The sequence below is a fragment of the Pseudomonas sp. HT11 genome (assembly GCF_044875395.1).
In the GTDB taxonomy this organism is placed as follows: Bacteria; Pseudomonadota; Gammaproteobacteria; order Pseudomonadales; family Pseudomonadaceae; genus Aquipseudomonas.
Genome location: NZ_CP173217.1, coordinates 4,054,674 through 4,282,647, shown reverse-complemented (window position 1 = coordinate 4,282,647; position 227,974 = coordinate 4,054,674). Strand labels below are relative to the sequence as shown.

Below are 227,974 nucleotides of genomic sequence, written 5' to 3'. Positions count from 1 at the left end.
CCCGAGACCACGTCCACCCTGACCGAGGGGCCTGATCCACAGTGGGGCGTGAGCCTGGACGAGGCGTTGGCGGTGGCGGTGAGCAATCTGCGTGAAGCGACCCAGGACGCGTTCGACGAAATTGTGCCCGGCCTCTACCTCGGCCGCTGGAATGACGGCTATGACACCAGCCGCGTGCTGCTGCCGGATGTCCTGCAGCGTGCGGCCATCAAGGGCCGCCCTGTGTTCATGATCCCGACCCGCGACATCCTGATGGTGACCGGTGACAAGGATGAAGAGGGCATTCGGCACATGGTCGAGGTCAGCTTCAAGGCCATGGAAAGCGGGCGCGCGGTGTCCAGCCAGGTCTACACCTATGACGATCAACGGATCGTGCCTTTCATCAGTCAGGATGAAGCGCTCAAGACGCGCATGGCGAGCCTCGAACACATGCTGCTGCAGGGCAACTACCACGCGCAGAAAGAGCAGCTCGACACCCTCCACGATGAGCAGAAGATCGACGTGTTTGTCGCGACCTACACGTTATTCGAGTTGAAGGACAGTCACGGCAAGACCTTCTCGATCTGTAGCTGGACAGAAACCGTCGACACCTTGCTGCCCAAGACCGACCGCGTCGCGCTGGTGCAGATCCAGCCCGATGGCACCGCCCAGACCCAGGTGGTCGAATGGGCTGAGCTTGAGGCCAAGGTGGGTGACCTGCTGGCGCCGGCGAGCCTGTACCCGGCACGCTATCGCACGCTGGGTTTTCCGACGCCTGCGCAATTGAGTCAGCTGACGCCGCTGGTGTAACGCCGGCTTGTCACGCCTCACCCACCTGTGCAAGGATCGCCCATGACTGAATTTTCGCCAAGCAACCGCCATCACCCCCACGGACCTTGCCCAAGGTGCCGCGGTTGCTTGCGCTCACTGATTGACCAGAACCTCTGATCACTCGATGAACCACCACCCAAGGCGCCCACGGCGCCTTTTTTATTGCCTGCAGAAGGGAGATTCAACGGATGACAATGCTACGTGGGACCCGAATAGTGACTGGCAAAGAAGCCGCGACGATGCGTGAAATAGAGGCGCGTTTTCGGAGCTATCTTCATCGACGCGGGCGCTGAAGAAGCCATCGTGCCGGCCCTGTGGGGCCAGGACACGTTTATCGAAAAAGCCGGCGGCAGTGAAATCATCGGGCAGATGTGGGCCTTTGATGACAAGGCCGGACGTCAGTGTTGCCTGATCCCGGAAGCCACGGCGCTGTTCCAGGAACGCAACACGCAATTGCTTGGCACGCGCGAGGAGGCGATGTTTTTCTACGTGGCGCGGTGTTACCGGTATGAGCGGCCGCAAGCTGGGCGCTACCGGGAGTTCACTCAGTTGGGGCTGGAAATTCTCAGCCCTGAGCCCGCGCTGGCGTTGCAGCGCAGCCAAGCGCTGTGCACCGGTTTTCTCGACACGCTGGGCCTTGACTATGAGCTTAACCTGGCCGTCAAACGCGGGTTGAGTTACTACCTGCAAGGCAATGGCTTCGAGGTCCGTTGCCCCGCGTTGGGTGCTCAGCAGCAAGTGGTGGGCGGCGGTGCATACCGCGAAGGTGCCGGGTTCGGCATCGGGCTTGAGCGTCTGGTGCTTGCGTTGGCGTGACGTGCAAGGACGCCTCCATCCGGAGGCGTCTCCTATCCGGCCGCTGGATATGCTCCAATAGCCGCCATCATTTGCTCACCCGGGAACCCCGCCATGGCCGACACCACCGACCAAGCCTTCTACGACCGTGCCGACGCACACATCGAACTGTCGAACGAACAACTCAAAACCTGTGAAAACCTCGGCGAGGTCAGCGCCTCGATGATGTTCGGCACCACGCGCTTCAACGCCTGGGCCAGTGCACGCAACTTCAAGTCCGGCGCCGAAATGGCCGAGGCGCGGGAAGCGATGCTGAAGTATTTCTGTGACCAGTACCGGATGATGCTTGAGGACAATCTGGATGATCACATCAATAATTTCAGTCAGTACATGTTGGTCAAATAGCTCGCCGGCACCGATTCCACTTGCTCTTGTGCGTTGAGTTGTCTTTTCTTCAGCAGCCGTTGGATGTCCATGGCGGCTTCAGATGTCCTTGCACGCAAAGTCGGGCAGGTCAGTGCCGATGGCACTCAGGGCAAGCCAGCCTCTCTGGAAAGCCGGGTTACCGTTCCACTCTGCACACTGAGTGCTTTTGCCCCATTTTCGCGCATGCCACCGGGCTGTCACCTCGCCAAGCCGCCTATTTCGCGACCCGCCACCAACGGCCCGTATCTTGCTAGTACCTTCCCAATCAATGACATGGCATTTTGCTTCTAGTCATATCCAGGTTGTTTGGGGGAGTGGGTCGGCCATGCACAGTCTTTTATCACCGGGTATCCGCCTGCTTGGCCGTTTCGGTTTTGCGCGCAAGTTTCAAATTCTGTTTTTCCTGTTCATGCTGCCCCTGGCCGGCAGTCTGTGGCTGATCGGCCAGGACTATCGCGACAAATTAGCGGTGATTTCCAGCGAGCAGTCCGGCGTGTGCCAACTGCTGGCCCTGGACACCCTGGATGGCCAGTTGACCGCACAACGCAACCTGGCTGCCCGCTGGAAAGCGCTGGATATTCTGCACACCCCAACCCCCGCCGCGCAGGCCGCGATGGACAACGTCGATGCCGGCAACCCCGCCATTGTGCAAAGCCTGCAAGCCTTGGGCGATGCGCTCAAGGCCCACAACGCCAGCGCTGACACCTTGGCCCGCTTTGAGGCCTTGCAGGCGACGGTCAAGGGCATGGACACCCAATCGCTGCGCACCGTGGGCTGGTGGCCGGACGGTTATGACCGCTTCACCGCCGCCCTGACCGCGATGCAAACCTTGCGCGAGCAGATCACCCTGGAATCCGGCCTGATCCTCGACCCCTGGCTGGAAACCTACTTGCTGATGCAGATTTCTACCCAGCACACGCCGGACCTGATCGAGCGTATCGGCCGCACCGCGAGCGTCGGGCAGTCCTCGATTGCCTCCGGGCAATTCACCTTGCAAAGCCGCTTGCAGATGCGCGACCTGCGCGGCCGAATCGGCGATGCACGCGACCAGTTGGTCAAGGCCGCCGCGTCGCTCAAAGCCAAGCAATACGCGGGGATGGAACCGTGGACGGCGCAATACGACACCAGCCTGCAATTGCTTGATAACGAACTCAAAGGCCTGGACGACGGCGTGTTTGGCGGCACCATCAAGCTCGACACCGCAGGCTTTGATCGCAGTGTCGACAGCATCCTCGGCGCGTTGGGCGCACTGCGCAGCCAGTCGCTGCACTCGCTGGATGAGCGTTTGAGTTATTACCGTGACCGCTCGCTCAGGGAGTTTATTCCGGTGGTGGCCACGTTCAGCCTGCTGGTCTTGGCCGCGTTGTACTTGTTCATTTGCCTGCAGGCTTCGATTCGTCGCAGTGCCAGTGGCATCACCACGCTCGCCGAGTCCCTGCGTGACGGCAACCTGTGCGTCGAAGTGGCGGTGGAAGGTCGTGATGAACTGGCGGCGATCAGCACCGCGCTCAACGTCGCCGTGGTACAGCTGCGCACCAGCCTGCTGGGCGTCAACCACGAGACCCAGCAACTGGGCTCGGCGGTGCTCACCCTCAACGCGCAATCGGGCAGCACCCTGACCGACGTCGAAGACCAGCAACACCAGATCAGCCAGATCGCCGCCGCTGCCACGCAACTGGCGGCCACCTCGATGGGCGTCGCCAAAAGCTGCGAACAGGCTTCGGGCAGCGCCCAGCAAACCCGGCGTATCGCCGAAGACAGCAGCCGCGACAGCCAGCGCACCACGGCGAGCATCCAGCAACTCAACCAGCGCCTGACCGACACGGCCAATGCGCTGGAACAAGTCAGCCAGCAGGGCCAGCAGATTCAGTCGGTGGTCGACACCATTCGCGGCATTGCCGAACAGACCAACCTGCTCGCACTGAACGCGGCCATCGAAGCGGCCCGTGCAGGCGAGCAAGGCCGCGGGTTTGCCGTGGTGGCGGACGAGGTGCGCAGCCTGTCGCAACGCACCCAGGCTTCTACGGCGCAGATCGCCGGCACGGTGGACAGCTTGCGCGCGACGGTGAGCCAGGCGGTCACGCTGATGGGCGCCGCGTGTGACCAGGCGCTGACTGACGCCGAGTCCGTCACCGGCCTGGGCACACGTCTGGGCGAGATTGCCGGCGCGGTGCAAAACGTCACCGACACCCTGGCGCAGATCGCGGCGGCGGTGGAAGAACAGGCGACGACGGCGGATGAAGTCAGCGGCAATATCCAGCAAGTCGATCAGGCCGCAGGACGCTTGCTCGACGGCGCGCGCGCGGTCAACCAGGCGGCCGACACCTTAAGCAAAGGCAGCCGCGCCCTGAGTGAAAACACCGCGCGCTTTCGCCTGGACCGATGATGCCCCCCTGTGGCGAGCGGGCTTGCCCCGCGTTGGGCCGCGAAGCGGCCCCAAAACCAGACAATGAGGTCTATAAATCCCCGTGCGCTTATTGATCCTGCTGCGCCCCCCAACACAGTGCACTCTGAGTAAAAGCACCACGCGTTAGATGAACCTTCAGCGCCAACAGGGCTCACTTATCAAGTCGCCCTGTTCCATTGCCGAAAGGAATCCGCATGCCTTCGACCCCGCCATCCCCCGACCTGACCGCCCCCGTGGAACGCGAACTCAGCCTGCGCGCGTTGATTACCGGGATCGTGCTGGGCATCCTGCTCACGCCTTCAAATGTGTACGCGGGGCTCAAGATCGGCTGGTCGTTCAACATGTCGATCATCGCCTTGTTGGTTGGCTACGCCATCTGGCAGGGCCTGGCCAGGCGCAGTCCCGGGCAACTGCCGTGGACACTGCACGAAAGCAACATCAACCAGACCGTTGCCTCGGCCGCCGCTTCGATTATCTCCGGCGGGCTGGTGGCGCCGATCCCGGCCTACACCTTGTTGACCGGCCACACGCTGGACGCCTTGCCGATGATCGCCTGGGTGTTCTCGGTGAGCTTTCTCGGGATCTGGATCGCCTGGTACCTGCGGCCCTCGCTGCTCAATGACAAGGCGCTGAAATTCCCCGAAGGCATGGCCACCCTGGAAACCCTGCTGCACATCTACAACCACGGCCGCGAAGCCGCCACGCGCTTGAAGGTGCTGCTCGGCGCCGCGGTGCTGTCCGGGCTGGTCAAATGGGTGGACACGTTTATGTGGGCCTTGCCGCGCTGGTCGCCCAGCGCGGCGTTGGAGCGCCTGACGTTTACCGCCGACCCTTCGCTGCTGTTGCTCGGCTTTGGCGGCATCATCGGTATTCGCGTGGGCCTGACCCTGCTGCTTGGCGCCTTGCTCGCCTGGGGCGGGCTGGGGCCGTGGCTGTTGGCGCAAGGCCTGGTCAGCCTGCCGGCAGACAGCAGCGGCCCGCAATTTGCCGCGCTGGTGGAATGGTTGTTGTGGCCCGGCGTGAGCCTGATGGTGTGTTCGACGCTGGCCTCGCTGGCGATCCGCCTGTGGGGCTTGCACACGTCCACCCAAGCCGGCGGCGGCACGCCCTGGGCGATCCCCAAGGCTGGGCCTGCCGCCGGTTTTGCATTGGCGATTGTGCTGGTGGTGAGCCTGCAGGCGCTGTTGTTCGGCATCAACCTGTGGATGGCCTTGCTGACCATTCCCCTGGCGATTTGCCTGGCCGCCGTGGCGGCGCGCGTGGTCGGCGCCACCGGCATTCCGCCGATTGGCGCCATCGGGCAATTGTCCCAGCTGAGCTTCGGCATCGTTGCGCCGGGGCAAGTGCCGATCAACTTGATGAGTGCCAACACCGCCGGCGGCTCGGCCGGGCAATGCACGGACTTGATGAACGATTTCAAGGTTGGCAAGGCGATTGGCGCCACGCCGCGCAAGCAAGTAATCGCGCAGATCCTGGGGATTTTTGTGGGCAGCATCGTCGGCGTGTTTGCCTACCTGGCGTTGATCCCCGACCCGCAAAGCATGCTGCTCACCGAAGAGTGGCCGGCACCCGCGGTCGCCACCTGGAAAGCCGTGGCGCAAACCCTGACCCATGGCCTGGATTCATTGTCGGTGAGCATTCGTTGGGCGATTGGCCTGGCAGGCGCGGTCGGCGTGTTGCTGGGCATTCTCGACAGCACTTTGTCGTCCCGACGCGCCCGGTATCTGCCCAGCGCCGCGGCCTTGGGCCTGGCCTTCGTGCTGCCGGCTTCGGTGTCGCTGATGATGGCGCTCGGCGCGGTGCTGACGTGGTTGGCGAGCTGCCGCTGGCCGAGTCTCACCGAACGTTTTGCGATTACCGCGGCGGCCGGATTGATCGCCGGGGAGAGCATCACCGGGGTCGGCGCGTCGTTGTGGGCGATGGTTGCGAATTAATCCATGGCACTCCACCGCGACAGCGTAGTCTCTTACCTGGATACCCACTCTCGTTCAGCGGAGCCCTTATGATCACTGTCCACCACCTCAACAACTCGCGTTCGCAACGCATTCTGTGGCTGCTCGAAGAACTCGGCCTGCCTTACCAGATCAAGCGCTACCAGCGCGACCCGAAAACCAACCTTGCCCCGCCCGAACTCAAGGCGATCAACCCGTTGGGCAAATCCCCGGTGATCGAAGACGGCGACCTTGTGCTGATCGAATCCGCCGCGATCATCGACTACCTGATCCGCCGTCATGGTCAGGGCCGCCTGCAGCCCGATCCGGCCACGGCCACCTACGACAAATACGTGCAATGGCTGCACTTCGCCGAAGGCTCCGCAATGCTGCCGCTGATGCTCAATCTCTACGTCGGCCGCCTGGGTGAAGCGGGCGCACCGTTGCATCCGCGCATCGAGTCGGAGTTGGCCAACTACCTGGGCTACCTGAACGACGTGCTGGCGGACACGCCATACCTGGTGGGTGACGAGCTGAGCGGCGCGGATATCCAGATGAGCTTCATCGGCGAAATCGCCAAGGCCCAAGGCAAGTTGCAGGCCTACCCGAACCTGGCCGCGTGGGTGCAACGCTTCCAGGCGCGCCCGGCGTACCGCAAGGCAGTGGAGCAGGGCGGCGAGTACGCCTTCGCCAAATAAAAGGCTCAGCAGGCGCGCGTAACCCTCGTGGCGAGCGGGCTCGGTGTGGCAAACGGGCCTGATGTCGCGAGCGGGCTTGCCCCGCGTTGGGCTGCGAAGCAGCCCCAAACCAGCCGCCGGAGTAACGTCTGGCACACTGCATTTTGCCTCATTGGGGCTGCTGCGCAGCCCAACGCGGGGCAAGCCCGCTCGCCACAAGAAGCCCGCGCGTCACAAAGCCTTAGCCCCTACAGACCACCGAGAGCTGTGTGCGGCTTCTCAGCTGTTCGCAAAGCGCTTCAACGAAAACGACGACAAATCCAGGTCACTCGAACCCCGGATGCACCACTGCGCAAACCCTTCACCCAGCGCCGCCGAGTGCTTGAAGCCATGCCCCGAACACGGCGACACCACCCGAGTTTGCTGATCAGCCATGACCTGGCCGTGGTACGCGCGTTGGCGCACGACTTGATGGTGGAGGCGGGGAGTACCGAGCAGCTGTTTGAGACACCGCAGCATGCCTATACACGAGATTTGCTGGTGGCCTCGTCATTGCGGCCACTGGAATGATCAGCGCCCACGCAGCATTGGCGGGCAACAACGATCAACTGTGGGAGCTGGCTTGCCTGCGATGACGGCGTGTCAGCGTAAGCATCTGCCACTGATCCACCGCTACCGCAGCACAGAGTGCGCTGTTGTGGCGAGCAGGCTTGCCCTGCGTTGGGCTGCGAAGCAGCCCCAAACCCAGACGCTGGGTTCTTTCAGGAAAATGGCAGTGCCTTTACTGGGGCTGCTTCGCAGCCCAACGCAGGGCAAGCCTGCTCGCCACAGGAGAAATTGGTTGCCTTCAAAAGTTGTGTAGATATCCAGGGCGATCGCAGGCAAGCCAGCTCCCACATTAGAGCCGCTTCAGGCCAGTCGCACCCGCCAATCACCGCCATGCTGGAGGTTGCAGGCTTCTTCAGAATCAAAGCGTACACAGCGCTCGATTTTCACCGAGGCCACCTCGGCGTCTTCCAACGCAGCAGCCGTCAGTTCGCGCATACGTTGGTCCGCCCCGTTTGCCAGGGCCAGATCCTTGTTGGCCCGCGTATCGAACACCCAAATCACCCGCAGGCTTTGCTGGAACGCAGCGTAGTCGACCGTGTGAGTCAGCCACTCGAAGCCCGGGATTTCAGCTTTGGCGGTTTCGCAGGCTTCGGTCAGCGTGGCGACCAGGCGGCGTTCGAGGCGGGCGGTGTCGCGTTTGGTTGGGGGCATCAAAAATCCTGAGATTCAAAAAAAGTCATCACATCATCCGGCCCGTATTCACGGGTTAGCCAGTGGTTCCCATCGGTTCGAAGTGAAACGCCTTAGACCTGAATGTCACACCACGCCTCAACGGCGTGCAGCCGCAAGGTCAGACCCGATGCGAAGCACACGACCACGTGATGGTCGGCGGGGAAGGTATCGCAGAGGTAGAACGTTTCTGTCGCGGCGTCGGCTTCCACAATGCCGATGGCGTGAAGCACCGTGTCATCCTCAATCGGGCTGTCATGGCGCGCTTCGGCCGAAAAATAACTCACGCCATGGAAGGTGACGGTGATCTCCCGTGGCTCTTCGGGCGGCACCCAGTCCTCGGTCCGTCGTGTAAACCTGAGCGACAGCGTGCGCTCAGACAGCGCGTAATGGATGTCGCTGGCGACATAGAAATTGTGCAGGTCACAGGCGCGTCCTTCGACCTCAACCTCTATATGCCCGAGTACAAAACCGTGGAATTTCATCGTGCCTGCCTATCGCTGCTGAAAGGCCACCTTCAGCCCCAGCCCCATAAACAGCGTGCCGATGATTTTGCCTTCCCAGCGACGCAGCTTTGACAGCCCCTTGATCCCGCGACTCAACGGGCGAATCGAGATCGCCAGCAAGCTCGTGTAAATCGCGCTCAGCCCCGAAAAAATCAAACCCAGCACCGCAAATTGCACCAGCGACGAGCCGGATTCGGGATGAACAAATTGCGGCAAAAAGGCCAGAAAAAAGATCGCGGTTTTCGGGTTCAACACCTCAGCCCCGATCGCCTGGAAAAACGCCTGACGCGGCGTCACCGCCGGTAACTCAAGGCGCGCATGCGTACCGGATTTGGCCATGAAGGCCCGCACGCCCAGGTAGATCAGATACGCCGCACCGGCCCACTTCACCGCGTTGAACGCCGCCGCCGAGGTCATCAAAATCGCGGACAGGCCCAGTGCCGCGCACAGTGTGTGAATCAAGTCGCCGCAAGCCACCCCCAGCCCGGTGGCGATGCCCACCTTGCGCCCGCCTTGAATCGTACGCGTGAGCACCAACAGCACCGAAGGGCCGGGGATCAGGAAAAGACCGATCACCACGGCGACGTAGGTGACGAGGGAGGCGAGTTCAAACATGGCGGCGATCTCTGAGTCAGGCACGGCCTACAGTAATCCTAATGTAGAGGGGTAATGCAACGCCGCTCAAGCAAACGCCGCGAGCATAAAGGCCTGCAAGCCTTTTTCTTCCAGAATCTCGATGGAGAAATGCCCAAAGCGCTTGGGCAACCAAATGATGCGCGTGCCGGATGGCGACTGCAGATCCTCCAGGGCTAATGGCCGGCCGTTTTCATCCTCCGGTTGCACGCCCTTGGCGACCAACTCGGCATAGGCCACCTCGATGTCCGGCGTGGTGTAGCAGTGCCGGTAAATCATCCCTTCGCCGTGTGCGTCCAACAGCTCGCGCAAGTTACCCGCCAGCGGCTGCACCAGCATGAAACGCTCCTGGCCCATCAGCACAACCGCATACCGCACATGAAAGCCGCCGCGATTCCAGACTTGAGTGGTGGAGATGTTGGCGTTGAAAATGTTGGCGTAGTACGCGCACGCCTGTTCGAGGTCCTCGACCAATACATCGACGTGGCTGAATGTCAGCTCCATTGCATGCCCTCTGGCGGATGTGGGTTCAGGCGACACTAGCCGATTTACAACTGTTTACGTATTCAAAGAAACCTTCGATATAGGCTTTGAACAGCCCCGACCTACTGTTCGCTGAGCCAGCCGCCATGAAACTGCCTGCCATCGCTGTCACGTTTTTTGCACTCGCCACCCTGCAATCGCCATGGGCGCAAGGCGCAACGCCCATCACCCATGTCGCCATCTACCGTGGCCCGGCGGGGTGTGACGACTGTTCCGAGAACGTCAAAAACGCCTTGCTGCGGCTCAGCCCGAACTACCAGATCGACTTTGTCGGCGCGGATGAAGCCATCGACATCACCCCGCAAAACCTTGCGCGCTATGACCTCTATGTTCAGCCGGGCGGCGGGCAGGACATTCCCGCTGCGCTCGACAGCTTTGGTGACGCACGCGTGGACGCCATTCGTGAATACGTGGCCAAGGGCGGGCGCTACCTGGGGTTATGCATGGGCGCTTATCTTGCGGACAACAGCAACTTCGGGTTGATACCCCAGGACCTCGACTCCGAAGCCGGGCGGCCGGGATTTGAAGTGCGCGGGATTGAAGACGCGGCAGTGCGGGTGGTGTGGGATGGCAAGCCAGACAGCGTGTTCTATCAGGATGGACCGTATTTTCCCAAGGTTGATGGGCACGCGCCGTATACGGTGATTGCGACTTATCGCAATGGGGATGTGGCGGCGGCGCGGTATCAGTATGAGAAGGGCGTGGTGGTGCTGAGCGGGCCGCATCCGGAGGCGGGGAAGGCGTGGTTTGAGAATGCGGGGATTGCGGTGAGTGAGATGCCGCGGGGGGAGTTGTTTGGGGTGTTGGTGGGGAGGGTGGCGAAATAACAGGTGTATCTATGTTTGTTTGGTAGCGGGTTGTCGGGAAGGGCTGCTTTTGACCAATAGCTGACTTTCGATGCGTCTGGAAAACCCGAAGCCATTCACACGGCGATTGCGTATATCCAGAATATTTGCGAAAACCTCAATAGATTGAACGCGGGGAATACGTCTCTTCGCGCCACATTGCGATTTGAAGGAAGGACGTAATGCAGCACCTGGATCACTTATCTTTGCACTTGTTCATTCTGGTTTGTGAAGAGGGCACGATTGCACGCGCCAGCGCGCGGGCATTCATTGCGCCGTCGGCGGTCAGTAAGCGTATTTCCGATATTGAGGCGCGGTTTGGTACGCCGCTGCTTAACCGCAGCAAACGCGGGGTTGAAGCGACTCCGGCGGGGTTAGCGCTACTTCGGCACGCTCGATCTCTAACGCGGGCTATGGAGCGGCTCGATAGCGAGCTTAGCGAATACGCTGAAGGCGCCCGAGGACATGTACGGGTCTTGGCAAACATCTCGTCAATCATGGAGTTCCTACCGGAAGAACTGTCCGACTTCATGATCGAGCACCCAAGAATCCAGGCAGACATCGAAGAGCGTTTCAGTCCCGATGTGGTCCGCGGGGTAGCCGAAGGCAATGCTGATTTAGGTATTTGTCGACGATCAATGGCCGTGGGCGATCTGGAGTTTCTGCCCTATCGTCAGGATCATTTGGCGGTCGTCGTAGGGGCGAACCATTCCCTGGCCGATCGTACCAATATTGCATTCGTTGAGACCCTGGCCTTTGATCACTTGGGGCTGTCAGCTTTCGCCACGTTGAATAACTTCATGCGCGGTGAAGCGACGAAGGTGGGCCATGAGTTGCGGTTTCGCTCCTATGTATCGTCGTTTGACGCAGCATTTCGCTTGGTGCAATTCGGCTTGGGGCTTGCTGTATTCCCACTCGAAGCAGTCGAACGGTATGCACGGTTGTTTGACTTGCGGATCATCCCTCTGACCGATGATTGGGCATTGGGTGAGTTTGTTATCTGTGTACGTGATCGGGATGCACTATCGCTGTCGGCAAGGCGATTGCTGGATCATTTGCTTTTGCGAGCAACATCGCTTCCGTCCCGCCCCTGACTGCATCCGTCGCGGTTGGCGATGGATCACCGCGTAAATGACGTCTTTTTGCTGAATCCATGCCTCTCTAATCTGAAGCTGCGTTTCAGACTGTGAGAGCTTTTTTCATGACAACAATAACAATCAATGAAGTCGGCATGCGTGATGGTTTGCAAAGCCTTCAAGCCACTATGCCGACATCTGCCAAACGACAATGGATCGATGCCGCCTATGCCGCCGGTGTGCGATACATGGAGGTCGCGTCCTTTGTTCCCGCCAAACTGTTGCCGCAGATGGCCGATGCCAAAGAAGTCGTAGCCCATGCCTTAAGTTTTCCGGATTTGGTTGTCACGGTCCTGGCGCCTAACCTGCGCGGCTGTCGCAATGCGCTGGAGTCTGGCGCGCACCGTATCATCGCGCCCGTATCCGTCAGCGCAGCCCATAGCCTGGCCAATGTGCGCCGTACGCCGTTGGAAATGGTCGAAGAGCTGGCGCGAATGTGCCAACTGCGCACTGAATTTGGCTTGCACAACGTTCAAGTGATTGCCGGAATGTCTGTGGCCTTTGGCTGCACCCGCCAGGGTAATGTTCCATTGAGCGATCTCTGTGCGTTAACCGGGCATGTGCTTCAAGCCGGCTGCGATCTGGTGTCCTTGGGAGACACCACGGGCTACGCCAATCCTGGCCAAGTGGCGACCACCTTGCAGGCGGTTCGCGCCATCGCGGGTGACAAGCTCAGGGCCGCGCACTTCCACGACACTCGAGGCCTGGCGCTTGCCAATAGCCTGGTCGCCGTTCAGCAAGGTATCACCGAGCTCGACGCCTCGCTGGCCGGGTTGGGTGGTTGTCCGTTTGCACCGGGCGCATCCGGCAATACGGTCACAGAAGACCTGGTGTTCATGCTGCAGAGCATGGGCTACGAGACTGGCATCGACCTGGCAGCACTGATCGCTTCTCGAAATGTACTGAGCGAAGCACTGCCGCACGAGACGCTCTACGGCTGCATTGCACGAGCTGGCCTGCCACTCAGTTACGCATCAGTTGCCGGTCGCGTCTGAACCTACCCGATCAAGGAGAAACCTAATGTCCAGGCTTCCATTGGACGGCATTCGCGTCGTTGAAATTTCTCATATGGTGATGGGCCCGACCTGCGGAATGATCCTGGGAGACCTCGGTGCCGAGGTGATCAAGATTGAGCCGATCCGCGGGGACGGTACGCGCCGTCTGCTGGGCGCCGGTGCCGGTTTTTTTCGCACCTTCAACCGCAACAAACAGTGCATCGCCATCGATATCAATACTCAACAAGGACGAGATGCGGTACTGGAGTTGATCGACACCGCTGACGTGTTTATCGAGAATTTCAAGCCCGGCCGCATGAGCGAGCTCGGCTTCGGTTACGCGGCGATTCGAGCGCGTAACCCGCGCATTATCTACGCCTCGCACAAAGGCTTTCTCAACGGCCCCTACGACAATCGCCTGGCCCTGGATGAAGTTGTGCAAATGATGGCGGGCCTGGCCTATATGACCGGCCCGGTCGGTAGACCTCTGCGTGCCGGCAGTTCGGTGAACGACATCATGGGCGGCATGTTCGGTGCTATCGGTGTGCTTGCTGCGCTCAACGATCGTAATGTCACCGGCGTCGGTCGTGAGGTGCAAAGCTCGCTTTACGAAAACTGCGTATTGCTTGCTGCTCAGCATATGCAGCAGTACGCCGTGACCGGCCAAGCGGCTGCACCGATGCCAAATCGTATCAGTGCATGGGCCATTTACGATGTATTCGAGTTCGCCAATGGGGAGCAGATGTTCGTCGCCGCCACAGGTGAAGGTCAGTGGACCGCCTTGTGTCAATTGCTGGGCCAGACCACATTGCTGGACGACCAGACCCTTGCTACCAACAATGATCGCGTGCTGCAGCGGCCACGTCTGTTGGCTCACTTGGCTGAAGTCTTTGCCAGCATGGACGCTCAAGCGTTTGCCCTGGAACTTGAGGCCAACAGTATTCCGTTTGCGCCGATTCGACGGCCCGAGGAACTGTTCGAAGATCCTCATCTGCTGCAAAGCGGCGGCCTGGCAAATCTTGAACTCGAAGACGGATCGTTCACCGCCATGCCATTGCTGCCGTTGTCCCTGGATGGCGAGCGTCTGCAACCCCGTCGATCTATTCCACGCGTCGGCGAGCACACCCACACAGTCATGCGTGAACTGGGCTACAGCGACGAACACATTGCCCAGCTGTGTGCTGCCGGTGTTCTGAAAACTGATACTCAGGCATAAGGATAAGTTGCCATGGCTATCTATCAATATGACACGCTTATCCCCACCATCCACGCTGAAACCTTCGTCGCTCAAGACGCTACCGTCATCGGCAATGTCACGCTGGCGCAGGGCGTCAGTGTATGGCCCCAGGCTGTCCTGCGTGGTGATAACGAGCCGATTTGCATCGGTCAACATAGCAATGTGCAGGAGGGTGCGGTGCTGCATGCCGACCCGGGATTTGCGCTGACGGTGGGCGAGGGCGTCACCATCGGTCACCAAGCTATGTTGCACGGTTGCACCATCGGCGACGGAGCACTGATTGGGATTCAGGCAGTTGTGCTCAATGGGGCGGTCATCGGCAAAAATTGCCTGGTCGGTGCCGGAGCCATTGTCACTGAAGGCAAGGTGTTCCCGGACAACTCACTTATTCTCGGCGCACCTGCCAAAGTCGTGCGCGAACTGACGCCTGAAGCGATTGCCAACATGCACCGAAACGCCGCCGACTATGTCGTCAGAGGTCAGGCTTACAGGAACAAACTGATTCTAGTCAGCTGAACCCGTTGAGCAGGGTTCCTGAAGGGCCTTGCCTCTCTCCAATAATTACAACAATGGAGAAACATCATGGTCGCGATGACGACTGATATCGCGCTTGCGCGCAGCGAAGAAACGATTAATGAGCTGTTGCTTTATCGGCGTGTGGCCTGGCGAATTATGCCGCTGGCCATTATCTGCTTTCTTTTTTCTTATTTTGACCGGATCAACATCAGCTTCGCCAAGACCCAGATGCAGCAAGAATTGGGTTTGTCCGACGCGGCGTACGGTCTGGCCGCAAGCATGTTTTTCTTCGGCTATGTGCTATTCGAAGTCCCCAGTAGCCTGGGGCTCAAGCGCTATGGTGCGCCTGCTTGGATATGCCGAATAATGATTTCCTGGGGGTTGGCGACGGCGGCGTTGATGTTCGCCTACACGCAATACACCCTGTACTTTCTGCGATTTCTGATCGGCGTCATGGAGGCCGGTTTTGGCCCAGCGATCCTGTTCTACTTGGCGTGCTGGTTTCCCAAGAAGCACTTGGCGAAAATGAATGGCCTCTGGTTCCTCGCAGTGCCTCTTGCAGGCGCTGTCGGGGGGCCGGCCGCGGGGATTCTATTGGGAACGATGGATGGCGTGTTCGGTCTGGCTGGCTGGCACTGGCTGTTTCTGATGTCCGGACTGCCTTGTGTAGTACTTGGCCTGCTGGTGCTGTGGAAACTGGACCGAGACATCGAGTCGGCCAAATGGTTAAGCCGTAGCGAAAAGGATTTGCTGGCGGCTAATCTGGCGCATGACAAAGTCAATCAGAAGCCGATATTGGGGGCCCTGTGGCGTGTGTTGCTGACGCGGGAAGTTGCAATCATGGCGTTTATTTACTTTGTGATTAAGACCGCTTCCTATGGCCTCAACTTCTGGATGCCACATCTGATCAAATCCTCTGGTGTGCAGAGCTTGTTCTGGGTAGGGATGCTTTCCGCGCTGCCGTACATCGTGGCGTGTATCGGCATGATATGGCTGACCCGGCGTTCCGATCGTACCGGTGAGCGTAAGATTTATCTTGTTCTGTGCCTGATGGCGGCGGCAGTCGGCTACCTGCTAGCCTGCCTATTTTCCGACTCTTCATGGACCATGATGGCAGCACTCGTACTCGCTACCGCGGGCACCTTTATTGCGATTCCGATTTTCTGGACTATCCCACAATCGACATTCTCCGGTCTGGCAATCGCTACTGGGACTGCTGCAATCAACTCCATCGGTCAATTGAGCGGCATCGTTGCACCTGTGATGGTGGGCAAGATCAACGATCTGTCCGGTTCCACGTACATGGGGATGCTTTCCATCGCACCGCTGATTCTGATCGCCTGTTTCGTCGTCATGCGCTACGTCAAGAATCCTAGGCCCTGACGAGATTCCCCACTAATGACCGGACTTATACATCTTTGTCTTCCCAGTCTGCGCGCATGAACGGGCACGCTCATTTTTGAAGGGGCTGAATCGCGCACGCGCTATTGAGCCGCCTTCACCCGTTAATGCCGTGGGTAACTAAGGGGGAAAGTGAAGTGACCCAGGTATCGTAGACAAATTTGAGAGTCCGCTTCTGGCCCGAAAGCGCCCCTTTCCACGCTAACCGGTCTACCATGGCATCCCCCGGCAGTGGTCCATGCGCTCCCGATCATTTTTTCTCAAGGTATCGCCATGTCCATCGACCAAATCTCCCTCCCTAAAGGCGTAGGCCCTCACGCCATCAAGCTGCTCGACGCCATCACCGGCGCTTCCACCCACGAAGAACTCAACCGCGCTGGCGGCAAGGCTGAAGGGTTTGTGTTGGGGCTGGAAGCCACCAAAGCCATCAAAAGCCAGATCGCCGAGTCGTTGTATGTGGCTTACGACGATGCGGCGAGTAACCGCGCGGGTGAGTTGAAGGGTTAAGAACCCAGCACTACAGGACGTTGTGCGCGCAGGTCGTTAAACTGGGCGCCTTTTTATTTCTCAGGATGAGGCTGTCATGTTCAAAGTTGCTCTCGCGTCACTGCTGCTGGCGTGTGCCTTCAGCGCTCAAGCGGATACGACTGTTGATGTGTCAAAGATTTACGGCAACATCAAGTTTGTCAGTAGCTTCCCGGACTATAAGGTCAAGGTGGTAAACAGTTTCCCTGACCTTAAGGTAAAACAGGTGAGCAGTTTTCCCGATTCGGCCGGCAAGTGGAAAACAGTCGAGAGCTTCCCCGACTACAAGATCCAGATTGTTGACTCCTTTCCAGACTTCACCATTCAGTATGTTGATTCGTTCCCTGGGGTTAATTGAAGGCAGCGCCTTCAGCGGCGCTGCCGTGGGCTGTTGGTCAGCCAGGGCAAGGCGCTTCACGGTCGAGCAATTTGGCGGTGAGCAGCACGCCCAGTTCGCTCAGTTGGTGAATGGCCAGGGCGATGTCGCGGTGTTTGCCGCACAGGTCTTCGGACAGGTCGAGCAGTAATGTGCTGACGCTGGTGAAGGTTTCGTAGCTGTTGGTGATGAGGGTTTCGGTGCTGGCGTCGGGGACAACGGTGAAGAGGGTGGTTGAGTCAGTTTTTGCTTGAGTCATAACGATATCCTGGTTTAGGCCGCCATCTTTTCGCTACTAAACGAAAAGGTGGCAGCTGTGCGCAGGTTAGTAGACCGGTGGATATCAAAGCCGGCGCGCCCGAAGACGCCCTACGCACAGCCACCATCAAGCACAGACGCAATGCCTGATTGATGACGCTCATGCACTTTTCAATACCCAACTCAGGCTACTAAACCCGATCACTGAACATTCAGCGACCGAGCCACCTTAGAGACGGCCACCCCAGCGCACAAGCCGGCGGATTCTGACGCACGCGTAGGCAATGGGGCAAGGTGCTGCGGGCCGTTCGCAATTTCCCAGGCTGAGGAAACTCCTTTTGTGGCGAGCAGGCTTGCCCTGCGTTGGGCTGCGAAGCGGCCCCTCCAAACAGGCGACCGAGTTTCACTGTTGGACCGCGGTGGCTGGGTTGGGAGCGCTGCGCACTCCAGCGCAGGGCAAGCCTGCTCGCCGCAACAAGCACTCAAGCCACAACAAGCCTGCCTGACACAGCAAGCCTTCAAGCCACAACAAGTCTGCTTGCCACAACCGTCCCTGGTTAGAAGGCCTGATTCACCCCAACCCCACGCATGATCGAAAACCGTGGGTCGATCAGCTTCAGCGTTTGCTCGCCCTTCAGGCGCCCGACCACCACGTGGTAGGTCTTTGGCACTTCGGAGAGGTTTTCCGGGTTGCGGGCGAGTTTTTCAATCGCCGGGGTGTTGGCCCAGTCGGCGATGGTTTTCTGGCGAATGTCGACGGTCACCACCCAGGATTTGTCCACGGCGGCGCCCATGGGGTTGGTGTTGGCGGCAATGTTCTGGACCTTGGCGATTTCATAGCCCTGGGCGTAGCAGAACCCGGACTCCTGCTGCACGTAGGCGGCGCGGCCGGCGTCGGTGAGGGTGTAGGTTTTGTCGCTTTTGGCCAGCAGGCCGGCGTTGGTCAGCGCATCGAAGGCCGGCTGGTTGGCGCTGGAGGTGCCGCTCATGACGCTGTCACTTAAGGTCACCGGGAAGCTGTTGAACATCGCCGCCTTTACGCAGGAAGCCCCTTCCAGCCTGGGTTGCAGCGCGGCTTGAATGTCGGCGTCCGATGGGCTGTCGCTGCAGGCGGTGAGCAGCAACGCGGCGGCGGTGATGAGGGCCATTTCTCTGATTCGCATCGTTTTATCCTTGACGATTGGTGGCGGGCGGGCAAAGTGTATAGAAATATTGCTGTCACGAAACCCTCCCGCCAGTCGTGTAGGGTCGGTGGCTTGAGCCGCACTGAACACCCAAGGATTAACCATGACATTGACCGTCAACACCCTGCTCGAACTGGCCATGGCCAACCCCATCAACGCCCAGATCACCGCGCGCCTGCCCGACCTCGGTGTGGAGCAGTGCATGCTCACGGCGGGCTGCCTGTTCCAGGCCGTATGGAACCATCAATCAAACTTGCCTGCGGCTCAGGGCGTAAAGGACTACGACGTCTTTTACTTCGACACGGATCTGTCCTACGAAGCGGAGGACAAAGTGATCCGCGCCGCCGAACGGCTGTTTGAGGATTTGGGCGTCAACGTCGAGGTCAAGAACCAGGCGCGGGTGCACCTTTGGTACGGCGAGCGCTTTGGTCGGCCTTATCCACAGTTGCACTCGGCTAAACAGGGCGTGGACCGTTACCTGGTGGCGGGCACCTGCATCGGGCTGGAGATCGACACCGGCGAGGTGTATGCGCCCTATGGCTTAGCGGATGTGGAGCAGGGCGTGTTGCGCATTAACCCGCTGCACCCGGAGCCTGAGTTGTTCGCCGCCAAGGCCCGCAGTTATCAAGCGCGCTGGCCTTGGCTGAAGATCGTGGCGCCGGATGATTTGTGAACTTTTACCGGCTCCCCATGCGTCCTATCTTCAAATGAACCCTGAGAGTGGATAGCCCATGATCTTCCTGATTTTCCTCATCGCCTGCGCCGCCGCCGCCAGCACCGGCGTTATTTTCAAGCCCGGCCAGTGGTACGAAAGCCTGGTCAAACCCAGCTTCACCCCACCCAATTGGATGTTTCCGGTGGCCTGGACGGTCATCTACCTGCTGCTCGCCTGGGCGGGCTATCGCCTGACGATGATCCCCGGCAGCCAATTGGCCCTGGGCTTGTGGGCGGCGCAGATTGCGCTGAACACGCTATGGACGCCGGTGTTTTTCGGCGCGCATAACCTCTTCGCCGGGATGGTGGTGATCGTGCTGCTGTGGCTGGTGGTGGCGGCGTTGGTGGTGATGGCGTTGCGGTTGGACTTGATCACCGGGTTGATCCTGTTTCCGTACCTGGCGTGGCTGAGCGTGGCGGCGGCGTTGAATTTCTCGATTCTGCGGAACAATCGCTGATGGCCTACACACCGTGGCCTGCCAGCGAGCCTGAGCTGGAGCAGATGCGCGACTTCAACAAGAAGCTTGCCTGGATGCCGCGCTTTAAAGTCCGCAACCGCGTCACGCCGCGTGTGATTCAGGCGCTGTTGCGGGTCAGCCAAGCCCTCAAGAAAGCGCCTGTGGCCGAAACCCGAAGGGTCGGCTCGGTGCCCGTACGCATCCTGCGGCCCGAGGGGAAAACCAAAGGCGTGGTGCTGGATATCCACGGCGGCGGCTGGGTGATCGGCAATGCGCAGATGGACGACGACCTGAACCTGGGCATGGTGCAGGCGTGTGGCGTGGCGGTGGTGTCGGTGGACTATCGGCTGGCGGTCGACACGCCGGTTGAAGGGCTGATGGAGGACTGCCTGAATGCGGCGCGCTGGTTGCTCAGCAGTGACGAGTTTGCTGATTTGCCGGTGTTTGTCGTGGGTGAGTCCGCCGGTGGGCATCTGGCGGCGGCAACCTTGTTGGCGCTTAAGCAATGGCCGGATTTGCTCAAGCGGGTGCGCGGTGCGGTGCTGTATTACGGGGTTTATGACTTGACCGGCACACCGAGCGTGCGCACGGCGGGGCCGGAGACATTGTTGCTGGACGGGCCGGGAATGGTCGAGGCGCTGCGCATGCTCACGCCGGGGCTGAGTGATGAGGCGCGGCGTCAGCCACCCTTGTCACCGCTGTATGGCGACCTTACGGGGTTGCCGCCAGCGTTAATGTTTGTGGGGGAGTTGGACCCGCTCAAGGACGACACGCTTCATCTCGCTGAGCGATGGGCAGCAGTGGCGGAGGTTGAAGCCCATCTGCTACAGGAGTCAGCCCACGGGTTTATTCATTTTCCGGTGGCGATGGCAGATGGCGTACTTGCTTACAGTCGGGGGTGGATATCGGCGAGGATCCAGGCTGTTCATCCCGCACTCGTCGAGCTATAAAGCTGCTGCGATTTGTGTTCAAGGGAATGCAAGCACTTGTAGGGTGATCACGGATGTATATCTACAAAATGGTTCAGGTGCCACCGAACATTGAAGTTCGGGCGAAAGAGCATAGGGGCAATGAGGCTGCAGCCTATCTTGAGAATGTAGTTAATGCTCACGCCGAGGATGGTTGGGAGTTCTATCGAATCGACACAATCGGCGTCTCCGTCAAAGCCGGTTGCTTCGATGCGCTGTTTGGGAAGAAAGATGTGCTCAGCAGCTACTACGTGATTTCTTTGCGCAAGCCTCGATGATCAAGCGCTGTGCCTTGTCAGCGATTCGCTGGTACCAGCGAGTCGCTCCCAGCCGACTGCGCGATGCTTGTCGGTTTGAGCCCACCTGCTCCAATTATGCTATTCAGGCTATCGAGAAGTATGGCGTTATGCAGGGCTGTCGCAAAACCGCCGGCCGTATTTGCAGGTGTCGTTACCCGAACGGCGGGCAGGATTTCCCCTAAGCATTCACGCGTTCGGTGCTCCCAGTGACTACCGCGTCGATTCCTGAAGTGGCGCAAAGTGTTCACGCCTTGGCCTTCCAGCGTGGAGTCCTGAAAAGTAAAGATAGAGTGGGCGATATCTTTCAGATTCTCGTACAAGCTGCGTAACCTCCGACACTCTGATTTTCAGACTCTCGCAAGGACGCACACGTGACCATTTCCCATGCAGTCGTAGGGCTATCGGCATTTTTGCTGGTGGCAGGTGTTCAAGCCGCCGAATATTACTTCTCGTTTGATGTGCCCTACGGGCAGTACGAGCGGCAATTCAAAATGAAGACCCCAGGTGACGGTACGTTGAGCTGCACGGTGTTCATCGAAAAAGAGTACCGGGGCGAGAAGTGGGTGCCGGCAGTGATTCTGGCCGCTGCCGAAGACGATGCCGAGGACGACACGCTGTTTCTGTCCAGTTCCACCGAGCCAAACGACGGACCGCGCACGTTCCACCTGCGCACGTTCAACCAGGCGAAGCCGGTCATCGACAAGACGCTGTGGGAGGCTCCCGATGAGAAGGGCGTGTATAAGATGGCCGTGTCGTGGTATGCCAATGGCGCCATCGGTTATCAGTACGGCATCTATGCGAGTTGGCAAGAGAAGCAGTTCGTCGAGAAGCCAGGCTTTTCCACTCGCCATGTCAGCGTCCATGCGTCGGGCGTGAAGGGATCTGCTTTGTGCTACGTGCAGACTAAATGACACTGAGCGAGTGGGTGGGAACTTAAAAGCTGATCGATAAGTCAGGTTAATCAGTTGCTCCTTTCCCATCATCAGGACTTCACCATGCGCGAATACACCCTGAACTACCTCTTCAACGACGAGCCCCGCACCCACGTATTTGAACTCAAACAGCCTGAACTGCCCGTGCACGAGGCGGCGATGCATTTACTGCAATTGCATTTTGGCGATGCGGAGAATGGGTTGATCCTGCCGCCTGCGGATGCGACGCCCGAGGAGATTCTGGAGCAGGCGCAGGTGGTAGGGATCAGCCAGATCAAAGTTGTATGAACGAGCGACCGGTCATTCAGGACGTGACCTGCGACGACATTCCAGCAGTGCTGGACTTTGTCCTTGAGGCTCGCAGCGAGCTTTTCCCCAAGCTCAGCGCAGCCGGCATGCCGGACGATCTGGCGCGATTTGAAGCGGTGTATGTTCATGGCGACGGGCAGTTTTTGATCGCCCGCGTCGATGGCCGGATCGTTGCGGCCATCGGCTATGTGCCCTACGACGGGCGCTTCTCCCAGTTGAATTACCAGGGCCTCAAGACGGTGGAGGTGGTGCGCCTGTTTGTGGCGCCGGCGTTGCGCCGATTCGGGTTGGCGGGTGAGTTGTACGGCGCGCTGGAGGCGAAGGCGCGGGGGGAGGGGGTGGAGATGGTTTACCTGCATACTCATCCGTTTCTTGCTGGTGCGATTGATTTTTGGCTTCGGCAAGGGTTTGAAATTGTTGATGTCGAGGCGGATCCGGTTTGGCGGACGACGCATATGCAGCGGTCTCTGTAGCTGCTTCAAGGACCCCGGGCAGCCGACCTGATTCTGGAAGCTGAACTCAATCAACTGTGGGAGCTGGCTTGCCTGCGATGGCATCAACCCGGTGTACCTGATGGACCGAGCCGCCTGCATCGCAGGCAAGCCAGCTCCCACAGAAAAGCAGTGCGGCACTGGCGACTGCACTCGGTCAAACTGTGGGAGCGGGCTTGCCCGCGAAGGCGGAGGGTCAGCCGACTGATGTGCCACTGACCCACCGCCATCGCAGGCAAGCCAGCTCCCACATTTTAACGGCGTTCAGCCAGTCAGTTAGAGCGCAACCGCAGGATCTGCGCGCCGTCAAACGGGTCCGTCAGGTAGTGCGCCTGTACCCCGAATGTCTCTTGCAATCGCTGCGGCGTCAGCACCTCCAGTGGCGGGCCCAGCGCCACCAGCCGCCCGCCGTCCAGCACGGCCAGGCGATCACAAGTGAGCGCCTGATTCAGATCATGCAGCGCAATCAACGTGGTCACCGGCAAGGCCTGCACGCCCTTCAAGATCGCCAGTTGATGCTGGATATCCAAGTGATTGGTCGGCTCATCCAGCAGCAGAATCTGCGGCCGTTGCGCCAGGGCACGGGCGATGTGCACGCGTTGGCGTTCGCCGCCCGAGAGGCTGCGCCACGCGCGTTTGCTCAGGTGGTTGGCGTCCACGTCGTGCAGCGCCTGGCGCACGATGGCGTCGTCTTCTTCAGACCAGGGGCTCAGCGCCGACAGCCAGGGCGTGCGGCCCAGCGCCACGGCGTCGAACACGCGGATGGCATCGTCGGTATCAGCCTGCTGTTCCACCACGGCCAGTTGCTGCGCGATGGCGCGCCGGGATAGGCGGCCCAGGCGCTCGCCGCCCAACAGCACTTCACCGGACGCCGGTGCACGCAAACCGGCGAGCAGTTTGAGCAGGGTGGACTTGCCGGAACCGTTCGGCCCGACAATGCCCAAGGTTTCACCTTGCTGAACGTCAAGGTGGATATCGCGCAGCAACTCGGCGTCGCGCACCTTGAACCCCAGCCCTGTGCAACTGAGCACCGTCATCGCGCATTTCTCCGGCCGATCAGGATCAATGCAAACACCGGCGCGCCGACCAGCGCCGTAACCACGCCGACCGGAATCACCTGGCCCTTGATCAGCGTGCGCGAGAGCACGTCGGCGGCGATCAAAAACAGCGCGCCGCCCAAGGCGCTGGCCGGCAGCAGGCGTGAATGCCCGGTACCGACCAGCAGGCGCACGGCATGCGGAATCACCAGCCCGACAAAGCCAATGGAGCCGACAATCGACACCATCACCGCCGTCACCAGCGCCGCACAGCCCACCAGCACAAACTGCACCCGGCGCACCGGAATGCCCAACGAGGCCGCCGAATCGGTGCCGAAGGTGAAGGCGTCCAGCGCACGCCGGTGCCACAGGCACACCGCCAGGCCTGCGACGGTCACCGGCACCGCCAGCCACACCGACGGCCAGCGCACCCCGCTGAGGTTGCCCAGCAGCCAGAACATGATGCCGCGTGCCTGCTCGGAGCTGGCGGACTTGGTGATCAGGAACGCGGTGAGGGCGTTGAACAGCTGTGAGCCGGCGATGCCGGCGAGAATGATCTGGCCGGTGCCGCTCGCCGAGCCGCTGGCGCGCGCCAGCAGAATCACCAGCGCAAAGGCCGCCATGGCGCCGACAAACGCACCTGCCGACAGCGAAACCAGCCCGCCGCCGACGCCGATCAGCGCCACCAGTACCGCGCCGGTCGATGCGCCGGCGCTGATGCCCAGCAGATAAGGATCGGCCAACGGGTTACGCAACAGCGACTGCAAGATCACCCCGCACGTGGCCAACCCGGCACCGCACGCGGCGGCGACCAGGGCGCGGGTCAGGCGGTAATTCCACACCACGCCTTCGTCGATTGGGTCAAGCGCATAACCGGCCGCCCACAGTTTGTTGGCCAGCACTTGCAACACCACCTGCGGCGCGATGGCGGTTTCGCCGATGGCTACCCCGGCGAGCACGGCGAGCAACAGCAGCGCCAAGGCGAGAAGGGTACGCATCATTTGTGCAGGTCGTAGCCGTCGATGGCGCCGGCCAGCTGTTCGAGGCCATCGAACGTGCGCACGCTGGCCTGCAATGCCAGGGCGTCGAGGATGATGATGCGGTTGTTTTTCACCGCGTCCATGTTGCGCGTCACCGGGTCACTGCGCAGGAAGGCGAGTTTCTTTTCATGGTCGTCGGCCGGGTAGCGGCGCCGGTCCATGCGCGCGATCACCAGAAAGGTCGGGTTGGCCTTGGCAATGGTTTCCCAGCCCACGGCGGGCCACTCTTCATCGGACTGCACCACGTTGTGCAGGCCCAGGGTTTGGAGCATGAATTCGGGCACGCCCTTGTGGCCGGCCACGTACGGGTCGCTGGCCATTTCCGAGCTGGAGAACCACACCAATGCGCTGGCCTGCTTGAGGCCTTTGCTGTGGGCGGTGGCAATGGATTTGGCCAGGCGCGCCTTGAGCTCGTCGTTCAATTGTTGGCCGCGCGCCTGTACGTCGAAAATCTCGGCCAGTTGGCTGATGCTTTTATAGACGGTCTCGACGCGAAACGGCTCCAGCCGCGTGCCGTCGGCGCCCACCCGGTTGTCCTTGGCTTCGCAGTCGGAGGGCAGCAGGTAGGTGGGGATCTTCAGCTCGTGAAACTGCTCGCGGGTGCCGACCACGCCTTGCGGGCCCACCACCCATTCCAGCTCGGCGGCCACCAGTTGCGGGCGCTTGGCGATCACCGCTTCGAAGCTGGGTTCGTTGTTGGCCAGGCGCTCAATGGCGTCGTTCTGCGCCTTGAATTGCGGCAATACGTTGTTGAACCACAGCGAGGTGCCGACCACTTTGTCGCCCACGCCCAAGGCGTAAAGCATCTCGGTGGCGGCCTGGCCGATGGTCACCGTGCGCGCAGGCGCCTGCTCAAAGGTCAGGGTGCTGCCGCAGTTCTGCACCGTCAGCGGGTAGTGAGTGGGCGTCGCTTGGGCCAGGGCACAAAAGCCCAGGGCGGTGATCAGGGCGCTAACGCGTGGCAACATCGGGCAATCTCCGGGTAAACCGTACGTGGAACTGGGGAGGTACGGCTCGGAAATACACCCTGGAGCGCTGCGGGCATCGCAGGGCGCGGAGGTACTTCCCGGACACCCCGCCGGTTAGTGATTTTGCTGGGCCGGCAGGTCTCCTGACTGATGCGTCGTCGCCACGCTCCGGCCTTCCCGGGCAATGCCCAGTGGCGATGTGGAGCAGGCTCAGCACCTACAGTTGCGGGGGCAGTTCCGATTGGCGCAATGAACGCGCTTCGGATTCCCTATTAGTCCCGTGTGGGAACCGGCGCGGTATGGTAGTCGATCATGCCCGCAAGGGGGAGCCTGTCCTCGCGCAATTGGCAGGCCGCCGGGGGTCTCTATCTGCGGATATAGGGTGTACCATCAGTCTCTGTTCATCAGATATTAGTCAGACATGCCCACGCTTAGCGAAGAGAGCCGCCGGATCGTAGCTTCTCTGGCGCACCGTGTTGGTCCGCAGGCTGACACTGCAAGCATCGCCGCGGCGGTTGTTTCGATTTTGCAGGATGTGGGCGCAGCACTGGCGCCCGTCATCGGCCAGCAAGGCGTTGCCGCGCTGTACCGTCGCAGCTTCCATCTGTGCGTCTCGACCCATCCACGCCTGGCCGCCACCTATGACAGTGTGCCGGCCGCGATGGACTTGATTGCCCTCAAATCCGTACTCGTCGAGCAGAACGAAACCGATGCGCTGTTTTTCGGTGAGGTGTTGCTGACTACCCTCTACGAGCTTCTGACCACGCTGATCGGGCCTTCACTCACCGCACGTCTGCTGGTTGGCGTGTGGCAGCCTTCTTCGAGCGACACCTCTTCGCAGGAAATTTCGCCATGAGCACCAAAGTGACTATCAACCGCCTGGCCACGGGTGTGCCAGGACTGGACGAGGTACTGGGCGGTGGCCTGCCGGAGTTTTCGTTCAACCTGATCGCCGGCCCGCCAGGCTGCGGCAAAACCACCCTCGCGCACCAGATGATGTTTGCGCTGGCCACGCCGGAGCGTCCGGCGCTGTTCTTTACCGTGCTCGGTGAGCCGCCGCTGAAGATGCTGCGCTATCAGCAGCAATTCGATTTTTTCGACGACGCCGCCATCAACCGGTCGATTCGTTATATCAACCTGGCCGACGACACCCTGGCGGGCGACCTGGACGAGGTATTGCGGCGCATTGTCAGCGAGGTCGAGGCGCATTCGCCGTCGCTGGTGTTTGTCGATTCGTTCCGTTCCGTGGTGCTGGCCAGCCAGACGCAGCACAACCCGAACAACAACCTGCCGCAGTTCATCCAGCAGTTGGGCATGTTGATGACCACGTGGCAGGCGACCACCTTCCTGATCGGCGAATATTTCACCGAGACGGACACCAATCCGATTTTCACCGTGGCCGATGGCCTGATCTGGCTGCGCCAGAGCGTTGAGCGCAATTCGATGGTGCGCAAGATGGAAATCATGAAGATGCGCGGCCAACCGACCTTGCCGGGGCTGCACACCTTTCGTATTGCCACCTCGGGGGTCAAGGTGTTCCCGCCGGCCGCCGTCAACCGTGCGGTTGAAGCGCCGTCGACGTTCCCGATCACTCGCCTGAAAATGGGCGTGCCGGCGCTTGATGAGATGCTCGGCGGCGGCCTGCCTCGTGGTTATTCGCTATTGGTGGCCGGCCCGTCGGGCTCGGGCAAGAGCATCCTGGCGGCGACCTTTCTGGCTGAAGGCGCGCGCAACGGCGAAACCGGAGTGATTGCGGCGTTCGAGCAACGGCCCAACCATTCGCAGAACCCTCAGTTGGCCGAGTTGATCAAAAGCGGGAAAGTCAGCCTGGTGGACAGCCGCGCGCCGGACCTGTCCATCGACGAAATCGTGCAACTGCTGCTCAGTGAAATCAGCCGGTTGAAAGCCACCCGTGTGGTGATTGACTCGCTGTCAGGCTTTGAGCTGGCGTTGGCACCTACCTTCCGTGCGGATTTTCGCGAGTCGCTGTCACGCATGGTCACGGCGCTGACCGCCGTTGGGGTCAGCGTGTTGATGACCTCGGAGCTCGAAGACCGTTACACCGACCTGCGCTTCAGCCCTTATGGCACGGCGTTTCTGACCGACGCGATCATCGTGCAGCGCTATATCGAAGTACAAAGCCGGTTACTGCGCATCATGGCCGTGGTCAAGGTGCGTGCCAGCGCCCACTCCGACCAACTGCGCCAGTACCACATCGACGATAACGGCCTGCAGATTCGCGACATGCTGCCGGAGCAGGAGGGGCTGTTGGGCGGCCGACCGACCCGGCAAGCTTCGGCGGAAACCAAACATGTGTGAGCCCGACTCGTGAGTGGCGGCGACGGCAAGCCTGAAAGTGAGCTGACCACGGCGGCTCACGAACTGTTCCTCATTGGCCAAAAAACCGTTGAGGCGCGTACAGTGCTGGCCGCCCTGCAGCAGCAATTGACTGACACCAGCAGCCGTCTGGTGGATACCCAGCACGTCGAGCAGGTGATCGAGGCCAATCAGCAGCTGGTGCTGGCGATCCTCCTTGCGCAGTCGGACGCTGCAACCCCGCCGCCCCTGGAGGAACAACGCCTTTACCGGGAGCTTCGCGAGGCGAATGCGCAGCTGGTAATCGCGGCGCTCAGTGCACAAGACTTGCAGGCCACGGCCGAGCGTGCGCTGGGCCAGCAGAAAAGCATCCTGGCGATGGTGGCACATGAGCTGCGCAACCCATTGACGCCAATCAGCATGATCGCCGAGCGCATGGTTCGCCTGCCCAGCGACCAGCTGCCGCGCATGCGTGAGCTGATTGAAAGTCAGGTGCAGCATATTTCACAGTTGGTCGACGACTTGCTGGACGTGTCCCGCGTCAGCACGGGCAAGCTGCGCATCGAACGACGCGATGTGGACATCCTGCAAATCCTCAGAAGTGCCATTGATGCCTGCGGCCCGGTGATGCGGGCGAAGAAGCAGCAATTTGATGCCCACCTGCCTGACGGCCAACTGATGGTGAGCGGAGACCCTGGGCGCCTTGCGCAGATTCTGCATAACCTGCTGGCCAACGCAGCCAAGTACACGCCGGTGGGCGGCTCGATAGTGCTGTCTGCGACCGCGACGGACGCGCTGCGGATCAGCATTTGTGACAACGGTATTGGCGTTTCGGCCAAGGCGCTGCCGCTGATCTTTGACCCTTACGTGCAGGATGAACACGCCATCGGCTTCAACGGCTCGGGCCTGGGGATCGGGCTCACGGTGGTGCGCGAGCTGGTTGAAGCACATGGCGGCAAGGTCACCGCCAAAAGCGAGGGCAAGGGCAAGGGCAGTGAGTTTGTGGTGATGCTGCCGTTGTTGAGCGACTGACTCGCGTATTTGCGATCCAGCCACAGGGGCTACGCGTTGCAGAATTCACGCACGGCCACAAACACCGCAAATCAAAAGTGGGAGCTGGCTTGAGTGGGAGCGGGCTTGCTCGCGAATGCAGTCTATCAGTCGACAAATTTGCCAACTGATACACCGCCTTCGCGAGCAAGCCCGCTCCCACAGTTGAAGGGTGTTGCCTGTTTTATTTGCGATCCAGTCACACGGTCTGTGCGTGCAGAATTCACGCATGGCCACAAACACCGCAGATCAAAGGTGGGAGCTGGCTTGCCTGCGATTGCAGTGTGTCAGCCAAGGAGTTGTCACTGATGCACCGCTATCGCAGGCAAGCCAGCTCCCACAGTTGAAAGGTGTTGCCTGTTTTATTTGCGATCCAGCCACACGGTCTTGCCTGCGATTGCAGTGTGTCAGCGAAGGAGTTGTCACTGATCCACCGCTATCGCAGGCAAGCCCGCTCCCACAGTTGAAGGGTGTTGCCTGTTTTATTTGCGATCCAGCCACACGGTCTGTGCATTGCAGAATTCACGCACGGCCGCAAACACCGCAGATCAAAGGTGGGAGCGGGCTTGCCTGCGATTGCAGTGTGTCAGCCAAGCAGTTGTCACTGATCCACCGCTATCGCAGGCAAGCCAGCTCCCACAGTTGAAGGGTGTTGCCTGTTTTATTTGCGATCCAGCCACACGGTCTGTGCATTGCAGAATTCACGCACGCCAAAGTGCGACAGTTCGCGCCCGAACCCACTCTTTTTCACTCCACCAAACGCTACGCGCGGGTCGGACACGCTGAACGCGTTGACGAATACTGCGCCAGTTTCCAGCTGGTTGGTGATATCCCGTGCCTTCACCGAGTCGGTGGTGAAGACGCTCGCCGTCAGGCCGAACTCGCTGTCGTTGGCCAGGGCCACGGCGTGGTCGGCATCGCGGGCGGTGATGATCGAGGCCACGGGGCCGAACAGTTCCTGTTTGAACGAGGTCATCTGGTCGGTGACGTCGGCCAGCACGGTCGGTTCGTAGTAGTTGCCGGCACCGGCGACTTTGTTGCCGCCCAGCAGCAGGGTTGCGCCTTCTTCCAACGTGGCCTGCACTTGGCCGTGCAGTTCGTCGCGCAGGTCGAAGCGGGCCATTGGGCCGACGTAAGTGCTGGTTTCGGTCGGGTTGCCCATCACCAAGGCGCGGCTGGCAGCGAGGAATTTGGCGGTAAAGGCTTGCACCACGCCTTCTTCGATGATCAGGCGCTTGGCGGCAGCGCAGACTTGGCCGCTGTTCTGGAAACGCCCGATCACCGCCGCCTGGACGGCGGCGTCGAGGTCGGCGTCGTTGAGCACGATGAACGGGTCGGAGCCGCCCAGTTCCAGCACGCATTTCTTCAGCGCGGCGCCGGCCTGGGAGCCGATGGCGGCGCCGGCGCGGACGCTGCCGGTGAGGGTGACCGCGGCGATGCGTGGGTCGGCGATGGCCTTGGACACGCCGTCGTTGGTCACGTTGACCACTTCAAACAGGCCATCGGCGAAGCCTGCTTTTTGAAACGCCGCCTTCATCAGGTAGGCGCTGCCCATCACGTTGGGTGCATGTTTGAGCACGTAGGTGTTGCCGGCGAGCAGGGTCGGCACGGCGCCGCGCAGCACTTGCCAGACCGGGAAGTTCCACGGCATGACGGCGAGGATCGGGCCCAGTGGGCGGTATTCGATCTGGGCGCTGCCGTTGTCCACCAGCGTGGGTTCCGGGGCGAGCATGGCCGGGCCGTGGGCGGCATACCATTGGCTGAGTTGCGCGCATTTTTCGATTTCGGCGCGGGCCTGGGCGATGGGTTTGCCCATTTCCAGGGTGATCATCTGCGCCATGTCTTCGGCTTGCTCACGCAACGCAGCGGCCAGGGCCAGCAGCAATTCGGCGCGCTGGCTTACTGGTTGGCGGCGCCAGCTGCGGAAAGCATCCGTGGCGCGGTTAAGCGCCGCGTCCAACTGCGCCTCGGTTTCGTAAGGGTAGCTGCCGACTGTTTCGCCAGTGGCGGGGTTGATCGACAAGGCGTGAGTCTGGTGAGAGATAGCGTTCATGGCACCGTCCGGCTGAATGAGTGGATGGGTTCAGCCTACGGGGCTGCATGTTTTCTGGAAACTGAATAATATTAAGCAATACGTTCACGATTGGAGAATGACTTGGACCTGGTGCAGCTGGAAATCTTCAAGGCCGTTGCCGAGCAAGGCAGCATCAGCGCCGCCGCGCAGTTGATTCATCGCGTGCCGTCGAACCTGACCACGCGCATCAAGCAACTGGAGCAGGACCTGGGCGTGGAGTTGTTTATCCGTGAGAAGAGCCGCCTGCGCCTGTCGCCGGCCGGATGGAATTTCCTCGGCTACACGCGGCGCATTCTTGATCTGGTGCAAGAGGCCCGCGCCACGGTGGCGGGGGAGGAGCCCCAGGGCGCGTTTGCGCTGGGTTCGCTGGAGAGCACGGCGGCGGTGCGCATTCCGGCGTTGCTTGCGGCGTATAACCAGAAGCACGCCAAGGTCGAGCTGGACCTGAGCACCGGGCCGTCCGGCACGATGATCGAGGGCGTGTTGTCGGGGCGCCTGGCGGCCGCGTTTGTCGACGGGCCGGTGCTGCATGCCACGCTGGAAGGCGTGCCGGTGTTTGAGGAGGAGATGGTGGTCATTGCGCCGCTGCACCATGCGCCGATCACGCGCGGGCAGGATGTGGCGGGGGAGAGCATCTATACGTTTCGCTCGAACTGCTCGTATCGCCATCACTTCGAGCGCTGGTTCTCACAGGATGGCGCGGTGCCGGGCAAGATCTTTGAAATGGAGTCTTATCACGGCATGCTCGCCTGCGTCAGTGCCGGGGCCGGCCTGGCACTGATGCCGCGCAGCATGCTGGAGAGCATGCCGGGGTTTACGGCGGTGAGTGTGTGGCCGCTGAGCGACGCGTTCCGCCTCCTCAATACCTGGCTGATCTGGCGCCGGGGCACGGTGTCGCAGAGTTTGAACAGTTTTGTGAAGCTGCTGGAGGAACGTGGTCTGGTAGCCACTTAGATCAAATGTGGGAGCTGGCTGGCCTGCGATAGCGGTGTATCAGCCAAGGCCGTGCAGGCTGGACTGACGCCATCGCAGGCCAGCCCGCTCCCACCTGTTGATCGTGTTTTCAGCCGCCAAATTGCAGGGTGCCCATGGCGAGTTTTGCCATGATGGCCGTGGCGCCCAGTTGTACCAACCAAAGGGCCAGACCGCCGAGGAACACACCCAGTGCCACTTGCAGCACCAGGCTTTTCTGGCGCTTGGCTTGCGGGGCGCGCGGGGTGAAGTCATGCAGTTCGTCGCGGTCGGCGCGCAGGTCCAGGTCGTCGTTTCTCATAGGGCTCTCACAGCAAAGGGGCAGTTGGGGTTCAGTCTAGGGCTGGTCGCGGCAGGCAGCGAGGTTTTCTTCCTGTGGCGAGCGGGCTTGCCCCGCGTTGGGGGGACGTCGCGGCCCCTTGTTCAGGCATCGGGTTCTTTCAGTAAGTTCACGGGGGCTTTATGGGGCTGCTTCGCAGCCCAACGCGGTGCAAGCCCGCTCGCCACGGGAGGCCTGCTGGCCATGGGAAGCCTGCGGGCCACAGGAGGCCTGTTTGCCACGGGAGGCGCGTTGGCTACAAAAAAGGGGAAGCCATTGAATGGCTTCCCCTTTGTCATAACCGTTGCAGGCTTACAGCACCTGAACAATCGCCTGGGTCACTGCACCAATGTTCGACTGGTTCAGCGCCGCTACGCAGATGCGGCCAGTGTCGAGCGCGTAGATACCAAACTCGGTACGCAGGCGGGTGACTTGCTCCACGGTCAGGCCGGAGTAGGAGAACATCCCACGCTGGCGGCCGACGAAGCTGAAGTCGTGACCCGGGGCAGCCTTGGCCAGTTCAGCCACCATCTGCTCACGCATGCCACGGATGCGCAGGCGCATTTCGGCCAGTTCTGCTTCCCACTGGGCACGCAGCTCAGGGTTGTTCAGCACCGCCGCCACAATCGCCGCGCCGTGGGTCGGCGGGTTGGAGTAGTTGGTGCGGATCACGCGTTTGACTTGGGACAGGATGCGCGCGCTTTCTTCCTTGGATTCGCTGACGATCGACAGCGCACCCACGCGTTCGCCGTACAGCGAGAACGATTTGGAGAACGAGCTGGACACAAAGAAGGTCAGGCCCGATTCAGCGAACAGGCGCACGGCCGCGGCATCTTCGTGAATGCCATCGCCAAAGCCCTGGTAGGCCATGTCGAGGAACGGCACGAGGTTTTTCGCCTTGACGACGTCCAGCACGTTTTGCCAGTCGGCCGGGCTCAGGTCGACGCCGGTCGGGTTGTGGCAGCAGGCGTGCAGCACCACGATGGACTGTGGTGGCAGGGCGTTGAGGTCTTCGAGCAGGCCGGCGCGGTTGACGTCGTGGGTGGCGGCGTCGTAGTAGCGGTAGGTTTGCACCGGGAAGCCGGCTTTTTCGAACAGCGCCTGGTGGTTTTCCCAGCTAGGGTCGCTGATGGCAACCACGGCGTTGGGCAGCAGTTGCTTGAGGAAGTCTGCGCCGATCTTCAGCGCGCCGGTGCCGCCGACGGCTTGCGCGGTGATCACACGGCCAGCGCTCAGCAGGGGCGAGTCGGCGCCGAACAACAGCTTTTGCACGGCCTGGTCGTAGGCAACGATACCGTCGATCGGCAAGTAGCCACGGGCGGCGTGTTGCGCCACGCGAATGGCTTCCGCTTCGGCAACGGCACGCAAGAGTGGAATCTTCCCCTCCTCGTTGCAGTAAACGCCCACGCCAAGGTTGACCTTGGTGGTTCGTGTGTCGGCGTTGAATGCTTCGTTGAGGCCCAGGATTGGATCGCGTGGTGCCATTTCGACAGCGGAGAACAGGCTCATTTTTGCGGCAGCTCTATGGGGGAATGGAGGGACGTGTCGCGCTCCAGCCGAATGCACTAGAGCGGTGCACAAACGGGGAGCTAGTATAGAGGCCATCCAGGCTCAGGGCGACAACCGAAACGGCTTTTCGGCCAAGTTTTTCGGTTTATTTACCGACCGTTAGTCTTATTGCAACATGGGGCGGCGACAGCAGGTAGGACGATTGCCTTGAAACCCGTCACATTCGCCTCCACTTCTACAGCTATCATGGTTTTTTCCTGCAACCTGCGTTGACTATTCGCGGGTTGCTGAGCTTTTTCGTCCCTGGCGGTTTCGAGTCTGGGGTGACTTCACGAGGTACGTTATGTCGGATTTCCAGCTCGTCACCCGCTTTGAACCCGCCGGCGATCAACCCGAAGCCATTCGCCTGATGGTTGAAGGCATTGAAGCCGGCCTGGCGCACCAGACGCTGCTTGGGGTGACCGGTTCAGGCAAGACCTTCAGCATTGCCAATGTGATTGCGCAGACCAATCGCCCGACCCTGGTGCTGGCGCCGAACAAAACCCTGGCCGCCCAGCTGTATGGCGAGTTCAAGGCGTTTTTCCCGAACAACGCGGTGGAGTACTTCGTTTCCTATTACGACTACTACCAGCCCGAAGCCTACGTGCCATCCTCTGACACCTTCATCGAGAAGGACGCGTCGATTAACGACCACATCGAGCAGATGCGGTTGTCGGCGACCAAGGCGCTGCTGGAACGCAAGGACGCGATTATCGTCACCACGGTGTCGTGCATCTACGGCCTGGGCAGCCCCGAAACCTATTTGAAGATGGTGCTGCACGTCGATCGCGGCGACAAACTCGACCAGCGCGAGCTGCTGCGCCGCCTGACGAGCTTGCAGTACACCCGCAATGACATGGATTTCGCCCGCGCCACCTTCCGTGTGCGCGGCGATGTGATCGACATCTACCCGGCCGAATCCGACCTCGAAGCCATCCGCATCGAGCTGTTCGACGACGAAGTCGAAAGCCTGTCGGCCTTCGACCCGTTGACCGGCGAGGTGATTCGCAAGCTGCCACGCTTCACCTTCTACCCCAAAAGCCACTACGTAACGCCGCGCGAAACGCTGATGGGCGCCATCGAAGGCATCAAGGCCGAACTGGCGGAGCGCCTGGATTACCTGCGCGCCAACAACAAGCTGGTGGAAGCCCAGCGCCTGGAGCAGCGCACGCGGTTCGACCTGGAAATGATTCTGGAGCTGGGTTACTGCAACGGCATCGAAAACTACTCGCGCTACCTCTCGGGTCGCGAATCCGGGCAGGCGCCGCCCACCTTGTTCGATTACCTGCCGGACGACGCCTTGCTGGTGATCGACGAATCCCACGTCAGCGTGCCGCAGGTGGGGGCGATGTACAAAGGTGACCGCTCGCGTAAGGAAACCCTGGTGGAATACGGTTTTCGCCTGCCGTCGGCACTGGACAACCGGCCGATGCGTTTCGACGAGTTTGAAAGTATCAGCCCGCAGACGATTTTCGTCTCGGCCACACCGGGTAACTACGAAGCCGAACATGCGGGCCGCGTGATTGAGCAACTGGTGCGTCCGACGGGCCTTGTCGACCCGCAAATCGAAATCCGCCCGGCGCTGACCCAGGTTGATGACTTGCTGTCGGAAATCACCAAACGTGTGGCCCTGGAAGAGCGGGTGCTGGTCACCACGCTGACCAAGCGCATGTCCGAAGACTTGACCGACTACCTGGCCGACCACGGCGTGCGCGTGCGCTATTTGCACTCGGACATCGACACCGTGGAGCGCGTCGAGATTATCCGCGACCTGCGCCTGGGCACCTTTGATGTGCTGGTGGGCATCAACCTGTTGCGTGAAGGGTTGGACATGCCGGAGGTGTCGCTGGTGGCGATTCTGGACGCCGACAAGGAAGGCTTCCTGCGCTCCGAGCGCTCGCTGATCCAGACCATCGGCCGGGCGGCGCGTAACCTCAATGGCCGGGCGATTCTGTACGCGGACCGTATCACCGGCTCCATGGAGCGCGCGATTGGCGAGACCGAACGCCGCAGGGACAAGCAGATCGCCTTCAACCTGGAGAATGGCATCATCCCCAAAGGCGTGTTCAAGGACGTCGCCGACATCATGGAAGGCGCCACCGTGCCGGGCTCGCGCAGCAAGAAGCGCAAAGGCATGGCCAAGGCCGCTGAAGAAAGCGCCAAGTACGAGAACGAATTGCGCTCGCCGAGTGAGATCACCAAGCGTATCCGGCAGTTGGAAGAGAAGATGTACCAGCTGGCGCGCGATCTTGAGTTTGAAGCGGCGGCGCAGATGCGCGATGAGATCGGCAAGTTGCGCGAGCGGTTGTTGGCTGTTTGATTTGCGGTGAATGAGCGGGCCTCATCGGGGGCAAGCCCCCTCCCACACGTTGGCGTGTGAACGCCGTCAAATGTGGGAGGGGGCTTGCCCCCGATGGCCGCGCCTCGGTTTTCCAGAAATCCCCCAGGCTGTTACCATTCGCCCCTTGTTTCAATTTTCAGTTATATCGCCCATTCGAGACCTGCCATGACCACCGTCCGCACGCGCATTGCGCCATCGCCTACTGGGGATCCCCACGTCGGCACTGCTTACATCGCCCTGTTCAACTACTGCTTTGCCAAGCAGCACGGCGGTGAATTCATCCTGCGGATCGAAGACACCGATCAACTGCGTTCGACCCGTGAGTCGGAACAGCAGATCTTCGATGCCTTGCGCTGGCTGGGCATCACCTGGGCCGAAGGCCCGGACGTCGGTGGCCCGCACGGCCCGTATCGCCAGAGCGAGCGCAGCGACATCTACAAGCAGTACACCCAGCAATTGGTCGACATGGGCCATGCGTTCCCGTGCTTCTGCACGGCCGAAGAGCTGGACCAGATGCGTGCCGAGCAACAGGCCCGTGGCGAAACCCCGCGTTACGACGGCCGTGCGCTGCTGCTATCCAAAGAAGAAGTGGCCCAGCGCCTGGCTGCCGGTGAACCTCACGTGATTCGCATGAAAGTGCCGAGCGAAGGCGTGTGCGTGGTGCCGGACATGCTGCGCGGTGACGTCGAGATTCCGTGGGACCGCATGGACATGCAGGTGCTGATGAAGACCGACGGCCTGCCGACGTACTTCCTGGCCAACGTGGTCGACGACCACCTGATGGGCATCACCCACGTGCTGCGCGGCGAAGAATGGCTGCCGTCGGCGCCCAAACTGATCCTGCTCTACGAATACTTCGGCTGGGAACAGCCGCAGCTGTGCTACATGCCGCTGCTGCGTAACCCGGACAAGAGCAAGCTGTCCAAGCGCAAGAACCCGACCTCGGTGACGTTCTACGAGCGCATGGGCTTCATGCCCGAAGCGATGCTCAACTACCTGGGCCGCATGGGCTGGTCGATGCCGGACGAGCGTGAGAAATTCTCGCTGCAGGAAATGGTCGATAACTTCGACTTGTCGCGCGTATCCCTGGGCGGGCCGATTTTCGATATCGAGAAGCTGTCGTGGCTCAACGGCCAGTGGCTGCGCGACCTGCCGGTAGAAGAGTTCGCCAGCCGTGTGCAGCAGTGGGCGTTGAACCCCGAGTACATGATGAAGATCGCGCCATTGGTGCAGGGCAGGGTGGAGACGTTCAGCCAGGTGGCTCCGTTGGCCAGCTTCTTCTTTGCCGGTGGCGTGAACCCGGATGCCAAGCTGTTTGAGTCCAAGAAGCTCTCGGGTGATCAGGTTCGCCAACTGATGCAGTTGATCCTGTGGAAGCTCGAAAGCCTGCGTCAGTGGGAGAAGGATGCAATCACCGCGACGATTCAGGCGGTGGTCGAGTCCCTTGAGCTGAAACTGCGCGATGCCATGCCACTGATGTTTGCCGCGATCACCGGGCAGGCCAGTTCGGTGTCGGTACTGGATGCGATGGAAATTCTCGGCCCGGACCTGACGCGTTTCCGTCTGCGCCAAGCCCTTGATTTGCTTGGTGGTGTGTCGAAGAAAGAAAACAAAGAGTGGGAAAAGCTACTGGGCGCTATCGCTTAAGTCGGCCGTTGTAACGACGAAACCCCGGTTTTCCGGGGTTTCGTCGGTAAGTGATTGTTATCCCGGCAAAAAATTTTGGAAATAGTTGAAAATAAATTTGACACGTTTCCAAACCGCCATTAAGATTCGCCCCGTCCTCACCGATGAGGGGCTATAGCTCAGCTGGGAGAGCGCTTGCATGGCATGCAAGAGGTCAACGGTTCGATCCCGTTTAGCTCCACCAATTTACAGATTCAAGGTCTGGCCACACCGTCCTTGAATTGATCAGTTCTCAGCGCTGATCAGATGTACAGAAGGTTTTGTCCCCTTCGTCTAGTGGCCTAGGACACCGCCCTTTCACGGCGGTAACAGGGGTTCGAGTCCCCTAGGGGACGCCAGTTTCAACAAGCAGCTCGAAAGGTCTGCTGCGCCGCGAGGCGAAAAATCCGGGGCTATAGCTCAGCTGGGAGAGCGCTTGCATGGCATGCAAGAGGTCAACGGTTCGATCCCGTTTAGCTCCACCAATTTACAGGTTCAAGGTCTGGCCACACCGCCCTTGAATCGATCAGCTCTCAGCGCTGGTCAGTTGTATAGAAGGTTTGTGTCCCCTTCGTCTAGTGGCCTAGGACACCGCCCTTTCACGGCGGTAACAGGGGTTCGAGTCCCCTAGGGGACGCCACGATTACCCGCTCTGCGGGATTTTTAAGGGTCATTCAATTATTGAATGGCCCTTTTGTTTGTCTGGCGTTTGGGTTTTTCCCGCGGCCGTTACGGCATCCTGCGTACCCCATTGGCGGTGCACAGGGATTTGTTGATGCGCGCCAGCTATTTTTGCCGATCAACCTGCGGACCTCCGTTCTGGGCGTCCTCCAGTGCGACGTTGCACATTTCGACGCGAATGCCGGGCAAGCGTGAAATAGCAAGCCGTGTGTTTGGAAAGCGCAGCAGGATGTCTTCCATGAACTGCCTGAACAGCATGCAGCATTGCCGGCAGGGTGAGTTGTTGAGGCTCACCACGATCTCCTGATACCCCGCATCGAACACCCAGTCATTGACGCGCAGGGCCTCCAGAAAGTTGGCCTCGGCATGCCCGTCGGCGTCGTTGAAGAACTTGCCGAACGGCTGGTTGCCCACGCCTTCGCCTTCAACCTTTGAAGTTGGCGGTGTATTCGTTGGCGAACACGTAGGGGGGGGCTTCTCCGGCTACCCACGCACAGTTCTGGTTTTGCTGCCGCCAGGCCATGACGTTCTCTGCGATGTGCAGTTCATTGCATTGAGAAGGCCTGGGGCGGGCGGTTTATTCCTTTGATGTGATCTGTGCTGCTCGGACGAGCGGTCACGCGGGTGGCTTGCGAAATATTATTATGGTAATAATATTCAACCCATGAGAGACGGAGGCAACGATGAGCGATAAAAAAGCGCAAACCCGCGAACGCATTTTGCAGGCTGCCAGCGCGGCGTTGATCCAGCGCGGCCCGGCCGAACCGAGTGTCGGCGAAGTCATGGGCGCGGCGGGGCTTACGGTCGGCGGCTTCTACGCGCACTTTGAAAGCAAGGACGCGTTGATGCTGGAGGCCTTCACCCAGTTGCTCGCCCGGCGGCGCGCGTCGATTGACGACATGGACGCGCAACTCACCGGTGAGGAGCGCAGAGGCCTGGTGGCGGCGTTTTATCTGTCGCGCAAGCACCGTGACTCCACGGACCAGGCCTGCCCGATACCCGCCACCGTGGGCGAGATGAGCCGCTTGCCAGATGAGTTTCGCCAGGCGCTCAACGAGCATACGGAGCTGATGGCCGCGCAATTGGCTGCCAGCCCGGAGGACACCGACAAAGCCCTGGCGGATATGGCCTTGATGATCGGCGGCCTGGCCTTGGCCCGCGCGCTCGGCCCGGGCGAGTTGTCGGACCGCGTGTTGCGCGCGGCCAAATCGGCGGTGCGCTGAAAAAGGAGTCGCCTGATGGGCGCATTAACCTGGATTCGAGGCTTCAATGGCACCGTCGGCCGCGTGGCGCCGCACCTGGTGGCCAGCAAGTTGCGTCGTACCTTCATGACGCCACGCAACCTGCCGCCGCGCGATTGGGAGTTGCCGCTGCTGGCGCAATCGGAGCGCATCACCTTGCGTTTCGGCCTGTCGGCGTTGCGTTGGGGCAAGGGCCCCGCCGTGCTGCTGATGCACGGCTGGGAAGGGCGCCCCACACAGTTCGCCAGCCTGATCACGGCGTTGGTGGATAACGGCTATTCGGTGATTGCCCTCGACGGTCCGGCCCATGGCCGTTCACCGGGGCGCGAGGCGCATGTGCTGCTGTTCGCCCGCGCCATGCTCGAAGCCGCCGCCGAGTTGCCGCCGTTGCACGCGGTGGTGGGGCATTCCATGGGCGGTGCCAGCGCGATGCTGGCGGTTCAGCTGGGCCTGCGTACCGAGGCGCTGGTGAGCATTGCGGCGCCTTCGCGCTTTCTCGACGTGCTGCGCGGTTTTGCCGGCATGGTCGGGTTGCCGCCACGGGCGCGCTCGGCGTTTATCCAGGAAGTCGAATTAACCTTCGGCATGCCGCTCAAACACCTGGACGTGGCTCACTACCAGCTCAATATTCCCGGTTTGATCGTGCACGCCGAAGACGACACCTTTGTCCCGGTCAAAGCCTCACAAGCCATTCACGAGGCCTGGTTCGACAGCCGCTTGTTGCGCCTGGAACAGGGCGGGCACCAGAAAGTGCTGGCCGATCCGCGGATGATCGAGGGTGTGCTTGCCCTGTTGGCCGGCCGTCGTCTACAGGCGCGGCAAACTGCCTGATACACTGCCCCGCCGACATCAATCGACTGGAGCAAGGCATGGGCTGGGACTTGGCAACGCCATTCATCATCGATCTGCAGGTTGGCGCTGAAGACATCGACGGCCTCGGGCACGCCAACAATGCGGTGTATGTGTCGTGGCTGGAGCGTTGCGCCTGGCGCCATTCCCAGCGCCTGGGGCTGGACCTTACCGAATACCGCCGGCTCGACCGCGCCATGGCCGTCGTGCGCCATGAGATCGACTACCTGGCGGCCGGCTACGAAGGTGATGAGCTGCAACTGGCGACCTGGATCGTCGACTGGGACCAGCGCCTGAAGATGACCCGCCGTTTCCAGCTGGTCCGTCCTCGCGACGGCGCGACCTTGCTGCGCGCGCACACCACGTTTGTCTGCATCGAACTCTCCACGGGCAAGCCCAAGCGTATGCCGGCCGAATTTCTCGACGGCTACGGTCCTGCGCTGACAGGGGGTTAACGTTTCTTGCGGGAAACCCAGTAAACTGCGCCACGATTTTTGTTGAGTGTTTTCCATGCAAATTGCTTTGGCGCCCATGGAGGGGTTGGTCGACAACATCCTGCGCGATGTGCTGACCCGCGTGGGCGGTATTGACTGGTGCGTGACCGAGTTCATCCGCGTCAACGACCGCCTGCTGACCCCCGCCTACTTCCACAAGCTCGCCCCGGAACTGCTGCACGGTGCCCACACCGCGGCGGGCGTGCCGTTGCGTGTGCAATTGCTGGGTTCCGACCCGGTGTGCCTGGCCGAAAACGCCGCCCTGGCGTGCGAGCTGGGTTCCCAGGTGATTGACCTGAACTTCGGCTGCCCGGCCAAGACGGTCAACAAGTCGCGCGGCGGCGCCGTGCTGCTCAAGGAGCCGGAGCTGCTCAATCAGATTGTTGAACATGTGCGCCGTGCCGTGCCCGCGCATATCCCCGTGACCGCCAAGATGCGCCTTGGCTTCGACAGCCCGGACGGTGCGCTGGTGTGCGCTACGGCGCTGGCTGAAGGCGGCGCGGCGCATATCGTGGTGCATGCGCGTACCAAGACCGACGGCTACAAGCCGCCGGCCCACTGGGAGTGGATCCCGCGGGTGCAGGACGTGGTCAAGGTGCCGGTGTTCGCCAATGGGGATATCTGGAGCGTCGAAGACTGGAAGCGTTGCCGTGAAATCAGCGGCGTCGAAGACATCATGCTTGGTCGCGGCCTGGTGGCACGGCCTGACCTGGCGCGCCAAATTGTGGCAGCCAAGGCGGGCGAAGAGGTGGTGGAAATGACCTGGGCGCAGATGCAGCCGATGCTTCAGGCGTTCTGGACCCAATCAGTGGCGCAACTGACTGAAAAGCAGGCGCCTGGCCGGTTGAAGCAATGGCTGGCGATGCTGACGCGCAATTATCCCGAAGCAGTGGTGCTGTTTACCGCCTTGCGGCGCGAGACGGATTTGAAGAACGTCAGCCACCTGCTGGGCATGCAACACCCCATTGCAGCCTGATTGTTCACGTTCACTAAAAAAGGGTGCCATTGGCGCCCTTTTTTCGTTTGTGGGCTAGCACAAAAGATTGACGAACAGGCGGTTTAATCTTGTCGGTGAGTTGCATGCCTGCAGTGTATTAACGGGTGTGACGATTTTTTAGCGCCAAGAGCGGCTTGCCTCGCGGTTTGTCGCGATAGTTCATGCGGCAAAGTCTGATAACGCGCATTGGTTTCCTTATATGAGCTGCGATTGGCGGAACTCGATAGCCTAACTTTCCACGAAAGTAAGGACTGTGAAGCAACGTGGTTGTTTTCAGCTATTAACACTCTCACTTCTCTGGTCCGCTGATACGGCCAGGCTCTGTTGAATAAGGAATTGCTAAATGTCGCTGTCGGTTAATAATCCATCGTTCATGAAAGTTAACGCGTCTGTCCTTGATCGCAACAGTATTTCATCCGCTAAGTTTGCTGAAACGACAGAGGTGCAGGTATCCGGTGCGCGTGTTGCCAATACGCCGCTGAGTACTGATAACTCCCGGTTCTCGCCCAACGAACTGATGATTCCGGGTGCTGCGCTCACGCGGTTATTTGACATGCTCGAGCAGGTTTTCAAGGCTATACGCGAAATGGTCGCCGGAAAGGATTTAACGCCCGCGCTGCTGTCCGGCCCGGGCGTTGTGCCAGACGCCAAGCCTGAGGCGCGCACGGTGCCGGTCAATTCCGAGGTCGCCAAGCAGCCGAGTTCGCCGGATGTAGGCAACTTGCCGGCGAAACCGCAGGTGTCGGAGCCGCAAGCGAAGCTGCAGCTGATGGACGCTGCGGTGGTAGTGCCTACTGCACTCAAAGCGCCAGCTGCGCTGCCACATCTGCCCGCGCCCGAGCCGGCGATTACCGTGACGAATGACGGTAAGACCAACGTACACGTCAATGTGAACGCCGGTCATTGCCATTGCACGGATGCGCAGGCGGTTGTGAACAACGTCCCACGACTGAAGCGTGTGCTGGATCTGTCGCCATTGCCTGAAACCGGCCCGCAACCGGGGATCAAGCCGGGTGTAACACCGGACGTGAAGGCTGATATCACGCCAGAACACACCCCTGAGGTACCCGGCACCGTCACGCCTGAGGTCGAGTCGGACACCAAGCCTGGCGTGCCGCCTGCGCCAAAGACCGAGATCAAGCCAGACCACACACATGCGGTGCCAGGCATCGTCACGCCGGTGGTTACGCCGGAGCCAACGCCCTCCGTGGTGCCGGACATCGCCCCAAAGCCCTTGCCTGATACGCCGGTTCCGGACTTAACCAGCCCAGGCCCGGTTGAAGATTATTTTGATCCAAGAAACTGGCGGTTAAATACCAAGCCAATGTTCAAGGCCTGATAGTCCCACACTTGGTTTAACTTCTTGAAGCGTGCAGGCGCCTCTGTGGCTATAAGTTGCAAAGAGGCGCCTGCTCAATGGGGGGGAATATGTCTAACTGTTTAATTAATAATATCGCGCGTGTCATCGATGTCAGGCAGGTGATCAATAGTGATTTAACAAGTGCCAATCATGCAGCGGATGTTCACTTGAGCGTGATTGAAAGAAAGACTGCTGCAACTGTTTGTCGGCCATCTATCAACGGTTCAGCACGCCGGGTGCGCGGCGTTAATGAACGTGATGCGGTGCAGTCGTTTGCGGTGCTGTTGAGTTCTTTATTGACTCAGATACTGAGGGTGTTGTCGGCAGGCAAAGATAAGTTAGTCCCCGTTATACCCACGCCACCGGTCAATCCGTCGGTAGTGCATGAGCCGGTCACTCCCAGGCCCAATTCCGAAGCCGCGCTCGCGTGCCTTTCAAACAAGCGCGGCGGTGCGAAGCCGGACAACATCTGGAGTGGGTTTCGCCAAGGCCCCGATGGCAACTGCGTGACGGTGTCGGCGATCAAGGCGGCGATGCACCGATTTGGTCAAAGCCCCACAGATATCTACCAACAAGTCACGCGCCTCAGCGGCGGTTATCGAGTGGTGATGCGCGATGACTTTCAGCTCACGCTGACTGACCGTGAATTGGCCGAAGGTGCGCGAGGCGCCAGGTTCAGAGGGCAGGACAAGGGCATGCTCAAGGATGCGCAATTTCTGTTTGCGGTCAGTGCCAAGCGTGCACAGATGGAAAACAACGATTACACGGCGGGCAGAAGTTATCAGGCGGCGATTCGCAGCCTGAACAACGGTGAGGATGAGCGTGGGCCGGGGGAGGGGTTCATGCGGCTGGGGCTGCGCAAGCACATGAAAACGGTTTCTGTGCGGGAACTCGCCCGTGGGCAATTGGGCATGTGCAATCGCACCGGGCATTCGGTGGCGGTGATCAACGGCCGCGAAGAGTTGTGGGGGCGCAGGGGCGCCACGCCTGCCCGCGGTCAGGCGATAGCCCTTTTCTAGGGGGCGACCACAGGCGATGCGGGCGGCTCAACCCATCGCAACGCCGCCCCGCCCCGACTGTGTTTTGCAGGTTATTGCTTCGGTAAGTCTCAGGAAATCAGTGAATGAATATCACAGCAAGTAATGGCCCAGGCTCGCCGGCCAACGGGTACGACGACGCGGCTTCGGTGTTTTCGTCAAAACGTGCGGGGGAAAAACCTGCGCATATCATCCGTGCATTCAATGCGGCGCGGGGGGAGTTTGGCGAGCACTTTGACACCAGCACCCACGCAGCCGTCATCAAACTGATGATGACAACCTTCGGGCAACACCCGGCTGGCATGTTCAATGCGCTGACTGCCACGGGCGATGGCTATCACATCACCATGAAGGACGAGTTCAAGGTTCAGTTGTCTCGCCAGGAGTTGGCGCAGGCGACGCAGGCTTCGAGGTTCAGTGGCGACGATAGCGGGGCAGTCAAGGATGCCAACTTTGTGTTCGCAGCGTTCGTAAAGCGCAAGCAACTGACCGGCAATTACCCGACGTTTGAAGCCGCGCTGGCAAAAACACTGGAGGGCGAGACCGTCCAGCGATGTTTACAGGGCATGGGCCTGTTCGGCCTGTGCCAGTACGTGCCGTCAAGTGCCATGCAGGCAAAGGGCGCTGTAGGGGTCATGGAGACTCACAACTTTGGCTCGGCGCTGGTGATGGACGGCGTAAGCCATTATTACGACGAGCGGCGCCAGACCAAGCAGGGTTACGGGTACGTGTTGTTCGACGACAAGCCGGCGGTACCCGACAACGCCCGGCAGGTGTCCGATGTCGTGTCCGGCATGACACCCGAACAGATCTGGGGTGGTTTTTATCAGGGCGTGGAAGGCAATTGCGTCACGGTGTCGGCGATCAAGGCGGCGATCATCCGGTTTTGGCAGGACCCCCAGGGGATCTATAAGCGCATCCAAGTCACCGCCGACGGTTTTGAGGTGGTCATGAGGGACTCCTTCACGCTGACGGTGACCCATGATGAGCTGCGCCAGGCCATCGTCGCGTCAAACTTCCACGGCAGCAATACGCAGTTGATCAACTACGCCAACTTCTTGTACGCGGTCAGTGCCAAGCGCGCGCACCTGGAAAATAACGACATGCGCGCCGGGCAGAGTTATGCAACGGCCCTGCACACCCTCAACGACGGCGAGCACCCGGGGGAGGCGCTCCGGCGGCTTGGGTTGTACGCCTATATACGTGAAAGCACGGTTGAAGAACTGGCCCGCGGCGCGGTCGGCACGCTGGCAGACACCGGCCACTCGGTCGCGGTCATCAATGGTGCGCTGGATTTCTATGGGCGAAAGCAGGACCTGGCGTCATCGCGATGGATGAACGGCGGGTTTCGCGCATTGAAGCTGGTGTAAGGGTCAGCCCAATAGCTTCCTGAACGCCTCGATGGGCAAAGGCCGGCTGTGTAAATACCCCTGGAACAAATGGCAGCCCAGCTTTTGCAGGAATGCCAGTTGTTCCGGGGTTTCCACGCCCTCGGCGATCACTTCCAGGTTCAAGCTGCGCGCCATGGCGACGATGGCGCGGATGATTTCGGCATCGTTGGGGTCGTGGGTGGCGTCGCGCACAAAGGACTGATCGATCTTCAACGCATCCACCGGCAGGCGCTTGAGGTAGGTCAGCGACGAATAGCCGGTGCCGAAGTCATCCATGGCAAAACTTACGCCGAGTTTTTTCAGGCGGCGCATCTTGGCCACGGTGTCATCCAGGTTCTGGATCACGATGCCTTCGGTAATTTCCAGTTTCAGCAGGCTATACGGCAGGTGATGCTGCTTGAGGCAGCGCTCCACCCGCTCCACGAAGTCGTTCTGGCGAAACTGGCGCGGGCTTATATTCACGCACAGGCTAAAATTCAACGGGTCCACCAGGCCATCGGCGATCAATTGGGCAAAGGCGCCGCAGGCTTCATCAAGAATCCAGGTGCCGACTTCCAGGATCAGGCCGCTGTCTTCCAGCACTTTGATAAATTCGGTGGGTGACTGCGCCCCCAGTTGCGGGTGCTGCCAGCGCACCAGTGCTTCGGCACCGATGATGCGGTTGCCGCGCGCATCCACTTGAGGCTGGTAATGCACGCTGAACTCACCGCGTGACAGCGCCAGACGCAGGTCGGTCTCCATGCGCAGGCGTTCACTGGCGGTTTTCTGCATGCTGTTATGAAACATCTGCGTGGTGTTGCGTCCTGAATCCTTGGCCCGATACAGCGCAATGTCGGCACGCTTGAGCAGGTCTGCGGGTGTCGAGCCATGGTCGGGGATCAGCGCCACGCCAATGCTCGGCGTGACCTGCAGGCGATGGCCATCGAGGAACATCGGTTCCGAGAGCAATTCGCGCAGGGTGTCCGCCAGTTCCTGTACCTGAGCGCTGACTTCCACGCGCGTACCTTCCAGGCCGCTGAGCAGCACCACGAACTCATCGCCGCCCAGGCGCGCCACCGTATCTTCCATGCGCACGCTGGCTTCGAGGCGTGCGGTGACGATTTTCAGCACGGTGTCGCCCACCGGGTGGCCGAGGGAATCGTTGATGTGCTTGAAATGATCGAGGTCGAGAAACAGCAGGGCGCCCCGCAGGTTATGGCGTTTGAGCAGGGCGATCTGCTGGCTCAGGCGGTCCATCAGCAACGCACGATTGGGCAGGTTGGTCAGCGGGTCGTGATAGGCCAGGTGACGGATCTGCGCCTGGGCGTTTTTCAGCAGGCTCACGTCCCGCGCCGTCAGCAGCAGGCACGGCGTTTCATTGAGGGTGATCGGTTCGACCGACACCTCCACGGCCAATAATTCGCCACGTTTGTTGTGCCAAAGCATTTCCAGGTGATGAATTCGGCCCTTGATCTGCAGTTCGGCCAGCAGCGCCGCACGCTGATTCTCATCAGCCCAGATGCCGATCTGATACAGCGTCAGGCCGATGGCTTCCTCGGCGCGGTAGCCGGTGAGGCGGCAGAAGCCGTCATTGACCTCCACATAACGGCCGGTGTCACGTTCGGTGATGGAGATGGCGTCGGGGCTTGAATGGAAGGCCTTGGCGAATTTTTCTTCGCTGGCTTTAAGGGCGGCCTCGGAGCGTTGTTGCTGGGTGATATCGCGCAGGGTCGTGACGATGCAGGGTTGGTCGCCGACCTTGATCAAGCGGCTGGAAATCACGCAGGTCAGGCTTTGGCCATTTTTGTGATGCACCCCAATGGCGACATTGTTTAATGACTGCTCGCGAATCACCCGCTCGATACGTTGCAGGCGCTTGCTCGAGTCATCCCACAGCCCGATCTGGTCGGCGCTTTTGTCGAGCACCTCGGCGGCGGTCCAGCCAAAGGTCTGCGTAAACGCGGGGTTGATTTCGATAAAAGCGCCGCTGTCCAGGTAGGTCACGCAGATCGGGTCGGGGCTGGCCTGGAACAGGCTGGCGAACTTTTCTTCGGAGGCGGTGATGCGCTGCTCGCGTTCCACCTGGTCGGTGATATCCAGCAAGGTGCCGGCCATGCGCAACGGTTTGCCCGATTCGTCGCGATACAGCCGCGCGCGGCTTTCCAGGTAACGAGCGCTGCCGTCCTCCATCTGTACGCGGTAGGTCAACTGGTAGTTGCCGCCCGGGCCTTCGCGCAGGCTGCGGTAGGCGTTGCGCATGCCCTCGCGTTCTTCATCGGACATGCCTTCAAAAAACGCATCGAAAGGTTCGTGAAACGGCAACGCCTCCAGGCCGTGCAGTTGCGCCGCGCGGGCCGAGCCATAGAGCATGCCGCTGGGGATATGCCAGTCCCAGGTGCCCAGCTGTGCCGAATCCAGGGCCAGGTCGAGGCGCTCCTGGCTGTCCTTGAGCGCCTGCTCGGCGTTTTTGCGTTCGGTGGTGTCGACAAACGTGCTGATCAGGTAGGCCTCACCCTCCAGCTCGACTTTTTGTGCGCTCAAGGTGCCGTCGTGGATCTGGCCGTTGCTGGCGCAGAACTGCACTTCCATGCTGATGGGTTCGCCCTTGCGTTGGGTGGCCCTGACCAGCAGCGCACGCTGTTGCGGGTCACGCCACAGGCCCAGGTCCAGCGTGGTGCGGCCGATGGCCTGGGCCACGGGCCAGCCGAAGAGCATCTCGAAATACTGGTTGGCTTCGCTGATCAGGCCGTCGGCCTGGCGGGTCAGCAGGACCATATTGGGGCATAGATGAAACAGCGTGGCGAAGCGTTTTTCCGAGTGGATAAGGGCGTGCTCGCGCTCGCGCTGGCGAGTGGTTTCGCGGATCACGCCGATCATGCGGCGCCGGCCGGTCTTGTCCGGTGCCAGGCTGCCGTTGATTTCCAGCCAGTGATGGCTGCCATCCGGCCACTGGATGTGGTGGTGCATGGCCTGCTCAAACGGCTCGCCCGCCAGCACGGCGTGAAAGGCCCGCACCACACGCGCGCGGTCCGACGGCGCGAGCAGATCCAGGTAATCCAGGTCTTTGGGCAGCGGTTGGCGCGGATCGTAGCCGAACAGCGCCTGGGTACCGCGTGACCAACTGATCCTGCCGGTGTCGATTTCCCAGCACCATGCGCCCAGGCGGGCAGCATTGAGGGCTGCCAGCAACTGCGGGGCGCTGTCCCAGCTTCGTTCCGCCTCTTGAGGGTCCAGGGCGTAAATGCGGGGCAGGGGTGGCACGGAATCGACGGGGTTGCGCATTATCAAAGGGCCTTGGCTCAATGGGCGTTCGGCGCGGTTTATTCAGACCTTGAGGCCGCACAGCTTCATGCCGGTATCCCTGGCAGATCGACCTGTGCATCCAATAGGCTCATGAAAGCCCGCGCAGCGTTCGACAGCGTCCTTTCGGTGTGCACGATATAGCCTAGCTGGCGACTGAGCTGTATGCCCGGCAAAGCGATACTTGCCACCTGTTCATCAAGCATGGTGCGCGGCAACACGCTCCAGGCCAGGCCGATGGACACCATCATCTTGATGGTTTCCAGGTAGTTGGTGCTCATGGCGATATTCGGCGTCAGGCCCTGGGCTTCAAACAAGCGGCTGACAATATGGTGGGTAAAAGTGTTGCCACCGGGGAAGACTGCCGGGTGTTTGGCGATATCGGCCAGGTTGACCGTGCCATTGGCGGTCAGGCTGTGCTCGGGCGCCACCACGAAATCCAGCGGGTCGTCCCACACCGGTGTGGCGCGTACCAAGTTGTGCGGATCGGGCGCCAGGGTAATAACGGCCACTTCAGCGCGGCCATGGAGGATTTCCTCGTAGGCCACTTCCGAATCGAGGAACTGAATATCCAGCGCCACATTCGGGTACTCGCGGGTAAAGGTGCGCAAAATCGGTGGCAGGCGGTGCAGGCCGATGTGATGGCTGGTGGCCAACGTCAAGCGGCCGCTGACTTCGCCGGTCAGGTTGGTGAGCGCGCGGCGGGTGTCGTCCAGCACATTGAGAATCTGATAAGCACGTGGCAGCAGGGCGCGCCCGGCCTCGGTCAGGCCGACTTCACGGCCCAGGCGGTCGAATAAACGTACCTTTAATTGTTGTTCCAGCCCGGCAATGCGCTTGCTGATGGCCGGTTGGGTCAGGTGCAGGCGTTCACCGGCGCCGGAGAAGCTGCCGGTCTCGGCGATGGCAATAAAGGCATTAAGGTTGGCCAAGTCCATTGAAGTATTCCAGTTGGTAATCCAAAGCATAAAAAATATGAATTTGAGTTATTTAATGTAGCGCCATACCATCAGCCTCACAAGCCAAAGGGTTATTGAATGTCTCAAGGCCCGGGGCATAGAAATACCGATGATGAGGACCGACTGATGGCCGGCAAAACGCTTTACGACAAGCTTTGGGATTCCCATGAAGTGAAACGGCGCGACGATGGCTCGTCGCTGATCTATATCGACCGTCACATCATCCATGAAGTGACCTCGCCTCAAGCGTTCGAAGGCCTGCGGCTGGCCGGGCGCAAGCCTTGGCGCGTCGACTCGATCATCGCCACCCCGGACCACAACGTACCGACCACCCCGGAGCGCAAGGGCGGCATCGAGGCCATTGCCGACCAGGTGTCGCGTTTGCAGGTGCAAACCCTCGACGACTATTGCGATGAATATGGCATCACCGAATTCAAGATGAATGACGTGCGTCAGGGCATCGTGCACGTGATCGGCCCGGAGCAGGGCGCCACCTTGCCAGGCATGACCGTGGTCTGCGGTGACTCCCACACCTCCACCCACGGCGCGTTCGGCGCTCTGGCCCATGGCATCGGCACCTCCGAGGTTGAACATGTGTTCGCCACCCAGTGCCTGGTCGCCAAAAAGATGAAGAACATGCTGGTTAAAGTCGAAGGCACCTTGCCGTTCGGCGTGACCGCCAAGGACATCGTGCTCGCGGTGATTGGCAAGATCGGCACCGCCGGCGGTAACGGCCATGCCATCGAGTTCGCCGGCAGCGCCATCCGCGACCTGTCCATCGAAGGCCGCATGACCATCTGCAACATGTCCATCGAAGCCGGTGCCCGTGTGGGCATGGTCGCGGCGGACGAAAAAACCGTTGAATACGTCAAGGGCCGCCCATTCGCCCCGCAAGGTGCCGATTGGGACGCAGCGGTCGAAGCCTGGAAAGACCTGGTCTCTGACGCCGATGCAGTGTTCGACACGGTGGTTGAGCTCGACGCCGCCCAGATCAAGCCGCAAGTCAGCTGGGGCACCTCGCCGGAAATGGTCCTGGCCGTCGACCAGAACGTGCCGGACCCGGCCAAGGAATCCGACCTGGTCAAGCGTGGTTCCATCGAGCGCGCCTTGAAGTACATGGGCCTGAAAGCCAACCAGGCGATTACCGACATCCAGTTGGACCGCGTGTTTATCGGTTCCTGCACCAACTCGCGGATCGAAGACCTGCGCGCCGCGGCGGTGATCGCCAAAGGCCGCAAAGTGGCCTCGACCATCAAGCAAGCCATCGTGGTGCCAGGTTCGGGCCTGGTCAAAGCGCAAGCCGAAGCCGAGGGCCTGGACAAGATCTTCCTTGAGGCCGGTTTTGAATGGCGCGAGCCGGGCTGCTCCATGTGCCTGGCGATGAACCCGGACCGTTTGGAGTCGGGCGAGCATTGCGCGTCCACCTCCAACCGTAACTTCGAAGGGCGTCAGGGCGCCGGTGGGCGTACCCACCTGGTCAGCCCGGCCATGGCCGCCGCCGCTGCCGTCAATGGTCGTTTCATCGACGTTCGCGAATTGATCTGAGGAATACCCGATGAGAGCTTTTACCCAACACACCGGTCTTGTCGCGCCGTTGGACCGTGCCAACGTCGACACCGACCAGATCATTCCCAAGCAGTTCTTGAAGTCGATCAAGCGCACCGGCTTTGGCCCGAACCTGTTCGATGAGTGGCGCTACCTGGACGTGGGCTACGCCTACCAGGACAACTCCAAGCGCCCGTTGAACAAGGATTTTGTGCTCAACGCCGAGCGTTACCAAGGCGCCAGCGTATTGCTGGCCCGCGAGAACTTCGGCTGCGGCTCCAGCCGTGAACACGCGCCGTGGGCCCTGGAAGAATATGGCTTTCGCAGCATCATCGCGCCGAGCTACGCCGACATCTTCTTCAACAACAGCTTCAAGAACGGCTTGCTGCCGATCATCTTGAGCGACGCCGAAGTGGACGAGCTGTTCAAGCAGGTCGAAGCCGATGTCGGCTACCAACTGACCGTTGACCTGGCCGCGCAGACCGTGACCCGTCCGGACGGCAAGGTCTATCACTTTGAAGTCGATGCGTTCCGTAAGCACTGCCTGATCAATGGCCTGGACGATATCGGCCTGACCTTGCAGGACGGCGATGCGATTGCCGCGTTTGAAACCAAGCACCGGGCGAGCCAGCCCTGGTTGTTTCGCGATGCCTGATTTGCGGTAACCGTGCGGGCCCCATCGCGGGCAAGCCCGACTCCCACCTTGGAATGCATTCCAACAGTGGGAGCTGGCTTGCCTGCGATAGCGCCCGTACAACCACCCCAAAACCCAAGGAAAGCCACCATGACCAACACCGCCCACACCCAAGTCGTGCAAAAACAATTCGGCGAACAGGCCTCGGCCTACCTGAGCAGTGCCGTGCACGCTCAAGGCAGCGAATTCGCACTGCTGCAGGCCGAACTGGCCGGGCAGGGCGCCGCACGACTGCTGGACCTGGGTTGCGGTGCCGGGCATGTGAGCTTCCACGTTGCGCCGCTGGTTAAAGACGTGGTGGCCTACGACCTGTCCCAGCAAATGCTCGACGTGGTGGCAGCCGCCGCAAAAGAGCGTGGCCTGAACAACATCCGCACCGTGCACGGCGCGGCCGAGCGCCTGCCATTTGCCGATGGCGAGTTCGACTTCGTGTTCAGCCGTTACTCGGCCCACCACTGGAGCGACCTTGGCCTGGCCTTTCGCGAAGTGCGTCGGGTGCTCAAGCCTGGCGGCATCGCGGCATTTGTCGATGTCTTGTCACCGGGCAGCCCGCTGTTGGACACTTACCTGCAAACCGTCGAAGTGCTGCGCGATACCAGTCACGTGCGCGATTATTCCGCCGCCGAATGGATGCGCCAGCTCAGCGAAGCCGGCTTGCACGTCCGCAACAGCAGCCGTCAGCGCCTGCGCCTGGAATACACCTCGTGGGTGGAGCGCATGCGTACGCCCGAGGTATTGCGCGCCGCGATCCTCGAGTTGCAGCAGGCGATGGGCCAGGAAGTACGCGATTACTACGAGATTCAAGCCGACGGCACCTTCAGCACCGACGTGCTGGTGGTGTTTGCCGAACGCTGATTAATTTTCCCGACCTGCCCACGGGCGGGTCGCTTGATGAAATGAGGAACGCATGAGCAAGCAGATTCTGATTCTTCCTGGCGACGGTATTGGTCCGGAAATCATGGCCGAAGCGGTCAAAGTCCTGGAATTGGCCAACAGCAAGTACAGCCTGGGCTTCGAATTGAGCCACGACGTGATCGGCGGCGCCGCCATCGACAAGCACGGCGTGCCCCTGGCTGACGAAACCCTGGACCGCGCCCGTGCAGCCGACGCCGTACTGCTCGGCGCCGTGGGCGGCCCGAAGTGGGACAAGATCGAACGTGATATCCGCCCGGAGCGCGGCCTGCTGAAGATTCGCGCGCAACTGGGCCTGTTCGGCAACCTGCGTCCGGCGATTCTGTACCCGCAGCTGGCCGATGCGTCGAGTCTCAAGCCGGAAGTGGTGGCGGGCCTGGACATCCTGATCGTGCGCGAGCTGACCGGCGGTATCTACTTCGGCTCGCCACGCGGTGTGCGTGAGTTGGAAAATGGCGAGCGTCAGGCCTACGACACGCTGCCGTACAGCGAGAGCGAGATCCGCCGTATCGCCCGTGTCGGTTTCGACATGGCCCGCGTGCGCGGCAAGAAGGTCTGCTCGGTCGACAAGGCCAACGTACTGGCCTCCAGCCAACTGTGGCGCGAAATCGTCGAAGAAGTGGCCAAGGACTACCCGGACGTCGAACTGAGCCACATGTACGTCGACAACGCCGCCATGCAGCTGGTGCGTGCACCCAAGCAGTTCGACGTGATCGTCACCGACAACCTGTTCGGCGACATCCTGTCTGACCAGGCGTCGATGCTCACCGGTTCCATCGGCATGCTGCCGTCGGCGTCCCTGGACACCAACAATAAAGGCATGTACGAGCCGTGCCACGGTTCTGCGCCGGACATTGCAGGCCAAGGCATTGCCAACCCGTTGGCGACCATCTTGTCGGTGTCGATGATGCTGCGTTACAGCTTCAACCTGAGTGAAGCGGCGGATGCGATCGAGAAGGCTGTGAGCCTGGTGCTGGACCAGGGTTTGCGCACCGGCGACATCTGGTCGCAGGGTTGCACCAAGGTTGGGACGCAAGAAATGGGCGACGCAGTAGTCGCCGCGCTGCGGAATCTGTAATCTCTCGGGCCCGCTTGCAGTTGTTGCTGCAAGGCGGCCCACTTTTTAACAAGGTGTAGTTGCGATGAAACGTGTAGGTCTGATCGGTTGGCGCGGTATGGTCGGTTCCGTGCTCATGCAGCGGATGCTGGAAGAGCAGGATTTCGATCTTATTGAGCCGGTGTTTTTCACCACGTCGAACGTGGGTGGCCAAGGGCCGTCCGTGGGCAAGGATATTGCTCCGCTCAAAGACGCCTACAGCATTGAAGAGCTCAAAACCCTCGACGTGATTTTGACCTGCCAGGGTGGCGACTACACCAGCGAAGTCTTCCCCAAGCTGCGCGAAGCCGGCTGGCAGGGTTACTGGATCGACGCCGCCTCGAGCCTGCGCATGCAGGACGACGCCGTGATCATCCTCGACCCGGTGAACCGCAAGGTGATTGACCAGCAGCTGGACGCTGGCACCAAGAACTACGTGGGCGGCAACTGCACCGTCAGCCTGATGCTGATGGGCCTGGGCGGCTTGTTCGAAGCTGGCCTGGTCGAGTGGATGAGCGCCATGACCTATCAGGCGGCCTCCGGCGCCGGCGCGCAGAACATGCGCGAGCTGATCAAGCAAATGGGCGCCACCCACGCCGCTGTGGCTGATCAACTGGCCGACCCTGCCAGCGCGATCCTCGACATCGACCGCCGTGTGGCCGAAGCCATGCGCAGCGATGCCTACCCGACCGAAAACTTCGGCGTGCCATTGGCCGGTAGCCTGATCCCGTGGATCGACAAGGAACTGCCGAACGGCCAGAGCCGCGAAGAGTGGAAGGCCCAGGCTGAGACCAACAAGATCCTCGGTCGCTTCAAGAACCCGATCCCGGTGGATGGCATCTGCGTGCGCATTGGCGCCATGCGCTGCCACAGCCAGGCGCTGACCATCAAGCTGAACAAAGACGTGCCGATCGCCGATATCGAAGGGCTGATCAGCCAGCACAACCCATGGGTCAAGCTGGTGCCGAACAATCGCGACATCAGCATGCAGGAGCTGAGCCCAACCAAGGTCACCGGCACCCTGAATGTACCGGTTGGCCGTCTGCGCAAGCTGAACATGGGTACCCAGTACCTGGGCGCGTTCACCGTCGGTGATCAACTGCTGTGGGGTGCGGCTGAACCGCTGCGTCGCATGCTGCGGATTTTGCTGGAGCGTTGATCGCTGCTGGTGAGTGAGAAACCCGCGTTCTGGTGACAGGCGCGGGTTTTTTATTGCCCTTGAGGGCCTCATCGCAGGCAAGCCAGCTCCCACATTTGACTGTGTTCACAAATCAAAATGTGGGAGCTGGCTTGCCCGCGATGGGGCCATCAGCCTCACCCCAGGGCCCAGCCCAATTGCCTCACTCCCCACCACCCGGTAAAGTGCCGCTCCCCCCGCAATGCCCGAGGCAGCCACCATGACCCAGACCTTTGAAATCGCCGTGATCGGTGCAACCGGCACCGTGGGTGAAACCCTGGTGCAGATTCTCGAAGAGCTGGATTTTCCGGTAGGCACTCTGTATTTGCTGGCGGGCAGCAACTCGGCCGGCGCCTCGGTGCCGTTTCGCGGCAAAAACGTGCGGGTCAAGGAAGTTGATAAGTTCGACTTCAAAAAAGCCCAGCTGGCCTTCTTCGCGGCAGGCCCGGCGGTGACCCTGAGTTTCGCGCCACGCGCCACGGCGGCCGGTTGCTCGGTGATCGACCTCTCCGGTGCCTTGCCGGCCGATCAGGCACCTCAGGTCGTGCCGGAAGCCAACGCGCATATTCTCAAGGGCCTGAAAAAGCCCTTCCAGCTCGGCAGCCCGAGTCCGTCGGCCACCAACCTGGCGGTGGTTCTGGCGCCGTTGCGCGGCGTGCTGGATATCCAGCGCGTCAGCGTCACCGCCAACCTGGCCGTTTCGGCCCAGGGCCGCGAGGCCGTCAGCGAGCTGGCCCGCCAGACCGCCGAGCTGCTGAACGTGCGCCCGCTGGAGCCGAAGTTCTTTGATCGGCAGATGGCCTTCAACCTGCTGGCGCAAGTCGGCACGCCTGACGCCCAAGGTCATACAGCCCTGGAGAAACGCCTCGTACACGAACTGCGCGCCGTGCTGGAAACACCTCTGCTAAAGATTTCCGCAACCTGCGTTCAAGCCCCGGTGTTTTTTGGCGATAGCCTGACAGTGTCATTGCAGTTGGGCGCGCCGGTCGACCTGGCCGCTGTCAACCGTGCACTGGAGGCAGCGCCGGGGATCGAGCTGGTGGAAGAGGGCGACTACCCTACGGCCGTTGGGGATGCGGTCGGCCAGGATGTGGTCTACGTTGGACGAGTGCGTGCGGGCGTTGACGACCCGGCGGAACTAAATCTGTGGCTGACGTCAGATAACGTACGCAAGGGCGCGGCATTGAACGCCGTGCAGCTGGCGCAGTTGTTGATAAAAGGCCTTGTGTAAAAGATACTTGGCGGCAATTTGTAGATTGATTCTAGCCAGGCGCTATGCTTGGCCCCAAGCGAAACAGAAGCGCGTCGGTAACCTATCGGCTCGCCATGCCTTATGGCAGCGGTTACCAACCTTCTCGCAGGCCGGGGAGTGTTCAAACAAAGGATGAGGCTATGGTTCAAGTTCGCAAACTGGTGTTAGCAATAGCGGCCGCCTCGGCGCTGTCTTCCGGTATGGCGCAGGCGCTGCAGCTTGGGGAGATGACCCTCAAGTCGAAGTTGAACCAGCCGTTGGCGGTGGAAATCGAATTGCTCGACGTCGGCGGCCTCACCGCCTCCGAGATCACCCCGAGCCTGGCGTCTGACCAGGCGTTTGTGGACGCCGGCGTGGATCGCCAGGCGTTTCTGAATGACCTGACGTTTACCCCGGTGATCAACCCCAATGGCCGCAGTGTGGTGCGCGTCACCTCCAGCAAGCCGCTGCCTGATTCCTATGTACGTTTTCTGCTTCAAGTGCAATGGCCCAACGGCCGCCTGATGCGCGACTACAGTGTGCTGCTCGACCCGGCCAAGTTCGAGCAGCCGGCACCGACCGCCAGCGCACCTGCACCGCGCTTGAGTGCGCCGACCCAGTCGGCACCTGCCAATACGGCGCCCCCAGTCAGCAAAGCTGCGCAGCACACCACGACTTCTCGCGATACCTTGTGGGAAATTGCCGCGAAGAACCGCAACGGCGCGTCGGTCCAGCAAACCATGCTGGCGATCCAGGCGCTCAACCCTGATGCTTTCATCGACGGCAATATCAACCGCCTGAAAACCGGCCAGGTGCTGCGTCTTCCGGATCGCCAGCAAGCCACCAGCTTGCCGCAGCCGGAGGCGATTGCCGAAGTCACTGCGCAAAATGCCGCCTGGCGCCAGGGGCGTCGCACGGCCAATAATCAGGCCGCCGGCAAGCAGCAACTCGACGCCACTCGGCGCACCCAGGCAGGCGATGCGCCCGCGAGCACCAACGCCAAGGACAATTTGAGCCTGGTGTCGGCCGAGTCCGCCAAGAAAGGTGCAAAGGGCAGGGCCGCTGACGGTCGTGCGTTGAGCGACAAGCTGGCGATGACCCAGGAAGAGCTGGACACCACGCGCCGCGACAATGCCGAGCTGAAAAGCCGCGCAGCCGACCTGCAAAGCCAGCTGGACAAGCTGCAAAAGCTGATTCAACTGAAAAACGATCAACTGGCCAAGTTGCAGGCTCAGGGCGGTAACCCGGCAGTGCCGGGCACTGCGCCCACGACAGCAACCATCCCCGCGCAGCTGCCAGGTGAGCCTGCGGCCACTGCGGCGGCAGCGCCGGCACCCGATGCGACGCCGGCTGCCGTGGTGGCTACGCCCGAGCCAATTAAGCCGGATGCCGCGCCGGCGAGCACCACCGAAGGTAAATTCAACGATCTGCTGACCAACCCGATTGTCCTCGGGGTCATCGGCGGTGCTGCCGGCTTGCTGGTGTTGTTGCTCCTGCTGCTGTGGGCCCGTCACCGCAATGCCCGCCTCGAAGAGGAAAAGCACCTGCGTATGGCGCGGGCGCTGGCTGAAGAGCCACAGTTCTCGCCGAGTGTGGATCACGACCTGCCACCGGACAGCTTCGAAGGCCTGGAAGTGCCGCCGCCGAACGTCAAGCTGGCTGCCGCGCCAGCGCCTGCCCCCGTGGTTGAGCCTGTCGTGGTGCCGAGCGTGGCTTCCGTGCTGGCGCCGTTGGCGGTCGCCGTAGCCCCGGTAAACTCCAGCGACGCGCTGGCACAAGCTCAATCCCATATCGACCGTGGTCACCTGAATCAGGCCGCCGATGTGTTGGAGCAGGCGATCAAGCGCGAGCCCAAGCGCAGTGACCTGCGTTTGAAGCTGATGGAAGTCTACGGTCTGCAGAGCGACAAGGACGGCTTCGTCACGCAAGAGCGTCAACTGGTGGCCACGGGTGAAAACCACGCTCAGGTCGAGCAGCTCAAGAGTCGCTTCCCGGCCATGGCCGTGTTGGCCGCGGGCGTCAGTGCTGCGGTGGCCGCGGCGGCGCTGGACGCTCAATACGTGAAAAACCTGCTCGAAGACAAACCGGCAGCACCGGCCCCGGAACCCGACGCGTTCGATACGGATTTCGACTTGAGCCTGGACGATCTGGAAGCCGCTTCGCCGGCCGTGGTCAGCCCCAAGGATGAGTCGAGTTTCGAGTCGGTCCTGCAGCGCCAGACGCAAGCCAAGCCTGCCCCGGATGATATGTCGGACTTCGATCTGGACCTGCAGCTGGACGCGCCGTCGTCCACGCAGTCGGACGATGACTTCCTCTCGGGCCTTGAAGACCAGATGAAGGATGTGCCGGCCGTTGAGCCGCCGACCCTTACCCCTGCCGCACTGGATGATTTCGACCTGCCGGAAGACTTCGACCTGTCCCTGGCTGACGAACCGCAAGCGCCGCCGGCCGCCAAGCCGGATGCCTTCACGTCCGAGCTGGACGATGTCAACGCGGAGCTCGATCGCCTGTCCCAGAGCCTCGAGCATCCGCCGATCGAGCCTTCCTTTACCGCTGAAGATGCGGCGTTGGGCGCTGATGAGCCGGAGTTCGATTTCCTCTCTGGCACCGATGAAGTGGCCACCAAGCTCGACCTGGCCCAGGCGTACATCGACATGGGCGATGCCGACGGCGCGCGCGACATCCTGTCCGAAGTGCTGACTGAGGGCGACGAAGCCCAGCGCGGTGAAGCCAAGGAAATGCTCGGCAAAATCTGAAGGGTGGTGTAACACCAGTGTGGGAGCGGGATTGCTCGCGAGGGTGACGTGCCGGTTAGCTGATTGAGCGACCGGCACGTTGCATTCGCGAACAAGCCCGCTCCCACAGTTGGTTTGGCGTGTGGCCTCGCAACAAAAGCGCCCCTCATGCGTGCGCCGCCTTTATAATGGCCGCCTTTGCGCAACTCATCGGGCTCTCAGTTCTTGGCAAATATAGATAACGCGGCCGCCGAAATGGCGGCCGCAGGCTTTAACCGCATCGCCCTGGGCGTGGAATACAAAGGCTCACGCTATCGCGGCTGGCAGCGCCAGGCCTCGGGTGTGCTGACGGTGCAGGAAACCCTCGAAAACGCCTTGTCCCAGGTCGCCGACTCGCCGGTGTCGCTGATGTGCGCCGGGCGAACCGACGCCGGTGTGCACGCCTGTGGCCAGGTGGTGCACTTTGACACCCAGGCCGAGCGCACGATGAAAGCGTGGGTGATGGGCGCCAATATCAATTTGCCCCATGACGTCAGCGTCACCTGGGCCAAGGTCATGCCTGCGCATTTTCATGCGCGCTTCAAGGCGATTGCCCGGCGTTATCGCTACGTGATCTACAACGATCAGATCCGTCCGGCGCACCTCAACCAGGAAATCACCTGGAACCATCGCCCGCTGGACGCCGAGCGCATGGCCGAGGCCGCGCAGCATTTGGTCGGTGTGCATGATTTCAGCGCGTTCCGTGCCGGCCAGTGCCAGGCCAAGTCCCCGATCAAGGAAGTCCATCACCTGCGGGTGACCCGTCACGGCAAGATGATCGTGCTGGATATCCGCGCCGGCGCCTTCCTGCACCATATGGTGCGCAATATTGCAGGCGTGTTGATGACCATCGGCACCGGCGAGCGCCCGGTGGAGTGGGCCAAAGAAGTGTTGGAAAGTCGTATCCGCCGCACAGGTGGGGTGACGGCGCATCCTTTTGGCCTGTATCTGGTGGACGTGGAGTACCGCGACGAGTTCGAATTGCCGGATCGTTTCATCGGGCCACACTTCCTCACAGGTTTCAGCGAACTTGGCGGCTGACGCCCGGAATAGCTTTTGTTACCATCCGGGACTTTCTCGGTTCAACCCCTGAGGTTTCTACGACATGTCAGCCGTTCGCAGCAAGATTTGCGGGATCACCCGCATAGAAGACGCGCTGGCGGCAGTCGAGGCGGGGGCGGATGCCATCGGTTTCGTGTTTTATGCCAGGAGCCCACGGGCGGTGAATGTGTTGCAGGCACGTGCAATCATCGCCGCGTTGCCGCCGTTCGTGACCACCGTTGGCTTGTTCGTCAGCGCCAGCCGCTGCGAGCTCAACGAAACCCTGGATGCCGTGCAGCTGGACATGCTGCAGTTTCACGGCGACGAAAGCCCCGACGAGTGTGAAAGCTATCAACGTCCGTATATCAAGGCGCTGCGTGTCAAGGCCGGGGATGACATCGCCGCCGCGTGTGCTGCCTATACTGGCGCTCGTGGCATTCTGTTGGATACCTATGTCGAAGGCGTGCCGGGCGGTACGGGCGAAGCATTCGACTGGACGCTGATTCCCGAGGGGCTGAGCAAGCCGATTATCCTGGCCGGCGGGCTAAACCCCGCGAATGTCGGGGCCGCCATCGAGCAGGTTCGGCCGTACGCCGTCGACGTCAGCGGTGGGGTGGAGCAGGGCAAGGGCATCAAGGATCACCACAAGATTCGCGCATTCATGCAAGCGGTGCGCAACAGTAATGGTGTGATGTGACGGCTCGCAGTCTGCCGCCGTCCATAACTACCACTGTGTAAAACAGCATCGGCGCCGCCTGCGGGAGGCCCGGAAATGTAGTGGCAACCCGCGCTGCAGGTTGTCTGGAAGGCTGAGGATACAGGCAGGAAGTGGCTGGTCGAACGTCTGACCCCGTCCAGCCTGTGTCATCGCCACATATGAATTTAGCTCAAGGGCATACGCGGGGCTGTGTTCAAGCCACCGGTACTGGAGAAAGAAAGCATGAGCAACTGGTTAGTAGACAAACTGATCCCTTCGATCATGCGTTCCGAGGTGAAGAAAAGCTCGGTTCCTGAAGGTCTGTGGCACAAGTGCCCATCCTGCGACGCGGTGCTCTACCGCCCGGAGCTGGAAAAGACCCTGGACGTTTGCCCCAAGTGCAACCACCACATGCGTATCGGCGCCCGCGCCCGCATCGACATTTTCCTCGACGCCGATGGCCGTGCCGAGCTGGGCGCTGACCTGGAGCCGGTTGACCGTCTCAAGTTCCGCGACGGCAAGAAGTACAAGGATCGCCTGACCGCCGCGCAAAAGCAGACTGGTGAAAAGGACGCGCTGATTTCCGTCAGCGGCAAGTTGCTGGGCATGCCGGTGGTGGTGTCGGCGTTTGAGTTTTCCTTCATGGGCGGCTCCATGGGCGCCATCGTCGGTGAGCGTTTCGTACGTGCCGCCAACTACGCCCTGGAAAACCGTTGCCCGATGATCTGCTTCGCCGCCTCCGGTGGCGCGCGCATGCAGGAAGCACTGATTTCCCTGATGCAAATGGCCAAGACCTCCGCGGTACTGGCGCGTCTGCGTGAAGAAGGCATTCCGTTCATCTCCGTGCTGACTGACCCGGTTTATGGCGGCGTTTCCGCCAGCCTGGCGATGCTCGGTGACGTGATTGTCGGCGAACCCAAGGCCCTGATCGGCTTTGCCGGCCCGCGCGTGATCGAGCAGACCGTTCGCGAAAAACTGCCGGAAGGTTTCCAGCGCAGCGAGTTCCTGCTGGAGCACGGCGCGATTGACATGATCATCGCCCGTGGCGAGCTGCGTCCACGCCTGGGTAACCTGCTGGCGCAAATGATGGGCCTGCCGACGCCTGTGTACGTCGCGCCTAAAGTCGAACCGATCGTTGTACCGCCGGTGCCTGCAAACCTATGACCCAACGTACCCTGGGCGAATGGCTCGCCTACCTTGAGCAGTTGCATCCGTCAGCCATCGACATGGGCCTGGAGCGCTCGCAACAGGTAGCGGCCCGCCTCGGGTTGGGCCGGCCGGCACCGCGTGTGATCACGGTGACCGGCACCAACGGCAAAGGCTCTACCTGTGCCTTTGTCGCGGCGCTGCTGCAAGCCCAAGGGCTGAAAGTTGGCGTCTACAATTCCCCGCACCTGCTGCGTTACAACGAGCGGGTGCAGTTCAATGGCGTCGAAGCCACTGATGAGCAGCTCTGCGAGGCCTTCGCCGCATTGGATGCCGGACGCGGCGAAATTTCCCTGACCTACTTCGAAATGGGCACCCTGGCGGCGTTCTGGCTGTTCGAGCGTGCGCAATTGGATGTGGTGGTTCTCGAAGTCGGCCTGGGTGGGCGTCTGGACACGGTCAACGTGGTGGATGCCGACCTGGCGCTGGTCACCAGCATTGGCGTCGACCATGCCGACTACTTGGGCAATACCCGCGAGTCGGTCGCCTATGAAAAGGCCGGGATCTTCCGCCAGGGCAAGCCTGCCCTGTGTGGTGATCTGGACCCGCCGCAACCCTTGCTCGACAAGGTGCGCGAGCTGGATTGCCCGTTTTACCTGCGCGGCCGCGAATTCAATCTCGACATCGGTGCTCAACATTGGCAATGGCGTGGGCGTGATGCGCGCGGCCAGGTGGTAGAGCTGCATGATCTGCCGCTGCTGAACCTGCCGATGGAAAACGCTGCGCTGGCGTTGCAGGCTTACCTGCTGCTGGATTTGCCGTGGCATGCCGAGCAGATTGCCGCGACATTGCTGGCCACTCGGGTGGTCGGGCGCCTGGATCGTCGCACCTTCGAGTGGGAGGGCAAGCGCCTGAACCTGCTGCTGGATGTGGGGCACAACCCGCATGCCGCCGAGTACCTGGCACAACGCCTGTCGCGTACGCCGCCGGTGGGTCGCCGCCTGGCGGTGTTCGGGCTGTTGGCTGACAAAGACCTGGGCGGCGTGGTTGCGCCGTTGCTGGGTGATGTCCAGGCTTGGGCGGTTGCGCCGCTGGATACGCCACGCAGTCGGCCGGCCGCTGAATTGGAAACGGCCTTGCAGAACCTTGGTGCGCCAGTGGCGTCGTATGCAAGCGTCACCGCTGCGCTTGAAGCGCAGTGTGCGGTGGCTACGGCCGAGGACGAGATTCTGTTGTTCGGATCATTTTATTGTGTTGCCGAGGCGCTAGAGTGGTTGGCCCGGCGCTCCACGGAGGAAGCTGCACATGGCATTACTGGATAGCGCATACAAGCAGCGAATGGTTGGAGCCCTGGTGCTGGTGGCGTTGGCGGTGATTTTTCTGCCGATGCTGTTTTCGCGTCAGGACGAGCAGCGCCAGGTAGTTGTTGAGGCGCCGGCTGCGCCCCAGGCGCCGACGGTACCGCAAGTTCAGGTCGAGCCGGTGGTGGTGCCCGAGCCGCAGGCGTTGCCTGAGGAGCCTGTGCCGAGTGATGCGGATGTGGCTGCGCAGCAGGCGCCGAGCATGCCGGTGCAGCCGAGTGTGCCAGTGGTCAAGTCTGCACCTGCGCCCGCTCCGGCAGCGCCTGCGGTTGCCGCCAAGCCGGCCGCGCCGGCACAAGCGCCCAAGCCGGTTGCGCCGCAACCTGCCGCGCCGGGCAAGCCGGACGTTGGTCAAAGCCGTATCGATCCCAATGGCCTGCCGATCACTTGGTCGATCCAGCTCGCCAGCCTGGCCAATCGCGAGAGCGCCGAGGCCTTGCAGAAAAAGCTGCGTGCTCAGGGCTACAACGCCTATATCCGCAGTGCCGATGGCAAGAACCGGGTGTTTATCGGGCCGCTGATCGAGCGCGCCGAGGCCGATCGTCTGCGCGACTTGCTGGGTCGCCAGCAGAACCTGAATGGCTTTGTGGTGCGTTTTCAGCCTGAGCGCGGCTGATTTCACCCCCGTTTCAGCTTGGAATGCACTCAATGTGGGAGGGGGCTTGCCCCCGATGGCGGTAGGTCAGTCAGCATCTCTGATAATGACCCATCGCTATCGGGGGCAAGCCCCCTCCCACATTGTATTTGGTGGTCCTGAGGGGGCCTTCGCCCTACTCAACCCATTGATTTGCAACGCACCCGCAATCACAGCTTACCGACAGCCCGGCGCTCTGCTAAAATGCGCCGCCTTATCCGTACGTAGGCTGCACTGTGCCATTTACCTGGGTTGACTGGGCGATCGTTGCAATCGTCGCCATCTCCGCTTTGATCAGTCTAAGCCGCGGCTTCGTAAAAGAAGCACTGTCGTTGCTGACCTGGATCATCGCAGGAGTCGTAGCCTGGATGTTCGGTGGTTCATTGTCGGTTTACCTGGCCGGTTACATCGAGACACCTTCGGCTCGCGTCATCGCGGGCTGCGCCATCATGTTCATCGCCACGCTGCTGGTGGGGGCAATGGTCAATTATCTTATTGGCGAGTTGATACGTGTCACCGGCCTCTCCGGGACCGATCGATTTCTCGGCATGGCCTTCGGCGCTGCGCGTGGCGCGTTGCTGGTGGTCGTGGCGGTCGGGCTGTTGAGCCTGGGGCCGGTACAGCAGGATTCGTGGTGGCAGGAGTCGGTACTCGTGCCAAAATTTCTATTGGTTGCAGATTGGTCCAAGAACCTCATTCTGGGGTGGAGCAGTCAGTGGCTGGCCAGCGGAATCAGCGTACCCGCTGATCTTCCGTTCAAGGAACACCTCTTGCCGGCCAAAACGCCTCAGTAAGCAGTGTTCAGTCAAGATTCATTAAGTAGGGGTTGCGTCGCATGTGTGGCATCGTCGGTATCGTCGGTAAGTCGAACGTGAATCAGGCGCTGTATGACGCGCTAACCGTCCTCCAGCACCGCGGCCAGGACGCTGCCGGTATTGTGACCAGCCACGACGGCCGGTTATTCCTGCGCAAGGACAATGGCCTGGTGCGTGACGTGTTCCATCAGCGTCACATGCAGCGCCTCGTCGGGCACATGGGCATTGGCCATGTGCGTTACCCGACTGCGGGCAGCTCGACCTCGGCCGAAGCTCAACCGTTTTACGTCAACTCGCCTTACGGCATTACCCTGGCGCACAACGGTAACCTGACCAACGTTGAACAACTGGCCAAGGAGATTTACGAATCTGACCTGCGCCACGTCAACACCAGTTCCGACTCGGAAGTGCTGCTCAACGTGTTCGCCCACGAGCTGGCCCAGCGGGGCAAGCTGCAGCCAACCGAAGAAGACGTGTTCGCCGCCGTGACTGACGTGCACAACCGTTGCGTCGGTGGTTACGCGGTCGTGGCCATGGTCACCGGTTACGGCATCGTCGGTTTCCGCGACCCGCATGGCATCCGCCCGATCGTGTTCGGCCAGCGTCACACCGACGAAGGCGTCGAGTACATGATCGCCTCCGAAAGCGTGTCCCTGGACGTGTTGGGCTTCACCCTGATCCGCGACCTGGCCCCGGGCGAAGCGGTGTACATCACCGAAGACGGCAAGCTGCACACCCGTCAGTGCGCTGTTGCGCCGAAACTGACCCCGTGCATTTTCGAACACGTCTACCTGGCGCGTCCGGATTCGATCATCGACGGCGTTTCGGTATACAAAGCGCGTCTGCGCATGGGCGAGAAGCTGGCCGAGAAAATCCTGCGCGAGCGTCCTGAGCACGACATCGACGTGGTAATCCCGATTCCGGACACCAGCCGTACCGCTGCGCTGGAGCTGGCCAACCATTTGGGCGTCAAGTTCCGCGAAGGTTTCGTCAAGAACCGCTACATCGGCCGTACCTTCATCATGCCGGGCCAGGCGGCGCGCAAGAAGTCGGTTCGCCAGAAGCTCAACGCAATCGAGCTGGAATTTCGCGGCAAGAACGTGATGCTGGTGGACGACTCCATCGTACGTGGCACCACGTGCAAGCAGATTATTCAGATGGCCCGTGAAGCGGGTGCCAAGAACGTGTACTTCTGCTCTGCTGCGCCAGCTGTGCGTTACCCGAACGTGTACGGTATCGACATGCCGAGCGCCCACGAGCTGATTGCCCACAACCGTTCGACCCAGGATGTGGCCGACCTGATCGGCGCCGACTGGCTGATCTATCAGGACCTGCCGGACCTGATCGAAGCGGTTGGCGGCGGCAAGATCAAGATCGAGCAGTTCGATTGCGCCGTGTTCGACGGCAAGTACGTGACCGGCGATGTCGACGAGGCTTACCTGAACAAGATCGAACAGGCGCGCAACGACTCGTCGAAGATCAAGACCCAGGCGGTCAGCGCGATCATCGATCTGTATAACAACTGAGTAAACACCGGCCCTGAGGGGCCGGTTTTGTATCTTAAATAAAGAATTGAGTAAGGAGTCGCAGCATGAGTCAGGAATGGGATGCCGGTCGGTTGGACAGCGACCTCGATGGCGTAGCTTTCGATACCCTGGCTGTGCGCGCCGGCCAGCACCGTACCCCGGAAGGTGAGCACGGTGACCCGATGTTCTTCACCTCCAGCTATGTGTTCCGCACCGCCGCCGACGCCGCCGCGCGTTTTGCCGGTGAAGTGCCGGGCAACGTCTACTCGCGCTACACCAACCCGACCGTTCGTGCGTTCGAGGAGCGTATTGCGGCCCTCGAAGGCGCTGAGCAGGCGGTGGCCACGGCGACTGGCATGGCGGCCATCCTTGCCGTTGTGATGAGCTTGTGCAGCGCTGGTGACCATGTATTGGTTTCACGCAGCGTGTTCGGTTCGACCATCAGCCTGTTCGAGAAGTACTTCAAGCGCTTCGGTATTGAAGTGGACTACGTACCACTGGCAGACCTGTCCGGTTGGGACGCGGCGATCAAGGCCAATACCAAATTGCTGTTCGTCGAGTCGCCGTCCAACCCGCTGGCCGAGTTGGTGGACATCGCCGCATTGTCCGAAGTGGCGCACGCCAAGGGCGCGATGCTGGTGGTCGACAACTGCTTCTGCACGCCTGCATTGCAGCAGCCGTTGAAGCTGGGCGCAGACATCGTCGTGCACTCGGCCACCAAGTTCATCGACGGTCAGGGCCGTTGCATGGGCGGTGTGGTGGCTGGGCGTGGCGAGCAGATGAAAGAAGTGGTGGGTTTCTTGCGCACTGCTGGCCCGACGCTGAGCCCGTTCAACGCCTGGATCTTCCTCAAGGGCCTGGAAACCCTCAGCTTGCGCATGAAGGCCCATTGTGCCAATGCCCAGGCCCTGGCCGAGTGGCTGGAGCAGCAGGATGGCATCGAAAAAGTGCACTACGCCGGCCTCAAGAGCCACCCGCAACACGAATTGGCTCAACGCCAGCAGCGTGGTTTCGGCGCCGTGGTCAGCTTCGAAGTGAAGGGCGGCAAAGAGGGTGCCTGGCGCTTTATCGACGCCACTCGCTTGATTTCGATCACCGCCAACCTGGGCGACAGCAAAACCACCATCACGCACCCGAGCACCACCTCCCATGGTCGCCTGGCGCCGCAAGAGCGTGAAGCGGCCGGCATCCGCGACAGCCTGATCCGCATCGCAGTGGGCCTGGAAGATGTGGCCGACTTGCAGGCTGACCTGGCCCGCGGGCTGGCGGCCTTGTGATCGAGTGGTCCATGGATGCTGCGGCGGTCGGTAACGGCCGCGTCGCACTGGTGACGGGCGCGGCGCGGGGCATTGGTCTCGGGATCGCGGCGTGGTTGATCAGCGAAGGCTGGCAGGTGGTGTTGACCGACCTGGACCGCGAGCGCGGCTCCAAGGTGTCCAAGGTGCTGGGCGACAATGCCTGGTTCATCACCATGGACGTCGCCGACGAGAAACAAGTGGCCCAAGGTGTCGCAGAAGTGCTGGGGCAGTTCGGGCGGCTGGACGCGTTGGTGTGCAACGCGGCCGTGGCCGACCCGCGCAATATCACCCTGGAAAGCCTCGACCTGGCGTATTGGAACCGTGTGCTTGCGGTGAACCTCAGTGGGCCGATGTTGTTGGCCAAGCACTGTGCGCCGTACCTGCGTGCCCATGGCGGTGCCATCGTCAACCTGGCATCGACCCGGGCGCGTCAGTCGGAGCCGGACACCGAGGCTTATGCGGCGAGCAAGGGCGGCCTGCTGGCCCTGACGCATGCCTTGGCCATGAGCCTGGGGCCGGAGGTGCGGGTCAATGCCGTCAGCCCTGGCTGGATCGATGCGCGTGATCCGGCGGCCCGACGTGCCGAGCCTTTGACGGATGCCGACCATGCCCAGCATCCGGCGGGCAGAGTGGGCACGGTTGAAGACGTGGCGGCGATGGTGGCGTGGTTGCTGTCGCGCCAGGCGGGGTTTGTCACCGGGCAAGAGTTTGTGGTGGACGGTGGCATGAGCAAGAAGATGATTTACAGCGAGTAGGGCAGATCGCCGTCTTGAAGCAATTTTGTCTTTTTCAGAAAAACTTCAAGCAGGCTATTGACTTAGGTCCGCTACCTGCGTAAATTTCGCGGCCTCAACGAAGCAAAGGGTGATTAGCTCAGCTGGGAGAGCATCTGCCTTACAAGCAGAGGGTCGGCGGTTCGATCCCGTCATCACCCACCACTTCTTGAGAGTTTTGCCCTAGGGCAAGACGCAACGTTAAAGGTTGCACCGACGCGCAGCGGTAGTTCAGTCGGTTAGAATACCGGCCTGTCACGCCGGGGGTCGCGGGTTCGAGTCCCGTCCGCTGCGCCATATTTTCCAGGTTCGACATGTCGAGCTTGAGATTGAACAGCCCAGGCTGATCGATCAGATGTTTAAAGACAGTTGGGTGTTTACGCTCAGCTGGTCAAGCGATACGCAGCGGTAGTTCAGTCGGTTAGAATACCGGCCTGTCACGCCGGGGGTCGCGGGTTCGAGTCCCGTCCGCTGCGCCATATCTGCCTCAAGGCCCACTGAACGCCTTGAAGCACAAAGAAAGCCCTTGGCTGACTTTGATCCGATAGCAAAGACCCTGGTCGAAAGACCGGGTTTTTTTGTTTCTGCGATTTGGCTTTCTGCTGCAAGAGCCGGCAAGCCGGCTCCCACTGCGTACTCAGAACCCCAATTTGTCCCGCAACCCGTAATACCAGGCGCCCAGCGCCGCAAACGGCGTGCGCAGCAGTTGCCCGCCCGGGAACGGGTAGTGCGGCAGGTCGGCAAACGCATCAAAACGCTCCGCCTGACCTCTCAGTGCCTCCGCCAGCACCTTGCCTGCCAGGTGCGTGTACGTCACGCCATGGCCGCTGCAGCCTTGTGAGTAATAGATGTTGTCGCCCAGACGACCCACCTGCGGCAAGCGCGACAGGGTCAGCAGGAAGTTGCCGGTCCAGGCGTAATCGATTTTCACGTCCTTGAGCTGCGGGAAGGCTTTGAGCATCTTCGGGCGGATGATCGCTTCGATGTTGGCCGGGTCACGTGCGCCGTACACCACGCCGCCGCCGAAGATCAGGCGCTTGTCGCGGGTGAGGCGGTAGTAGTCGAGCAAGTAGTTGCAGTCTTCGACGCAATAATCCTGGGGCAGCAGCGTCTTGGCCAGTTCATCACCCAGCGGTGCCGTGGTGATGACTTGCGTGCCGCAAGGCATCGATTTGGCCGCCAGCTCCGGCACCAGGTTCCCCAGGTAAGCGTTGCCCGCGACGATGATGAACTTGGCCCTGACCTTGCCTTCGGCGGTGTGCACCACCGGGTTCGCGCCGCGCTCGATGCGCACCGCGGCCGATTGCTCGTAGATCGTGCCGCCCAGGGATTCAACGGCAGCCGCTTCGCCCAGTGCGAGGTTGAGTGGGTGAATGTGCCCGCCGCTCATGTCGAGCAAGCCGCCAACATAGTTGTCACAGGCCACCACTTCGCGGATACGGCGTTCGTCCAGCAACTCGAGTTGCGTATGCCCGTAGCGTTCCCACAAGCGTTTCTGCGATTCCAGGTGGCCCATGTGCTTGCTGTTGAGGGCGGCGAACACGCCGCCATCCTTCAAGTCGCACTGGATCTGATATTTGGCCACGCGCTCGCGAATGATCCTGCCGCCCTCAAACGCCATTTGCCCCAGCAGCTGCGCTTGCTTGGGGCCGACGCTGCGTTCGATCACATCGATGTCGCGGCTGTAGCTGTTGACGATTTGCCCGCCGTTACGGCCCGACGCACCAAACCCCACCTTGGCGGCTTCCAGCACGGTGACGCGAAAACCGTTCTCCAGCAGAAACAGCGCGCTGGAAAGGCCGGTGTAGCCGGCGCCAATCACACACACATCGGTTTCGACGTCACCTTGCAGTACCGGGCGTGGCGGAACCGCATTCGCGGACGCGGCGTAATACGACTGGGGGTAGGGGGTGTTCGCCATCCTGGAACCTCTGTTTTATATTTTTTACGAGTGCGCCGATCCTACCTGAGTTGAAAATTGCCTGCCAGCCACCCGAAAATCACCGGTGCACCCGGCGCAAATAAATAATTCGCATATTCATAGGGTTAGCTGCAAAAAAGATGTTGACACCCCTCCGGAATTCCGTAGAATGCCGCCTCACAGCAGGCACGTAGCTCAGTTGGTTAGAGCACCACCTTGACATGGTGGGGGTCGTTGGTTCGAGTCCAATCGCGCCTACCAAACAAAATCCGCTCTGCTGGGCGGTCTAGAAGGGCTCACCGAAAGGTGGGCCCTTTTTTGTTGCCTGCGATTTACCCACGCCCCGTTCGGCGCCCGCCTTCTTGTTCAAATCGCCCCGAGTGCATCGGTGCTGATCACACGCTGCGCCGATGTGATTGAGGTTTACTCAAAATAGCCGATACCGGTGTGGGCGCGATTCCACCGACGCGGAAAAGCTCACCTATTTATCCATCTGGTTTGTCGTTGTCGGCTTTATTTTCGGCTTTCGTCTGTTTGTTGAGCTAGGCGCGCGTCTGGCCCGATACGCCAAGGCCTTGAATGTTCTGGCGGGGTGTTCAAGCCCATGAGGCCTATTATTTAAGATCTTCAGAGCGAATGCGGCCCCCGCGCGGTTATACGCAGCGGAGGTTGAAAGGCAGGCAGTACTGATGGGTCAGCAGAACAGCGTGGCAACCGACAAAAGGCAGATGATTTGAACAACCATCTGGCAGCGTATTTCACCATTTGTTGTGGTCATATTCATTTGTCCTGCGTACATAGCGGCTACCTCTTGGTCGGCAATACTGCCGTGAGCGGTGCGCAAAACGCGCAACAGCTCAAGTGAGTATAGGTCTGGAACAGGATTCTTCACGGTCCCGTCGTTTTGGCGCGATTCAGCACGTTTTCGCCGGCGCTCATCGGTAAACGATACACGTCAATCAATCCCACGAGCCCAAGCAGCGCCACGCCCACGAAGGCCACCCGAAAGTCCCCGACAGCCGCGTGCACGGCGTGCCCTTGCACAGCCATCGACGCCCGTAACAATAGCGCCGCCATGGAAACCCCCAGACCCATCGCCAGCTGGAACGCCATGCTGAACAGCGCCGACGCCTCGCTCATCTGCGCCTTGGGGACGTCGGCGAAGCCGATTGAGTTGTAGCAAGTAAACTGCATCGACCGTGACAGCCCACCCACGAACAGCACGGCCGCTATCAGCGGCAAGGGCGTTTGCACCGTGAACAAGGCACAGGCCGCAACCAATGCGACGCCAATAGCGCCATTGACCAGCAGCACCGGGCGAAACCCGAAGCGTTGCATTATGGGCGTCGTGAAGGGTTTCATTACCAGGTTGCCGGCAAACACCGCCAGCACCAGCAAGCCGGCATCGACCGGCGAAAGGCCAAAACCCACTTGAAACAACAGGGGCAGCAGGAAAGGCAGGGCGCTGATGGCGAGACGGAACAGCGACCCGCCAAGAACACTCACGCGAAAGGTGCCGATGGACAGGGTCTGAAGCGGTAATAACGGTTCGGCATGCTGGCGGCAATGACGCACGGCCCATGCCGCGAGCAACGTGCCCGTGGCCACCAGTACAAAACCCGGGGTCAGCGTTTCGCTGGTCTGGTTGCCCAGCCATTCCAGCCCGCCCAGCACTGCCACACACGCACCTGCCAGCAGCACAAAGCCTTTGGCATCGAATCGCCGTACGCTGGCCTCGCGCCCCTTGGGCACAAGCCACAATGCGGCAACCAGGGCCAGTATTCCCAGAGGCAGATTTACGTAAAAAATCCACGGCCACGTTGCGTGGGTCACGATCAAACCACCCACCACCGGCCCTAGAATCGGCGCGACCAGCCCAGGCCAGGTGATCACCGCAATCATGTTCACCAAGTCTTTTTTGTCGGTATTGCGCAGCACCGCCAGGCGCCCCACCGGCACCATCAGCGCGCCGCCTACGCCTTGCAGCACCCGCGCGATCACGAACATCTCAAGGCTTTGGCTCAACCCGCAAAGCAGCGAAGCCAGGGTGAAGATGATGATCGCACCGGCGAACACCCGGCGTGCGCCAAAACGGTCGGCGATCCAACTGGACAGCGGGATGAAGATCGCCACGGCAAGAATGTACGCGGTGATGCCGATATTCATGTCGACCGCCGTGACCCCGAACGCGGACGCCATGGTGGGTAAGGCGGTGGCGATGACGGTGGCATCGAGGTTCTCCATGAAAAAGGTCACGGCGACCACCAGGGCGATCAAACGGGTTTGCACGCTTGAAACAGGTGTAACGGATGAAGTCACCGGTGTTGGCCTTTTTCAGTGAAGGTCGATCGCACTCGACAATACCGGGTCAGCCCTGGGCCCGCACGCTCGAATTACCGCGTCTGCGTCACCTTCTTCAAATACCGCGGCTGATCCGGATTGCGCCCGCGCGTCACAGCCAGCTGCGCTGCGCTCACATAGAACCCTTGGATCATCGTGAAGGGCTCCAGTAGCGCATGTGCGGTCGGCACGCTGGGCAACAGGCCTTCGCAAGCCGTGCCGCGCCGCGATCAATCACAATTGAACGCCTCTATTGCGTCGCCAGCGAGCTGACGAATTTTGTGCACCTGTTTATCGGCAGCGGTCTCGGTGCCGGTTTGTACCTGGATAACCGCCGGTATTCCGGCCACTGGCACAATGCTGGTGAGATCGGGCACACGACGGTGATTCCGGGTGGCAAGGCGTGTTCCTGCGGTAACCAAGGGTGTTGGAGCACCTGGGGCCGCTGGGCAGGACGCAGTGGCATTGGGGGCGGCAGCCTTATGATCCTGGCGCAGATCAGCCCGGATTACGAGGCTGGTCAAGCCGCAGTAAGCCTGCATACTGGTCGCCGACTCAATTCATACCAGGGAGCACGCTATGGAAGTGGCAATGGAAGTGTCGTTCGACGTAACGGCGCAGGAGCGTGAGGCCATCCTCAAACCGCTGAGGGCGTACAACCTCAGTCACACGGGCAACATGGCGTTCGAAACCATCGGGATTTTGTTGCGAGACCCCGCTACACAAGAAGTTGTCGGTGGCCTTTATGGAAAAATTTCCTACGGATGGATGTTCATTGAGCTGTTGAGCATCCCGGATCAGATGCGTACCCAAGGTACCGGCACGCGGTTGATGCGCGCCGCTGAAGAGCTGGCCCGTGAGCGGGAGTGTGTCGGGATTTGGCTGGACACCTTCAGCTTCCAGGCGCCGGGGTTTTATCGAAAGCTGGGCTTCAGTGAATTTGGCCATATCGCTGATTACCCGGCGGGTCACCAGCGGCACTTTTTCCAGAAACGCCTCGGCTGAATTTTCGTACGGCGCCGGATCGCCCGGCGCCAATCACCCACAAAATTTATTGGTTTGCAGCAACAATTTTTCTTGTTGGACACCTCCCGCCCCCAGGCAGCAAAGTTGCCGCCACTGACGCTCGACCTATCGGGTCAACAATAAAAACCGCGCCGGGCTGCATGCCACTTTCATGCTGTGAACCCTTTGTTCACATCCTGCTGTAATGGCGCCGCAGCGCGCATTCAAGGACCTCTTCGTCATGCAAACTGTTGTGAACCTATGGCCGTTGATCGGCATACTTGTCATCGTGGTTGGCTTCGTCTTGCGCTTCAATCCGCTGTTGGTGGTCACCGCCGCCGCCATTGCCACCGGGCTGGCTGCCCATTTCCCGCTGGAAAAAATTCTCGCCAGCATGGGTGATGGTTTCCTTCAGACCCGCGCGCTGCAACTGATCCTGTTATTGCCCCTGGCTGTCATTGGCCTGCTGGAGCGCCATGGCCTGCGCCTGCATGCGCAAAACTGGATCGCGCGTTTCGAGCGAGCCACGGTCGGGCGCCTGTTGATCATTTACCTGTTTGTGCGCGAGTCCACCGCCGCCATGGGCCTGACCAGCCTGGGCGGGCATCCGCAAATGGTGCGGCCGCTGCTGGCGCCCATGGCCGAAGGGGCGGCGGAAAAACGCTACGGCAAACTGCCGGATACGTTGCGCCACAAAGTGTTGGCCATGTGTGCGGCAACCGATAACGTCGGGCTGTTTTTCGGTGAGGACATCTTTGTCGCCTTTGGTGCGATCGCGTTGATGCACACCTTCCTGCTGGGTTCGGGGATTGATGTGGAGCCACTGCACATTGCGGTGTGGGGCATTCCGACGGCGATTTGCGCCTTTATCATCCACGCCATTCGCCTGCACCGGTTTGATCGCAGGCTTACGCGCGAGATGACGCCCGCCGCCACGCCGGTGGAGGCTGCACAATGATCATCTCCATTGAGTACCTGTACTGGCTTGCCGGTGTTCTATTGCTGATAACTGCAGGAATGATCCTGCTGGATCGAACCCACCCTAAACGCTGGTCAACCGCGCTGTTCTGGCTCTTGTTTGCCGTTCCATTCCTGGTGGGGGAGCGCTTGCCGTCGGTGGTCATTGGTGTCGGCGTGGTGGTGATGGCGCTGATCGCAGGCTTGGGTGGCGTCGGCCGCGGCAAGCATGCCGAACTGCATGACAAGGCCTCCCGCGCGAGTGCCGGGCGCCTGGGGCATAAATTGTTTATTCCCGCGCTGGCCATTCCCCTGACCACCGTGATTGGTTCGGTGTTGCTCAAACACACCGAGATCGGCGGCGTGCCGCTGCTGGACCCGAAAAACACCACCTTTGTATCCTTGGGCATCGGCTGTCTGATCGCCCTCGGCCTGGCTTGCTGGCTGACCCGCGATACACCGGTGCAAGCCTTGCGTGAATCCCGGCGCCTGACCGAGGCCCTCGGCTGGGCCATGGTGTTGCCGCAGATGCTTGCAATGCTGGGGCTATTGTTCAATGAAGCCGGAGTGGGCACGGCCGTTGCGCATGTCACCACTACCTACATCAACCTTGATTTCAAGTTGGTGGCGGTGATGGTCTACGTGCTGGGTATGGCGCTGTTCACGGTGATCATGGGTAACGGCTTTGCGGCGTTTCCGGTGATGACCGGCGGTGTCGGCGTACCGGTGCTGGTGGGCGTGTATGGCGGCAATCCGGCGGTGATGGCGGCGATTGGCATGTTCTCCGGCTATTGCGGCACGTTGATGACGCCCATGGCTGCCAACTTCAATATCGTCCCGGCGGCGTTGCTGGAGTTGCCGGACAAGAACGCAGTGATCAAGGCTCAACTGCCGACGGCGTTGATAATGCTGGTGGTCAATATCGTGCTGCTCTACCTGTTGATGTGAGGCCAAAAATGCAAACTGTGTTGCTGACGGGCTTCGAGCCCTTTGACCAGGACCTGATGAACCCGTCCTGGGAGGCATCGCGCCAGTTGGACGGCGTGCGACTGAGCGAAGATGTGCACATTGTGGCGCGTCGACTGCCCTGTGCGTTTGCCACGGCGGGGGCGTGCCTGACGCGGTTGATCGCCGAATTTGACCCGGTGATGGTGATTGCCACAGGCCTCGCCCCCGGCCGTAGCGATTTCTCCATGGAGCGTGTGGCGATCAACGTGAACGACGCACGCATCCCAGACAATCTGGGGGCACAACCGGTCGATACCCCAGTGGTGGTCGGGGGGCCGGCGGCCTACTTCACGACCTTGCCGATCAAAGCGATGGTCAAGGCTGTGCGCGAGGCCGGGATCGCGGCGTCGGTATCACAGACGGCGGGGACCTTTGTGTGTAATCAGGTGTTTTACCTGTTGCAGCATGCCCTGGCCGGCACGGCGATACGCAGTGGCTTTATCCACGTACCCCCCAGCCTGCCGGATCAGGTCTCTGGGGCGGCAAAGCCCTCTATGGCACTGGTGACAATGGTTGAAGGTTTGCGGGTTGCGCTACAGACGGCGTGGGATACGCAGGTGGATATCGTGCAAACCGGTGGGCAGGTCAGTTGACCTGCCAGGCTTGCCTCAACCGGCCAACGCTCGGGTCAGCCCGAAGGTAATGGCGCAGGCCAACCCCGTCATCGCGAACGCAGTGGCCACATACCATTTGATCAGGTTCAGCTCTGTGGTTGCCAGGTCCGCGCGGGTTGCATAGTGTTTTTCATGGGTGGTGGAGTGCCTTTCAATGGCTTCTGCCCTGTTCGAAACGGCGATCAGCTTCTCTTTCATGTCAGCCAGCCCTTTTTCCAGTAAACCCAAGCGTTTTTCCATACCAGAATCTCCGTTATTACCTGCACCGGCTCTACCCTGAGTCAGCGTGTTCGTCCCGCCTGATTGATGCTGTTTGTTCTCCAAAGCGTGACACCTGTTTTGAATGATCTGAGAGAGCGCTCTGGGCAAGAGTAGAGGCAGATGGGAACGGCTGCGACCTACAAAACTTTGCAAAATAACACCAGGGTTCTGGCACGCACTGCTCAGTGTTCCCGCTTTGGAAAAATCAGCTCAAAACATGTCAATGCGCCTTCACTGGTGACGCTGTAGCGGCCGTTATGCAGCTGCATGATGGTCGCGACGATCGATAAACCCAGCCCGTTGGACTGGGCCGAGCGTTCCCGCGATTCGTCCACCCGATAAAACCGTTCGAACAGCCTGGGCAGGTGTTCGGCGGGGATGGTCTCTCCCTGATTGCTGACGCTCAGGCGGATGCCTTCGGCATTTGGCGTGGCTTGAATCACCAGCTCCGAACCGGGGGCGCCGTATTTGATGGCATTGGCACACAAGTTTGCCAGCGCCCGGCGCAGCAGCATCGGTTCAGCCCAGATCACGCCTTCGCCCTGCGCGAGGATGCTGATATTCACATCGTTCGCCAACCCTTCGAAGTAATCAGCCATGCGTTGCACTTCATCCGCCGCACTGAGCTCCTGGCGCTGGCGCAAGGCGCTGGCCGGATCGGTGCGGGCGAGAAACAGCATGTTGTCGAGCATCCGTGCCAGGCGTTCGAGCTCTTCGACATTGGAGGCCAGCAATTGCTGATAGCTTTCGATGCTGCGGCTCTGCTGGAGCGCGACCTGGGTTTCGCCCAGCAGGTTGTTGATCGGCGTGCGCAGTTCGTGGGCCATGTCGGTCGACACCTGGCCCAGTTGCACAAAACCCTTGGCCAACCGCTCGAGCATGGTGTTGAAAGAGTCGATCATCGGCAGAAGTTCTTTCGGCGCACCGTGGCTGTCGAGTCGTTCGGCAAGGTTGCCCACGCCGATGCCTTGGGCGTGTGTGGCCAGGCGCCGCAGCGGCAGCAGGCCTCGGTACACCAGCAGGTAACCGACCAGGGCGAGGATAATCGCCGCGATGCTGGCCAGGATAAATACGCTCAGGCGATAGCTGGCAAGCATGGCGGTACGTTCGGTCATCAAGCGTCCCGTGGTGACTTGCAGGCTTCCCAGGTCTCCGGAATCAATGGAAGCGGCGACGGTGGCGAAGGGTACGCCGTTCACTCCAGGTAAGTGGTGCACGTCGGAAAAGCCCAGTTCATGGTCCTTTGGCACGGGCGTTACGTTCGGCATTTCAATGTTGCCCGGGTTGACCAGCAATAACGGCTTCTGCCCCGGCGCCGCGATACTCAGCACCGACTCGCTGTTGCCCAGCATGTTCCGAAACAGCTCCGGCTTGGTCTTGATCAGGTCCAGGGTGTTGCTGTCGTTGAGCAGGTTGCGCAACTGGTCGGCGCGATAGATCAGCGCGGCATCGTCACGCTTGATCAGTTCACGCTCAAGTTCGCGGTACAGCGCCACGCCCAGGGTGGCCAGCAGGGCAAAGGCGAGCAGGGCGAAGATCAGCGCCAAGCGCAGGGTCAGCGAGTAGTGGCGGCGGTTGTTCATGGCTGGGTGTCGAAGCGGTAGCCAATGCCCCGCACGCTGTGGATCAACTTGAGCTGGAACGGGTCGTCGATTTTCAGGCGCAGGCGCCTTACGGCGACGTCGACTACATTGGTGTCGCTGTCGAAGTTCATGTCCCAGACCCGCGAGGCGATCATCGAACGTGACAGCACCTGGTCCTGATGGGTCGCGAACAGATGCAACAGGGCGAACTCTTTATTGGTCAGGGTAATGCGCGCGCCGGCGCGGGTGACGCGGCGTTTGAGCACGTCGATCTGCAGGTCGGCGATGTGCAGCTGTTCTTCTTCGCGGCTCGGGCCGCGGCGGGTCAAGGTGCGCAAACGCGCGACCAGCTCGGCGAAGGAGAACGGCTTGATCAAGTAATCATCGGCACCCAGTTCCAGGCCCTTGATGCGGTCGGCAATGTCGTCGCGGGCGGTGAGGAACAGCACCGGCGTGTCGGCCTCCTTGCGCAGGCGGCGCAGCACTTCCCAACCGTCCATTTTCGGCATCATCACATCCAGCACGATCACGTCGAATGACGTTTCCAGCGCCTGGTGCAACCCGTCCACACCGTCACGGGCAAGGCTCACGGAGTAACCCAGTTCCTGCAGCCCATTGAGCAGGTAATTGCCGGCCTTGGGTTCGTCTTCGACTACAAGGATATTCATGGGAAGTGCCCTGGTTCTGTGCGTGGCGCAAGTGTAGCCCGATCAATTGTCACTGGCGCAACCGATGCCCTGTACCTGGTAGTCCAGCACATGTTCACGGCCCTGGTGGTCGAGGTAATCGAGGCGGGCCGGGACGATGCCGCACTGCCCGTAGGTGTCGGTGCTCGACAGCACTTTGTCGACGTCCAGGTGCACGAAGAAGCCGGTCTTGTCGTGGATCACGTTGGTGGCGGAAGGGGTGTCGGCAGCAAATGCGGAACCGGTGGCAAGCAGCGCGGCGAAGCCCAGGATAAACAGTTTCATGGCAGTAGTTCTCTTAAAGGGTCGGCTGCCGGGATTGGCAGTGAGTTCACAGTAACCAGGCGCCCCAAACAGCCAACCAACAGGATCATGACAAGTTCGTAATCAACGGATTCAAGGCTGGCGACCGGACGCTTCGAGGATCAGGTCGGTGATTTCCTTGGCGTGGGACACCAACGACAAGTGGCTCGAAGGCAGCTCGATGGTGGTGGCGTTCATGCGCTTGGCGAGGAAGCGTTCCAGGTCCGGGTTGATGGTCTGGTCATTGCTCGACACGGCGTACCAGGACGGTTTGGTGTGCCAGGCGGCATTCACGGTGCGACCACTGAACAGCGTCTTGGTAATCGGTTGTTGTACGGCGTACAGCTCCAGTGCCTTGGCGCGGGGCACGTCGGCGGCGAAGTACTTCAGGAAAGCGTCCTGGTTCAGGGTCAGGTAACCGTCGTGCTCTTCAACGCCGGCTCGCACCGGCATGCTCGGGTATTTGGCGGAGAGCGCGACGAAGTCTTCATTGGCGTCCGGTGCGCGGGCTGCCACATACACCAGAGAGCTGACCTTCGGGTTCGCGCCGGCGTCGCTGACCACGGTGCCGGCGTAGGAATGGCCGACCAGGACGGTAGGACCGTCCTGTTGATCAAGTACGCGGTTGGTGGCGGCGACGTCATCGGCCACCGAGGTCAGCGGGTTCTGTACGGCGGTGACATGCAGGCCTGCGGCCTGAAGACGGGTGATCACCTCGGACCAGCTCGAGCCGTCCGCCCAGGAGCCGTGCACCAGGACCACGTTGTTGGCTTTGATCGGTGCGACGGTGCCGGCCATGGCGGTACCGGTGCCCAGCATCAACAAGCTGGCGGCGATCAGGCAGAGTGTGCTTGCAGGTTTCATCGTGCGGCCCTTCATCAGTGTGCAGGTGTGTCACCCGGTGTGGGTGACTGACGACGCCACTGTATGAAGTGAGGGTGCTGACAAGACTTACAGCTTCATTACAAGCTTGTAATGCAAAGGGGGAGGGCAGTGCTCTGCAACGTTTACAAGTGTTGACGTGATCCGTAGATTGCATCGGGGTCAGCATTTGTTCGCGATAAAAAGGAAACCTCGCAGTGTCTATTCAAGGTCCAGCCGCATTTACCCAACGCTACCGCGCCTTTTTATTCGATATGGATGGGACCTTGCTCAACTCTATCGCCGCCGCCGAACGGGTCTGGAGTATCTGGGCTGAACGCCACGGCCTGGAGGTGGCGGCTTTTCTGAGTACCATTCACGGCGCGCGAGCCATTGATACGATCACCCGGCAGGCATTGCCAGGCGTGGACGCTGAAGTTGAAGCGCAGTGGATAACCGAGGCGGAAATCAACGATGTCGAGGGTGTCGTCGCGATTCCAGGCGCTGTCGAGTTTCTGAACAGTTTGCCTGGCGATCAGTGGGCGCTGGTCACGTCTGCCCCCAGGGAGTTGGCGTTGCGCCGCCTGCAAGCGGCGGGCATTGCGCCGCCGGCAGTGCTGGTGACGGCCGAGGATGTCGCCAGCGGCAAACCGGATCCGGCTTGTTATGTGCTGGGTGCGCAGCGTCTGGGCGTACCGGTGCAGGACTGCCTGGTGTTCGAGGATGCGACGGTGGGGATTCGCGCCGCGGAGGCGGCGGGGGCTGACGTGGTAGTCGTGACCTCGACGCACTTGCAGCCCATGGTCACGGTGCATGCGTCGATTCAGGGGTATGAGCGCGTGCGCGTGCATCGTAATGATGACGGGTTGCTGAGTTTATCGATCGCCGTGGCTTGATACACGAAAGCCAAACCCGTTATCGCTCCTGATTCATCAGCTGCCGGGTCGGTCCGACCTTACGCTGTTTTCCGGTAGGGCCTGCAGTCGGCTGCTGCGAAGGCCCTGGCGGGACATCACCATTTCTCTGAGGATTTCGTTCGCCAGCCGGGCTATCGCTTCTGGGCCGCGATAGTGCGCGCGCACGATACCGGTGATTGCAAAGTGGTCGGTTTCAGGGCCGCTGAGAACAGCCGACAATGTGCCGTCAGCGTGCAGTGTGCAGGCGATTGTGTAACTGGGCAGGCGGGCCGCCAGCGCAGTTTCAATTTCGGATTTACTCAGGGTATCCATCTGTTTCAGCCCTTAATACTGACCGTGCAAGCCCAAGCATAGGTCTTGCTGCGACACTGTAAATGCCGGTGATCTGATAGCCCGCAAGGAGGCGTCATCGTGCAGTTTTGTGGTGCGTTCGTTGAGCGGCGCGTTGACACAACTTGCGCAGAATCGCCTTCTGAATAGGCTTGAGGCAGAACGCAAACAGGTAACCGCACAGAAACAGCGCCAGATCAGGCCAAGAGCTACCATGGGAGGCACTGCTACTTTCAATTTCGTATCTCAGGCCATAACCCAGCGTCACGAAGACCAGCCCTATCAGCAGGACGATCCACCAGGACTTGGAAACGAGGGGCTTGGGGGCGGCGTGCCTCATCGACGTGCTCCTGAATGCACTCGGACGGCAGGATAAGAGTCAGAAGATTCGGCTGTGGATTACGCAACAAGTTCAAGTCGTCAAGACAGTTTCATCTTGGGGCGAAGCGCAAGGCGCAAAGCGTGCTGTTCACGCAAGAGACTCGAGCAGCCTTTAAGGGTCTTCGCCAGCCGTTACAGTGAACGAAAGGGCTGGCTACTGAGAGTGCGTCAAGGAGTCTGGTTTTTGTCCGGAGCCGTCAGGCCAGCCTGGATACGCTGGTAAATCTCCTCGCGATGCACGGCAACGTCCTTGGGTGCGTTGATGCCGATTCGTACTTGCTGGCCGCTGACGCCCAGAATGGTGATCGTGATGTCATCACCGATGTTTATGCTTTCACCGACTTTGCGGGTGAGTATAAGCATGGACTTCTCCTTGATTACTTTTAAGGACACATGTTTCAGACAGGGCAGATGTCGGATGTGTGTAGCTTACTGCTAAGCGCTTCCCTGTGACTGCCTCTTTTAGGACGCATAGAGGCGACATTAATTCCCATGGCGGCATCATACAGGTCTGCGATACATCATTCGCATTGTTTAAGCCAACGTTTATGACGGCCAGAATAGACAGTGAATGATAAAGTTGCCTCTTTATCCTCAAAGGAGCAGGGCAGTGCGTAAAGTAGCGATGGCAATTGCGGTGTTGGCATTGGCCGGTTGCGGTGAAGGCAAACCTGTCGAAGCGCCCAAGGCCAAGCCTGCCGTGACTGAAAGCCAGCCAGGCACCGGCGCGATTGCCGCTCAGGAATGGGATGTGTGGGTCGGCCCGCCGGACCACAAGCTCCAGGCAATCACTGACTTGACTGCCTGGTTGCTGGAACATGGGTTTAATTTTTATATCGTGAAAACAGACGGCAAGGACGATGTCCTGTTGGGGCCGTTCGCCAGTAAGGCCGAAGCCGAAGCCAAGCAGGCGCAACTGACCGAAAAACTGGCTCGCGCGAAGAAAAATGACACCGAGTCCCAGGTGATTGAACACAAGGCTGCACAGTAACCAACAGACCGGGCGGGAGCTCCTCCCGCCCTCAACCGCAGGCTTTCAGGTTAACCGGGCCGACAAACTCGTTGCCCCGCCCCATCACGCAGGCCACGGTCTGGTTGCGCTGGCGCTCCCAGGTTTGTACCGGGTAAGTCTTGTTCCAGGCTTCATATAGTTGGCGGTCCTGTTTCGACAGGCGCAAGCCATATTGTTTGCTCATGTAAAAGTAGGTCCGGGCAATCATTCCGCGAATAGACGGGCGCGGCATGACCTTTTTTGCCTTGAAGTCCACTTGGGTCAAACATGAACCGTACTGTCCGGTTTGCACCGGCAGCCAACCAAAACTGAAGTTATTGCGGTCACCATTGACCTCCCCGATGCTCGGCACCAGGTTGTGCAAGTCGGCCTCTGCACGCTTGAACACATCATCGCGGCGCGTACAGTTCTTACGTCCACCGTTCTGCCAACATTGACGCTGATGGCCGATCTGCCAGGCTGGAACGATATGCTCCCATTCGATGCGTGCGGCACGGTTGGCATTTTTGCGTGGAATATACCCGCAGGCTTTTAAATCCACCCGGTTGCCGGTGTATTTGCAGCCGCAGTAAAACTCTGTGGATTGTGGCGCATAGAGCTTCCAGGCGACTTTCTTGGCTTCGCTGAAGGTTCGAGGCGCCTGGGCGTTGGCAGTAATGGCAAAAAACAGACAAAACAACGCAGTAAAGCGAACACTCATTGAATCAATCTTCCTTCGGCACAACCCAGAAAATCTGCACACCACCGTCGTCCCGATAAGCGAGGGTGACGTTGTCGTTCTCTGCAATTTCTTCCAGCAAGCGCGCCCATTCATCTTCGGGCTCTTCGGGTAAACGGAAGATCAAGGCTGCCTTGGCTTTCTGGGCATTGGTCGAATTGATGATTTTTTGCACACGAACGGCCAAGCGTGCGTAAGCGTCAGGCGGGGTTGGGGCTGCGGAAGAGGACTTTGCCACGGAGCATTCCTTAGTTTGCTGTATGTGTATACAGTATTTAACTATAAGGAATTTCGCAACTGCTTAAAACTCAGGACTTGCGCGGGGAGTTGTGGCGGGGAAGTTTCAAGAGAAGATAGAGGCGAGTAAACCCGCCTCCACAGTGTTATCAGAAATCAATATTCCCAGAACATCCGTTGCAGCTCTTTGCTGTCTTGGGTCTTGGTCAGCGCAACCATCGCCAGGATCCGCGCTTTCTGCGGGTTCAGGTCATGAGCAACCACCCAGTCGTACTTGTCGTCAGGCTGTTCGGCGTTACGCAGCACGAAACCGCCGGCATTCACGTGGGACGAGCGAATGATCTGCATGCCTTGTTTGCGCAGTTCCTGCAGGGCAGGAACGACCTTGGAAGACACCGAACCATTGCCAGTGCCGGCATGGATGATGGCTTTGGCGCCAGCCTGAGCCAGGGCCTTGACGGCGGTGTCGCTCACATTGCCGTAGCCATAAGCGATTTCAACGTCCGGCAGGCTTTTGATGGTTTTGATATCGAATTCAGAATCCAGGGTGTGGCGCTTGGCCGGCAGGCGGAACCAGTAGGATTTGCCTTCAACCACCATGCCCAATGGGCCCCATGGGCTCTTGAACGCTTCGGTCTTGATATTGATCATCTTGCTGACGTCACGACCCGACTGGATCTCATCGTTCATGGTGACCAGCACGCCCTTGCCGCGTGCATCTTTGCTGCCGGCGACGGCGACGGCGTTGTACAGGTTGAGCATGCCGTCCGCCGACATGGCGGTGCCCGGACGCATCGAGCCGACCACCACGATTGGCTTGTCGGTTTTTTCCACCAGGTTAAGGAAGTAGGCGGTTTCTTCGAGGGTGTCGGTACCGTGCGTAATCACGATGCCGTCGACGTCCTTGCTGTCGGCAAGTTCGGCAACACGGCGACCCAGTTGCAGCAGGTTTTCATTGTTGATGCTTTCGGACGCAATTTGCATCACTTGCTCGCCGCGCACATTGGCAATCTGGCTAAGCTCAGGAACACCAGCGATCAATTGCTCGATGCCGACCTTGGCCGCCTGATAAGTGGCGCTGTTGGCAGCGCTGGCGCCAGCGCCGGCAATAGTGCCGCCGGTGGCAAGAATCACCACATTGGACAGTTGGGTCTTGGTTTCAACTTCCTTTGCCTGAGCGGCAACGGGGAACAGCAGCAGGAGGGCGAGTGCGCCCGGAACAAAAGACTTCAGTGCAGATTTCATTATTTTTCTCTCTGGTTTTTGATGAGTGCGGTCGCAGGTTCATCTAGAACACCCGGGCGGTTCTGAACGCCACGAGGTGCCAGGAAAAAGCAGGATTTGTACCAAGCTGATTGTGTTCGTGCCTATAAATTAAGCTGTTGATTTAAAACACTATTTACAGATATCCCAGAGGACATGAAAAAGCACACGTCCGGCTTTCCGAACGGGGAGGCAGTATCGTGTTCGGTTGTCCGAAGGCCATCAGGGCATATCGACAGGTTGCGTATGACATGAGTGTCACAGGCTGTCGTTTTAGAGAACGGGCGGGCGAGGGCGATGTTTAGTCGCATCCACCGAATGGGGCGCAATGGCAGGTAGCAATGGGCTTGGATGAAAGGCGTTTTTCACCCGTTGACAAATCTCGACAAGGTTCTCATAGTTTGACTAACGCAAACGTTTGCGAGACGGTCTGCCGTGCAAGCGTTGCTCACAATAATCATAAGATCGGAGTGAACCCATGAAGCTGCCATTTGCTGGACGTCTTCTTGCTGTCGCTGTGCTTGCCGCTGCATCCGCTGCTCTGCCCCTTTCCTCTGCTTTTGCCGATGACGCCGCCGCCAAACCCAAGGTCGGCCTGGTGATGAAGTCCCTCGCCAACGAATTCTTCGTGACCATGCAGGACGGCGCCAAGAAGTATCAAAAAGACCACGCCGGTGATTTCGACATGATCACCAACGGGATCAAGAACGAAACCGATACCAGCGCGCAGATCGATATCGTCAACCAGATGATCCTCGCCAAAGTAAACGCCATCGTGATTGCTCCGGCTGATTCCAAGGCGTTGGTCACCGTATTGAAGAAAGCTTCCGATGCGGGCATCAAGGTCGTCAACATCGACAACCGCCTTGATCCGGATGTACTGAAAAGCAAAAACCTCGATATTCCGTTCGTAGGCCCGGATAACCGTAAAGGCTCCAAGCTGGTCGGTGACTACCTGGCCAAGCAACTGGCCGCGGGTGACAAGGTCGGCATCATCGAAGGTGTCCCGACCACCACCAACGCGCAGCAGCGCACCGCAGGCTACAAGGACGCGATGGACGCTGCCGGCATGAAGATCGTCTCCACTCAGTCGGGCAACTGGGAAATCGACCAGGGTCAGAAAGTCGCCTCCGCCATGTTGAGCGAATACCCGGACCTCAAGGCACTGTTGGCGGGTAACGACAACATGGCCTTGGGCGCTGTCTCTGCCGTGCGCGCTGCGGGTAAAGCCGGCAAAGTGCTGGTCGTAGGCTACGACAACATCGAAGCCATCAAACCAATGCTGCAAGATGGCCGTGTGCTTGCGACCGCTGACCAGGCTGCCGCCCAGCAAGCCGTGTTCGGTATCCAGAACGCGCTCAAGCTGGTCAAGGGTGAGAAAGTCGATGCCAAAGACGGTGTGATCGAAACCCCGGTCGAACTCGTCCTCAAGAAGTAATCCTGGCAGCACCCAACAGCGCCCGCTCGTCCTGAGTGGGCGCCTGGAGATTTTCCTATGTCATCTTCCGCCCCGAACGCTGTCCTCTCGGTCAGCGGTATCGGCAAGACCTATGCCCAACCGGTTCTGTCCGACATCACCCTGACGCTCAATCGTGGGGAAGTGCTGGCGCTGACCGGTGAGAACGGCGCAGGTAAAAGTACGCTGTCGAAAATTATCGGCGGGCTGGTCACGCCGACCACCGGGCATATGCAGTTCAATGGTCAGGACTACCGTCCCGGCAGCCGCACCCAGGCTGAAGAGCTGGGCGTGCGCATGGTCATGCAGGAACTCAACCTGCTGCCCACACTGACCGTGGCCGAAAACCTGTTTCTGGATAACCTGCCCAGCAAATGTGGCTGGATCAGCCGTAAGCAACTGCGCAAAGCCGCGATCGAAGCCATGGCCCAGGTCGGCCTGGATGCGATTGACCCCGACACGCTGGTCGGCACCTTGGGCATTGGCCATCAACAAATGGTCGAAATCGCCCGCAATCTGATCGGCGACTGCCACGTACTGATTCTCGACGAACCCACGGCGATGCTTACCGCGCGCGAAGTCGAAATGCTCTTTGAACAAATCACTCGCCTGCAGGCTCGGGGCGTGGCGATCATTTATATTTCACACCGGCTCGAAGAGCTGGCCCGTGTTGCCCAGCGTATTGCGGTATTGCGCGACGGCAAACTGGTCTGCGTCGAGCCGATGGCCAACTACAACAGTGAGCAACTGGTCACCCTGATGGTCGGGCGCGAGCTGGGTGAACAGATCGACCTGGGCCCGCGCACTATCGGCGGCCCCGCCTTGACCGTGAAAGGGCTGACCCGCTCGGACAAGGTGCGTGATGTGTCCTTTGAAGTGCGCGCCGGTGAGATCTATGGCATCTCCGGCCTGATCGGCGCCGGCCGCACCGAGCTGTTGCGCCTGATCTTCGGCGCGGACCTGGCGGACAGCGGCACTGTCGCCTTGGGTTCGCCGGCCCAGGTGGTGAGCATTCGTTCCCCGGTGGATGCGGTGGGCCATGGCATTGCCCTGATCACCGAAGACCGCAAGGGCGAAGGCCTGCTGTTGACCCAGTCGATCAGCGCCAACATTGCTTTGGGCAACATGCCGGAAATTTCCGGCGGCGGCGTGGTGAACAGCCGCGACGAAACCGCCTTGGCCAAGCGCCAGATCGACGCCATGCGCATCCGCAGCTCCAGTCCGGCGCAGTTGGTGTCCGAGCTGTCGGGCGGTAACCAGCAGAAAGTCGTGATCGGCCGTTGGCTGGAGCGCGATTGCGCGGTGATGCTGTTCGATGAGCCGACCCGAGGCATCGACGTCGGCGCCAAGTTCGACATTTATGCCTTGCTCGGCGAATTGACGCGCCAGGGCAAAGCGCTGGTGGTGGTGTCCAGCGACCTGCGTGAGCTGATGCTGATCTGTGACCGCATCGGTGTGCTGTCCGCCGGGCGCTTGATCGAAACCTTCGAGCGCGACAGCTGGACCCAGGACGAATTGCTCGCCGCCGCTTTTGCCGGCTACCAAAAACGTGACGCGCTGCTCAACGACGCAGCGCTTAGGGATACCCCATGAAAACCACAACTTCCCCGGGTAAAACCGGCGGCAACTTCTACGGCCTGGGCACTTACCTGGGCCTGGCTGGCGCCTTACTGGCGATGATCGCGCTGTTCTCAGTGTTGAGCGATCACTTCCTGTCCTATGACACCTTCAGCACCCTGGCCAACCAGATACCGGACTTGATGGTATTGGCGGTGGGCATGACGTTCATCCTGATTATCGGCGGCATCGACCTGTCGGTTGGCTCGGTGCTGGCGTTGGCCGCGTCGGCGGTCAGTGTGGCGATTCTCGGCTGGGGCTGGAGCGTGCTGCCGGCAGCGCTGCTGGGCATGGGCTGTGCGGCAGTGGCAGGCACCATCACCGGCTCGATTACTGTGGCCTGGCGAATCCCCTCGTTTATTGTGTCCCTCGGCGTACTGGAGATGGCGCGCGGCGTGGCGTACCAAATGACTGGCTCGCGCACCGCCTATATTGGTGATTCGTTTGCCTGGCTGTCGAACCCGATTGCCTTCGGAATTTCGCCGTCGTTCATCATTGCCTTGCTGGTGATCATTGCCGCTCAGTTGGTGTTGACGCGCACGGTGTTTGGTCGCTACCTGATCGGTATCGGCACCAATGAAGAGGCCGTGCGCCTGGCCGGGATCAATCCCAAGCCGTACAAAATCCTGGTATTCAGCCTGATGGGGCTGTTGGCCGGTGTGGCGGCACTGTTCCAGATTTCGCGCCTGGAAGCGGCGGACCCGAATGCCGGCTCCGGCCTGGAGCTGCAGGTGATCGCCGCTGTGGTGATCGGCGGCACCAGCTTGATGGGCGGACGCGGTTCGGTTATCAGCACCTTTTTCGGCGTGTTGATCATTTCGGTACTGGCCGCTGGCCTTGCGCAGATCGGTGCTACGGAGCCCACCAAACGCATCATCACCGGTGCTGTGATCGTGATTGCCGTGGTCCTCGACACTTACCGCAGCCAGCGCGCCAGCCGGCGAGTCTGAACCATGGCGACGATCAAGGATGTGGCAGCGCTTGCGGGTATTTCCTACACCACCGTGTCCCATGTGGTGAACAAGACGCGGCCGGTGAGTGAGCCTGTGCGGATCAAGGTCGAAGCGGCAATCAAGCAGCTCGACTATGTGCCCAGTGCGGTCGCGCGATCGCTCAAGGCCAAGACCACCGCCACCATTGGCCTGTTGGTGCCGAACAGCCTCAACCCGTATTTTGCCGAGTTGGCCCGCGGGATCGAGGATTACTGCGAGCGTAATGGCTATTGCGTGATCCTCTGCAACTCCGACGACAACGCTGAAAAACAGCGCAGCTACTTGCGTGTGTTGCTCGAAAAGCGCATCGACGGCTTGATCGTGACCTCGGTAGGGGGCGACGACAGCGGCCTTGCCGCTGGCTTGAGCGCAGTGCGCACGCCCATGGTGATCGTCGACCGTGCGCTGGATGGCATCGATGTCGATCTGGTGCGCATCGACCACGAGGAGGGCGCCTACCTGGCGACCCGGCACTTGCTTGAACTCGGTCACCGCGACATCGCCTGCATTGGTGGCCCCGGCCACACCCGCGTGGCGCAAATGCGTCTGGCGGGGTATCACCGGGCGCTGCGTGAGGCGGGCGTGCAAGTGGCGGCCAATCGCACTCAAGAGAGCGACTTCACCAGCATCGGCGGGTATGCCGCAGCCGTGCAGTTGCTGTCGGACAATCCGCCGAGCGCGATCTTTGCCAGTAACGATATGATCGGTTTCGGCGTGTTGCGCGCTGCGGCAGAGCGCAATATTCGCGTGCCCGGCGAATTGTCGGTGATTGGTTTCGATGATATTCAAATGGGCCGTTACGTGTACCCGGCGCTGACCACGGTCGGGCAGTCGATCGTGCAACTGGGCGAAACGGCGGCCGAGCTTTTGCTGCGAAGAATTGCAACCCCCCAACTGCCGATCGATCAACGTATCGTGACGCCGAGTATTGTTTTGCGTGAGTCGACGGCGCCGGTCGCCGGTGTGTTCGCCCAATACCGCTGAACCGAATTGATGAGTACTGATGTATGCCAGCAAAAGTAGTGGTAATAGGCAGCTTGAACATGGACTTGGTCACCCGCGCCAGTCGGTTGCCGCGTGCCGGTGAAACCCTGATCGGCCAAACGTTCTCTACCGTCCCCGGCGGCAAGGGCGCCAACCAGGCAGTGGCTGCTGCGCGTCTGGGCGCTGATGTGGCGATGATCGGCTGTGTCGGCACTGATGCCTACGGGGCCCAATTGCGTGATGCGCTGGTGGTGGAGGGCATTGATTGTCAGGCCGTGAGCACGGTAGACGGCTCCAGCGGCGTGGCGTTGATTGTGGTGGATGACAGCAGCCAGAACGCAATTGTGATCGTGGCCGGCGGCAACGGTGCGCTGACGCCAGCCTCGTTGCAACGGGCTGACGCAGTGTTGCAGGGCGCCGACGTCATCGTCTGCCAGCTGGAATCGCCGATGGACACGGTAGGTCAGGCCCTCAAGCGCGGACGTGAACTGGGCAAGACGGTGATCCTCAATCCGGCACCCGCCAGCGGCCCTTTGCCGGCCGAATGGTATGCCTCGATTGACTACCTGATTCCCAATGAAAGTGAAGCCGCCGCCTTGAGCGGCGTGACGGTCGACTCTCTCGACAGTGCCAAGGTCGCTGCGACGCAGTTGATCAAGGCAGGCGCGGGCAAGGTCATCATCACCCTCGGTGCCCAGGGCGCATTGTTTGCCGATGGCCAAGGCTTTGAGCATCTGGTGGCGCCCAAGGTCAAGGCGGTGGACACCACGGCGGCGGGCGACACCTTTGTCGGCGGGTTTGCCGCCGCGCTCGCCAATGGCAAGAGCGAAGCCGAGGCCATCCGCTTTGGTCAGGTGGCCGCAGCGCTGTCTGTGACTCGCGCCGGTGCGCAACCCTCTATTCCCACGCTGCATGACGTTCAAGGTTTTGTGCCCTCATGAAAAAGACACCGCTGCTCAATATTGCCCTGTCGCGTGTCATTGCGTCTCTCGGTCACGGTGACGTCCTGGTGATCGGCGATGCCGGCTTGCCCGTGCCGCCGGGTGTCGAGCTGATCGACCTGGCGCTGACCCAAGGTATTCCTGACTTCATCAGCACCCTGCGCATTGTGCTCAGCGAGATGCAGGTGGAAAGCCACGTACTGGCCGAAGAAATCCTGCTCAAGCAACCGCCTGCACTCACTGCGCTCAACACCCTGACCGAGCAGGCAGCCCTGGGCGAGCGACGCCTGGTCAGCCACGAAGAATTCAAGCAACTGAGCCGCAAGGCTCGCGCCGTCGTGCGCACCGGCGAGTGCCAGCCTTATTGCAATATCGCGCTGGTGTCCGGCGTAACTTTCTAGAGATTTCCTACGACAAGGAGTGTTTCATGCAACGTGGTCTTCCATCCCTGAAAAACCTGTTTCGGAGTGTCCTGCTTTTGTCCGCGCTCACAGCAGCCAGCGCCCACGCGGCGGAAAAAATCGACCTGATCATCGACACCGACCCGGGTGCTGACGATGTAGTGGCCTTGCTGTTTGCAATGGCCTCTCCACAGGAATTGAATATTCGTGCGCTGACCACCGTCGCCGGTAACGTGCGCCTCGACAAAACCTCCCGCAATGCGCGCCTGGCCCGCGAATGGGCAGGGCGCGAGGATATTCCGGTGTACGCAGGGGCGCCAAAACCGATGCTGCGCACGCCGATCTACGCCGAGAATATTCACGGTAAAGAGGGTATTTCGGGCGTTACCGTGCACGAGCCGAAAAAAGGCCTGGCCGAAGGCAATGCCGTTGATTACCTGATCAAGACCCTGAGCACCGCCAAGCCCCACAGCATCACCATCGCCATGCTCGGCCCACAGACCAACCTGGCGCTGGCGTTGACCCAGGCTCCGGAAATCACCCAAGGCATCAAGGAAGTGGTGGTGATGGGCGGTGCGCACTTCAACGGCGGCAATATCACGCCGGTGGCCGAATTCAACTTGTTTGCCGACCCTATTGCGGCTGAGGTCGTGCTCAAAAGCGGCGTCAAGTTGACTTACCTGCCACTGGACGTCACCCACAAGGTGTTGACCAGTGAAGCGCGCCTCAAGCAAATCGCCGATATCAACAACAACGCGAGCAAAGTCGTCGGCGATATTCTGAATGAATACGTCAAAGGCGATATGGAGCACTACGGCATTCCAGGCGGCCCGGTTCACGATGCCACCGTTATTGCCTACCTGCTCAAACCTGAGCTGTTCAGCGGCCGTGAAGTCAATGTGGTGGTGGACAGCCGTGAAGGCCCGACCTTCGGCCAGACCATTGTCGATTGGTACGATGGCCTGAAGCAGCCGAAGAATGCCTTCTGGGTCGAGAACGGCGATGCTCAGGGCTTCTTCGATCTGCTGACCGAGCGTCTGGCGCGTCTGAAGTAATGTGTGTGCCGGTCGGCGTTCGTCGGCCGGTTCTTATTCGCGCTCTGGGTTGTGTGCGCCCATGTGATCGGCCGGGTATTTTTCGAATACCTGGCCGATGAAGGCCTGTGCAGCCTGAGTGCCGAGTTCCTTGACCAGCAGGTCGATTCCGATGATTGCCAACTCCTCCGGGCTTCCGGGGCTGTAGGAGCTTTGTCCTTGGGGCCACTTGGCTTTGATGTCGGCTTGGAGGGTAACAGTGGTCATGGGTGTCTCGCGGGGTTGAAAGTACTGGGCAGTGCGCTAAAACGCGGCTTTTACCGGCGCAGTTAACCATTTTTGGGTGGCGTTTGGCACTGCTACTTAGGCATGAGGCATGTGCTGTGCGACACTGTGGCCCTGTTTAATTGCCGGGGAACGCCAGGTGCAGATCGATTTGAACAACCCCGAGAACCTGACGCTGGAGGCTGTTCGTCAGTTGCTGGCCAGCGCCAGCGATGACCAGCATACCCAGCTGCGGGTGACCAAGGCCGGGATTGCCTACATCTCGTCAGGCGTGGTGGGCGGCACTGATATCGCCGGCTTGCTGTTTCGCCTTGAGACCTGGGCCAAAGGCTCCGGTTATGTCGGTAACGTAGCGGCCAGTGATGAAGTCTGGGTCATGCAGATATTCAACGCGCTCAAGCAGAACTGGCCGAAGCCGCCGTTCGACTACATCGACATCTACTGAATACATTCATATCTGGTGACGATTGACCGAGCGAATGCTCGGCCTGAGTCAGGCAGACTTGCCTGCGGGCGATTCACGTCTTGAAACCAATCCCCCAGATCGCTGTCGCACGATCTCTGTCCATTTTTATCATAGGAGGCTTCATGCCTTGGAAGCTCGCATCATTCGGTACTTTGTTGGCAGCATTCGCGTTGGCGGGTTGCAGCACCCCGGGTACCTCTGAGCCAGCCAAAGACGCCGCCGTGGCCGATGCCGGTCATAGCCGCTGTGAGGCGAAGGCCGCCGAGTTCGCGATCGGCCAGAAAGCCTCGCCCCAATTGCTGGAGCAGGCGCGTACACGTGCCGGTGCGCAGAACGCACGTATCCTCAAGCCTAATGACATGATCACCCTGGAATACCGCTCCGACCGCCTGAACCTGAACACCGATGACAATCTGGTGATCACGCGAGTCAACTGCGGCTAAGAACCTCGGCACTTTTGTAGCGCCCATAAAAAACCCCGTCGCATGGACGGGGTTTTTTTTAGCTCAGCGGAGAATTACTCGCCGCGAACCTGTGCAGCTTGCATACCCTTTTGGCCTTTCTCAGCCACGAAGGAAACGGTTTGGCCTTCTTTCAGGCTTTTGAAACCGTCGCTTTCGATAGCTTTGAAGTGTACGAACAGGTCGTCACCGCCACCTTGAGGAGTGATGAAGCCGAAGCCTTTTTCATCGTTGAACCATTTAACGGTGCCGGTTTGGCGATTAGACATGGTGTATCTCCAAGAAACATATATTTTCAGTAGTGCTGTGCTGCTCAGGCCAACTGGGCACACTTGGCTATCATAGTCGAAATGTTCGACTTGGGAGCCCCCCCAAGGCATTGTTTGCTAATCAATAGCGTTGCATTTGCTGCCTGGGCTGGCTGAAAGCCCCGATTTACGGGGCTTTGGTGCGAAATATCAGCTGTTAAAAAAAGCCGTAAAAGCTGCGTAATTTGTGCGAAATGGCAGTTTTCGGGCTGTTTTTTCAGCGCGACGGCCGTCTGATCAGTGGTCGTTCTGATTATTTCTTCACGACTTTGCAGGACGAAATAGCCGCGACAGCTTTGTTCTTAAGCGCCGGATCTGCGTTCTGGTTGGTCATGAGCTCCTTGATCTCTGCGGTGCTCAATTCGGCGTTGATCTTGTCAGCGCCACATTCGCAATGGTCTTTGGCAGTTTTGGCGTCCACGCTTTGCTGGGCTGCCGAGCTGCAATCTTTGATGAAGTTGTCGCGAGCGCCGGTTGGCCAGTTCGATGGGGCGGCTGCCTGGGCGCCGAGCGACAGGAAGGCCAGGGAAGCAGCGAGAGCGAGGGTCGAGGTGAAACGCATCATGTGGATGCTCCTTTGGGTCGAGGACGAACAGCGATTCTCGGTGTGTTTGAGGCATGGCGTACAGCTCAAGTTCACTTTTGCACCTATAAAGCCTCGAATTTGTCTTTCAGAAAGGCGGCGCCAGCACGATGACCGTTCATCTGTGCTAGCATCCTCGGCCTGGCTATTTCCAGGCGTGCCAAGTTGCCGCCTTGCCATGTTCTTTTTAGCTCACTCCAGTCACTCTGGTTCGATTATCGGTTGGCCGAAAGGCTCCTGCCGCTGTAAGGCAGGCGTTCATCATTGAACGGCCTGGTGTTGGATCTTGTACTGGCTCATCCCAACCCACGTGACCTTTGGTAGGGGTCACCACTAGGAGAGGAGGCGCCATGCCAACTATTACTCTTCCCGACGGCAGTCAACGTTCATTCGATCATTCGGTATCCGTAGCCGAGGTCGCCGCTTCCATTGGTGCAGGCCTGGCCAAGGCCACCGTAGCCGGCAAGGTCGACGGCAAGCTGGTAGACGCCAGCGACCTGATCACCAGCGACGCCAGCCTGCAAATCATCACGCCCAAGGATCAAGAGGGGCTGGAGATCATTCGCCACTCTTGCGCGCACTTGATCGGCCATGCGGTCAAACAGCTGTACCCCACCGCAAAAATGGTGATCGGTCCGGTTATCGATGAAGGCTTCTATTACGATATCGCCTACGAACGTCCTTTCACTCCGGACGACCTGGCCGCTATCGAGGCGCGCATGCACGCGCTGATCGAAAAAGATTACGACGTAATCAAGAAGGTCACGCCGCGCGCCGAGGTGATCGACGTGTTCACCGCGCGTGGCGAAGACTACAAGCTGCGTCTGGTGGAAGACATGCCGGACGAGCAGGCAATGGGCCTGTACTACCACGAAGAATACGTCGACATGTGCCGTGGCCCGCATGTGCCGAATACGCGCTTCCTCAAGTCGTTCAAGCTGACCAAACTGTCCGGCGCCTACTGGCGCGGCGATGCAAAGAACGAGCAACTGCAGCGTATCTACGGCACTGCCTGGGCTGACAAAAAGCAGCTGGCGGCCTACATCCAGCGCATTGAAGAAGCCGAAAAACGCGACCACCGCAAGATCGGCAAGCGCCTGAACCTGTTCCACCTTCAGGAAGAAGCGCCTGGGATGGTGTTCTGGCACCCGAACGGCTGGACCCTGTACCAGGTGCTTGAGCAGTACATGCGCAAGGTTCAGCGCGAAAACGGCTACCTGGAGATCAAGACTCCGCAGGTCGTTGACCGCAGCCTGTGGGAAAAGTCCGGGCACTGGGCCAACTACGCCGACAACATGTTCACCACTCAGTCGGAAAACCGCGACTACGCCATCAAGCCGATGAACTGCCCATGCCACGTGCAGGTGTTCAACCAGGGCCTGAAAAGCTACCGCGAGTTGCCGATGCGTCTGGCCGAGTTTGGTGCCTGCCACCGTAACGAGCCATCGGGTGCCCTGCACGGCATCATGCGCGTGCGCGGCTTTACTCAGGACGATGCACACATCTTCTGCACCGAAGAGCAGATGCAGGCTGAATCCGCCGCGTTCATCAAGCTGACCATGGACGTTTATCGCGATTTCGGCTTCACCGAAGTCGAAATGAAGCTGTCCACTCGTCCGGAAAAACGCGTCGGCTCCGACGAGCTGTGGGATCGCGCCGAAGCTGCACTGGCCGCAGCCCTAGACAGCGCGGGCCTTGCGTACGATCTGCAGCCGGGTGAGGGCGCCTTCTACGGACCGAAAATCGAGTTCTCGCTGAAAGATTGTCTTGGTCGTGTCTGGCAATGTGGTACTTTGCAGCTCGATTTTAACCTGCCGATCCGTTTGGGAGCCGAATACGTCTCCGAAGACAACAGCCGGAAACACCCGGTTATGTTGCACCGAGCGATCCTTGGCTCGTTCGAACGGTTTGTCGGAATCCTGATCGAGCACTACGAAGGTGCGTTCCCTGCGTGGCTTGCTCCGACCCAGGCAGTGATCATGAATATCACTGATAAACAGGCAGATTTTGCGGCTGAAGTTGAAAAAACTCTCAACGAAAGCGGATTTCGTGCCAAGTCCGACTTGAGAAATGAAAAGATCGGCTTTAAAATCCGCGAGCATACTTTGCTCAAGGTTCCCTATCTTTTGGTTATCGGAGATCGGGAAGTCGAGATGCAGACTGTCGCTGTGCGTACTCGTGAAGGTGCTGACCTGGGCTCGATGCCCGTCGCCCAGTTCGCTGAGTTCCTCGCGCAAGCGGTTTCCCGGCGTGGTCGCCCAGATTCGGAGTAATTATTATTAAGCGTGAAATGAGACAAGATAAACGAGCTGCACCGAAAGCCCCGATCAACGAGAATATCTCGGCACGCGAGGTTCGGTTAATTGGCGCTGACGGCGAGCAGATTGGCATCGTCTCGATTGATGAAGCGCTTCGTATTGCTGAAGAGTCCAAATTGGACCTGGTGGAAATCTCCGCCGATGCAATCCCACCCGTTTGCCGGGTGATGGACTACGGCAAGTCGATCTTCGAGAAGAAGAAACAGGTTGCCGCAGCGAAGAAGAACCAGAAGCAGATTCAAGTAAAAGAAATCAAGTTTCGTCCAGGGACGGAGGAAGGGGATTACCAGGTAAAACTGCGCAACCTGGTACGTTTCCTGAGTGATGGGGACAGGGCCAAGGTATCCTTGCGATTCCGCGGCCGTGAGATGGCCCACCAGGAGCTGGGGATGGAACTCCTCAAGCGGGTTGAAGCTGACCTGCTGGAGTACGGTTCCGTCGAGCAGCATCCTAAGATGGAAGGACGCCAGCTGATTATGGTCATCGCCCCGAAAAAGAAGAAGTAATCAACAGGGCACGGCAGGCCTTCTGATTATGTTTATCAACTGAATGCGGAGTATCCGAACATGCCAAAGATGAAGACTAAAAGTGGTGCTGCTAAGCGGTTTCTGAAAACTGCTAACGGTATCAAGCACAAGCACGCTTTCAAGAGCCACATCCTGACCAAAATGTCGACCAAGCGTAAGCGTCAACTGCGCGGTAGCAGCTTGCTGCATCCGTCTGACGTGGCAAAAGTCGAGCGCATGCTGCGCCTTCGTTAATTTTTGGATCAAGACTAGAGGAAGTAACTCATGGCTCGTGTAAAGCGTGGCGTCATTGCCCGTAAACGTCACAAAAAAATTCTGAAACTCGCTAAAGGCTACTACGGCGCACGCTCACGCGTATTCCGTGTTGCCAAGCAAGCGGTAATCAAGGCAGGCCAATACGCCTACCGTGACCGTCGTCAGAAAAAACGTCAGTTCCGCGCTCTGTGGATCGCTCGTATCAATGCTGGTGCTCGTGTTAACGGTCTGTCCTACAGCCGTTTCATCGCTGGCCTGAAAAAAGCGTCCATCGAAATCGACCGTAAGGTTCTGGCTGAACTGGCCGTGAACGATAAAGCGGTGTTTGCTGCGATTGTCGAGAAAGCTAAAGCCACCTTGGCTTAAGTACCCCCGACAGTCACCCTGGGCTGCTCCTGCAGCTCAAGGTGGTAAACGTCATAAATAGGGGAAGAGCCTTCAAGCTCTTCCCCTATTTTGTATCTGGAGTCTGTACATGGAAAACCTGGACGCGCTCGTCGCTCAAGCCCTTGAGGCTGTGCAAAGCGCTGAAGATGTAAATGCCCTGGAGCAAATCCGGGTTCACTACCTTGGCAAGAAAGGTGAATTGACTCAGGTGATGAAGACCCTGGGGAATTTGCCGGCTGAAGAGCGTCCGCAAGTCGGTGCGCTGATCAACGTTGCCAAGGAGCGTGTCACAGAGGTTCTCAATGCGCGCAAGGCGTCGCTCGAGGAGGCTGATCTTGCGGCCAAACTCGCCGCCGAGTCCATTGACGTGACCCTGCCTGGCCGTGGCCAGGCCTCGGGCGGTCTGCATCCGATCACCCGGACTCTGGAACGTATCGAGCAGTTCTTTACCCACATCGGCTACGGCATTGCCGAAGGCCCTGAGGTCGAAGACGACTATCACAACTTCGAGGCGCTCAACATCCCAGGCCATCACCCGGCCCGGTCGATGCACGACACCTTCTATTTCAACGCGAACATGCTGTTGCGCACCCATACCTCGCCGGTACAGGTCCGCACCATGGAAGCGACCAAGCCGCCGATCCGCATCGTCTGCCCAGGCCGTGTTTACCGTAGCGACTCGGATATCACCCACTCGCCGATGTTCCACCAGGTCGAAGGCTTGCTGGTTGATCGCGACATCAATTTCGCCGATCTCAAAGGCACCATCGAAGAATTCCTGCGGGTGTTCTTCGAGAAAGAGCTGGCGGTGCGTTTCCGTCCTTCGTTCTTCCCGTTCACCGAGCCGTCCGCTGAAGTCGACATGGAATGCGTGATGTGCAGCGGCAAAGGCTGCCGCGTCTGCAAACAGACCGGTTGGCTGGAAGTGATGGGCTGCGGCATGGTTCACCCTAACGTGCTGCGCATGTCCGGGATCGACCCGGAAGAGTTCTCGGGCTTTGCCTTCGGCATGGGCGTTGAGCGCCTGGCCATGCTGCGTTACGGCGTGAACGACTTGCGTCTGTTCTTCGACAACGACTTGCGGTTCCTCGCGCAATTTCGCTAGTCGTAACGAATCTTTAGGAGAGCAGGATGAAATTCAGTGAACAATGGCTGCGTGGCTGGGTAAGCCCGCAGGTAGATCGCGACGAGCTGGTTGCTCGTCTGTCGATGGCCGGTCTTGAGGTCGATAGCGTCACGCCGGCCGCCGGTGTTTTCAGCGGCGTCGTGGTGGGCGAGGTGCTGAGCACCGAGCAGCACCCGGATGCCGACAAATTGCGTGTGTGCCAGGTCAGTGACGGCGCGCAGACGTTCCAGGTCGTGTGCGGAGCGCCTAACGTGCGCCCGGGCCTGAAGATTCCGTTTGCCATGATCGGCGCCGAACTGCCGGGTGACTTCAAGATCAAGAAAGCCAAGCTGCGTGGCGTTGAATCCAATGGCATGCTGTGCTCCCAGGCTGAACTGCAAGTGGGCGAAGGCAACGACGGCCTGATGGAACTGCCGGCCGACGCGCCAGTGGGCCAGGACATCCGCGTTTACCTGGAACTCGAAGACGCCAGCATCGAGGTCGACCTGACCCCGAACCGTGGCGACTGTCTTTCCCTGGCCGGTCTGGCACGTGAAGTGGGTGCGTTGTATAACGTCCCGGTTACTCGTCCAGTGGTTGCCGCCGTGCCCGCTGTGCACGATGAAGTGCGCCCGATCGAGGTCTTGGCTCCCAACGCTTGCCCGCGTTACCTGGGCCGTGTGATCCGCAACGTCGACCTGTCCAAGCCAACCCCGCTGTGGATGGTTGAGCGCCTGCGCCGCGCCGACGTACGCAGCATCGACGCTGCCGTCGACATCACCAACTACGTGATGTTGGAGCTGGGCCAACCGCTGCACGCGTTCGATCTCGCCGAAATCAACGGCGGCATTCGCGTCCGCATGGCCGAAGAAGGCGAGAAACTGGTCTTGCTCGACGGCCAAGAAGTGGCCCTGCGCGCCGATACCCTGGTGATCGCCGATCATTCCCGCGCCCTGGCCATTGCCGGCGTGATGGGTGGCGAGCACAGCGGCGTGTCCGCGACCACGCGTGATATTTTCCTTGAAAGTGCGTTCTTTGATCAGATCGCCATCGCTGGCAAAGCCCGTTCCTATGGCCTGCACACTGATGCTTCGCACCGCTATGAGCGTGGCGTGGACTGGAAGCTGGCCCGTGAAGCCATGGAGCGCGCCACTGGCCTGCTGCTGGAAATCACCGGCGGCGAAGCTGGCCCGATCACTGAAGCCGTGAGCGAGCAGCACCTGCCATCCGTTGCACCGATCACCTTGCGCGCCAAGAGCGTCGAGCAAATGCTCGGCCTGGTAATCGAGCCGGCTCAGATCGAGCAACTGCTGTCGGCCCTCGGCCTGAGCATTGCCGCGAGCGGGGAAGGGCAGTGGCACGTCGAAGTGCCAAGCCATCGCTTCGATATCAGCCTGGAAGTTGACCTGATCGAAGAACTGGCCCGCCTGTATGGCTACAACCGCCTGCCGGTTCGCTATCCGCAAGCCCGCCTGGCGCCGCAGCCTAAAGCTGAGGCCCGTGCGCACCTGCCGGAGCTGCGTCGCCTGCTGGTCGCCCGTGGCTACCAGGAAGCGGTGACCTACAGCTTCATCGATCCTAAACAGTTCGAGCTGTTCAACCCGGGCGTCGAGCCACTGCTGTTGGCTAACCCGATCTCAAACGACATGGCGGCCATGCGTTCGTCGTTGTGGCCGGGCCTGGTAAAGGCACTGTCCCACAACCTTAATCGTCAGCAAGACCGCGTGCGCATGTTCGAAAGCGGTCTGCGTTTTGTCGGCCAACTCGACGGCCTGAAACAAGAACCGATGCTGGCTGGCGTGGTGTGCGGCAGCCGCCTGCCTGAGGGCTGGGCCCAAGGCCGCGACGCCGTGGACTTCTTCGACGTCAAGGCTGACGTGGAAGCGGTATTGGGCTTTGCCGGCGCGCTTGACGATTTCACGTTCGTGCCGGGCAGCCACCCAGCGTTGCACCCAGGCCAGACTGCGCGTATCGAACGCGAAGGGCGCCTGGTGGGCTACGTAGGTGCCATCCACCCGGAGCTGTCGAAAACCCTCGGCCTGGACCGTCCGGTATTCGTTTTTGAGCTAGTCTTGGCGGAAGTTGCGTCGGGCAAGATGCCTAAATTCAGCGAGTTGTCGCGCTTCCCTGAAGTGCGTCGTGACCTGGCCCTGATCGCCGATCGCGAAGTCGCCGCCACTGCCGTTTTGGATGTAATCCGTGAAAATGCAGGGGAATGGCTGACAGACCTCAGGCTATTTGACGTCTATCAGGGTAAAGGCATTGATCCGCATAGAAAAAGCCTTGCAGTTGGCTTGACCTGGCAGCATCCATCGCGCACTCTTAATGACGATGAGGTGAATACCACGACACAAAATATCCTCACCTCGCTTGAACAAAGGTTGAACGCCACGTTAAGGAAGTGACGTATGGGGGCTTTGACGAAAGCTGAGATGGCGGAACGTCTGTACGAAGAGCTGGGTCTGAACAAACGCGAAGCCAAGGAATTGGTCGAGCTGTTTTTTGAAGAAATCAGGCACGCTCTGGAAGACAACGAACAGGTCAAATTGTCCGGTTTCGGCAATTTTGACCTGCGGGACAAACGCCAGCGGCCTGGCCGCAATCCAAAAACGGGAGAAGAAATCCCGATCACGGCTCGCCGTGTGGTCACCTTTCGTCCAGGGCAGAAGTTGAAGGCCCGAGTTGAGGCTTATGCTGGAACCAAGTCATAACGACGAACTACCCGTCATCCCAGGCAAACGCTACTTCACCATTGGTGAAGTCAGCGAGCTTTGTGCGGTCAAGCCGCACGTGCTGCGCTATTGGGAGCAGGAGTTTCCTCAACTCAACCCCGTCAAACGCACCGGGAACCGTCGGTATTATCAGCGCCAGGATGTGCTGATGATCCGACAGATCCGCGCGTTGCTGTACGACCAGGGGTTCACCATCAGTGGCGCGCGCCAGCGCATGTCCGGTGATGAAGCCAAAGACGATACCACCCAATACAAGCAACTGATCCGCCAGATGATCTCCGAACTCGAAGATGTGCTGGTGGTTTTGAAGAAATAACGTCGGCTTTTAAAATACTTCCACATTTCAAAAGCTTGCGGTATATTCCGGATCGCTTCGTAGCGAAGCGAACCCAGTAACACGCCTAGTCGGGGCGTAGCGCAGTCCGGTAGCGCACTAGCATGGGGTGCTAGGGGTCGAGTGTTCGAATCACTCCGTCCCGACCATATTATTCAAGGGGTTGCGAGATTTTATCTCGCGACCCCTTTTTATTTTATTGCGTTTTTACTCCTACAAAACGGCTGGCTCTTGCTGGAATCTTGTATCAGAACGGCATGCTCCAGCCCTTGCCTGATCGCGCTAATTGGATTGAAATAGGCGCGATGGCCTAATAGTGGCTTTTTCTACATTGCTCATTAATGATCGACGGCAACTTTGCCTCGATGCAGGGAGGCAAATCGATGCGAGCTGTTTTGAGGTATCCGACGCAGGTTGGCACCTTCTACATTGCCCAGTCGACTGACGGGCGATTTCACCCAGTGTTTGATGATGAGAGCCTGGGCAGCTATCGAAGCATTACCCATGCGATCAATGATCTGACAAGTGATGCAACTAGCTCGGTGCTGCACCCCACAACATTTGAGTTGCTGGATACTTCTGTTCTCGGATTACCAGATGATCCTGGCGAGTGGATCCGCGTTTAGGTTTCATACGTTCCATGGCGTCGCTTCTTGGGTGCCTGCGGGCAACGTTCCTTATTTATTTACTTTCTTAGAGCGTCGTATGGTGAGTATGAAAAAAATAGGTTTGTATGCGGGGATTTTAGGCGCTTTGGCGTCAGTAGCTGCGCTGGTATTACCAGGAACCGCCGTGTCGCAGAGTAGCAGCGGGGCAAATAGTCCGGTCATTTCTGGGAACGGCAATACCGTTAACTACCAGTCGCATACTGGGTTCCCTAGCGCTGAAACAATCAGGGCACAACGCCCTAATATCAGTGAGCGGCAGTACCAAGCGATAGAACCGGGAATGACGTATGACGAGGTATTAGAAATCGTGAAAATACCCGGTAAACAAGCCGCAAGTACGGGGAGGGTTCAGGTCTACACTTGGGGGACTGAAATGTATATCTACATGACGGTGACACTGGTGGATGGCAAGGTCCAATCAAAGTCTCACTGATACCGATTCCCTTACTCGGGCGCCTTATGGTGTCATTGATTAGTGATTTTTATCTTTTAGCAAGAATTTTCCGGCGCAGGACAGCGCTAAGGAAACATTTTGTCCGTCATAAATATTAATGAGTTTCCCGCCTTCTTTCGTGCCTACAACTGGTCGAACGTGAACCACAAGGCGCGAGGGTATCCGGGCGACATATATCCCGACTTCCCATGGATTAAGTCGTTAGAAGACCGTGGCTGTTGGGTTGTTAAACAGACGATAATGACTGAAGCTCCGACGGACTATGTCCGTGAGCTTCTCGCCTGGGGTGCTGGAAAGAACGATCCCCGAATGAGATTTGAGGTCGGTCTGGGCAACGTTTCACTGCTGAGTATCTTCGAACCAGTAGTTGCCAATATTGGTAGTCCAAAGGCCGCGATCACTGCGGCGCTTCAGATCCCCGGGTGCGGGTTGACCTACGCATCGAAGCTGCTGCGGTTCTTGCGGCCGGATATGCACGCTAGCCTTGATGGGCGTATACGCGAAGCAATGCTTAAAGCCGGATTGCTAAAAAAAATTTACGACAGTAATGAAAACTCGATGGTCCAAGGCTACGTTGCATTCCAGGCCTTCTGCGCTGACCTGGTTACGCAACTCGATGCGGCGAAGATCGCCCGGCCGGGATGTAATCTTCTGGCGGCGCCAACAGAGACAGGCTGGCGAGTGGCAGACGTAGAAATGGCGTTGTTCACTTGGGCCGACCGCTTGAACCCAGGATCAGGCGCTGAGAGCCAGATAACTAACCCACAGTGAAAGACGTGTGGCCCGTGCCTTGGCCGCAATTAGCGTTATAAGCCTTTAAAAACCGTTACTTGATCAAAACAAACGCCTGTACGGCCCCAGCAGCCGGGAGAAAGAAAATCCTCCTTGTGCTAGCCAGCAGCCTAAGGGCAAGACCAATAGATCAACGAGCAACGTGTTTTAAACCTCGTTGGTGACTCCAAACGGAATATGTACAGATGGCACTACTGTGCTGGCTGAACGTAGATGGCCCGATTGGTCATCGAAAAAAATATGCGGTCTTAGCACACCCAATACCTTCCTCTTTTCGATACCACCCAGAAAAAACGCGTCATTGGCCATTACGCCCCAGCTTTTTAGCGTATTTAAAGCCCGTTCATGTGAAGGCGCATTGCGCGCTGTGACGATAGAAACACGGAATCGATTTTCGTAACTGGGATCGGCTCTTTTGCGTTGCTCTTCTGCAGCCTGAATCTTCCCCATCCGCACGAGAAACTCCTGCAAAGGGCCAGGATTGTGTGGTTGCATCACGTTTTTAACCTCATGGGCATGAAAGTTCGTAAGACCTTGGCGTTGCATCACCGCTTCGGACTCGTCCCCCGCCAATACCCCATCGAAGTCGAATGCAATACGCAGTGAGTTGTCCTGTTCGTCGTCGACGATCGTGGAGTCCAGCACCTGACCTGCAGGGTAGCGAGCCTTGATCGCGGCATCTACGTCCTCTTTGTTGGCAGATAGAAACAAGGCTATGTTCAATGCGGGAATGAATTCATAGGACGAACGCCCCTGCATGAAAATAGCGCGAGTGATGCCCAGGCCGTAATGCTCGATGGTTTTCATCACGCGCAGTCCTGTGTCGGGATCATTTCTGGATAGTAGAACCACCTCCACCAATGGATCATTTTCGGGATCTGTGCTCAGGTCATTAAGTGATAGCAAGCGCCTGACGAATGAGAACGCAATACCTTTTGGCAAAGGAGTTGTCAGGTTTTCTTCCTGAAATTTTCGGTAGTGTTGCTCACCTTGACTTCTGAAAACTGCGTCCGACTCGGACAGGTCGAACACGGCGCTAGATGCAACGCCGATGACTAGACGATTTTCTAGATCGTAGGGCATGAAATGTCCCTCTGAGTGATTGAGTACACGCGACCTTCCCTGTAGGTGTGATCTGGATGAAGCTTTAAGGTAGCGCACGACGGGGTATGTTTGAGTGCCTGTTTTTCCGTCCACAGTGAATCTTCCACTATTGACTACACTCGACGGGCGGGTATCGCTTTGGCTAATCCTAAACGTCACTTGAGCTGGCATTTGGACGACAGAGCATCTGAATGGACTTTTGATGAGGTCGGAATCAAATGCAAAGGCAAGGCGATTCGATTTTTCTTAGTGCTTCTGACTTGGTTGGGCATCTTAACTGCCGGCACTTAACGAGTCTTGACTTAGCTGTGGCGAATGGCGAGCTAGAACGCCCTGCTATCTGGGACCCATTGCTGCAGATTCTTTGGGAGCGTGGCGCGCGACATGAACAAGGCTTTGTCGAGCACCTACGATCCCAAGGTCTATCCGTGACATTCATTGACGGTATCGGAGTTGATGACGAATCGGTTGAGCGCACAAGGAGCGCCATGTTCGCTGGGGATGAGATCATAGTACAAGGCGCGTTTCGCGCGAATGGTTGGGTGGGGCGCACTGATGTCCTCAGGCGAATAGAGGCCGAGAGCGATCTTGGAGCATGGTCTTATGAGGTGATCGATACCAAGCTTGCTCGTGAGACGAAAGGTGGAACTGTCTTGCAGCTTTGCTTGTACGCCGATCTAGTCGGCACCATCCAAGGGGGTTGCCCTACACATAGCTATGTAGTTGCCCCATGGTCCGAGTATGAGCCACAGATGTATCGAATGGATGATTACGCAGCGTACTTCCGACGAGTCAAAAGCAGCCTTGTAGCTGCTATCGAGCACGCGGGGGAGGTGATCTATCCTGAACCGAAGGAGCATTGCGACATCTGTCGTTGGCAGAGTCGTTGCGACCGTAAACGTCGAGAGGATGACCATCTCTCGCTTGTGGCCGGAATCACTAAAGTACATATCGATGAGTTAAGACGGCACGGCATAGAAACCATGACGGATCTAGCAGCTATGCCGGTTCCGCTTCCATGGAGGCCCTCGCGCGGGGCAGTACATTCGTACGAGCGGGTACGAGAGCAGGCGCGCATTCAGGTCGAGGGACGCGACACAGGGAACGTGCTTCACGAACTTTTACCTGTGACGGAAGGATTCGGTTTAGCGAGCCTACCCGAACCCTCAGTTGGGGATATCTTCTTCGATCTGGAGGGCGATCCATTTGCTGGGGAGGGCGGCCTTGAGTACCTGTTTGGTTATACTTTTATTGATGGTAACAATGGCATCGCTTACACGGCTGACTGGGCGCTATCTCGTGAGGAGGAAAAACTGAATTTCGAGCGTTTCATCGATTTCGTCATCGCTCGACAGGAGCAATACCCGGATCTGCACATTTACCATTTCGCACCCTATGAGCCGGCTGCTCTAAAACGGTTGATGGGGCGGCATGCAAGTCGTGAGGAAGAGATTGATGCTCTTTTGCGCTCTAAACGCTTTGTTGACCTTTACAGCGTGATACGAAATGGGCTACGAGCGAGCGTGGAAAGTTACTCGATCAAAAAGCTTGAGCCCTTATATGGTTTCATTCGAGATACAGCGCTTTCAGAAGCAAACATGGCCCTTGCTAAGGTTCAAGCATGTCTTGAGCTGGGAGATTTAGCATTCATCAGTGATGCTGATCGTTATGTTGTGACTGGATACAACCGAGATGACTGCGTATCTACATGGCGCCTTCGGGACTGGTTAGAAATACGGCGCACCAATTTGATTGATGTTGGCAATATCATTCTCCGACCGGAAGTGCCTGAGAGCGTGTCAAGCGAGGCCCTTGGTGAATGGCAAGAGAGGATTAATGGGCTTATCGAACGGTTGACGGACGGGGTTCCTACTGATGCGGCGGAGCGCACGGCCGAGGAGCATGCTCGATGGATTCTAGCGCATTCGCTCGACTGGCACCGCAGAGAACAGAAGGCGCTTTGGTGGGAGTATTTTCGCCTTTCCGACCTTATGGCAGAAGATTTGCTCGACGAGCGAGCTGGACTTTCAGATCTAACATTTGTGGGCGTGAATGGGGGAACCGCTAAGGCCCCCATTCATCGCTACAGCTTCCCTCCTCAAGAAACGGAGATGCGCGGTAGTGAGGATTTGCACACTTTAGGAGGCAGGAAGCTAGGCAGCGTCGACGCAATTTCTCTGGATGAACGTTGGGTCGATATTAAGAAAAGAGGGGACAGTGCAAATATTCATCCTGAGGCAGTTTTTTCCCACACAGTTATTAATACTACTGTCCTCGCCAATGCGCTTGTTCGCATCGGCGAACATGTCGTTGCTCATGGGATGGAAGGAAGCGGACCCTTTCAGGCCGCTCGTGATCTTCTGATGCGTCTGCCCCCTCGTATAGGCAATCAACCGATCCAGCATGATGGTGAGCCTGCCCTAGATGCCGCACTCCGTGTTGCGGCACATATCGAAAGTGGACTGCTTCCAATCCAAGGGCCGCCAGGTGCCGGCAAGACGCACACAGGCTCACGCATGATCTGTTCTCTAGTACAAACCGGGAAGACTGTTGGAGTAACTGCCAATAGCCACAAGGTCATCCGCAATCTTCTCGATGGAGTTGTGAAGGCTTCTGAAGAAATGGGAATTGAAGTTTGCTGCTTTCAAAAACCTTCGGAGATGGAACCAGATCAGCAGCGATTGCGATTTGTAAAAAGTAATGCTGATTTGCTAAGCGCCATCGGCAGCAGAGCAAATGTGGCAGGAGGGACTGCTTGGCTGTGGGCGTTGCCTGATGCAGCGCACTCCGTAGATGTGCTGTTTATTGATGAAGCGGCGCAGATGGCGCTTGCGAATGTAATTGCGGTATCACAAGCGGCGAATAGCGTTGTGTTGCTAGGCGATCCGCAACAACTCGATCAGCCGATGCAGGGTAGTCATCCAGAAGGCACTGATGTTTCAGCTCTGCATCATATTCTTGGTGAAGAGCAGACGATTGCGCCTGACCGAGGTCTTTTTCTTGCGGAGACATGGCGTCTTCATCCGGATATTTGCTCCTATACGTCCGAACTATTCTACGAGGGGCGTCTTCATCCTCGCCCAGGATTGGAGGTTCAAGCAATTCGCTCACCCGGACGCCTCAATGGTTCAGGCCTCCGCTATGTTGCAGTCGTTTCTGAAGGCAATCAGAGTTCATCGCCGGAAGAGGCTGATTGCGTTCGAGCGCTCGTGGAGGAAATCCTTGCCTCGGGCACTACCTGGATCGACAGGCATGGTGTTGAGCGACTGATATCGCTTCAAGATATATTAATCATTGCTCCCTATAATGCGCAGGTGTTCGAGCTGCAGGACCGCATTTCGGGCGCTCGGATCGGAACTGTCGACAAATTCCAAGGACAGGAAGCGCCGATCGTTATTTACTCGATGACAACATCAAGTTACGTCGACGCACCGCGTGGAATGGAGTTTCTCTACAGCCTAAACCGACTGAATGTCGCTACATCACGTGCAAGATGTGTTTGTGTACTCGTTGCGTCGCCTACTTTGTTTGAGGCTCAATGCCGAACACCCCGCCAGATGCAACTTGCCAATGCTTTCTGCCGTTACGATGAACTTGCGACGAAAATATAGAAAAAGGAGTTAGTAATCCTGACGGCCTCTGCATTTTCTGCTGCATCACCATGGCTCGTGATGATACGTACTCGCCAGGAGCGACATCGCGCACGCGGAGCTTGGGCTTCATTAAGTCGCAGGCTCGAAGCTTGCTGTCGATGGCCAGATCGAAGAGAGCCAGATATCTGCGTCGATGCCTGCCTCTGCGGTCCAGGACCAGGCGGCGAAATCAGACTTCGTCATGAGCGTTTATCCGAAAGGCGACAGTGGGGCAGAATCCCCTCCGGTGCAGGGCGGATAAATACGCCGGCTGGAATACAGTTGTAAGACGCAATCATCAATCAGCGGATGCGTTTGAACGATGCCACGCAAGGGTGGCCTGTCACCTATAAGATTTAGGGCTTCAAAAACAGTAATGCGATGAGGTTCGTGTTCCAATGCAGCAACTTAATATCGCTGTGCCTTATGACGAACGATGCGTGCTCACACCAAGTGGTTGCGCAGTGGTGTGGCCGTTTCTGAATGCAAAGAAAGGCGATGGCCCCTATGAGCTATTTCTGGACACCAATGCCCTGAGTAAAGTGGATTGGGCGCGCCAGCTGCCGCAGCACGTCCGAGACCAGTCCATTCTGAATCCGTTGCCGGCGCTGATGGAACAGTGGTTTTCCAATCCAGAGTTTCGCGCTGACCCGATTACCCGAATAGACGCGATGACTCAATCCTTGTGCGATTTGGGCTTTAACTTTCGAGCGAATTTCGCCGAGCAACAAGTGGCCCTTTTACGCAGGAATGAAGCGGCACTGAAGACGCAGTTCAGCCTCATTTTTCCTTATGTGGTGATCATGAAATCATTGCTGTCGAGGAAGATGCCGGTTGATACGGCGCTGGCTGAGCTTGATCGAATTGGCCAGGCTGATATTCCGCGCTTCACTTCCAGCCTTATGTTGACTGCCTTAGGGGTTGTGCTGAAAAGTCAGCAGGCGCTCAAACTCGACGGGGATACGAAGCCTGCCTACTCGTATCTGGATTCCTTCCTGGCTTTCCAGTCGGGACAAAAGGTTGAGGGCAGCCACATCACAGTGCCGTACCTGCGCAACCGGGCGGGGGATTTGAACCTATGGTTGATACTGCCGACGCTACGCCAGCAGGGTTATTCATTTATTGGCACACCTGCAGTGGTCACGGGCGATAAAGTACTGCACCGATTGATCCTGCGCGTACTGCCACCGCTGCTGCATGTCAGTCAGAAAACGTGCTTTTCCATCTTTCCGGAGGGATTGGATGAGGCCCAATGCACGAAAATTCTCCAGACTGTACAGACCGTTGGGATCAGAGGCGAGATGACCACGGAGCAGCGCCGGCAGCGAGTGGCGGCGTTGTTTGAGTTGGCTAAGGATTTTTGTGCCAACGCTGAAGAGCGTGCGGCCGTAGACGAAGGTTGGCAGGAATGGTGCCTGCCGGGGCTTGGGTTGGATATCCGATTGGACTGAACTACCAGTGCCGGTCCTGATTGCTCAGGACCGGAATTAGTTTGGTGAACTACGCGTCGGCCGATATCACGGCAGTGCCATCGACGACTTCATCAGAGAGTCACGACTCGATCAACTCCCGCACCCGCGCCATCAAGGTGCTGAGTTGTGGAAGTGGGGATGGACACGAGATTTCCGTGTGCCAATTTCATTTCTTTGGTTGGTGAGTGGAGTTTTTTCAACTGCTTATTATTTGCTGGTTCGTGTGCTCCCTCACTTAGAACATCGAGTAACGCATTATGTGTCGATATCTGATACGATTTTGCTCAGCAATAAGTGCTTGGCTTTTAATAAATCAGTTAATGTCTTTTGGGATCGCTGCTTGAATTGCTGGTTTAGTGGTGTCAATTTTCGTTCTAAATTTCAACTGGTACCCTCAGGGAGGGAATTCTGTGACTGTAAAGGCTCCAGATGTGCTTCCTGCCATCGTTGATACCAGCAAGCCGCTGGGGCAAGCAGTTGTGGCGATGTTTAAAGGCGTTGAAGAGGAGCTTGAGGAATATCCTCCAGGGGCTGTGAAAATCATCATTTTTGGTGGAGTCGCGGTACACCTGTATACCAATCACCGTGTTTCGGTAGATATTGACGGCGAAATTTTTCACTGTGATCGATCTTTGAGCAAGGATGAGCTCATTGAAAGCCTAGGGGCTACGCCTGAGTCGTTCGTCGATCCTGCAGGGCGAACCCTTGCCCTGAACTACGATCTCACGTTCAATACCACGCTTAGGCCACTTCATGAGGACTATCTCGATCGTGCGATTCGCCTTGAAGAATTTGGTGACGCTTCTCCAATTCATATTTTCATTGCGGCCCCATTGGATCTAGCTATCTCGAAGCTCGGACGTGCTACTGAGCAAGACATCGAAGATATTGAAAAGCTCCTACGGATGGGGCTAATCTTGACCACAGATCTGAATCGACTGGCTTTACAGGCGATTGACGTGTACGTTGGTAACAAGGAACCACCACACTCGATCCTTAAGCGGATTATTGCGGATTATCTGGAGACTCACGATGATGACGAAGCGCCATAGCGCCACCGTCCTCTCGACTGAATTGGAACGGCTGGCGAAGCAACCTCTGGATCAAGCGGATGACGCTGCCTTGGTGAGAGCTGCTCGTGCGTTTTGGTACTCGAATGATAACCTTGAAACTGCACTGAACTCATTTTTGCGTAAGGGCAGAAGCGCTGTTGAGGTTAGGCGTGCTGGCTATCTGTTTGAACGACTGACTCAATTTACATGTGCTACGGATTCTCGCGTGTCCGAGGCCAATCGTGCTTTGAATCTTGTCGTATCTCACAAGCAGAGTCATGCCGTTGCAACAAAAGGCCGCGTTGATCGATTAGCATTGTCTTGGGGGCTAGATAAGGGGTTGGGCTTGAAAGTTCAAGCGCTGATGCCCTTTCAGACAAGGCATTTCGAGGCTACCCAGCGACAAATGCAAGCGGCGTGCTGAGTGAGTGCTGTAAAAAAACCGGCCGTTTGTTGCCGGTTTTTTTATATGTGTATTTTGTTGAATTGACAAAAGCGTAGATCGGGGTACCCTACAGGCAGGCCTGAGCCGCTAAGCGGCTCAGGCCTGCCTGTAGGGTACCCCGATCATACGAAATCACTCTCTTCAAACTAATACTTGAGAGAGTGATCTATCCTGAGCGCCAACTGTTGATTTGAGGCGGTTCTACTTAAGTCACGATACCTTCTCAGATTTGATTGTCGACGGCTTCTTTCAAAGTGCCGAAAGCGTATGTCGGATTCTGTCTGCTAAAATATTTTATTGAGCCGTAAATACAAAACTCAAGGTTAAAGTCAGTAACCGTGCGCCAGTAATATACCGTAGTCTTCAACAAATTTCTGTCGTAAGTAAAACTTCCGGTAGGCTTGTTGTACAGTATTGAAGTATTCCGACGGTGAGCCCCATGTCATGCTGCGTAGGAGATTGCCGCCATCGGAGTCCTCATTGTGAAAGTCGTTGTACTTGACCAAGTCCGTAAATTGGAAACCCAGTGCTGAAAGCTGCCGGTAGCACTCCAGCTCCTCCGGAGTTATAGGGCCGCTAGTCATTGCGCAATGCCCACTCATTTCGTCAGGGAATGCTTGTGCGTGAGCGAATGCTTGGTCCCAATCTAGCGCCAGTCGATCGTAATAAATATAGCCTTTAGCTTTTGGATCTCCTACTTGCTGCTCTTTGCTCAGAACACTAGTAGCCTTAGCGAAATCTTTATATAGCGCGAAATATGCCAGCGTCACGCCGCTCTGAACGGCAAAATCAATGGTCTGCAGTGCAGTTTCCTGCGTCTCCCATGGGCCGCCAAGCATGAAATAGGCTTTTGTGAGAATGTCCTTTGAGTGAAGTCGAAGGAACAGTTCTGAAATTTTGGCATTGGTAACGAGTTCACTCGCTGCCTTATTTTTTCTCCGTTGATCCTCGCTCCCATGCTCAACGCCAAATGCGAGCATGCGACATCCTGAGCGTTGCAATCGGTCTATGAAGTCGTCGAGTTCCAGATCGTAGGAAAAAAAGTCCTCAAGGCGGAAGATTCCACGCCAGCCAAAAGAATCACCAGTCGTTTCCTTGATTTTTTCTAGGCCATCTAGAAACTCGCTAGCCCATGCGAGCCCAGAGTATCTGGCATTGTTGTCGCCCTTTTTCGCATCCGAAGCTATCTGCGGTAGCAAGTTGTCATCAATGAACTGAATCCGAATATCTTGGTGCTGCAGAGATAGATTGCGAATTTCGGCGAGTACATGTCCGACTTTGCGGCGTTGCTCACCTCCGCTCTTATCCCTGCGTTCAGTACAGAAGGCGCAGTTCCAGTCGCACCCCTGCGACATGACCAGATGAGCCTCATGGAACGTCTGCGACTTCGACCTTGTTCGGGCCGGCTCATATTGGCTATCGCCGACGCGATAGATCCGGCGATCAAGCAAAACATCCGACCATGCAGTCCCCGGCGATTCCAGCGATGGTTGCTGCGGCGTGTTGCATCGTTGGATGCCGCGACCTATGACGTTCCAGCTCTTGAGGTTGGCAGTAATGCCTTGCGCTGCAGGCCACTGTCCTGAAGTTTTCAAACTCGCCACTAGTGTAGACAGATTCTCTACTGCATTGGTCGCAACGGCAAAGTCCCAGCTTGCCTGGGCGTCCTCCGTGTGCACCATAGAGAACTGCCAGGCATTGAGCTTGGCTGCCGGACCACCAATTACCAGCGTCGTACTATGTGTCCGGTTGCGAATATCGACGAGCATATTCATTGTTGATCTTATGGTGGAAAACACAGTGTTGAATCCAATCAGATCGAAAGTTCGCGCCAGGCTCAACACTTCAGCGCGCAGCTTCGGGAACCTGTGGCAGTCAGCGATCTGCACGTCGTGGCCTTGCGCCGCGAGATGAGACGCCAGCAGGCCCAGGCCTAGCGCAGGAGTGCTAGTTCGTGATGCGCCCGACTCATCATCGTCGATGGGGGGCAACACGAGCAGTATGCGTTTCACAACCTGTAGGGTGTCGGTACGTGTATCAGCCACTTCCGGATGGGTCCGGCCGCGGAGTTGAGGCGCTGTCCCACCCACGACGGGACCAATCAACCATCTGGCCACGGGAAAATCCAAGACGCTCAAAAGAGTTGGATTGCCGGCCTCTGAAGCCGATGCGCGCTCCTCCAAATAATGAGTCAGGAATTCCCGATGTAGCCATGGATGGCCCTTGTCGGCTCCGACAGCCATGTCCACAATTTTACCTAGCTCCTCGTTAAGGGAGCTTTCGATGCAGAGGCTCCCTGCAGCAATGGCAGCGTCCAGCCGTCGCCGCAAGGTGTGTGAGAACGCGAGATGCAATGCAGCCCAACGAATACTCTCATCTTCATCAAGGGCCATGCTATGCAGGACCTTGAGAAGCACCTGCGTCGGGAGGCTTGCTGTAGCAAGCGCTGCAAAGACGCGCTTGTCACCACGCCAATGACCCTTGACCTTGCCCGCATCCGGATAATAGTTCTTGAAAAAAGTGACAGTCTGATCGGCCACCTGTCGGGCCGGTTCTAAGTCCAACGCCATTAATGCTAGTGCTGTCGACGCAAGTCCAGGGTCGCCTACGATGGCTAGAGCAATGTCATGCGCCTCTCGTGTTACTTTCACGCAGCGCGCGTGTTCGAGCGCGAATGCTGGGTCACTTTCAATGTTTGTAAAGAGCTGCTTGAGTTCTGGATATTTGCTGGCAAGGCGTGCAAGCCGAGTGGGAAATGAGGTCGCCGCACCGGGTAACTGTGTAGGCTTGAAGAACTTTGGTGCAATCTCGCTCGCCTGGTGCGAGAACTCTTCGGCAAAGTCTGAGGCGTAGTAAAACAATTCCTTTATTAAAAATTCATCCTTCCAGATCACCTGCAGCATGGCCTCTGGAAAGGACTCCGAAAACTCCCTAAAGCTTAAGCATATGTTGGAGCATGCCGCCATGAAGCGCCAACACACGTCCATACGTCCAGACTCTCTCGCAGCTTCTTCGGTTGGACTCGTGGCGGCCATGCGATTACCAATAGTGCTGCCGATAGCGCGCAGCTTCATAAGCAGCTCGGCTTTACTCTCTTCATTGACGCTCTTGCCGGCATCACTAAGGTTGTTGAACGCAGTCGTTAAATCGCCCCAATCCTCTTCGAGATCCAGATGGTGTAGATCACTGAGAATACGCTCCAACACAAGACGAGACTCCTCCTGCTTTTGCCCCACGGCCTGTCGGGATGCCCAATGAACGGATCCAGGTAAGTACCAGCCAGTGCCCTCAAGTAAGTCGGAAGCGCAGCGCTTCCAGCTGAATTCACGTTTGATTAGTTTTGCCAGCTCAATAGCAGCCTTCTTACGCTCTTCGAGGTCAGTCATGATCTCGAGCAACACGTCGGCAAAACTCTCGATGTCCGCTGGATTGGGGGTGCCTGAGGTCGTGCTGCCCCCGATATTGACGAATTCGACACTGCTGAATGTCATCTCTGGGAATTGCTGCTTCAGATCTTCGAGCAGCATAGCGAGCCCCGACTGAGCCGAACACACGAGCGGGACGCCGGCACAAAGGGCTTCCCAACCGCTCAGTCCGAACCCCTCATGCCACGACGGCATCAGTGCAACATGGCAACGGGCTAATCGACGACGCAGAGCTACCTGATCGTCAGAGAACGGTTCAGCGTGTAACGCAAATGCTGCGCCCCTACTGCCTATCTCCTTTAACTCGTCTAGCGCGGTTTGATCAGAATCGGGGTCAACTCCCCAGGCGAATAATTGACCACGCGCGCGCCACACTTCAGCATTGATTGCACGTCCACGCTCGTATGCCTTTGCCAACGCATGAACAGCTAATACCGAGTTTTTTATTGGGTCATCGTCACGGTTAAGACGTCCCGAGATAAAAATGTGCAGGTCAACGCGGGAGTCGTGTGTCTGAAAATCAACTTTGTCTACGCCCGGTATTAATGGCCTAACTGGCGATCTTGGGCGGTGCGTAGCGCTTCGTGCTGATGCGAAGTTGCGCTGTAATAGTGGGCCCACCGCAAAAGCACAATCTGCGGTCGCGATGATGTCTCGCTGTATTGTGGAGCGATTGACCACATCCTGCATGCTCTGACTTTTCATGAAGGCGTACGCCGAGTAGTCCATGTGACCAATCACGGCGGATTTGACGTTAAATCCACTTCCAAGGTGCTCACTAAGCTCCTTGGCGCAGTCGATGGCCACCCGACCTGTTATGGAATCGTGTCCAACCACTAGTACTCCCAGTAACGTTTCTGGCTCGAACTCTTTGCAGCGTTTGGCAATGTCCTCCATGAGCGTGGAAGCGTTGAACGTCGTATGTTCGATAAGTTTGATGGCGACTGAACTGCTGCCCACAATTGGCTGCTGATTAACAAAGCAGATCGTCTTGCTGCCTTTCGGCAGGGCCTGAGTCATACCTTCCGCTAAGCCTTTGTTGAAGACGTTTAATCCACCCAGCTCGCTTCCCCAGCGGGTTGCAAGCATAGCCACCACGTACGCCATTTTGGCTCCTAGAATTTGTGATGTATTGGCGGTTAACCGCGGCGCTTAGCGCGTAAGGGACCATAGAGTAGGGCTGCTGTTGATTCAGTTAGGTTATTCATCGGCGCAAGGCCTGATTCCGGAATCATTGTCCGGAACGGAATGTTCTTTAAGTCGTGGCACCTCATCACCTGTGATGGCTACGGCAGTCGCTCCCTGAACGCGTTGCTCAGGATTGAGTAAGTTGAATCCGGTGTAGCCACTTTCGTCGATGTGGAAGCATTCCATGCGTATTCATCCTGGCGTCAAAGCTCGAACAACACGATTGCAGTTCCGAACTGATCATGCCCGAAGGCTCGCGTGCTGGCGAGGCACACTTCGGTTGATGAAACGACTAGTGATACGACGGAACGGCGACTTTCTAGAGCACTACATGTTCGTGCGACGCAGATTTGATCCAGTTGCCGAAATGCCACTGATCCAATCTGACTCCTCTCGAACCTTCGCCTACGCTGGATTTGTACCAATTTGGAGGTGGGGCAGTCTTGCGTCGGCACGTGGGTCAATTCGGTGTCTGCGTAAACAGCCTCTGGTTTGAAAGCAGCTGTAGCAGAGATTAGCCAACGCTTGGAGCACCAACACAAGGCCACTCTTGCTGTGCATCAAGTCCTGTTCAATAGCATGAAAGACGCCTCACTACAGTCACAAGCGCAGTCAGACCAAAAACTGCAGGCCAGTAAGGTGCTGGTTGACACACTGTCCGACGGGCAGGCCAGAATCATCGGGGCGTTGAATCAGCATACTGGCGCCCTGACCGCCCGCCTTGATCAGAGCCAAGCCAAGCTACGTCAGCTGACGATCACTTTGGCCGTGTTTTTCGGATCGATGATGGCCTACGTGGGGTATGAGCTGCTGAGTCGGTTTAGCTGATGCCTTGAGGGGGAGCCATAAAATCTATGGTCGCCCCAGCACAATGAGCCCCAAGAACCCCTCTGTTACTGAGATCTAGGTCAAATGTGTTCTAGCTCAAGCATTCAAAGCGCAGCTCGTTCAACTGGCTCCAACTTTATCGCTCCCGCCCAAGTCTCCATTTGGGCTTCTGTATCCCGGCGCGAACATTGAGCTTTCTACCCCATAGAGAGCCAAGGGATCACTGAGCCATAGGCGGTATGCATTGTCTTCAATGCTGTGGTCGGGTGAGCAGTCCACGTGGTATTGCTGTAGGACGTACCCAGCCATCGCTGCGCGCACTCGAAGTCTGAGCACACCGCCAGGCATCTCGTAGTCGAGCATCACAATCTGCGCATAATTCTTATCAGGGTGCGGCACGAGCGGGAGATCCAGCATTCTATTCCACTGATCATCGTGCTTTTGGTTTTCGTCGTTCTTGGGTTTAGCCCCCCACTGAGTCTGAGCCGTACCGATTCGAGCCAAAACGAAGTCCACAAATTTCTGGCGTTTCCGATCGTACGCTCGGACGTGCCAGCGCAAGCCATCGCAGCTGACCGCGAACGGCACGATTTCCCGCTCAGACTCGCCCGACCCCGAGGTATAGCTGATTTTTACCACCTGGTTGAGGCTGATCGCGCGCGAGATCGGCGCCAAAACCTCTACCTTTGGCTTGCTGAGCAGCGAAATGGATTCGTTCAGAATGAGTGGCTTCTCTCCATCTAGACCGTATCCGTACCCTTGGGAAAGCGCCGTGAGCACGCGCTCAGGCGAGTGCACGATTAGAGGCGAGAACGTCTCGCGTATCGCATAATGCTTGGTCACAGTGTCCAGCTCAGTGTTCTCAGGAGCAATCTCCCGATACTGCGCGAAGTCGCGGGTGGCAGCCGCCGCGCCCACCCCGAAACGATCCATGAGATCAGTTCGTGTAACGGCCCCCGTGAAGTACAGGCGAAAATCTATGTACACCAGGCGCTCCCGTTGCGCTTGGCTGTATTCGCTCAAATCAATCATTTGCTCTCCGTCTTGCCTTCTTACCTGTCCTGCTGAATATCCAATATCTGATCGGGCGCATCTAGCAACAATGATAACACACGAGTGCTTGACGTCATCAAAATGATGATGATATGGTTTGGTTATGGTTGTGATACATGTCTATCCATAGCACCTTAGGCGATTCAAAAAGGAGGCTTGGATGGGATGTCAGAACGCCAGAAACAGAAAGGCCGGTCAAGGTACGAACTTGACCGGCCTTTGGGAAAAGACGTCTGAATTGGTTCCAGATGTCTCTCGCGCTTTGTGGAAAAAGCTTGTGGATGGTAGCCCCTATGGGCTCCCTCCGCAAGGGAGCGAGTTCTGTGTTCGAGCCACCTCATAGGAGACATTTTATGTCCCAGCTTGAGATGTTCGAAAAGCCCGAGGCGGAAGGCGAGGTCATTTACCGTATGACGATCACCACCAAATCGGGGAAGGTGATTCGACGTGCTAACGGCCAACCGTTCCGCATCGTCATTCGCCCAAAAGCGAGCAATTGATTTAGTCGCTTAACAGAGCCCAGCGCCCGTTTTGTGCCCTGGGGCTAGTCGCTCCCATATAAAAGGATTACGACATGTCTAGATGTACAGCACCAGTACGTGGACATAACTCAGCTGCCGCTGCCTGTCCTGCATGCCGCTATCGCACCAGTTCCCGCAGTAGCTCTCGCTATGACGGTTATGGCTCGTCCTACTCCCCCTCGGTCGGCAATGGAGGTAGCCATGCTAACAGTAGCGGTGGTGGTGGCGGGTCCAGCAGCAGTTCAAAGCCGCGCTGGTCGAGAGCAGGTTCATCCGTATCGTACTCACCGGCCCAGGTGCAGTCCCTCACTCCAATTCGCGAAACCGTTGAGACGCGAGCAGCGGAGCAACCTGACCTTCGTGACGTCTTCCTGTGCCACGCATGGGACGATCGGCACGGACCTGCCAAAGAGCTGCACGAGTTGCTCGTGGCGGCTGGTGTCAAAGTTTGGTTTAGCGAGAGGGACCTAGGTCTCGGTGTTCCAATGATGCGCACAATCGACAAGGGCCTAGCGAATTCGCGAATCGGGCTTGTGCTGGTCACTCCCGCGTTGCTGACGCGCCTTCCCAAAGAGAGTGTTGCTGACAAAGAGCTTTCGGCACTCCTGGCGGGTAACCAGCTCGTTCCCATTGTGCACAACACGACGTATGAAGCTCTCCGCAATGTAAGTCCCTTGCTCGCCTCCCGAAGCGGCTTGGACACTGCAGAAGATTCAATGGCGGTGGTTGCGGCAAAAATCGCCGAGCTGGTAGCGCTCTAGCTCTTTTGCTCACACAGTTTCGGCATTCAGATGCGGATGCTCGTACCTTTTATCCTCTACGGTTTAACAGACCTGCCTTCGGCAGGGCTGTTAGCTCCGACTAAGAGACCGATTTGGGCCGATTGCTGCCTGTTGTCAACAGCTGAAGGCAGTCTGAGGATGCCGTCAACGGTCGAGTTGCAGCAGCAGTTTTTAGGCAGTCACCCAACGGTATTGTTTGGATACTTTTACCCGCGAAGGCGTTACACGAGACGGCTATCCATGGTGGAAAAGTAGTGCAGGCGATTCTCCATGGAGGGGGAGTGATTTCAATATGCCTTTATGGTGATGGTCCGAATGGAATTTCTAAGGAGGAGTGGGTTGATGGTAAAGGAATACGCTGAGTATGAAGTCCAACGGGCATTGCATCAGGTGTGTTCTGCGAATATCCCAAAGGATGCGTTGGAATGCTTTCAGAGAAATCGAGCTGCTCGGTGACTGGCGCATCATGTATGCGGCAGCTCAATCGGGTGGGCCGTTTAGCTCGGTAGCCGCGACGAGCGGTATATGCTTCAGCCAAGAAACCTTATGGTTTGACTTGTTTCGCAGAGCGCAAGGGATGCAATGTCGAGGATCTACACCTATCTGAACTCAATCAGCTCTGGTCAGCCGATCAACTTTGAGGCTTTTGCTAAGGAGTTGAAGAAGCATGGCAAGGGTGCTGGCTATCTGTTCGATACGTTTTCAACGTCGAAAATTGGAAAGAGCAGCTATCAGGTGGCTGTCTTGCGTGAGGATCGCTTTGCGGAGCTGATTCGTGAACACGCTCCATCAGAAGTTACGGGTCGTATTGGTGCTGCTTTCGACGGAAGTAGCCACGCAGCAGCAGTAAGCGGCTCGCTTTTGATAACACGAAGCATGGTCCATCCTCATCCAAGCGTAGTTCTTCTGAGCAAGCATGGATGGGAAGCACCTAACACTCTCCGGCCAGCGGCGTTGCTGGTGGAAAATCTCGAGAATTTCCTAGCTCTCAAACAGACCGTCGACATCCTGGCCGACTGTGGCGTAGCTGAGCAAAATGAAAGTTTCGATGTCATTTTCAGCGCCGGTAATCAGATCACCAACAGACTGAATATGCCATTTCTCAGCCAATACCAGAGGCTGTACTGCCTTTTTGATGTCGACTTAGGTGGGCTGACAATGTATCGAACCCTTCTCAAAGGGCTGCCAGACGGGCACCGGGTCGTGTTTGTGTACCCTGATGATATCGCCCACCGGTTAAGCGCTTCCAAATACTCACTAAATCAGCAAACGAGACAAGATCTCCTTGAGTTCGTTGGTCTATCCAAGGAAACCAATGAGCTGATCGGACTTATGCGAGACAGCCATAGAGCGCTAGAGCAAGAAACCTATTTGATGTTGGCAACGACAAAGGACTGATGATGTTGAGCGACTCCTACGCGTTTCAGGACGTATACAAATTCCACAGGCTGATTTTTGTTAACAGTGCTGCCTATGCCTACACCGTAATCCGCGTGGACAAGCACACCGCTTTGTGTGGCCAGAACAACCTCGGAAAGACCTCGATGCTGAATGCATTGAAGCTTTTTTTGCTGCCACACGAGAACTTCAAGAGCTGCAATAAGAAATTCGCCTTCAAGGGGCCGGCCGGGACGTACTACTCGACTGATGCTAGCTACAGCTACTACTTCCCGGAAAACCACTCCTTCATCATCCTCGAAGCGGAGAACATGCACGGCCCGTTCTGCCTGGTCCTGCACCGCGGGAATCGACCATTCTCATACGGCCGTATGGCAGTACCTTGCATGTATGCCGATATCCAGCACATGTTTTGGGACCTTGAGTCGCCCATCAATGGAGGCATGGGGGCTCCGATAGAAGGCATCTCACTTTCTGGTGTGCTTTCGGATCTCCGAGCTCGGGGCGGGGAGGCAATGAACGACGGTGCTGTCATTCGCCAGCGGCTCTTCGGTCAACAGGCTCTTAATCGTGAGGAGGGCCGATTCTGCTTGCTGCCTCTTAGGAATGGCGGTACCGCACGCGAGATCGACGCGTGGAAGATGCTAATCCACCTGGCCTTCGACATTGGGGCGAAGGACAACCGCACTCTGCCGGATACTATCGCCACGATCATCGAAGGGGATAAGGACCGGAAGAATGCAGAGCTGAGTGTCAGCCTGAGCGAGATCCTCGATGACTATGAGAACCTGAAAAAAGAAGGCGATCGCCTGGCGGACATAGAAAGCGCGCGGAGGTCTTGGGAGGGCTTTGATAGCCAGTTCCAACTGTTTGAGACGAAATCCGAACTGATCGTTCAGAGTATCGTCGATGTTGAGCATGCCTTGGCTGAAAGGCAGTCCAGCATTCTTGATGATGTTAAGGCAGCATCCGAGAGATATCAGGCTCTTGATGTGGCTCACTCAGCTAAGAGACAGCACCACGGTCTGGTCAAGGCTGAGTATCTGAAGCTGGCTGGAGCACTGAGTCTCCGGCATAAGGATTTGGACGGTGTCCAAAAGCAGCTATTCAAGGTCAGCGAGATTCTTCGGCGTTACCCTGGCACAACAGAGCATGAGGTCCGCGAGCTCTTATCCGATCTCTCCGCAGAGTTGACCGCAGAGTTCGAGACCCTGACAAACAAGGTTCAGAGCGCTGAGCAACTAGCCCAGGCGATCAGGAATAAGAACAGTCTTTCCCATCAGCGCGACCAACTCCGAAAAATTCTTGATGAACATGTGGAAACTGTTCTCGAGCAGGTCGATCGTCACAGTGCGTCGGTGCTGAGTAGCTTGAACTCGACGCTGTTCACCAAGCTGACTCCTCGACTCAACTCTGACCAGAAGCAAGCCATCAAAGAGTTTGGCTGCCTATTCCAGGAGCGAGGTTCTTTCATCAGCTTCCTGAGCCAGGAGACCTCATTTGGTTTCATGTCTTTCGACCCGACCAGAGCAAGGAAGCAGCACGAGCAAGACCTGATCAAACTGGATGACGATATCAAGGACTGTGATGACCTCATTCAGCGTCTAAACGATGACAGCAAGTTGACTGCTGAGCAGGCCAAGGATAAAGCCAAGAAGCTGACCCGCGAGCGGATTGAAACTGATGAAGAGGTTCAACTACTCAGTCGGCATGGCTACATGCGCGAGCAGCAGAAAGCATTGGAACTTGAGGTGGGGGAACAGACGGTAGAGTTGGCCAAGCTACATGAGAGTGTGGCGGATGCCGCCGGCGAGCTGGAGGACCTAGCGGTACAGGTTGAGCACGCAAAAGAAGTGCTCGGCAGGGTCAGGAAGGAAAACGAAGATCTGCGCAATTACCTTGAGCAGATCCGGAACGTAGCTGAGATCACTTTAGGATTCCTTTCGATCCGCGAAATGAAGCTGAAAGTTCGCGATACTTTCTTTCACCCTAGCCAGATCAAGGAGATTTCCCAGTTCGCTTCTGAGGTAGCCAAGAGCAGAGAAGCTCTGCAAGTGGCCTTGGATGAACTGCTGAAACGTAACTTGCTGGGCGAAGAGGGCAGAGACTTTGGCTACCATGCTTTCCATGACTTGAGTCGGATGCGTAGCTGTCGGAGAGCTTTCGCGGCGATGTTTGGCACCTTGGAAGGCGAGCAGCAGACCTACCAGGCCAAGGTCACCGCACATAACTCGAATACATCTATTCAAATCGACGAAATCAAACACGCCAGAAGGATGATCAAGGAGTTCGAGAAAGAGGTAGATGACCAGCTCTCGGAGTTCAGTGTGTCTGACCTCGAGGCGATCGAGATTTACTGCGTATTGAATCCCCATTTCGAAGAGCTGTTGGTCGATATTGATTCCATAAACCTCATGACAACCGGGCTCCACGAGAAGCGCTTGTATGAACGGTTACGAGCTTTCTGTACCGAGTTCTTTGTTCACGGTGGCCGTCGGGGGACCACCCTGGATATGAGCCTACTGATTGATCGGGTTGGATATCGGTACCGCAAGCGTGGGCATGACAAGTACACCGAAGAGGATCAATCCAACGGTACTACGGCAATGATTAACTGCCGCCTGCTATCGATTCTTCTGCGTAGGCTGCTGGTTGCGAATACACAGATCTGTTTGCCATTGGTAATGGATGAGCTGTCGAATCTGAGCCACTTGAATCTGAAGGCTGCGCGTGGCATCGCTGAGTCAGAAGGGTTCGTGCTGTTCGGGGCAACGCCGGAGCCGACGTCTACTATCGCGAAAGTAATCGAAAACTACATCGACCTTTCGCATTTTCTCGCCACCGACAGGGCATACAGCCACTTACGTCGAGTGATCTACACAGGTGAAAGCGAGTCGCTGAGAACAAAGAAAGATCCCGCCGATGCTGTTGCGGAGATCACTGCCGGATGATCGTAGCAGCAGACAAAACGGTCATGCTCATGATCGAGCATAAGCACATTTTTCTTGATCTTATCGACATCATGGATGAAGGCTCGGCTGGCGAAGAAGTGTCAACTCGCCTGTACGAGTCCAAAGTGATGAAGCTGCTTGATTCGCTGGGAGACAGTAAGTCCGATCGGCAAAAAATTGAAGCGGCCTTCGACGTGCGTAACCTCGTCCGAGCAAGCCTGATATTGCACCATGACACCAAGCGAGGAGTCATTGCCTTCGCCCCGTTTTTGATCGAGTTATTTCGCCACTTTGATAGATCGCGTCTTCGGCAGCTGAGTAGCGCCGATCTTGAGGCGCTGTACGACAGCTTCAATGATAGTCTTGAAAAGCTTCGCGATTTGACAGTGATTGAGCAGGGGAACGACACGTTCGAGGATGAGCTTAAGCTCCTCCGGGAACGCATCCGCTACGCTCAAGGGAAGATCAAGGAGAACGTGGACAGTCTTCAGGGGCAGACTCTTCGCCTGGCGGAGATCGTCGAAGTGATGAGCCTTGAGAACCTCGACGAGGTGAAGCAGGCTCGCGGTGCTTTGCAGGCGATCACCCGAATCTACGGTAGGCATGTTCTCCCCACATTGCAGTTCCTCAACGAGAGGGAACCTCTGAAGAAAGGCCTGCCGGCACTCACTGCCTTGCTGCGGATATCCGAGATGTTCCGCGATGCCAAGTTGCCAAAATTGGGTCAGCAGGTTCTCTACGCAGTGGCATCCATTCGCTCCTATCGCTACGACGTGGAAGTCATCAGCAAGTCTCTGCAGCGCTACGTGCATCAGAATGAACGTCAGCGTCGTGAGTACGACCAGGTTGAGAGCGTTTTCAACGATCTACTAGTTGCCTGTCGGGAGCTCCATGACGGGAAACTAAGGGGCAACCTCATACCTAAAGATCATGAGGTACTGGAGCGTTTCTCCACCTTCAAAGGCATGAAGAGGCAGAGAGCCGATAGCAAGATTGAATGGCACAACGTAGATCATTGGCTTCACCTTCAGGAGCATCTGCGGAGTAGCCTGGATTCACTCAAAAATACCCGAGTAACAACAACGTCTGTTGAGCCGGTTGGAGAGGACGTGCTCAAAGCCAGGCGTGCTTCAGACGTGCGCCGAAAACTAATTGGAAGGCTGATAGATGAGTGGCCTGTTCAGGTCGGGCCTGACGCCCATGCGTCGCTTCACGCACATCTGGCCCAGCAGATCAGCGACTACGAAATTGCTGACCTAGTGGAAGGCGTGTCTTGGCTAAAGCACCGAGAGGACATTGTGCTAACTCCTCGATTCCAGTTAGGGGTGATTGAGGACGACAGGCAGAAGTTGACCTATTACAAATTGAGGATCGAGGAGCAGGGCAGTGAGACAACAGCTTAGCCAAGCCATCTACAAAGAGTTGATGTCGGGGAAGGTGATCAACAAAGACACCTACGAGAATGGTGAAATAAAACCCAACCCGCTCTTCGAAGAGATGCTCAATAACTACGATCAGAGCTACAAGCCCTTGTACTTGAACATCGGGTTTGAGTTGGTGATGCGGAATGGCTTTATCTACATCCGTTCAGTCGAGCGCGATGAGGAGTACAGCGAGGTGGTCAGGAAAATACAGGTTCTGCTGTTGATCCTTGCTCGCGGACTGCATGAACAGGGCTACCAGCTTGATATTCTGCGCGACGGGGAAGCTGGTGTGTCTGTTGGGATCATGGAGGAGATCGGGAAGGGAGAAGACAAACAAGATGTCATGTCTGCCAGCAACATGAAAGGGGAGGCTCTTACATCTGCAGTTAGGAAAAATCTCGAGCAGCGTGGGATCGCCTACAGGAATGCAAAAGGCAATCTGGTACTGACTCATGCTGGATTAGCGTTCTTTGACGACGTATTTAAGTACAGTAATGCTGAACCAGGTGCAGTTATGGTGGCTTGAGTTTTCGGCTTTATCAATTGGTAGATGGTTTCTTTACCCTCCATCACATCCTCGACATAGATACCACCAATGCCTGGAGCTGCTCAGAATTCAGTTCCATTAGGTCGCCATGCCGATTACTCGGCCAGGAAAACCTCCTCTGATGCAGACGCCGTGCCGCCAACCAAACGCCCAGTCCGTCGTGCACCAACACCTTCATGCGATTGCCTCGGCGGTTGGCAAAGAGATAAGCACAGTGCGGCTGCGCCGCACCGAAGACAGCCACGACCCGGGCGAGCGCTTACTCGGTGCCGGAGCGCATATCCATCGGTTCGGTGGCCAGCCAAATTGCGTCGATGCGGATCACGAAGCAAGTCCACGGACAAAACTGACACATCCTTCGGGATCGGAAGACGGCCATTTCACCGTGATGGTGTGCTCGCCAAATGGCAGCTCGATGATCACCGATGACTCGGCCTGCCTTTTCGGGGCGACCTTTACCGGAACAAACGCCGACAGGGTTGTGGGTAGTTGATCTCGGAAAAGTGATAGCCAGTTACGGATCACGTTGGCATTGATGCCATGACTGATGGCCACGCTGGAAATGGAGGCGCCGGGCTGCAGGCATTCCTGGACAACCTGGGCTTTGAACGACTTGGAGTAAGAGCTTCGTTGGCTCATTTAAGGGCTATCGTGTCCGCTTAAAAATAAGCGGACACCATCGCCCTTAATTTGGGAGGTCGGTAGGCGTGTTCACCGTTCGCTTACACCTCAGCGCAAGGTGGGATGCCCGGATGGTTACCCCAAGTCGTCGTCAGCGAACGGTTAATCCGTTAATCGTGTTGATTGCGCCGCTCGCCAAGCGGCGCAATCAGATGATTGTTCTGCGTGGTTTCTGAGTTTAAGCTGCCTTTTTCCTTCGGCCTTCCAAGTCATCTCGCCACTGCTTGAGCGATTCAATGTCGGCTTTCAGTTCGGGCTCTTCTGGAGCTTGTACCGGCATCTCATCAGACTGGCTGTGCTCAAAGCAGCTGTATTTGGTCATCAACTCGTCAATTTTTTGAAGATCCTCACGGGTGATCCCGAGAAGGGCAGGCAGACGACCATCTGTGGAAATGCCGCGCCTATGGCGTACGACGATTTTAAACAGAAGGTCATCTTCAACCGACCTTTCGATTAATTTCCTGAAATCGCTACAGATACCTTGAGCTAAGGCATAGTAAGCAGTTGCACCTGAATCTTCGCCCGCTTTCTTGGCGTCCCTGACGCGAGTCAGCAGGATGTTGTTTGCGGTCTTCGTCGAGCTATTCCACACTGCTTGATCAGCAGGGTGTCCTGATGCTCCACCAAAGGACTCGATGCACATTTGCTGGAAGTTATCCTTCTTCCAAGAATCACCAACTTTCTTGGCAACGTCATCCATCGCTCCGTAAAGCGAAAGCCTGTGCGTAAAAATAAGGACCTGCCGTTCTTTAGCCAATTCAGCTAAGCGGCATGCGACTTTCCATTCGAAATCATGATCTAGCGACGAGATTGGGTCATCGAAAATGAAAGGGGCGACACCTGGTTTGTCGGTAACGTCCGCAAGGAAAGCTGCAAGGGATATGATCCTACGCTCACCTTCGCTCAACACTTTGTCAGGCGAGTGATCACCATTTTTGAGAGCTTTGAGTTTGAGTTGATGAAGCACTCTACCCCGAGTGGTTCTGGTCTTTATCAACTCAACCTGAATTCGGGTGGCACCTAGAGCACGCAGCTCATCATTGAAGCGCTTGACGTACAACTCGGTAACCACGCTTTCGGAGATTTCGGTTGCCTTGTTAGAGATACGACGAGAGCTTGCACTAGTCTTCAGCTTGTCGAGCAGCTTGTGGTCCTTGAGCCTCTGTTGTTCCTTCCTGACTGCTTCACTTTGCTGCGAAACCCATTGGCTAGCCTCCAATGAGGTTTTATCAGCGACAGCTTTCGGCCTGTCGAACTGAAGCGCATCTTGATCGAATTGGTCTGCTTCCAAAGTCAGCTGCTGCGCGAATTGTTCAAGTACAAGGAGATTCGCGGCTACATCGGGGACCGTACCCGCCAAGCCTGACTGCTCGTGATCCAGCAGAGCTTTCCTCGATTCTCCGACACCTCTCCAAAAGCCCCACACTGCTGCCATCCACTCAGGCGTGGTCAAAGCTGCCGCAGTGCACTGCGTCTGTACCTCGGCCTCCGTCGGGCTGTTAGGAAGCATACGGAGAGTTTCGCTGTAAGTTTGCTCGGCAGACTTTGCATCTGTTTCCAGGCGGCTTTGTACAAACAGCTCGAAATCGTTGAGTCGATCTTGGGCTTCAGCCGATAGTTCTTGATGGCAGAGCACGCAGCGCCCGTCCACGGTAACTGGATAATGCTGGTCCGGATACGGCGTTTGGGAATATGCGCGAGCCGCCTCCCACATTGCTTTCCATGTCGGCGTACCGACGCCTTCTAAAATCGCTGATTTGGCCTGCGCGCCTTCGATCGCAATACGTCGTTTGTCACGGGCGTTTGATCGCTGAGTGCGGATAGTTTGGATCTGCTCAGCGCCGAACGCCGCCACGGCTATCTTGATGCCTTTGACGATATTGGTTACTTGGACGCAGGTGTCGCGTTTCTGTTTCGCAAGCGATGAGGGATCACTGGTCTTCAGTCGTTCATTGAGCGCCTCTAAACTACCTGCGTTCTCTGGAGTCCAGCGTAAAAGATTATCGACAGCTGATGGTGCCAGCGCGCTAAGGCCTTGATAGCTCTTGCCGGCGCTCGTGTCTTTGAGGGTAGCGGGGATAGCCGGGAGCTGGCTCACAAGCTGATCTTGTTCAGCCTGCAAGGTGTCCCTAACCGAATCAGTCGCATTGGCCAGCTTCTCGAACAAACCCATGATGGGCGGGCTGTACGTGGCCGCGCTTTCGCTTTTCAGGTAATGGAGCGCCTCTTCACTATCGAAGATGTCTATCTCCCGCAATTGTTCAATCGCGGGGTGGGTGATATGCCATTCAACGCTTTCCGATGACTGATCCAGTTCAAAGCTGAGGGTGCATTTGCTGGAAGCTGGAGCCGCTTGGAAAACGTTTGGTTTGAGATCACTGGCGCGAGCTTTGCCTGTCGCTTTTTTCAGAATCCTCGTGTAACAGGACTTGCCGGAGCCATTATGCCCGTAGATAACCGTTAAATTGCCGGTACCAAAGTCTAAAGGCGCCCTGGGACCAAGGCTCTCAATTCCTGTGACGTCTGCAATACTTCGCAATCGGAGCACAGAGCCAGCTGGAGCGTGTGTTAGCTCATCGAATGTTCGATATTTCGAGACGGCCTGCCCTGACGGCGTTTTTAACAGTGCGGCAATCTGGGAAATGTCATCCTGGGTGAGATCACCGTTTTTAAGCAGCCGATCAGCAGCCTCCTGAAGCCAGTCCGGCTGCTCAAGTAGCCAGATGCGTACCTGTCCCTGCGCGTCCATACGATTCCCTTCTGATTATAGGTCAGGAGACGCTAGCAGAGTGCCATTAGCTTAGCAATTTAGCGCGCGCTTTTAAAATTGCAGTCTTCGCGCTGCGTCCATGATGTGCGGCTGGCTTACACTGTTGCTGCCGCACAAGTGGGAGTTCGTTTAACTACGCAAGGTGAATCGTCCCCGGTTTAGTAGACGCGTTGAGTGTCTGCTTTTGGCTCGTTGCCAGCGGCTGAATCGCCCCTACTTTTTTAGACGTGCGACTGGCAACTGCTGACCGACTTTTGCCGGTCATGATGGGCAGAAATCGAGCCAAATAGCGCGCTCGGCGATGTCATACGAAACTATGATTACTCAGTACTGAAGATGCCGACTTATGAAGTCGGTAGCAATCCATTCTCGGTATAGGCTGGGAAAGAAATCATTGACTCGGCCGGAGGGTGCTCGTAGGCGGAGGACAACACAGCACTGAGTCGATCGCCCAGCAGATTCCAGGCACGTTTCTTCTCTTCGGCATAGTCGTGATGCAGGTAGTGGCGTCTCACCCTAGAACCGGCCAGCACATGGTTTTGGCAGCGATCGATGACGTCCAGGCCGACCCCCAAAGCCTGCATCATGGTTGCCCCCGTACGGCGCAGGTCATGCGGAGTCCAGTCGCCGTTTTGGCCGTCGGCAAGGACCAAGGTATCGTCATGGCACCGTCTGGAGAGGGCTTTGCGGTTTTTGAACCGGGCCTGGCGATCGCCGACCTGTTTGCTCACCACTTTCATGTCCACATGCCCATCATCCTGCTTGTTCGGAAAGCACCATTGTGAGTCTCCCGTCAAGGTTTTGAGTTCCTGAAAGAAATGCAGCGCGAAGGGCGAGAGGAAGACATGGTGGTCTTGTTTCTTGCCACGGGTGCCTTTGACGTTTTCGCTGGGGAGGAACCAGGTCTGCTGGTCCAGATCGACATTTTTCCATTCGGCCTGCAGCAACTCGCCAATCCGGCACAGCGTGCCCAGGTTGATCCAGAGCGCGAGCTGAGTTTCCTTCTTTAGCGGCCGAATGCCGTCGTACTTTTGGCCCGCGGGGAGGGCGTTGTAATCGGCGGTCATTTGTTGGAAGCGGTTGTGCAGTTCCAACAGCTCAGTTGGGGAAAGGATGCGGCTTCTTTCGGCTTCGTAGTCGGCAGGGATCAATGGGGAGATGTCGACCAGCTCCGTCGGATCGCCCTCGACCAATAAGGCTCGCCAAGGTTGACGCTTTCTGGCCCAGCTGAACATCTGAGTGAGGTCGGCGAAGAAACTGATGGCTTGCCGGTGAGCACCGCGGCTGACCACGGTGCGGATCAGCGCCCGAACATCGTGTTCGGAGACGCTGCTCACCCCGGTCTTGCCGAGTGCTGGCAAAAGGTCCTTGTTAAAGCGTCGTTGCAACTCGGCATTGCCGTCCTTACGCGCGACGCCATCCAGCAGCCAGGCCTTGGCCAGATCCTGGACGGTCAGTGTTTGCACCTTCGTCGTTTTTACTTGTTCAGCCTCTACGTTAGCCGCGGCGTATGCCAGTGCCTTGGCCGTTTTCTTGTGTTCGTTGGGATTGATCTGCTCATCGATGAGCACCCTGGCCTGGTTACGCGCCTTGCGGATGTCTGTCAGGGATTTGCGCGGCCAGGTTCCGCAGGCGTACTCTTTGTTCTGGTCGCCCCAGCGATACCGATAGAAAAAGCTGACCGACACACCGTCCTTGCGGACTGAGATTCGACCGGCCAGATTGCCATCCTCTCGGAGGATTCGGCCGGCATCGTTGGGAGTCAGCGACTCGAGTTCTTTGATGGTGATTTTGGCCATGAAACGGGCTCCCCCTACTTTTACCCCCACAAAAACGTCGGCTCTTGATGGACGTTCCTGGACTCTCGTAGAGCAGAACACCGCTGGAGCTCAAGTAAATACTCGCTTGGAAAAATCCAGAGTAAAACTTTGGAAGCTTTCAAGAAGTATGAAAAAGGAGATGGGGTGCTAGGGGTCGAGTGTTCGAATCGCTCCGTCCCGACCATATTCTTGATCAAGCCCAACCTGCAAAGGTTGGGCTTTTTCATGCGCGCTATTTTTTCCGTGGGCTGCCTGTCGGCACCCGTCAGGCGCCAGTGGCGCGCTGCTTGAGGTAATCCACAAACGGGTCGATATCCGTGCTGCAGAGTAAATGAGCGATCGCGCGCACCTCGGTTTCCGGCCATTCCCACCAGGCGGCCTGTTCGAGGATCTGGCGGGTGGGCTCATCGAAGCGCCAGCGGATATGTTTGGCGGGGTTGCCGCCCACGATGGCGTACGGGGCAACGTCCTTGGTCACAATCGAGCCGGCCGCGACGACCGCGCCGTTGCCGATGGTGACGCCGGACAGAATCTTCGCGTGCGAGCTGATCCAGCAATCATTGCCAATGATCACGTCGCCCTTGCTGCCACCAAAATCAGTGATGTGCGCAAGGCTTTTGACCTTGGCCGGGAAGGGGTAGCAACTGAGCCAATCGGTGCGATGATGGCCTCCCAGGTACACTTCGACATTGCCGGCAATGGACGTGTAGGCACCCACGCGCAAGGTCGTGCCTTCATGCCAGTCGTGAACCTTCAGGTCTCCGTAGGTGCCGATGCCAAAGCTGTAGTCGGGGTAACGGTTGCGCAGTTTCTGCGTCGAACGCTCCAGGGGGGAGAGCGCTCGTAATGCCTTGCGCGCTTGATGTTCGCGCCATTTACGCAATAGTTTCATGCGTCGAGCCTTCTTGCAGAGGTTGAAATCAGGCCGCCATCCTGAGCAATGGGTGGCTTCTATGCAAGACGAAAATGCTCAGGGTAATGGCCGGGAGAACCCTGGCACGTAAGCGTTTAACTGCCAACCACCGCCAGCAGCAACAGTCCCATCAACGTCACCAGCAGGGTTGATCAGGCACGCCAGGCGCACCCACTGACCTTCTTCCACACCCTGGTCCTGGACGGTTTCGACGGGTCGATCCTGCCCCAGGTGCACCATTGCTACCCCGTCACCGGCGAAGTGGATTTTGTGCTGATACTGAATGTCGCCAGCCTGCGGGAATACCAGGCGCTGGACCGGGTCAAGGTAGGGCTAAAAGTACCGATCAGTTGAGCGCTTCATTGCCTGAAAAAAAATGGCCGATGCCTGTCCCTTTTTTTCACCTCGCCTGTCATTCATGGCAAGTGAATCAAATCGAGAGCTTCCGCCAATGCCCGCCGTCCCACCCTTGCGCCTGCGCCCGTTACTGAACTTGAGCCTGATGCTGAGCCTCAGTGCCAGCCCATTATTCGTCCCGATCAGCTATGCCGAAGACAGCAGTGCTCGGCGCAGCTACCAGGTGCCGGCTGGCAGCCTGAGCGCGGCGCTGACCCGTTTCGCCGGGTTGTCGGGGGTCAATCTGTCGGTAGATCCTGCGTTGGTCAGCGGTCGCAGCAGCAGTGGCCTGGCCGGCGAATATGGCGTGGAGGAGGGCTTTGCTCACCTGTTGCAAGGCTCCGGCCTGCAATTGCAACCGATGGGTGAGCAGGCGTACAGGCTGGTGCCGGTGCCCGAAGGCAGCAGCCTGCAATTGGCGCCGACGTCAATCATCGGCAGCGCGGGGCAGGAGGGCGGCGATACCTACGCTGGCGGGCAAGTGGCGCGTCGCGGTTCGCAGGGCTTGCTCGGTTCGCGGGACTTCATGGAAACGCCGTTCAGCATGACCACCTACACCGAGGAAGCGGTGAAGAACCAGCAGGCGCGCACGCTCGGCGACCTGATCGCCAGCGACCCCTCAGTGCGCGCCACCAACCCGGCCGGTGGGCGCTATGAGCAGTTCACCATTCGCGGATTCAGTCTGTTCAACAGTGATGTGGCCTACAACGGCCTGTACGGCGTGTTGCCGACGTACACCATCGACATGGAAATGGCCGAGCGCGTCGATATCCTCAAAGGCCCGAGCCAGTTGATCAACGGCATCTCACCACGCGGCAGCGTCGGCGGCGGAATCAACGTGGTGCCCAAGCGCGCCACCGACAAAGACATCAATTCGTTTACCGGCACCTGGGCTTCCGGCAGCCAGGCTGGCGGTGCGGTGGACGTGGGTCGGCGCTTTGGTGAGGACAACAAATTCGGCATCCGTTTCAACGGCGTGAAGCAGTCTGGTGACACCGAATGGGACCACCAGAGTGTCGACCGTGAGATGGCCGTTCTGGGTCTGGATTTTCGTGGCGATCGCCTGCGCCTTTCCACTGACATCGGTCACACCGAGCGTGACACCGATGCCCCGCAGGAGCGTGTCCAGATCGGCCCGAATGCCCGCGTGCCGAGTGCCAGCGATGTGCGCCGCAACTACGCGCAACCCTGGAGCAAGGCCAGCACCAACGATACGTTCGGCACCGTCAACGGCGAGTTCGACCTCACTGATAGCGTGATGCTCTACGGCGGTGTCGGCGCGCGAAAAAGTAATCACGACTTCCTGCGCCACGCGGTGTCCGTCACCAACAACGCCGGGGATTTCAGCGTGCAGCCGCGTGATTTCACCCGTGACGAAAACGTGCGCACCGCCACGGCGGGCGTGCGCAGTTGGTTGCACACCGGCCCCGTCAGCCATGAGCTCAACCTGGCTGCCAGCTACTTCTATATGGACTTTGAAAATGGCGGAGCGCGGTACGCGGCGGCGCCAAGTAACCTTTACGACCCCGTGCAAACCCCGACCCCCTCGCGGCCGACGCGCTTCGATTCCAAGGTCTACACAGAGAATAAGTTCAGCGGTGTCGCGCTGTCCGACACCCTGGGTTTCTTCGACGACCGATTGCTGCTGACCCTCGGCGCGCGCTGGCAGCGGGTGAAGGTAGATGACTGGACCGACAACGTCAAAGGTGACACCGCCTATGACGAGGAAAAAGTCTCGCCGTCGGGTGGCATCCTCTTCAAGGCCACCGACACGTTGTCGCTGTATGCCAACTACATGGAAGGCCTGAGCCAGGGCAAAATCGCACCTTCTACCTCGATCAACGAAGACGAAATCTTCCCGCCGTTTATCAGCCGGCAGGTCGAAGTCGGTGCCAAATACGACGCGGGCGCCTTTGCCGTCACCGCCGCCGTGTTCCGCATCAAACAGCCAGCCTATGAAACCAACGCCATCACGCGAGTGTTCGGCCCCAACGGCAAACGCCAGAACGACGGGGTGGAGCTGAGTGTGTTTGGCGAGCCGCTCAAGGGCTTTCGCCTGCTCGGTGGCGTGATGTACATCGACAGCGAGCTGACCCATACCTCCAACGGCACCTACGACGGCAACCGCGCACCGGCCACACCCAAGTACAACGTGAACCTGGGGGCGGAATGGGATGTGCCGACGCTCGAGGGTTTGACCCTGACCAGCCGGGGCATTTATTCCAGCTCGCAGTACCTGGATCAGTCCAACGTGAAAGAAATTGATGCCTGGAACCGCATCGACGTCGGCGCGCGTTACGCCTTCAAGGTGGATGACAAACACATCACCTTGCGCGCCAATATCGAGAACGTCGCCGATAAACGCTACTGGAGCTCGGCCGGAGCCTCGGATGACAGCGAACCGGGATTGACCCTGTCGACACCGCGTACGTACTTGCTCTCGGCCACCGTCGACTTCTAACTGCGCAACTTGAGGGCGAGCGCTTGTCGAGGCAAGCGTGATTGATGTGGCGAGCGGGCTTGCCCCGCGTTGGGCTGCGAAGCGGCCCCAAAACCTGCCAATGAGTTCTGACTGAAAAAACTGCGGTGACTGAATAGGGGCTGCTGCGCAGCCCAACGCGGGGCAAGCCCGCTCGCCACATCAAGCTCGCTCACCACAACGGCCACCGCTCGCCACAGCAGCCCAACTGCCCACAGGATGTACAGCGCCTGTAAATGAAAAAAGCGTTAATAAGAATGTTTTTTGATTGCATCGCCCCGATATGGAATAGTACCCGCCGTTTTCCCCAGCCTGTCCAGCCGGGGTGTTCCAACGCCGAGGTCCCTGTCATGCGAATGCTGCGCTCCATCCCGACCCTTGCCGCCTGCCTCCTGGCGTTCTCTTCCAGCGTGTTAAGCGCTGCACCCATCGACCTCAATGATGGTCAGCACGCAGTGCACTTGCCGGATGTGCCCAAGCGCGTGGTGGTGCTGGAGTTTTCCTTTCTCGACAGCCTCGCCGCTGTTGACGTTACGCCCGTAGGCGCTGCCGATGATGGCGACGCCAACCGAGTGCTGCCGCGCGTGCGCCAGGCCATCGGCCAATGGACATCCGTGGGCCTGCGCTCGCAGCCGAGCATCGAGGAAATCGCCCGGCTCAAGCCGGACCTGATCGTCGCCGACCTCAATCGCCACCAGGCGCTGTACAGCGACCTGTCGAGCATCGCGCCCACCTTGCTGTTGCCTTCGCGTGGTGAGGATTACGAGGGCAGCCTCAAATCCGCCGAGCTGATCGGCAAGGCCCTGGGCAAAAGCCCGCAGATGGAGGCGCGTATCGCGCAGAACCGCGAGCATTTGCAGACGATTGCCAAGCAGATACCCGCCGGTGCCAGCGTGCTGTTCGGCGTCGCCCGGGAAGACAGCTTTTCCGTGCACGGCCCGGACTCCTACGCCGGCAGCGTGCTGCAGGCCATTGGCCTGAAAGTACCGTCGGTGCGCGCCAACGCCGCCCCCACCGAGTTTGTCAGCCTGGAGCAATTGCTCGCGCTGGATCCGGGCTGGTTGCTGGTCGGTCACTACCGCCGCCCAAGCATCGTCGACACCTGGAGCAAGCAGCCGCTGTGGCAAGTGCTCGGTGCGGTGCGTAACCACCATGTGGCCGAAGTCGACGGCGACAGCTGGGCGCGCAATCGCGGTGTGTTGGCCTCGGAGCAGATCGCCGAAGACGCCCTGGCCATTCTCAAAGGCGGCAAAGCCGTACTGAGCCAATAAGCATGGGCCGAAGTCTCGCGGCAGCGAGTATCGTGCTGCTGGGCGCTTTATTGTTCTGGCTCTCTTTGTACAGCTGGTCACCGTTCACCCTCACGGCGACGGATGCCTGGAATGGCTTGGTTCACCAGGGCAGCGTGGGCGGCAATATGGCCTATATCGTCGCCCAGTTGCGGGTGCCGCGAGCGGTATGCGCGGCCTTGGTCGGGGCTTGCCTGGGCCTGGCCGGTGCACTGATGCAGGGCATTACCCGCAACCGGTTGGCATCGCCGTCGCTGTTTGGTGTAACGGCGGGTGCGGCGCTGGGGTTGGCATTGTTCTCGACCGGCTTGGTCGCGCCACCCTTTGCCGGCGGCGCATTGTTGATGACCTGCGTGGGCGGCGCATTGGCCTGGATTACCGTGTTCAGTCTGGGCGGTGCGTGGTCGCCCGCCACCGCCCAAGGCCGGCTGGTATTGGCCGGCGTGGCCGTGGCGGCGCTGTGCGCAGCATTGACGCGGCTTACGGTGATTCTGGTCGAGGCTCAGGCACAAAGCGTGCTGAACTGGCTGGCCGGCTCCCTGGCCAACGTCGGCGCGGCCCAGGTGCAATTACTCTGGCCTTGCACCTTGATCGGCGGCCTGTGGGCGCTGTGGTGCGCGCCGCGCCTGAACCTGATCAACCTGGGCGAAGACGCTGCACGCTCGCTGGGCGTGGGCATCGCCAGCCTGCGTCTGCAGGTATTTTTCGCCAGCCTGTTGCTGGTGGGTGCCAGCGTCTGCGCCGTCGGCCCCATCGGTTTTGTCGGGCTGATCGCGCCGAATATCATTCGGCAATTTCTCGGCAATGACTACCGCTGGCTGATCCCGCTGAGTGCAGCCCTGGGCGCGGCGATCGTGCTCGGCGCCGACTTGCTCAGCCGCGCTGTGGCCTTTCCGGTGGAAACCCCGGCGGGTGTCGTGACCGCGCTGATCGGTGCGCCGTTCTTCCTCTTTCTTGCCAGGCGCGCGCTATGACCCAACCCCGATTACGCCTATGGCTGTTGCTCGGCATGTTGCTGGTGGCGACCGGTGTCAGCCTCAGTGCCGGCACGGTGTGGCTCACCCCGGAAACGGTGCTGGACCGTCTGCTGGCCCACAACGCCCTCGACTTCGAAGTGTGGAACCATCGCCTGCCACGCAGCCTGATCGCCATCCTCGCCGGCTGCGCGTTCGGCCTGGCCGGGGCGATTGTCCAGGGTGTGATTCGCAACCCGCTGGCCTCGCCGGAAATCCTCGGCGTCACTCAGGGCGCCGGGCTGGCACTGACGGTGGCGATCATCGGCTGGCCGCACATGCCGATTGCCTGGTTGCCCCTGGTGGCCTGCCTCGGCGGTGCGGGTGGCGCCTTGCTGCTCGCGCTGTACAACACCGGCGTGAGTTTTTCCGGGGTGCGTTTCGCGCTGTCGGGCGTGGCGATTGCGGTCACGTTGTCCAGCGTTACCGAGTTTCTGATCCTCTCCCATCCGCTGGATATCAACACCGCCTTGCTCGCATTGACCGGCAGTTTGTGGAGCCGCAACTGGCACCACGTGGCGCTGGTGTTGCCGTTTCTGCTGCTGATTCCGTTGGGCCTGTGCCTGGCCAAACCGCTGAACCTGATCGCCCTGGGCGACGAAGCCGCCCACAGCCTGGGCACCGCACTGACCCGCACGCGCTGGTTGGCGATGGCGTGCGCGGTGGTCCTGACCAGCCTGGGCGTGGGGGTGATCGGGCCGATTGGGTTTATCGGCCTGGTCGCGCCGCACATGGCGCGGCGGCTGGTGGGCGGGCATCACCTGTATCTGCTGCCGGCGGCGATGCTGATCGGCGCGCTGTTGCTGGTGCTGGCCGACACCCTCGGGCGCACGTTGATCGCGCCCAGCGAAATCCCTGCGGGGGTGCTGACGGCGGTGATTGGCGCGCCGTATTTTCTTTGGTTGCTGGCACGGTTCAAGGGCTGATGACATGAGCATTTTAAAAGCACATCAACTCGACATCGGCTACGGCGCCACGCGCATCGTGCAGGGTTTGTCGTTCGCGCCGCCACCGGGGCGTGTCACTGCGTTGATCGGGCCCAATGGCTGCGGCAAGTCCACCTTGCTCAAGGCCTTCGCGCGCATCCTCAAGCCAAGCCAGGGCGAGTTGACGTTGGGGGATCAAGCCTACGCCAGTCTGTCCGCTCGTCAGTTGGCACAACAGATCGCATTTTTGCCCCAGGTGTTGCCGGTGCCGGAAGGCGTCAGCGTGCGCCAACTGATCGCTTATGGCCGCAGCCCGCATAACTCGCTGTGGGGGCGCCTGAGCGGCCACGACCAGGCCCACGTGACCCAAGCCATGCAGCGCCTGGAACTCGACGCCCTGGCCGACCGCGCCCTGGCGGACTTGTCCGGAGGCCAGCGCCAACGCGCGTGGCTGGCGATGGTGCTGGCGCAGAACGCACCGGTGGTGCTGCTCGACGAACCCACCACCTACCTCGACATCAGTCACCAGGTCGAACTGCTCGACCTGATGGGCGAACTGGCCGCCGAAGGCAAGACCGTGATCACCGTGCTCCACGACATCAACCAGGCCTGCCGCTACGCCGACCACCTGGCGGTGATGCACGGCGGCAAACTGGTCGCGCACGGCGCGCCCGCCGAAGTGATCAGCGCCGAACTGATGCGTCAAGTATTCGATGTGCAGGTGCAGATCATGCGCGAGCCGGTGGCCGGCACACCGATGTGCCTCGTGGAAAAAAGCACCCGAAATCAAGCCTGACGCCACTCAACCTGTGGGAGCTGGCTTGCCTGCGAAAGCGGTGGGTCAGTGATAGCAGGCTGGCTGATCCACCGCCATCGCAGGCAAGCCAGCTCCCACAGGTTGACCGTGTTTAGCCTGTTACTGCTCTGCATGACTTGATGTGAAATACAGTCAAAAACTGTGGGTGCAGGCTGGGCCTCAGTTGGCTTCAGCGCTCCACACGGCTTTCTTCACTTCAATGGCCTTGGGCAACAAACGGTTCTGATAAAACAGATCCGCCGTCGCTTGCTGCGCCTGGATGACCGTCTCGTCAATCGGCAGGATCGGCGAAGGCGGGCGGTTATCCATATAGTGGGCAATCACCTCGGCAGGCAGGCCCATAAAGGCGGTCAGCACCTTCAAGCTGTCTTCACGCTCGCTGCGGGTGAGCGCTTCGGCAGCACTGAGTTCATCCAACAGTGCATGGATAAACGCGCCGTTCGCCTGCGCATACTCACGCCGCGCGGTGTACATCGGCCCCGACAAACCCAGGCCCTCGCCGTTGGCCAGCACATGGCTCGGGCTCTGGCTCAAAGCCAATGACGAATAGGGTTCCCAGATCGCCCAGGCGTCCACGCTGCCTTGCTCGAACGCCGCGCGTGCGTCGGCCGGGGGCAAGTACACCGGTTGAATATCCTGATAGCGCAGGCCGGCTTTATTCAAGGCGCGCAGGATCAGGTTGTGGGAGCTGGAGCCCTTCTGGAAGGCCACTTTCTTGCCCTTGAGGTCGGCAACCGAGTGCAGCGGGCTGTCGTTGCGCACCAGGACGGTTTCGGCGGTTGGCTTGGGCGGTTCGGCGCCGATGTAGACCAGGTCGGCACCGGCCGCTTGCGCGAACAGCGGCGGGATATCGCCGGTAGAGCCTACATCCAGTGCGCCCACGTTCAGTGCCTCAAGCATCTGCGGGCCGGCGGGAAACTCGATCCATTTCACCGCGGTGTGTGCAAAGCGCTTTTCCAGCAAGCCGTGTTCCTTGGCGAGTACCAGGGCGATAGAGCCTTTCTGGTAGCCGATGCGCAGGGTGGCGGGGTCGGCCGCCAGCGCGGTGTCGGTGACGGCCAGCAGGGCCAGCAACAGCAAAGGGATTTTCATGCCTGAGCCGCCTTGAAACGATTCGCCGGGCGCACTAAACCGAGGTGTTCTCTGAGTGTGCTGCCGGTGTATTCGGTCCGGAACAGGCCGCGCCGCTGCAGTTCGGGCACCACCCACTGGGCAAAATCCTCAAGCCCTCCCGGCAAATGCGGCACCAGGATATTGAAACCATCGGCCGCAGCGTTTTCGAACCAGCGTTGCAGCTCATCGGCAATCTGCAGCGGCGTGCCGATCAGGCTGTAATGCCCGCGACCACCGGCAATCCGCCGGCCCAGTTGCGCCAGCGTCAGTTGCTCCTGATTCGCCAGGTCACTGAGCAATTGCTGGCGGCTGCGTTGCCCGCTGTCGGTCAATGGCAGCGACGGCAACGGCCCGTCCAACGGGTACTTGGACAGGTCGAAATTACCCAGCATGCGCCCCAGCAAGGCCACGCCCACCTCGGGCTCGACCAACGCCTGGAACGCCTCGAATTTCGCCTGTGCCTCAGCCTCGGTTGGCCCCACCACCACAAACACGCCGGGCATGATTTTCAGCGCGTCGGCCTCACGCCCATAGCCGCCCAGTCGCCCTTTAAGGTCGGCATAAAACGCCTGCGCATTGGCCAGCGACGTTTGCGCGGTGAACACCACGTCGGCGGTCTGCGCAGCCAGCTCCCGGCCGGCTTCGGAAGAACCCGCCTGCACGACCACCGGCTGGCCCTGTGGCGAGCGGGCCACGTTCAACGGGCCCTTGACCCGGAAATGCTCGCCGACGTGGTCCAGCACATGCAGTTTCGCCGGGTCATAGTAGTGGCCGCTGGCCTTGTTGCGCACAAAAGCGTCGTCTTCCCAGCTGTCCCACAGCCCGGTCACCACCTGATGAAATTCCCGCGCCCGGCTGTAACGCTCGCGATGGCCCAGGTGCTCATCGCGGCCAAAGTTCTGCGCCTCGGCGGCATTGTCCGAGGTCACCAGGTTCCAGCCGGCGCGCCCGCCGGAGAGGTGGTCCAGCGAGGCGAATTTGCGGGCCACGTGGTAGGGCTCGTTGTAGCTGGTGGTCGCCGTGGCGATCAGGCCGATATGCGCCGTTACCGCACTCAATGCCGAGAGCAACGTCAGCGGCTCGAAGTGATCCGAACGCGCCATCTGGCTGGCGATCTCACCCGTGGCGGCGGCAATGCTGTCGGCCACAAACAGCGCGTCGAACTTGGCCGCCTCGGCGATCTGCGCCAGGCGTTTGTACTGGGCGAAATCCAGCCCGGCGTTGGCCGGCACGTCCGGGTGGCGCCAGGCGGCGACGTGGTGCCCGGTGGCCATGAGAAAGGCGCCGAGTTTCAATTGACGGCTCATGCTTAAAAATCCTTGCGCAGTTGCACGCCGAAGTAACGTTCATCGTCACGGGGCACGGCGCGGTAGATGTAGTTGCCGCCGCTGGCCAGCAGCGGTGAATAAGACTTGTCGGCGAGGTTCTTGGCCAACAGCGCCACGCGCCAGCCATTGCTGTAATCGGCCAGGGCCACGCTGGCGTTCCAGATGCCGTAGGCGCCTTGTTTGGTGTCGAGGTTCTGGCTGATGTCGTACTGCACTTCGCTCTGCCAGCTGTAGTCGGTGCCCAGCTCAATGTCCAGGCCGTTCTCCAGCGAGATGCTGTAGTCGGCGCGCACGTAGCTTTTCCAGTCCGGGCTGAACGGCAGTGGTTTGCCATTCACGTTGCACGTTGCCGCCGCACCGGCGGGGCAGGCGAATTCGTCAATACGCGCACGGGTGTAAGCCAGGGCCCCGGACAACTTGAGTTGCTGGGTGGCCTGCAAGGCGTAATCGAGTTCGACACCTTCAGTGCTGACGCTGCCGGCGTTGATCAGGCGCGTCACGACTTGGCCTGCGACCGTGTCGAAAAAGTTGGCCTGGTAGTTGTCGTAGTCGCTGTGGAAGACCGCAAGGTTGGTGGTCAGGCGATTGTTCCAGCTGGTGGCCTTGATCCCGGCTTCCCAGGTGTTGGAGGTTTCCGGCTTGAGGGCGTTGGTGTCGCGCGGCTGCATGTTGAAAAACACGTTGTACGCCGGGCCTTTGTAGCCACGTGAGTAGGTCAGGTAGCTGGTGATGCTGTCGCTGATGTCGAATTGCACGCCCAGCCGCCCGGACCAGCCGTCCTCGTCTACCGAACCGGCACTGCGGGTGGCCGGTTGAATGCCACTCACCGTGGTGGCGGAGGTCGACACGCGGCGGTGATCGTATTTCAGCTCGTCGTGGGTGTAGCGCAGGCCGGCGATGCCGCGAAAGCGTGAGGTGAAATTCAGCGTGGTTTCACCGAATGCCGCGTAGCTGTCGCTGGTGGTGCTGTAGTCGGCAATGCCGCGGTCAGTGCGCGCCGGGGTGGTCAGCGTGCGCTGGTAGGTCTCTTCGTCCTTGCCGTGCATGTAGAACAGGCCACCGACGTACTCCAGGAATTCACCCTTGGGCGAGGCCAGGCGCAGTTCCTGGGAGTACTGGTCGAAGGCCAGCTCGCCCTTGTCGGCGGTGCCGGGGAAGGCGGCAGTTACGGTGCCGAGGCGGTCGCCATCCTGGTATTGGGTGTTGTCCCAGCCGCGCCAGGCGGTGATCGAGGTCAGGGTGTAGTCGCCCAGGTTCCAGTCCAGCTGCGCCGACAACCCTTTGTTGGTGTCTTCGACATGGCTGCGCGTGTCGGTGTTGATATCGCGGTTGTCGCTGGACGCGCGCACCGGGCTCAACGCATTGGCAAACGCGAGTGTCAGCGACTTGCTCACCACGCCATTCGGGCCGTCGTCATGGGCCTGCATATAGTCGGCGATCAGGGTCAGTTTCACCTCGTCACTGGGGGTGAATTCCAGCTTGCCGCGAATACCTTTGTGGTTGTAGCCGTTGACCTCCTGGCCGTTATTTTTGTTATCCACATTACCGTCGTAACTGCCGAACAGCGTGCTGATCGAGCCCTTGAGCACCCCCGGCACCAGGCTGCCACCAATGCCAAAACGCGTGCGGCTTTCATTACCGCTGTAATACGACTGATCAATATAGCCGTGGGTCTCGGCGGTGGGTGCCTTGCTGGTGATGTTCAGTACGCCGGCCGAGGCGTTCTTGCCGAACAGGCTGCCCTGCGGGCCGCGCAGCACTTCGATGCGCTCAAGGTCCAGCAGGTCGAGGGTGGCCTGGCCTGGACGCGCATACACCACGCCGTCGATCACTGTGGCCACGGTCGGTTCAACGCCTGGGGAGGTGGAAATGGTGCCCACGCCGCGCACGAACAACGAGGTGTCCTTGTTCGACGCGCCGGTGCGAAAGTTCAGCGACGGCACTTGCTGCACGATGCTCGCCACGCCGTTGCGGTTGTCGCGCTCCAGTTGTTCGCCATCGAGTACCGAGACCGCCACCGGGACTTTTTGCAGCGACTCTTCGCGCCGCGTCGCGGTAACCGTGACGGATTTGAGCGTGGGTTCTTGCTCATCGGCGGCAAATACGCCCGGCGCGGGGAGGGCGCTCAGCCCGGCGAGAAACAATAAATGAGTGTGACGTGGAAAGTTGTGCATGCTGTGCCCGCTCCAAAAATGCCCTGAACCGCTGCGGTTCTGCGACCGTCAGCGCCTGTGTCGTGTCTTGGGCATTCGCTCGAGCGAGTAGCAGACAAAGCGCTTTGGTAGCGCTAACATCGGCATTATTGTTGGGGCTGGTTTAGAGCGTCAAATACTAAAAAATTAGTCCTATATGCTTTTTCGTTTCTAACAGGATTGCCTCTTGAGCGAAGAAAAACCGCGCAAACGCCGTGGCGCCGGGCGCGTCACTCTCAATACCGTGGCGCGCCAGGCCGGGGTGTCGGCGATCACCGTGTCGCGTTATTTCAATCAGCCAGAGCAGGTCTCGCCAGAGCGCCGGGAGCGCATCGCGGCGGTGGTGGCCGAGTTGGGTTATGTGCCGAATCTGGTGGCCGGTGGGTTGGCCTCGGCGCGTGGGCGGATCGTGGCCATGGTGATTCCCAACATCTCCGGGCCGATCTTTGCCAACACCATCCAGGGCTTCAGTGACACGCTCAGCCGCCATGGTTATCAGCTGCTATTGGCGTCCAGCTACTTCAGCGCCGACCAGGAAGAAAGCGCGGTGCGCGCGTTTCTCGGGTGGTCGCCGGCGGCGTTGGTACTGACCAGTCGTTTCCACAGCGCGGTCACTGAAAAAATGATCGCCGAGGCAGACATTCCGGTGGTGGAAACCTGGGATTACGTGCCCACGCGCGAACCCTTGCAGATTGGCTTCTCCCATTACGAGGTGGGCGTCAGTGCTGCGCGCTACCTGCATGCCAAAGGGTATCGGCGCATCGCCTTCGTGCAGAACAGTGCGCCCGGCGACTTCAGTGCGCTGGAGCGGCGCGACGGTTATGCCGCCACCGCCGCCCAACTGGGGGTGCAGCCCTGGGTGTTTGCTCCGGATGCGGACCTGGCGCCTTTCGAAGCCGGCAAGCAGGCAATGCAGGTGCTGATGAGCCACGCCACGCCGCCGGATGCGATTTTTTTTGCCAACGACAACCTGGCCGCCGGTGGTTTGCTGGCAGGCCAGCGGGCCGGATTGAACATCCCGCAAGACTGCGCCGTGCTCGGTTTTGGTGATTACCCCTTTGCCGAAATGCTTTTGCCAAGTCTGAGCACGATAAAACCGCCAGCCCTGGACATCGGAATATTAGCCGCCACGCGGGTACTTGAAAGTTTGGGTGTTCTGCCAGTGGAGGATGAAGTTGTGCGATTGAATCTTCTGGAGTGTCGCTTGATTGAGCGTGAGAGCACTTGAATAACTAGTGAAGTGGCTAATTGCAACTAGCTCACTTCTGGTGATTCACTCCAAAAGCCCTAAATCAAGGGCTGTACCGGAAATCCGGGACAGCCAATGCGTATTCTTTTCAGTTTGTTTCCAGCCGTCAGGAACTAGATTTACAACTTTCAGTCGATTAACCCGGTTAACCCCGACTGCGGCGTGGCGAACTAATGGCACTTCTCCGGTATTGGCCAGTAGTTCCAAATAGCCATACTTTCTCGCAACTAGACACCCCACACTATGTCGTCAATGCCCATCGATGCCTGCACTCTGCAGATCCCGCACACCGACCACGTGTGCGCGTGGCTGATGCGGCACGCCGGGCTGAAAACGGTCGACCTGGAGCGCGCCCGGCGCCTGTCTACGGACGCCGGCGACCTGCTCGGCCTGCTCGCGCGTCTGGGGCTGGTCTCTGAAATCGAACTGGCCCGCGCCTGGGCGGACCTGCTTGGCGCGCCGCTGTTGTTGGCCGATGCCGCGCCGCCGCTGCTCGACCCGTTGCCCGCCCTCACTGAACGCTTTATGCGCCACTACCAGGTTGTGCCCATGGGCTGGGCCCAAGGTGGCCTGCGCGTATTGGCGGCCAACCCGGCGCACCTCTATCCCTTTCAAGCCCTGGCCTACGCCTGCCAGGTGCCGGTGTGGCTGGCCATCGGCCCGCGTACTGAAGTCGACACGCTGATCGAGCGTTACTACGGCCAGGGCCGCTCCGCCATGGGCACCCTGATCGAAAACCTCGATGAGCAGGGCGGGGCGCTGGAAGATATCGAACACCTCAAGGACATGGCCTCCGAAGCGCCGGTGATTCGCCTGGTCAACCTGATCCTGCAGCGTGCGGTGGAACAGCGCGCGTCGGATATCCACATCGAACCCTTCGAAAACCAGCTCAAGGTGCGTTACCGCATCGACGGTGTGCTGCACGACGCCGAAGCGCCGCCGGCCAGTTCGTCGGCGGCGGTGATCTCGCGGGTCAAGATCATGGCGCGCCTGGACATCGCCGAACGGCGCCTGCCCCAGGACGGGCGGATCATGCTGCGTGTCCAGGGCAAGGCGCTGGACCTGCGCGTGTCCACGGTGCCCACCAGCTTCGGCGAATCGGTGGTGATGCGCCTGCTCGACCGGCAAACCGTGCAGTTCGACTTCCAGAGCCTGGGCTTTGACGGCCAGCGCCTGGCGGCGTTTCTCGACCTGCTTGAACGCCCGCACGGCATCCTGCTGGTCACCGGGCCCACCGGCTCGGGCAAAACCACCACCCTCTACACCGCGTTGTCGCGGCTCAACACCGCTGAACGCAAGATCATCACCGTTGAAGACCCGGTGGAATACCAGCTCGAAGGCATCAATCAGATCCAGGTCAAGCCCGCCATTGGCCTGGACTTCGCCGGTGCGCTGCGCTCCATCGTGCGCCAGGACCCGGACGTGATCATGGTCGGCGAAATCCGCGACCTGGAGACCTGCCGCATCGCCATCCAGTCCTCGCTCACCGGCCACCTTGTGCTCTCCACCCTGCACACCAACAGCGCCGCCGCGAGCATCACGCGCTTGCTGGACATGGGCGTGGAAAGCTACCTGATCGCCTCGACGGTCAGCGGCATTCTCGCCCAGCGCCTGGTCCGGCGCCTGGACCCGGCGACCCGCGTGGCATTCGAAGCCGCGCCGGAACTGATCGAAGAACATGGCCTGGATCGCTTGACCGACCAGCGCCCGATCCTGCTCTACAAGGGCAGTTATCGCGGTCGCAGTGCAATCACCGAATTGCTGGTGATAAACGACGAACTGCGCAGCCTGTTGATGCGCCACGCCGACGCCGCCACGCTGGAGCAGGCCGCGCGCCGCGCCGGTCTGCGCACCTTGCATGAAGAAGGCCTGCGCCAGGCGCTGGCGGGCGTCACCTCGCTGGAAGAAGTGCTGCGCGTCACCCGTGGAGAGGGCGCGTGAGCCTGTTCAAGTTTCGCGCGCTGGACAGCCAGGGCGTGGCCCACAACGGCACGCTGCAAGCCCAGGACCAGGCGGCTGCCATCGCCGTCCTGCACAAGCGCGGCTTACTGCTGTTGCACATCGAAGTGGCCGGCAGCCCACTGCTGCGCACTGCGCGCGGGCCGTTGAAGGGCGCGACCCTGGTGAGCTTTACCCAGCAACTGGCCACGTTGCTCGGCGCCGGTCAGCCGCTTGAGCGCGCGTTGGGCCTGCTGCTCAAACCACCCGGCCAACCCCAGGTGCGCGCGCTGATCGAGCGTATCCGCGACCACGTCAAGGCGGGCAAGCCGTTATCCGCCGCGCTGGAGGAGGAGGGCGACACGTTCTCGGCGCTGTATTTGAGCATGGTGCGCGCCGGTGAGGCCGGTGGCGCGCTGGAAAGCACCTTGCATCAGTTGGGCGACTACCTGGAACGCAGCCAATTGCTGCGCGGCGACGTCATCAATGCGCTGATCTACCCGGCGTTCCTGGTGGTCGGTGTAGTGGGTTCGCTGGCGCTGTTGCTGGCGTACGTGGTGCCGCAATTCGTGCCGATTTTCCAGGACCTGGGCGTGCCGATTCCGCTGATCACCGAGGTCATTCTCGCGCTTGGCCAGTTCCTCGGCGCCTATGGCGTGTGGGTCCTGGGCGCTCTGGTGGCGGTCATCTGGATCGTGGCGGCACGCCTGCGTGATCCGCTGCGCAGGCAGCGCTACGACCGCCGCCTGCTCGGCATTCGCGTGATCGGCCCGCTGCTGCAACGCGTCGAAGCCGCCCGACTGACGCGCACCCTCGGCACCCTGCTCAGCAACGGCGTGGCCTTGCTGCAAGCACTCGTGATTGCCCGCCAAGTCTGCACCAACCGGGCGCTGCAAGCCCAAGTGGCGGATGCGGCGGAATCGGTCAAAGGCGGCGGCACCCTCGCCAGCGCGTTCGGCGCGCAACCGCTGCTGCCAGACCTGGCCCTGCAAATGATTGAAGTCGGCGAACAGGCCGGTGAACTGGACAGCATGCTGCTCAAGGTCGCCGAGGTGTTCGACGTCGAAGCCAAACGCGGCATCGACCGCCTGCTCGCCGCGCTGGTGCCGTCGCTGACCGTGGTCATGGCCGTGCTGGTGGCGGTAATCATGCTGGCGATCATGCTGCCGCTGATGAGCCTGACCAGCAATATATGAACCTTCAAGGAGCCACTCCCATGCGACACCTTCAACTCGGATCGACACGCCGCCAAAGCGGTTTCACCCTGCTCGAAATGCTCGCGGTGATCGTGTTGCTGGGCATTGTCGCGACCATTGTGGTGCGCCAGGTCGGCGGCAACGTGGACAAGGGCAAATACGGCGCAGGCAAGGCGCAACTGGCCGGCCTGAGCATGAAAATCGACAGCTATGCCCTCGACGTCGGCGCACCGCCCAACAGCCTGCGACAGCTGGTGGACAAGCCCGCCAACGCATCCAGCTGGGCCGGCCCCTACGCCAAGCCCTCCGACCTCAAGGACCCGTTCGGCCATGCCTTCGGCTATCGCTACCCCGGCGAGCACGGCGCCTTCGACCTGATTTTCTACGGTCAGGACGGCCAGCCGGGCGGCGATGGCTACAGCGCCGATCTGGGCAACTGGGAATAACCTCGCCATGGCCCAGCGCGGCTTTACCCTGCTGGAGATGCTGGTGGTCATCCTGTTGATCGGCCTCGCCGGCGGGTTGCTGGGGCTGGGCGTGCGCCAGGGTTTGCAGGCGGCGCAAGAGCGTCGCGTGGTCGGGCAGATGGTCGATGCGCTGCGCACCACGCGGGCCGGGGCGGTTGTCAGCGGCGCGGCGGCGCGCACTGAATTCGATCTGCAGAAAATGACCTTCCAGGCGCCGGGCCGCGCGCTGCAACACTGGCCGGCTGAGCTGCAGGTGAGCTTGCACACTGCCGAACAGGCCGGCTCGGCTGTCGAGTTTTACCCCGACGGCAGCTCAACCGGCGGCCATCTGTTGTTGGCCAATGGCAGCCGGCGCTGGCGCATCGACGTGGGCTGGCTGACCGGCAGCGTGCAGTCCAAGGCGCTGCCATGAAATACCAGACAGGCTTCACCTTGCTTGAAATGCTCGCCGCGCTGACCTTGATGGCGGTGTGCGGCACAGTGTTGCTGGTCGCCTTTGGCCAAAGCGCGCGCTCGTTGTCGCAAGTCGCCCACAGCGACCGCCTCACCCATGCGGCGCTGACGGTACTCGACCAGGAAGCGGCGGGGCCGCTGGCTGAAGGTGTCAGTGAAGGTGACTTGCAGGGCATCCACTGGCAACTGACCCAGACCCGACAACAGCCGCACCTTTTTCGCCTCGACCTGACCGTCAGCGAAGGGCCGCACCAGGCCCGTTTCAGTACCTTGAAGGCGCGCCTGTGAAGCGCCGCGAGCAGGGCTTCACCTTGCTGGAGATCCTCGTGGTGCTGAGCCTGCTCGCGGTGCTGCTGGTGCTGGTGGGCGGGGCGTTGCTGGGCGCCAATCGCGCCGTGTCCAAGGCCCAGCGCTACACCACCAGCCTGGATGAGATGCGCGCCGCCCAGCAGTTTTTACGCACGGCGATCAGTGAGGCGCTGCCCCTGGACGTCACCGAAGATGACAGCCAGACCGATGGTTTTTTTGTCGGCACGCCCCAGCGATTGCAGTTTGTGGCGACGTTGCCGGGTGTGCTCGGCGGCGGCATTCAGCGGTTCACGCTGCAAGCGCAAAAACAGGCATTGCAGGTGTCGTTTGCTCAGCTCGAATCGCACACCAACGTCGCCCGCAGTGAGCCGCAAGTGCTGCTCAAAAACGTCCAGGACTTGCAGTTCAGTTACCGCGGCGTATCGCCTTTGGGCCAAGCCACCGGATGGGTCAACCAATGGCCGTGGCCCAAGCATTTGCCCGCTGCGGTGCGCATTGCCGCACGCGTCGACGGCCCGCTGCCGTGGGTTACCCAAGTGATTGCCCTGCGTCTTAACCTCGCCAGCGGAGCGCTGGAGGAATGAGGCGCCAACGCGGCGCTGCGCTGCTGCTGGTGCTGTGGGCGCTGGCCTTGCTCAGTGTGTTGCTCGGCGGCCTGGCCGGCTGGGTACAGCTGCAAAGCCGCCAGGCCCTGTGGTTGCGCCAGCACACCCAGACCGTGCTGGCTGCCGAAGCCGGCATCGCCCTGGTCATGGCCGATCGGCGCTGGATTGCCGACGGCCGTGACATCGCGCTGACCTTCGACGATGCCCAGTTGCACGTCAGCCTGCGCAGCGAGCGCGGCAAGCTCTACCTGATCAACGCCGAGGCCGATGACTTGATGCGCCTGGCCCTGGCCTGCGGCGCCACCCAGGCCCAGGCCGACCAATTGATCAAAGCCTTTGAGGCGCGCCGCAAGCACGGCCTGCCGCCGTTTCGGGTGCTGGAAGAAGTGCGCCAGCTGCCCGGCATGACACAAACGCTGTACAGCCAATTGCTGCCGGAAATCACCCTGTGGAGTGACCTGGATCGACCCGATCCGGCCTTCGCCAGCCCGCTGATGCGCAAGGCGCTGGACTTGCCGCGTCAGAACGCCGAAGGCGCCGACCCGGGTGTGGTGCTGGTGGTCGACAGCCACGCACAGCGCCCCGGCGGCTACCAGGCACGCCTGCAACTCACCGTTTTATTGAGCCCCTCGGAGGACAGCGCGCAACCCTACCGGGTGCTGCGTTGGCAAGAATGAATCGACTGGAACCCATCGCCCGGCACTGGCGCGGCAGCCTGCTGCAACAGGGCTGGCGCCTGTGGCTCGCGGAGTTGCGCGCCTGTGTCCCGAAATGGCTGGCCCTGAGCGAGCCGCCTGAGCAGGTCTGCCACTGGCCACTGAGCGAACCGGTCACACTCGCCAGCGCGCGCCAGGTGCTGATGCTCGCGCCCGACGCGGTGCTGCTGCAAACCGTGCAGCTGCCGCTGGCCGCCGCGCGCAACCTGACCGCCGTGGTCGGGTACGAGCTGGATCGCTACACGCCCTTCGAGGCTGACCAGCTGTACTTCGTCGCGCGCCAGGAGCAACGCACCGCCACGCACCTGCAGGTCACGCTGGTGGCGATCCTGCGCGAACAGCTGGACCAGATCCTCACCGAGTGCGCCGCCCTCGGCGTGCACCCTCATCGGGTGGATGTGAACCACCTGGGCATCGACTTGCTCCCCGCGCCACTGCGCCCGCGCCAACGCCCCACCGGCAAAGGCCTGCAACGCAGCCTGCCGTGGCTGTGCGGTGCCTTGCTGATTGCGGCGATGCTGTTGTGGCTCAACGACCGCCAGCGCGTGCTCGACGCCATGCGCGCCAGCGTGCAGCAGCAAAAAGCCCAGGTTGCCGAGGTGCACGCCTTGCGCCAGCAACTGCTCAATACCCGTGGCGCGGCGCAATACCTGACCCGGCGCAAACTGGCGCAGCCGCCCTTGGCCGCGTTGCTCAATGACCTCACCACCTGCCTGCCCGCCGACACCTGGCTCGACCAGTTGGACGTCAAGGACGGCGAGATTTCCATCTCCGGACAAAGCGCCAAGGCCAGCGCGCTGATCACCCGCATCAAGAGTTGCCACAGCCTGGAAAACGCCCAGTTCGAAGGGGTGATTCAACCCGATGCGCGCACCGGCAAGGACCAGTTTGCCTTGCGTGCCCACCTACGCCAGGAGGCCGCCGATGCGCCGACCCCTCACACCCCGTGAACGTCGCGGTGCGGCCTTGCTATTGCTGGCCGTGGTCGTCGGCGCGGCCTACTGGCTGTTGATCGACAGCTGGTTCGCCGGCCCCTTGCGTGACATGGGCGAACAGGCCGAGCAGTTGCGCGAGCAGCAGCAACGCTACGCCGGCGTGGTGCGCCAGGGCGATGCGCTGCGCCAGCAACTGCAACAGGCCCGCCAGGACCCGGCCAGCAGCACCAGCCTGTTGCCGGGCGATGACCCTGACGTGGTGGCCGCCGACCTGATGCAGCGTCTTGCCGACCTGATCAACAGCCACGCCACGCTCGGCGGCGGCTGCAGCCTGACCCAACGCAAGCCCATCACCCCGGAGCAGGACGAGGGCGAGCCGTATCGCCAGGTCAAAGTCAGCCTGACCCTGAACTGCGCCATCGAGCCCTTGGAAGCCGTGCTGCATGAGCTGGAGTACCAGCCGCCGTTTTTGTTTGTGGATGAGCTGCGCATCCGCCGTGGCCAGCAGGCGCCAGCCAGCGGCGGGGCGGGAAAACTGCTGGTGCACCTGTTGGTGCGCGGCTATCTGCAACCGCAGGTGGCGCGATGATCGGCGCACTGCGCCCCCTGGAATGGGGCTTGCTCGGCTTGGCCGGGTTACTCGGCGTGCTGATGGCGGTCATCCTCAGCAGCATCGGCGATCAACCGCAGTGGCTGCCCGAACCCGTCGCGCGTGCGCACCCTGCGGTCAGTGCGCGCGTGGCGCCAAGCGTGACACTCGATAGCCTCGCCGCCACGTGGCAAACGCCGCTGTTCAGCCCTGATCGCAGCCCCGACAGCGTGGTGGGCAAAGCCCGAGTCTCGAGCCTGGCCAACCTGACCCTCAGCGGCATCATGATCACTGGCAACCTGCAAATGGCGATGCTCAAGCAGGCCGACGGCCGCCCGCTGACCGTGCGCCTGGGCCAGACGCTGCCCAACGGCTGGCGCCTGGAACACCTGACACCGCAATACGCCCGTTTTGCCCTGGATGGCCGCACGCAAACCTTGAACCTCTATGCCAAGCGCCTGCCGCCGCCGTCCACCCGGCCCCCGATTACTCTTCCCCGCGAGCCCCTCCCTTGATCGACATGCGCACTTCAACATTTTGCCTGGCCACCGCCCTCGCACTGGGCGGCTGTGGCGCCTTCCCCGACCGCCCCGACGCGGACGACGAGCTGCTGCACGAAGCCATGCAGGGCACCGGTTCACAACGGCCGCCGACTGCGGCGCCTGCGCCTGAAAGCCCACCGCTTGCAGCCAGGTCAGCGCCACAGCGCCAGGTGATCCGTGGCAACCAGCAATTCGTGCGTCCGCCCGCCGCATCACCGAGCGCCAAGGAGCAGGGCGGCGACATCGTGTTCAACTTCGCCGACCAGCCCATCGAAGCGGTGATCAACAGCGTGATGGGCGACCTGCTGCACGAAAACTACAGCATCGCCCAGGGCGTGAAGGGCAACGTCAGCTTCTCCACCTCCAAACCGGTGGACAAGCAGCAGGCGTTGTCGATTCTGGAAACCCTGCTGTCCTGGACCGACAACGCGATGATCCGCCAGGGCCAGCGCTATGTGATCCTGCCCGCCGACCAGGCCGTGGCCGGCAAGCTGGTGCCGCAAATGCACGTGGCGGCGCCGTCCAGCGGCCTCTCTGCGCGGTTGTTCCCACTGCGGTATATCTCCGCCACCGAGATGCAAAAGCTGCTCAAGCCGTTTGCCCGCGAGAACGCGTTTTTGCTGGTGGACCCGGCGCGCAACATCCTCAGCCTGGCCGGCACCGCGGAGGAACTGGCCAACTATCAGGAAACCATCGACACCTTTGATGTGGACTGGCTCAAGGGCATGTCGGTGGGCGTGTTCGGCCTGCAACGCGCGTCAGTGGCCGAGTTGATGCCCGAGCTGCAAGCCATGTTCGGCCCGGACAGTGGCATGCCGTTGGCGGGCATGCTGCGGTTTTTGCCGATTGAGCGCACCAATTCGGTGGTGGCGATTTCTTCACAGCCGCAGTACCTCAGCGAGGTGGGTGACTGGATCCGCACCATCGACGAGGGCGGCGGTAACGAGCCGCAGATGTATGTCTACGATGTGCGCAATATGAAGGCTTCGGACCTGGCCAGGTACCTGCGCCAGATCTATGGCAATGACGCGATCAAGGACGACGCGCCGGCGAAGGTTGCGCCGGGGTTGCGCACGGCGACGTTGTCGTCGCTCAACAGCAATTCCGGCGGGCTGCAAGATGCGCCGCCGCCCGCCGAGGAGCCTGAGCAAGCACCGGACGTTGCTGCGCCTGCGGCGGATAAAAGTCTTGAAGCCGGAACTCGGATTACTGCGCAGAAAAGCAGTAACCAACTGCTGGTGCGCACGCGTCCGGCGCAGTGGAAGGAGATCGAAGCGGCGATCAAACGCCTCGACAATCCGCCGCTTCAGGTACAGATCGAGACGCGCATTCTTGAGGTCAAGTTGACCGGGGAACTGGACCTTGGGGTGCAGTGGTATCTGGGGCGCCTGGCGGGGAATTCCGGAAGTAATACGGTGGCGAATGCCTCGGGCAACCAGGGGGCGCTCGGGGGCGGCGGGGCAGGGCTGGGGGCGTCGGATTCGTTGTTTTATTCGTTTGTCAGCGCCAATTTGCAGGTGGCGTTGCATGCGTTGGAGACCAATGGGCGCACTCAGGTGCTGTCGGCGCCGTCGTTGGTGGTGATGAATAACCAGCCGGCGCAGATTCAGGTGGGGGATAACATTCCTATCAGTCAGACCACGGTGAATACCGGCAACGCCGATTCCACCTTGAGCAGCGTCGAGTACGTGCAGACCGGGGTGATTCTGGATGTGGTGCCGCGCATTAATCCGGGCGGGTTGGTGTACATGGATATTCAGCAGCAGGTCAGTGATGCCGAAACTCAGAGTGGTACCAGTGATACGCCGGTGAATCCGCGGATATCGACGCGGTCGGTGTCGACGCAGGTCGCGGTGCAAAGTGGGCAGACGGTGTTGCTGGGCGGGTTGATCAAGCAGGACAACGCGCAGAGTGTCAGTGCTGTGCCGTATCTGGGCAAGATTCCTGGGTTGCGGTGGTTGTTTGGTAACACCAGCAAGTCCAAGGATCGCACGGAGTTGATTGTGTTGATTACGCCTCGGGTGATTACCAGCAGCAGCCAGGCGCGGCAGGTGACGGATGATTATCGCCAGCAGATGCAGTTGCTGCGGCCGGCGAGATGAAGTGAAGCAATGGGGTGGAAAATGTAGGGGCTGGGTTGCCTGGGATGGTGGTAGCTCGTGTACATATCCGTTGCTGTGGTAACGGCTGCTATTGGCTCCGCTCTTACAGCGGGTCGCTTTTGGAAGGACCTGTACGGACCCAAAAGTAACCAAAAGGTCCTCGCCCCACCACTCGGCACCTCGCCTGGGCTCGGTGTGCCCTCACGCAGGCTTTGGAAAAGCAGAGCACGGCGGCCTGGTAGCCGACCTGAGTGGTAGAAGCAAAAGCACAGCAACACATCTCTATCTGATGCACAGAGATCCAAATGTGGGAGCGGGCTTGCCCGCGATGGCATCAACCGGGTATGCCTGATCCACCGAGTCGTCTGCATCGCACGCAAGCCAGCTCCCACATTTGATTGAGTGCAGCCTCCAGGATCAGGTCGGCTGTCAGCCCGCCGAGCTGTAGATTTTGATCCTGGGTGCTCAGTTACACCACGCTGGCAACCCGCGCCTGATCTCAATAAAACATTACCAATACGAATAAAATTATTAATAAATAATGAAATTGGAGAATATTAGCTTATGCCCAAATAGCATTATATTTTTAAAATCCATTCCGTTATGTTTGATCGCAACAGCCTACCCCCGACCTCGGATGGTACCCAGCGTGATTCAGATTCTGCGCGCCATAACCGGGTAAAGACCCTGCGGCAGAATCGTTGGAACGGAGTTCAACGTATGTTGCCCATTCAAACCCCTCGCTCGCCCCACACCTAGTTCCCAATCGCCGAAACACCCTCGAAAAATCCGAGCACCGCGCACGACCGCGCGAGCGCCCGACTTCGCGATCTGGAAAGTCTGGAGTGGCCATGAAGCACGTTTTACACCCCACCACCGCCCTGGCGCTGGCCCTGCTGGCGAGTGCAGCTCAGGCCCAGGACGACAGCACCCTGTCCACCGTGGTGGTCACCGGCAACCGTGGCGCCGAGCAGCGCACCGTCACCAGCAGCCCGGTGCCAATCGATGTCGTCAGCGCCAAGCAACTGCAAAACACTGGCAAGCCCGGTTTGATGGAAGCCTTGAGCGCGGTGATCCCGTCGCTGACCCTGCCGGAAAAAACCGGTTGGGACGCCAGCGGCATTGCCCGTGCTCCCAACTTGCGCGGCCTGAGTGCCGCCGAAGTGTTGGTGCTGGTCAACGGCAAGCGCCGTCACACAAGCGCCACCCTGAACATCAACGGCATCAACACCGGCGCGGCTCCGGCTGACTTGGACCTGATCCCGATCAGCGCCATCGACCACGTTGAAGTGCTGCGCGACGGCGCTGCCGCCCAATATGGCTCGGACGCCATTGCCGGGGTGATCAACGTGATCCTCAAGGCCGACACCAGCGGCACCGCTGTGACCAACATCGGCCAGGGCTACGACGGCAAGAAACAGACCGTGCAGCAAAGCCTCAACAAGGGTTTCGAAATCGGCAACGGCGGCATCGTGCAGTTGGCCCTGGACGCACGCAGCCAGAATGACGACAACAAGGCCAGCGCCAACGGTTACACCTACGAGCAAGCCTATGGCCTGGCGGGCAAGTCCACTTATGGCGGTTACGGCACGCCCAAGACCAACCTGCTGACCCTGGGCTACAACGCCGAGCTGCCGATTGATGACAGTTTGAGCCTGTATTCCTTCACCACCTACTCGCGACGCAAGGCCGAGCAAGGCCAGAACTTCCGCCTGCCGACCATCACCAACACCATCACCACCGGGCCCAATGGCTACCCGGCCGGCTACACGCCGACCTGGTACATCGACGAGGATGATTTCCAGGCCGCGTTCGGCGGCAAGGGCACGGTCGGCGCGTGGGACTGGGATCTGTCCACCACCTACGGGCGCAACGAAGCGGAGCAGGGCACCACCCACAACCAGAACCCGTCGCTGGGCGAGTACACACCCAACAGCTTCACCTCCGGCACCTGGATTTCCACCGAGCTGACCACCAACCTTGACTTCAAGCGCGGCTTCGACATTGGCCTGCAAAAGCCGCTGGACCTGTCTTACGGCTTCGAGCATCGGCGCGACACCTATGAGGTGCAGGCCGGTGACTACGCGTCCTATGCCAATGGCGGTTACTGCGTGGCGCCGGGCAATTGCGCGTCGTCCGGGGCGCAGGTCACCAACGGCATTTCACCGGCGGAAGAGAGCAGCGCCTCGCGCAACAGCCTCGCCAGCTATGTCGATGTGGGCTTCAACCCGCTGCCGGACTGGTACGTGGGCACCGCGTTGCGCTATGAGCATTACAACGAAGGCGTCGGCGCAACCCGCAGCGGCAAGCTGACCACGCGCTACGATTTCACCCCGCAGTTCGCCGTGCGCGCCACGGTCAGCAATGGTTTTCGCGCGCCGTCCCTGGCCAACAGCCTGTTCAGCGCGCGCTCCACGACCTATGGCGTGGTCGACGGCGTGTATCAATCGATCAACTACGGCGTGTTGCCTGTGGGGTCGGCGGCGGCCAAGGCCTTGGGCGCCGAGGGCTTGAAACCCGAGCGTTCGACCAACTTCAGCCTCGGTTTCACCCTCACGCCCACCGACCGCTTGAACTTCACCGCCGACGCCTACGTGATCAACCTGCGTGACCGCATCACCCTGACCGGCACCCTGCTGGGCCCGGAAGTCACCCAGGTCTTGCAGAACAACGGCATCAATTCCACCTCCGGCGGCCAGTACTTCATCAACGGCGCCGACACCCGCACCAAAGGCGTGGACCTGGTCAGCAACTACAACCAGGACATCGGCCCGTACGGCTCGCTGAAGTGGACGGCCGCGTTCAACTGGAACCAGACCAAGATCCTCAACTACAAGGCGTCCACCGACATCCTCGGCACCTCCTATGACCTGATGGACCGCCAGGCCCGCGGCCTGATCACCGATGTGCAGCCCAAGACCAAGCTGATCCTGGGCGGTGACTGGAGCATCGACCGCTTCAACCTCAACCTGGCCCTGACTCGTTACGGCTCGTACAAAGAGGTCAACGTTTCCGCCGACCGCAGCCTCGACCGGGTCTACAGCGCCAAGTGGATCACCGACCTCGACCTTGGCTACAACCTCACCAAAGACCTGAACGTCGCCGTCGGCGCCAAGAACCTGTTCGACCAATACCCCAAAAAACAAGGCGTGCCGAGCAGCACCATGCTCGCCAGCTACGGCACGTATTCGCCCTACGGTTTTACCGGCGGGTACTACTACACCCGGCTGACTTACGCCTTCTAAGGCCGCAACTCGCGAGGAATAGACCATGCCCATTGTCGCCAAAACCTATGACCTGATCGATGAGGTCTCCGACTACCCGGTTCGCCAGGCGCGTGTCGCAACGCCGATCAAAGCCTTGCACGTGGTGCCGGCCCGGCACCCGTGGCGCTGGGCCGGGTCGATTTTCGCCGCGCTGGTGCTGCTGGCCATCGTGCATTCGCTGGCCACCAACCCGCGTTGGGAGTGGGGCGTGTTCGGCCAGTGGTTCTTCTCGCCGTCGGTGCTGCGTGGCCTGGGCCAGACGCTGTTGCTGACATTGCTCAGCACCGTGTTCAGCATCATCCTCGGCACTGCCTTGGCCCTGGCGCGGCTGTCGGGCTCGCCGCTGCTGGCGGCGTTGGCCTGGGGCTACATCTGGTTTTTCCGCTCGATGCCGGCGCTGCTGGTGCTGATCATCCTCTACAACTTTGCCTACCTGTATGACCACATCGTACTCGGCGTGCCGTTCACCGGCGTGGTGTTCGCCGAATGGTCGACGGTGGATGTGCTCAGTCAATTCACTGTGGCGGTATTGGGCCTGAGCCTGATGCAAGCGGCCTACGCGGCAGAGATCATTCGCGGCGGCCTGATCGGCGTGGACGCCGGCCAGCATGAAGCGGCGGCGGCCTTGGGCTTGCCGGCCTCGCGGCGTATCTTCCGGATCATCCTGCCCCAGGCGCTGCGTTCGATTCTGCCCTCGGGTTTCAACGAAATCATCGGCCTGGTCAAGGGCACGTCCATCGTCTACGTGCTGGCCTTGCCGGAGCTGTTCTACACCGTGCAGGTCATCTACAACCGCACCCAGGCAGTGATCCCGCTGCTGATCGTGGCCACCGTGTGGTACCTGATCATCACCACCATGCTGACCAGCGCCCAGTATTACGTCGAGCGCCACTTTGCGCGTGGCACCGCGCGCGTGCTGCCGCCGACGCCGCTGCAACGCATCCGCCGCTGGCTCAAGGAGAAAACCCATGAGTGACGCACGCGCGGGGCGCATCCAGATCCAGGGCGTGGGCAAGCGCTTTGGCAACCAGCAGGTGCTCAACGACATCGACCTGACCATCGACCCGGGCAAGGTCACGGTGATTCTCGGGCCGTCCGGTTCGGGCAAATCCACCTTGCTGCGCACCATCAACCACCTGGAGAAGATCGACAGCGGGCACATCACCATCGACGGTGAATACGTCGGCTATCGGCGCAAGGGTGACCTGCTCTACGAATTGAAAGAGCGCGAGATTCTCAAGCGGCGCATCGACGTGGGTTTCGTGTTCCAGAACTTCAACCTGTTCCCGCACCTCACCGCCTGGGAAAACATCGCCGAAGCGCCGCTGGCCCACAAACGCTGGCGTAAAGCCGAAGCCCACTTCAAGGCCGCCGAGTTGCTGGCCAAGGTTGGCCTGGCGGACAAGGTCGATGCCTACCCGCGCCAGCTCTCCGGTGGTCAGCAACAGCGCGTGGCCATCGCCCGCGCCTTGGCACTGGACCCCAAGGTGCTGCTGTTTGACGAACCTACTTCAGCCCTCGACCCGGAGCTGGTGGGCGAGGTGCTCGATGTGATCAAGGGCCTGACCCAGCTGGGCGTGACCCTGGTGATCGTCACCCACGAGATCGGTTTCGCCCGTGAGGTGGCCGACCACGTGGTGTTCCTATGCGACGGCCAACTGATCGAAGAGGGCCCGCCCGAGCAGATTTTCCGCCAACCCCGACATCCCCGCACCGTGGCCTTTCTCGGCAAGGTGCTTTAGTTCAAGGAGTGACTGCCATGTTCATCCATACCGCCCGCGTGGCCCTGCTGGCGCTCGCCGTCAGCACCGCGCAAAGCGCTTTCGCCGTGCAACAGGTCGACCTCAGCCCCGACCGTGTGCGCATTCATGTGCCGCGCAACGACGCAGCCATTGCGCAGATTCCGCCGGGCTTCAAGTTCGCCCAGCCGGGCAAGTTCACCGTGGCTGTGTCCGGCGTGGCCGGGCCACCGCTGGCGCTGCTGGCCAATGACGACAAGACCACCATCGGCAGCGAGGCCGACACCGCGCAGTTGGTCGCCGACAGCCTTGGCCTGCAACTCAACGTGGTGCAGACCAGTTGGGAGGATTGGCCGCTGGGCGTCAGCTCAGGCAAATACGACGCGGTGATCAGCAACGTCACCGTGACCGAAGCGCGCAAGAAGCGTTTTGACTTCGCCACGTATCGCCAGGATGTGCTGGGGTTTTACGTCAAGAGCACCAGCAAGATCACCGCGATCAAGCAGGCCGCGGACATTGCCGGGCTGAAGATCATTGTCGGCTCTGGCACCAACCAGGAAAAAGTCCTGCTGGCGTGGAACGAGGCGAATGAAAAGGCCAGCGTCAAGCCTGCGCTGTTGCAGTACTTCGACGACCAGGCCGCCGCGCAGCTGGCGGTGCAATCTGGGCGCAGCGATGCGCTGTTCGGGCCTAACTCGGTGTACGCCTATTCGGCGGCCATCACCGGTGGCATCAAGCTTGTCGGCACGGTCAATGGTGGCTGGCCGCTGAAAGCGGATATCGCCGTGACCACACGCAAGGACAACGGCCTGGTCCAGCCGATTCACACGGCGCTTGAAGGCGCGATTGCCGGCGGCCAATACGAACAGGTGTTGCAACGCTGGGGCCTGGACATCGAGCGCGTCGACACGTCGCTGATCAACCCACCGGGCCTGCCGGACTAGGAGCATCGATCATGGGACTGACACGACGTGAAGCGCTGTCGAGCATCGCCGCGGTAGGCGGTGAGCCGGCCGTCAAGGATGCACTTGCAGCATTGGGGCTGGGGCCGTCGTCGCACCGACGCCCGCAGCCGCTGAAACTCAAGCCCGGCCTGGGGCAGGGCACCCGCGTGCTGGTGCTGGGGGCGGGGATTGCCGGGCTGGTCACTGCGTTGGAACTGACCCGCGCCGGGTTCAGTGTGCAAGTGCTGGAAGCGCGCGATCGCGTCGGCGGGCGCACCTGGACCCTGCGCCATGGCGACCGCGTGGACTACAAGGACGGCCGCACGCAAACCGTGGCATTTGATCAGGGCCTGTATTTCAACGCAGGCCCGGCCAGGATTCCCAGCCAGCACCGCACCATTCTGGATTACTGCAGCGAGCTGGGCGTGCCGCTGGAAGTGCTGGTCAACAGCAGCCATGGCGCCCAGGTGCGCCCGGACCTGCAACAGCCGGCATTCACCGTTGGCCAGGCGATCAACGATGCGCGTGGGCACTTGTCCGGCTTGCTGGCCAAGGCCGTGCAGCGCGATGCACTCGATGATGTGTTGAGCGGCGAAGAGCGTACGCGCTTGCTGGCCTTCTTGCAGGTCTACGGCGATCTGTCGCAAGAACTGGCCTATGAGGGCAGCCTGCGCGCCGGTCACCTGGAATCGCCCGCGCATCCCGGCGCATTGCCCGCCAGCCGCAGCCCGCTGGCGCTGGACCGCTTGCTGCACCCCGAACTGTGGGGCGCGTTATTACACACTGAGTTCCCTGAGTTTTCGGCAACCATGTTCCAGCCGGTCGGCGGCATGGACCGCATCACCGACGCTTTCTACCAACGCGTCAGCGAACACGTGCAGTTGGGCGCGCAGGTCAGGCAGGTCCGCCAGCTGGAACATGGCGTGGCAGTGACTTACCACGACACACACAGCGGCCGCGAACAGGTGGTGCGCGCTGATTACCTGGTCTCGACCTTACCGCTGCCGCTGCTGGCCAAACTCGACACCGATTTCAGCGACCCGATCAAAGCCGCGTTGCTCAGCACCCGCAGTGACCAGGCCACCAAAGTGGCGTGGCAATCGCCGCGCTTCTGGGAAACCGACTACCGCACCTACGGCGGTCTGTCCTGGATCGAACACCCGGCGCGCCTGCTCTGGTACCCGAGCAACGACCTCAACACCCGCGAAGGCTTGCTGGTGGCCGGTTACGTGACCGGGGAAGGCGCCGACGTGTTTGGCGCGCAGCCGTTCGATGAGCAGTACGCCACCTCCAGGGAGGCCGTGGAGCTGTTGCATCCGGGTTACGCCAAACACCTGCGCAACCCGCTGGCCGTGTCCTGGGAACAGATTCCCTACAGCGAAGGCCCGTGGCTGCAACGCGAACACTTTCCCGCCGACGCCAGTGCCTTGCTCGAACAGGCCCATGGCCGCGTGTACTTCGCCGGGGATGGTCTGGTGCAAAGCGGCGTGGGCATCTGGCAGGAATCGGCGGCCAACTCGGCGCGCCATGTGGTTGCGCAACTGGCGGACCGCGTGACGCAACAAACACAGCGTGCGGCATTGGCCGCGTCTTAAGGAGCATCCTCATGAGCGACAGCATTCAACGTACCAGCGTCGGTGATTTTCCGATCTCGCAAACCGTGACTGTGCCGGCGTCTGCCAGCCTGATTTTCGTCAGCGGCACCTTACCGGATCCTGCCGACGCGCAGGCACCGGCAGGCACGCCAGCCGCGTACGGCAGCACCGAAGTGCAGACGGTGTCGGTGTTCAACAAGCTGCGCAAGATCCTTCAACAACAAGACCTGGACCTGGGCGATATCGTGCAGTTGCGGGTGTTTCTGGTCGGTGCTGAAGAAACCGGTGGCAAGCTGGACTTTGCCGGGTTGCAGCGTGGTTATACGCAGTTCTTCGGCACGCCTGAACAGCCGAACAAACCGGCGCGTACGGCGTTGCAAGTGGTGGCGTTGCCCTTGCCGGGGGCGTTGGTGGAAGTTGAAGCTATCGCGGCCCGTACGGCGTAATTTTTTGCAGTGAGCAGGTTAATTGTGGCAAGCGGGGCTGTTGTGGCAAGCGGGCTTACTGTGGCGAGCGGGCTCGCCTCGACAAGCGCGCTGGCCACAGTGATTCATGTTTATCCACGGAGGAGCATCAAAATGTCCACATTCCCCCGGCAACTCAAGTTCGGCGCCATTCTCACTGGCGTCGGCACGGCGCAAAACGAATGGCTGCACCCGCAAATCCCCGGCGATGCCAGTGTCGACATCGACTGGTATCGCGCCCAGGCGCAGCAGGCCGAAGCGGCGAAGTTCGACCTGGTGTTCATCGTCGACAGCCCCTACATCACCCAGGATTCGGCGCCGCACTTTCTCAACCGCCTGGAGCCGCTGACCCTGCTCTCGGCGGTGGCCGGTGCGACCTCGAAAATCGGCTTGGTCGCCACCCTGACCACGTCCTACACCGAACCCTTCAACGTGGCGCGGCAGTTCGCCTCCCTGGACTTGATCAGTGGCGGCCGCGCCGGCTGGAACGTGGTGACCACCGGCCTGGAAGGCGCCGCCGGCAACTTTGGCCGTGAGCAGCATATCGACCACACCGAGCGCTATCGCCGCGCGGCTGAGCACTTGGAAGTGGTGCAAGGGCTGTGGGATTCCTACGAGGACGACGCCTTCGTGCGCGACAAAGCCAGCAAGGTATTCCTCGACCCCCAACGTCAGCATCGCCTGGACCACCACGGTGAGTTTTTCTCAGTCACCGGGCCGCTGAATATTGCCCGTTCGGCCCAAGGCCAACCGGTGATCTTCCAGGCCGGGATCTCCGAGTCCGGGCGCAGCCTGGCGGCGAACTACGCCGAAGGGATTTTCGCCGGCGTGGGCAATTTTGAAGACGCCCAGGCTTACTACCGCGACATCAAACAACGTACTGCCGCCGCCGGGCGCAACCCCGACCACGTGACCATCCTGCCCGGCATCTCGCCGATTATTGCCGACACCGACGAACAGGCCCAGGCCATCGACCGTGAACGCAACGGCGAGCTGGACTTGCACAAGGCGCTGGTGCAACTGGGTCGGCCGTTCAACTACCACGACTTCACGCAGTACGCGCTGGATGAGCCGTTCCCTGACCTGGGTGACCTGGGCAGCAATGGCTATCGCGGGCATGCCGAGAACATTAAGCAAGTCGCCCGCGATCAAGGGCTGACCTTGCGCCAGGCGGCGCTGCGCTTTGCCAAGCCGTTCTCCAGTTTTGTCGGCTCACCCAAGACCGTGGCGGACGAGATCGAACGCTGGTTTGTCGAAGAGGCGGTGGACGGTTTCAATATCCACGTGGGCGCGCCGGACGACTTCGCGCGCTTCACCGATCAAGTGCTGCCGTTGTTGCGTGATCGCGGGTTGTTTCGCAGTGAGTACAGCCACAGCACCTTGCGCGGGCACTTGGGCTTACCGGTGCCGGTAAATCGGCACACCGCGGCGCGCGCTGAGCCTGCGCCTGAGGTGTTGCAGGCAGTCGGATAGGGGATTACCACCATTTCCAGCGACCCTGTTTTTTCAGGGTCGAGATGACGGCTTCGCGTTTATGGCGGATTTCTACCATCTTGTGACGGAGTTCGCGGTAGCGGTGGCTGTTGAGGATCAATAGGCCGGTCAGCGGGCTAAGCAGGGATATGGCGTAGAGAAAAGGCGGCGGACGGTACGCTATCGTAGGCAGCGATATCAGTAAGCAGATTACGTAAATGCCGACACTGACCCATACCAAGCGGATTCGACCATAGGTGACTTGAGCCTTGGAAAAAAAGAGGACAAGGCCTGTCGCAACACTGCCGAAAAAGAAGATTTTGATTGCAAGGTCTTCCGGAAGTCCTGAGAGAAGGGTCACCAACAATAGGACGGCAGTCATCGCAATCGTGAAACAGCCGGCAAGTAGATCGGCTCCAATCACTAGCGCATAGCGTCTCCTGAACTTTCGTGGGTTTTCAAAGTAGAAGTATGCGTAAGCGCGTTCGTCGGAAGGCAAAGATTTCCAATCTTTACATTTTTCATCCATTGCGGATTCGCCAAGGTCTTTTAATGTTTCGCGCTTGCTCATTGGCTGGCTTCCTCGTAGATACCAATCGCCAGCGTCCTGATGTTTCCTGGTAGTGAGCTGCTAGCGAAACCCAAGGTTGCAGCGAAGGCATCTCTAATATGGTTGACGGTAGAAAGTTGCATTTGTGTGGCGCTGATTCGTTTTGGTAATACCCCATTGGCTTGTTTCACCTTGAGCAGTTTGGACGTCAATCTGGGGTCACGAAGCTTGAGCAGCTCATCATTCAGTTTCGCTCGCTCTTGGCGGTTCAGGCCTTTGAGTACTTGTTTGAGCGGCTTGCCGGTGACTCTCGTTGCTGTGTTTACTGTTTTGATCGTGGTCAAGGCGGAAGTGGCAACACCCAGTAATGCAATGGCATTCAGCGTTGCGTCGACGGCCTGATACCAGGCTTCGCTATCCAACCGATCAAGGCGTTGCGGAGCAAACGCCTCGGCGCCGGTTCGACCTAGCCCGACCATGCATTGTGTAACGCTGGCAGCTAGGGCGGCCTGGCCGATAAATGTAATCACCGCACTCGTGCCCGCCGTAAAGGGCAACAACATCACCCCACTCGTCACAACTATCCAACTCAGTATTGCCCCCGCACACGTCACCGCCGTGCCAAGCGCCTCCGCCACTAACTTCGACTCCCGCGGCTCATGCTCCAGCATCCGCTTGAACTCCGCAGGCCCGACATAGCGAGGCGCCTCGCGCAGCACCAGCTTCTTCGGCACCACGCTGCATACCGCCTGAAACTCACGCAGTGTCACCACGTTGAACGCCTCATCGATGTACACCACGCCCGCGCCAATCAGCCCCGGGTCGGTATCAATGGCAAAAAACAGCCGACGCACATCAATACTGCTTTCAATCCGCTGACGCGTGGTGCGGTGAGCCGAGGGGAAACCATCTTTCAACAGGGACGCAGTCATCCTTAACGCCTGGTTTTTGCGGGAGTCGAGAGCGTAAAGACCCGCAGGCACCTATGAATGTCGGAAGGTTCGCCAATTCAAGTGGGGTGCGTCTCTATCCCGCTTTGGCGTCTTGCGTGCAACGTGGGGGCTAAGGAAAAGTGCGCCCCCACGTCACTACCAACGCACACCAAGGCAGGGAGCAAACATGGCCGTCGATATGTTTTTGAAGCTGGGCGACATCAAGGGTGAGTCAAGGGATCAAGCCCATCGCGACGAGATCGATATCACCCACTGGGCGTGGGGAATGTCGCAGTCAGGATCGATGCACAGCGGTACGGGCGGCGGTGCGGGCAAGGTCAATATTGCCAACTTGAACCTGACAAAGCCGCTGGATAAATCCAGCCCTAACCTGATGATGGCCTGCGCCTGCGGCAAGCATTATCCGGAAGCGAAACTGGTGGTGCGCAAGGCGGGAGGCGCGAGCCCGGTGGAGTATTTGGTGATCACCCTGAAGGAGGTCATGGTGGTGTCCTACAGCACGAGTGCCGAAAACGGCGCCGATGTGCTGCACGACAGTTTCGCCTTGAATTTCGCCACCGTCGACGTCAGTTACCAACCGCAGAAAGCCGATGGCGGCAAGGACGGTGGGCCGGTGAAGTTTGGCTGGAACATCCGGCAGAACGTGAAAGCCTGAGCCCCCATCACGTGCCCGTATACTGCGTCTTCATCAAAATAGACAGCACATACGGCCGCCAGAATTTGCGGCGGATTCATTTGCCCCCGCAATCTAGGAGATTAAGAGAAGTTTTATGAAGCGTTCAGACAGCCGGTCGTTCTGGTACATCACTGCGCTATTGACCGTCATTGTAGGGCTTTCCGGCTACCAGATTATTGATGGGTTGATTCGAGGTGTAGTGGTGTCCTTCAGTCGCGTCGGGCCTTCCATCACTTACACGCTGGCGGGGCAGCCGAAACACTATTGGTTCACCCTTAGTTGGTTGGCAGCTATTGAATCGTTTTTAATTGCGCTGACCCTGTTTACGGCGTGGATTGCCCGAGAAATGGGCAAAAACGAACGGTTCAAATGATACCGATGGAGGTCTGGGTCCAGAGCACGGCGTCGAGTTGATCGTTGGCCGGTGGGGTTTGCTGGCAGCCTGCGAGGGCTGTGGCCAGCAGGCAGGCACCGGCAAAAATCAGGTTACGCATGGGCAAGTCTCGAAGAGGAGGGCGCATCGGCAGCACCTTAGCCTAAACGCTGACCTTAAGCTGTACCTCAACCGAAATGTGGGAGCGGGCTTGCTCGCGAAGGCGGAGTGTCAGTTGATGTATCTGGTGACTGACACACTGCGTTCGCGAGCAAGCCCGCTCCCACATTTGGATCTTCGAGAATCAGACAGCAAGGATGTGGATTGCCCCTTCAAGGCCCACACACCAACGCCTGGCGCTCATAGTTCAGCGCCTTGTTCTGCGGCGCCAACGCATAGCTTGCGCTGCATTGCTGATCGCCCCACTTGATGATCAATGTGCCCTGATCCTCTTCCACCAACGCCAGCGCATTGCCATTCGGGTCGGCAATCGCCAGTTGCTTGCCGGTCGAGTCTTCCAGCGAAGCCCCGAACGACAGAGGCTTGTGCTGCGCATCAAACAACTCGAACAACACCCGGCGCCCGGTGGTGCCGCTGTAGTGCGCCACCACGATCGCGCCACGGCGCGGCACCACTTGTTGGGTGGCGTTGGTGATTTCCACATTGCCGCCCAGGTCGCGGGTGTCCAGGCTGACCCAGTTCACCCGGTAAGGCTGGGCATTGGGGATCACTGCATAGCCGTTATAGCCGGTCTCTACGCCGCTGTAGCTGCTGATCTTCGCGCCGGAAATGCCTGGCACTTCGGCCAGTGCGAAGGTCTCACTGACCGTCTGCCCCAGGTTGATACCGCCTGCGTGAGCGACCACCGAGCCGGCGAGGTTGAGGTTCTGCGAGTTGTAACCCTGGCCCTGGCTGTAGCCCAGGCTCACATCCGCCACGGACGTCCGGCTGTTGATGTTCACCGAGCCGGAATCCCCACTGGTGTCGCTGTGACCGGCCTGCACCGAATAAAACGTGTCGCTGGTATCGGCGACGTAGCCATTGATGCCCGCTTGCGTGGTGGTGTCGCCGTGTTGCCGGCTGGTGGTGACAAACGCGCGCGGCGCGCGGGCCTGGCTGCCCAGCGGGAACGAAATCGACAGGTTCAATTGCGTGTCGCTGCTCGGCTGGCCCCAGGTGACGATCTGCTTGGTGCGCGTTACGCCGAGGTTGTAGCTCAGGTCGCCCCAGTTGCTGGTGTAGCCGGCCGAAAAGCTCTGCGAGCCGCCGCGGTTCCAGTAGCGCTGGTCGCTGGCATTCACGTACACGCTGCCAAATTCGTTGTTGCGCCCGATGCTCTGGTTGATGGTCAGGTCGGTGCGGGTTTTTGAGTGGCCGGTGCGCACACGCACGTCCTGGCTGTTGTCTTCGACATGGTCGCTGAGGGTGCGGTAGCCCTCGGTGGAGTAGCGGTAGGCGGCCAGGGTGAAGTTGGTGTCGGTGCCAGTGAAAGTCTTTGCATACAGCGCCCGCACGCTGCTGCCCTGGGTGGTTTTCCCTTGCGCCTTGCTGGAAGAGTGCGTCGTGTCCAGCGAGAAGGCGCCGAACGAGGTGTTCTTGCCGGCGCCAATGGACAGTGCGTTGTAGTCCTCGCTGGCCTGCAACCCGACAATTCCGCTGAGGTTGCTGGTCAGGCCGTACGCCAGGGTGCCGCTGAGAAAACGCGGGCTCGCCAGGCCGTCGGCGTTGCTCTTGAAGGTACCCGCCGAGAGGCTGTACTTGACCTGGCCTTCACGCACCATGATCGGCAAGCTGGAAAACGCCTGCATCGTCACGCGGCGCGTGCCGTCGGCTTCGATCACGGTGATTTGCAGGTCGCCGTTGGAGCCGCTGGGGTAGATGTCGTTGATCTCGAACGGCCCCGGCGCGACGTTGGCGGTGTAGAGGATGTAGTCGTTCTGGCGGATTTCCACCGTCGCGTTGGTCTGCGCCACGCCACGGATCACCGGCGCATAACCGCGCTCGCTGTCGGCGCGCATGCCGTCATCGGAGGCCAGTTTGAGGCCGCGATAACGCACGCTGTCGAACAGGTCGGTGTCGGAGAAAATCTCACCGGCGCTGAACTGGCCCTTGATCGCCGTCACGTCGTGCTGCAGGTAAGTACGGTTGCTGGTGTAAGTGTTCGAGCGCCCGGTGCCGCCGCTCAAGTTCGATTCATTGCGCAGGCGCCACGCGCCCAGGTTGATGCCGTTACGCAGGCCGAGGTTATTGGAGAGGCGCGTTTTGTAGTCGCCGGCGGTGCGGCTGCTGTTGAGCTGGTAGTTGATAAACGCTGCGGGCACGCCGTCATCCCATAGTTGCGGATCGACGTAACCGCGCATGCCGCGCTGCATGGCCACCTGCGGAATGCTCGCCATCAGGCGCAGGCGGCTGCTGTCGTAACGCACGCTGGCCTCCTCGATCATTTCGGCGAGGGCATAGCATTCCTGCGGCTGCTGCGGGTCGATTTTGCCTTCGGCCTGGAGGCGGTGCATGTCGATGCCCAGCTGCTTGAGCAGATCGAGGGTCAGGCAGGCTTCGACCCGGTCGTTTTTCGGGTTGCGCTTGAAGTCGATATCGCGCCGGCCCACCAGCACTTCGTTGCTGTACAGGTCGACGCGGTAATTGCCCGGCAGCACGCTGTTGGCCGAGAGCAATTGCTGCAGGTCGACCGTTGACTGCGAGCCTTGCAGGAACGTGGTGTTGAAGGTTTGCGCAGTGTCCTCGGCCATCGCCCAGGCCGGCAGGCCGGCGGCAATCGCGAACGACAGCGTCTTCAACTTCAGTGCGCCACGCGCGGGCCTGTTACTGGAAAGAAAAGACATGCGAAGACCTGTGACATCCCTGATTGGCGAACAGGCGGGCACGCGAACACGCACGCAACGTGAGCCTGTGGGTTAGAGAAAGTGCTTAGGGGTTGAGGCGTGCTTCGGTGGCGTGTGCAGCGATGCCCGAAAGTGGCGCGGTGTAATGGTTCTGTGCGCCGTAGTCATTGATGCTGGAAAACGACAGTTGCACCGGGCCGGGCGCTGGCGCCGTCTTGAGCGCGAACTGTCTTTGCTCGCCGGGCGCGATCATGGTCGAGTCGCTCGTCAGTTGTGCCTGCACCTTAACGTCGGCCATGGACACGTGGTACAGCGTCGGGTTTTTCACCTGCAACAGCGTTTGCGCGCCGTGCTTGACCAATGCCCACTCCAGCTGTGCAGGCGCCTGCAACGCACTGCCGGTCAGGCCGGCAGGGCGGAAAAAAATCTTGATGCGTTGGCGAATGGCCAACTGCAAGGTGTTCTCGGTCTCGCTGGCCTTGGGAATTTCCTGCACGTTCAACCACACCACCGACTCGCGGTCCGTGGGCATGCCCGTGCCTTCATACAAGATGCGCAGCAGTTGCTGTTCCTTGGCGAACACCCGGGCCAGTGGCGGGGTGACGGCAAACGGAGCACGGCTGCCGCTGGAGTCATTCATGTCGACCCAGGACTGAATCAACACATCCTGGTTACCGTTGCGCACGGTGATATTGGCTTCTTTGTGGTCGCCATCGAACACGATGCGGGTGGCATTCAATGAAATGCTGGCGGCGGCCTGGGTAGCCATAAGCATGCCCAGCAGCCCCAGGCATGCGGCAATAGAACGAGGCAGCATGAGGGTTATCCGGTGTAATCAAAAAAAGAATGGCGAGGCCGTGTGGCCTCGCGCGTTCGGTGCACGGGGCGCCGGGGTTACTCGTATTGCAGGATGAACGGCAGGGTGGCATCACCGCGACCGGCGGTGGATGCACCGGCAGCGCCGGTGGTGACGTAGGCAGCCGCAAAGCTCAGGGTGGCGTCGCCGCCGGCAGTGCCGGTGCCGTGCATGGTGCTTTCGATGCGCGCAGTGGCCTGCGAGCTGAGGTCGATCAAGCTGCCATTGCTGTCGAGCAGGGCGATACCGACGTTTTTAGCCGAAGCGGAACCGGCGTTCAGCGCCAGTACGTTCTTGCCGGTCACCAGGCCCGAACCGCCGTTGTTGGCGTCAAAGATCATCGCGACTTTGGTGCCCTGGTTGCAGTTGACGTTCAGGTTGAAGTCTTTGGCAGTTACACGGCCGGCGGTTGGGTTTTCCGCGGTGCCCATGTCTTTGATCGAAACGTTGCCCATGTCCACCGAAATACTGCGATCGGAGTTGGCGCCGTCTACCGAGCAGGCGTCGTTGTTGATCACGCCGGTGAAGGTAATTTTACCGCTGCCGCCCAGGGTAGGCGTCGGTGCCGGATCATCGGCAAATGCACTGCCGGAGGCGGCGATAATGGCCGAGGCGATAACAGCCAGGGAAAACTTCTTCATGATGATGTCCGTAAGTGTTAGTTGGAAAATGCGGTTGTTGAACTGCGAGGAAAGAATAAGAGGGCAGGCGCTGCGAGCGAATAAGACGATTCTTATAAGCCGCGCAATAGACGGGTTAGTTGCACCGCAAGGCAGTTTTTGAGCCCGCAAACAGGGGGCCAAGCCATTGCCCGGGAATGGCTTGCACGGTGTGCTTAGTTGAAGATATTGCGCGCCAGGCAATAGGCGAGAAGGTCCTGGTCGCTGCTCACTTCAAGTTTGCGCATGGCCGATATTTTTTGCGCACTGATGGTCTTTGAACTGCGGTTCTGGCTGCGCGCAATATCACTCACGCTCATGCCGGAAATAAACAAACGCAAGATCTCGAACTCTTTGGGCGACAAGCTGGTAAAGCGCTCGTCGATGGCCGTGAGGGTCTCGATCACCGAGGTCTTGGGCGGCTCCAGGCTGCGGTAGGTGCTCTGTTGCGCAATCGCCTTGAGCGCCAGTTGAATCTCGGTGTGCAACTGGCTTTTCTGGATGATGCCGACCACGCCCAACTCTTGCAGACGCGTGAGGATCAGGTGGTTGGAAATCATGGTCAGGATCAAAATCTGCACCTGCGGAAAATGCCGTTTCAGGTACTCCACCAGCTTCAGCCCATCGCCGTAGGGCGAGTCGCCGGGCATGTTGTAATCGGTGATCACGATGTCGGCGCCCTGGCGCTGCAACAGCTCGATCAGGCCCGCCGAACACACCGCTTCGCCCACGACTTGAAAGCGCGTGTCGCGCTCCACCAGTTCGCGTACCCCGAGCAGCACGATCGGGTGATCGTCCGCGATAACCACGTTGAATTTTTTCATAAAGGGCCGTCCGTAGTGCCAGTTCAAGTGAGGGAAGTGTGCCCGGGCTGGAGAGTGTCCAGGACGGCCGACAGTCGTTGCATCACCGCCTTCACCTTGAGCTCAAGCGTCGTGTCGAGGCTGCCGCGGTTCAGTGCGTTTTCCAGCTCGATGCAGGCTTGGGCCAGAGGGAGCGCCTGCACGGCGCCCAGCGCGCCGGCGGCCGAATGCAGCAGTTGGGCGAGCGCGCGCGCATCACGCTGCGCCAGTGCCGCGCCGAGTCGCTGCAAATCTTGCTGCACGCTGCTGATGAACAGCGGGCGCATCTTGTCCGACAGCTGCACGTGGTCGTCGAACGGCGCGGGCGGCGGTTCGACCGGCGCCTTGACCTGGCACAGCTTGACCAACTGCGCGCGCAGGGTTTGCAGGCTCAGGGGTTTGACGATCCAGGCGTTCATGCCGACCGCCAGGCAGCGCACGCCTTCCTCGCGCATGGCGTTGGCGGTCACGCCGATGATCGGCAATTGCGGGTCATGCGCCCTGAGCGTGCGGGCCAGCTCATAACCATTCATCAAGGGCATGTTCACGTCGGTCAACACCAGGTCGAAGGCGTGCGGTTGCCACAACTGCAGCGCCTGCTCGCCGTTGGCGGCCAGGGTCACCGAGCAGCCGAGCGCCTCCAGTTGTTCCTTGATGATCGCCTGATTGATCGGGTTGTCCTCGGCCACCAGGATGCGCAACCCAAGCTGCCCGGCGCTTTGTGGCAGGGCCGCCGGCGGTTGCTCATGCTTGCCATGCTGGGCCAGCGACACGGTGGTGGCGATAGCCCGTACGTCGTGCACGTCCACGACCCAGCCCTGCGCCGTGTGCAGCGGCGGGCTGTGCGCGCCGGGCAGGCACAGCACGCGTTGCCCGGCCCATTGGCGGGCGGGCTCGCTGGGCAGCAGATCGACCAGCACCGCCTGGCGGCTGTCCTGTTCCGGCGTGGGCGCCGCCAGGGCCGCGGCAATGCCCAGGCGATTGAGCCAGTCACACAGCGACTGCGCCAGCTCGCGCACCGGCGCCTGCACATACACAGGCGTCGCGCTGGGTTCGATCAGCGGCGGGTTGGTCAGCGCACCGCTGCTCAGCGGCAGGCGTATTTTCAGGGTGAAGCTGCTACCCAGGCCGGGCTCACTGACCACTTTGATCTCGCCGTCCATCATTTGCGCCAGCCAGCGGCAAATCGGCAGCCCCAGCCCGGCGCCGCCTTCGCCGGCGGTGTCGGGAGCCTGGTAAAACACATCGAACAGCTTGGCCTGCTGCGCCTCGGGGATGCCCACGCCAGAGTCGGTGACCTGCCATTCCAGGTTGACGTACTCGGCGTCGCACGCCGTGACCCGGGCGCGGATCACCACGCGCCCGATGTCGGTGAACTTGAGCGCGTTGCTCACCAGGTTGTTGAGAATCTGGCGAATGCGCATCGGGTCGCCCAGTACGCTGTCGGGCAGCTGCGGGTCGATGCAACTGTAAAGCTGCAAACCCTTGCGCTGGGCGAAGGCGGCGTAGGTGTGCAGGGTGTCTTCGAGCATGTCCAGCGGGCAGAACTCCACGGCCTCAATCGCCATTTGCCCGGACTCGATTTTCGACACGTCGAGCACGTCGCTGATCAGCTGGAACAGCGTCGCGGACGAACGCTGTATGGTCTGCAGGTAGGTTTTCTGGTGCGGGTCCAGGTCGGTCAGGCCGAGCAGTTCCAGAGTGCCGAGCACGCCATACAACGGCGTGCGAATTTCATGGCTCATGGTCGCCAGGAACAGCGTCTTGGCCTCGTTGGCGGCATCGGCGGCGTGGCGGGCGTCCTCTAATGACTGGGCATCTTCGATATGCCGGGTGATGTCGTTGAATGCATACAGGCGCACGTCTTCGGCCTGGTAACGGGTGGAGACGAAGCCAATCTGCAGGTGGCGGCCTTCGATCTCCAGGTGCGTCTCGCCGCTGTCGGCGCTGTCATGCACACCGGTCAATGCGGAGACCAGCCGCGCGGTGCCTGGCCATTGCTGGGCACGCTGGTTCTCGATCAACACCTTGCCGTCACTGCGCCGCACCACGCACAGGCCAGTGGGGGCGGTGTCGATGATCACGCGGCTGAACGCCACGCTTTCGGCGATGCGTTCGTGCGCCAGGCGTGCGGGGTTGATCACCTGGCGCCGGTACCAGCGGCTACCGCCCCAGCACAGCGTAATCAGGATGCCCAGCAACAGGGCCAGGCTGCTCAGCGGCCACAAGGCCGAATGGAAAAAGTGCGAGTAGTTCAGCCCATAGATTGCGCTCCAGGGCTGGTCGCCGCGTTGGGTAATCTTGAATTCGAAGCCGTCTGCCCTGAAGTGCACGCCATCGCTGAGCGGCACACCGATGTCTGGCCCGACCAGCCGGCTGCCGTCGGGGGCAATCAGGGTGAAGCGGTCAAAGGCCGAGTGGTCCAGGGCGCGCTGCACATCGTCAACCTGAGCCACGTCGAGCAAGGTGCCGACCACCGCCTGGCCCTGGCCGTCGAGGGGCAGGCCGATATAGGCCAACAGGTGCGCAGGCGCGGGACCGGCCTGCCAGTACACGCGGTTCTGTTCCAGCGGCTGCGGCGTCTGCTCGAGGGTCTGTTGCACCGCGTTGACCAGCGCCACCAGGTTGCCGGTTTCCTCGCTACTTTCTCGACGCTGGTAGCCCACCGACGGAACGGTGATGGCGTAAGGCGTCTGGCGATTGAGCAGAAAGGTTTGTGGCGCTTCATAGGGCGATGACGACCAGAAGGCGCTGTAATAGCTGGTGAGGTGCGCGCCCAGGGCAAAAATCTGCGACCGGGCGGCAGCGCTGATCTGCTGCTCGTCAAACTTGACGCTGAACGGCACCGAAAACGAATATTTCTGGCCTTCGTACAGCGTGCGGTGGTTGTCGACCATGCGGCTTTTGAGGCTGACCTGAACGTTGGTGGCGCGCAACAGTTCGGCCTGGATGCCCGGGTGCGTCAGACTCTTGAGGTACGACTCCTGCTCCGCCAGGTTCTCCATCAGGCGCGCAAAATGAAAACGCGTGGCGCCGTAACGGGTTTCGACCCCGCGTTGCAGTGACCAGTAGTTTGTCAGCACCAACAGCAACGCGATCCCGAGCAGCACCATCAGGCCTTTGTTCAGGCGCGACGAGCTGCGGGTGAAGGCTTCGAGGACCGCGTTGTTGTGCTTCATCAGGGGTTTCCGCAGGCGCAGGATAAATCGGCACAGGATGGAGCTGACTCCTTACTATCGAACAGATAATCCGCGGCCGCCAGCTAGTGAGATGTCGCGGGGCCATCATTGTTCAGAAGTTGTTGAAATTGTTCTGAAGAGACCGCGTGTGAAATCAGGAAACCCTGCACCTGATTGCAGTCAACCTTGCGCAGCAGAGCCAGTTGCTGCGGGGTTTCCACCCCTTCGGCCACCACCGTGAGACCAAGTTTGCGGCCCAGCGCGATGATGCTTGCCAGGGCCTGCGCCATGCCCTCGTTGTCGTGGCAGCCCTGCACCAGTGCCTGGTCGATCTTCAATTCGGTAAACGGCGTGGAGACCAGGTTCAAGTACGAGCTGTAGCCCTTGCCGAAATCATCCTGGGACAGGCCGAAGCCCTTGATGCGCAGGCGGCAGGCGCCGGCGTAGAAGTTGCTGATGTCCTGGGGCACCGAGCATTCCATCAGTTCGAAGCAGATCATTCCCGGAATGCCGTCGTGGTGCAGCACGAATTCCAGCAAGCGGTCGGCCAGGTCATGGCTGTTGAGCAGGTGCGTGGGCAAGTTGATCGACACCGGTATTTCGTAGCCACGCTGGCGCCAGCGCTCCTGGGCGTGGATCGCCTGTTTGAGCACCACCCACAACAATCGCTCCTCCAGCTCGAATGCCTTGATCGCCGGCAGGAACGCGGCGGGCAGCATCACGCCTTGCTCGGGATGCATCCAGCGCACCAGGGCTTCGGCGGCGACGATACGGCCGTTGGAAAGGGACTTTTTCGGTTGGAACCAGGCCTGCAACTGGCCGCTGCTCATGGCGTGCACCAGGGTGTGGCGGTCGATGTCCAGGTGCTCGGGCAATTCGGGGGAGGGTTTGCGCACCGTGTTCCTGAGTTGGTCGACGAGGCTGCGCAGGGCGTCGGCGGCGACCGGTTTGGAGATCAGCCCGATCACTTCCACATCGAGGTTTTTCGCCACCAGGCTGGCCGCCATCAGCATGCGCCGCGACGCCGCGCTCATGATCGCCAGCGCCGGCTTGCAGCGCAGGCTGGCCAGGCACTGGATAAACTGCACGCCGTCCATGCCGGGCATCAGCAGGTCGGTCAGTACCAGGTCAAAATCGCGCTGGCGCAGACGCTCCAGCGCTTCTTTACCGTCCTCGGCGGTTTCGAGCATGAAATCCCCCAACTCACTGAGCAGGTGCTGCAGGTAGATGTGCTGCAGGGGATGGTCCTCAACAATCAAAATACTAAGGGGCTTCATGGGTGATCCGTGCATAAGGCGCCAGGGAGTTGAATAGAGCCCGCAACGCAAAGGGTTTGACCAGGCAATGGTTCATGCCGGCGGCCAGGCACAGGTCGGCCTCGCCGCGCATGGCGTTGGCGGTGGCCCCGATAATCGGCAACGGGCAGCCCTGGCGACGCAGTTCGCGCGCCAGTTCATAGCCGTTGATGTGGGGCATGTTCACGTCCGTCAGCACCACGTCGAAGTTGCCGGCGGTGTACAGCTGCAACGCTTCCTGACCATCGGCCGCCAGCTCCACGGTGCAGCCGAGTTCTTCGAGTTGGTCACGCAAAATCAGCTGGTTGATGATGTTGTCCTCGGCCACCAGCAGGTGCAGGTTGAGTTTGTTCAAGTCACGCTGACGCGTCTGCTCACCGGCGCGGGCCACCCACAGCCCCTGGGCCTGGCTCACGGCCTGATGAACAGCGCCCAAGTGGTTGAGGTTGACGTGCCAGGCGCCGGCCTCGGCCTCCAGCGCGGTGCAGGCATGGCTGCTGACGTGAATCACCGGGCCCGGCCACTCGGGCGCCAGCGATGGATCGACGCTGCCGGGATGCACTTGCAGCAGCAGATGGCTTTCCGGCAGCGTCGGCAGCCCGGTCTGAGCGCGGGCACCCCAGCGGCGCAGCCAACCGCTGATCGAATGCGCCAGTTCCGGGATGGGCGACACCACGTAGATCGTCTCGGCCAGCAGCGGTGTCATCGGTGGCGTCGGCGCTTCTTCCAGCGGCAGGATCAGGCTGAAGCTGCTGCCCAGGCCCAGTTCGCTGACCATGCGGATATTGCCGTTCATCAATTCGGTGAGGCGCTGGCAGATCGGCAGGCCCAGGCCGGTGCCGGCAACCACGTTGGTGTTGCCTTCGCTCTGGTAGAAGGGCTCGAAAATCATCGCCTGGTCTTCCTGGGCGATGCCTTTGCCGGTGTCCGAGACTTGCCACAACACACTGGAGCGTTCGCCATCGCGGCCAAGTACTTTGACGCGCAGCACCACGCGCCCGTAGTCGGTGAACTTCACGGCGTTGTTGAGCAGGTTGTTGAGGATCTGGCGGATGCGTGTCACGTCGCCGATCAGCCGTTCCGGCAGCTTCGGGTCGAAGCAGGCATACAGCTGCAAACCTTTGCCCTGGGCGGCCGCGGCGTAGCCCTGAATGATTTCGTGGACCAGGTCCAGCGGCGAAAACTCGCTCATTTCAAGAGCCAGCTGCCCGGCTTCGATCTTCGACACGTCAAGCACGTCGCAGATCAGTTGCAGCAAGGTCGAGGAAGACCCTTCGATGGCCTGCAGATAGTCTTTCTGCTGGGCGTCCAGTTGTGTGCGCGCCAGCAATTCCAAAGTGCCGAGCACGCCGTACAGCGGCGTGCGGATTTCATGGCTCATGGTCGCCAGGAACAAGGTCTTGGCGGCGTTGGCGGCGTCTGCCGACTGCCGCGCTTCTTCCAGCGCCGCTTCCACTTGTTTGCGTGCGCTGATATCGCTGAAGGCGCAAAACAGCACGTCCTCGCCCCTGTAGCGGGTCGGTGCGCTGCTCAGGTACAGGTGACGGCCGTCGATGGTTTCAAAGTAATCGCTGCGTTCGGACGGCTCACCGGCGTAGGCTTGCGCGATCCAACCGGCGCGCAACGCCTCGCGCTCCGGGCCGTGGCCCAGCCATTGCTGGGCCAGGGTGTTTTCCAGCACCACCTGGCCGTCGGTGCGGCGCAGTACACACAGGGCGACAGGCGCGGTCTGGATCACATCGCGGCCGAACGCCTCGCTTTCGATCAGCGCCTGGATGCGATGGATCGAGGGAATGATGAAGCGCTGGTCGACGCGGCGCATCACCAGCCAGATCAGCGTCAGGCTGAACAGGCAGAACAGCAGCGAACCCAGTAGCTGTTTCCACAAGCCGGTGACCACCGCGCGCAGGTCGATGGAATACATCAACTGCCAGTCCGAGGATTTCAGGTGCTTGCGGATCACCAGGTGATCGGGCAGCAAGCCGTTGCCGACAAAGCCGAAAAAGCTTTCTTCCTTGGGCCTGAGGTGTTGCTGGCGCATCTGCGTGTCGTCGCTGTTGGTAAATACCAGCATGCCCTGGGAGTTGAGCATCATGAACTCGCCGGCGCTCTGGTCGCTGAGGGTCGAGGACACTTCACGGCTTTCCATTTCCAGACCCAGCCAGCCGGAAGTGGGGTCTTGGCGGTCCAGACGGATGAATATGTACAGGTGCGAATGGTGTTCGGTGCGGTCGCTCAGCCACAACTCGTTGAGGGTGGACGGATCGCTGTGCTGCAAGGCCTTGAGGCGGTTGAGCATGCACTTGGAAATCGGCAGGACTTGCGCGGTCGCGTCATACACCCGTGTCACCTGCGGGGTAGGGCCGGCGTTCACGTACAGCAGGTTGAGTTGCTTGGCCTTGAGGTAGTCGCGCAGGCGTGCCGTCAGCCAGATGCTCCACTGGTTACCCGGCGTGTCGCCCAGCTGCACATGCTCTTCTTCGGGAGAGGAGGGGTAAATCCTCGACTGCTTGCGCACCGCCGAGAGGCTGAGGCTTTCAAGCAGCGCCTCGCGGTTGGTGAAAAACGTATGGGCTTCGGCGATGGCGCTGCTCATGTAGCCACGGCGTTGGGAAATATCGTTGTTGAAGGTGGACAGCAGAAAGGTGTAAACGCCGCTGAGGATGCCGATGAGCAGCACGGTCGCGAAAATACGAAGCAGCCTTCTGGCTGCTTCGGGTCGGGAGAGGACAGGGTTGATCTGGAGCAGATAACTTTTCAATCGCATCGGCGGACTTTAAGCGTCGGCCGTGCCGCGTGGCATAAGACGATCCTTAAAGATCAGCTATTTGTAATACATATCCACCACCACCGCGGCCTCGAATGCGCCGGGAATCGGCAGGGTACGCCATTTCAAATCGGCGCGGAATTCGTCGTGGCTCTGGCCCAGGCCCATGAGGTTCTGCAGCGTGAACCAATTGTCGAACGGCAATTGTTGTTGGCTCTCGGCGCGGGACAGGGCGATGCCCACCGATTTATTGTTGTCCGGTACCAGCAACCCATTGATCACACTGCCGCCACCCGGCGTGGTGGCGAAGCGCGCGCTGACGGTATAAGGCGTGTCGCAGCCTTTGCGCAGGTTCAAGCTGAAGTTTGCGGTGCTGGCGACTTCGCCGATTGCAAACTTGCGCGAGGGCATCGGGAAGCTGACCACGCTGGGGCTGATCGTCAGCTCGGGGGTACAGGGCACGAAGCGGATGCCGTTCATGCCGGTGACCACGTAGTTGAAGTTGCTGTTGGGCCTTGAGTTCAGCCCGCGCACGCCGTCCAGCTGGAACACCCGATACTCGGTCAGGGTACTGGCCTGGCCACTGGGAGGCGTCGGGTCGTATTTCTCGATGAATACGCTGAAGTTGAGGGTGAAGCGCGCCTTTTCCCAGCCTTTGCAGTTGGTCAGGTTGCAGCCGCGGTCGGAAAAGAACCCGGTACCGACCTTGCCGGTACTTTGGGTGATCGGCTGGTTGTTATAGCGAATACCCACGCGGATACCCGTGCCGATGCTGACGTTGGCCGGGTTGACGTAGAAGTAGATTTCCTCGCGGCCGTAGTAGTAGTCATCTTTGCAAATCACATTGGTGGAGCGTGGGCCGGACTCCCAGATAATGCTGCCGTTTGGCGCATCGGCCGCCACCGCCAGGGCGGTGCCCAAGGCTTCCTTGGTAATGATCGAGTCGCTGCCGTCCTCACGGCAGGCCAGCGCATGGCTGGTGGCGGGCAGGACTGCGCAGGCCCACAGCAGCATGGGTAGCATTCGTTTGGTGAGTGACATTGGTGCAAATACCCCGCGAACCATCAGTTGAGCGCCGCGCTGTGGCGGGCTTGCAAACCGATATCGGTGATTTCGGTGAAGTGGAGGGTGGTGCCTTTGGGCAACGGGCCTGGCGCGGTCAGGGTTTTGCGCTCGAAAGGCTTGAGCAGCAGGTAATCACTGAGCACCTGGCCGTCGGTTTGCAGGTTCACCAGCGACAGGTGAAAGGCGCTGGGATTGCTGACCGTGACGGTGCGCCCATCGTTGCTGCGCCATTGCAGCTGCTGCACCGCGTCGGCCGAACCGCCTTTGAGCGCGGGTGGCCGATAGAACAGCTTGAGCCGCTGGCGTATCGCAAATTGCACGCTGTTGGGGTCTTCCGGCTTGAGCGGGATCTCCATGATGTTCAGCCAGAACAGCGATTCACGATCGCTGGGCAACCCTTCACCGGCATACAGGATGCGTAACTGATGATGCTCGCCAGCGCCCAGTTGCACCAACGGCTCGGTGGCGGCAAACGGCACGCTGTGGCTGCTGGCTTCGTCCTCGCCGCTGATCCAGGTTTGCACCACCACTTCCCGTGCAGCCTGGTTGACCACGCCGATGTTGGCTTCGCGGTCATGGCCGAAATAGATCAGGCGCGTGCCTTCGACCTTCAGCGCGGCGCTGGCAGGCGGCGGTGCAAGGGCCAGCAATCCGCAGGTTAAAATCATCATTCTGAGTAAAAACATGAGCACAGATGAATCCATGGGAGCGTGGGGGAACGCGGCCCATGGTAGGGGCAGGGCGCAGCGGGGGCTTTCAGGCGATTCTTAAAAGTGCGCGGCTGTACCCGGTTACCGTTTCAGAATCGCCTTAAAGTCAGGTTTCACCCCTGACAGGTAACGTGGTCAGCGTTGAATGATCGACGCGGATGCCCAACTGTCAGGTTTACCTATGTCCAATAAAGCGTTACGCCTTCTGATTGCCGATGCAGACATTCTGCAACGGATCAAGATCGAGAAAATGCTCAACCAGCTGGGCTATCACCGTATCGTCCCCTTGAGCTCGTTCGACGAGCTGCAGGTACTGACTCGTTCGGGCGTCGTGGCGTTCGACCTGTTGATCATCAACACCGCGCTGGTGCACTCGCGGCAGGTCAACCTGTTGAAGTATTGCCATGACAACCCGCTGATTCGCCACACGCTGATCTACGACGGGCAATGTGCGCAAAGCTCGGTGGTGTCGGTATCGGTCAGCCAGACCCTGCACTTGTCGCTGTCGCAATCGCCGGATTTCAACTCGCTGCGTCGCTGCATGGAAGTGGTCGATCCGGACCATAGCCTGCCAACCGTCGAACGCCCGGTGCTGCGCGCCGTTGACAGCCGGACCAGCGTGCCGTCAGCGGCGCCACGCGCGATCTACCAGGGCGATCCGGCGGTGGTGGCCTGCGCGGTCGGGCTCTCGCCCAAGCGTTGATCAACCGGCAGGCTCAGGCGTATCGGCACCGATTTGGCCGCCGGCACCTTGCTGCGTTCGGCGTGGTGCCAGAGCGGCACCAGTGGGTTGCATTCAGGGTAATACGCCGCGGCGCAGCCTTCGGGGATGTCATACGCAACGATTTCCAGCGGGCCGACCTGGCGCTTGACCTCAGGCTCTATGGCGGTGGTCAACATCACCCCCTGACCGTTCTCGAAACCCAGCCGCGCGATATCGTTGCGGTGCATGAAGATCACCTCGCGCGTGCCACTGATGCCCCGAAAGCGATCCTCGTAGCCATAGATCGTGGTGTTGAACTGGTCGTTGCTGCGCAGCGTCATCAGTTGCAGCACGTCACGCGCCAGCACATCGGTGTTGACGTCATCGTCTTCATTGAGCGTGGCGGGCAGCACGAACTGTGCCTTGCCGCTTTCAGTCAGCCATTCGCGCTGCGCAACGGCGATGGGGCGGTGAAAACCTCCCGGTTCGGCCATGCGGGTTTCCATGTCGTGGAAGATCTGCGGGTAGATGAGGCTGATGGCGCTGCGCACTTTTGAGTAGTCCGCGCTCCAGCCCTGCCAGTCAATCGAGCCGCCCGCTGGCAACGTGGCCTGGGCCAGGCCGGCGACGATGCTGGCCTCGGCGCGCACGTGGGCGCTGACCGGTTCGGCGCTGCCATGCCAGCCGTGGATGCAGCCGGTGCTGTCCTCGGTGGCCCAGGTTTGCTCGACACCCTGCTGCCGGTCGATTTCGATACGCCCCAGGCACGGCAGCAGCCACTGGTGTTGCGCGGGCAGCAAGTGCGTGCGATTGAGTTTGGTCGCGATCTGCACATTGAGTTGCAAGGTTTGCCAGGCCGGCTCCATGCGCGACGTGTCGGGAATCGCGCGCAGGAAGTTGCCGCCCAGGCCGATAAAGCCGCGCACGCGCCCGGACAAAATGCCTTCGCAGGCGTCCACCGTGCACAGGCCCATTTGCTCCGGCACCTTGAAGCCGAACTGCTGCTCGATCAGCTCGACCGGGACTTTTTTCGGGTCTTCGGTAATGCCCACCGTGCGCTGGCCCTGCACATTGGAGTGGCCGCGCACCGGGCAGATGCCTGCGCCCGGCTTGCCGAAATTGCCGCGCATCAGCAACAGGTTCACCAGCATCTGCACGTTTTGCACCCCGTGCCGATGCTGGGTCAGGCCCATGCCGTAGATCATCATGACCCGGTTACTGCGCGCGTACACCTGCGCGGCCGCTTCCAGGGCGCCGCGGCTCAGGCCGGAGCGGCGCTCGATGGTTGGCCACTGCGCGGCGCGAACCATCGCCGCAAACGCGTCGAAGCCTTCGGTGTGTTCGGCGATAAAGGCGTAGTCGAGTACCGACGCATGCCCGTCGCGCTGCGCCTGGTCGTCCAGCTCCAGCAGCACTTTAGCCAGGCCGAGCAGGGCGGCCGTGTCGCCACCGATCGCCACCTGGTGATACTGGGTACTGATCACGGTGGATTCGGGGGTGAGCATTTCTACCGGTGATTGCGGATTGACGAAGCGTTCCAGTCCGCGTTCGCGCAAGGGGTTGAAGGTGATGATCGGCACGTCGCGTTTGCGCGCATCCTGCAACTGGTGAAGCATGCGCGGGGCATTACTGCCGACATTCTGGCCGAAGAAAAACAGGCAGTCGGTGTGCTCGAAATCTTCCAGTGTCACGCTGCCGACGGGGATGCCGATACTTTCCTGCAGGCCGACCGAGGTGCTTTCGTGGCACATGTTCGAACTGTCGGGCAGGTTGTTGGTGCCATAGGCCCGGGCGAACAGCTGGTACATGAACGAGGTTTCCAGCGAGGCGCGGCCCGAGGCGTAAAACACTACGCTGTCAGGTTGCAGCGTTTGCAATTGCGCGCCGATCTCGCGGTAAGCCTCCTCCCATGACGTTTCGCGGTAGCGGTCGGTGGCCGCGTCGTAGCGCATCGGATGGGTCAGTCGACCGTGTTGCTCCAGTGCGTAGTCAGACCATTGGCGCAGTTCACTGAGCGAGTGTTCGGCGAAGAACGCAGGTGAGGTCTTGAGCGAGGTCAGTTCCCAGGCCGTGGCCTTGGCGCCGTTTTCGCAGAACTCCAGGGCATGTGGCTTGCCGGGTTTGGCCCAGGCGCAACTGACGCACGCGAAGCCATCGGGCTTGTTCTGTTTGAGCAGCGCTTTGGTGGCCTTGGCAAAGGCTTGCTCGCGCCAGAGGATTTTCATCACCGACTGTGCCGAGCCCCAGCCGCCGCTCGCGTGGGTGTAGGGGTGAAAGTGGGCTTTTGGATAGATGAGCATGGGCTGCACCTGAGGGCTTTATCGGTGAGGGATAACGTTACGACGAGTACGCTTGGCAAAAGGTTCGAGTGGGCTTCCGGGCGGCAGGCTAACCGCTCGTCCGACGCCGTGCGGATTTGTTGAACATCCGTTTCTCTGCCTCGGCCCTATCAATCAAGACGGCCGCATTTATTCAGTCGTCGCTGCCTATTAAAAAAAGCCTGCCGTGAATACCTTGCCGAGCGGAGAGACGCCTGATGAACGACCTACCTGCAGTCAACCCAGCAATTCAGCCTTTGGCTTTTGAGCCGTCATTCGAACAGATTCCCGATGATGAAGCGCAGACCAGCAAGGAGCTGGCCGAAGCGCTGCACGGCATCATGGAAACGACCTTTCGCGACAGTGGCCACGCCACTCGCAGTGTCCACGCCAAGGCCCATGGCCTGCTGCGCGGGCACATCAGCGTGCTGGAGAACCTGCCCGCCACACTGGCCCAGGGCGCGTTTGCCAAACCGGTGAGGTTGCCGGTGTACCTGCGCTTTTCGACCAACCCTGGCGATATTCTCGATGACAAGGTGTCCACGCCCCGCGGGCTGGCAATCAAGATCGTCGGCGTGGACGGCCCGCGATTGCCGGGCAGTGATGGCGAGGTCACCCAGGATTTCGTCATGCAAAACGCCAAGGCCTTCACGGCCGCAACGCCCAAGGCTTTTTTGAAAACCCTGAAATTGTTGGCCAAGACCACTGACAAAGCGCCGGGCATGAAAAAAGCCTTCTCGGCGCTGCTGCGAGGCGTGGAAGCCACCCTTGAATCCATGGGCGGCGAAAGCGGCACGCTGAAAAGCCTCGGCGGCCATCCGCAGACCCATATTCTTGGCGAGAGCTTTTCCAGCGTGGTGCCGATGCTCTATGGCCCTTACTACGCCAAAGTCGCTGTGGTGCCGGTGTCGTCCAACCTGACGGCATTGACCGACTTGCACGTGGACTTTGGCGACAACCCCGACGGCCTGCGCGCAGCCGTTGAGGCTTACTTTGCCCAGAGCGGCGGCACCTGGGAGGTGCGCGTGCAACTGGCCACTGACCTGGAAAAAATGCCCATCGAGGATGCCTCCGTGCAATGGCCCGAGGACCTCAGCCCGTACGTGACCGTGGCGCGCATCGACCTCGAGCCGCAGGCGGCCTGGAGCCCTGAAAACGTCCAGAAAATCGACGACGGGATGGCCTTCAGCCCGTGGCACGGGCTGGCGGCGCACCGCCCGTTGGGCGGAGTAATGCGCGTGCGTAAACCGGCTTACGAGATGTCGTCCGGGTTCAGGGCTGAGCACAACGGGTGCCCGATCCACGAACCGCGGCCGTCAATCACGCCATAAAGGCTGGTGGTCGTCATCCAGCGTCCAGTGGGGTTGGCGGGGTTCCAGACATACCCCGCCAACCCAACGCGTATGGCTGGCGTGGTCCAGCCAATAGGCGTCGGCGTTCAGCACCGCTTGCCCCAGTGGGGTCAGTGCGAGTGGGCGACGCGGCCATTCGTGCTCGGTTGCAGTTTCAACCAGTAACGGCGCGTCACCATCGATCAACGGGCGCAACAACGCATGGAACATCATGTCGCCCAGAAACGGCAGCGGCTCACGCTTGGCCATCAGTTCTGCGAACACCCGGCCAAAGGGCACCGGCCCGGCTTCGGCGATGTACTGCAGGGACAAGCGTTCGGTGAGTGACAAACCATCTCGCATGCCTGGCAGCTCCTGCAATTGACGCCTCAGCGCGGGCGCGAGCAAGGGCAGGGCGCGGTGGTTGCCGTGAGCCAGTTGCGCCCAGTCGACCGGCGAGGGATTGCAATAAGCCGACCAGGCCTGCTTGGCCAGCTGCACGGCCTCATCGTCGATCAACCGGCGCTGTGGCCATAACCACGCGAGGACGTCGGGTGCCAGTTGGCCAATGCCGATAAACCGCTCGACGCCGGGAATGCGGTGCACTTCGATCAGCTCAAGCTTGCGCGGTGCCTGCTCAAGCCCGGCCAACGCACGGATCAGGAACAACTGGTCATAGGCATCCGCCTCGCACCACAGCACGCTGTGTTCGGCGTCGGCCAAGGCCTCAAGCTGGTGGTATTCATCACTGATGCGCCGCGCGACTTCGGTGGGGTCCAGAGCGAAGGCCTGGCTGATAAACGCGCTGCGCATCGCACGGAACGCGTCGCCGGGGAGGTCACGCACCGGCCCCATGCACAGCGGGTCGGTGAGCATCTGGAACTGGCCTTTGAACCCCGCCACCTGCAGGGTGTGGGCAATGTCGCTGCCGCAACGCCAGTGGGTGGTGCGGGCTTCATCACTGGCCTCAAACGCGGGGTGGCGGGCGGCGAAGTCGAGGGCGTCGACGTGCGCCTTGAGCTTGGGCCAACTGCTGAACCCCAGTTGCCGGGCGACGTGCCATTGGGCCTGGGACAACGTGGCGGTGGGGTCCTGGCTTTTCAGGCGCGGCAACAGTTCCTTGGCGCGCTTGCGCTGCTGCTCAAGGTTAAGACGGCCATCGGTGTTGGAGGATACAGGGCGTTGCGACATACGATCTCCTTGCACATACCTTTTCCGCTTTAAGGTTGGGAGTCGTAGAAATGAAATGCAGCGTGAGTGTCTTGGGCGCAGCCCTTTCCGCGGAAGGTGGCGTAGAGAGCGCCAGGCGGGAAATATAGGCAGCATTGGCGCTCAGTGCAACCCTGCATGTGTGGGAGCGGGCCTGCCCGCGACAGCGCGGTGTCAGTCAGCCGATGTGCTGACCGAACCACCGCTTTCGCGGGCAAGCCCGCTCCCACCTTTTTGTTGTGTTGCTCTTACTTGTCCTTGCGCGCATCCATGGTCTTTTGATGCTCGGCCAGGAACGGCTGCTCCGCCGGATCAAAACGGTCGATCCCGGCGGTGAAGCGATGCCAGTACGGATACAACGGCTGTCGCCGCGTCACCGCCTCGATGCGTGAAGACTGTTCTTCGGTGAGTTTCAGTTCGGTAGCCGCCAGGTTGTCGCGCAAGTGTGCTTCGGTGCGGGCGCCGACGATCAGCGAGGTAATGCCCGGGCGATCCTTGAGCCACGCAAGGCAAGTGCGCGCCACCGATACACCGTGCTCGTCGCCTACGGCGGCGAGGGTTTCGATGATATCCAGCGCGCGTTCCTGGTCATGCACATAGGGTTCCGGCCAGTCACTGCCTTGGCGGGTAGTGGCCGGTGGTTTGTGCCCGCGCCGCGTCGAACCGGTCAGCAGGCCTTCGCCCATCGGGCCCCATACCAGCGTGCCGACGGACTGGTCGAGCGCCAGCGGCAGCAGTTCATATTCGGCTTCGCGCGATTCCGGCGTGTAGTAAATCTGCTGGGTGATGGGCTTGAGCATGCCGTGCAGCTCGGCCTTGCCCAGGGTTTTCATCATTTGCCAGGCTGTAAAGTTGCTGGTGCCGAAGTAGCGGATCTTCCCCGAACCGACCAACAGGCGCAGCGCTTCGAGGGTTTCCTCGATGGGCGTCATGCCGTCCCAATTGTGCAATTGGTACAGGTCGATGTGGTCGGTGCCCAGGCGCTTCAAGCTGGCTTCGCAGGCGCGGATCAAGTGGTAGCGCGAGGAACCGGAGTTGTTCGGGTTCTTGTCCACCGGGCTGCGGCCCTTGGTGGCCAACAGGATGTCGTGGCGCTTGTCGCCCAAGGCCTTGCCCACCACTTCTTCGGCCAGGCCGTGGGAGTAGAGGTCGGCGGTGTCGACCATATTCACCCCGGCGTCGAACGCGATGTCGAACATGCGCTTGGCCTGCGGCACGTCCACCGCGCCGCACTTTTCAAACTCGGCGCGGCCGCCGAAGGGCACGGTGCCCAGGATGATTTCGGACACCAGCAGGCCTGAATGGCCCAGTTGTCGGTATTGCATGTCGCCTCCTGTTTACATTGCACGTGAAGGTGTGAACGACATGAACGGCGATAGTTTGAATTTTTTCATGAAATCTTCGTGCACCTGCCGCACCATTGCGCCCAACAGGATTTAAGAGGAACACCGCGTCCATGAGCGCACTGATAGAAACCCGCGCCCTCACGCGCGTGGACGAGCGTCGCCAAGTGGCCTTGCTTGAACCTACGGACTTTACCCTGAACAGCGCCGACCGCGTGTCGATCACCGGCTCTTCCGGCTCCGGCAAAAGCGTGTTCCTGCGCGCGCTGGCGCTGCTGGATGCGCCCACCGCGGGGCAGATTCTGTGGAATGGCCAGCCCGTTGCCAACGCCGAAATTCCCCACTACCGCAGCCACATCAGCTACCTCTCGCAACGCCCTGCGCTGCTTGAGGGCACGGTGCAAGACAACCTGCGTTTTCCGTTCAGCCTCAAGACGTTGCGCAAGCGCCGCTTTGACCTGCAGGCGGTCACCACGCTGCTCGGGCATGCCGGGAAAACGGCGGACTTTCTGCACAAAAATGCCGGTGACCTGTCGGGCGGTGAAGCCCAGGTGGTCGCGCTGGTCCGCACGCTGCAACTCAACCCCGAAGTGCTGTTGCTCGACGAACCCACAGCGGCCCTTGATCCTACGTCGTCCCGTGATGTGGAAGCGCTGATCGACGCCTGGTTTGCCGGCGACACCTCGCGTGCTTTCATCTGGGTGTCCCACGACCTCGACCAGGCCCAACGCATGAGCGCCATCCACTTGCAGATGAGCGCCGGCGTGCTGAGCGCAGTGGCCCAACCATGAACTATCAAAACCTCACCGCGCTGGACATGGGCATCGCCGCCTCGCTGATCCTGATCAACGGCGCGCTGTCTTTGCTGTTGCGCCTGGGCCTGGGTCGCCAGTTGCTGTGGGCGGCGGTGCGCACGGTGGTGCAGTTGTTGGCCATCGGTTATCTGCTGGGCTGGGTGTTCGAGTTTGCCTACTGGTACGTGGTGCTGCCGCTGATGTGCGCGATGACCTTGATCGCCGGCCTGTCGGCGGCCGGGCGTGGGCGCAGAACCTATCGCGGGCAACGGGTCGACAGCATCCTGTCGGTGTGGGGCAGCTCCTGGCTGGTCACGGCGGTGGGTTTGTTTGCGGTGATCCGCATCCACCCGTGGTACGAGCCGCAGTATGCGATCCCGATTCTGGGGATGATCCTTGGCAATACCCTGACCGGCGTGTCACTGGGCATCGAGCGCATGACTCAGGAACTGACCTCGGGGCGCAACACCATCGAGATGATCCTGGCGTTGGGCGGTTCGCGCTGGGAAGCCGCGCAGGAAGCCATCCGCCAGGCAGTACGCGCCGGGATGATCCCGACGCTGAACCAGATGACGGTGGTTGGCATCGTCAGCCTGCCCGGCATGATGACCGGCCAGGTACTGGCGGGAGAGAGCCCGGTGGACGCGGTGCGGTATCAGATCGTGATCATGTTTCTGATCGCCGCCTCGTCGGCATTGGGCACGGTAGGGGCGGTGTTGCTCACCTACCGGCGGCTGTTTTCCACCCACCACCGGTTTTTGCGCGACCGGCTGCAAGAGCGCTGACACAGCAGCCAGCACCGCCCAAATGTGGGCGCTGGCTTGCCTGCGATAACGGTGTATCAGTCGCCGAATAAGCTGACTGAACCACCGCTATCACAGCCTCGCTGAAGCCCGACAGCTCCTCCAGGGTTTGGCGGGAAGGGCTCAATCCAGATCCGCCACACCAAAGTCCAGCACCACCTTCATCGCCTGGGTCTTGTCCGCCGCCAGCTCAAATGCTTGCACCGCATCACCGAACGGCACGGTGTGGGAGAACATCGCCTCGGAGCTGGGCGAGTTCACCACCATGCTCGCGCTGGTGTCTGCCGGGTTGGGCGTCGGGGTGTTGCCGCAACAGGCGGCACGCGCGCTGCCGGCCAATTGCGTGTCGCGTCACCTCGAGCTGGGGGCGTATGAGGCCAGCACCGGACTGGCCTGGACCGAGCTGGACAGCGCGGTGAAGATCACGCTGTTCAGCCTGATCATGGAATTATTCGCGCAGTGATTGTTTCGTCCGGTGAAATGCTGGATTGTAAATCCTGATGATTCCCTCGATCAGCGCAGCGGTGGAACATGGCGGCGTCGATACCTCATCCTTGGAGCCTTTCATGTCCCAGCCTGCAATCAAACTGTATGGTTTCCCGCTGTCTGGCCACTCCCACCGAGTGGAGCTGATGTTGTCGCTGCTGGGGCTGCCCCGCGAGTTTATTCTGGTAGACCTCAAGCAGGGCGCGCAGAAAGCCCCGGACTTTATGGCCCGCCTCAACCACTTCGGCCAGGTGCCGGTGATTGATGACAATGGCACGGTGTTGGCCGATTCCAATGCGATCCTGGTTTACCTCGCGAACACCTACGGCGACGGGCAATGGCTGCCGAGTGATCCTGCCGGCCAGGCGCGCGTGCAGCGCTGGCTGTCGGCCGCCGCCGGTCAACTTCACGCCGGGCCGGCGGCCGCGCGACTGGCCGTGGTGTTTGGCGCCGAGGTCGACACCGTCAGCGCCATCAGTCGCTCGCACGCCCTGCTGAGGCTGGTGGAGCAGCAACTGGGCCAGAGCCGCTTCCTGGCCAGCGAGCAGCCGAGTATTGCCGATATTGCCTTCTACACCTACGTCGCCCACGCGCCGGAAGGCAATGTGTCGCTGGCCGACTACCCTCAGGTACGCGCCTGGCTCGCCAGCATCGAGGCCTTGCCAGGCTTTGTCGGCATGCCGCGCACGGCAGTGGGGCTGCAAGCGCCGTAAATGATCTGTGGCCAGAAGAGTGAGCGCCGATGGACCGATTTCATGAAATGCAGGTATTTCTCGCGGTCGCCGAGGAGGCGGGCTTCGCCGCTGCCGCACGCCGCCTGAAAACCTCGCCGCCCAGCGTGACCCGGGCCATTGCCGCCATGGAGCAACGCATCGGCACACAACTGCTGGCGCGCACCACGCGCAGCCTGCACCTGACCGAAGCCGGCCAGCGCTACCTGGAAGATTGCCGACGCATCCTCGCCGAACTGAACGAGGCCGAGGACGCGGCGGCAGGCAGTTATTCCATCCCGCGCGGTCACCTGACGCTCACCGCGCCCGTGCTGTTTGGCGAGTTGTATGTGGCGCCGGTGCTGGGCGATTACCTGGACCGTTTTCCGCAGGTGAACATCAACGCCTTGCTGGTCGACCGCGTGGTGAACATGGTCGATGAAGGCGTGGAGGTGGCCGTGCGCATCGGCCATCTGCACGAGCCCGGGCAGCAGGCAATCAAGGTGGGTGAAGTGCGCCGCGTAGTGTGTGCTGCGCCAGGGTATCTCGACCAGCACGGCAGGCCGGCGCGGCCGGAGCAACTGCGTGAAGCGAAGATTGTCACGTCGTCCTCCAGCCAGTTGGTGAGTGAGTGGCGGTTTATCGAGGGCGGCCAACCGCTGACCGTGCCTATCGAGCCGCGTCTGGTGGTCACGGCCAATAACGCGGCGATCAACCTGGCGCGGTTGGGTTGGGGCATGACGCGGGTGCTGTCCTATCAAGTCGCAGCGGCGGTGGCGGCGGCGGAGCTGGAAATTGTGCTGGAGGATTTCGAGCCGGCGCCGCTGCCGATCCAGGTGGTGTTCCAGAAGAGCGCGCGGGTGCCGGCCAAAATTCATACCTTTGTCGACTTTCTCACTCAGCGCCTCGGGCAGGACGCGGCCCTGAACCCGGCGCTGAAGCGGCGCAGCTGATGGAGCGTTATCGCGACATGCAGCTGTTTGCGGCGCTCGCCGGGCAACCGAGCCTGGCCTCGGCGGCCCGTCACGCACATGTCTCCAACCCGACGCTGATGCGTGCGATTACGCGTGTGGAGGCGCGCCTGCACGCGCAGTTGCTGCAACGCAGTACGCGAGGTGTGAGCCTGACCGACGCGGGCAGCGCCTACCTGGCCGACTGCGTGCGCCTGCTGGCCGCGGTGGACGCCGCCGAAGCCTCGGCCCAGGGTTTGCACGCGCAGCTTCAGGGCAACCTGCAAATCTTTCTGCCGTTTCTGTTCAGCCGCTACGTCATGGCGCCGGTGTTGGCTGGCTATATGGAGCGTTACCCCGACGTGCGTCTCGTTGCCCGCTATCACGACTATTACCCCAATCTGCATGAAGAGGGGCTGGACGTGGCAATCCTGGTCGGTGAACTGCCCAGTTCGTCACTGATCGCCCGCAGGGTAGGGCAGGTGCGCCCGATTCTCTGCGCCAGCCCCGACTACCTGGCCGCTCACGGCGAGCCGGCGCATCCCGACGACCTCAAGCAGCATCGCCTGATCGCCAGTGCCGATCAGGTTGACTGGGGCTTCAAAGGCGGCTCATTGAAGGCGCGCGCACGCTTGAGTTGCACCACGGTGCAAGGCGCGATCAATGCCGCTGTACACGGTGCGGGGTTGATTCGCTGCCTCAGCTACCCGGTGCATGACCAGTTGGCGAGCGGCCAGTTGCGTCGCCTGCTACCGGCCTTTGAACCGCCGGCGCTGGCGGTGCACGTGGTGTACCGCGAAGGCCGCAACGCGCCGATGCGCGTGCGCAGTTTTGTCGATCACTGCGTGGCAGCGCTGCGGGACCATCCGGCGTTTCAGTTGGCGTAATGCTGGATTGCCAAGCGTGGGCATTCTCTCGATGGGCGACAGAGCGCAGCATTCACCCATCCAACACTGAGGTGTGCGCCATGAACCTGATCGAACCCTCCCCCTGGCATGCCGGCGAACGGCAGATGCAGCAAAGCGCTGGCGTTGCCGAGCGCATGGCAGTCGTGGGGCCCAAGGTGATCCGCGACCATTTGCCGGAGCAGCATCGGGATTTTTATCCGCTGTTGCCCTACTTGATGCTCGCGGTGGTGGATGCGCAAGGCATCCCTTGGGCGACGCTGCTCGAAGGCGCGCCGGGGTTTGCCCATTCACCCGACCCGCACACCTTGCAGATCGACAGCTTGCCGTCCAAGGGCGACCCGGCGCTGGCTGCGTTACACCGCGGTGCGTCCGTGGGCCTGCTGGGCATCGACCTCACTACCCGCCGCCGCAACCGCATGAACGGGCGCGTGGGCAGCCTTGGTCACGCTGGCTTTTCGGTCGAGGTGGTGCACACGTTCGGCAACTGCCCCAAGTACATTCAACAACGCCCGGTCGAGGGCATCGCGCGCAAACCCGGCACCTTGGTCGAGTCTCTGGACGGGCTGGATGACGCCGCGCAACGCCTGATCCGCAACGCTGACACCTTCTTTGTCGCAAGCTACGTTGACGAGGAGGGCGCACGCTCGGTGGACGTCTCCCATCGCGGCGGCAACACCGGCTTCGTGCGCGTCGACGGCAATGTGCTGACCATTCCCGACTTCGCCGGCAATCTGTTCTTCAACACCCTGGGCAACCTGTCGGCCAACCCGGTGGCGGGGCTGTTGTTTATCGACTTCGAATCGGGCGACGTGCTGCAGATTGCCGGGCGCACCGCGCTGATCCTCAGCGGCCCCGAAGTGGCCATGTTCGACGGTGCGCAGCGGTTATGGACGCTGACCGTGGAGCATGCGGTACGGCGCCCGGCAGCGCTGGCGTTGCGCTGGCAGTTTGCCGAGTTCTCGCCGTTCAGCCTGGCGATGGGCCGTTGGCCGTGATTTGCAGCGCGGCCGGAGTGGTTGTCACAAGCCGGCCAAGCGCATGCTTCGGCATGGCGCTGGCGGGCGATGAGCTGTACATCGGCAACGCCGACGCGGTGGTCAAGATGGCGTTACCTCGGGCCAGACCCACATAGACGCCACGCCGGTAAAGGTCACCGGGCTGCCGGCCGGGATCAACCATTACTGGACCAAAAACCTGCTGGCCAACCCGGACGGCACGCGGCTCTATGTGACGGTGGGCTCCAACAGCAATCTCGGTGAAAACGGCCTCGACGCCGAAGAAGGCCGCGCGGCATCTGGAAGCCTGGCTCCACCCAACTGTGGACAGTGGTCAACGAGCGTGACGAAGTCGGCAGCCACCAGGTGCCCGATTACCAACGGCGTTCGCCGATGGCGTGTTTGTCGGTGAACAGGGTTCGTGGAACCGCAACCCGCAGGCCGGTTACAAGGCGCGTTGCTGGTGGCAGACGATGTGGGCAACAAGGTGTGGCGGGTGGCACGGCGCACCCCTTGAACGCTGCACAAAGGATGTGGCTAGCCCACATCCAAACCCGCTTTATTTTGCCGTCGCCAGCACCGGCGTATCCCCCCACGCGCCACCCAGCGCGGTATACAGATTTACCTCCGCCACCAACTGTGCCAGCCGGTCGACAATCAGCGCTTGTTGCGAACTGAACAACGAGCGCTGTGCATCGAGAAACGTCAGGTTGCTGTCCACGCCGCTGCGGTAGCGGTGTTGGGCCAGGTCGTAATAGGCCTGGTTGGACGCGACGAAATCGCGTTGTGCATCCAGCTGGTCATTAAAGGTCTGGCGGGCGGCGAGGCCGTCGGCGACTTCCTGAAAAGCCGTCTGGATCGACTTTTCGTACTGGGCCACGGTGATGTCCTTTTGCAGTTTTGCGTAGTCGAGACTGGCGCGCAGGCTGCCGGCGTTGAAGATCGGCAGGTTGATCTGCGGCTGGAAGGTCCAGGTGCCCGAGCCGCCCTTGAATAACCCCGACAGTTGCGTGCTGGTGCTGCCGGCGTTGGCCGTGAGGGTCACCGATGGAAAGAACGCCGCGCGCGCCGCGCCGATATTGGCGTTGGCGGCCTGCAACTGATATTCGGCCTGGAGGATATCCGGGCGCCGTTGCAGCAAGTCGGACGGTAACCCTGCGGGCACGCGCGCCACCAGCTCATCGGCGAGTGGGCGCGCCGGCAAATGCTCATCCACCGGCGCGCCCACCAGCAGGGCGAGGTTGTTCAGGTCCTGGGCGACCTGGCGTTCATAACGGGCCACGCTCGCACGTGTGCTTTCCACCGCGGTGCGCGCTTGCACCACGTCCAGCGCCGAGGCCTTGCCCGCGCTTTTGCTGCGGCTGGTGAGCTGCCAGCTGTGGTCGTCGGCATCCAGGGTTTGCTGGGCCAGGGCCAGCAGTTCCTGGTCGGCGCGCCAGGTCAGGTACGCATTGGCGACGTTGGCCACCAGGCTCAACTGCGCGCTGCGTCGCGCCTCTTCGGTGCCCAGGTACGTGAGCATCGCCTGTTCGCTGAGGCTGCGCACACGGCCGAACAAATCCAGTTCATAAGCGCTGAGCCCTAACGTGGCGGAATAATTGGAAGTAATCGCAGACTTGCCGGTGCCGGTCACATCGCCCGGCAACTTCTGGCGTTTGCCGGCGCCTGTGGCGGGTGGGGCCGGGAACAGGTCCGCACGCTGGATGCGGTACTGCGCCTGGAACGCCTCCACATTCAGCGCCGCAACGCGCAGGTCGCGGTTGTTGAGCAGCGCGTTGGCGATCAACTGCTGCAAGGCAGGGTCGTGGAACACGTGCTGCCAGTCCTGGGTTATCGCCACGGTGCCCGATTGCGCCAGGCGATAAACCCCGCTTTGCGGGTACTGCGCCGGCACAGGCGGCGCCGGCCGCTGGTACTCGGGGATCAGCGAGCAACCGCCGAGCATCCAGGCCACGCCTAGCGTTGTGAGCATCCCTTTGTTCATCAGGCGCCAACCATCCATTTGGCCAGGCCATGTCGGCCACTGACGCCCAACTTGGCTGCGGCGCGTTTGAGGTAGGTTTCGATCGAGCTGTTTTTCACGCTGAGTTTTTCCGCCATTTGCGGCACGGTGCCGCCGGTCAACAGGCCCAGGCACACTTCCTGCTCGCGCGCTGAGAGGGTGATATCGCTTAAGGACAAACGCTTGTAGAACTCGCGCTGCAACTGCGACTGCTCCAGCGGGTTGTGCGCCGGCTCGATCTCGGTATGCGGTGCCTGGCGCAGGATTTGCGCGTGCCGCTCCATCAACGGCAGCAGGGTGTCCGACAGGCACTTGAGGAACGACAACTGCGCCAGGGAAAACCCCGGCTGCGTCGGCGGGCGATAGAACGAAATCACGCAGCGTCGATTGCCCTGGCGCGACACCAAGTTGCACTGGTGTGAACTGCCGCGCGGGTGCGCGCTGTTGGCCTTGGCCTTCATTTGAATCAGCAGCGGGTCCTGCATGCGCAGCATTTGCCGCAGCAGCGGGTGATCCTTGATGGGGTGCAGGGTCTGCGGCGCAGACAGGTCATTTTTAACGCCGGCGCTGCCCAAGAGCTTGATCTCGCGCACACTGTCGCGCAGCTCGTCGAGCGTCCATTCACTGAGGTCCACCAGATGAATCGGCACCCACTTGTCCACGAGGCGCAACATGTTGGCGGCGAAGTGCTGGTGGCCGCTGCTTGAAATCAACTCACCCATTTCGGCGTAGAAATGCGGGCTCTGTGTGTCGCCAATACTGCGGGTCAGACTCATAGCCATCTCATCCTTGATGTCGAAAACCGTCGACGGGGCGCCCTGGGTTTGTGAGGCGCGGTCCGTGCTCCTTGAACGTAATTCGGCGTTCGAGATTTTATTTAGCCATAGGGATTTGTCCTACGTATGCAGCGGAAACGAGGGACACAACCTGCCATAAAAACCACGTCATTAATTCGACGTTTCTGACAGCTCATTCCGCCCACGAAAAACCGCCTATGCTTTTTAGATTTAATTAACGTGCTGATTTATATGAGAAATATGTTTATTTAAAAAATTCTTTTAAGCATTGGTAGCGGTCACAAATAGCCAATTTCCTACAAGCGTTTAATCGATTCAGCAATGAACCCTCAGTCAAGGCCGTTTTGCGCCTTTGTGGTGTCCGGGTTTCGGGTGACAGACAGGCCCGAACCCCCATGCTCAAATCCGGCAATTTCGGCGAAATGGGCCCTCGCGCGGCCAGTGCCTGAACTCCCATGAGAAGGATCTTATGACGCATCTCACCCGCCAGCCGGCCAGCTTCCCCCTCACCGCTGCCCAACAGGACATCTGGCTCGACCAACTGCGTGTGGGCGACTCACCGCTGTACAACATCGGCGGCTATGTCGATTTTGCCGGGCCGGTGGTCCCCGATTTGATCCAGCGCGCCGTCGAGCGGCTGGTGGCCAAACACGATGCATTGCGCACCCAACTGCATAGCGACGACCAGGGCCTGCCTCGGCAAACCTTCGTTCCTGCGATGGCCGTGGAAGTGGGCCAGTACGATTTCTCTGCGCTGCCCGACCCGCAGGCCGCGACCCAGGCATTGATGCAGGCGCAAATGGCCCGCCCGTATGCCATGAGCGGTGAACCGTTGTTTCGGTTCTTCCTGGTCAAACTCGACGATGACCACTATCGCCTGGGTACCCAGGCTCACCACCTGATCCTCGACGGCTGGGGCTTTGGCCAGATGCTGCAGTCCCTGGCTCGGCTGTACAGCGACCTGGAGCAAGGTCGGCAACCGGAGCCACTGGCGCCGTCCTATATCGACTTCATCGACACCGACCAGCGCTACCTGCAATCGGCGCGTTATGCCCGTGACCGTGCCTATTGGCTGGACAAATACCAGGTGCTGCCCGCGCCGCTGTTGACGCCTCGGCATAACGCGCAGGCGCCGAGCAATACGCTGGTGCAAGCGTTTCCGGTGGCGCTGCTCAACCGCATGGAACAAGTGGCCAACCGTTATCAGGCCTCGGCCTTTCATGTGTTGCTGGCGGCGATGTACGTGTATTTCACCCGCACCAGCCAACGCGAAGAGTGGGTAGTGGGGTTGCCGATTCTCAACCGCTCCAACGCGCGTTTTCGGTCTACCGTGGGTTTGTTTACCCAGGTGAGCGCGGTGCGTTTTCAGTTCAGCGAGCAGTTGCCATTCAGCGCCTTGGTGCGTGGCATACGTGACCAGCTCAAGCAGGATTTCCGCCATCAACGCTTCCCGTTGAGCGAGATGAACCGTGAGCTGGGCCTGCGGCGTACAGATCGCGGCCAGTTGTTCGACCTGTCGGTGTCCTTCGAGCAGGACGACCACGACCTGCGTTACGGTCAGGTCCAGGCCCGCGCGGTCAAGGTTTCCAACCATCATGAGCCGCTGCCGATTGCCATCCACCTGCGCAGCAACCGTTATCAGGACACCGCATGCCTGCACTGCGTTTACAACGAGGCGTATTTCCAGCACGACGACGTGAAAGCGATGGCGCAGCGCTTTACCTGGCTGCTGGAACAAGGCCTGGAAGACACCGCGCTGAGCGTGGCTGAGTTGTCGCTGGTCACGCCGGCCGAACAGGCCCAATTGCTGCGTTGGAATGCCACCGCACAACCCGCCACCGAACCGCAAACCCTGCACGCGCGCATAGAGGCGCAAGCCGCACGCACACCTCAGGCCATCGCGGCGGTGCACCAGGGCCAGCAGCTGACTTACGCCCAGCTCGATCAACAGGCCAATGCGCTGGCCTGGCAGTTGCTCGATCACGGCGTGCAGTTGGACGATCGCGTGGCGATTGTGGCCCGGCGTGGCCTGGACACCTTGGTGGGGTTGTTGGCGATCCTCAAATCCGGCGCCTGTTATGTCCCCGTGGACCCGGCTCATCCTGCCGAACGCCTGAACTACCTGTTGCACGACAGTGCGCCCGTGGCGGTGCTGACTCAGCAGGATTTGCTGCATCGCCTGCCTTTGCTGGACGTGCCGGTCATCCGCCTGGAGCACCCGGCCGTGCACCTGGGCGACAGCCCGCGGGTCGCCGTCACGCCGTCGAACCTGGCCTACGTGATTTACACCTCCGGCTCCACCGGGCAGCCCAAGGGCGTAATGGTCGAGCACCATACGGTGGCGAACCTGGTGGACTGGCATTGCCGGGCGTTCGACCTGCGCGCCGGCAGCCACACGGCCAGCGTGGCCGGCTTCGGGTTTGATGCGATGGCCTGGGAGGTCTGGCCGGCGCTGTGTGTGGGCGCGACGCTGCACCTGCCGCCGGCACAGGATGACGCACAGGACATCGATGCATTGCTCAACTGGTGGCGCGCGCAGCCGTTGCAGGTGTGCTTTTTGCCGACACCGGTGGCCGAGTACGCCTTCAGTCAGCGCCTGGAACACCCTACATTGCGTACATTGCTGATCGGCGGCGACCGACTGCGCTCGTTCAGCCGAACGCAGACGTTCGAGGTGATCAACAACTACGGGCCCACCGAAGCCACGGTGGTCGCCACCTCCGGGCGTGTCGAAGTGGGCCGGCCGCTGCATATCGGCGCACCGGTCGCCAACGCCTGCGTTTACTTGCTTGATGAGCAGCAACGCCCGGTGCCCATCGGTGTGGCGGGGGAGTTGTACGTCGGCGGCAAGGGCGTGGCGCGCGGGTATCTCAACCGTCCGCAACTGACTGCCGAACGCTTTCTCGATGACCCCTTCAGCAACGGCCGGATGTACCGCACTGGCGACCTGGCCCGTTGGCTGCCCGACGGCAATCTCGAGTACCTGGGCCGCAATGACGATCAGGTGAAAATCCGCGGCGTGCGTATCGAGCTGGGGGAAATCGAATCCGCGCTGGCCACGCACCCGGCCGTCATGGAAGCCGCCGTGCTGTTTCGTGAGGGGCAATTGCTCGCGTGGTATGTCGAACGCGCCAGCGTCACTGTCGAATCGCTGCGTGCCCATCTACAAGCCTCGTTGCCTGACTACATGCTGCCGGCGGCCTACGTGAAGCTGGCGGCTTTCCCGCTCACCGCCAACGGCAAGCTCGACCGCAAGGCTTTGCCGGCGCCCACACAAGCGGCTTTCGTGACGCGGTTGTTTGAAGCGCCACGCGAAGGCGTGGAAACCACTCTGGCGCAGATCTGGACGCAATTGCTGCACGTGCAGCAGGTAGGGCGCCATGACCATTTCTTCGAGCTGGGCGGGCACTCGCTGCTGGCGGTGCAACTGGTGCAACGCATGCGCGATGCCGGGTTGCGCGCCGACGTGCAGGTGTTGTTCGGCCAGCCCACCCTGGCAGCGTTGGCGGCGGCCAGTGCCGGCAGCGACAGACAGGTGCCGGCTAACCGCATCCCGTCGGGTTGCACGCACATCACGCCAGACATGCTCGCGCTGGCCGATCTGGATCAGCCCGGCATTGATCGCATCGTCGCCGGCATTCCGGGAGGGGCGGCCAATGTGCAGGAAATCTACCCGCTGGCGCCGTTGCAGGAAGGCTTGCTTTACCACCACCTCACCGACGAACGCGATCCCTATCAGCAACATGCGCTGTTCAGTTTCGCCAGTCGCGCGCAGCTCGACGCGTTTGCCCAGGCCTTGCAACAGGTGATCAACCGTCACGATATCCTGCGTACCAGCCTGGCTTGGGATGCCCTGGAACAGCCCATGCAAGTGGTGTGGCGCAACGCACAATTGCGGGTTCAACCCCTGCGCGAACAGCATCAGCCGCTGGACTTGCGCCAGGCGCCGCTGATGGCCCTGGATTACGCCGAAGAGCCGCATAACCGGCGCTGGGTGGCCAAGCTGCGTTTCCATCACCTGGTCAACGACGCCACCTCGACCACCGTGCTGGTGGACGAAATCCGCGCGCACCTGCTTGGGGAGCAGGCGCAACTGCCGGTGCCGGTGCCGTATCGCAATGTGGTTGCACAGACTCGTGCGCCGGAACGACAGGCCGCCCACGAGGCGTTCTTCCGCGAGCGCCTGGCGGATGTCGACGAGCCGACCCTGGCGTTCGGCTTGCAGGAGCGGCAGGCGGACCGCGCTGAAATCGAGGAGTCCGAACAGCCCCTCGGCGACGCGCTCAACCAACGCCTGCGGGCCCAGGCGCGTGCCCTTGGCGTCAGCGCTGCCAGCCTGTTTCATCTGGCTTGGGCGCACGTGCTCAGCCGTGTCGCGGGCCGCGATGACGTGGTGTTCGGCACCGTGCTGCTCGGCCGTTTGCAAGCCGGCGAGGGCGCCGATCGCGCGCTGGGCATGTTCATCAATACCTTGCCGTTACGCGTGCGCCTGGCCGGGCAAACCGTGCTCGATGCGCTCAACGACACCCACACCCAGCTCAGCGCCTTGTTGGCCCATGAACAGGCTTCGCTCGCCTTGGCCCAGCGTTGCAGCAGTGCGTCTCCGCTGTTCAACAGCCTGCTCAATTATCGTCACACCGATGCTGACCCACAGTTGAACCTGGTGCCGGGCATTGCGTTGCTCAGCAGTGAAGACATCCTCAGTTACCCGTTGATGCTCACCGTTGACGACGTTGCCAGTGGCTTTCGGCTCAAGGCCAAGGCGCCGCGCAAGGTCGGCGCCCAGCGACTGTTGGCATACCTCGACACGACGCTGCATGGCCTGGCCGACGCACTCGAACACGCACCGGCCACGCCATTGCGCACGGTGCCGGTGCTGCCTGCCAGCGAGCTGCATCGGCTGTTGGTGGACCTCAACGCCACCGAAACCGACTACCCCGAAACCCTTACCGTGCAGGCGCTGTTTGAAGCCCACGCGCGGCACATTCCCCATGCCATCGCGGTACAGGCCGGCGAGCGGCAACTGACCTACCGCGAGCTCAATGAGCGCGCGAATCAGCTGGCCTTCCACCTGCGTGAACGCGGGGTCGAGCCGGATTCGCGGGTGGCGCTGTGTGTCGAGCGCGGGCTGGACCTGGTGGTGGGTTTGCTGGCGATTCTCAAGGCGGGCGGCGCCTATGTGCCGCTCGACCCGGGCTATCCGCGCGAGCGCCTGGCCTACATGCTCAACGACAGCCAACCGGTGGCCCTGCTGGTGCACGCCGCCACCCGCGACTTGCCGGGCGCGGTGTCTGTCCCGGTGATCGACGTTGACCAGAACGCCTGGAGCCAGGCGCCCAGCGGCAATCCGTCGGTGCCCGGCTTGAGCGTCGCCAACCTGGCCTACGTGATGTACACCTCGGGTTCCACCGGCACGCCCAAAGGCGTGATGATCGAACATCGCGGCCTGGGCAACCTGATGCACTGGGGCTCCCGGCTGTGCCCGAATACCGAAGGCGGCGCGTTGCTGCAACGTGCGCCGTTCAGCTTCGACGGCTCGGTGTGGGAGTTGTTCTGGCCACTGGCCAACGGCATGCGCCTGGTACTTGCGCGGCCCGACGGCCACCGTGAACCGGCTTATTTGGCGCAAGTGATTCGCGAGCAGCAGATCACGGTGATCAAGTTCGTGCCGGCGATGTTGCAGCAGTTTCTCGAGCTGGAAGAGTCGGCATTGTGCACCAGCCTCACCGACGTGCTTTGCGGCGGTGGCGAACTCACCGAAGCCCTGGCCCGTGGCGTGCAGGCGCGCCTGCCCAAGGTGCGTTTGCATAACGTCTACGGGCCCACCGAAGCCACGGTGGACAGCAGCGCGTGGACGTTGGAACCCGGCGATCCGGTGCCGGCCTTGCAGCTGCCGATTGGCCGTGCGATCAACAACACGCGCCTGTATGTGCTGGACGAACACGATGCGCCGGTGCCGATGGGCGTCAGCGGCCAGCTGCATATCGGCGGCGTTGGCGTAGCCCGGGGTTATCTGGGGCTGGAGCAGATGACGGCCGAGCGCTTTATCGACAGCCCGTTCGTGGCGGGTGACCGGCTGTACCGCACGGGCGATCTGGTGCGTTACTTGCCGGACGGCAATCTGGAATTTCTGGGGCGCAATGACTTTCAGGTCAAGCTGCGCGGGGTGCGCCTGGAGCTGGGGGAGATCGAGTCACGCCTGGCGGCGCATCCGGCGTTGCGCGAAGTGGCGGTGCTGATTCGCGATGAGCGGCTGGTGGCCTACTTTACCCTGCGCGCTCAGGCGCCGAGCCTGGAGGCCTTGCGTGCCTACGTGCTGGAGCAATTGCCGGAGTACATGGTGCCGGCGGCTTTTGTGCAGCTTGAGGTATTGCCGCTTAATCCCGCCGGTAAGCTTGACCGCAAGGCGCTGCCTGAGCCGGGGCTGGAGGCGGTGGTCAGCCGTGCGTATGAAGCGCCGGTGGGTGAGGTGGAAACCTTGATGGCGGGGATTTGGGCGCAGGTCTTGAAGCTGGAGCGAGTAGGGCGGCATGACCATTTCTTCGAGCTGGGCGGGCATTCGTTGCTGGCGGTGAGTTTGGTGGCGCGTATGCGCAAGGCGGGGTTGGATGTGGATGCGCGGACGTTGTTCAGTCAGCCGACTTTGGCGCAGCTTGCAGCGTGCACTGCGACACGGGTGGAGTGTGTGGATGTTGTGCAGACGGCTATTCCGCAGCTTGGGCGGCGTCGGCGGATTTGAGGGGTGGGGTTTTTTTTGGGGGGGGGAGTACATATCCGTTGCTGCGGTAACGGCGGCTGGCGGTTCCGCTCTTACAGCGGGTCACTTTTGGCAAACGCCCGGAATGCCGGCCCAGCCAAAAGTAACCAAAAGGTCTTTGCCCCACCACTCGGTGCCTCGCTTAGGCTCGGCATGCCCTCACTCCGGCTTGAATCCGTGGGCCGCCGCGACGGGCCATCCATGGCCGAACGCAGGTTTTGGAGCGTGGGTAAACCGGCAGGACGCCGGTTTAGCCGTGTTGGGCCATGGATGGCCCATCGCGGCGGCCCACGCTCCAAAGCCTGCGTGAGGGCACACCGAGCCTAGGCGAGGTGCCGAGTGGTGGGGCAAGAGCCCTTGGGTTACTTTGGGGCTTTTCCAAAGTGACTCGCCGTAAGGGCGAAACCAACCTCAGCCATCACCCAATAACGGATATACACGCCAGCTCAGTCAACTCACTGACCCACTACCAAGCGCACCAAGCCCGTCGCCTGTCCATGTTCAACGCACAGCTGAAGACCCGCAACGCCTGAGTGGGCCTGTCAGCGTGGCACAGGAATAAACGCCACGCTGCCGCCCGAACGTTTCTGGAACAGCCGCTCGCCATTGTCCGGCTGCGTGGTGATCACCTGATGATCCGTGCCCAGGTAGGCCAACGGCGTCGGGTCTTCCTTTGAGTATTGCGCGACGATGATCGTGTGCTGCGGGTCGAACCCCTGGCCGCTGGTTTTTTCCAGCCAGGCCATCAGGGCGGCGCTGTCGCCCTGGCGTGGGAAGTCCTGGGTTTCACTCACGTAGTAAAACGGCTTGCCGCCGTTTTGCAGGTACATCGGGACCTTGTTGTCGACTTCCACCAGCACCATCTGCCACTGATTCCACGGCGCGCTTTTCACCGCCTGGGCGTGCACATCCTCGGCGAATCGGGTGACGCCGCCGTTGCCGGTGGTCCAGGGGTAGACCACGCCCAGCACCAGCAGCAACACACCGGCGGTGATGCCAAAAGCCTTCTGCCAGCGCGGCCAACGGGCCGGTTGTTGTTGCAGGCGCTCACTCAGCCACCAGGCGGCCAGCAGCTGGGCGAAAGGCACCAGGGGCAACACGTAATAACTGCGGCGGCTGCCGCTGGCGGTAAAGAACACAAACAGCAGACCCAGGCCCCACACCAGCCAGCGCACGTTGGGCGGCGTTTGGCGCCAATGGCGCAGCGCCAGCCACAGGCCAAGCAACCAGCACGGCGCCCAGGGCAGGGTGTAGGCGGGCAGGTAGATCAGGTAGGTATAGATCGGCCCCATGTGGTCGAAGGGGTCGAAAAAGCGCACCACGTTTTCCTTGAACACCAGTTCAAGGCCGCTCTCGCCATAGGTGGGTGCCCCGTAAAAGTGGGACAACACGAAGGGAATCGAATAGAACGCCGCCGCGATCAGCATGGCCAGCAGCAGGCGCAGGTTGAGGTGGCGCCGGTAGCGGTGTTCGCTGAGCAAGTGCGGCAACAGCACCAGGCCCGGCAACACAAAGCCGATCAAGCCTTTGAACAGCGACGTTGCCGCCAGCAGCAGGAAAAATACCGTGTAGCGTCCCAGCCGCGTGTCATCCGGCCCGCGCCAATACCACCAGACCGCCGACAGCACGCCACACACGGTCAGCACATCGGCTGTGGCCACGCGGGCCCAGAACAGAAAGTAGAAGGTGGTCGCCAGCATCCAGCCGGCAATCAGCCCGGTGCCTTTACGAAACAGGCGCTCGCCGAGCAGGTAGACCAGCCAGATGCTCAGCCAGGCCGCGATCACGGACGACAGGCGCAGCGACCGCGGGCCGAGCCCGCCCATCAGGTTGGCGCACGCGGTAATCAGCCAATAAGAGGGCAGCGGTTTGTCGTAATACGGTGCGCCCTTGAGGTAGGGGTCGAAGTAGTCACCGCTTTGCAGCATCTGCAGCGCGATGTTGGCCCAACGGGTCTCCGGCCCCCACAAATCGCGACTGCCCAGACCCAGCAGCAGGAGTAACGCCGAGACGCCCAGCAGCAGCACCAGCGCGCCGCGTTCGGTTTTCCAGAAATTCATCGGCGGCTCTCACGGTGGGCATCACGTCAAGGAAGTTTGGGATAGATGATCAGCAGCATGGCGCCCTTGCGATAGCGCTGGCCTCCGGGTGGCAGTTGCCCTTCTTCGCGATGTTCACTGGTGCTTCTGACGCGCATCAATACGCCGACCGAGCCTTGTTGGCGGGCTTCGCTCAGCCAGGGCTGAACATTTTCAAAGCTGACTTTGCGGTGCACCGAATCTGCGTATTTGAGGCCATAGCGCAGCTCGCCCTCTGTGTCGTAGAACGCCACGTCAGGGCGGCGCAAGCGCCAGGACAAAGCCGAGGCCGAACCCAGTTCATTGCTGATCAAAGCATGGGTTTGTTGCAGTTCATCCAGATGCTCAAGCACGAACTGGTCGGGCATTTCGGTATCGGTAACCTCTTGCGGCATGCCGGCAGGCAGCAGCGCCACCAGCACGCCGATGGCCAGCGCAGGCATGGCCCACAGCGTCAGCGGGCGGAAGGCTTGCAGCAGATTTGCCAGGATCCAGCCCAGCAACACGATGAAGGTCAGCGACAGGCTGTACATCTCGGCGTGGCTGTTGCTGTACAGCGGTTTGTCGATTTGCAGGTAAATCAGGGTCGCCATCGCGCCGAGGCCGATGGCGAAATTGAACAGGCCGTTAATGCGCAGGCTGCGCGTTTTGCCACGGTTGATCAGGTCGATCAACGCATGCCCCATCAGCAACGCCAGCGGCAGCAGGCACGGCATGATGTAGGTCGGCAGCTTGCCGTTGCTCAGGCTGAAAAAACCCAGCGGCAGCAGCAGCCACAAGGCCAGAAAAATAATCGCTGGCTGGCCTTTGTCTTTCCAGGCGTTGACCACGGTCGCGGGCAACAGCGCCGCCCATGGCAGGCACGCCACCACCATGATCGGCAGGAAGAACCACCAGGCCCTGGCGTGCTGGGCATTGTTGGAGGAGAAGCGGCGGATGTGCTCGTGCCAGAAGAAGAAGCGCCAGTAGTCCGGTTCCTGCAGATGGATCGCCCACACCCACGGCAGGCACAGCACCACCGCCACCAGAATTGCCAGCGGGCCATAGCGCAACAATTCACCCAGGCGTCGCTGCCAAAGCATGTACGGCACGGCGATCAGCACCGGCAACAGCCAGGCCAGAAAGCCCTTGGTCATGAACCCCATGGCGCAGGCCACGCCCAGCACTGCCCAGGCGCCGAGCCGGCCGCGTGGGGTACGGCTGTCGAGCGCGAACCACAGAGCAACCAGGCTGAGGTTGACCCACAGGGTGAATTGCGGATCGAGGTTGGAGTAACCCGCTTGCCCCGCCACCAGCCCGAAGCTCATGTAGAGCAGGGCACAGGCGAAGCTCTTGCGCGGGTCGTTCCACAGGCGGCGGGCGATAAGGTACGCGAGCAGAACGCTCAGGCCCGTGGTCAAGGCCGAGGCAATGCGCACCCCGAAGAGGTTTTCGCCAAACACCCACTGGCCGATGGCGATCAGCCAATAGCCGGCGGCAGGTTTTTCGAAGTAACGCACGCCCATGAAATGAGGCGCCACCCAGTTGCCGCTCAGCAGCATTTCCTGGCTGATCTGGGCGTAGCGGGTTTCATCCGGGATCCATAAACCGTGCAGCCCCAAGGGCAACAGGTAGAACACGGCGAAGGCCAGCAACAGTAGCGGCAGAGGTTTCAAACGGGTCATCAAAACGTCGCTCCTTGACGTTTAACGGTGGAGTACTGAGGCATGTAAGTAATAGTAGAAAGAGTCACTAAGTTCACTAAGTCACTGAAAATATTCATGACGTCCTGAAGTAACAGGCGCAGTTAAACATGCCAGAAGAGGGCTGTCGGTTTGCTGAACATACAGGTGGGTATATGTAAAAAAGTGTCTAGAGTTGTTTCAGGACGGCGGGCCACGCGGAGTTGTTCATGATGCCCAGGGTCTCGAATTTGCCGTTGGCCTTGACCCGAACGAACAGGGCACTGCCGTACTCGGGAAACGCTGCGCGCGGGTAACCCAGAGTCTTTTCGAAGTCGGCAATACAGCCGCTGTGGGTGACAAATACGAGGTTGCGTCCGGGCTGCTTGTGGCTGAGCAGTTCTTCGCCAATGGCCGCGCCGCAGATCGCCTGCTGCCCGGAGGTCAGCTCTGCATTGCCGAACATGAAGTGTGAGGTCTGGGCCGTGCGCAATGCGGGGCTGGCAAGCACGTCGCTGCCTTCCATGCCCAGTTTGAGGAAGGCCTTGCCAAGTTCTTGCGCGCGTTGGGTGCCGACGATTGTCAGGCCTTCGGGGCCGCCGAAACAGGGGTTCGTCGAGCGGTCGCAGCGCTCTTCATGGCGCACCAGCACGATCAGGTCACCATCGCGCCAGCTGGGCAGCACTTGCGAGCTCAGCAAGCGATTGCCCACGCTCAGGTCACGCGGTGATGAGGGCCACAGCAGGAAGCCGGCGAGCAGCAGCGCGATGACTGCAAGGCCCGCCCACCACTTTCGCAACCACTTGATATAGCCGCGGCGCGAGCGCGGTTTGGTCAGGGTAAGGTCAACCACATCATTCACCATGGGCACTGTACTGCACTGTTTTTATTGAAGTAGGCGCAACGCTTCGACGGATGCCCGAAGTTAAGCAAGAGGCTGTCATAGGGCTGCTGTCTTTTCGCTGAACATCCAGCGGTTAAAAGTGGCCACGGCCGGCAACTAACGAGTTGCCGGCCCTTGGCGTGTGGTGGGCAATTTAGTGGGGCGAGGGTAGGCGGGCGGTGAAATCAATGTGAAAAAATTGCGTGGGCGCGACAATGAGCCGTTATTCTCGTTTGCAGTCTTTCACGTGAGCGCTCTTATGTTGCAGGTGCACGGTGTCCTTAAAAGCTACGCCACCCCACAGGGCCCGCTGACGGTGTTGGCGGGCGTCGATTTGCACCTGGGCGAACGCAGTAGCCTTGCGCTGATGGGCGAGTCGGGCAGCGGTAAAAGCACGCTGCTGCATCTGGTGGCCGGGCTCGACCGCGTGGACGGCGGCAGCATCCAGGTTGGCACACAGCGCCTGGATCAACTGACCGAGGCGCAGCTGGCTCACTGGCGGCGCACCGAAATCGGCCTGGTGTTCCAGCAATTCAACCTGATCGGCAGTTTGCGCGTCGAGGACAACCTGGCGTTCCAGGCGCGGCTGGCAGGGCGCTTTGATCCGCAGTGGCAGGCACAATTGGTGGAGCGCCTGGGGCTGGGCGACTTGCTCAAGCGTTACCCCGAGCAACTGTCCGGCGGCCAGCAGCAACGGGTGGCGGTGGGGCGCGCCCTGGCCTCGCGCCCCGGCTTGCTGCTGGCCGATGAGCCGACCGGCAATCTGGACGAAGCCACCAGCGATGAAGTGTTGCAGTTGCTGTTGGACCTGCTGCGTGACAGCGCCACCAGCCTGTTGATGGTCACCCACAGCCCGCGCATCGCAGCGCGCCTGGACCAGCAAGTGATACTGCATCGCGGCCGTGTCGTGCCCGCGGACGCGCGTTGAGATGAGCGTTTTTTATTGGACGTTGCGCGCACTGCTGAGCCATTGGCGGCGTCACCCGGTGCAGTTTTTCAGCGTGTTGACCGGCCTGTGGCTGGCCACCGCACTGTTGACCGGGGTGCAGGCGCTGAACAGCCAGGCGCGGGACAGTTATGCACGCGCCAGCCAATTGATCGGCGGTGAGCCGCAAGCCAGCCTCAGTGCGCCGGACGCTGCCAGCTTCCCCCAGGCGTTGTTTGCCGAGCTGCGCCGCGCCGGGTGGCCGGTATCGCCCGTGGTGCAGGGCCGCTTGCAGCTCGAGGGGCATGAGGACCTGCGCCTGCAACTGATGGGCATCGACCCGCTGTCGTTGCCCGGCGGCGGGGCGGTGGCGGGGCAGCGGTTGAGCCGGGCGCAAATGATCGCGTTTTTCAACCCGCCGGGGCGTACCTGGATCGCACCGCAAACCCTGGCGGCCCTGGGGTTGCATGAGGGCGAGCAAGCGCTGACCGCGAGCGGGCACGCCTTGCCACCGTTGCAGGTTCAGCAGGACATGGCTCCGGGCCTGTTACTGACCGATATCGGTTTTGCCCAACCGCTGCTGGGCATGCCGGGGCAACTGTCGCGCCTGCTGCTGGACAAAGCCTTTGCCGCCGGTCATCCCACGCCACCGGCCGCGCTGCAACTCAAGCAGGGTGAAGACAACAACCTCGCGCGCCTCACCGAAAGCTTTCACTTGAACCTCGACGCCCTGGGCTTTTTATCCTTTGTGGTGGGGCTGTTTATTGTCCACGCCGCGATCGGCCTGGCGCTGGAACAACGGCGCGGGTTATTGCGTACGTTGCGCGCCTGCGGGGTCAGCGCGCGCATGCTGATCCTCAGCCTGGGCGTCGAACTCGGCGTGTTGTCGTTGCTCGGCGGTGTGCTCGGTGTCGCCAGCGGGTATCTGTTGGCTAGCCTGCTGCTGCCGGATGTCGCCGCAAGTTTACGTGGGCTGTACGGCGCCGAGGTGCCGGGCCAGTTGAGCCTCAGCCCGTGGTGGTGGATGGCCGGGCTGGGCCTGAGCCTCGTCGGCGCGCTGCTCGCAGGCGGCAGCAGCCTGTGGCGGGCGGCGCGCTTGCCGCTGCTGGCACTGGCCAATGCCCAGGCCTGGCATGACGCGCACGCGCGCTGGTTGCGACGCCAGGGTTGGGTGGCGGCTACCGCGCTGGTCATCGCACTGCTGGCGCTAGGGTTGGGCGACAGCCTGGCGGCCGGTTTTGTGTTGATGGCCGCCTTGCTGCTGGGCGCGGCACTCGGTTTGCCGGTGGTGCTCAATGGGCTGCTGACGGCGGTGCTCGGGCGTAGCCGCTCCGTGCTCGGCCAGTGGTTTCTTGCCGACTGCCGCCAGCAGTTGCCGGCCTTGAGCCTGGCGCTGATGGCTTTGCTGCTGGCCCTGGCGGCGAATATCGGCGCGGGCTCCATGACCTCGGGCTTTCGCCAGACCTTCAATAACTGGTTGGAGCAGCGCCTGACGGCGGAGCTGTACCTCAACCCGCAAAACCCGGCTCAGGCCGAGCAACTCGCGACGTGGTTGGCGCAGCAACCCTTGGTGCAGGCGGTGCTACCGACCTGGCAGGTTGCCGTGCAACTGCAGGGCTGGCCGGCGGATGTGTTCGGCGTGGTCGACGACCCGACCTACCGCCAGCACTGGCCGTTGCTGGAGGCGGCAAGCACGCCTTGGGACCAGTTGCTGCAAGACGACACGGTCATGCTCAGCGAACAATTGGCGAGGCGCTTGAAGGTGCAGTTGGGCGATGCCGTCGCGATTCCCACGCCTCAGGGGCTCTGGTCGCCCAAGGTGGTGGGGATTTACGCCGACTACGGCAACCCCAAAGGCCATCTGCTGGTCAATTCGCAGCACCTGCTGGCGCATTGGCCGACGCTGACACCGGCCCGCTTCAACCTGCGGGTGCAGCCGCAAAAGGTGCCAACGCTGGTGCACGAGGTGCAGCGCACGTTTGCCCTGGATGACAGCCGCATCGTCGATCAGCAACAACTCAAAGGCTGGTCGAGCCAGGTGTTTGAACGCACCTTCGCCGCCACCGCCGCCTTGAACAGCCTGACCCTCGGCGTGGCCGGCGTGGCGCTGTTTATCAGCCTGCTCACCCAGAGCCAGAGCCGGCTGGGCCAACTCGCGCCCCTGTGGGCGCTGGGCGTGACGCGTCGGCAATTGATGTTGCTCAACCTGGGCCAGACCTGGCTGTTGGCGGTGCTGACCCTGGTGCTGGCGTTGCCGCTGGGCCTGCTGCTGGCGTGGTGCCTGGACGCGGTGATCAACGTGCAGGCATTCGGCTGGCGCCTGCCATTGCAGGTGTTCCCGTGGCAGCTTGCTCAGTTGCTGGGGTTGGCGCTGCTGGCCACCTTGTTGGCCTCGGCCTGGCCGTTGTGGCAGTTGTACCGCAGTCGCCCGGCGGATTTGCTGAGGACGTTTGCCAATGAAGATTAAAGCGTGGTTGTGGGCCGCCTTGCTGTTGCTGGCCGCGTGCGACAAAGCCCCCGCGCCGCCGGAAAGCTTCGCCGGCCTGGGCAGCGATGCGGCGGACTTTGCTCAGGTGGTGCCCGGCAAGGTCTTCAGTTTTCCCGAGGACCATGGCCCCCATGACGGTTTTCGCATTGAATGGTGGTACGTCACCGCCAACCTCAAGGATGCCCAGGGCAATGTGTTCGGCGTGCAATGGACGCTGTTTCGCAACGCGTTGAAGGCGGGGCCGACGCAGCCCGGCTGGCACGACTCCACGATCTGGCTCGGCCACGCCGCCGTCACCTCCGCCACTCACCATTACGCTGCCGAACGCTACGCGCGTGGCGGGATCGGCCAGGCCGGCGCCCAGGCGGTGCCGTTCAACGCCTGGATCGACGACTGGAATTTCGCGACCCGCCCCGGCGCCGCAAGCCCTCTGGCGCAGATGCAACTCAAGGCCGGCGGCGCGCAATTTGCCTACGACCTGCACCTGACCTCCAGCCGCCCACTGGTGCTGCAAGGTGACAACGGCTACAGCCGCAAATCCGATCAGGGCCAGGCGTCGTACTACTACAGCCAGCCGTTTTTCAACGCGACCGGCACTGTCAGCATCGACGGCATCACCTATCAGGTCAGCGGCCCGGCGTGGCTCGACCGTGAATGGAGCAGCCAACCACTGGCGGCCAGTCAGACCGGCTGGGACTGGTTTTCCCTGCACCTGGATCGCGGCGAGCAGTTGATGCTGTTTCGCGTTCGGCAAACAGACGGCGCGGGCTATCTCACCGGCACCTGGATTGATCAACAGGGCCGCACCGAGACGCTGCACAACGCCGATATCCAGCTCACGCCACTGACCACCACCGCGATCGACGGGCGCCGCATTCCGACGCGCTGGTCACTGAAAATCCCCGGCAAGCATCTGGATATCACACCCCAGGCCGTCAACCCGAAGGCCTGGATGAACCTGAGCATTCCGTACTGGGAAGGGCCGGTACAGTTTGAGGGCGGGGTGGGGTATCTGGAAATGACCGGGTATTAACGCGCCTTTGTGCAGGCGCTTTTTCTCTGCCGGATAGGCAACTTCCCAATGTGAGTGCGCGCGCCTGAACTTGTGTCCGGGCCGTATTGGTGTGCCTGGTAAGCCGACGGGGTTGGATCGGTTCAAACCGAGCGTGAAAAAACCATAAAAATACTGTACATGCATACAGCCATGTTCTACATTCCATCCCAGGTGACCGGATGTCACCGATCACCTGAGCTTCAATTTTTTAACTATGGATGGATAAAAAATGAAACCGACAAAAGCCCTTATGCTGGGCGCGGCCATGATGGCCTCCTGCTTTATTTCGGCCTCTGCCCTGGCCGAGCCAACCCTTTCGATACTCAACCCCGGTACGGTCAACCAAGGCGTGATCGATGCGCTGAAACCGGGTGGCACGCTGACGCCCGTGCCGATCCCGGACGAGTTGCTGCAAAAGCTGCTGGACGCCAAAAACGCCAAGGTAAAACCCGCTGGCAAAGCGGCCAAGTCCGCACCGTTCAACACTGCCATCGGCGAGCTGAAAAAGCCGAGCCAGGCCAACCTGAAAAGTGCTGCCGTCGCCGCCTTTGAGCCGCTGTTTCCGACCCTGGATATCAACACCCTCTACACCATCGACCAGGTGCAAACAGGCCAGGAGTTTCCGTACCACTTCAACCTGCCGCACAACGCCCGTGTATTGGTGCAGTTGATCAACCAGAGCGCCGGCGCCGATATGTCGCTGAGCCTGTTCCGCGATGACGGCCAGGGCAACCCGCAACTGATCGATACGTCCGATAACCCAGGCAATGCCGATGAATACCTGGGCGGCATCCTGCCAGCGGGCGATTACTACTGGTTCATGGTGGCCAAGACCGCCACCAACGCGCAGTTCAGTTTTGGCGTGGCGGTGGACACCAACATCGACGCCTTTGAGCCCAACGACACACCGGAAAATGCCTTTGCGCTGCCGGACTCGATGAACAAGGTGACCGGCAACCTCGACAACGCCAGTGACGTTGATTACTTCGACTTCAAGGCGGTGCGCGGCCAAAGCGTGAGCATGTACCTGGCGGGTGATGAAAATGGCAGCCGCAACCAGTGGCTCTTCGAGCGCTTCGACGGTGCCAACTGGGTCACCGTGCCGGCCGGTTCCACATCGACCTACCCGAGCGTCACGCCGGGCACCACCGTCAAGGTGCGCGTACGTGCCAACCCGGGCGTGGCACAAGACCCGACCAAGCCGTACGCCTTGAGCCTTGGCTCTACGCCACGGTTGAATGCGTCGGATGTGAAGGGCGACAACATCGTGCGGGTGCCGGCCTCGATATTCTGGATGGCGACCCAGGCCGCGCGCACGTTGAACTGGACCACCCACTGGTCCGACTCCACGGGCGCGCCTCTGTTGGGGGTTACGCCAGTGCTGCGCGTTGACAAGCGCTTTGTGGGCGCCGAGTACCACTGGACCGACTTCAAGGCCAGCACCAACAGCGCCGGCACCTCCCTGGCCAGCGCCGCGCTCGGTGAATGCTTCGGCGATTACCGCGTGCAATACCCGGACAGCAGCACCGGCGTGAAATACAACTGGGACACCACCTTCAACTTCGGCGGCTGGCGTATCGAGCTGGACGAGTTCCCCGGTGTGGGGGTGGGCGGTGACAATGTGGCGTACGTGACCTTCGGGCACATCTGCACCCAGGACATCATCCACTGATCCATTGACGCAAGCATGAAGGGGCAGTCCATCCGGGCTGCCCTTTTCATTCGCGGGCCAGTGCCTGCTTCAGTGGCAGGCGCGCCATGCTCGTGCTCTTCAACGAGCCCAGGTACAACCAGTCGCCGTATTCACGCGCGGTGGTGATGGGCGAGTAATTGCCCGAGCTGCCATCCTGCAAGTTGGCGATGACCTTGCCGTCGGTGTCCAGCCCCAGTACAAAAGCCTTACGCTCGATGGGCTTGGGCACCACCATCAGCGCCCGTACCATCACTTTGCGCAGCAACGGATAGCCGGCGAAGCCATCCAGCAACGGGTTGCGCGGCGAATACAGCGCGACCCAGAAGCGATCGCTGCCGTTGAAGCTGAGGTTGTCCGGCAGGCCTGGCAGATTGTCGATAAACAGGTCGTGGCTACCCACGTGCTCACCCTTGAGCCAGTAGCGGCTGATGCGGTAGGCGCCGGTTTCGTTCACCAGCACATAGTTCTCATCCGGCCCCAGCGCCACACCGTTGGCAAATTGCAGTTGGTCAAGCAACACCTCGGTGAGGCCGGTGGCAAAGTCATAGCGCAACAGCCGACCATCGCCGCCATGTTCAATCACGGCTTCACCATCCTGGCCGTAGCCCCAGCGACTTGACGCGTCACTGAAGTAGGCAAAGCGCCCGCTGGCGTCAACCGTCACGTCATTGGTAAAGCCAAACGGCAAGCCATTCGCGCTGCTGCTCAGCGGCGTGAGTTGCCGATTGGTATCCAGCGCGAGCAAGCCCTTGACCCCATCGGCAATGATCAAACGCCCATCCGGGTGCAACGCCAGGCCGAGCGGGCGTCCGCCGGTGTTGGCCAACACTTCCAGGGTGTGGCTGTCGGGCGATGTTCGGATGATGCGCCCGTCCTGCAGGCCACTGATCAGAAACCCCTGGGCATCCAGCAGCAAGGCCTCGGGCCCGGCGATGTCCGAGGCGCCGATTCTTTGCACCGCCTTGAGCCGCTGATTCTCGGCGTAGGTGCCGTCCGTCATCGAGGGCGCCTTGGGCGGGGCCCAGTTCACCGGTTGTACCTGGGTGGGCATCAACAGCAGAAAGGCGATCAGCGCAAGCGATACAACGAACAGCCCATGACGAAGATGTTGACGGCGGTGGCTCATGACTGTTCCTGGTTGTCGTGGGCGTTGGGTTCCCAGTGCAGAGTGCCGAACAGGTAATCCATCAGCGGCAGGACGATATTGAAATTGCGCCCCTGCATCAGTTCGCGGCGGTGGTGCAGGGCGTGCAATTGGTGCATCTGGCGGATCCACGGCAGGCGTGCCACGCGGTGGTTGACAGGCAGGTGTTCGCAGGCGTGGAACACCTCGTAGAGCAAGTAACCGAGGATCATGCAGCCGGCAAACAGCCCGGCGATGTTGGGGCTCAGCTGCTTGAGCATCCACCAGGCGGGGAGGGTGATGGCCAGGCTGTGCAGCACGATCAGCCACGCCGGGAACAGGATCACGCGCCAGTCCCGAAGGCTGTCGTAGGTCATGTGGCCGGGCGTGAAGAAACTGTGATGGTCGCCGGTGTGCCGCGCATAAAACAGTCGGGCGAGCGTGTGTTTGTGATGGCCGAGGTGACGGTGCACGAGGTAGATGCACAGGTTGAAGAACACCAGGGTCAGGGGCACCGTCAGCCACTGCAGCGGGGTGATGTGTTCGGTGGAGGACCAGGCGAGGGTGATGCAGAAAATGCCATAGCCGAGGACGAAACCGGCGTGCAGCCATGGGTGGTAATGGCGGCTTATGGCCGCGCGATAACGGGTGCGGAAGGTCTCGGTAGGGTGGGCCATGGCGGTCAGCTCGGTATTTTTTTGTTGGAGGCTGAGCTTAGTTGCTGGTGGGGAATGTGCGAGTTTTTGCGCAGTACACCGATCAAAATGTGGGAGCGGGCTTGCTCGCGAATGCTGTGTGTCAGTCAGCTCATGTGTCACTTACCCACCGCATTCGCGGGCAAGCCCACTCCCACAATTTGACCGAGTTCAGCCGCCACCACCGCACTGCTTTGCTTTTCTGTGGGAGCTGGCTTGCCTGCGATGCAGGCACCTCGGTGTGTCAGGCATAACCAATAGATGCCATCGCAGGCAAGCCAGCTCCCACCTTTGACCGAGTACAAACGAAACCCATCTACCTGATGCATAGAGATCCAAATGTGGGAGCGGGCTTGCTCGCGAATGCTGTGTGTCAGTCAGCTCATGTGTCACTGACCCACCGCCTTCGCGGGCAAGCCCACTCCCACAATTTGACCGAGTTCAGCCTCCACCACCGCACTGCTTTGCTTTTCTGTGGGAGCTGGCTTGCCTGCGATGCAGGCACCTCGGTGTGTCAGGCATAACCAGTTGATGCCATCGCAGGCAAGCCAGCTCCCACATTTGATTGAGTTCAGCCTTCAAAGATCAGGTCGGCTGTCAGGCCGCCGTGCTGTAGATCTTGATCTTGATCTTAGGCGCCCCGTTAAACCACGCTGGCCGAGTGGTGGGGCAAGAGCTCTTTGGTTACTTTGGGGCTTTTTTTCCAAAGTGACTCGCCGTAAGGGCGAAACCAACCTCAGCCATCACCCAATAACGGATACGCCCCCAAAACCCCCCACCGCTAATAGCATCCCAGCAAAAAGCCGCCTGATCGTTATTGAATACCGACGGACCAGCTCTGTGTGGTCTGGTCCTCGTGGCGCGGCTCCAGGTCATCTTCATACTGGCAACGCGGGCCCTTGCAGTGGTAGCCGAAGGTCACCGGCGCCTGGGTCTTGATGGGGAACAACGATTTGGCCGTCGCCGGTGCAGCCTGTGGCGCGGCCTCGGTGACGGGCGCTTCGTAGGTCAAATCCAGCGTTGCAGCGTGGGCCACGATGGGCAGGAGGACGAGCACTGCACTCGCCAGAACGGTCCTTGTAAATAGCATCTGAAACAACCCGCGCAACAAAAAATGAAGCGCGAATTATAAGCCAGGCGCAACCGCCGATGCACACCGCAGTCCGCGGTTGAACGCCGCAGTTCAGAACACCCGAGGTGCCTTAAGGTGTTCCGTGGGGAACGCATGGGCATAGGCCTGACACACCCGCAGCACCTGCTCATCGGCAAACCGCGCGCCCACCACATGCAGCCCCACCGGCAAGCCATTCGCCGCCAACCCGCACGGCACCGACGCCGCCGGTTGCTGGGTGAGGTTGAAGGGATAGGTAAACGGCGTCCACTCCATCCATTCGTTCAGGCCCGAACCCGGTGGTACGTTGTGCCCCGTCTCGAACGCAGTGATGGGCATCATCGGCGACACCAGCACGTCGTAATGCTCATGAAACGCCGCCATCCGCGCCACCAGTGCCGCGCGGGCTTCGAGGGCGTCGTTGAAGTCGCGCAGGCTCAGCTGTTCGCCGCGTTGCGCGATACGCAGCAGGCCGGGGTCGAGCAGCTGTTTTTGCGCCTCGCTCATCGTGCTGGTCAGGCGGGCGGCGCCGGCGGCCCATAAGGTGCTGAACACCTCCAGCGGGTCAGTGAAACCCGGGTCGATCTGCTCGACATGCGCGCCCAGTTGCACCAACCCTTGCACGGCTTGGGCGACGACGTTGGCCACCTGCGGGTCGACATCCACATAACCGAAGGTCGGGCTGTAGGCCACACGCAAGCCTTGCAAATTCGCACCCGGCTTGAGCCACGGCGTGGTCCGTGGCGCACCGATCAGGCCATCGCGCGCATCCGGCTGCGCGACGGTTTGCAGCATCAGTACGGTGTCTTCCACCGTGCGCGTCATTGGCCCCAGGTGCGACAGAATCGTCATCGAGCTGGCCGGCCACTGCGGTATGTAGCCGAAGGTCGGCTTGATGCCAAAGGTACCGGTGAACGCACACGGAATGCGGATCGAGCCACCGGCATCGCTGCCCTGGTGCAGCACGCCCAGGTTCAACGCCGCCGCCGCGCCCGCGCCACCGGACGAGCCGCCTGCGGTGGTGCGGGTGTCCCACGGGTTGCGGGTGATGCCGTACAACGGGTTGTCGGTGACGCCTTTCCAGCCGAATTCCGGGGTGGTGGTTTTGCCCAGCAGCACCGCACCGGCCTTGCGCATCAGGGCCGAGAAGGGCGCATCCACGTCCCACGGCCCGTCGGCGGAGGTGGTGCGTGAACCCTTGCGGGTGGGCATGCCAAGGGTCAGCGTCAGGTCTTTGATCGAAGCGGGCACGCCGTCCAGCGCGCCGCAGGGTTGGCCTTTGAGCCAGCGTTGTTCCGAAGCGCGCGCGGCGCGCAAGGCACCCTCAGGATCGACATGGCAGTAGGCGTTCACCACCGGGTTGTAGCGCTCGATACGCAGCAAAGCATCTTCGGTGACCTCCACCGGCGACAGGCTTTTGTCGCGAAAATGCTGCAGCAGTTGCACCGCTGTCAGTTGCCCCATCTCACTCATGCCAGGTCCCCCTGCGCCGCGTTGACCATGGCCCGCAGCAGCACCGCGCAGCCTGCTGCCAGGTCATCCGGCGCGGCGTTTTCGATTTCGTTATGGCTGATGCCGCCTTCGCACGGTACAAAGATCATCCCGGCCGGGCCGAGTTCGGCGACGAAAATCGCGTCATGCCCGGCACCGCTGACGATGTCCATATGGCTCAAGCCCAAGGCCGTTGCGCCGTCACGCACGGCGTTGACGCAGGCCGGGGCGAAATCCAGCGGCGGGAAGTCGGCGGTGGGCGTCAGCGCAAACGTCAATCCGTGGCGTGCAGCCGTGGCTTCAATCACGCCGCGCACTTCATCGACCATGGCTTGCAACCTGTCGGCGTGCAGGTGGCGCAGGTCGATGGTCATGTGCACCTGGCCGGGAATCACATTGCGCGAGCCTGGGTGCACGCTCAGGCAACCGACCGTGCCGCAGGCGTGTGGCTGTTGCTGATGGGCGATACGGTTGACCGCGCTGACGACTTCGGCGGCGCCGACCAGGGCGTCCTTGCGCAGGTGCATGGGCGTGGGGCCGGCGTGGGCTTCGACACCGGTGAGGGTCAGGTCGAACCACTTCTGGCCCAGGCAACCCATGACCACGCCAATGGTGGTGGCCTGGTCTTCCAGCACCGGGCCTTGTTCGATATGCGCCTCGAAATACGCGCCTACCGGGTGGCCAAGCACCGCGCGCGAACCGGCGTAGCCGATGCGCTGTAGTTCGGCGCCCACCGACAGGCCGTGCTCGTCCTGTTTGTCGAGGGTTTCCTGCAAGTCGAACTGACCGGCGAACACCCCGGAGCCCATCATGCACGGCGGAAAACGCGAGCCTTCTTCGTTGGTCCACACCACCACCTCGATCGGTGCTTGGGTTTCAATGCCAAGGTCATTCAAGGTGCGGATCACTTCCAGCCCGGCCATCACGCCGTAGCAGCCGTCGAACTTGCCACCCGTGGGCTGGGTGTCGATATGGCTGCCGGTCATCACTGGGGGCAGGGCGGGATTGCGCCCGGCACGCCGGGCAAAAATATTGCCGATGGCGTCAACACTGACGCTGCACCCAGCTGCCTCGCACCAGTGCACGAACAGGTCGCGGGCCTGGCGGTCGAGGTCGGTGAGCGCCAGGCGGCACACGCCGCCTTTGACGGTGGCGCCCAGTTGGGCCAGGTCCATCAGCGATTGCCACAGGCGGTCGCGGTTGATCAGCGGGGCGTTGCTCTTGAGCGGTTGCGCAAAACTATTCATGGGCACTCTCCGGTCAGGCACTCAGGGCCAAATAACGGTTCTTGATGCTTGGGTCGGCGCGGAAGGCAGCGGCGCTGCCCTCGTACACCACGCGGCCCTGTTCGAGCACGTAATGGCGGTCGGCGAGCTTGTCGCAGACCATCAGGTTCTGTTCCACCAGCAGCACGGGCAGGCCGTCGTCCTTGACCTTGCGCAGGATTTTCACCAGTTCGTCGACGATCACCGGCGCGAGGCCTTCGGTGGGTTCATCGAGGATCAGCAGCTTGGGGTCGTTGAGCAGCGCGCGGGCGATGGCGAGCATCTGTTGCTCACCGCCGGACAACGCGTGGCCGGCGTTTTTGCGGCGTTCCTTGAGGCGCGGGAACATGCCGTACACGTCGTCCAGCTGCCAGCGGCTGGTCTTGCGCACGGCGATGCGCAGGTTTTCTTCGACGCTCAGCAGGCGGAAAATCCCGCGGTTCTCCGGCACCAGCGCCAAGCCCTGGCGGGCGATTTCGAAGATCTTCTGGCCCACCAGCGCCTGGCCGTTGAAGTGAATCTGGCCCTGGCGCGGGCAGATAATCCCGAGGATGCTGCGCAGCGTGGTGGTCTTGCCGGCGCCATTGCGGCCGAGCAGGGTCACCAGCTCGCCGGGGTTGACGGTCAGCGACACGCCTTCGAGTACGTGGCTTTTGTCGTAGTAGGAATGGATATTCTCGACGATCAGCATCAGGCGGCCTCTCCCAGGTAAGCAATGCGCACGCGTTCATCGGCGCGCACGAATTCCGGCGTGCCTTCCACCAGGATCTGCCCGTGGCTCATCACGGTGATGCGTTGGCTGATGGACATGACGATGCTCATGTTGTGTTCGATCAACAGCACCGTGTGGTCGCGGCCGAGGTCGCTGATCAACTGGGTCATGATCGGGATGTCATCGATGCCCATGCCCGAGGTGGGCTCGTCGAGCATCAACAGTTTTGGCTTGGAGCAGATCGACATGCCGACTTCCAGCACACGCTGCTGGCCGTGGGACAACTCGCCGGCCAGGGTGTCGGCGCGGCTCGTGAGTTGCAGGCGTTCGAGTACCTGGTCGGCCATTTCCAGGTGCTCGCGCTTGCTGTCGACGCGGCGCCAGAAGTTCAGGGCGCGCGCTCCGTCGCGGCCCTGGGCGGCCAGGCGCAGGTTCTCGCGCACGCTGAGGTTCTGGAACAGACTGGTGAGCTGAAACGAACGCGCCATGCCCAGGCCGACGCGGGCGTGGGCAGGTTTGCGCATCAGGTTCTGGCCATCGAAATGAATCGCCCCGCCAGTGGCCTGGCGTTCGCCGGTCAGGCAGTGAAACAGGCTGGTCTTGCCGGCGCCGTTGGGGCCGATGATGGTGTGGATGGTGCCGGCTTCGACCTTGAGGTTGACGCCGTTCACCGCGTGGAACGCACCGTAGGCCAGTTCCAGGTTCTGGGTTTCCAGCAGGATGCTCATGACAGTTTCTCCTTGGTCACGACGTCGGCCTTGCGGCTGCCGCGTACGCGTTCGAACAGTGACGACAGCCCGCCCCACAGACCGCCGCGCATGAAGATCACCACCAGGATCAGGATGATGCCGAGCAGCATCAGCCAGCGCGGCCACAGGTCGGAGAGAAAGTCGCCCAGCAGCACAATGGAACCGGCGCCCAGCAAGGAGCCGAACAGCGAACCGGTGCCGCCGACGATGGTCATGATCAGGATGTTCTCGGACATCGCCAGGTCGATGTTCGACAGCGGCACAAAGTGCAGCAACATCGCGTACAGCGCCCCAGCGATGCCGGTGACGGCGCCGGACAGCACAAACACCAGGATCTTGAAGTGGCGCGTGTCGTAGCCGATGGCCGAGGCGCGGGTTTCGTTTTCGCGGATGGCCATCAAAGTGCTGCCGAACGGCGAGGCGATTACCCGGCGTGCGCCGATGAAGATCAACAGGAACAGCACCGCGACAAAGCCATAGAACGCGCGGGCGTCGGCCAGCGACAGCAGCACGGTGTCACCGAGGCGGATTTCCGGGCGCGGCACGCTGAGCAGACCGTTGTCACCGCCGGTCCAGTCGCTCAGGGTGTAGGCGACGAAGTAGGCCATCTGGCTGAACGCCAGGGTCAGCATCACGAAGTAGATGCCGGTGCGCCGGATTGCCAGGGCGCCCACCAGCAGCGCGAGGAAACCGCCGGCCACGGCGGCGCCGAGCAGGGCAGGGAACAGGCCCAGTTGCAGGTGGATCATCAACAGTGCAGCGCAATAGGCGCCGGCGCCGAAGAAGATGCCTTGGCCGAACGACAACAGCCCGGTGTAGCCCAGCAGCAGGTTGCAGGCCAGGGCGGCCATGGCAAAGATCAGGATCTCGGTGGCCAGGGTCGCCGAAGGCAATATCAACGGCAAACCGATCAGTACCGCCAGTACCCACAGCAACATCGCTTTTGATTGGGTCTTGGCAAACGGCAGGGGATTTTTCTCGCTCATGTCAGGCTCTCCCAAACAGGCCGTAAGGGCGTACCAGAATCACCACGGCCATCGCGCCGTAGATCATCAGGCTCGCGCCTTGGGGCCAAAGTGTGGTCATCAGGCTTTGCACCACGCCCACCAGCAGACCGCCAACCAGCGCACCACTGAACGAGCCCATGCCGCCGATCACCACCACCACGAACGCCACGCCGAGAATCTCCGGGCCGACGAAGGGCTGGGCGCCGCGCAAGGGCGCAAACAGCACACCGGCGACGCCGGCCAGGGCTACGCCGAGGGCGAAGGTCATCGAGAACAGGCGGAAGATGTTGGTGCCCAGCAGCGACACGGTCTCGGTGCTTTCACTGCCGGCGCGCACCAGGGCGCCGAAGCGTGTGCGCTCCAGCAGCAGCCACAGGCCCAGGCCGACCAGCCCGGAAAACACAATGAGAAACAGGCGGTAGTAGGGGTAGACGAAGTCGCCGACCACCAGCACGCCGCGCAGCAGTTCCGGCACGGCGACGCTTTTGCCCACCGGGCCCCAGATCATCACGCTGGCTTCCTGGATGATCAGCGCGATACCCAGCGTCACCAGGATCTGGAACATGTGCGGCAAGTGATAAATGCGCTGGATCAACAGTCGCTCGATCACCCAGGCCAGCGCCGCCACCACCAGTGGCGCGATCAGCAGCGCCAGCCAGAAGTTGCCGGTGAGGCTCACGGCGGTGTAGCAGATGTAGGCGCCCAGCAGGAAGAACGCGCCGTGGGCGAAGTTGACGAAGTTGAGCAGGCCGAAAATGATTGTCAGCCCGACCGCGATCAGAAAGTAGATCATCCCCAGCCCAAGGCCGTTGAGGATCTGGAACAGGTAAAGGTTAAGCATGCAGGAACCCTCGGACAGGCGGCCGCGCGGGCGGCCCTGTCGTGTACAACCGGTGATGGTTTAGCGGATCAGCCGAGCACGCAGCCCGTGGCTTGCACCGGCGGGAACGACTGGCCGGCACTGAGCACTTTGGCCAGGTCGTCCTTGTCGGCCATGTCGCCGGCGGCTTTGCCGATCATCAGGTAGTAATCCTTGATCACCTGATGGTCGCCGGCGCGGATCGATTCCTTACCGGTGGGGCCTTCAAAACTCAGGCCCTGCATGGCCTTGGCTACCGTCGGTCCGTCGAAGCTGCCGGTGGCAATGATGGTGTCGAGCATGACCTTGGTGCTGATGTAGTCGGCGGCCAGCGGGTAGGTGGGGTTGATGCCGTATTTGGCCTGGGTCAGCTTGACCAGTTCACGGTTGAGCGGGCTGTCGACCTGGTGCCAGTACTGCGCGCCGAGGTACACGCCTTCGAGCACATCGCTGCCCAGTTCCTGGAATTGGTCGAGGCCGGCGGACCACACCAGCAGCACTTTCATGCGCTCCTTGATGCCGAAATTCACCGCCTGGCGCAGGGTGTTGGACGACTGGCTGCCGAAGTTGAGCAGCACCAGCACGTCGGGTTTGGCGGCGATGGCGTTGGTCAGGTAGCCGGAGAATTCCTGCTCCTGCAAAGAGTGATAGCTGTTGCCGACGTGCTCCAGGCCGTTTTCCTTGAGCACGTTTTTGGCGCCTTCGAGCAAGGCTTCGCCAAACACGTACTGCGGGGTGATGGTGTACCAGCGCTTGGCGTCCGGCAGCAGCTTGATCAGCGGCACCAGGGTTTCGCGGATCGCGCCGTAGGTGGGCACCGACCAGCGGAAAGTCGCACTGTTGCAGTCCTTGCCGGTCACCTCATCGGCGCCCACCGGGGTCATGAACACGCCGCCGACCTTGCTGACTTCCTTGGCCACCGCCAGGGCCGATGACGACAGCGTGCAGCCCTGGAAGAACCGTGCGCCGTCCTGCTGGATCGCCTCTTGGACCTTGCGCACCGCCTTGCCGGCGTTGCCTTCGGTGTCGATGACCTTGTAGTTGAGCGGGCGGCCGAGAATTTCGGGGTGTTGTTCCACCGCGAGCCGCGAACCCATGTCGGCAAACTTGCCATAGCTGGCAAAGGCGCCAGACATGGACTTGAGGCCGTAAAAGGTGAAGGGTTCGGCGGCGAATGCAGAACGCACGCCCAGCGGAAGGCTGAGGGCGGCGGCTGCGGTAAGACTGGCTTTCAACAACGTACGACGCTGCATGGGGTGACTCCCTGGTTTAGTTATTGGCAGGAGCGGCAATGGCGATACGGTGGAGCAAGGGCCTGTGGGCAGGCCTGTTATTGGATGATTGGCTTCAACGGGTTTAACTCGGTCAACGGTGGGCGCTGGCTTGCCTGCGATAGCATCGACTCAGTTCAACTGATCCACCGAGGTGTCTGCATCGCAGGCAAGCCAGCTCCCACATTGATTGGGTCTGCACAGGTGGACCTGTGGTGTTTTTAAGAGTGATCGAACTCCAATAAAAAGTGCGGGCTGACCTGGCCTTCAAGGGCGGTCATATGGTGTTCGGCATCGCACATGTGTTCATGCATCAAGCCGCGCACTGCGCTTTCGTCACCCGCGCGAAAGGCAATCAGCAACTGCTTGTGATAGTCGAGGTTGGCGGCGTCGAACTGCTTGCGCTTGGGCTTGTAGGCTTTTTTCAGCACCACCAGATCGCGCAGCAAATCGTTGAGAAACTGCGCCATGAAACTCAGCAACGGGTTGGGGCAGGCCTTGGCCAGCAGGTTGTGGAACTCCAGCTCCGCCAGGCGCTGTTCGCGCTGGCCGGCCTCGCTGTCCTCCGGCGCGCTGCACAAATCCACGTTGTCTTGCAGGGCCTGATAGTCGTCCTCGCTCAAGCGTCCGAGCACCGACACTGCCAGTTCCACTTCGATGACCTTGCGCAGCTGGTACACCTGCTCGCCGTCCAGGTGCTGAAAATGCAGGTAGTTGCGCAACGCACGGCTGGCGGGCTCGGTGCCGGCCTGGTTCAGATACGCGCCGCCACTGGGACCGGTGCGCGTACTCACCAGGCCTTCCACTTCCAGCGCTTTGAGCGCTTCACGGGCCGAGCCTTTGGAACACTGGAAGCTTTCCATCAACTCGCGCTCGGTGGGCAGGCGGTCGCCGGGTTTCAAGGCATCGGTGACGATAGAGCGCTTGACCGACTCGACAATCACATCGGAGAGCTTCTGGCGTTTGCGTCGCAACGGGCGGCTGAGCATGGGCGTCTATTGATCCTATTAATGCGGATTAATAGCACTTAATAACGATTGGTCGAGAGCGTCAACGCAGGGTGTCGTTTTCGGCGCGAAGAGGTCGTAATCGCAGTGATTATTCCCAGCGGCCGGGGTCGAGACAGCGCGTAGAGGGAGGCGGCTGTTGGCCGTTGACCAGAAAATCCGCGACCCAGCGGTTGACGCACCCGGCTGCGACGGCGTCGGGTCGGGATGATTCCTTGAGCAACAATTGCTCGACGCCAGAGGTGGCGGGTTCCGCGTGTCCGGCGTTGACCAAGACCATGCGCGCGACGCGTTCGGTAAACAGCGCGGCGTACCGACTGCCAAGTCGGGTGGCCTGGGCATTGCCGAGGAAGTTGAGCCGGGCCTCGCCGAGTTGTTCGCGCACAAACTCCATATCGCGCGCGGCCTGTTCCACACCGGTTTCCTGGCTCAGGTCGCGGGGGCTCAGTTCGATCACGTCATAACGGTTGGTCAGGGTGCGATAGGCCGCCGTGGCGTAGGACTCCCAGCGGCTGACCAGTTTGAGGACGAAGGTTGCGCCCTGGCCCTTTTGCGGCTCGCCGGCCTGAATGAACACCACACCCTCGCGGCTCAGCGGTTGCCGGGCGCCGACACGGGTCAGGGCCAGCCGCACAGTGCCACGCTTGGGCGCGGCGTGGTCACGGGGCACGCTGACGCTGCCGCATTGGGTGCGCTCCAGCACCTCAGGGTCCGGCCGTTCAAAGGCAGGGAAGGGACAATCCAGCAGCCAGTCGATTGCCGTGGGCGCGATCAGAGGCTCGGCAAAAGCCCGGCTTGCCATCAGCCAGAGGCAGACGCACGCCAGGCTTTTTACAACAACGCTGGGTTTCATCAAGAGGGTCCGGGCAGCCGTTTGAAGACGGCTTTTTTACCAAGGACCTCGGGTCAAAGAATGTAGGTTTGTTAAACGGTTTGTGTAGGACAACGGAGTTTCGTTATCGGAAACCGGCGTTCCACCCGCCACCCAATGCCTTGTACAGCGCAATGCTGGCTTGAAGACGCGATAACCGCAGTTGCACAGTCAAGTCTTGCGCCGCGTACAGTGTGCGTTGGGTTTCGAGCACCGTCAGCAAATCCTCCGCACCGGCCTGGTAACGGCTTTCGGCGATCCGGAAGGCGGTCTGGGCCTGTTGCAGTTCTTCGCTTTGCCAATCGCGCTGCTGATCCAGGCGCGTGATGTTGCTCAGGGACTTTTCCACGTCGGCAAAGCCGTTGATGATGGCGCCGCGATAAGTCTGCAGCAGCTCATCCTGACGGGCGCGGGCCTTGTCGCGTTCGGCGCTTAAACGGCCATTGTTGAAGATCGGCGCCACCAGGCCCGAGGTCAGGTTGTAGTACGGGCTGCGCAGCAGTTCCTCGGCCTTGTAGGACCCCGAGCCCAACGTGGCGCCCAAGGTCACCGTGGGCAGCATCGCCGCACGGGCCACCGTGACATCGGCACTGGCCGCCGCAAGCTGCGCTTCGGCCTGGGCCAGGTCGGGGCGGCGGCTCAGCAGTTGGCTGGGCACGCCCGGGCCGATGGTCGGCCAGGTCAGCGCCTGGAACGACTCGGCGCCCAGGTTCAACGCTTGCACGGGCTGGCCGAGGAGGGCGGCGAGGGTGATCAGCGATTCTTCGGCCACTTGCTGAATCAGCGGCAGTTGCCGTTGCTGGCTCGCCACCAGACTCTTCTGTTGCGCCAGTTCCAGGGCTGTGGCCGAGCCGGCGTCGTAGCGGGTCTGGACCAGGTCGAGCACAGTGCGTGCATTCGCCAGGTTGAGCTCGGCGATCTGTTGGCGCTGGCGCGCGGCGAGGGTTTGCGCATAGCGGTCGGCGACGTTGCTGAGCAGCGTCAGCTCCACAGTGGCCTGGTCGAACTCACTGGCACGCAGGCTCTGCAGGGCACTGTCACGGGCGGCAGCACGGCCGCCCCAGAAATCCACTTCGTAGCTGGCGGTGAGGTCGGCGTCGAAGCTGTCGACGGTTTTATTACTTTCTGTAGCGTCCAGGGAAGAATTGCCGCTGCCGCGCAGCAGCTTTTCGCGGCTGGCGGAGAGGTTGAAATTCACCTCGGGCAACAACGGCGCGCCGGCAATCACCGCGCTGGCCTGGGCCTGGCGCACGCGCGCCATGGCGGCCGCCACGTCATAACTGTCGCGCCGGGCCTGGTCGATCAGGCGGTTGAGTTGCGGGCTGCCAAATTGCGTCCACCAACGCTGGTTGGTCGCTTGCGTGGCCTGTCGCTCGGCGTATTGCCACGCGGCGGGCGGCGCGATGCCGCTGTCGACCTGGGGCGGGTGGCCGGTGCAGGCGTTGAGCAACAGGCACAGGCTGAGCAAGGACAGGTGCGGTGGAATGCATCGTTTATTCACTGGTCAACGCCTTAACCGGATCGAGCCGGG

General features: G+C 60.3%; 206 protein-coding genes, 9 tRNA genes, 6 pseudogenes and 1 riboswitch (2 of these 222 only partly in view). Of the genes and pseudogenes, 140 read left to right on the top strand and 81 right to left on the bottom strand.

Features of this window, described 5'->3' with window-relative positions; translation table 11 throughout:
• The 6 genes from ABWL43_RS19780 to ABWL43_RS19755 all read left to right on the top strand — a co-directional run.
• A protein-coding gene (locus ABWL43_RS19780) for a DUF1444 family protein (RefSeq protein ID WP_404483808.1) crosses the window boundary here: on the top strand, positions 1-789 show its 3' portion. The gene continues 435 nt to the left of window position 1, outside the view; only the last 789 of its 1,224 coding nucleotides appear in the window; its start codon lies beyond the left edge, outside the window; the stop codon is at positions 787-789.
• A gap of 291 nt (positions 790-1,080) precedes the next feature.
• Positions 1,081-1,626: an ATP phosphoribosyltransferase regulatory subunit gene (locus ABWL43_RS19775; protein ID WP_404488466.1), complete on the top strand. Its 546-nt coding sequence runs from the start codon at positions 1,081-1,083 to the stop codon at positions 1,624-1,626.
• Positions 1,627-1,719: 93 nt separating this feature from the next.
• Entirely contained in the window at positions 1,720-2,010 is a 291-nt protein-coding gene (locus ABWL43_RS19770; RefSeq protein ID WP_119742530.1) for a DUF3144 domain-containing protein, read from the top strand.
• Positions 2,011-2,299: 289 nt separating this feature from the next.
• Positions 2,300-4,417: a methyl-accepting chemotaxis protein gene (locus ABWL43_RS19765; RefSeq protein ID WP_404483805.1), complete on the top strand. Its 2,118-nt coding sequence runs from the start codon at positions 2,300-2,302 to the stop codon at positions 4,415-4,417.
• A gap of 215 nt (positions 4,418-4,632) precedes the next feature.
• Positions 4,633-6,372 (top strand): OPT family oligopeptide transporter, encoded by a 1,740-nt coding sequence (locus tag ABWL43_RS19760; RefSeq protein WP_404483801.1) that lies wholly within the window; start codon positions 4,633-4,635, stop codon positions 6,370-6,372.
• A 68-nt stretch (positions 6,373-6,440) separates the two neighbouring features.
• Entirely contained in the window at positions 6,441-7,067 is a 627-nt protein-coding gene (locus ABWL43_RS19755; protein ID WP_200624961.1) for a glutathione S-transferase family protein, read from the top strand.
• A gap of 258 nt (positions 7,068-7,325) precedes the next feature.
• On the opposite strand, the pseudogene ABWL43_RS19750 reads toward ABWL43_RS19755, so the two are convergent.
• The 5 genes and pseudogenes from ABWL43_RS19750 to ABWL43_RS19730 all read right to left on the bottom strand — a co-directional run.
• Positions 7,326-7,472, bottom strand: a pseudogene (locus tag ABWL43_RS19750) (N-methyl-L-tryptophan oxidase); the annotation flags it as partial.
• Positions 7,473-7,955: 483 nt separating this feature from the next.
• Complete coding sequence (locus tag ABWL43_RS19745; protein ID WP_404483798.1) at positions 7,956-8,306, bottom strand: hypothetical protein; 351 nt, start codon at positions 8,304-8,306, stop codon at positions 7,956-7,958.
• A 92-nt stretch (positions 8,307-8,398) separates the two neighbouring features.
• Complete coding sequence (locus tag ABWL43_RS19740) at positions 8,399-8,809, bottom strand: hypothetical protein (RefSeq protein WP_404483796.1); 411 nt, start codon at positions 8,807-8,809, stop codon at positions 8,399-8,401.
• A 9-nt stretch (positions 8,810-8,818) separates the two neighbouring features.
• Entirely contained in the window at positions 8,819-9,445 is a 627-nt protein-coding gene (locus tag ABWL43_RS19735) for a LysE family translocator (protein ID WP_404483795.1), read from the bottom strand.
• Between the two features lie 66 nt (positions 9,446-9,511).
• Positions 9,512-9,967 carry a VOC family protein gene (locus ABWL43_RS19730; RefSeq protein ID WP_145158587.1) on the bottom strand — a complete coding sequence of 152 codons (456 nt, stop codon included), beginning with the start codon at positions 9,965-9,967 and terminating at the stop codon, positions 9,512-9,514.
• Positions 9,968-10,092: 125 nt separating this feature from the next.
• On the opposite strand from ABWL43_RS19730, the gene ABWL43_RS19725 reads away from it, so the two are divergent.
• The 8 genes from ABWL43_RS19725 to ABWL43_RS19690 all read left to right on the top strand — a co-directional run bounded on the left by ABWL43_RS19725 (position 10,093) and on the right by ABWL43_RS19690 (position 17,019).
• Positions 10,093-10,833, top strand: a complete 741-nt coding sequence (locus ABWL43_RS19725) for a BPL-N domain-containing protein (protein WP_404483793.1) — start codon at positions 10,093-10,095, stop codon at positions 10,831-10,833.
• Between the two features lie 200 nt (positions 10,834-11,033).
• Complete coding sequence (locus ABWL43_RS19720; protein ID WP_404483790.1) at positions 11,034-11,945, top strand: LysR family transcriptional regulator; 912 nt, start codon at positions 11,034-11,036, stop codon at positions 11,943-11,945.
• A 107-nt stretch (positions 11,946-12,052) separates the two neighbouring features.
• Positions 12,053-12,982: a hydroxymethylglutaryl-CoA lyase gene (locus ABWL43_RS19715; protein WP_404483787.1), complete on the top strand. Its 930-nt coding sequence runs from the start codon at positions 12,053-12,055 to the stop codon at positions 12,980-12,982.
• A 25-nt stretch (positions 12,983-13,007) separates the two neighbouring features.
• Positions 13,008-14,198 carry a CaiB/BaiF CoA-transferase family protein gene (locus tag ABWL43_RS19710; protein ID WP_262207797.1) on the top strand — a complete coding sequence of 397 codons (1,191 nt, stop codon included), beginning with the start codon at positions 13,008-13,010 and terminating at the stop codon, positions 14,196-14,198.
• Between the two features lie 12 nt (positions 14,199-14,210).
• Positions 14,211-14,735 (top strand): gamma carbonic anhydrase family protein, encoded by a 525-nt coding sequence (locus ABWL43_RS19705; RefSeq protein ID WP_262207796.1) that lies wholly within the window; start codon positions 14,211-14,213, stop codon positions 14,733-14,735.
• Positions 14,736-14,801: 66 nt separating this feature from the next.
• On the top strand, positions 14,802-16,118 hold the full coding sequence (locus tag ABWL43_RS19700) for an MFS transporter (RefSeq protein ID WP_262207794.1): 1,317 nt from the start codon (positions 14,802-14,804) through the stop codon (positions 16,116-16,118).
• 291 nt (positions 16,119-16,409) lie between these two features.
• Positions 16,410-16,643: a hypothetical protein gene (locus ABWL43_RS19695; protein WP_106576648.1), complete on the top strand. Its 234-nt coding sequence runs from the start codon at positions 16,410-16,412 to the stop codon at positions 16,641-16,643.
• A 76-nt stretch (positions 16,644-16,719) separates the two neighbouring features.
• On the top strand, positions 16,720-17,019 hold the full coding sequence (locus ABWL43_RS19690) for a hypothetical protein (protein ID WP_169367244.1): 300 nt from the start codon (positions 16,720-16,722) through the stop codon (positions 17,017-17,019).
• Between the two features lie 37 nt (positions 17,020-17,056).
• Here the strand turns inward: ABWL43_RS19690 and ABWL43_RS19685 are convergent, their stop codons facing one another.
• Both ABWL43_RS19685 and ABWL43_RS19680 read right to left on the bottom strand, forming a co-directional pair.
• On the bottom strand, positions 17,057-17,296 hold the full coding sequence (locus ABWL43_RS19685; RefSeq protein WP_122528559.1) for a DUF6124 family protein: 240 nt from the start codon (positions 17,294-17,296) through the stop codon (positions 17,057-17,059).
• Positions 17,297-17,852: 556 nt separating this feature from the next.
• Positions 17,853-18,458 (bottom strand): hypothetical protein, encoded by a 606-nt coding sequence (locus tag ABWL43_RS19680; RefSeq protein WP_169367243.1) that lies wholly within the window; start codon positions 18,456-18,458, stop codon positions 17,853-17,855.
• Between the two features lie 124 nt (positions 18,459-18,582).
• Between ABWL43_RS19680 and ABWL43_RS19675 the strand changes: the two genes are divergently transcribed.
• The 8 genes from ABWL43_RS19675 (at position 18,583) to ABWL43_RS19640 (ending at position 22,632) form a co-directional block, all read left to right on the top strand.
• Positions 18,583-19,152 (top strand): nucleotidyltransferase family protein, encoded by a 570-nt coding sequence (locus ABWL43_RS19675; protein ID WP_124418051.1) that lies wholly within the window; start codon positions 18,583-18,585, stop codon positions 19,150-19,152.
• A 58-nt stretch (positions 19,153-19,210) separates the two neighbouring features.
• Positions 19,211-19,651, top strand: coding sequence for a TspO/MBR family protein (locus ABWL43_RS19670; protein WP_404483781.1), 441 nt, complete (start codon positions 19,211-19,213; stop codon positions 19,649-19,651).
• Positions 19,651-20,601: an alpha/beta hydrolase gene (locus ABWL43_RS19665; RefSeq protein WP_404483778.1), complete on the top strand. Its 951-nt coding sequence runs from the start codon at positions 19,651-19,653 to the stop codon at positions 20,599-20,601. The genes ABWL43_RS19670 and ABWL43_RS19665 overlap by 1 nt, the downstream gene beginning before the upstream one ends.
• A gap of 53 nt (positions 20,602-20,654) precedes the next feature.
• Complete coding sequence (locus tag ABWL43_RS19660; RefSeq protein ID WP_145166003.1) at positions 20,655-20,897, top strand: DUF4177 domain-containing protein; 243 nt, start codon at positions 20,655-20,657, stop codon at positions 20,895-20,897.
• Positions 20,894-21,100, top strand: coding sequence for a membrane protein insertion efficiency factor YidD (gene yidD / locus ABWL43_RS19655; RefSeq protein WP_145166002.1), 207 nt, complete (start codon positions 20,894-20,896; stop codon positions 21,098-21,100). The genes ABWL43_RS19660 and yidD overlap by 4 nt, the downstream gene beginning before the upstream one ends.
• A gap of 189 nt (positions 21,101-21,289) precedes the next feature.
• Positions 21,290-21,829, top strand: coding sequence for a hypothetical protein (locus tag ABWL43_RS19650; RefSeq protein ID WP_404483775.1), 540 nt, complete (start codon positions 21,290-21,292; stop codon positions 21,827-21,829).
• Between the two features lie 84 nt (positions 21,830-21,913).
• Positions 21,914-22,138, top strand: coding sequence for a hypothetical protein (locus ABWL43_RS19645; RefSeq protein WP_145166000.1), 225 nt, complete (start codon positions 21,914-21,916; stop codon positions 22,136-22,138).
• Positions 22,135-22,632 carry a GNAT family N-acetyltransferase gene (locus ABWL43_RS19640; RefSeq protein WP_242195259.1) on the top strand — a complete coding sequence of 166 codons (498 nt, stop codon included), beginning with the start codon at positions 22,135-22,137 and terminating at the stop codon, positions 22,630-22,632. The genes ABWL43_RS19645 and ABWL43_RS19640 overlap by 4 nt, the downstream gene beginning before the upstream one ends.
• Positions 22,633-22,922: 290 nt before the next feature.
• On the opposite strand, the gene ABWL43_RS19635 is transcribed toward ABWL43_RS19640, so the two are convergent.
• From ABWL43_RS19635 to ABWL43_RS19625, 3 genes are read right to left on the bottom strand one after another with little or no spacing between them, the layout of a single operon-like run.
• A complete protein-coding gene (locus ABWL43_RS19635) occupies positions 22,923-23,687 on the bottom strand; it encodes an ABC transporter ATP-binding protein (protein ID WP_404483771.1) in 765 nt (254 codons plus the stop codon).
• Positions 23,684-24,688, bottom strand: coding sequence for an iron ABC transporter permease (locus tag ABWL43_RS19630; RefSeq protein WP_179677036.1), 1,005 nt, complete (start codon positions 24,686-24,688; stop codon positions 23,684-23,686). The genes ABWL43_RS19635 and ABWL43_RS19630 overlap by 4 nt, the downstream gene beginning before the upstream one ends.
• The gene (locus tag ABWL43_RS19625; protein ID WP_404483768.1) at positions 24,685-25,695 is read right to left on the bottom strand and encodes an ABC transporter substrate-binding protein; all 1,011 of its coding nucleotides are present in this window, start codon (positions 25,693-25,695) and stop codon (positions 24,685-24,687) included. The genes ABWL43_RS19630 and ABWL43_RS19625 overlap by 4 nt, the downstream gene beginning before the upstream one ends.
• A 115-nt stretch (positions 25,696-25,810) precedes the next feature.
• Positions 25,811-26,004, bottom strand: a riboswitch (cobalamin riboswitch).
• A 112-nt stretch (positions 26,005-26,116) separates the two neighbouring features.
• On the opposite strand from ABWL43_RS19625, the gene ABWL43_RS19620 reads away from it, so the two are divergent.
• Genes ABWL43_RS19620 through ABWL43_RS19610 form a run of 3 tightly spaced genes read left to right on the top strand, consistent with a single transcriptional unit; the run spans position 26,117 to position 29,043 of the window.
• Positions 26,117-26,551, top strand: a complete 435-nt coding sequence (locus ABWL43_RS19620) for a hypothetical protein (protein ID WP_256676531.1) — start codon at positions 26,117-26,119, stop codon at positions 26,549-26,551.
• On the top strand, positions 26,548-28,014 hold the full coding sequence (locus ABWL43_RS19615) for an RAD55 family ATPase (protein WP_404483765.1): 1,467 nt from the start codon (positions 26,548-26,550) through the stop codon (positions 28,012-28,014). The genes ABWL43_RS19620 and ABWL43_RS19615 overlap by 4 nt, the downstream gene beginning before the upstream one ends.
• Before the next feature lie 9 nt (positions 28,015-28,023).
• On the top strand, positions 28,024-29,043 hold the full coding sequence (locus ABWL43_RS19610; RefSeq protein ID WP_404483762.1) for an ATP-binding protein: 1,020 nt from the start codon (positions 28,024-28,026) through the stop codon (positions 29,041-29,043).
• Positions 29,044-29,722: 679 nt separating this feature from the next.
• On the opposite strand, the gene ABWL43_RS19605 is transcribed toward ABWL43_RS19610, so the two are convergent.
• Positions 29,723-31,114 carry an aldehyde dehydrogenase family protein gene (locus ABWL43_RS19605; RefSeq protein ID WP_404483759.1) on the bottom strand — a complete coding sequence of 464 codons (1,392 nt, stop codon included), beginning with the start codon at positions 31,112-31,114 and terminating at the stop codon, positions 29,723-29,725.
• Positions 31,115-31,216: 102 nt separating this feature from the next.
• Between ABWL43_RS19605 and ABWL43_RS19600 the strand changes: the two genes are divergently transcribed.
• Positions 31,217-32,089 carry a LysR family transcriptional regulator gene (locus tag ABWL43_RS19600; RefSeq protein WP_404483756.1) on the top strand — a complete coding sequence of 291 codons (873 nt, stop codon included), beginning with the start codon at positions 31,217-31,219 and terminating at the stop codon, positions 32,087-32,089.
• A 109-nt stretch (positions 32,090-32,198) separates the two neighbouring features.
• Here the strand turns inward: ABWL43_RS19600 and ABWL43_RS19595 are convergent, their stop codons facing one another.
• Both ABWL43_RS19595 and ABWL43_RS19590 read right to left on the bottom strand, forming a co-directional pair.
• The gene (locus tag ABWL43_RS19595; protein ID WP_078738148.1) at positions 32,199-32,408 is read right to left on the bottom strand and encodes a hypothetical protein; all 210 of its coding nucleotides are present in this window, start codon (positions 32,406-32,408) and stop codon (positions 32,199-32,201) included.
• A 330-nt stretch (positions 32,409-32,738) separates the two neighbouring features.
• Positions 32,739-33,935 (bottom strand): amino acid aminotransferase, encoded by a 1,197-nt coding sequence (locus tag ABWL43_RS19590; protein ID WP_145165990.1) that lies wholly within the window; start codon positions 33,933-33,935, stop codon positions 32,739-32,741.
• 343 nt (positions 33,936-34,278) lie between these two features.
• Between ABWL43_RS19590 and uvrB the strand changes: the two genes are divergently transcribed.
• From uvrB to ABWL43_RS19560, 6 genes are all read left to right on the top strand, one after another.
• Positions 34,279-36,294, top strand: a complete 2,016-nt coding sequence (uvrB, locus tag ABWL43_RS19585; protein WP_106576669.1) for an excinuclease ABC subunit UvrB — start codon at positions 34,279-34,281, stop codon at positions 36,292-36,294.
• Positions 36,295-36,480: 186 nt separating this feature from the next.
• Positions 36,481-37,962, top strand: a complete 1,482-nt coding sequence (gene gltX / locus ABWL43_RS19580) for a glutamate--tRNA ligase (RefSeq protein ID WP_053128828.1) — start codon at positions 36,481-36,483, stop codon at positions 37,960-37,962.
• A 147-nt stretch (positions 37,963-38,109) separates the two neighbouring features.
• Positions 38,110-38,185, top strand: a tRNA-Ala gene (locus ABWL43_RS19575).
• A 78-nt stretch (positions 38,186-38,263) separates the two neighbouring features.
• A tRNA-Glu gene (locus ABWL43_RS19570) sits at positions 38,264-38,339 on the top strand.
• Positions 38,340-38,389: 50 nt separating this feature from the next.
• Positions 38,390-38,465 (top strand) — tRNA-Ala (locus tag ABWL43_RS19565).
• 79 nt (positions 38,466-38,544) lie between these two features.
• Positions 38,545-38,620, top strand: a tRNA-Glu gene (locus ABWL43_RS19560).
• Between the two features lie 146 nt (positions 38,621-38,766).
• Here ABWL43_RS19560 and ABWL43_RS19555 read toward each other — a convergent pair.
• Positions 38,767-39,075: a hypothetical protein gene (locus ABWL43_RS19555; RefSeq protein WP_404483751.1), complete on the bottom strand. Its 309-nt coding sequence runs from the start codon at positions 39,073-39,075 to the stop codon at positions 38,767-38,769.
• 269 nt (positions 39,076-39,344) lie between these two features.
• Here ABWL43_RS19555 and ABWL43_RS19550 point away from each other — a divergent pair, with 269 nt between their 5' ends.
• From ABWL43_RS19550 to ABWL43_RS19520, 7 genes are all read left to right on the top strand, one after another.
• The gene (locus ABWL43_RS19550) at positions 39,345-39,884 is read left to right on the top strand and encodes a TetR/AcrR family transcriptional regulator (RefSeq protein WP_083357717.1); all 540 of its coding nucleotides are present in this window, start codon (positions 39,345-39,347) and stop codon (positions 39,882-39,884) included.
• A gap of 15 nt (positions 39,885-39,899) precedes the next feature.
• On the top strand, positions 39,900-40,733 hold the full coding sequence (locus tag ABWL43_RS19545) for an alpha/beta hydrolase (protein WP_404483748.1): 834 nt from the start codon (positions 39,900-39,902) through the stop codon (positions 40,731-40,733).
• 38 nt (positions 40,734-40,771) lie between these two features.
• Entirely contained in the window at positions 40,772-41,206 is a 435-nt protein-coding gene (locus tag ABWL43_RS19540) for a thioesterase family protein (protein WP_106576673.1), read from the top strand.
• A 55-nt stretch (positions 41,207-41,261) separates the two neighbouring features.
• Positions 41,262-42,221, top strand: a complete 960-nt coding sequence (locus tag ABWL43_RS19535) for a tRNA dihydrouridine synthase (protein ID WP_404483745.1) — start codon at positions 41,262-41,264, stop codon at positions 42,219-42,221.
• 364 nt (positions 42,222-42,585) lie between these two features.
• Entirely contained in the window at positions 42,586-43,581 is a 996-nt protein-coding gene (locus tag ABWL43_RS19530) for a hypothetical protein (protein WP_404483743.1), read from the top strand.
• 89 nt (positions 43,582-43,670) lie between these two features.
• A complete protein-coding gene (locus ABWL43_RS19525; RefSeq protein WP_404483740.1) occupies positions 43,671-44,621 on the top strand; it encodes a hypothetical protein in 951 nt (316 codons plus the stop codon).
• Between the two features lie 104 nt (positions 44,622-44,725).
• A complete protein-coding gene (locus tag ABWL43_RS19520; RefSeq protein ID WP_404483737.1) occupies positions 44,726-46,009 on the top strand; it encodes a hypothetical protein in 1,284 nt (427 codons plus the stop codon).
• Positions 46,010-46,012: 3 nt separating this feature from the next.
• Here ABWL43_RS19520 and ABWL43_RS19515 read toward each other — a convergent pair whose 3' ends face one another.
• Entirely contained in the window at positions 46,013-49,291 is a 3,279-nt protein-coding gene (locus tag ABWL43_RS19515; RefSeq protein WP_404483734.1) for an EAL domain-containing protein, read from the bottom strand.
• A 65-nt stretch (positions 49,292-49,356) separates the two neighbouring features.
• The gene (locus ABWL43_RS19510) at positions 49,357-50,247 is read right to left on the bottom strand and encodes a LysR family transcriptional regulator (protein WP_145166121.1); all 891 of its coding nucleotides are present in this window, start codon (positions 50,245-50,247) and stop codon (positions 49,357-49,359) included.
• A 147-nt stretch (positions 50,248-50,394) separates the two neighbouring features.
• Here ABWL43_RS19510 and leuC point away from each other — a divergent pair, with 147 nt between their 5' ends.
• From leuC to ABWL43_RS19415, 19 genes are all read left to right on the top strand, one after another.
• Complete coding sequence (gene leuC, locus ABWL43_RS19505) at positions 50,395-51,813, top strand: 3-isopropylmalate dehydratase large subunit (RefSeq protein WP_404488464.1); 1,419 nt, start codon at positions 50,395-50,397, stop codon at positions 51,811-51,813.
• A gap of 10 nt (positions 51,814-51,823) precedes the next feature.
• A complete protein-coding gene (leuD, locus tag ABWL43_RS19500) occupies positions 51,824-52,468 on the top strand; it encodes a 3-isopropylmalate dehydratase small subunit (protein ID WP_094953214.1) in 645 nt (214 codons plus the stop codon).
• Between the two features lie 129 nt (positions 52,469-52,597).
• On the top strand, positions 52,598-53,362 hold the full coding sequence (locus ABWL43_RS19495; RefSeq protein WP_242195198.1) for a class I SAM-dependent methyltransferase: 765 nt from the start codon (positions 52,598-52,600) through the stop codon (positions 53,360-53,362).
• 52 nt (positions 53,363-53,414) lie between these two features.
• Positions 53,415-54,497, top strand: a complete 1,083-nt coding sequence (gene leuB / locus ABWL43_RS19490; protein ID WP_021491199.1) for a 3-isopropylmalate dehydrogenase — start codon at positions 53,415-53,417, stop codon at positions 54,495-54,497.
• A 64-nt stretch (positions 54,498-54,561) separates the two neighbouring features.
• Positions 54,562-55,674, top strand: a complete 1,113-nt coding sequence (gene asd / locus ABWL43_RS19485; RefSeq protein WP_058412147.1) for an aspartate-semialdehyde dehydrogenase — start codon at positions 54,562-54,564, stop codon at positions 55,672-55,674.
• A gap of 238 nt (positions 55,675-55,912) precedes the next feature.
• Positions 55,913-56,923 carry an aspartate-semialdehyde dehydrogenase gene (locus tag ABWL43_RS19480; protein ID WP_404483728.1) on the top strand — a complete coding sequence of 337 codons (1,011 nt, stop codon included), beginning with the start codon at positions 55,913-55,915 and terminating at the stop codon, positions 56,921-56,923.
• Positions 56,924-57,084: 161 nt separating this feature from the next.
• Entirely contained in the window at positions 57,085-59,679 is a 2,595-nt protein-coding gene (locus ABWL43_RS19475) for a FimV/HubP family polar landmark protein (protein ID WP_404483725.1), read from the top strand.
• Positions 59,680-59,913: 234 nt separating this feature from the next.
• Positions 59,914-60,738, top strand: a complete 825-nt coding sequence (gene truA / locus ABWL43_RS19470; protein WP_404488462.1) for a tRNA pseudouridine(38-40) synthase TruA — start codon at positions 59,914-59,916, stop codon at positions 60,736-60,738.
• Positions 60,739-60,802: 64 nt separating this feature from the next.
• Positions 60,803-61,435, top strand: coding sequence for a phosphoribosylanthranilate isomerase (locus ABWL43_RS19465; RefSeq protein ID WP_404483722.1), 633 nt, complete (start codon positions 60,803-60,805; stop codon positions 61,433-61,435).
• A 243-nt stretch (positions 61,436-61,678) separates the two neighbouring features.
• Complete coding sequence (gene accD, locus ABWL43_RS19460; RefSeq protein ID WP_106576687.1) at positions 61,679-62,599, top strand: acetyl-CoA carboxylase, carboxyltransferase subunit beta; 921 nt, start codon at positions 61,679-61,681, stop codon at positions 62,597-62,599.
• Positions 62,596-63,903: a bifunctional tetrahydrofolate synthase/dihydrofolate synthase gene (folC, locus tag ABWL43_RS19455; protein ID WP_404483719.1), complete on the top strand. Its 1,308-nt coding sequence runs from the start codon at positions 62,596-62,598 to the stop codon at positions 63,901-63,903. The genes accD and folC overlap by 4 nt, the downstream gene beginning before the upstream one ends.
• The gene (locus ABWL43_RS19450) at positions 63,887-64,558 is read left to right on the top strand and encodes an SPOR domain-containing protein (RefSeq protein ID WP_404483716.1); all 672 of its coding nucleotides are present in this window, start codon (positions 63,887-63,889) and stop codon (positions 64,556-64,558) included. Before folC ends, ABWL43_RS19450 begins: the two co-directional genes overlap by 17 nt.
• A 254-nt stretch (positions 64,559-64,812) precedes the next feature.
• Positions 64,813-65,370: a CvpA family protein gene (locus tag ABWL43_RS19445; RefSeq protein WP_003192538.1), complete on the top strand. Its 558-nt coding sequence runs from the start codon at positions 64,813-64,815 to the stop codon at positions 65,368-65,370.
• 41 nt (positions 65,371-65,411) lie between these two features.
• The gene (gene purF / locus ABWL43_RS19440; RefSeq protein WP_058426877.1) at positions 65,412-66,917 is read left to right on the top strand and encodes an amidophosphoribosyltransferase; all 1,506 of its coding nucleotides are present in this window, start codon (positions 65,412-65,414) and stop codon (positions 66,915-66,917) included.
• A gap of 65 nt (positions 66,918-66,982) precedes the next feature.
• The gene (locus ABWL43_RS19435; RefSeq protein WP_099583998.1) at positions 66,983-68,194 is read left to right on the top strand and encodes an O-succinylhomoserine sulfhydrylase; all 1,212 of its coding nucleotides are present in this window, start codon (positions 66,983-66,985) and stop codon (positions 68,192-68,194) included.
• A gap of 11 nt (positions 68,195-68,205) precedes the next feature.
• Positions 68,206-68,970 (top strand): SDR family oxidoreductase, encoded by a 765-nt coding sequence (locus ABWL43_RS19430; RefSeq protein ID WP_106576690.1) that lies wholly within the window; start codon positions 68,206-68,208, stop codon positions 68,968-68,970.
• Between the two features lie 107 nt (positions 68,971-69,077).
• Positions 69,078-69,153, top strand: a tRNA-Val gene (locus ABWL43_RS19425).
• Between the two features lie 55 nt (positions 69,154-69,208).
• Positions 69,209-69,285, top strand: a tRNA-Asp gene (locus ABWL43_RS19420).
• Positions 69,286-69,390: 105 nt separating this feature from the next.
• Positions 69,391-69,467 (top strand) — tRNA-Asp (locus tag ABWL43_RS19415).
• A gap of 158 nt (positions 69,468-69,625) precedes the next feature.
• Here ABWL43_RS19415 and ABWL43_RS19410 read toward each other — a convergent pair.
• Positions 69,626-70,909, bottom strand: a complete 1,284-nt coding sequence (locus tag ABWL43_RS19410) for an FAD-binding oxidoreductase (RefSeq protein ID WP_106576691.1) — start codon at positions 70,907-70,909, stop codon at positions 69,626-69,628.
• Between the two features lie 184 nt (positions 70,910-71,093).
• Between ABWL43_RS19410 and ABWL43_RS19405 the strand changes: the two genes are divergently transcribed.
• Positions 71,094-71,170 (top strand) — tRNA-Val (locus tag ABWL43_RS19405).
• 433 nt (positions 71,171-71,603) lie between these two features.
• Here the strand turns inward: ABWL43_RS19405 and ABWL43_RS19400 are convergent.
• The 3 genes from ABWL43_RS19400 to ABWL43_RS19390 all read right to left on the bottom strand — a co-directional run bounded on the left by ABWL43_RS19400 (position 71,604) and on the right by ABWL43_RS19390 (position 73,626).
• A complete protein-coding gene (locus ABWL43_RS19400; RefSeq protein WP_145165826.1) occupies positions 71,604-71,801 on the bottom strand; it encodes a hypothetical protein in 198 nt (65 codons plus the stop codon).
• Positions 71,798-73,153 carry an MFS transporter gene (locus tag ABWL43_RS19395; RefSeq protein ID WP_404488460.1) on the bottom strand — a complete coding sequence of 452 codons (1,356 nt, stop codon included), beginning with the start codon at positions 73,151-73,153 and terminating at the stop codon, positions 71,798-71,800. The genes ABWL43_RS19400 and ABWL43_RS19395 overlap by 4 nt, the downstream gene beginning before the upstream one ends.
• A 326-nt stretch (positions 73,154-73,479) precedes the next feature.
• On the bottom strand, positions 73,480-73,626 hold the full coding sequence (locus ABWL43_RS19390; RefSeq protein WP_404488513.1) for a hypothetical protein: 147 nt from the start codon (positions 73,624-73,626) through the stop codon (positions 73,480-73,482).
• Between ABWL43_RS19390 and ABWL43_RS19385 the strand changes: the two genes are divergently transcribed.
• The 5 genes from ABWL43_RS19385 (at position 73,567) to pcp (ending at position 76,812) form a co-directional block, all read left to right on the top strand.
• A complete protein-coding gene (locus ABWL43_RS19385; protein WP_404488459.1) occupies positions 73,567-73,878 on the top strand; it encodes an ROK family protein in 312 nt (103 codons plus the stop codon). The genes ABWL43_RS19390 and ABWL43_RS19385 overlap by 60 nt on opposite strands.
• Positions 73,829-74,254 carry a GNAT family N-acetyltransferase gene (locus tag ABWL43_RS19380; RefSeq protein ID WP_369301020.1) on the top strand — a complete coding sequence of 142 codons (426 nt, stop codon included), beginning with the start codon at positions 73,829-73,831 and terminating at the stop codon, positions 74,252-74,254. The genes ABWL43_RS19385 and ABWL43_RS19380 overlap by 50 nt, the downstream gene beginning before the upstream one ends.
• A 241-nt stretch (positions 74,255-74,495) precedes the next feature.
• Positions 74,496-75,212, top strand: a complete 717-nt coding sequence (locus ABWL43_RS19375) for a DUF969 domain-containing protein (RefSeq protein WP_404483710.1) — start codon at positions 74,496-74,498, stop codon at positions 75,210-75,212.
• Entirely contained in the window at positions 75,209-76,159 is a 951-nt protein-coding gene (locus tag ABWL43_RS19370) for a DUF979 domain-containing protein (RefSeq protein WP_262210357.1), read from the top strand. The genes ABWL43_RS19375 and ABWL43_RS19370 overlap by 4 nt, the downstream gene beginning before the upstream one ends.
• 8 nt (positions 76,160-76,167) lie before the next feature.
• Complete coding sequence (pcp, locus tag ABWL43_RS19365) at positions 76,168-76,812, top strand: pyroglutamyl-peptidase I (RefSeq protein ID WP_262210356.1); 645 nt, start codon at positions 76,168-76,170, stop codon at positions 76,810-76,812.
• Positions 76,813-76,827: 15 nt separating this feature from the next.
• On the opposite strand, the gene ABWL43_RS19360 is transcribed toward pcp, so the two are convergent.
• The 5 genes from ABWL43_RS19360 to ABWL43_RS19340 all read right to left on the bottom strand — a co-directional run bounded on the left by ABWL43_RS19360 (position 76,828) and on the right by ABWL43_RS19340 (position 80,530).
• Positions 76,828-77,073 (bottom strand): hypothetical protein, encoded by a 246-nt coding sequence (locus ABWL43_RS19360; RefSeq protein WP_145165831.1) that lies wholly within the window; start codon positions 77,071-77,073, stop codon positions 76,828-76,830.
• Between the two features lie 203 nt (positions 77,074-77,276).
• Positions 77,277-78,677: a heavy metal sensor histidine kinase gene (locus ABWL43_RS19355; RefSeq protein WP_404483705.1), complete on the bottom strand. Its 1,401-nt coding sequence runs from the start codon at positions 78,675-78,677 to the stop codon at positions 77,277-77,279.
• Positions 78,674-79,345: a heavy metal response regulator transcription factor gene (locus tag ABWL43_RS19350; RefSeq protein ID WP_242195157.1), complete on the bottom strand. Its 672-nt coding sequence runs from the start codon at positions 79,343-79,345 to the stop codon at positions 78,674-78,676. Before ABWL43_RS19350 ends, ABWL43_RS19355 begins: the two co-directional genes overlap by 4 nt.
• A gap of 42 nt (positions 79,346-79,387) precedes the next feature.
• The gene (locus tag ABWL43_RS19345; protein WP_262210353.1) at positions 79,388-79,648 is read right to left on the bottom strand and encodes a DUF2790 domain-containing protein; all 261 of its coding nucleotides are present in this window, start codon (positions 79,646-79,648) and stop codon (positions 79,388-79,390) included.
• A gap of 111 nt (positions 79,649-79,759) precedes the next feature.
• Positions 79,760-80,530, bottom strand: a complete 771-nt coding sequence (locus tag ABWL43_RS19340; protein ID WP_404483701.1) for an alpha/beta fold hydrolase — start codon at positions 80,528-80,530, stop codon at positions 79,760-79,762.
• A 215-nt stretch (positions 80,531-80,745) separates the two neighbouring features.
• On the opposite strand from ABWL43_RS19340, the gene ABWL43_RS19335 reads away from it, so the two are divergent.
• On the top strand, positions 80,746-81,423 hold the full coding sequence (locus ABWL43_RS19335; protein ID WP_404483698.1) for an HAD family hydrolase: 678 nt from the start codon (positions 80,746-80,748) through the stop codon (positions 81,421-81,423).
• A gap of 36 nt (positions 81,424-81,459) precedes the next feature.
• On the opposite strand, the gene ABWL43_RS19330 is transcribed toward ABWL43_RS19335, so the two are convergent.
• From ABWL43_RS19330 to csrA, 3 genes are all read right to left on the bottom strand, one after another.
• Complete coding sequence (locus tag ABWL43_RS19330) at positions 81,460-81,756, bottom strand: hypothetical protein (RefSeq protein ID WP_369301013.1); 297 nt, start codon at positions 81,754-81,756, stop codon at positions 81,460-81,462.
• Between the two features lie 94 nt (positions 81,757-81,850).
• Entirely contained in the window at positions 81,851-82,114 is a 264-nt protein-coding gene (locus tag ABWL43_RS19325) for a hypothetical protein (RefSeq protein ID WP_145165837.1), read from the bottom strand.
• A gap of 209 nt (positions 82,115-82,323) precedes the next feature.
• Positions 82,324-82,518, bottom strand: a complete 195-nt coding sequence (gene csrA, locus ABWL43_RS19320) for a carbon storage regulator CsrA (protein WP_003192511.1) — start codon at positions 82,516-82,518, stop codon at positions 82,324-82,326.
• 262 nt (positions 82,519-82,780) lie between these two features.
• Between csrA and ABWL43_RS19315 the strand changes: the two genes are divergently transcribed.
• On the top strand, positions 82,781-83,146 hold the full coding sequence (locus ABWL43_RS19315; RefSeq protein WP_404488457.1) for an SPOR domain-containing protein: 366 nt from the start codon (positions 82,781-82,783) through the stop codon (positions 83,144-83,146).
• Between the two features lie 31 nt (positions 83,147-83,177).
• On the opposite strand, the gene ABWL43_RS19310 is transcribed toward ABWL43_RS19315, so the two are convergent.
• From ABWL43_RS19310 to ABWL43_RS19300, 3 genes are all read right to left on the bottom strand, one after another.
• Positions 83,178-83,867 (bottom strand): endonuclease, encoded by a 690-nt coding sequence (locus ABWL43_RS19310; protein ID WP_124418031.1) that lies wholly within the window; start codon positions 83,865-83,867, stop codon positions 83,178-83,180.
• Between the two features lie 4 nt (positions 83,868-83,871).
• Positions 83,872-84,123 carry a DUF1654 domain-containing protein gene (locus tag ABWL43_RS19305; protein ID WP_106580525.1) on the bottom strand — a complete coding sequence of 84 codons (252 nt, stop codon included), beginning with the start codon at positions 84,121-84,123 and terminating at the stop codon, positions 83,872-83,874.
• A 155-nt stretch (positions 84,124-84,278) separates the two neighbouring features.
• Positions 84,279-85,367: an asparaginase gene (locus tag ABWL43_RS19300; protein WP_404483692.1), complete on the bottom strand. Its 1,089-nt coding sequence runs from the start codon at positions 85,365-85,367 to the stop codon at positions 84,279-84,281.
• A gap of 496 nt (positions 85,368-85,863) precedes the next feature.
• Between ABWL43_RS19300 and ABWL43_RS19295 the strand changes: the two genes are divergently transcribed.
• The 7 genes from ABWL43_RS19295 to ABWL43_RS19265 are packed head-to-tail and all read left to right on the top strand — an operon-like array spanning position 85,864 to position 92,831.
• Positions 85,864-86,823, top strand: a complete 960-nt coding sequence (locus ABWL43_RS19295; RefSeq protein ID WP_145165840.1) for a sugar ABC transporter substrate-binding protein — start codon at positions 85,864-85,866, stop codon at positions 86,821-86,823.
• A gap of 57 nt (positions 86,824-86,880) precedes the next feature.
• Positions 86,881-88,434 (top strand): sugar ABC transporter ATP-binding protein, encoded by a 1,554-nt coding sequence (locus ABWL43_RS19290; protein WP_145165841.1) that lies wholly within the window; start codon positions 86,881-86,883, stop codon positions 88,432-88,434.
• On the top strand, positions 88,431-89,408 hold the full coding sequence (locus ABWL43_RS19285) for an ABC transporter permease (protein WP_145165842.1): 978 nt from the start codon (positions 88,431-88,433) through the stop codon (positions 89,406-89,408). Before ABWL43_RS19290 ends, ABWL43_RS19285 begins: the two co-directional genes overlap by 4 nt.
• Before the next feature lie 3 nt (positions 89,409-89,411).
• A complete protein-coding gene (locus tag ABWL43_RS19280; RefSeq protein WP_145165843.1) occupies positions 89,412-90,434 on the top strand; it encodes a LacI family DNA-binding transcriptional regulator in 1,023 nt (340 codons plus the stop codon).
• Between the two features lie 23 nt (positions 90,435-90,457).
• Positions 90,458-91,375, top strand: a complete 918-nt coding sequence (gene rbsK / locus ABWL43_RS19275) for a ribokinase (protein ID WP_404483688.1) — start codon at positions 90,458-90,460, stop codon at positions 91,373-91,375.
• Complete coding sequence (rbsD, locus tag ABWL43_RS19270; RefSeq protein ID WP_145165845.1) at positions 91,372-91,776, top strand: D-ribose pyranase; 405 nt, start codon at positions 91,372-91,374, stop codon at positions 91,774-91,776. The genes rbsK and rbsD overlap by 4 nt, the downstream gene beginning before the upstream one ends.
• 26 nt (positions 91,777-91,802) lie before the next feature.
• Positions 91,803-92,831 carry a nucleoside hydrolase gene (locus ABWL43_RS19265; protein WP_106580533.1) on the top strand — a complete coding sequence of 343 codons (1,029 nt, stop codon included), beginning with the start codon at positions 91,803-91,805 and terminating at the stop codon, positions 92,829-92,831.
• A 33-nt stretch (positions 92,832-92,864) separates the two neighbouring features.
• On the opposite strand, the gene ABWL43_RS19260 is transcribed toward ABWL43_RS19265, so the two are convergent.
• Positions 92,865-93,077 carry a hypothetical protein gene (locus ABWL43_RS19260; protein ID WP_032886978.1) on the bottom strand — a complete coding sequence of 71 codons (213 nt, stop codon included), beginning with the start codon at positions 93,075-93,077 and terminating at the stop codon, positions 92,865-92,867.
• Between the two features lie 157 nt (positions 93,078-93,234).
• Between ABWL43_RS19260 and ABWL43_RS19255 the strand changes: the two genes are divergently transcribed.
• Together ABWL43_RS19255 and ABWL43_RS19250 are read left to right on the top strand one after the other, a co-directional pair.
• On the top strand, positions 93,235-93,540 hold the full coding sequence (locus ABWL43_RS19255; protein WP_145165847.1) for a hypothetical protein: 306 nt from the start codon (positions 93,235-93,237) through the stop codon (positions 93,538-93,540).
• Between the two features lie 143 nt (positions 93,541-93,683).
• Positions 93,684-94,004: an I78 family peptidase inhibitor gene (locus ABWL43_RS19250; protein ID WP_106580536.1), complete on the top strand. Its 321-nt coding sequence runs from the start codon at positions 93,684-93,686 to the stop codon at positions 94,002-94,004.
• 74 nt (positions 94,005-94,078) lie between these two features.
• Here ABWL43_RS19250 and ABWL43_RS19245 read toward each other — a convergent pair whose 3' ends face one another.
• Positions 94,079-94,291 (bottom strand): cold-shock protein, encoded by a 213-nt coding sequence (locus ABWL43_RS19245; RefSeq protein WP_003234260.1) that lies wholly within the window; start codon positions 94,289-94,291, stop codon positions 94,079-94,081.
• A 292-nt stretch (positions 94,292-94,583) separates the two neighbouring features.
• A complete protein-coding gene (locus ABWL43_RS19240; protein ID WP_106580537.1) occupies positions 94,584-94,895 on the bottom strand; it encodes a hypothetical protein in 312 nt (103 codons plus the stop codon).
• A gap of 368 nt (positions 94,896-95,263) precedes the next feature.
• Here ABWL43_RS19240 and thrS point away from each other — a divergent pair, with 368 nt between their 5' ends.
• The 12 genes from thrS to ABWL43_RS19180 all read left to right on the top strand — a co-directional run bounded on the left by thrS (position 95,264) and on the right by ABWL43_RS19180 (position 104,464).
• Positions 95,264-97,186, top strand: a complete 1,923-nt coding sequence (thrS, locus tag ABWL43_RS19235) for a threonine--tRNA ligase (RefSeq protein ID WP_119742672.1) — start codon at positions 95,264-95,266, stop codon at positions 97,184-97,186.
• Positions 97,186-97,737, top strand: coding sequence for a translation initiation factor IF-3 (gene infC, locus ABWL43_RS19230; protein WP_015884933.1), 552 nt, complete (start codon positions 97,186-97,188; stop codon positions 97,735-97,737). Before thrS ends, infC begins: the two co-directional genes overlap by 1 nt.
• 60 nt (positions 97,738-97,797) lie before the next feature.
• Positions 97,798-97,992 carry a 50S ribosomal protein L35 gene (rpmI, locus tag ABWL43_RS19225; protein WP_002553160.1) on the top strand — a complete coding sequence of 65 codons (195 nt, stop codon included), beginning with the start codon at positions 97,798-97,800 and terminating at the stop codon, positions 97,990-97,992.
• Between the two features lie 30 nt (positions 97,993-98,022).
• Positions 98,023-98,379, top strand: a complete 357-nt coding sequence (gene rplT / locus ABWL43_RS19220; protein ID WP_053257052.1) for a 50S ribosomal protein L20 — start codon at positions 98,023-98,025, stop codon at positions 98,377-98,379.
• A 109-nt stretch (positions 98,380-98,488) separates the two neighbouring features.
• The gene (pheS, locus tag ABWL43_RS19215; RefSeq protein ID WP_057721572.1) at positions 98,489-99,505 is read left to right on the top strand and encodes a phenylalanine--tRNA ligase subunit alpha; all 1,017 of its coding nucleotides are present in this window, start codon (positions 98,489-98,491) and stop codon (positions 99,503-99,505) included.
• A 26-nt stretch (positions 99,506-99,531) separates the two neighbouring features.
• On the top strand, positions 99,532-101,910 hold the full coding sequence (pheT, locus tag ABWL43_RS19210; protein WP_404483678.1) for a phenylalanine--tRNA ligase subunit beta: 2,379 nt from the start codon (positions 99,532-99,534) through the stop codon (positions 101,908-101,910).
• 3 nt (positions 101,911-101,913) lie between these two features.
• The gene (ihfA, locus tag ABWL43_RS19205) at positions 101,914-102,216 is read left to right on the top strand and encodes an integration host factor subunit alpha (RefSeq protein ID WP_002553164.1); all 303 of its coding nucleotides are present in this window, start codon (positions 101,914-101,916) and stop codon (positions 102,214-102,216) included.
• A complete protein-coding gene (locus ABWL43_RS19200; RefSeq protein WP_003174972.1) occupies positions 102,197-102,553 on the top strand; it encodes a MerR family transcriptional regulator in 357 nt (118 codons plus the stop codon). The genes ihfA and ABWL43_RS19200 overlap by 20 nt, the downstream gene beginning before the upstream one ends.
• Positions 102,554-102,643: 90 nt before the next feature.
• Positions 102,644-102,720: transfer RNA gene (locus tag ABWL43_RS19195), tRNA-Pro, on the top strand.
• A gap of 192 nt (positions 102,721-102,912) precedes the next feature.
• Positions 102,913-103,197 carry a hypothetical protein gene (locus ABWL43_RS19190; RefSeq protein ID WP_404483673.1) on the top strand — a complete coding sequence of 95 codons (285 nt, stop codon included), beginning with the start codon at positions 102,913-102,915 and terminating at the stop codon, positions 103,195-103,197.
• Entirely contained in the window at positions 103,169-103,672 is a 504-nt protein-coding gene (locus ABWL43_RS19185; RefSeq protein WP_404483671.1) for a hypothetical protein, read from the top strand. The genes ABWL43_RS19190 and ABWL43_RS19185 overlap by 29 nt, the downstream gene beginning before the upstream one ends.
• A gap of 99 nt (positions 103,673-103,771) precedes the next feature.
• Complete coding sequence (locus tag ABWL43_RS19180; protein ID WP_404483668.1) at positions 103,772-104,464, top strand: hypothetical protein; 693 nt, start codon at positions 103,772-103,774, stop codon at positions 104,462-104,464.
• A 168-nt stretch (positions 104,465-104,632) separates the two neighbouring features.
• Here ABWL43_RS19180 and ABWL43_RS19175 read toward each other — a convergent pair whose 3' ends face one another.
• Entirely contained in the window at positions 104,633-105,568 is a 936-nt protein-coding gene (locus ABWL43_RS19175) for a 5'-nucleotidase (RefSeq protein WP_404483665.1), read from the bottom strand.
• Positions 105,569-105,807: 239 nt separating this feature from the next.
• Between ABWL43_RS19175 and ABWL43_RS19170 the strand changes: the two genes are divergently transcribed.
• Positions 105,808-109,200, top strand: coding sequence for a TM0106 family RecB-like putative nuclease (locus ABWL43_RS19170; protein ID WP_404483662.1), 3,393 nt, complete (start codon positions 105,808-105,810; stop codon positions 109,198-109,200).
• A gap of 22 nt (positions 109,201-109,222) precedes the next feature.
• On the opposite strand, the pseudogene ABWL43_RS19165 reads toward ABWL43_RS19170, so the two are convergent.
• Positions 109,223-109,402, bottom strand: a pseudogene (locus ABWL43_RS19165) (hypothetical protein); the annotation flags it as partial.
• A gap of 217 nt (positions 109,403-109,619) precedes the next feature.
• Here ABWL43_RS19165 and ABWL43_RS19160 point away from each other — a divergent pair.
• The 3 genes from ABWL43_RS19160 to ABWL43_RS19150 all read left to right on the top strand — a co-directional run bounded on the left by ABWL43_RS19160 (position 109,620) and on the right by ABWL43_RS19150 (position 112,169).
• Positions 109,620-110,672 carry a hypothetical protein gene (locus ABWL43_RS19160; RefSeq protein WP_404483659.1) on the top strand — a complete coding sequence of 351 codons (1,053 nt, stop codon included), beginning with the start codon at positions 109,620-109,622 and terminating at the stop codon, positions 110,670-110,672.
• A 431-nt stretch (positions 110,673-111,103) separates the two neighbouring features.
• A complete protein-coding gene (locus ABWL43_RS19155; protein ID WP_404483657.1) occupies positions 111,104-111,745 on the top strand; it encodes a DUF6036 family nucleotidyltransferase in 642 nt (213 codons plus the stop codon).
• Positions 111,726-112,169 carry a hypothetical protein gene (locus tag ABWL43_RS19150; protein ID WP_404483654.1) on the top strand — a complete coding sequence of 148 codons (444 nt, stop codon included), beginning with the start codon at positions 111,726-111,728 and terminating at the stop codon, positions 112,167-112,169. Before ABWL43_RS19155 ends, ABWL43_RS19150 begins: the two co-directional genes overlap by 20 nt.
• A 350-nt stretch (positions 112,170-112,519) precedes the next feature.
• On the opposite strand, the gene ABWL43_RS19145 is transcribed toward ABWL43_RS19150, so the two are convergent.
• Complete coding sequence (locus tag ABWL43_RS19145; RefSeq protein WP_404483652.1) at positions 112,520-116,722, bottom strand: radical SAM protein; 4,203 nt, start codon at positions 116,720-116,722, stop codon at positions 112,520-112,522.
• Positions 116,723-117,295: 573 nt separating this feature from the next.
• On the opposite strand from ABWL43_RS19145, the gene ABWL43_RS19140 reads away from it, so the two are divergent.
• Positions 117,296-117,631, top strand: coding sequence for a hypothetical protein (locus tag ABWL43_RS19140; RefSeq protein ID WP_162947745.1), 336 nt, complete (start codon positions 117,296-117,298; stop codon positions 117,629-117,631).
• Between the two features lie 120 nt (positions 117,632-117,751).
• On the opposite strand, the gene ABWL43_RS19135 is transcribed toward ABWL43_RS19140, so the two are convergent.
• Positions 117,752-118,663 carry a helix-turn-helix transcriptional regulator gene (locus tag ABWL43_RS19135; protein WP_404483649.1) on the bottom strand — a complete coding sequence of 304 codons (912 nt, stop codon included), beginning with the start codon at positions 118,661-118,663 and terminating at the stop codon, positions 117,752-117,754.
• Positions 118,664-119,037: 374 nt separating this feature from the next.
• Between ABWL43_RS19135 and ABWL43_RS19130 the strand changes: the two genes are divergently transcribed.
• The 6 genes from ABWL43_RS19130 (at position 119,038) to ABWL43_RS19105 (ending at position 126,286) form a co-directional block, all read left to right on the top strand.
• A complete protein-coding gene (locus ABWL43_RS19130; RefSeq protein WP_178075653.1) occupies positions 119,038-119,184 on the top strand; it encodes a hypothetical protein in 147 nt (48 codons plus the stop codon).
• A 74-nt stretch (positions 119,185-119,258) separates the two neighbouring features.
• The gene (locus ABWL43_RS19125; RefSeq protein ID WP_404483647.1) at positions 119,259-119,966 is read left to right on the top strand and encodes a toll/interleukin-1 receptor domain-containing protein; all 708 of its coding nucleotides are present in this window, start codon (positions 119,259-119,261) and stop codon (positions 119,964-119,966) included.
• A 603-nt stretch (positions 119,967-120,569) separates the two neighbouring features.
• On the top strand, positions 120,570-121,385 hold the full coding sequence (locus ABWL43_RS19120; RefSeq protein WP_404483645.1) for a hypothetical protein: 816 nt from the start codon (positions 120,570-120,572) through the stop codon (positions 121,383-121,385).
• Between the two features lie 5 nt (positions 121,386-121,390).
• The gene (locus ABWL43_RS19115) at positions 121,391-124,336 is read left to right on the top strand and encodes a hypothetical protein (protein ID WP_404483643.1); all 2,946 of its coding nucleotides are present in this window, start codon (positions 121,391-121,393) and stop codon (positions 124,334-124,336) included.
• The gene (locus ABWL43_RS19110; RefSeq protein WP_404483641.1) at positions 124,333-125,739 is read left to right on the top strand and encodes a hypothetical protein; all 1,407 of its coding nucleotides are present in this window, start codon (positions 124,333-124,335) and stop codon (positions 125,737-125,739) included. The genes ABWL43_RS19115 and ABWL43_RS19110 overlap by 4 nt, the downstream gene beginning before the upstream one ends.
• Entirely contained in the window at positions 125,723-126,286 is a 564-nt protein-coding gene (locus tag ABWL43_RS19105) for a condensin complex protein MksE (RefSeq protein ID WP_404483639.1), read from the top strand. The genes ABWL43_RS19110 and ABWL43_RS19105 overlap by 17 nt, the downstream gene beginning before the upstream one ends.
• Before the next feature lie 43 nt (positions 126,287-126,329).
• Here ABWL43_RS19105 and tnpB read toward each other — a convergent pair whose 3' ends face one another.
• The 5 genes from tnpB to ABWL43_RS19080 form a co-directional block, all read right to left on the bottom strand.
• Positions 126,330-126,551, bottom strand: a complete 222-nt coding sequence (gene tnpB, locus ABWL43_RS19100; RefSeq protein WP_143521905.1) for an IS66 family insertion sequence element accessory protein TnpB — start codon at positions 126,549-126,551, stop codon at positions 126,330-126,332.
• A 77-nt stretch (positions 126,552-126,628) separates the two neighbouring features.
• Positions 126,629-126,946 (bottom strand): IS66-like element accessory protein TnpA, encoded by a 318-nt coding sequence (gene tnpA / locus ABWL43_RS19095; protein ID WP_404483637.1) that lies wholly within the window; start codon positions 126,944-126,946, stop codon positions 126,629-126,631.
• Positions 126,947-127,166: 220 nt separating this feature from the next.
• Positions 127,167-129,737, bottom strand: coding sequence for an AAA family ATPase (locus ABWL43_RS19090; RefSeq protein WP_404483635.1), 2,571 nt, complete (start codon positions 129,735-129,737; stop codon positions 127,167-127,169).
• Between the two features lie 365 nt (positions 129,738-130,102).
• On the bottom strand, positions 130,103-131,557 hold the full coding sequence (locus tag ABWL43_RS19085) for a tyrosine-type recombinase/integrase (RefSeq protein ID WP_404483633.1): 1,455 nt from the start codon (positions 131,555-131,557) through the stop codon (positions 130,103-130,105).
• A gap of 286 nt (positions 131,558-131,843) precedes the next feature.
• Positions 131,844-132,470 carry a CatB-related O-acetyltransferase gene (locus tag ABWL43_RS19080; protein WP_404483631.1) on the bottom strand — a complete coding sequence of 209 codons (627 nt, stop codon included), beginning with the start codon at positions 132,468-132,470 and terminating at the stop codon, positions 131,844-131,846.
• 243 nt (positions 132,471-132,713) lie between these two features.
• On the opposite strand from ABWL43_RS19080, the pseudogene ABWL43_RS19075 reads away from it, so the two are divergent.
• The 6 genes and pseudogenes from ABWL43_RS19075 to fecE all read left to right on the top strand — a co-directional run.
• Positions 132,714-132,845 (top strand): annotated as a pseudogene (locus ABWL43_RS19075) (Lrp/AsnC ligand binding domain-containing protein); the annotation flags it as partial.
• A 97-nt stretch (positions 132,846-132,942) separates the two neighbouring features.
• Positions 132,943-135,348, top strand: coding sequence for a TonB-dependent siderophore receptor (locus ABWL43_RS19070; RefSeq protein ID WP_404483629.1), 2,406 nt, complete (start codon positions 132,943-132,945; stop codon positions 135,346-135,348).
• A gap of 374 nt (positions 135,349-135,722) precedes the next feature.
• Complete coding sequence (locus tag ABWL43_RS19065; protein WP_404488454.1) at positions 135,723-136,637, top strand: Fe(3+) dicitrate ABC transporter substrate-binding protein FecB; 915 nt, start codon at positions 135,723-135,725, stop codon at positions 136,635-136,637.
• Positions 136,638-136,639: 2 nt separating this feature from the next.
• Positions 136,640-137,629: an iron-dicitrate ABC transporter permease FecC gene (gene fecC, locus ABWL43_RS19060; RefSeq protein ID WP_404483627.1), complete on the top strand. Its 990-nt coding sequence runs from the start codon at positions 136,640-136,642 to the stop codon at positions 137,627-137,629.
• Positions 137,626-138,594 (top strand): iron ABC transporter permease, encoded by a 969-nt coding sequence (locus ABWL43_RS19055; protein WP_145165875.1) that lies wholly within the window; start codon positions 137,626-137,628, stop codon positions 138,592-138,594. Before fecC ends, ABWL43_RS19055 begins: the two co-directional genes overlap by 4 nt.
• 4 nt (positions 138,595-138,598) lie before the next feature.
• Positions 138,599-139,390 (top strand): Fe(3+) dicitrate ABC transporter ATP-binding protein FecE, encoded by a 792-nt coding sequence (fecE, locus tag ABWL43_RS19050; RefSeq protein WP_242199170.1) that lies wholly within the window; start codon positions 138,599-138,601, stop codon positions 139,388-139,390.
• Positions 139,391-139,570: 180 nt separating this feature from the next.
• Here the strand turns inward: fecE and ABWL43_RS19045 are convergent, their stop codons facing one another.
• From ABWL43_RS19045 to ABWL43_RS19035, 3 genes are read right to left on the bottom strand one after another with little or no spacing between them, the layout of a single operon-like run.
• The gene (locus ABWL43_RS19045; RefSeq protein WP_404483625.1) at positions 139,571-140,503 is read right to left on the bottom strand and encodes a sulfonate ABC transporter substrate-binding protein; all 933 of its coding nucleotides are present in this window, start codon (positions 140,501-140,503) and stop codon (positions 139,571-139,573) included.
• A complete protein-coding gene (locus ABWL43_RS19040; RefSeq protein ID WP_404483623.1) occupies positions 140,500-141,831 on the bottom strand; it encodes an LLM class flavin-dependent oxidoreductase in 1,332 nt (443 codons plus the stop codon). The genes ABWL43_RS19045 and ABWL43_RS19040 overlap by 4 nt, the downstream gene beginning before the upstream one ends.
• 2 nt (positions 141,832-141,833) lie before the next feature.
• Complete coding sequence (locus ABWL43_RS19035) at positions 141,834-144,026, bottom strand: TonB-dependent receptor (RefSeq protein ID WP_404483621.1); 2,193 nt, start codon at positions 144,024-144,026, stop codon at positions 141,834-141,836.
• A 205-nt stretch (positions 144,027-144,231) separates the two neighbouring features.
• Here ABWL43_RS19035 and ABWL43_RS19030 point away from each other — a divergent pair, with 205 nt between their 5' ends.
• The 19 genes from ABWL43_RS19030 to ABWL43_RS18940 all read left to right on the top strand — a co-directional run bounded on the left by ABWL43_RS19030 (position 144,232) and on the right by ABWL43_RS18940 (position 164,626).
• Positions 144,232-145,272, top strand: a complete 1,041-nt coding sequence (locus ABWL43_RS19030; RefSeq protein ID WP_404483619.1) for a LacI family DNA-binding transcriptional regulator — start codon at positions 144,232-144,234, stop codon at positions 145,270-145,272.
• A 264-nt stretch (positions 145,273-145,536) separates the two neighbouring features.
• A complete protein-coding gene (gene gspE / locus ABWL43_RS19025) occupies positions 145,537-147,234 on the top strand; it encodes a type II secretion system ATPase GspE (protein ID WP_404483617.1) in 1,698 nt (565 codons plus the stop codon).
• Entirely contained in the window at positions 147,231-148,427 is a 1,197-nt protein-coding gene (gene gspF, locus ABWL43_RS19020; protein WP_404483615.1) for a type II secretion system inner membrane protein GspF, read from the top strand. Before gspE ends, gspF begins: the two co-directional genes overlap by 4 nt.
• Positions 148,424-148,873, top strand: coding sequence for a type II secretion system major pseudopilin GspG (gene gspG, locus ABWL43_RS19015; protein WP_145165883.1), 450 nt, complete (start codon positions 148,424-148,426; stop codon positions 148,871-148,873). Before gspF ends, gspG begins: the two co-directional genes overlap by 4 nt.
• Before the next feature lie 7 nt (positions 148,874-148,880).
• Positions 148,881-149,306 (top strand): type II secretion system protein, encoded by a 426-nt coding sequence (locus ABWL43_RS19010; protein WP_404483613.1) that lies wholly within the window; start codon positions 148,881-148,883, stop codon positions 149,304-149,306.
• Complete coding sequence (locus ABWL43_RS19005; protein WP_145165885.1) at positions 149,303-149,635, top strand: type II secretion system protein; 333 nt, start codon at positions 149,303-149,305, stop codon at positions 149,633-149,635. The genes ABWL43_RS19010 and ABWL43_RS19005 overlap by 4 nt, the downstream gene beginning before the upstream one ends.
• The gene (locus tag ABWL43_RS19000) at positions 149,632-150,240 is read left to right on the top strand and encodes a prepilin-type N-terminal cleavage/methylation domain-containing protein (protein WP_404483611.1); all 609 of its coding nucleotides are present in this window, start codon (positions 149,632-149,634) and stop codon (positions 150,238-150,240) included. Before ABWL43_RS19005 ends, ABWL43_RS19000 begins: the two co-directional genes overlap by 4 nt.
• Positions 150,237-150,938: a type II secretion system minor pseudopilin GspK gene (locus tag ABWL43_RS18995; protein WP_404483609.1), complete on the top strand. Its 702-nt coding sequence runs from the start codon at positions 150,237-150,239 to the stop codon at positions 150,936-150,938. Before ABWL43_RS19000 ends, ABWL43_RS18995 begins: the two co-directional genes overlap by 4 nt.
• Complete coding sequence (locus ABWL43_RS18990) at positions 150,935-151,927, top strand: type II secretion system protein GspL (protein ID WP_404483607.1); 993 nt, start codon at positions 150,935-150,937, stop codon at positions 151,925-151,927. The genes ABWL43_RS18995 and ABWL43_RS18990 overlap by 4 nt, the downstream gene beginning before the upstream one ends.
• Positions 151,902-152,501, top strand: coding sequence for a type II secretion system protein GspM (gene gspM, locus ABWL43_RS18985; RefSeq protein WP_242151007.1), 600 nt, complete (start codon positions 151,902-151,904; stop codon positions 152,499-152,501). The genes ABWL43_RS18990 and gspM overlap by 26 nt, the downstream gene beginning before the upstream one ends.
• Positions 152,498-153,016, top strand: coding sequence for a general secretion pathway protein GspN (locus ABWL43_RS18980; protein ID WP_242199201.1), 519 nt, complete (start codon positions 152,498-152,500; stop codon positions 153,014-153,016). Before gspM ends, ABWL43_RS18980 begins: the two co-directional genes overlap by 4 nt.
• Before the next feature lie 5 nt (positions 153,017-153,021).
• Positions 153,022-155,145, top strand: coding sequence for a type II secretion system secretin GspD (gspD, locus tag ABWL43_RS18975; RefSeq protein WP_404483605.1), 2,124 nt, complete (start codon positions 153,022-153,024; stop codon positions 155,143-155,145).
• 851 nt (positions 155,146-155,996) lie between these two features.
• Complete coding sequence (locus ABWL43_RS18970; RefSeq protein ID WP_404483603.1) at positions 155,997-158,390, top strand: TonB-dependent receptor plug domain-containing protein; 2,394 nt, start codon at positions 155,997-155,999, stop codon at positions 158,388-158,390.
• Between the two features lie 25 nt (positions 158,391-158,415).
• The gene (locus ABWL43_RS18965) at positions 158,416-159,387 is read left to right on the top strand and encodes an amino acid ABC transporter permease (RefSeq protein ID WP_404483601.1); all 972 of its coding nucleotides are present in this window, start codon (positions 158,416-158,418) and stop codon (positions 159,385-159,387) included.
• Positions 159,380-160,153: an amino acid ABC transporter ATP-binding protein gene (locus ABWL43_RS18960; RefSeq protein WP_242199205.1), complete on the top strand. Its 774-nt coding sequence runs from the start codon at positions 159,380-159,382 to the stop codon at positions 160,151-160,153. Before ABWL43_RS18965 ends, ABWL43_RS18960 begins: the two co-directional genes overlap by 8 nt.
• 17 nt (positions 160,154-160,170) lie before the next feature.
• Positions 160,171-161,094 (top strand): ABC transporter substrate-binding protein, encoded by a 924-nt coding sequence (locus ABWL43_RS18955; RefSeq protein ID WP_404483599.1) that lies wholly within the window; start codon positions 160,171-160,173, stop codon positions 161,092-161,094.
• 11 nt (positions 161,095-161,105) lie between these two features.
• Complete coding sequence (locus ABWL43_RS18950) at positions 161,106-162,689, top strand: flavin monoamine oxidase family protein (RefSeq protein ID WP_404483597.1); 1,584 nt, start codon at positions 161,106-161,108, stop codon at positions 162,687-162,689.
• An 11-nt stretch (positions 162,690-162,700) separates the two neighbouring features.
• On the top strand, positions 162,701-163,135 hold the full coding sequence (locus ABWL43_RS18945; protein WP_369300984.1) for a RidA family protein: 435 nt from the start codon (positions 162,701-162,703) through the stop codon (positions 163,133-163,135).
• A gap of 132 nt (positions 163,136-163,267) precedes the next feature.
• The gene (locus ABWL43_RS18940; protein WP_404483595.1) at positions 163,268-164,626 is read left to right on the top strand and encodes an LLM class flavin-dependent oxidoreductase; all 1,359 of its coding nucleotides are present in this window, start codon (positions 163,268-163,270) and stop codon (positions 164,624-164,626) included.
• A gap of 4 nt (positions 164,627-164,630) precedes the next feature.
• On the opposite strand, the gene ABWL43_RS18935 is transcribed toward ABWL43_RS18940, so the two are convergent.
• Together ABWL43_RS18935 and ABWL43_RS18930 are read right to left on the bottom strand one after the other, a co-directional pair.
• Entirely contained in the window at positions 164,631-165,197 is a 567-nt protein-coding gene (locus ABWL43_RS18935) for a hypothetical protein (protein ID WP_404483593.1), read from the bottom strand.
• Positions 165,194-166,108 (bottom strand): NAD synthetase, encoded by a 915-nt coding sequence (locus tag ABWL43_RS18930; RefSeq protein WP_262210277.1) that lies wholly within the window; start codon positions 166,106-166,108, stop codon positions 165,194-165,196. The genes ABWL43_RS18935 and ABWL43_RS18930 overlap by 4 nt, the downstream gene beginning before the upstream one ends.
• A gap of 187 nt (positions 166,109-166,295) precedes the next feature.
• Here ABWL43_RS18930 and ABWL43_RS18925 point away from each other — a divergent pair, with 187 nt between their 5' ends.
• Complete coding sequence (locus ABWL43_RS18925; protein WP_404483591.1) at positions 166,296-166,784, top strand: Hcp family type VI secretion system effector; 489 nt, start codon at positions 166,296-166,298, stop codon at positions 166,782-166,784.
• A 115-nt stretch (positions 166,785-166,899) separates the two neighbouring features.
• Positions 166,900-167,178 (top strand): hypothetical protein, encoded by a 279-nt coding sequence (locus ABWL43_RS18920; protein WP_404483589.1) that lies wholly within the window; start codon positions 166,900-166,902, stop codon positions 167,176-167,178.
• Between the two features lie 4 nt (positions 167,179-167,182).
• On the opposite strand, the pseudogene ABWL43_RS18915 reads toward ABWL43_RS18920, so the two are convergent.
• The 10 genes and pseudogenes from ABWL43_RS18915 to ABWL43_RS18870 form a co-directional block, all read right to left on the bottom strand.
• Positions 167,183-167,299: pseudogene (locus tag ABWL43_RS18915) on the bottom strand (acid phosphatase); the annotation flags it as partial.
• A 211-nt stretch (positions 167,300-167,510) separates the two neighbouring features.
• Positions 167,511-170,021 carry a fimbria/pilus outer membrane usher protein gene (locus ABWL43_RS18910; protein WP_404483587.1) on the bottom strand — a complete coding sequence of 837 codons (2,511 nt, stop codon included), beginning with the start codon at positions 170,019-170,021 and terminating at the stop codon, positions 167,511-167,513.
• Between the two features lie 85 nt (positions 170,022-170,106).
• Positions 170,107-170,838, bottom strand: a complete 732-nt coding sequence (locus ABWL43_RS18905; RefSeq protein ID WP_404483585.1) for a molecular chaperone — start codon at positions 170,836-170,838, stop codon at positions 170,107-170,109.
• A gap of 77 nt (positions 170,839-170,915) precedes the next feature.
• Positions 170,916-171,518: a fimbrial protein gene (locus tag ABWL43_RS18900; RefSeq protein WP_145165911.1), complete on the bottom strand. Its 603-nt coding sequence runs from the start codon at positions 171,516-171,518 to the stop codon at positions 170,916-170,918.
• A gap of 194 nt (positions 171,519-171,712) precedes the next feature.
• The gene (locus ABWL43_RS18895; RefSeq protein ID WP_404483583.1) at positions 171,713-172,360 is read right to left on the bottom strand and encodes a response regulator; all 648 of its coding nucleotides are present in this window, start codon (positions 172,358-172,360) and stop codon (positions 171,713-171,715) included.
• 23 nt (positions 172,361-172,383) lie between these two features.
• Positions 172,384-175,557 (bottom strand): response regulator, encoded by a 3,174-nt coding sequence (locus ABWL43_RS18890; RefSeq protein ID WP_404483582.1) that lies wholly within the window; start codon positions 175,555-175,557, stop codon positions 172,384-172,386.
• A gap of 83 nt (positions 175,558-175,640) precedes the next feature.
• On the bottom strand, positions 175,641-176,834 hold the full coding sequence (locus ABWL43_RS18885; protein WP_404483580.1) for an EAL domain-containing protein: 1,194 nt from the start codon (positions 176,832-176,834) through the stop codon (positions 175,641-175,643).
• Positions 176,821-179,619: an ATP-binding protein gene (locus ABWL43_RS18880; RefSeq protein WP_404483579.1), complete on the bottom strand. Its 2,799-nt coding sequence runs from the start codon at positions 179,617-179,619 to the stop codon at positions 176,821-176,823. Before ABWL43_RS18880 ends, ABWL43_RS18885 begins: the two co-directional genes overlap by 14 nt.
• A gap of 57 nt (positions 179,620-179,676) precedes the next feature.
• Positions 179,677-180,633, bottom strand: coding sequence for a fimbrial protein (locus tag ABWL43_RS18875; RefSeq protein ID WP_256676528.1), 957 nt, complete (start codon positions 180,631-180,633; stop codon positions 179,677-179,679).
• A 50-nt stretch (positions 180,634-180,683) separates the two neighbouring features.
• Complete coding sequence (locus tag ABWL43_RS18870; protein ID WP_256676527.1) at positions 180,684-181,355, bottom strand: molecular chaperone; 672 nt, start codon at positions 181,353-181,355, stop codon at positions 180,684-180,686.
• A 220-nt stretch (positions 181,356-181,575) separates the two neighbouring features.
• Between ABWL43_RS18870 and ABWL43_RS18865 the strand changes: the two genes are divergently transcribed.
• Positions 181,576-182,097 carry a chemotaxis protein CheY gene (locus tag ABWL43_RS18865; RefSeq protein WP_262210266.1) on the top strand — a complete coding sequence of 174 codons (522 nt, stop codon included), beginning with the start codon at positions 181,576-181,578 and terminating at the stop codon, positions 182,095-182,097.
• Here the strand turns inward: ABWL43_RS18865 and ABWL43_RS18860 are convergent.
• Positions 182,040-184,397, bottom strand: coding sequence for an FdhF/YdeP family oxidoreductase (locus ABWL43_RS18860; protein WP_404483576.1), 2,358 nt, complete (start codon positions 184,395-184,397; stop codon positions 182,040-182,042). The genes ABWL43_RS18865 and ABWL43_RS18860 overlap by 58 nt on opposite strands.
• Before the next feature lie 233 nt (positions 184,398-184,630).
• On the opposite strand from ABWL43_RS18860, the gene ABWL43_RS18855 reads away from it, so the two are divergent.
• Complete coding sequence (locus ABWL43_RS18855) at positions 184,631-185,746, top strand: catalase family protein (protein ID WP_404488452.1); 1,116 nt, start codon at positions 184,631-184,633, stop codon at positions 185,744-185,746.
• Here ABWL43_RS18855 and ABWL43_RS18850 read toward each other — a convergent pair.
• Both ABWL43_RS18850 and ABWL43_RS18845 read right to left on the bottom strand, forming a co-directional pair.
• Positions 185,732-186,937, bottom strand: a complete 1,206-nt coding sequence (locus ABWL43_RS18850; protein WP_404483574.1) for a DUF1835 domain-containing protein — start codon at positions 186,935-186,937, stop codon at positions 185,732-185,734. The two genes, ABWL43_RS18855 and ABWL43_RS18850, sit on opposite strands and share 15 nt — an antisense overlap.
• Positions 186,938-187,203: 266 nt before the next feature.
• A complete protein-coding gene (locus ABWL43_RS18845) occupies positions 187,204-188,280 on the bottom strand; it encodes an aldo/keto reductase (RefSeq protein WP_242199235.1) in 1,077 nt (358 codons plus the stop codon).
• A 131-nt stretch (positions 188,281-188,411) separates the two neighbouring features.
• Here ABWL43_RS18845 and ABWL43_RS18840 point away from each other — a divergent pair, with 131 nt between their 5' ends.
• On the top strand, positions 188,412-189,089 hold the full coding sequence (locus ABWL43_RS18840; RefSeq protein WP_404483572.1) for an ATP-binding cassette domain-containing protein: 678 nt from the start codon (positions 188,412-188,414) through the stop codon (positions 189,087-189,089).
• On the top strand, positions 189,086-189,877 hold the full coding sequence (locus ABWL43_RS18835) for an ABC transporter permease (RefSeq protein WP_145165900.1): 792 nt from the start codon (positions 189,086-189,088) through the stop codon (positions 189,875-189,877). The genes ABWL43_RS18840 and ABWL43_RS18835 overlap by 4 nt, the downstream gene beginning before the upstream one ends.
• Positions 189,878-190,018: 141 nt before the next feature.
• On the opposite strand, the gene ABWL43_RS18830 is transcribed toward ABWL43_RS18835, so the two are convergent.
• Positions 190,019-190,156 (bottom strand): hypothetical protein, encoded by a 138-nt coding sequence (locus ABWL43_RS18830; RefSeq protein WP_242199534.1) that lies wholly within the window; start codon positions 190,154-190,156, stop codon positions 190,019-190,021.
• On the opposite strand from ABWL43_RS18830, the pseudogene ABWL43_RS18825 reads away from it, so the two are divergent.
• The 6 genes and pseudogenes from ABWL43_RS18825 to ABWL43_RS18800 form a co-directional block, all read left to right on the top strand.
• Positions 190,131-190,358: pseudogene (locus tag ABWL43_RS18825) on the top strand (LysR family transcriptional regulator); the annotation flags it as partial. The gene ABWL43_RS18830 and the pseudogene ABWL43_RS18825 overlap by 26 nt on opposite strands.
• 103 nt (positions 190,359-190,461) lie before the next feature.
• Positions 190,462-191,094, top strand: coding sequence for a glutathione S-transferase family protein (locus ABWL43_RS18820; protein ID WP_145165899.1), 633 nt, complete (start codon positions 190,462-190,464; stop codon positions 191,092-191,094).
• A gap of 29 nt (positions 191,095-191,123) precedes the next feature.
• Positions 191,124-192,044, top strand: a complete 921-nt coding sequence (locus tag ABWL43_RS18815; RefSeq protein WP_404483570.1) for a LysR family transcriptional regulator — start codon at positions 191,124-191,126, stop codon at positions 192,042-192,044.
• Entirely contained in the window at positions 192,044-192,928 is an 885-nt protein-coding gene (locus tag ABWL43_RS18810) for a LysR family transcriptional regulator (RefSeq protein WP_404483568.1), read from the top strand. The genes ABWL43_RS18815 and ABWL43_RS18810 overlap by 1 nt, the downstream gene beginning before the upstream one ends.
• Before the next feature lie 80 nt (positions 192,929-193,008).
• Entirely contained in the window at positions 193,009-193,944 is a 936-nt protein-coding gene (locus tag ABWL43_RS18805) for a pyridoxamine 5'-phosphate oxidase family protein (protein WP_404483566.1), read from the top strand.
• A 47-nt stretch (positions 193,945-193,991) separates the two neighbouring features.
• Positions 193,992-194,461: pseudogene (locus ABWL43_RS18800) on the top strand (sorbosone dehydrogenase family protein); the annotation flags it as partial.
• Between the two features lie 42 nt (positions 194,462-194,503).
• On the opposite strand, the gene ABWL43_RS18795 reads toward ABWL43_RS18800, so the two are convergent.
• Positions 194,504-195,928 (bottom strand): efflux transporter outer membrane subunit, encoded by a 1,425-nt coding sequence (locus ABWL43_RS18795; RefSeq protein ID WP_404483564.1) that lies wholly within the window; start codon positions 195,926-195,928, stop codon positions 194,504-194,506.
• Positions 195,928-196,722: a helix-turn-helix transcriptional regulator gene (locus ABWL43_RS18790; RefSeq protein WP_404483562.1), complete on the bottom strand. Its 795-nt coding sequence runs from the start codon at positions 196,720-196,722 to the stop codon at positions 195,928-195,930. The genes ABWL43_RS18795 and ABWL43_RS18790 overlap by 1 nt, the downstream gene beginning before the upstream one ends.
• A gap of 490 nt (positions 196,723-197,212) precedes the next feature.
• Here ABWL43_RS18790 and ABWL43_RS18785 point away from each other — a divergent pair, with 490 nt between their 5' ends.
• Positions 197,213-203,482 (top strand): amino acid adenylation domain-containing protein, encoded by a 6,270-nt coding sequence (locus ABWL43_RS18785; RefSeq protein ID WP_404483560.1) that lies wholly within the window; start codon positions 197,213-197,215, stop codon positions 203,480-203,482.
• Between the two features lie 560 nt (positions 203,483-204,042).
• On the opposite strand, the gene ABWL43_RS18780 is transcribed toward ABWL43_RS18785, so the two are convergent.
• From ABWL43_RS18780 to ABWL43_RS18770, 3 genes are all read right to left on the bottom strand, one after another.
• A complete protein-coding gene (locus ABWL43_RS18780; RefSeq protein ID WP_404483558.1) occupies positions 204,043-205,560 on the bottom strand; it encodes an ArnT family glycosyltransferase in 1,518 nt (505 codons plus the stop codon).
• Between the two features lie 26 nt (positions 205,561-205,586).
• Positions 205,587-207,242: a lipid IV(A) 4-amino-4-deoxy-L-arabinosyltransferase gene (gene arnT / locus ABWL43_RS18775; protein WP_404483556.1), complete on the bottom strand. Its 1,656-nt coding sequence runs from the start codon at positions 207,240-207,242 to the stop codon at positions 205,587-205,589.
• 187 nt (positions 207,243-207,429) lie between these two features.
• Entirely contained in the window at positions 207,430-208,104 is a 675-nt protein-coding gene (locus ABWL43_RS18770) for a histidine phosphatase family protein (protein WP_242199521.1), read from the bottom strand.
• A 277-nt stretch (positions 208,105-208,381) separates the two neighbouring features.
• On the opposite strand from ABWL43_RS18770, the gene ABWL43_RS18765 reads away from it, so the two are divergent.
• From ABWL43_RS18765 to ABWL43_RS18750, 4 genes are all read left to right on the top strand, one after another.
• The gene (locus ABWL43_RS18765) at positions 208,382-209,050 is read left to right on the top strand and encodes an ABC transporter ATP-binding protein (RefSeq protein WP_145163684.1); all 669 of its coding nucleotides are present in this window, start codon (positions 208,382-208,384) and stop codon (positions 209,048-209,050) included.
• Between the two features lies 1 nt (position 209,051).
• A complete protein-coding gene (locus ABWL43_RS18760; RefSeq protein WP_404483554.1) occupies positions 209,052-211,514 on the top strand; it encodes an FtsX-like permease family protein in 2,463 nt (820 codons plus the stop codon).
• Positions 211,504-212,568, top strand: a complete 1,065-nt coding sequence (locus tag ABWL43_RS18755; protein ID WP_404483552.1) for a lipocalin-like domain-containing protein — start codon at positions 211,504-211,506, stop codon at positions 212,566-212,568. The genes ABWL43_RS18760 and ABWL43_RS18755 overlap by 11 nt, the downstream gene beginning before the upstream one ends.
• A 250-nt stretch (positions 212,569-212,818) precedes the next feature.
• Positions 212,819-214,261 (top strand): hypothetical protein, encoded by a 1,443-nt coding sequence (locus ABWL43_RS18750; protein ID WP_404483550.1) that lies wholly within the window; start codon positions 212,819-212,821, stop codon positions 214,259-214,261.
• A gap of 46 nt (positions 214,262-214,307) precedes the next feature.
• Here the strand turns inward: ABWL43_RS18750 and ABWL43_RS18745 are convergent, their stop codons facing one another.
• The 14 genes from ABWL43_RS18745 to ABWL43_RS18680 all read right to left on the bottom strand — a co-directional run.
• The gene (locus ABWL43_RS18745; protein ID WP_404483548.1) at positions 214,308-215,408 is read right to left on the bottom strand and encodes an SMP-30/gluconolactonase/LRE family protein; all 1,101 of its coding nucleotides are present in this window, start codon (positions 215,406-215,408) and stop codon (positions 214,308-214,310) included.
• Positions 215,405-216,082, bottom strand: coding sequence for a sterol desaturase family protein (locus tag ABWL43_RS18740; RefSeq protein WP_404483546.1), 678 nt, complete (start codon positions 216,080-216,082; stop codon positions 215,405-215,407). The genes ABWL43_RS18745 and ABWL43_RS18740 overlap by 4 nt, the downstream gene beginning before the upstream one ends.
• An 832-nt stretch (positions 216,083-216,914) precedes the next feature.
• A complete protein-coding gene (locus ABWL43_RS18735) occupies positions 216,915-217,157 on the bottom strand; it encodes a hypothetical protein (protein ID WP_404483544.1) in 243 nt (80 codons plus the stop codon).
• Positions 217,158-217,283: 126 nt separating this feature from the next.
• Positions 217,284-218,684, bottom strand: a complete 1,401-nt coding sequence (locus ABWL43_RS18730; protein WP_404483542.1) for an amidase — start codon at positions 218,682-218,684, stop codon at positions 217,284-217,286.
• On the bottom strand, positions 218,681-219,949 hold the full coding sequence (locus ABWL43_RS18725) for a Zn-dependent hydrolase (RefSeq protein ID WP_404483540.1): 1,269 nt from the start codon (positions 219,947-219,949) through the stop codon (positions 218,681-218,683). The genes ABWL43_RS18730 and ABWL43_RS18725 overlap by 4 nt, the downstream gene beginning before the upstream one ends.
• A gap of 13 nt (positions 219,950-219,962) precedes the next feature.
• Positions 219,963-220,658, bottom strand: a complete 696-nt coding sequence (locus ABWL43_RS18720; protein ID WP_145163701.1) for an ABC transporter ATP-binding protein — start codon at positions 220,656-220,658, stop codon at positions 219,963-219,965.
• Positions 220,658-221,407, bottom strand: coding sequence for an ABC transporter ATP-binding protein (locus ABWL43_RS18715; RefSeq protein WP_404483538.1), 750 nt, complete (start codon positions 221,405-221,407; stop codon positions 220,658-220,660). Before ABWL43_RS18715 ends, ABWL43_RS18720 begins: the two co-directional genes overlap by 1 nt.
• Positions 221,404-222,414: a branched-chain amino acid ABC transporter permease gene (locus tag ABWL43_RS18710; RefSeq protein ID WP_145163705.1), complete on the bottom strand. Its 1,011-nt coding sequence runs from the start codon at positions 222,412-222,414 to the stop codon at positions 221,404-221,406. The genes ABWL43_RS18715 and ABWL43_RS18710 overlap by 4 nt, the downstream gene beginning before the upstream one ends.
• A gap of 1 nt (position 222,415) precedes the next feature.
• Complete coding sequence (locus ABWL43_RS18705) at positions 222,416-223,276, bottom strand: branched-chain amino acid ABC transporter permease (RefSeq protein ID WP_015884776.1); 861 nt, start codon at positions 223,274-223,276, stop codon at positions 222,416-222,418.
• A gap of 68 nt (positions 223,277-223,344) precedes the next feature.
• Positions 223,345-224,547 carry an ABC transporter substrate-binding protein gene (locus ABWL43_RS18700; RefSeq protein WP_145163707.1) on the bottom strand — a complete coding sequence of 401 codons (1,203 nt, stop codon included), beginning with the start codon at positions 224,545-224,547 and terminating at the stop codon, positions 223,345-223,347.
• Positions 224,548-224,786: 239 nt separating this feature from the next.
• On the bottom strand, positions 224,787-225,554 hold the full coding sequence (locus ABWL43_RS18695) for a FadR/GntR family transcriptional regulator (RefSeq protein ID WP_404483535.1): 768 nt from the start codon (positions 225,552-225,554) through the stop codon (positions 224,787-224,789).
• Between the two features lie 109 nt (positions 225,555-225,663).
• Positions 225,664-226,425: an alpha/beta fold hydrolase gene (locus ABWL43_RS18690; protein WP_369303052.1), complete on the bottom strand. Its 762-nt coding sequence runs from the start codon at positions 226,423-226,425 to the stop codon at positions 225,664-225,666.
• A gap of 103 nt (positions 226,426-226,528) precedes the next feature.
• Positions 226,529-227,944, bottom strand: coding sequence for an efflux transporter outer membrane subunit (locus tag ABWL43_RS18685; RefSeq protein ID WP_404483533.1), 1,416 nt, complete (start codon positions 227,942-227,944; stop codon positions 226,529-226,531).
• On the bottom strand, positions 227,937-227,974 hold the final stretch of the coding sequence (locus ABWL43_RS18680; protein ID WP_404483531.1) for a MacB family efflux pump subunit. Its footprint extends 1,954 nt past the window's final position; 38 of the gene's 1,992 nt are visible here — the last part of the coding sequence; the start codon falls outside the window, past its right edge; it ends in the stop codon at positions 227,937-227,939. Before ABWL43_RS18680 ends, ABWL43_RS18685 begins: the two co-directional genes overlap by 8 nt.

Excerpts from the sequence above, each read along its gene's own strand:
- ABWL43_RS19770 (WP_119742530.1), top strand. The coding sequence starts at position 1,720 with ATGGCCGACACCACCGACCAAGCCTTCTACGACCGTGCCGACGCACAC.
- ABWL43_RS19765 (WP_404483805.1), top strand. The coding sequence starts at position 2,300 with ATGACATGGCATTTTGCTTCTAGTCATATCCAGGTTGTTTGGGGGAGT.
- ABWL43_RS19760 (WP_404483801.1), top strand. The coding sequence starts at position 4,633 with ATGCCTTCGACCCCGCCATCCCCCGACCTGACCGCCCCCGTGGAACGC.
- ABWL43_RS19755 (WP_200624961.1), top strand. The coding sequence starts at position 6,441 with ATGATCACTGTCCACCACCTCAACAACTCGCGTTCGCAACGCATTCTG.
- ABWL43_RS19745 (WP_404483798.1), bottom strand. The coding sequence starts at position 8,306 with ATGCCCCCAACCAAACGCGACACCGCCCGCCTCGAACGCCGCCTGGTC.
- ABWL43_RS19740 (WP_404483796.1), bottom strand. The coding sequence starts at position 8,809 with ATGAAATTCCACGGTTTTGTACTCGGGCATATAGAGGTTGAGGTCGAA.
- ABWL43_RS19735 (WP_404483795.1), bottom strand. The coding sequence starts at position 9,445 with ATGTTTGAACTCGCCTCCCTCGTCACCTACGTCGCCGTGGTGATCGGT.
- ABWL43_RS19730 (WP_145158587.1), bottom strand. The coding sequence starts at position 9,967 with ATGGAGCTGACATTCAGCCACGTCGATGTATTGGTCGAGGACCTCGAA.
- ABWL43_RS19725 (WP_404483793.1), top strand. The coding sequence starts at position 10,093 with ATGAAACTGCCTGCCATCGCTGTCACGTTTTTTGCACTCGCCACCCTG.
- ABWL43_RS19720 (WP_404483790.1), top strand. The coding sequence starts at position 11,034 with ATGCAGCACCTGGATCACTTATCTTTGCACTTGTTCATTCTGGTTTGT.
- ABWL43_RS19715 (WP_404483787.1), top strand. The coding sequence starts at position 12,053 with ATGACAACAATAACAATCAATGAAGTCGGCATGCGTGATGGTTTGCAA.
- ABWL43_RS19710 (WP_262207797.1), top strand. The coding sequence starts at position 13,008 with ATGTCCAGGCTTCCATTGGACGGCATTCGCGTCGTTGAAATTTCTCAT.
- ABWL43_RS19705 (WP_262207796.1), top strand. The coding sequence starts at position 14,211 with ATGGCTATCTATCAATATGACACGCTTATCCCCACCATCCACGCTGAA.
- ABWL43_RS19700 (WP_262207794.1), top strand. The coding sequence starts at position 14,802 with ATGGTCGCGATGACGACTGATATCGCGCTTGCGCGCAGCGAAGAAACG.
- ABWL43_RS19695 (WP_106576648.1), top strand. The coding sequence starts at position 16,410 with ATGTCCATCGACCAAATCTCCCTCCCTAAAGGCGTAGGCCCTCACGCC.
- ABWL43_RS19690 (WP_169367244.1), top strand. The coding sequence starts at position 16,720 with ATGTTCAAAGTTGCTCTCGCGTCACTGCTGCTGGCGTGTGCCTTCAGC.
- ABWL43_RS19685 (WP_122528559.1), bottom strand. The coding sequence starts at position 17,296 with ATGACTCAAGCAAAAACTGACTCAACCACCCTCTTCACCGTTGTCCCC.
- ABWL43_RS19680 (WP_169367243.1), bottom strand. The coding sequence starts at position 18,458 with ATGCGAATCAGAGAAATGGCCCTCATCACCGCCGCCGCGTTGCTGCTC.
- ABWL43_RS19675 (WP_124418051.1), top strand. The coding sequence starts at position 18,583 with ATGACATTGACCGTCAACACCCTGCTCGAACTGGCCATGGCCAACCCC.
- ABWL43_RS19670 (WP_404483781.1), top strand. The coding sequence starts at position 19,211 with ATGATCTTCCTGATTTTCCTCATCGCCTGCGCCGCCGCCGCCAGCACC.
- ABWL43_RS19665 (WP_404483778.1), top strand. The coding sequence starts at position 19,651 with ATGGCCTACACACCGTGGCCTGCCAGCGAGCCTGAGCTGGAGCAGATG.
- ABWL43_RS19660 (WP_145166003.1), top strand. The coding sequence starts at position 20,655 with ATGTATATCTACAAAATGGTTCAGGTGCCACCGAACATTGAAGTTCGG.
- yidD (WP_145166002.1), top strand. The coding sequence starts at position 20,894 with ATGATCAAGCGCTGTGCCTTGTCAGCGATTCGCTGGTACCAGCGAGTC.
- ABWL43_RS19645 (WP_145166000.1), top strand. The coding sequence starts at position 21,914 with ATGCGCGAATACACCCTGAACTACCTCTTCAACGACGAGCCCCGCACC.
- ABWL43_RS19640 (WP_242195259.1), top strand. The coding sequence starts at position 22,135 with ATGAACGAGCGACCGGTCATTCAGGACGTGACCTGCGACGACATTCCA.
- ABWL43_RS19635 (WP_404483771.1), bottom strand. The coding sequence starts at position 23,687 with ATGACGGTGCTCAGTTGCACAGGGCTGGGGTTCAAGGTGCGCGACGCC.
- ABWL43_RS19630 (WP_179677036.1), bottom strand. The coding sequence starts at position 24,688 with ATGATGCGTACCCTTCTCGCCTTGGCGCTGCTGTTGCTCGCCGTGCTC.
- ABWL43_RS19625 (WP_404483768.1), bottom strand. The coding sequence starts at position 25,695 with ATGTTGCCACGCGTTAGCGCCCTGATCACCGCCCTGGGCTTTTGTGCC.
- ABWL43_RS19620 (WP_256676531.1), top strand. The coding sequence starts at position 26,117 with ATGCCCACGCTTAGCGAAGAGAGCCGCCGGATCGTAGCTTCTCTGGCG.
- ABWL43_RS19615 (WP_404483765.1), top strand. The coding sequence starts at position 26,548 with ATGAGCACCAAAGTGACTATCAACCGCCTGGCCACGGGTGTGCCAGGA.
- ABWL43_RS19605 (WP_404483759.1), bottom strand. The coding sequence starts at position 31,114 with ATGAACGCTATCTCTCACCAGACTCACGCCTTGTCGATCAACCCCGCC.
- ABWL43_RS19595 (WP_078738148.1), bottom strand. The coding sequence starts at position 32,408 with ATGAGAAACGACGACCTGGACCTGCGCGCCGACCGCGACGAACTGCAT.
- ABWL43_RS19590 (WP_145165990.1), bottom strand. The coding sequence starts at position 33,935 with ATGAGCCTGTTCTCCGCTGTCGAAATGGCACCACGCGATCCAATCCTG.
- uvrB (WP_106576669.1), top strand. The coding sequence starts at position 34,279 with ATGTCGGATTTCCAGCTCGTCACCCGCTTTGAACCCGCCGGCGATCAA.
- gltX (WP_053128828.1), top strand. The coding sequence starts at position 36,481 with ATGACCACCGTCCGCACGCGCATTGCGCCATCGCCTACTGGGGATCCC.
- ABWL43_RS19550 (WP_083357717.1), top strand. The coding sequence starts at position 39,345 with ATGAGCGATAAAAAAGCGCAAACCCGCGAACGCATTTTGCAGGCTGCC.
- ABWL43_RS19545 (WP_404483748.1), top strand. The coding sequence starts at position 39,900 with ATGGGCGCATTAACCTGGATTCGAGGCTTCAATGGCACCGTCGGCCGC.
- ABWL43_RS19540 (WP_106576673.1), top strand. The coding sequence starts at position 40,772 with ATGGGCTGGGACTTGGCAACGCCATTCATCATCGATCTGCAGGTTGGC.
- ABWL43_RS19535 (WP_404483745.1), top strand. The coding sequence starts at position 41,262 with ATGCAAATTGCTTTGGCGCCCATGGAGGGGTTGGTCGACAACATCCTG.
- ABWL43_RS19530 (WP_404483743.1), top strand. The coding sequence starts at position 42,586 with ATGTCGCTGTCGGTTAATAATCCATCGTTCATGAAAGTTAACGCGTCT.
- ABWL43_RS19525 (WP_404483740.1), top strand. The coding sequence starts at position 43,671 with ATGTCTAACTGTTTAATTAATAATATCGCGCGTGTCATCGATGTCAGG.
- ABWL43_RS19520 (WP_404483737.1), top strand. The coding sequence starts at position 44,726 with ATGAATATCACAGCAAGTAATGGCCCAGGCTCGCCGGCCAACGGGTAC.
- ABWL43_RS19515 (WP_404483734.1), bottom strand. The coding sequence starts at position 49,291 with ATGCGCAACCCCGTCGATTCCGTGCCACCCCTGCCCCGCATTTACGCC.
- ABWL43_RS19510 (WP_145166121.1), bottom strand. The coding sequence starts at position 50,247 with ATGGACTTGGCCAACCTTAATGCCTTTATTGCCATCGCCGAGACCGGC.
- leuC (WP_404488464.1), top strand. The coding sequence starts at position 50,395 with ATGGCCGGCAAAACGCTTTACGACAAGCTTTGGGATTCCCATGAAGTG.
- leuD (WP_094953214.1), top strand. The coding sequence starts at position 51,824 with ATGAGAGCTTTTACCCAACACACCGGTCTTGTCGCGCCGTTGGACCGT.
- ABWL43_RS19495 (WP_242195198.1), top strand. The coding sequence starts at position 52,598 with ATGACCAACACCGCCCACACCCAAGTCGTGCAAAAACAATTCGGCGAA.
- leuB (WP_021491199.1), top strand. The coding sequence starts at position 53,415 with ATGAGCAAGCAGATTCTGATTCTTCCTGGCGACGGTATTGGTCCGGAA.
- asd (WP_058412147.1), top strand. The coding sequence starts at position 54,562 with ATGAAACGTGTAGGTCTGATCGGTTGGCGCGGTATGGTCGGTTCCGTG.
- ABWL43_RS19480 (WP_404483728.1), top strand. The coding sequence starts at position 55,913 with ATGACCCAGACCTTTGAAATCGCCGTGATCGGTGCAACCGGCACCGTG.
- ABWL43_RS19475 (WP_404483725.1), top strand. The coding sequence starts at position 57,085 with ATGGTTCAAGTTCGCAAACTGGTGTTAGCAATAGCGGCCGCCTCGGCG.
- truA (WP_404488462.1), top strand. The coding sequence starts at position 59,914 with ATGGCGGCCGCAGGCTTTAACCGCATCGCCCTGGGCGTGGAATACAAA.
- ABWL43_RS19465 (WP_404483722.1), top strand. The coding sequence starts at position 60,803 with ATGTCAGCCGTTCGCAGCAAGATTTGCGGGATCACCCGCATAGAAGAC.
- accD (WP_106576687.1), top strand. The coding sequence starts at position 61,679 with ATGAGCAACTGGTTAGTAGACAAACTGATCCCTTCGATCATGCGTTCC.
- folC (WP_404483719.1), top strand. The coding sequence starts at position 62,596 with ATGACCCAACGTACCCTGGGCGAATGGCTCGCCTACCTTGAGCAGTTG.
- ABWL43_RS19450 (WP_404483716.1), top strand. The coding sequence starts at position 63,887 with ATGGCATTACTGGATAGCGCATACAAGCAGCGAATGGTTGGAGCCCTG.
- purF (WP_058426877.1), top strand. The coding sequence starts at position 65,412 with ATGTGTGGCATCGTCGGTATCGTCGGTAAGTCGAACGTGAATCAGGCG.
- ABWL43_RS19435 (WP_099583998.1), top strand. The coding sequence starts at position 66,983 with ATGAGTCAGGAATGGGATGCCGGTCGGTTGGACAGCGACCTCGATGGC.
- ABWL43_RS19430 (WP_106576690.1), top strand. The coding sequence starts at position 68,206 with ATGGATGCTGCGGCGGTCGGTAACGGCCGCGTCGCACTGGTGACGGGC.
- ABWL43_RS19410 (WP_106576691.1), bottom strand. The coding sequence starts at position 70,909 with ATGGCGAACACCCCCTACCCCCAGTCGTATTACGCCGCGTCCGCGAAT.
- ABWL43_RS19395 (WP_404488460.1), bottom strand. The coding sequence starts at position 73,153 with ATGGAGAACCTCGATGCCACCGTCATCGCCACCGCCTTACCCACCATG.
- ABWL43_RS19380 (WP_369301020.1), top strand. The coding sequence starts at position 73,829 with ATGGAAGTGGCAATGGAAGTGTCGTTCGACGTAACGGCGCAGGAGCGT.
- ABWL43_RS19375 (WP_404483710.1), top strand. The coding sequence starts at position 74,496 with ATGCAAACTGTTGTGAACCTATGGCCGTTGATCGGCATACTTGTCATC.
- ABWL43_RS19370 (WP_262210357.1), top strand. The coding sequence starts at position 75,209 with ATGATCATCTCCATTGAGTACCTGTACTGGCTTGCCGGTGTTCTATTG.
- pcp (WP_262210356.1), top strand. The coding sequence starts at position 76,168 with ATGCAAACTGTGTTGCTGACGGGCTTCGAGCCCTTTGACCAGGACCTG.
- ABWL43_RS19360 (WP_145165831.1), bottom strand. The coding sequence starts at position 77,073 with ATGGAAAAACGCTTGGGTTTACTGGAAAAAGGGCTGGCTGACATGAAA.
- ABWL43_RS19355 (WP_404483705.1), bottom strand. The coding sequence starts at position 78,677 with ATGAACAACCGCCGCCACTACTCGCTGACCCTGCGCTTGGCGCTGATC.
- ABWL43_RS19350 (WP_242195157.1), bottom strand. The coding sequence starts at position 79,345 with ATGAATATCCTTGTAGTCGAAGACGAACCCAAGGCCGGCAATTACCTG.
- ABWL43_RS19345 (WP_262210353.1), bottom strand. The coding sequence starts at position 79,648 with ATGAAACTGTTTATCCTGGGCTTCGCCGCGCTGCTTGCCACCGGTTCC.
- ABWL43_RS19340 (WP_404483701.1), bottom strand. The coding sequence starts at position 80,530 with ATGAAACCTGCAAGCACACTCTGCCTGATCGCCGCCAGCTTGTTGATG.
- ABWL43_RS19330 (WP_369301013.1), bottom strand. The coding sequence starts at position 81,756 with ATGGATACCCTGAGTAAATCCGAAATTGAAACTGCGCTGGCGGCCCGC.
- ABWL43_RS19325 (WP_145165837.1), bottom strand. The coding sequence starts at position 82,114 with ATGAGGCACGCCGCCCCCAAGCCCCTCGTTTCCAAGTCCTGGTGGATC.
- csrA (WP_003192511.1), bottom strand. The coding sequence starts at position 82,518 with ATGCTTATACTCACCCGCAAAGTCGGTGAAAGCATAAACATCGGTGAT.
- ABWL43_RS19315 (WP_404488457.1), top strand. The coding sequence starts at position 82,781 with ATGGCAATTGCGGTGTTGGCATTGGCCGGTTGCGGTGAAGGCAAACCT.
- ABWL43_RS19310 (WP_124418031.1), bottom strand. The coding sequence starts at position 83,867 with ATGAGTGTTCGCTTTACTGCGTTGTTTTGTCTGTTTTTTGCCATTACT.
- ABWL43_RS19300 (WP_404483692.1), bottom strand. The coding sequence starts at position 85,367 with ATGAAATCTGCACTGAAGTCTTTTGTTCCGGGCGCACTCGCCCTCCTG.
- ABWL43_RS19295 (WP_145165840.1), top strand. The coding sequence starts at position 85,864 with ATGAAGCTGCCATTTGCTGGACGTCTTCTTGCTGTCGCTGTGCTTGCC.
- ABWL43_RS19290 (WP_145165841.1), top strand. The coding sequence starts at position 86,881 with ATGTCATCTTCCGCCCCGAACGCTGTCCTCTCGGTCAGCGGTATCGGC.
- ABWL43_RS19285 (WP_145165842.1), top strand. The coding sequence starts at position 88,431 with ATGAAAACCACAACTTCCCCGGGTAAAACCGGCGGCAACTTCTACGGC.
- ABWL43_RS19280 (WP_145165843.1), top strand. The coding sequence starts at position 89,412 with ATGGCGACGATCAAGGATGTGGCAGCGCTTGCGGGTATTTCCTACACC.
- rbsK (WP_404483688.1), top strand. The coding sequence starts at position 90,458 with ATGCCAGCAAAAGTAGTGGTAATAGGCAGCTTGAACATGGACTTGGTC.
- rbsD (WP_145165845.1), top strand. The coding sequence starts at position 91,372 with ATGAAAAAGACACCGCTGCTCAATATTGCCCTGTCGCGTGTCATTGCG.
- ABWL43_RS19265 (WP_106580533.1), top strand. The coding sequence starts at position 91,803 with ATGCAACGTGGTCTTCCATCCCTGAAAAACCTGTTTCGGAGTGTCCTG.
- ABWL43_RS19260 (WP_032886978.1), bottom strand. The coding sequence starts at position 93,077 with ATGACCACTGTTACCCTCCAAGCCGACATCAAAGCCAAGTGGCCCCAA.
- ABWL43_RS19250 (WP_106580536.1), top strand. The coding sequence starts at position 93,684 with ATGCCTTGGAAGCTCGCATCATTCGGTACTTTGTTGGCAGCATTCGCG.
- ABWL43_RS19245 (WP_003234260.1), bottom strand. The coding sequence starts at position 94,291 with ATGTCTAATCGCCAAACCGGCACCGTTAAATGGTTCAACGATGAAAAA.
- ABWL43_RS19240 (WP_106580537.1), bottom strand. The coding sequence starts at position 94,895 with ATGATGCGTTTCACCTCGACCCTCGCTCTCGCTGCTTCCCTGGCCTTC.
- thrS (WP_119742672.1), top strand. The coding sequence starts at position 95,264 with ATGCCAACTATTACTCTTCCCGACGGCAGTCAACGTTCATTCGATCAT.
- rpmI (WP_002553160.1), top strand. The coding sequence starts at position 97,798 with ATGCCAAAGATGAAGACTAAAAGTGGTGCTGCTAAGCGGTTTCTGAAA.
- rplT (WP_053257052.1), top strand. The coding sequence starts at position 98,023 with ATGGCTCGTGTAAAGCGTGGCGTCATTGCCCGTAAACGTCACAAAAAA.
- pheS (WP_057721572.1), top strand. The coding sequence starts at position 98,489 with ATGGAAAACCTGGACGCGCTCGTCGCTCAAGCCCTTGAGGCTGTGCAA.
- pheT (WP_404483678.1), top strand. The coding sequence starts at position 99,532 with ATGAAATTCAGTGAACAATGGCTGCGTGGCTGGGTAAGCCCGCAGGTA.
- ihfA (WP_002553164.1), top strand. The coding sequence starts at position 101,914 with ATGGGGGCTTTGACGAAAGCTGAGATGGCGGAACGTCTGTACGAAGAG.
- ABWL43_RS19200 (WP_003174972.1), top strand. The coding sequence starts at position 102,197 with ATGCTGGAACCAAGTCATAACGACGAACTACCCGTCATCCCAGGCAAA.
- ABWL43_RS19190 (WP_404483673.1), top strand. The coding sequence starts at position 102,913 with ATGATCGACGGCAACTTTGCCTCGATGCAGGGAGGCAAATCGATGCGA.
- ABWL43_RS19185 (WP_404483671.1), top strand. The coding sequence starts at position 103,169 with ATGATCCTGGCGAGTGGATCCGCGTTTAGGTTTCATACGTTCCATGGC.
- ABWL43_RS19175 (WP_404483665.1), bottom strand. The coding sequence starts at position 105,568 with ATGCCCTACGATCTAGAAAATCGTCTAGTCATCGGCGTTGCATCTAGC.
- ABWL43_RS19170 (WP_404483662.1), top strand. The coding sequence starts at position 105,808 with ATGCAAAGGCAAGGCGATTCGATTTTTCTTAGTGCTTCTGACTTGGTT.
- ABWL43_RS19160 (WP_404483659.1), top strand. The coding sequence starts at position 109,620 with ATGCAGCAACTTAATATCGCTGTGCCTTATGACGAACGATGCGTGCTC.
- ABWL43_RS19150 (WP_404483654.1), top strand. The coding sequence starts at position 111,726 with ATGATGACGAAGCGCCATAGCGCCACCGTCCTCTCGACTGAATTGGAA.
- ABWL43_RS19145 (WP_404483652.1), bottom strand. The coding sequence starts at position 116,722 with ATGGCGTACGTGGTGGCTATGCTTGCAACCCGCTGGGGAAGCGAGCTG.
- ABWL43_RS19135 (WP_404483649.1), bottom strand. The coding sequence starts at position 118,663 with ATGATTGATTTGAGCGAATACAGCCAAGCGCAACGGGAGCGCCTGGTG.
- ABWL43_RS19130 (WP_178075653.1), top strand. The coding sequence starts at position 119,038 with ATGTCCCAGCTTGAGATGTTCGAAAAGCCCGAGGCGGAAGGCGAGGTC.
- ABWL43_RS19125 (WP_404483647.1), top strand. The coding sequence starts at position 119,259 with ATGTCTAGATGTACAGCACCAGTACGTGGACATAACTCAGCTGCCGCT.
- ABWL43_RS19120 (WP_404483645.1), top strand. The coding sequence starts at position 120,570 with ATGTCGAGGATCTACACCTATCTGAACTCAATCAGCTCTGGTCAGCCG.
- ABWL43_RS19110 (WP_404483641.1), top strand. The coding sequence starts at position 124,333 with ATGATCGTAGCAGCAGACAAAACGGTCATGCTCATGATCGAGCATAAG.
- tnpA (WP_404483637.1), bottom strand. The coding sequence starts at position 126,946 with ATGAGCCAACGAAGCTCTTACTCCAAGTCGTTCAAAGCCCAGGTTGTC.
- ABWL43_RS19090 (WP_404483635.1), bottom strand. The coding sequence starts at position 129,737 with ATGGACGCGCAGGGACAGGTACGCATCTGGCTACTTGAGCAGCCGGAC.
- ABWL43_RS19085 (WP_404483633.1), bottom strand. The coding sequence starts at position 131,557 with ATGGCCAAAATCACCATCAAAGAACTCGAGTCGCTGACTCCCAACGAT.
- ABWL43_RS19080 (WP_404483631.1), bottom strand. The coding sequence starts at position 132,470 with ATGAAACTATTGCGTAAATGGCGCGAACATCAAGCGCGCAAGGCATTA.
- ABWL43_RS19070 (WP_404483629.1), top strand. The coding sequence starts at position 132,943 with ATGCCCGCCGTCCCACCCTTGCGCCTGCGCCCGTTACTGAACTTGAGC.
- ABWL43_RS19065 (WP_404488454.1), top strand. The coding sequence starts at position 135,723 with ATGCTGCGCTCCATCCCGACCCTTGCCGCCTGCCTCCTGGCGTTCTCT.
- fecC (WP_404483627.1), top strand. The coding sequence starts at position 136,640 with ATGGGCCGAAGTCTCGCGGCAGCGAGTATCGTGCTGCTGGGCGCTTTA.
- ABWL43_RS19055 (WP_145165875.1), top strand. The coding sequence starts at position 137,626 with ATGACCCAACCCCGATTACGCCTATGGCTGTTGCTCGGCATGTTGCTG.
- fecE (WP_242199170.1), top strand. The coding sequence starts at position 138,599 with ATGAGCATTTTAAAAGCACATCAACTCGACATCGGCTACGGCGCCACG.
- ABWL43_RS19045 (WP_404483625.1), bottom strand. The coding sequence starts at position 140,503 with ATGAAAATCCCTTTGCTGTTGCTGGCCCTGCTGGCCGTCACCGACACC.
- ABWL43_RS19040 (WP_404483623.1), bottom strand. The coding sequence starts at position 141,831 with ATGAGCCGTCAATTGAAACTCGGCGCCTTTCTCATGGCCACCGGGCAC.
- ABWL43_RS19035 (WP_404483621.1), bottom strand. The coding sequence starts at position 144,026 with ATGCACAACTTTCCACGTCACACTCATTTATTGTTTCTCGCCGGGCTG.
- gspE (WP_404483617.1), top strand. The coding sequence starts at position 145,537 with ATGTCGTCAATGCCCATCGATGCCTGCACTCTGCAGATCCCGCACACC.
- gspG (WP_145165883.1), top strand. The coding sequence starts at position 148,424 with ATGAACCTTCAAGGAGCCACTCCCATGCGACACCTTCAACTCGGATCG.
- ABWL43_RS19010 (WP_404483613.1), top strand. The coding sequence starts at position 148,881 with ATGGCCCAGCGCGGCTTTACCCTGCTGGAGATGCTGGTGGTCATCCTG.
- ABWL43_RS19005 (WP_145165885.1), top strand. The coding sequence starts at position 149,303 with ATGAAATACCAGACAGGCTTCACCTTGCTTGAAATGCTCGCCGCGCTG.
- ABWL43_RS18995 (WP_404483609.1), top strand. The coding sequence starts at position 150,237 with ATGAGGCGCCAACGCGGCGCTGCGCTGCTGCTGGTGCTGTGGGCGCTG.
- ABWL43_RS18990 (WP_404483607.1), top strand. The coding sequence starts at position 150,935 with ATGAATCGACTGGAACCCATCGCCCGGCACTGGCGCGGCAGCCTGCTG.
- gspM (WP_242151007.1), top strand. The coding sequence starts at position 151,902 with ATGCGCCGACCCCTCACACCCCGTGAACGTCGCGGTGCGGCCTTGCTA.
- ABWL43_RS18980 (WP_242199201.1), top strand. The coding sequence starts at position 152,498 with ATGATCGGCGCACTGCGCCCCCTGGAATGGGGCTTGCTCGGCTTGGCC.
- gspD (WP_404483605.1), top strand. The coding sequence starts at position 153,022 with ATGCGCACTTCAACATTTTGCCTGGCCACCGCCCTCGCACTGGGCGGC.
- ABWL43_RS18970 (WP_404483603.1), top strand. The coding sequence starts at position 155,997 with ATGAAGCACGTTTTACACCCCACCACCGCCCTGGCGCTGGCCCTGCTG.
- ABWL43_RS18965 (WP_404483601.1), top strand. The coding sequence starts at position 158,416 with ATGCCCATTGTCGCCAAAACCTATGACCTGATCGATGAGGTCTCCGAC.
- ABWL43_RS18960 (WP_242199205.1), top strand. The coding sequence starts at position 159,380 with ATGAGTGACGCACGCGCGGGGCGCATCCAGATCCAGGGCGTGGGCAAG.
- ABWL43_RS18955 (WP_404483599.1), top strand. The coding sequence starts at position 160,171 with ATGTTCATCCATACCGCCCGCGTGGCCCTGCTGGCGCTCGCCGTCAGC.
- ABWL43_RS18950 (WP_404483597.1), top strand. The coding sequence starts at position 161,106 with ATGGGACTGACACGACGTGAAGCGCTGTCGAGCATCGCCGCGGTAGGC.
- ABWL43_RS18945 (WP_369300984.1), top strand. The coding sequence starts at position 162,701 with ATGAGCGACAGCATTCAACGTACCAGCGTCGGTGATTTTCCGATCTCG.
- ABWL43_RS18940 (WP_404483595.1), top strand. The coding sequence starts at position 163,268 with ATGTCCACATTCCCCCGGCAACTCAAGTTCGGCGCCATTCTCACTGGC.
- ABWL43_RS18935 (WP_404483593.1), bottom strand. The coding sequence starts at position 165,197 with ATGAGCAAGCGCGAAACATTAAAAGACCTTGGCGAATCCGCAATGGAT.
- ABWL43_RS18930 (WP_262210277.1), bottom strand. The coding sequence starts at position 166,108 with ATGACTGCGTCCCTGTTGAAAGATGGTTTCCCCTCGGCTCACCGCACC.
- ABWL43_RS18925 (WP_404483591.1), top strand. The coding sequence starts at position 166,296 with ATGGCCGTCGATATGTTTTTGAAGCTGGGCGACATCAAGGGTGAGTCA.
- ABWL43_RS18920 (WP_404483589.1), top strand. The coding sequence starts at position 166,900 with ATGAAGCGTTCAGACAGCCGGTCGTTCTGGTACATCACTGCGCTATTG.
- ABWL43_RS18910 (WP_404483587.1), bottom strand. The coding sequence starts at position 170,021 with ATGTCTTTTCTTTCCAGTAACAGGCCCGCGCGTGGCGCACTGAAGTTG.
- ABWL43_RS18905 (WP_404483585.1), bottom strand. The coding sequence starts at position 170,838 with ATGCTGCCTCGTTCTATTGCCGCATGCCTGGGGCTGCTGGGCATGCTT.
- ABWL43_RS18900 (WP_145165911.1), bottom strand. The coding sequence starts at position 171,518 with ATGAAGAAGTTTTCCCTGGCTGTTATCGCCTCGGCCATTATCGCCGCC.
- ABWL43_RS18895 (WP_404483583.1), bottom strand. The coding sequence starts at position 172,360 with ATGAAAAAATTCAACGTGGTTATCGCGGACGATCACCCGATCGTGCTG.
- ABWL43_RS18890 (WP_404483582.1), bottom strand. The coding sequence starts at position 175,557 with ATGAAGCACAACAACGCGGTCCTCGAAGCCTTCACCCGCAGCTCGTCG.
- ABWL43_RS18885 (WP_404483580.1), bottom strand. The coding sequence starts at position 176,834 with ATGAAGCCCCTTAGTATTTTGATTGTTGAGGACCATCCCCTGCAGCAC.
- ABWL43_RS18880 (WP_404483579.1), bottom strand. The coding sequence starts at position 179,619 with ATGCGATTGAAAAGTTATCTGCTCCAGATCAACCCTGTCCTCTCCCGA.
- ABWL43_RS18875 (WP_256676528.1), bottom strand. The coding sequence starts at position 180,633 with ATGCTGCTGTGGGCCTGCGCAGTCCTGCCCGCCACCAGCCATGCGCTG.
- ABWL43_RS18870 (WP_256676527.1), bottom strand. The coding sequence starts at position 181,355 with ATGATGATTTTAACCTGCGGATTGCTGGCCCTTGCACCGCCGCCTGCC.
- ABWL43_RS18865 (WP_262210266.1), top strand. The coding sequence starts at position 181,576 with ATGTCCAATAAAGCGTTACGCCTTCTGATTGCCGATGCAGACATTCTG.
- ABWL43_RS18860 (WP_404483576.1), bottom strand. The coding sequence starts at position 184,397 with ATGCTCATCTATCCAAAAGCCCACTTTCACCCCTACACCCACGCGAGC.
- ABWL43_RS18850 (WP_404483574.1), bottom strand. The coding sequence starts at position 186,937 with ATGTCGCAACGCCCTGTATCCTCCAACACCGATGGCCGTCTTAACCTT.
- ABWL43_RS18845 (WP_242199235.1), bottom strand. The coding sequence starts at position 188,280 with ATGCAATACCGACAACTGGGCCATTCAGGCCTGCTGGTGTCCGAAATC.
- ABWL43_RS18840 (WP_404483572.1), top strand. The coding sequence starts at position 188,412 with ATGAGCGCACTGATAGAAACCCGCGCCCTCACGCGCGTGGACGAGCGT.
- ABWL43_RS18835 (WP_145165900.1), top strand. The coding sequence starts at position 189,086 with ATGAACTATCAAAACCTCACCGCGCTGGACATGGGCATCGCCGCCTCG.
- ABWL43_RS18820 (WP_145165899.1), top strand. The coding sequence starts at position 190,462 with ATGTCCCAGCCTGCAATCAAACTGTATGGTTTCCCGCTGTCTGGCCAC.
- ABWL43_RS18815 (WP_404483570.1), top strand. The coding sequence starts at position 191,124 with ATGGACCGATTTCATGAAATGCAGGTATTTCTCGCGGTCGCCGAGGAG.
- ABWL43_RS18810 (WP_404483568.1), top strand. The coding sequence starts at position 192,044 with ATGGAGCGTTATCGCGACATGCAGCTGTTTGCGGCGCTCGCCGGGCAA.
- ABWL43_RS18805 (WP_404483566.1), top strand. The coding sequence starts at position 193,009 with ATGAACCTGATCGAACCCTCCCCCTGGCATGCCGGCGAACGGCAGATG.
- ABWL43_RS18795 (WP_404483564.1), bottom strand. The coding sequence starts at position 195,928 with ATGAACAAAGGGATGCTCACAACGCTAGGCGTGGCCTGGATGCTCGGC.
- ABWL43_RS18790 (WP_404483562.1), bottom strand. The coding sequence starts at position 196,722 with ATGAGTCTGACCCGCAGTATTGGCGACACACAGAGCCCGCATTTCTAC.
- ABWL43_RS18785 (WP_404483560.1), top strand. The coding sequence starts at position 197,213 with ATGACGCATCTCACCCGCCAGCCGGCCAGCTTCCCCCTCACCGCTGCC.
- ABWL43_RS18780 (WP_404483558.1), bottom strand. The coding sequence starts at position 205,560 with ATGAATTTCTGGAAAACCGAACGCGGCGCGCTGGTGCTGCTGCTGGGC.
- arnT (WP_404483556.1), bottom strand. The coding sequence starts at position 207,242 with ATGACCCGTTTGAAACCTCTGCCGCTACTGTTGCTGGCCTTCGCCGTG.
- ABWL43_RS18770 (WP_242199521.1), bottom strand. The coding sequence starts at position 208,104 with ATGGTGAATGATGTGGTTGACCTTACCCTGACCAAACCGCGCTCGCGC.
- ABWL43_RS18765 (WP_145163684.1), top strand. The coding sequence starts at position 208,382 with ATGTTGCAGGTGCACGGTGTCCTTAAAAGCTACGCCACCCCACAGGGC.
- ABWL43_RS18760 (WP_404483554.1), top strand. The coding sequence starts at position 209,052 with ATGAGCGTTTTTTATTGGACGTTGCGCGCACTGCTGAGCCATTGGCGG.
- ABWL43_RS18755 (WP_404483552.1), top strand. The coding sequence starts at position 211,504 with ATGAAGATTAAAGCGTGGTTGTGGGCCGCCTTGCTGTTGCTGGCCGCG.
- ABWL43_RS18750 (WP_404483550.1), top strand. The coding sequence starts at position 212,819 with ATGAAACCGACAAAAGCCCTTATGCTGGGCGCGGCCATGATGGCCTCC.
- ABWL43_RS18745 (WP_404483548.1), bottom strand. The coding sequence starts at position 215,408 with ATGAGCCACCGCCGTCAACATCTTCGTCATGGGCTGTTCGTTGTATCG.
- ABWL43_RS18740 (WP_404483546.1), bottom strand. The coding sequence starts at position 216,082 with ATGGCCCACCCTACCGAGACCTTCCGCACCCGTTATCGCGCGGCCATA.
- ABWL43_RS18730 (WP_404483542.1), bottom strand. The coding sequence starts at position 218,684 with ATGAGTGAGATGGGGCAACTGACAGCGGTGCAACTGCTGCAGCATTTT.
- ABWL43_RS18725 (WP_404483540.1), bottom strand. The coding sequence starts at position 219,949 with ATGAATAGTTTTGCGCAACCGCTCAAGAGCAACGCCCCGCTGATCAAC.
- ABWL43_RS18720 (WP_145163701.1), bottom strand. The coding sequence starts at position 220,658 with ATGCTGATCGTCGAGAATATCCATTCCTACTACGACAAAAGCCACGTA.
- ABWL43_RS18715 (WP_404483538.1), bottom strand. The coding sequence starts at position 221,407 with ATGAGCATCCTGCTGGAAACCCAGAACCTGGAACTGGCCTACGGTGCG.
- ABWL43_RS18710 (WP_145163705.1), bottom strand. The coding sequence starts at position 222,414 with ATGAGCGAGAAAAATCCCCTGCCGTTTGCCAAGACCCAATCAAAAGCG.
- ABWL43_RS18705 (WP_015884776.1), bottom strand. The coding sequence starts at position 223,276 with ATGCTTAACCTTTACCTGTTCCAGATCCTCAACGGCCTTGGGCTGGGG.
- ABWL43_RS18700 (WP_145163707.1), bottom strand. The coding sequence starts at position 224,547 with ATGCAGCGTCGTACGTTGTTGAAAGCCAGTCTTACCGCAGCCGCCGCC.
- ABWL43_RS18695 (WP_404483535.1), bottom strand. The coding sequence starts at position 225,554 with ATGCTCAGCCGCCCGTTGCGACGCAAACGCCAGAAGCTCTCCGATGTG.
- ABWL43_RS18690 (WP_369303052.1), bottom strand. The coding sequence starts at position 226,425 with ATGAAACCCAGCGTTGTTGTAAAAAGCCTGGCGTGCGTCTGCCTCTGG.